This is a genomic window from Pseudomonas sp. NFX1 (assembly GCF_051123555.1).
GTDB classification, from domain to species: domain Bacteria; phylum Pseudomonadota; class Gammaproteobacteria; order Pseudomonadales; family Pseudomonadaceae; genus Aquipseudomonas; species Aquipseudomonas capeferrum.
In genome coordinates, this window is sequence record NZ_CP169366.1 from 2,896,997 (window position 1) to 3,127,682 (window position 230,686).

At 61.2% G+C, this 230,686-nt stretch carries 175 protein-coding genes, 16 tRNA genes and 2 pseudogenes (2 of these 193 cut by a window edge); 68 read left to right on the forward strand and 125 right to left on the reverse strand.

All coding sequences use genetic code 11. The annotated features are described in order from the left end of the window. Both acnA and DJ563_RS13050 read left to right on the forward strand, forming a co-directional pair. On the forward strand, positions 1 to 1,877 hold the 3' portion of the coding sequence (gene acnA / locus DJ563_RS13045; protein WP_434519650.1) for an aconitate hydratase AcnA. 865 nt of this gene lie to the left of the window's left edge; only the last 1,877 of its 2,742 coding nucleotides appear in the window; its start codon lies off the left edge, out of view; it ends in the stop codon at positions 1,875 to 1,877. 320 nt (positions 1,878 to 2,197) lie between these two features. Beyond that, entirely contained in the window at positions 2,198 to 3,763 is a 1,566-nt protein-coding gene (locus DJ563_RS13050) for a methyl-accepting chemotaxis protein (protein ID WP_434519651.1), read from the forward strand. A gap of 46 nt (positions 3,764 to 3,809) precedes the next feature. Here the strand turns inward: DJ563_RS13050 and DJ563_RS13055 are convergent, their stop codons facing one another. The 5 genes from DJ563_RS13055 to DJ563_RS13075 form a co-directional block, all read right to left on the reverse strand. After that, positions 3,810 to 4,694 carry a pseudouridine synthase gene (locus DJ563_RS13055; protein WP_274097365.1) on the reverse strand — a complete coding sequence of 295 codons (885 nt, stop codon included), beginning with the start codon at positions 4,692 to 4,694 and terminating at the stop codon, positions 3,810 to 3,812. Positions 4,695 to 4,745: 51 nt separating this feature from the next. Then, positions 4,746 to 5,054, reverse strand: a complete 309-nt coding sequence (locus DJ563_RS13060; protein ID WP_033701480.1) for a hypothetical protein — start codon at positions 5,052 to 5,054, stop codon at positions 4,746 to 4,748. A 73-nt stretch (positions 5,055 to 5,127) separates the two neighbouring features. After that, complete coding sequence (locus DJ563_RS13065) at positions 5,128 to 5,559, reverse strand: D-Ala-D-Ala carboxypeptidase family metallohydrolase (RefSeq protein ID WP_434519652.1); 432 nt, start codon at positions 5,557 to 5,559, stop codon at positions 5,128 to 5,130. Between the two features lie 107 nt (positions 5,560 to 5,666). After that, positions 5,667 to 5,906, reverse strand: coding sequence for a glutaredoxin family protein (locus DJ563_RS13070; RefSeq protein ID WP_274097363.1), 240 nt, complete (start codon positions 5,904 to 5,906; stop codon positions 5,667 to 5,669). Between the two features lie 72 nt (positions 5,907 to 5,978). Continuing rightward, entirely contained in the window at positions 5,979 to 7,187 is a 1,209-nt protein-coding gene (locus tag DJ563_RS13075; protein ID WP_434519653.1) for an ammonium transporter, read from the reverse strand. A gap of 322 nt (positions 7,188 to 7,509) precedes the next feature. On the opposite strand from DJ563_RS13075, the gene DJ563_RS13080 reads away from it, so the two are divergent. From DJ563_RS13080 to dacB, 8 genes are all read left to right on the forward strand, one after another. Beyond that, entirely contained in the window at positions 7,510 to 7,824 is a 315-nt protein-coding gene (locus DJ563_RS13080) for a DUF883 family protein (protein WP_047583282.1), read from the forward strand. A 9-nt stretch (positions 7,825 to 7,833) separates the two neighbouring features. Next, complete coding sequence (locus tag DJ563_RS13085) at positions 7,834 to 8,208, forward strand: phage holin family protein (RefSeq protein WP_033700463.1); 375 nt, start codon at positions 7,834 to 7,836, stop codon at positions 8,206 to 8,208. After that, the gene (locus DJ563_RS13090) at positions 8,205 to 8,534 is read left to right on the forward strand and encodes a hypothetical protein (protein ID WP_186653961.1); all 330 of its coding nucleotides are present in this window, start codon (positions 8,205 to 8,207) and stop codon (positions 8,532 to 8,534) included. The genes DJ563_RS13085 and DJ563_RS13090 overlap by 4 nt, the downstream gene beginning before the upstream one ends. Positions 8,535 to 8,651: 117 nt before the next feature. Further along, entirely contained in the window at positions 8,652 to 9,983 is a 1,332-nt protein-coding gene (locus tag DJ563_RS13095; RefSeq protein ID WP_033700467.1) for a deoxyguanosinetriphosphate triphosphohydrolase, read from the forward strand. A 282-nt stretch (positions 9,984 to 10,265) separates the two neighbouring features. Beyond that, a complete protein-coding gene (locus DJ563_RS13100; RefSeq protein ID WP_434519654.1) occupies positions 10,266 to 10,883 on the forward strand; it encodes a response regulator in 618 nt (205 codons plus the stop codon). Positions 10,884 to 10,891: 8 nt separating this feature from the next. Beyond that, a complete protein-coding gene (locus DJ563_RS13105) occupies positions 10,892 to 14,500 on the forward strand; it encodes an ATP-binding protein (RefSeq protein ID WP_434519655.1) in 3,609 nt (1,202 codons plus the stop codon). Between the two features lie 63 nt (positions 14,501 to 14,563). After that, positions 14,564 to 14,908 (forward strand): YggL family protein, encoded by a 345-nt coding sequence (locus DJ563_RS13110; RefSeq protein ID WP_047583280.1) that lies wholly within the window; start codon positions 14,564 to 14,566, stop codon positions 14,906 to 14,908. Between the two features lie 196 nt (positions 14,909 to 15,104). Next, entirely contained in the window at positions 15,105 to 16,562 is a 1,458-nt protein-coding gene (gene dacB / locus DJ563_RS13115) for a D-alanyl-D-alanine carboxypeptidase/D-alanyl-D-alanine endopeptidase (RefSeq protein WP_274097358.1), read from the forward strand. Between the two features lie 78 nt (positions 16,563 to 16,640). On the opposite strand, the gene DJ563_RS13120 is transcribed toward dacB, so the two are convergent. Together DJ563_RS13120 and rlmKL are read right to left on the reverse strand one after the other, a co-directional pair. Next, the gene (locus tag DJ563_RS13120) at positions 16,641 to 19,046 is read right to left on the reverse strand and encodes a sensor domain-containing diguanylate cyclase (RefSeq protein ID WP_274097357.1); all 2,406 of its coding nucleotides are present in this window, start codon (positions 19,044 to 19,046) and stop codon (positions 16,641 to 16,643) included. 94 nt (positions 19,047 to 19,140) lie between these two features. Then, the gene (gene rlmKL, locus DJ563_RS13125; RefSeq protein WP_274097356.1) at positions 19,141 to 21,333 is read right to left on the reverse strand and encodes a bifunctional 23S rRNA (guanine(2069)-N(7))-methyltransferase RlmK/23S rRNA (guanine(2445)-N(2))-methyltransferase RlmL; all 2,193 of its coding nucleotides are present in this window, start codon (positions 21,331 to 21,333) and stop codon (positions 19,141 to 19,143) included. A gap of 561 nt (positions 21,334 to 21,894) precedes the next feature. On the opposite strand from rlmKL, the gene rmf reads away from it, so the two are divergent. Further along, the gene (gene rmf / locus DJ563_RS13130) at positions 21,895 to 22,110 is read left to right on the forward strand and encodes a ribosome modulation factor (RefSeq protein ID WP_003248687.1); all 216 of its coding nucleotides are present in this window, start codon (positions 21,895 to 21,897) and stop codon (positions 22,108 to 22,110) included. Positions 22,111 to 22,217: 107 nt separating this feature from the next. Here the strand turns inward: rmf and DJ563_RS13135 are convergent, their stop codons facing one another. Then, positions 22,218 to 23,240, reverse strand: coding sequence for a quinone-dependent dihydroorotate dehydrogenase (locus DJ563_RS13135; protein ID WP_274097355.1), 1,023 nt, complete (start codon positions 23,238 to 23,240; stop codon positions 22,218 to 22,220). A gap of 136 nt (positions 23,241 to 23,376) precedes the next feature. Here DJ563_RS13135 and DJ563_RS13140 point away from each other — a divergent pair, with 136 nt between their 5' ends. From DJ563_RS13140 to cobA, 5 genes are all read left to right on the forward strand, one after another. Continuing rightward, the gene (locus DJ563_RS13140) at positions 23,377 to 24,591 is read left to right on the forward strand and encodes a CmpA/NrtA family ABC transporter substrate-binding protein (RefSeq protein WP_434519656.1); all 1,215 of its coding nucleotides are present in this window, start codon (positions 23,377 to 23,379) and stop codon (positions 24,589 to 24,591) included. A 10-nt stretch (positions 24,592 to 24,601) separates the two neighbouring features. Continuing rightward, on the forward strand, positions 24,602 to 25,177 hold the full coding sequence (locus DJ563_RS13145; RefSeq protein ID WP_186653930.1) for an ANTAR domain-containing response regulator: 576 nt from the start codon (positions 24,602 to 24,604) through the stop codon (positions 25,175 to 25,177). 165 nt (positions 25,178 to 25,342) lie between these two features. Then, on the forward strand, positions 25,343 to 26,554 hold the full coding sequence (locus DJ563_RS13150) for a nitrate/nitrite transporter (protein WP_047583276.1): 1,212 nt from the start codon (positions 25,343 to 25,345) through the stop codon (positions 26,552 to 26,554). 9 nt (positions 26,555 to 26,563) lie between these two features. Beyond that, positions 26,564 to 28,234, forward strand: a complete 1,671-nt coding sequence (locus DJ563_RS13155; RefSeq protein WP_274097353.1) for a bifunctional protein-serine/threonine kinase/phosphatase — start codon at positions 26,564 to 26,566, stop codon at positions 28,232 to 28,234. 27 nt (positions 28,235 to 28,261) lie between these two features. Further along, positions 28,262 to 29,005 (forward strand): uroporphyrinogen-III C-methyltransferase, encoded by a 744-nt coding sequence (gene cobA / locus DJ563_RS13160; protein WP_434519657.1) that lies wholly within the window; start codon positions 28,262 to 28,264, stop codon positions 29,003 to 29,005. Positions 29,006 to 29,092: 87 nt separating this feature from the next. On the opposite strand, the gene DJ563_RS13165 is transcribed toward cobA, so the two are convergent. The 8 genes from DJ563_RS13165 to ppsA all read right to left on the reverse strand — a co-directional run bounded on the left by DJ563_RS13165 (position 29,093) and on the right by ppsA (position 37,257). After that, a complete protein-coding gene (locus DJ563_RS13165; RefSeq protein ID WP_274097351.1) occupies positions 29,093 to 30,127 on the reverse strand; it encodes an OmpA family protein in 1,035 nt (344 codons plus the stop codon). 111 nt (positions 30,128 to 30,238) lie between these two features. After that, positions 30,239 to 30,805, reverse strand: coding sequence for an RNA polymerase sigma factor SigX (gene sigX / locus DJ563_RS13170; RefSeq protein ID WP_033700483.1), 567 nt, complete (start codon positions 30,803 to 30,805; stop codon positions 30,239 to 30,241). Between the two features lie 112 nt (positions 30,806 to 30,917). Then, entirely contained in the window at positions 30,918 to 31,742 is an 825-nt protein-coding gene (locus tag DJ563_RS13175) for a mechanosensitive ion channel family protein (protein WP_033700485.1), read from the reverse strand. A 2-nt stretch (positions 31,743 to 31,744) separates the two neighbouring features. After that, complete coding sequence (locus tag DJ563_RS13180; protein ID WP_033700486.1) at positions 31,745 to 32,008, reverse strand: hypothetical protein; 264 nt, start codon at positions 32,006 to 32,008, stop codon at positions 31,745 to 31,747. 121 nt (positions 32,009 to 32,129) lie between these two features. Then, positions 32,130 to 33,125: a zinc transporter ZntB gene (locus DJ563_RS13185; RefSeq protein WP_434519658.1), complete on the reverse strand. Its 996-nt coding sequence runs from the start codon at positions 33,123 to 33,125 to the stop codon at positions 32,130 to 32,132. A gap of 27 nt (positions 33,126 to 33,152) precedes the next feature. Beyond that, positions 33,153 to 33,644: a ribonuclease E activity regulator RraA gene (gene rraA, locus DJ563_RS13190; RefSeq protein WP_274097349.1), complete on the reverse strand. Its 492-nt coding sequence runs from the start codon at positions 33,642 to 33,644 to the stop codon at positions 33,153 to 33,155. 142 nt (positions 33,645 to 33,786) lie between these two features. Further along, complete coding sequence (locus tag DJ563_RS13195; RefSeq protein WP_434519659.1) at positions 33,787 to 34,815, reverse strand: alpha/beta fold hydrolase; 1,029 nt, start codon at positions 34,813 to 34,815, stop codon at positions 33,787 to 33,789. Positions 34,816 to 34,881: 66 nt separating this feature from the next. After that, positions 34,882 to 37,257, reverse strand: coding sequence for a phosphoenolpyruvate synthase (gene ppsA / locus DJ563_RS13200; protein WP_274097347.1), 2,376 nt, complete (start codon positions 37,255 to 37,257; stop codon positions 34,882 to 34,884). Positions 37,258 to 37,434: 177 nt separating this feature from the next. Here ppsA and ppsR point away from each other — a divergent pair, with 177 nt between their 5' ends. Next, on the forward strand, positions 37,435 to 38,253 hold the full coding sequence (gene ppsR / locus DJ563_RS13205; RefSeq protein ID WP_033700492.1) for a posphoenolpyruvate synthetase regulatory kinase/phosphorylase PpsR: 819 nt from the start codon (positions 37,435 to 37,437) through the stop codon (positions 38,251 to 38,253). Between the two features lie 136 nt (positions 38,254 to 38,389). Here the strand turns inward: ppsR and DJ563_RS13210 are convergent, their stop codons facing one another. Further along, positions 38,390 to 43,255, reverse strand: coding sequence for an NAD-glutamate dehydrogenase (locus DJ563_RS13210; protein ID WP_274097346.1), 4,866 nt, complete (start codon positions 43,253 to 43,255; stop codon positions 38,390 to 38,392). Between the two features lie 273 nt (positions 43,256 to 43,528). On the opposite strand from DJ563_RS13210, the gene DJ563_RS13215 reads away from it, so the two are divergent. Further along, positions 43,529 to 43,882, forward strand: a complete 354-nt coding sequence (locus DJ563_RS13215) for a hypothetical protein (RefSeq protein WP_434519660.1) — start codon at positions 43,529 to 43,531, stop codon at positions 43,880 to 43,882. A 52-nt stretch (positions 43,883 to 43,934) separates the two neighbouring features. On the opposite strand, the gene DJ563_RS13220 is transcribed toward DJ563_RS13215, so the two are convergent. Continuing rightward, entirely contained in the window at positions 43,935 to 44,882 is a 948-nt protein-coding gene (locus DJ563_RS13220) for a LysR substrate-binding domain-containing protein (RefSeq protein WP_434519661.1), read from the reverse strand. A 133-nt stretch (positions 44,883 to 45,015) separates the two neighbouring features. On the opposite strand from DJ563_RS13220, the gene DJ563_RS13225 reads away from it, so the two are divergent. From DJ563_RS13225 to DJ563_RS13250, 6 genes are all read left to right on the forward strand, one after another. Continuing rightward, on the forward strand, positions 45,016 to 46,314 hold the full coding sequence (locus tag DJ563_RS13225; RefSeq protein ID WP_274097386.1) for an NAD(P)/FAD-dependent oxidoreductase: 1,299 nt from the start codon (positions 45,016 to 45,018) through the stop codon (positions 46,312 to 46,314). A 43-nt stretch (positions 46,315 to 46,357) separates the two neighbouring features. Then, the gene (locus DJ563_RS13230; protein ID WP_052040669.1) at positions 46,358 to 47,446 is read left to right on the forward strand and encodes a polyamine ABC transporter substrate-binding protein; all 1,089 of its coding nucleotides are present in this window, start codon (positions 46,358 to 46,360) and stop codon (positions 47,444 to 47,446) included. Between the two features lie 93 nt (positions 47,447 to 47,539). Next, positions 47,540 to 48,010 carry an NUDIX hydrolase gene (locus DJ563_RS13235; protein WP_434519724.1) on the forward strand — a complete coding sequence of 157 codons (471 nt, stop codon included), beginning with the start codon at positions 47,540 to 47,542 and terminating at the stop codon, positions 48,008 to 48,010. A 62-nt stretch (positions 48,011 to 48,072) separates the two neighbouring features. Beyond that, on the forward strand, positions 48,073 to 48,519 hold the full coding sequence (gene soxR / locus DJ563_RS13240; protein WP_081874759.1) for a redox-sensitive transcriptional activator SoxR: 447 nt from the start codon (positions 48,073 to 48,075) through the stop codon (positions 48,517 to 48,519). A gap of 156 nt (positions 48,520 to 48,675) precedes the next feature. After that, positions 48,676 to 49,458 (forward strand): aldolase, encoded by a 783-nt coding sequence (locus DJ563_RS13245; RefSeq protein WP_434519662.1) that lies wholly within the window; start codon positions 48,676 to 48,678, stop codon positions 49,456 to 49,458. A gap of 45 nt (positions 49,459 to 49,503) precedes the next feature. Next, on the forward strand, positions 49,504 to 50,394 hold the full coding sequence (locus DJ563_RS13250) for a dihydrodipicolinate synthase family protein (RefSeq protein ID WP_434519663.1): 891 nt from the start codon (positions 49,504 to 49,506) through the stop codon (positions 50,392 to 50,394). Between the two features lie 128 nt (positions 50,395 to 50,522). On the opposite strand, the gene DJ563_RS13255 is transcribed toward DJ563_RS13250, so the two are convergent. After that, positions 50,523 to 51,845: a T6SS phospholipase effector Tle1-like catalytic domain-containing protein gene (locus DJ563_RS13255; RefSeq protein WP_434519664.1), complete on the reverse strand. Its 1,323-nt coding sequence runs from the start codon at positions 51,843 to 51,845 to the stop codon at positions 50,523 to 50,525. A 229-nt stretch (positions 51,846 to 52,074) separates the two neighbouring features. On the opposite strand from DJ563_RS13255, the gene DJ563_RS13260 reads away from it, so the two are divergent. The 9 genes from DJ563_RS13260 to DJ563_RS13300 all read left to right on the forward strand — a co-directional run bounded on the left by DJ563_RS13260 (position 52,075) and on the right by DJ563_RS13300 (position 64,613). Next, positions 52,075 to 53,034 (forward strand): AAA family ATPase, encoded by a 960-nt coding sequence (locus tag DJ563_RS13260; RefSeq protein ID WP_033700499.1) that lies wholly within the window; start codon positions 52,075 to 52,077, stop codon positions 53,032 to 53,034. Positions 53,035 to 53,038: 4 nt separating this feature from the next. After that, positions 53,039 to 53,983 carry a DUF58 domain-containing protein gene (locus DJ563_RS13265; RefSeq protein ID WP_274100483.1) on the forward strand — a complete coding sequence of 315 codons (945 nt, stop codon included), beginning with the start codon at positions 53,039 to 53,041 and terminating at the stop codon, positions 53,981 to 53,983. Further along, positions 53,980 to 54,474: a DUF4381 domain-containing protein gene (locus DJ563_RS13270; RefSeq protein ID WP_274100484.1), complete on the forward strand. Its 495-nt coding sequence runs from the start codon at positions 53,980 to 53,982 to the stop codon at positions 54,472 to 54,474. Before DJ563_RS13265 ends, DJ563_RS13270 begins: the two co-directional genes overlap by 4 nt. After that, the gene (locus tag DJ563_RS13275) at positions 54,467 to 55,543 is read left to right on the forward strand and encodes a vWA domain-containing protein (RefSeq protein ID WP_274100485.1); all 1,077 of its coding nucleotides are present in this window, start codon (positions 54,467 to 54,469) and stop codon (positions 55,541 to 55,543) included. The genes DJ563_RS13270 and DJ563_RS13275 overlap by 8 nt, the downstream gene beginning before the upstream one ends. Next, positions 55,540 to 57,258, forward strand: a complete 1,719-nt coding sequence (locus tag DJ563_RS13280) for a tetratricopeptide repeat protein (RefSeq protein WP_434519665.1) — start codon at positions 55,540 to 55,542, stop codon at positions 57,256 to 57,258. Before DJ563_RS13275 ends, DJ563_RS13280 begins: the two co-directional genes overlap by 4 nt. Then, positions 57,255 to 58,889, forward strand: coding sequence for a BatD family protein (locus DJ563_RS13285; RefSeq protein ID WP_434519666.1), 1,635 nt, complete (start codon positions 57,255 to 57,257; stop codon positions 58,887 to 58,889). The genes DJ563_RS13280 and DJ563_RS13285 overlap by 4 nt, the downstream gene beginning before the upstream one ends. A 254-nt stretch (positions 58,890 to 59,143) precedes the next feature. Continuing rightward, complete coding sequence (locus tag DJ563_RS13290) at positions 59,144 to 60,382, forward strand: exonuclease SbcCD subunit D C-terminal domain-containing protein (protein WP_033700507.1); 1,239 nt, start codon at positions 59,144 to 59,146, stop codon at positions 60,380 to 60,382. Next, entirely contained in the window at positions 60,379 to 64,023 is a 3,645-nt protein-coding gene (locus DJ563_RS13295) for an AAA family ATPase (RefSeq protein ID WP_434519667.1), read from the forward strand. The genes DJ563_RS13290 and DJ563_RS13295 overlap by 4 nt, the downstream gene beginning before the upstream one ends. Then, positions 64,020 to 64,613, forward strand: a complete 594-nt coding sequence (locus DJ563_RS13300) for a glutathione S-transferase (protein ID WP_434519668.1) — start codon at positions 64,020 to 64,022, stop codon at positions 64,611 to 64,613. Before DJ563_RS13295 ends, DJ563_RS13300 begins: the two co-directional genes overlap by 4 nt. 101 nt (positions 64,614 to 64,714) lie before the next feature. On the opposite strand, the gene DJ563_RS13305 is transcribed toward DJ563_RS13300, so the two are convergent. From DJ563_RS13305 to DJ563_RS13355, 11 genes are all read right to left on the reverse strand, one after another. Further along, a complete protein-coding gene (locus DJ563_RS13305) occupies positions 64,715 to 64,894 on the reverse strand; it encodes a hypothetical protein (protein ID WP_033700510.1) in 180 nt (59 codons plus the stop codon). Positions 64,895 to 65,017: 123 nt separating this feature from the next. Continuing rightward, positions 65,018 to 66,148: a lactonase family protein gene (locus DJ563_RS13310; RefSeq protein ID WP_274100062.1), complete on the reverse strand. Its 1,131-nt coding sequence runs from the start codon at positions 66,146 to 66,148 to the stop codon at positions 65,018 to 65,020. After that, complete coding sequence (locus DJ563_RS13315) at positions 66,114 to 66,404, reverse strand: DUF5629 family protein (RefSeq protein WP_033700512.1); 291 nt, start codon at positions 66,402 to 66,404, stop codon at positions 66,114 to 66,116. Before DJ563_RS13315 ends, DJ563_RS13310 begins: the two co-directional genes overlap by 35 nt. Before the next feature lie 124 nt (positions 66,405 to 66,528). Then, entirely contained in the window at positions 66,529 to 68,904 is a 2,376-nt protein-coding gene (locus DJ563_RS13320) for an efflux RND transporter permease subunit (protein WP_434519725.1), read from the reverse strand. Positions 68,905 to 68,924: 20 nt separating this feature from the next. Next, positions 68,925 to 69,965, reverse strand: a complete 1,041-nt coding sequence (locus DJ563_RS13325; RefSeq protein WP_274100063.1) for a WD40/YVTN/BNR-like repeat-containing protein — start codon at positions 69,963 to 69,965, stop codon at positions 68,925 to 68,927. 187 nt (positions 69,966 to 70,152) lie between these two features. Further along, entirely contained in the window at positions 70,153 to 72,810 is a 2,658-nt protein-coding gene (pepN, locus tag DJ563_RS13330; RefSeq protein ID WP_274100064.1) for an aminopeptidase N, read from the reverse strand. Positions 72,811 to 72,823: 13 nt separating this feature from the next. After that, the gene (locus DJ563_RS13335; protein WP_033700515.1) at positions 72,824 to 73,654 is read right to left on the reverse strand and encodes a DUF2797 domain-containing protein; all 831 of its coding nucleotides are present in this window, start codon (positions 73,652 to 73,654) and stop codon (positions 72,824 to 72,826) included. Further along, positions 73,651 to 73,911, reverse strand: a complete 261-nt coding sequence (locus DJ563_RS13340; protein ID WP_033700516.1) for a YeaC family protein — start codon at positions 73,909 to 73,911, stop codon at positions 73,651 to 73,653. Before DJ563_RS13340 ends, DJ563_RS13335 begins: the two co-directional genes overlap by 4 nt. Before the next feature lie 13 nt (positions 73,912 to 73,924). Further along, the gene (locus tag DJ563_RS13345; protein ID WP_434519669.1) at positions 73,925 to 74,812 is read right to left on the reverse strand and encodes a rhomboid family intramembrane serine protease; all 888 of its coding nucleotides are present in this window, start codon (positions 74,810 to 74,812) and stop codon (positions 73,925 to 73,927) included. After that, complete coding sequence (locus DJ563_RS13350; RefSeq protein ID WP_033700518.1) at positions 74,809 to 75,780, reverse strand: metallophosphoesterase; 972 nt, start codon at positions 75,778 to 75,780, stop codon at positions 74,809 to 74,811. Before DJ563_RS13350 ends, DJ563_RS13345 begins: the two co-directional genes overlap by 4 nt. Then, entirely contained in the window at positions 75,780 to 76,670 is an 891-nt protein-coding gene (locus DJ563_RS13355; RefSeq protein ID WP_033700519.1) for an NAD(+) kinase, read from the reverse strand. Before DJ563_RS13355 ends, DJ563_RS13350 begins: the two co-directional genes overlap by 1 nt. Positions 76,671 to 76,713: 43 nt before the next feature. Here DJ563_RS13355 and DJ563_RS13360 point away from each other — a divergent pair, with 43 nt between their 5' ends. Beyond that, positions 76,714 to 77,691, forward strand: a complete 978-nt coding sequence (locus DJ563_RS13360) for a DUF1853 family protein (protein WP_274100066.1) — start codon at positions 76,714 to 76,716, stop codon at positions 77,689 to 77,691. Positions 77,692 to 77,909: 218 nt separating this feature from the next. Next, a complete protein-coding gene (locus DJ563_RS13365) occupies positions 77,910 to 78,455 on the forward strand; it encodes a cytochrome b (RefSeq protein ID WP_033700521.1) in 546 nt (181 codons plus the stop codon). Here the strand turns inward: DJ563_RS13365 and DJ563_RS13370 are convergent. Both DJ563_RS13370 and DJ563_RS13375 read right to left on the reverse strand, forming a co-directional pair. Then, the gene (locus DJ563_RS13370) at positions 78,446 to 79,345 is read right to left on the reverse strand and encodes a 1-aminocyclopropane-1-carboxylate deaminase/D-cysteine desulfhydrase (protein ID WP_434519670.1); all 900 of its coding nucleotides are present in this window, start codon (positions 79,343 to 79,345) and stop codon (positions 78,446 to 78,448) included. The genes DJ563_RS13365 and DJ563_RS13370 overlap by 10 nt on opposite strands. Positions 79,346 to 79,419: 74 nt before the next feature. Continuing rightward, complete coding sequence (locus tag DJ563_RS13375; RefSeq protein WP_434519671.1) at positions 79,420 to 81,456, reverse strand: FAD-dependent oxidoreductase; 2,037 nt, start codon at positions 81,454 to 81,456, stop codon at positions 79,420 to 79,422. 189 nt (positions 81,457 to 81,645) lie between these two features. Between DJ563_RS13375 and DJ563_RS13380 the strand changes: the two genes are divergently transcribed. From DJ563_RS13380 to DJ563_RS13405, 6 genes are all read left to right on the forward strand, one after another. Beyond that, positions 81,646 to 82,764 (forward strand): nitrilase-related carbon-nitrogen hydrolase, encoded by a 1,119-nt coding sequence (locus tag DJ563_RS13380; protein WP_033700524.1) that lies wholly within the window; start codon positions 81,646 to 81,648, stop codon positions 82,762 to 82,764. Positions 82,765 to 82,768: 4 nt separating this feature from the next. Beyond that, positions 82,769 to 83,809: an AraC family transcriptional regulator gene (locus DJ563_RS13385; RefSeq protein WP_274100405.1), complete on the forward strand. Its 1,041-nt coding sequence runs from the start codon at positions 82,769 to 82,771 to the stop codon at positions 83,807 to 83,809. 310 nt (positions 83,810 to 84,119) lie between these two features. Beyond that, complete coding sequence (locus DJ563_RS13390; protein WP_434519672.1) at positions 84,120 to 85,301, forward strand: tyrosine-type recombinase/integrase; 1,182 nt, start codon at positions 84,120 to 84,122, stop codon at positions 85,299 to 85,301. Continuing rightward, a complete protein-coding gene (locus DJ563_RS13395) occupies positions 85,265 to 86,938 on the forward strand; it encodes a hypothetical protein (protein ID WP_434519673.1) in 1,674 nt (557 codons plus the stop codon). Before DJ563_RS13390 ends, DJ563_RS13395 begins: the two co-directional genes overlap by 37 nt. Next, a complete protein-coding gene (locus DJ563_RS13400) occupies positions 86,935 to 88,815 on the forward strand; it encodes an integrase (protein ID WP_434519674.1) in 1,881 nt (626 codons plus the stop codon). The genes DJ563_RS13395 and DJ563_RS13400 overlap by 4 nt, the downstream gene beginning before the upstream one ends. After that, positions 88,805 to 89,218: a TetR family transcriptional regulator gene (locus DJ563_RS13405; RefSeq protein WP_434519675.1), complete on the forward strand. Its 414-nt coding sequence runs from the start codon at positions 88,805 to 88,807 to the stop codon at positions 89,216 to 89,218. Before DJ563_RS13400 ends, DJ563_RS13405 begins: the two co-directional genes overlap by 11 nt. A gap of 443 nt (positions 89,219 to 89,661) precedes the next feature. Here DJ563_RS13405 and DJ563_RS13410 read toward each other — a convergent pair whose 3' ends face one another. Further along, positions 89,662 to 89,883 (reverse strand): helix-turn-helix domain-containing protein, encoded by a 222-nt coding sequence (locus DJ563_RS13410; RefSeq protein WP_434519676.1) that lies wholly within the window; start codon positions 89,881 to 89,883, stop codon positions 89,662 to 89,664. Positions 89,884 to 89,985: 102 nt separating this feature from the next. On the opposite strand from DJ563_RS13410, the gene DJ563_RS13415 reads away from it, so the two are divergent. Next, complete coding sequence (locus DJ563_RS13415) at positions 89,986 to 90,561, forward strand: hypothetical protein (RefSeq protein WP_434519677.1); 576 nt, start codon at positions 89,986 to 89,988, stop codon at positions 90,559 to 90,561. Then, positions 90,558 to 91,940 carry a DEAD/DEAH box helicase gene (locus tag DJ563_RS13420; protein WP_434519678.1) on the forward strand — a complete coding sequence of 461 codons (1,383 nt, stop codon included), beginning with the start codon at positions 90,558 to 90,560 and terminating at the stop codon, positions 91,938 to 91,940. Before DJ563_RS13415 ends, DJ563_RS13420 begins: the two co-directional genes overlap by 4 nt. Before the next feature lie 882 nt (positions 91,941 to 92,822). Here the strand turns inward: DJ563_RS13420 and DJ563_RS13425 are convergent. The 4 genes and pseudogenes from DJ563_RS13425 to DJ563_RS13440 form a co-directional block, all read right to left on the reverse strand. Then, a complete protein-coding gene (locus DJ563_RS13425; RefSeq protein WP_434519679.1) occupies positions 92,823 to 92,981 on the reverse strand; it encodes a hypothetical protein in 159 nt (52 codons plus the stop codon). Positions 92,982 to 93,117: 136 nt separating this feature from the next. Continuing rightward, positions 93,118 to 93,390, reverse strand: coding sequence for an antitoxin Xre/MbcA/ParS toxin-binding domain-containing protein (locus tag DJ563_RS13430; protein ID WP_434519680.1), 273 nt, complete (start codon positions 93,388 to 93,390; stop codon positions 93,118 to 93,120). A 604-nt stretch (positions 93,391 to 93,994) separates the two neighbouring features. Continuing rightward, positions 93,995 to 94,376: pseudogene (locus DJ563_RS13435) on the reverse strand (IS66 family transposase); the annotation flags it as partial. A 23-nt stretch (positions 94,377 to 94,399) separates the two neighbouring features. Further along, a complete protein-coding gene (locus tag DJ563_RS13440; RefSeq protein ID WP_434519681.1) occupies positions 94,400 to 98,356 on the reverse strand; it encodes a DUF4365 domain-containing protein in 3,957 nt (1,318 codons plus the stop codon). 488 nt (positions 98,357 to 98,844) lie between these two features. Here DJ563_RS13440 and DJ563_RS13445 point away from each other — a divergent pair, with 488 nt between their 5' ends. The 5 genes from DJ563_RS13445 (at position 98,845) to DJ563_RS13465 (ending at position 104,781) form a co-directional block, all read left to right on the forward strand. Beyond that, on the forward strand, positions 98,845 to 99,978 hold the full coding sequence (locus DJ563_RS13445; protein ID WP_434517859.1) for a DNA-binding protein: 1,134 nt from the start codon (positions 98,845 to 98,847) through the stop codon (positions 99,976 to 99,978). Between the two features lie 203 nt (positions 99,979 to 100,181). After that, positions 100,182 to 100,964 carry a hypothetical protein gene (locus DJ563_RS13450; protein ID WP_434517860.1) on the forward strand — a complete coding sequence of 261 codons (783 nt, stop codon included), beginning with the start codon at positions 100,182 to 100,184 and terminating at the stop codon, positions 100,962 to 100,964. Then, positions 100,951 to 101,322 (forward strand): hypothetical protein, encoded by a 372-nt coding sequence (locus tag DJ563_RS13455; protein ID WP_434517861.1) that lies wholly within the window; start codon positions 100,951 to 100,953, stop codon positions 101,320 to 101,322. The genes DJ563_RS13450 and DJ563_RS13455 overlap by 14 nt, the downstream gene beginning before the upstream one ends. 499 nt (positions 101,323 to 101,821) lie before the next feature. Further along, entirely contained in the window at positions 101,822 to 103,930 is a 2,109-nt protein-coding gene (locus DJ563_RS13460) for a hypothetical protein (protein WP_434517862.1), read from the forward strand. Positions 103,931 to 104,574: 644 nt separating this feature from the next. Further along, positions 104,575 to 104,781, forward strand: a complete 207-nt coding sequence (locus DJ563_RS13465; protein ID WP_434517863.1) for a hypothetical protein — start codon at positions 104,575 to 104,577, stop codon at positions 104,779 to 104,781. A gap of 1,499 nt (positions 104,782 to 106,280) precedes the next feature. On the opposite strand, the gene DJ563_RS13470 is transcribed toward DJ563_RS13465, so the two are convergent. The 32 genes from DJ563_RS13470 to leuC form a co-directional block, all read right to left on the reverse strand. Further along, positions 106,281 to 110,255: a hypothetical protein gene (locus DJ563_RS13470; RefSeq protein ID WP_434517864.1), complete on the reverse strand. Its 3,975-nt coding sequence runs from the start codon at positions 110,253 to 110,255 to the stop codon at positions 106,281 to 106,283. A gap of 443 nt (positions 110,256 to 110,698) precedes the next feature. Continuing rightward, positions 110,699 to 115,624, reverse strand: a complete 4,926-nt coding sequence (locus DJ563_RS13475; protein WP_434517865.1) for a hypothetical protein — start codon at positions 115,622 to 115,624, stop codon at positions 110,699 to 110,701. A 753-nt stretch (positions 115,625 to 116,377) separates the two neighbouring features. Further along, the gene (locus tag DJ563_RS13480; RefSeq protein ID WP_434517866.1) at positions 116,378 to 117,556 is read right to left on the reverse strand and encodes a hypothetical protein; all 1,179 of its coding nucleotides are present in this window, start codon (positions 117,554 to 117,556) and stop codon (positions 116,378 to 116,380) included. Next, entirely contained in the window at positions 117,556 to 118,698 is a 1,143-nt protein-coding gene (locus tag DJ563_RS13485) for a nucleoid-associated protein (RefSeq protein ID WP_434517867.1), read from the reverse strand. Before DJ563_RS13485 ends, DJ563_RS13480 begins: the two co-directional genes overlap by 1 nt. Positions 118,699 to 119,282: 584 nt before the next feature. Next, a complete protein-coding gene (locus tag DJ563_RS13490; protein ID WP_434517868.1) occupies positions 119,283 to 119,816 on the reverse strand; it encodes a hypothetical protein in 534 nt (177 codons plus the stop codon). Between the two features lie 49 nt (positions 119,817 to 119,865). Further along, the gene (locus DJ563_RS13495) at positions 119,866 to 120,315 is read right to left on the reverse strand and encodes a GNAT family N-acetyltransferase (protein ID WP_434517869.1); all 450 of its coding nucleotides are present in this window, start codon (positions 120,313 to 120,315) and stop codon (positions 119,866 to 119,868) included. Positions 120,316 to 120,702: 387 nt separating this feature from the next. After that, the gene (locus DJ563_RS13500; RefSeq protein WP_434517870.1) at positions 120,703 to 121,506 is read right to left on the reverse strand and encodes a DUF2242 domain-containing protein; all 804 of its coding nucleotides are present in this window, start codon (positions 121,504 to 121,506) and stop codon (positions 120,703 to 120,705) included. Between the two features lie 187 nt (positions 121,507 to 121,693). Next, positions 121,694 to 121,770, reverse strand: a tRNA-Asp gene (locus DJ563_RS13505). 141 nt (positions 121,771 to 121,911) lie between these two features. Further along, a tRNA-Asp gene (locus tag DJ563_RS13510) sits at positions 121,912 to 121,988 on the reverse strand. Between the two features lie 101 nt (positions 121,989 to 122,089). Further along, positions 122,090 to 122,166 (reverse strand) — tRNA-Asp (locus DJ563_RS13515). A gap of 80 nt (positions 122,167 to 122,246) precedes the next feature. After that, positions 122,247 to 122,322, reverse strand: a tRNA-Val gene (locus DJ563_RS13520). 261 nt (positions 122,323 to 122,583) lie between these two features. Continuing rightward, on the reverse strand, positions 122,584 to 123,357 hold the full coding sequence (locus DJ563_RS13525) for an SDR family oxidoreductase (RefSeq protein ID WP_033700527.1): 774 nt from the start codon (positions 123,355 to 123,357) through the stop codon (positions 122,584 to 122,586). Further along, the gene (locus DJ563_RS13530) at positions 123,354 to 124,565 is read right to left on the reverse strand and encodes an O-succinylhomoserine sulfhydrylase (RefSeq protein ID WP_274098954.1); all 1,212 of its coding nucleotides are present in this window, start codon (positions 124,563 to 124,565) and stop codon (positions 123,354 to 123,356) included. Before DJ563_RS13530 ends, DJ563_RS13525 begins: the two co-directional genes overlap by 4 nt. 15 nt (positions 124,566 to 124,580) lie before the next feature. Continuing rightward, positions 124,581 to 126,086 carry an amidophosphoribosyltransferase gene (purF, locus tag DJ563_RS13535; protein ID WP_033700529.1) on the reverse strand — a complete coding sequence of 502 codons (1,506 nt, stop codon included), beginning with the start codon at positions 126,084 to 126,086 and terminating at the stop codon, positions 124,581 to 124,583. Between the two features lie 42 nt (positions 126,087 to 126,128). After that, positions 126,129 to 126,686: a CvpA family protein gene (locus DJ563_RS13540; protein ID WP_033700530.1), complete on the reverse strand. Its 558-nt coding sequence runs from the start codon at positions 126,684 to 126,686 to the stop codon at positions 126,129 to 126,131. A 121-nt stretch (positions 126,687 to 126,807) separates the two neighbouring features. Then, positions 126,808 to 127,467, reverse strand: a complete 660-nt coding sequence (locus DJ563_RS13545; RefSeq protein WP_274098953.1) for an SPOR domain-containing protein — start codon at positions 127,465 to 127,467, stop codon at positions 126,808 to 126,810. Between the two features lie 4 nt (positions 127,468 to 127,471). Continuing rightward, entirely contained in the window at positions 127,472 to 128,758 is a 1,287-nt protein-coding gene (gene folC / locus DJ563_RS13550; protein ID WP_274098952.1) for a bifunctional tetrahydrofolate synthase/dihydrofolate synthase, read from the reverse strand. Continuing rightward, positions 128,758 to 129,651: an acetyl-CoA carboxylase, carboxyltransferase subunit beta gene (gene accD, locus DJ563_RS13555; RefSeq protein WP_033700534.1), complete on the reverse strand. Its 894-nt coding sequence runs from the start codon at positions 129,649 to 129,651 to the stop codon at positions 128,758 to 128,760. The genes folC and accD overlap by 1 nt, the downstream gene beginning before the upstream one ends. Before the next feature lie 218 nt (positions 129,652 to 129,869). Beyond that, complete coding sequence (locus tag DJ563_RS13560) at positions 129,870 to 130,490, reverse strand: phosphoribosylanthranilate isomerase (protein WP_186653871.1); 621 nt, start codon at positions 130,488 to 130,490, stop codon at positions 129,870 to 129,872. 60 nt (positions 130,491 to 130,550) lie between these two features. Then, positions 130,551 to 131,408 carry a tRNA pseudouridine(38-40) synthase TruA gene (gene truA, locus DJ563_RS13565; protein WP_033700536.1) on the reverse strand — a complete coding sequence of 286 codons (858 nt, stop codon included), beginning with the start codon at positions 131,406 to 131,408 and terminating at the stop codon, positions 130,551 to 130,553. A 126-nt stretch (positions 131,409 to 131,534) separates the two neighbouring features. Continuing rightward, positions 131,535 to 134,330, reverse strand: coding sequence for a FimV/HubP family polar landmark protein (locus DJ563_RS13570; protein WP_434517871.1), 2,796 nt, complete (start codon positions 134,328 to 134,330; stop codon positions 131,535 to 131,537). Between the two features lie 70 nt (positions 134,331 to 134,400). Next, a complete protein-coding gene (locus tag DJ563_RS13575) occupies positions 134,401 to 135,405 on the reverse strand; it encodes an aspartate-semialdehyde dehydrogenase (protein WP_434517872.1) in 1,005 nt (334 codons plus the stop codon). Positions 135,406 to 135,488: 83 nt separating this feature from the next. Then, entirely contained in the window at positions 135,489 to 136,961 is a 1,473-nt protein-coding gene (locus DJ563_RS13580) for a surface lipoprotein assembly modifier (protein ID WP_434517873.1), read from the reverse strand. Between the two features lie 102 nt (positions 136,962 to 137,063). After that, positions 137,064 to 137,822 (reverse strand): Slam-dependent surface lipoprotein, encoded by a 759-nt coding sequence (locus DJ563_RS13585; protein ID WP_434517874.1) that lies wholly within the window; start codon positions 137,820 to 137,822, stop codon positions 137,064 to 137,066. A 90-nt stretch (positions 137,823 to 137,912) separates the two neighbouring features. Continuing rightward, positions 137,913 to 141,050, reverse strand: coding sequence for a TonB-dependent receptor domain-containing protein (locus DJ563_RS13590; RefSeq protein ID WP_434517875.1), 3,138 nt, complete (start codon positions 141,048 to 141,050; stop codon positions 137,913 to 137,915). Positions 141,051 to 141,159: 109 nt separating this feature from the next. Then, positions 141,160 to 142,158, reverse strand: a complete 999-nt coding sequence (locus DJ563_RS13595; RefSeq protein ID WP_434517876.1) for a FecR family protein — start codon at positions 142,156 to 142,158, stop codon at positions 141,160 to 141,162. A gap of 65 nt (positions 142,159 to 142,223) precedes the next feature. After that, positions 142,224 to 142,715, reverse strand: a complete 492-nt coding sequence (locus tag DJ563_RS13600) for an RNA polymerase sigma factor (RefSeq protein ID WP_434517877.1) — start codon at positions 142,713 to 142,715, stop codon at positions 142,224 to 142,226. Positions 142,716 to 142,880: 165 nt separating this feature from the next. Next, the gene (asd, locus tag DJ563_RS13605) at positions 142,881 to 143,993 is read right to left on the reverse strand and encodes an aspartate-semialdehyde dehydrogenase (protein WP_033700540.1); all 1,113 of its coding nucleotides are present in this window, start codon (positions 143,991 to 143,993) and stop codon (positions 142,881 to 142,883) included. Between the two features lie 63 nt (positions 143,994 to 144,056). Then, entirely contained in the window at positions 144,057 to 145,139 is a 1,083-nt protein-coding gene (leuB, locus tag DJ563_RS13610; RefSeq protein WP_434517878.1) for a 3-isopropylmalate dehydrogenase, read from the reverse strand. Between the two features lie 54 nt (positions 145,140 to 145,193). Continuing rightward, the gene (locus DJ563_RS13615; RefSeq protein WP_274098948.1) at positions 145,194 to 145,958 is read right to left on the reverse strand and encodes a class I SAM-dependent methyltransferase; all 765 of its coding nucleotides are present in this window, start codon (positions 145,956 to 145,958) and stop codon (positions 145,194 to 145,196) included. Between the two features lie 93 nt (positions 145,959 to 146,051). Beyond that, on the reverse strand, positions 146,052 to 146,696 hold the full coding sequence (leuD, locus tag DJ563_RS13620) for a 3-isopropylmalate dehydratase small subunit (protein ID WP_033700544.1): 645 nt from the start codon (positions 146,694 to 146,696) through the stop codon (positions 146,052 to 146,054). Next, the gene (gene leuC, locus DJ563_RS13625) at positions 146,693 to 148,126 is read right to left on the reverse strand and encodes a 3-isopropylmalate dehydratase large subunit (RefSeq protein WP_274098947.1); all 1,434 of its coding nucleotides are present in this window, start codon (positions 148,124 to 148,126) and stop codon (positions 146,693 to 146,695) included. Before leuC ends, leuD begins: the two co-directional genes overlap by 4 nt. Before the next feature lie 130 nt (positions 148,127 to 148,256). Here leuC and DJ563_RS13630 point away from each other — a divergent pair, with 130 nt between their 5' ends. Both DJ563_RS13630 and DJ563_RS13635 read left to right on the forward strand, forming a co-directional pair. Then, entirely contained in the window at positions 148,257 to 149,135 is an 879-nt protein-coding gene (locus DJ563_RS13630) for a LysR family transcriptional regulator (protein WP_033700546.1), read from the forward strand. Positions 149,136 to 149,196: 61 nt separating this feature from the next. Next, complete coding sequence (locus DJ563_RS13635; RefSeq protein WP_434517879.1) at positions 149,197 to 152,493, forward strand: PAS domain S-box protein; 3,297 nt, start codon at positions 149,197 to 149,199, stop codon at positions 152,491 to 152,493. 58 nt (positions 152,494 to 152,551) lie between these two features. Here the strand turns inward: DJ563_RS13635 and DJ563_RS13640 are convergent, their stop codons facing one another. The 12 genes from DJ563_RS13640 to gltX form a co-directional block, all read right to left on the reverse strand. Further along, entirely contained in the window at positions 152,552 to 152,995 is a 444-nt protein-coding gene (locus DJ563_RS13640) for an Hsp20 family protein (RefSeq protein ID WP_033700549.1), read from the reverse strand. Between the two features lie 148 nt (positions 152,996 to 153,143). Continuing rightward, positions 153,144 to 154,115: a tRNA dihydrouridine synthase gene (locus DJ563_RS13645; protein ID WP_033700550.1), complete on the reverse strand. Its 972-nt coding sequence runs from the start codon at positions 154,113 to 154,115 to the stop codon at positions 153,144 to 153,146. Between the two features lie 51 nt (positions 154,116 to 154,166). Next, on the reverse strand, positions 154,167 to 154,601 hold the full coding sequence (locus tag DJ563_RS13650) for an acyl-CoA thioesterase (RefSeq protein WP_274098945.1): 435 nt from the start codon (positions 154,599 to 154,601) through the stop codon (positions 154,167 to 154,169). 76 nt (positions 154,602 to 154,677) lie between these two features. After that, entirely contained in the window at positions 154,678 to 155,511 is an 834-nt protein-coding gene (locus DJ563_RS13655; RefSeq protein WP_434517880.1) for an alpha/beta hydrolase, read from the reverse strand. Between the two features lie 25 nt (positions 155,512 to 155,536). Further along, the gene (locus DJ563_RS13660; RefSeq protein WP_274098943.1) at positions 155,537 to 156,076 is read right to left on the reverse strand and encodes a TetR/AcrR family transcriptional regulator; all 540 of its coding nucleotides are present in this window, start codon (positions 156,074 to 156,076) and stop codon (positions 155,537 to 155,539) included. Between the two features lie 163 nt (positions 156,077 to 156,239). Beyond that, positions 156,240 to 156,315 (reverse strand) — tRNA-Glu (locus DJ563_RS13665). Positions 156,316 to 156,357: 42 nt separating this feature from the next. Further along, positions 156,358 to 156,433, reverse strand: a tRNA-Ala gene (locus DJ563_RS13670). Positions 156,434 to 156,498: 65 nt separating this feature from the next. Further along, positions 156,499 to 156,574: transfer RNA gene (locus tag DJ563_RS13675), tRNA-Glu, on the reverse strand. 42 nt (positions 156,575 to 156,616) lie between these two features. Beyond that, positions 156,617 to 156,692, reverse strand: a tRNA-Ala gene (locus tag DJ563_RS13680). A 53-nt stretch (positions 156,693 to 156,745) separates the two neighbouring features. Beyond that, positions 156,746 to 156,821 (reverse strand) — tRNA-Glu (locus DJ563_RS13685). Between the two features lie 72 nt (positions 156,822 to 156,893). After that, a tRNA-Ala gene (locus DJ563_RS13690) sits at positions 156,894 to 156,969 on the reverse strand. Positions 156,970 to 157,214: 245 nt separating this feature from the next. Further along, positions 157,215 to 158,696, reverse strand: coding sequence for a glutamate--tRNA ligase (gene gltX, locus DJ563_RS13695; RefSeq protein WP_033700555.1), 1,482 nt, complete (start codon positions 158,694 to 158,696; stop codon positions 157,215 to 157,217). A 142-nt stretch (positions 158,697 to 158,838) separates the two neighbouring features. On the opposite strand from gltX, the gene DJ563_RS13700 reads away from it, so the two are divergent. Both DJ563_RS13700 and DJ563_RS13705 read left to right on the forward strand, forming a co-directional pair. Continuing rightward, complete coding sequence (locus DJ563_RS13700) at positions 158,839 to 159,894, forward strand: HlyD family secretion protein (protein WP_434517881.1); 1,056 nt, start codon at positions 158,839 to 158,841, stop codon at positions 159,892 to 159,894. A gap of 49 nt (positions 159,895 to 159,943) precedes the next feature. Then, entirely contained in the window at positions 159,944 to 161,434 is a 1,491-nt protein-coding gene (locus DJ563_RS13705) for an MDR family MFS transporter (protein WP_434519726.1), read from the forward strand. Between the two features lie 68 nt (positions 161,435 to 161,502). Here DJ563_RS13705 and uvrB read toward each other — a convergent pair whose 3' ends face one another. Then, positions 161,503 to 163,518, reverse strand: a complete 2,016-nt coding sequence (gene uvrB / locus DJ563_RS13710; protein WP_434517882.1) for an excinuclease ABC subunit UvrB — start codon at positions 163,516 to 163,518, stop codon at positions 161,503 to 161,505. Between the two features lie 288 nt (positions 163,519 to 163,806). Here uvrB and DJ563_RS13715 point away from each other — a divergent pair, with 288 nt between their 5' ends. Both DJ563_RS13715 and DJ563_RS13720 read left to right on the forward strand, forming a co-directional pair. Beyond that, positions 163,807 to 165,003, forward strand: a complete 1,197-nt coding sequence (locus DJ563_RS13715; RefSeq protein ID WP_047583564.1) for an amino acid aminotransferase — start codon at positions 163,807 to 163,809, stop codon at positions 165,001 to 165,003. A 73-nt stretch (positions 165,004 to 165,076) separates the two neighbouring features. Further along, positions 165,077 to 165,152 (forward strand) — tRNA-Asn (locus tag DJ563_RS13720). Positions 165,153 to 165,208: 56 nt separating this feature from the next. Here the strand turns inward: DJ563_RS13720 and DJ563_RS13725 are convergent. From DJ563_RS13725 to DJ563_RS13745, 5 genes are all read right to left on the reverse strand, one after another. Further along, entirely contained in the window at positions 165,209 to 165,625 is a 417-nt protein-coding gene (locus tag DJ563_RS13725) for a cupin domain-containing protein (protein WP_274098226.1), read from the reverse strand. A gap of 103 nt (positions 165,626 to 165,728) precedes the next feature. Continuing rightward, on the reverse strand, positions 165,729 to 166,286 hold the full coding sequence (locus tag DJ563_RS13730) for a DUF1285 domain-containing protein (protein ID WP_274098227.1): 558 nt from the start codon (positions 166,284 to 166,286) through the stop codon (positions 165,729 to 165,731). Between the two features lie 10 nt (positions 166,287 to 166,296). Then, positions 166,297 to 166,902 (reverse strand): DUF4823 domain-containing protein, encoded by a 606-nt coding sequence (locus tag DJ563_RS13735; protein WP_434517883.1) that lies wholly within the window; start codon positions 166,900 to 166,902, stop codon positions 166,297 to 166,299. Between the two features lie 66 nt (positions 166,903 to 166,968). Further along, positions 166,969 to 167,937: a GTP 3',8-cyclase MoaA gene (locus DJ563_RS13740; RefSeq protein WP_274098228.1), complete on the reverse strand. Its 969-nt coding sequence runs from the start codon at positions 167,935 to 167,937 to the stop codon at positions 166,969 to 166,971. A gap of 117 nt (positions 167,938 to 168,054) precedes the next feature. Further along, positions 168,055 to 168,690: a TetR/AcrR family transcriptional regulator gene (locus DJ563_RS13745; protein WP_019473685.1), complete on the reverse strand. Its 636-nt coding sequence runs from the start codon at positions 168,688 to 168,690 to the stop codon at positions 168,055 to 168,057. A 72-nt stretch (positions 168,691 to 168,762) separates the two neighbouring features. On the opposite strand from DJ563_RS13745, the gene DJ563_RS13750 reads away from it, so the two are divergent. After that, complete coding sequence (locus tag DJ563_RS13750) at positions 168,763 to 169,896, forward strand: aminotransferase class V-fold PLP-dependent enzyme (protein WP_274098229.1); 1,134 nt, start codon at positions 168,763 to 168,765, stop codon at positions 169,894 to 169,896. Positions 169,897 to 170,129: 233 nt separating this feature from the next. On the opposite strand, the gene DJ563_RS13755 is transcribed toward DJ563_RS13750, so the two are convergent. From DJ563_RS13755 to DJ563_RS13810, 12 genes are all read right to left on the reverse strand, one after another. After that, a complete protein-coding gene (locus DJ563_RS13755) occupies positions 170,130 to 170,912 on the reverse strand; it encodes a TatD family hydrolase (protein WP_033700566.1) in 783 nt (260 codons plus the stop codon). A 32-nt stretch (positions 170,913 to 170,944) separates the two neighbouring features. Then, positions 170,945 to 171,931 carry a DNA polymerase III subunit delta' gene (locus tag DJ563_RS13760; RefSeq protein ID WP_274098230.1) on the reverse strand — a complete coding sequence of 329 codons (987 nt, stop codon included), beginning with the start codon at positions 171,929 to 171,931 and terminating at the stop codon, positions 170,945 to 170,947. Continuing rightward, entirely contained in the window at positions 171,924 to 172,556 is a 633-nt protein-coding gene (tmk, locus tag DJ563_RS13765) for a dTMP kinase (protein ID WP_033700568.1), read from the reverse strand. The genes DJ563_RS13760 and tmk overlap by 8 nt, the downstream gene beginning before the upstream one ends. A 9-nt stretch (positions 172,557 to 172,565) precedes the next feature. Further along, on the reverse strand, positions 172,566 to 173,765 hold the full coding sequence (mltG, locus tag DJ563_RS13770; RefSeq protein WP_434517884.1) for an endolytic transglycosylase MltG: 1,200 nt from the start codon (positions 173,763 to 173,765) through the stop codon (positions 172,566 to 172,568). Positions 173,766 to 173,769: 4 nt separating this feature from the next. Then, a complete protein-coding gene (gene pabC / locus DJ563_RS13775) occupies positions 173,770 to 174,585 on the reverse strand; it encodes an aminodeoxychorismate lyase (protein ID WP_434517885.1) in 816 nt (271 codons plus the stop codon). After that, entirely contained in the window at positions 174,585 to 175,829 is a 1,245-nt protein-coding gene (gene fabF / locus DJ563_RS13780; protein WP_033700571.1) for a beta-ketoacyl-ACP synthase II, read from the reverse strand. Before fabF ends, pabC begins: the two co-directional genes overlap by 1 nt. Positions 175,830 to 176,013: 184 nt before the next feature. Beyond that, positions 176,014 to 176,250, reverse strand: a complete 237-nt coding sequence (gene acpP, locus DJ563_RS13785; protein ID WP_008096410.1) for an acyl carrier protein — start codon at positions 176,248 to 176,250, stop codon at positions 176,014 to 176,016. Positions 176,251 to 176,453: 203 nt separating this feature from the next. Then, on the reverse strand, positions 176,454 to 177,194 hold the full coding sequence (gene fabG, locus DJ563_RS13790; protein ID WP_033700572.1) for a 3-oxoacyl-ACP reductase FabG: 741 nt from the start codon (positions 177,192 to 177,194) through the stop codon (positions 176,454 to 176,456). 15 nt (positions 177,195 to 177,209) lie between these two features. Continuing rightward, positions 177,210 to 178,148, reverse strand: coding sequence for an ACP S-malonyltransferase (gene fabD / locus DJ563_RS13795; protein WP_434517886.1), 939 nt, complete (start codon positions 178,146 to 178,148; stop codon positions 177,210 to 177,212). A gap of 126 nt (positions 178,149 to 178,274) precedes the next feature. Further along, entirely contained in the window at positions 178,275 to 179,285 is a 1,011-nt protein-coding gene (gene plsX / locus DJ563_RS13800) for a phosphate acyltransferase PlsX (RefSeq protein WP_077068575.1), read from the reverse strand. A 3-nt stretch (positions 179,286 to 179,288) separates the two neighbouring features. Next, positions 179,289 to 179,471: a 50S ribosomal protein L32 gene (rpmF, locus tag DJ563_RS13805; RefSeq protein WP_016485486.1), complete on the reverse strand. Its 183-nt coding sequence runs from the start codon at positions 179,469 to 179,471 to the stop codon at positions 179,289 to 179,291. Between the two features lie 13 nt (positions 179,472 to 179,484). Next, the gene (locus DJ563_RS13810; protein ID WP_077068576.1) at positions 179,485 to 180,012 is read right to left on the reverse strand and encodes a YceD family protein; all 528 of its coding nucleotides are present in this window, start codon (positions 180,010 to 180,012) and stop codon (positions 179,485 to 179,487) included. A gap of 95 nt (positions 180,013 to 180,107) precedes the next feature. On the opposite strand from DJ563_RS13810, the gene DJ563_RS13815 reads away from it, so the two are divergent. Continuing rightward, positions 180,108 to 180,686 carry a Maf family protein gene (locus DJ563_RS13815; RefSeq protein ID WP_434517887.1) on the forward strand — a complete coding sequence of 193 codons (579 nt, stop codon included), beginning with the start codon at positions 180,108 to 180,110 and terminating at the stop codon, positions 180,684 to 180,686. Positions 180,687 to 180,779: 93 nt separating this feature from the next. Here the strand turns inward: DJ563_RS13815 and DJ563_RS13820 are convergent, their stop codons facing one another. The 3 genes from DJ563_RS13820 to rluC are packed head-to-tail and all read right to left on the reverse strand — an operon-like array spanning position 180,780 to position 183,412. Further along, positions 180,780 to 181,769, reverse strand: coding sequence for a S49 family peptidase (locus DJ563_RS13820; protein ID WP_274098236.1), 990 nt, complete (start codon positions 181,767 to 181,769; stop codon positions 180,780 to 180,782). Between the two features lie 23 nt (positions 181,770 to 181,792). Next, a complete protein-coding gene (locus DJ563_RS13825; protein ID WP_434517888.1) occupies positions 181,793 to 182,452 on the reverse strand; it encodes an HAD family hydrolase in 660 nt (219 codons plus the stop codon). Positions 182,453 to 182,455: 3 nt separating this feature from the next. After that, the gene (gene rluC, locus DJ563_RS13830; RefSeq protein WP_033700578.1) at positions 182,456 to 183,412 is read right to left on the reverse strand and encodes a 23S rRNA pseudouridine(955/2504/2580) synthase RluC; all 957 of its coding nucleotides are present in this window, start codon (positions 183,410 to 183,412) and stop codon (positions 182,456 to 182,458) included. Positions 183,413 to 184,212: 800 nt separating this feature from the next. Here rluC and rne point away from each other — a divergent pair. After that, entirely contained in the window at positions 184,213 to 187,428 is a 3,216-nt protein-coding gene (rne, locus tag DJ563_RS13835; RefSeq protein WP_434517889.1) for a ribonuclease E, read from the forward strand. Between the two features lie 106 nt (positions 187,429 to 187,534). Here the strand turns inward: rne and murB are convergent, their stop codons facing one another. The 8 genes from murB to DJ563_RS13875 form a co-directional block, all read right to left on the reverse strand. Continuing rightward, a complete protein-coding gene (murB, locus tag DJ563_RS13840) occupies positions 187,535 to 188,554 on the reverse strand; it encodes a UDP-N-acetylmuramate dehydrogenase (protein WP_274098239.1) in 1,020 nt (339 codons plus the stop codon). Continuing rightward, on the reverse strand, positions 188,551 to 189,015 hold the full coding sequence (locus tag DJ563_RS13845) for a low molecular weight protein-tyrosine-phosphatase (protein WP_274098240.1): 465 nt from the start codon (positions 189,013 to 189,015) through the stop codon (positions 188,551 to 188,553). Before DJ563_RS13845 ends, murB begins: the two co-directional genes overlap by 4 nt. Then, the gene (gene kdsB / locus DJ563_RS13850; protein ID WP_434517890.1) at positions 189,015 to 189,779 is read right to left on the reverse strand and encodes a 3-deoxy-manno-octulosonate cytidylyltransferase; all 765 of its coding nucleotides are present in this window, start codon (positions 189,777 to 189,779) and stop codon (positions 189,015 to 189,017) included. The genes DJ563_RS13845 and kdsB overlap by 1 nt, the downstream gene beginning before the upstream one ends. Continuing rightward, positions 189,776 to 189,961 carry a Trm112 family protein gene (locus DJ563_RS13855; protein ID WP_003247142.1) on the reverse strand — a complete coding sequence of 62 codons (186 nt, stop codon included), beginning with the start codon at positions 189,959 to 189,961 and terminating at the stop codon, positions 189,776 to 189,778. The genes kdsB and DJ563_RS13855 overlap by 4 nt, the downstream gene beginning before the upstream one ends. A 43-nt stretch (positions 189,962 to 190,004) precedes the next feature. Beyond that, a complete protein-coding gene (gene lpxK / locus DJ563_RS13860; RefSeq protein ID WP_434517891.1) occupies positions 190,005 to 191,015 on the reverse strand; it encodes a tetraacyldisaccharide 4'-kinase in 1,011 nt (336 codons plus the stop codon). Beyond that, positions 191,015 to 191,449, reverse strand: a complete 435-nt coding sequence (locus tag DJ563_RS13865) for an ExbD/TolR family protein (protein ID WP_186653751.1) — start codon at positions 191,447 to 191,449, stop codon at positions 191,015 to 191,017. Before DJ563_RS13865 ends, lpxK begins: the two co-directional genes overlap by 1 nt. Beyond that, on the reverse strand, positions 191,446 to 192,081 hold the full coding sequence (locus DJ563_RS13870) for a MotA/TolQ/ExbB proton channel family protein (protein WP_033700585.1): 636 nt from the start codon (positions 192,079 to 192,081) through the stop codon (positions 191,446 to 191,448). The genes DJ563_RS13865 and DJ563_RS13870 overlap by 4 nt, the downstream gene beginning before the upstream one ends. Positions 192,082 to 192,194: 113 nt before the next feature. Beyond that, positions 192,195 to 194,405, reverse strand: coding sequence for a DNA internalization-related competence protein ComEC/Rec2 (locus DJ563_RS13875; protein ID WP_434517892.1), 2,211 nt, complete (start codon positions 194,403 to 194,405; stop codon positions 192,195 to 192,197). A gap of 142 nt (positions 194,406 to 194,547) precedes the next feature. Between DJ563_RS13875 and DJ563_RS13880 the strand changes: the two are divergent. Beyond that, positions 194,548 to 195,045 (forward strand): annotated as a pseudogene (locus DJ563_RS13880) (DUF2062 domain-containing protein); the annotation flags it as partial. A 12-nt stretch (positions 195,046 to 195,057) separates the two neighbouring features. Here DJ563_RS13880 and DJ563_RS13885 read toward each other — a convergent pair. The 3 genes from DJ563_RS13885 to DJ563_RS13895 all read right to left on the reverse strand — a co-directional run bounded on the left by DJ563_RS13885 (position 195,058) and on the right by DJ563_RS13895 (position 197,522). Further along, entirely contained in the window at positions 195,058 to 195,837 is a 780-nt protein-coding gene (locus DJ563_RS13885) for an ABC transporter permease (RefSeq protein WP_033700586.1), read from the reverse strand. Next, positions 195,834 to 196,766, reverse strand: a complete 933-nt coding sequence (locus DJ563_RS13890) for an ABC transporter ATP-binding protein (RefSeq protein WP_033700587.1) — start codon at positions 196,764 to 196,766, stop codon at positions 195,834 to 195,836. Before DJ563_RS13890 ends, DJ563_RS13885 begins: the two co-directional genes overlap by 4 nt. Before the next feature lie 132 nt (positions 196,767 to 196,898). Next, complete coding sequence (locus DJ563_RS13895; protein WP_434517893.1) at positions 196,899 to 197,522, reverse strand: glutathione S-transferase; 624 nt, start codon at positions 197,520 to 197,522, stop codon at positions 196,899 to 196,901. Positions 197,523 to 197,710: 188 nt separating this feature from the next. On the opposite strand from DJ563_RS13895, the gene DJ563_RS13900 reads away from it, so the two are divergent. The 4 genes from DJ563_RS13900 to DJ563_RS13915 all read left to right on the forward strand — a co-directional run bounded on the left by DJ563_RS13900 (position 197,711) and on the right by DJ563_RS13915 (position 202,174). Beyond that, positions 197,711 to 200,158, forward strand: coding sequence for an acyl-CoA dehydrogenase (locus DJ563_RS13900; RefSeq protein WP_434517894.1), 2,448 nt, complete (start codon positions 197,711 to 197,713; stop codon positions 200,156 to 200,158). A 68-nt stretch (positions 200,159 to 200,226) separates the two neighbouring features. After that, the gene (locus DJ563_RS13905) at positions 200,227 to 200,637 is read left to right on the forward strand and encodes a PA2817 family protein (protein ID WP_274098246.1); all 411 of its coding nucleotides are present in this window, start codon (positions 200,227 to 200,229) and stop codon (positions 200,635 to 200,637) included. 205 nt (positions 200,638 to 200,842) lie between these two features. Further along, on the forward strand, positions 200,843 to 201,382 hold the full coding sequence (locus tag DJ563_RS13910) for a fimbrial protein (RefSeq protein ID WP_274098247.1): 540 nt from the start codon (positions 200,843 to 200,845) through the stop codon (positions 201,380 to 201,382). Positions 201,383 to 201,448: 66 nt separating this feature from the next. Next, a complete protein-coding gene (locus DJ563_RS13915; protein WP_434517895.1) occupies positions 201,449 to 202,174 on the forward strand; it encodes a fimbrial biogenesis chaperone in 726 nt (241 codons plus the stop codon). 9 nt (positions 202,175 to 202,183) lie between these two features. Here DJ563_RS13915 and DJ563_RS13920 read toward each other — a convergent pair whose 3' ends face one another. The 5 genes from DJ563_RS13920 to DJ563_RS13940 all read right to left on the reverse strand — a co-directional run bounded on the left by DJ563_RS13920 (position 202,184) and on the right by DJ563_RS13940 (position 216,949). Next, positions 202,184 to 203,635, reverse strand: a complete 1,452-nt coding sequence (locus tag DJ563_RS13920; RefSeq protein ID WP_434517896.1) for a hypothetical protein — start codon at positions 203,633 to 203,635, stop codon at positions 202,184 to 202,186. Between the two features lie 66 nt (positions 203,636 to 203,701). Further along, on the reverse strand, positions 203,702 to 205,900 hold the full coding sequence (locus DJ563_RS13925) for an autotransporter outer membrane beta-barrel domain-containing protein (RefSeq protein ID WP_434517897.1): 2,199 nt from the start codon (positions 205,898 to 205,900) through the stop codon (positions 203,702 to 203,704). A 144-nt stretch (positions 205,901 to 206,044) separates the two neighbouring features. Continuing rightward, the gene (locus tag DJ563_RS13930) at positions 206,045 to 208,096 is read right to left on the reverse strand and encodes a hypothetical protein (RefSeq protein ID WP_434517898.1); all 2,052 of its coding nucleotides are present in this window, start codon (positions 208,094 to 208,096) and stop codon (positions 206,045 to 206,047) included. A gap of 92 nt (positions 208,097 to 208,188) precedes the next feature. Next, positions 208,189 to 214,917: an RHS repeat protein gene (locus DJ563_RS13935; RefSeq protein ID WP_434517899.1), complete on the reverse strand. Its 6,729-nt coding sequence runs from the start codon at positions 214,915 to 214,917 to the stop codon at positions 208,189 to 208,191. A gap of 184 nt (positions 214,918 to 215,101) precedes the next feature. Then, positions 215,102 to 216,949 carry a hypothetical protein gene (locus DJ563_RS13940; RefSeq protein WP_434517900.1) on the reverse strand — a complete coding sequence of 616 codons (1,848 nt, stop codon included), beginning with the start codon at positions 216,947 to 216,949 and terminating at the stop codon, positions 215,102 to 215,104. A 240-nt stretch (positions 216,950 to 217,189) separates the two neighbouring features. Here DJ563_RS13940 and DJ563_RS13945 point away from each other — a divergent pair, with 240 nt between their 5' ends. From DJ563_RS13945 to DJ563_RS13960, 4 genes are all read left to right on the forward strand, one after another. After that, the gene (locus tag DJ563_RS13945; RefSeq protein WP_274100522.1) at positions 217,190 to 217,642 is read left to right on the forward strand and encodes a hypothetical protein; all 453 of its coding nucleotides are present in this window, start codon (positions 217,190 to 217,192) and stop codon (positions 217,640 to 217,642) included. 28 nt (positions 217,643 to 217,670) lie between these two features. Further along, positions 217,671 to 222,713: an RHS repeat domain-containing protein gene (locus DJ563_RS13950; protein ID WP_434517901.1), complete on the forward strand. Its 5,043-nt coding sequence runs from the start codon at positions 217,671 to 217,673 to the stop codon at positions 222,711 to 222,713. Positions 222,714 to 222,944: 231 nt separating this feature from the next. Next, positions 222,945 to 225,458: a fimbria/pilus outer membrane usher protein gene (locus DJ563_RS13955; protein WP_274100268.1), complete on the forward strand. Its 2,514-nt coding sequence runs from the start codon at positions 222,945 to 222,947 to the stop codon at positions 225,456 to 225,458. A gap of 32 nt (positions 225,459 to 225,490) precedes the next feature. Next, positions 225,491 to 226,576, forward strand: a complete 1,086-nt coding sequence (locus tag DJ563_RS13960; protein ID WP_274100269.1) for a fimbrial protein — start codon at positions 225,491 to 225,493, stop codon at positions 226,574 to 226,576. A 104-nt stretch (positions 226,577 to 226,680) separates the two neighbouring features. On the opposite strand, the gene DJ563_RS13965 is transcribed toward DJ563_RS13960, so the two are convergent. The 5 genes from DJ563_RS13965 to DJ563_RS13985 form a co-directional block, all read right to left on the reverse strand. Continuing rightward, positions 226,681 to 226,756: transfer RNA gene (locus tag DJ563_RS13965), tRNA-Gly, on the reverse strand. Positions 226,757 to 226,840: 84 nt separating this feature from the next. Further along, a tRNA-Gly gene (locus DJ563_RS13970) sits at positions 226,841 to 226,916 on the reverse strand. A gap of 2 nt (positions 226,917 to 226,918) precedes the next feature. Beyond that, positions 226,919 to 226,994, reverse strand: a tRNA-Glu gene (locus tag DJ563_RS13975). Positions 226,995 to 227,085: 91 nt separating this feature from the next. Further along, positions 227,086 to 227,161: transfer RNA gene (locus DJ563_RS13980), tRNA-Gly, on the reverse strand. Between the two features lie 3 nt (positions 227,162 to 227,164). Further along, positions 227,165 to 227,240 (reverse strand) — tRNA-Glu (locus DJ563_RS13985). 354 nt (positions 227,241 to 227,594) lie between these two features. Between DJ563_RS13985 and DJ563_RS13990 the strand changes: the two genes are divergently transcribed. Continuing rightward, positions 227,595 to 228,362 (forward strand): hypothetical protein, encoded by a 768-nt coding sequence (locus DJ563_RS13990; protein ID WP_033700600.1) that lies wholly within the window; start codon positions 227,595 to 227,597, stop codon positions 228,360 to 228,362. Positions 228,363 to 228,415: 53 nt separating this feature from the next. Here DJ563_RS13990 and DJ563_RS13995 read toward each other — a convergent pair whose 3' ends face one another. Then, complete coding sequence (locus tag DJ563_RS13995) at positions 228,416 to 228,898, reverse strand: GAF domain-containing protein (RefSeq protein ID WP_274098646.1); 483 nt, start codon at positions 228,896 to 228,898, stop codon at positions 228,416 to 228,418. Beyond that, positions 228,899 to 229,786: an ATP-binding protein gene (locus DJ563_RS14000; protein ID WP_274098645.1), complete on the reverse strand. Its 888-nt coding sequence runs from the start codon at positions 229,784 to 229,786 to the stop codon at positions 228,899 to 228,901. A 63-nt stretch (positions 229,787 to 229,849) separates the two neighbouring features. On the opposite strand from DJ563_RS14000, the gene DJ563_RS14005 reads away from it, so the two are divergent. Next, positions 229,850 to 230,686, forward strand: the 5' end (the start) of a protein-coding gene (locus DJ563_RS14005; RefSeq protein WP_434517902.1) for a response regulator. The gene runs 1,521 nt beyond the window's last position; 837 of the gene's 2,358 nt are visible here — the first part of the coding sequence; it begins with the start codon at positions 229,850 to 229,852; the stop codon falls past the right edge of the window.

Genomic DNA, 230,686 nt, shown 5'->3' on the forward strand with positions numbered 1-230,686 from the left:
GCGATGGGCTGGCCGAGCTGCCCCTGGCCGACCGTGCCACCATCGCCAACATGGCCCCCGAGTATGGCGCCACATGCGGCTTCTTCCCGGTCGACCACGTGACCCTTGACTACCTGCGCCTGACCGGGCGCCCCGAGCAGACAGTGCAACTGGTCGAACAGTACTGCAAGGCCCAAGGCCTGTGGCGCCTGCCTGGCCAGGACCCGGTGTTCAGCGATGCCCTGGCCCTCGACATGAACGATGTCGAGGCCAGCCTGGCCGGGCCCAAACGCCCCCAGGACCGGGTCGCCCTGGGCCAGGTCAGCCAGGCGTTCGACCATTTCATCGAACTGCAGCCCAAGCCACTGGCCAAGGAAGTCGGCCGCCTGGAAAGCGAAGGCGGCGGCGGTGTGGCGGTGGGCAACGCCGACCAGGCGGGCGAAATCGACTACAGCCATGCAGGCCAGACCCACACCCTGCGCGACGGTGCAGTGGTCATCGCTGCGATCACCTCCTGCACCAATACCTCAAACCCCAGCGTGATGATGGCCGCCGGGCTGGTGGCGAAAAAGGCCCTGGAGAAGGGCCTGCAGCGCAAACCCTGGGTCAAGAGCTCGCTGGCCCCTGGCTCCAAGGTGGTCACCGACTACTTCAAGGCTGCCGGGCTGACGCCGTATCTGGATGAGCTGGGTTTTGACCTGGTGGGTTACGGCTGCACTACCTGCATCGGCAACTCCGGCCCACTGGATGAAGCGATTGAGCAAGCCATCGGCAGCGCCGACCTGACCGTTGCCTCGGTGCTTTCGGGCAATCGCAACTTCGAGGGCCGCGTGCATCCGCTGGTCAAGACCAACTGGCTGGCGTCACCGCCGCTGGTAGTGGCTTACGCCCTGGCCGGCAGCGTGCGCCTGGACCTGACCCGCGACCCGTTGGGCACTGGCAAGGACGGCCAGCCTGTGTACTTGCGCGACATCTGGCCCAGCCAGCAGGAGATCGCCGCCGCCGTGGCCAAGGTCGACACCGCGATGTTCCACAAGGAGTACGCCGAAGTCTTCGAAGGCGACGCGCAGTGGCAGGCCATCGAGGTGCCGCAAGCGGCCACGTATGTCTGGCAGGAGGCATCGACCTACATTCAGCATCCACCGTTCTTCGACGACATCGGCGGGCCGCCGCCGCAGGTCAAGGACATCGAGGGTGCACGCGTGCTGGCCCTGCTCGGCGACTCGGTCACTACCGACCACATCTCCCCGGCCGGCAACATCAAGGCCGACAGCCCCGCCGGGCGCTACCTGCGCAGCAAGGGTGTAGAACCGCGGGACTTCAACTCCTACGGATCGCGCCGGGGTAACCACGAGGTGATGATGCGCGGCACGTTCGCCAACATCCGTATTCGCAACGAGATGCTTGGGGGTGAGGAAGGGGGCAATACCCTGTTCGTGCCAACGGGCGAAAAGCTGTCGATCTACGATGCCGCCATGCAGTATCAGGCCCAGGGTACGCCGCTGGTGGTGATCGCCGGCCAGGAATACGGCACAGGGTCCAGCCGTGACTGGGCCGCCAAGGGCACCAACCTGTTGGGGGTCAAGGCGGTGCTGGCAGAAAGCTTTGAACGCATCCACCGGTCCAACCTGGTGGGCATGGGCGTGCTGCCCCTGCAGTTCAAGGCCGGGCACGATCGCAAGCAACTGGCGCTGACCGGCAGGGAGCGCATCGATGTGCTGGGGTTGAGCGGTGCTCATCTACGGCCAGGGATGAGCCTGACGCTGCGTATCACCCGCGAGGACGGGCAGCAGGAGCAGATCGAGGTGCTGTGCCGCATCGATACCTTGAATGAGGTGGAGTACTTCAAGTCGGGGGGGATTCTGCATTATGTGTTGCGCCAGTTGATTGCTGGTTGAGATGCAAGGCTTGGCTGGGGATTTCACAGGCAGCGCAAATCCCCAGCCAACGCCACCACCCTCCCCCTCTCGGCGGCCTCATTCCGCTATCGGCTACTGGCTCTTGGCCAGCCATTGAGTCATCATCAGACTCACACGTCACCAAACAGCCTTAAAAACGCAAAAATGACGCCATTTTGATCAAACGTGCCTGTTCCCTAGCTCAATCTGAACAATGGCTTATTGCCATAAATCAAGCCTATTAAATATCCATTCAATAAAACCAGCGGCTTGCCGATACCTCACGAAAGCCTTGCGGATTCTTTGCGGATTACCCACCCATGCGTAACAACCAGCCGATTACCCAGAGAGAACGGACTTTCCCTGCCCAGCAGCGGTTGATCTCCACCACCAACGCCAAGGGCGTGATCAGCTACTGCAATGACGCGTTTATCGAAATCAGTGGGTTCACCCGCGAAGAATTGACCGGCGCGCCGCACAACCTGGTGCGTCACCCGGATGTGCCCGCGGCCGTGTTCGCCCACATGTGGCAAACCCTCAAACAGGGCCAGCCCTGGATGGGTATCGTCAAGAACCGCTGCAAGAACGGTGACCACTACTGGGTCAACGCCTATGTCACGCCGATCTTCGACAATAACCAGGTGGTCGGTTTCGAATCGGTGCGGGCCAAACCCACTGCCGAACAGATCCGCCGGGCCGAAGGCCTCTACCAGCGCCTGAACCAGGGCAAGTCGGCGGTGCCGCGACGTGATCAGTGGCTGCCGATTCTGCAGGACTGGCTGCCGTTCATTCTGGTCAGCCAGGTGGGCTTCCTGATTGGCAACTGGCTCGGCCACTCCTGGGGCTTCGGCCTGGCGGCGGCCCTGTCGGTGCCCCTTGGCCTGCTCGGCCTGAGCTGGCAGCAACGTGGCCTCAAGCGCCTGCTGCGCCTGGCGGAACAAACCACGTCCGACCCCCTCATCGCGCAGATGTACACCGATAGCCGCGGCGTTCAGGCCCGCCTGGAAATGGCCATGCTCAGCCAGGATGCACGCATGAAAACCTGCCTGACACGCCTGCAGGACAGTGCAGAACACCTGAGCGAACAGGCGCGGCAATCCGATGCCCTGGCCCACAAGAGCTCTTCGGGGCTGGAGCGCCAGCGGGTGGAAACCGAGCAAGTGGCGGCCGCCGTCAACCAGATGGCTGCCACCACCCAGGAAGTGGCCAACCATGTGCAGCGCACTGCCGACGCCACCCAGGAAGCCAATCGCCTGACCAGCCAGGGCCGGCAGATCGCCGGTGAAACCCGCGAGGCCATCGAGCGCCTGTCGGCGGCAGTGGGTGAAACCGGTGCAACGGTGACGCAACTGGCAAAGGACAGCGACGAAATCGGCGGTGTGGTCGATGTGATCAAGGGCATCGCCGACCAGACCAACTTGCTGGCGCTGAACGCCGCCATCGAAGCGGCCCGCGCCGGTGAAATGGGCCGTGGTTTTGCGGTCGTGGCCGACGAGGTCCGCCAGTTGGCCCAGCGCACCGCCGAGTCCACCGGGCAGATCCACGGCCTGATAGCCAAGCTGCAGCAGACTGCCAGCAATGCCGTACTGACCATGGAAACCGGCCACCGCCAGGCACAGGAAGGGGTCGACCGGGTCATGCAGGCCGATGAAGCGTTGGTCGGTATCAGCGAAGCGGTGGCCAATATCACCGACATGGCGACCCAGATCGCAGCCGCTACCGAAGAGCAGACTGCCGTCGCCGACGAGATCAGCCGCAACATCAGCACCATTGCCGACCTTGCCGACCAGACAGCTGAACAGGCCCAGCATTCGGCGCTGCTCAGCGAGGAACTGACCAGCACTGCCGGTAGCCAGTATTCGCTGGTGGAGCGTTTCAACCGCTAAGACACTGGGCCTTGTGTGATATTGGAGCGGCCTTGCCGGGCCGCTCCTACCAGTCCAGTTGCAACCGGCTCTCGAAATACCGCTCCTCACCCGTCAACGGATCTACGAAACGCAGGCTCTGCGCCAACAACTTCAACGGCCGCTGATAATCGTCATCGGTCTGCAGCAGTTCGGGGTAGAACGGATCGTTGCAGATTGCCGCACCCAATGCCGCCATATGTACACGCAATTGATGGGTCTTGCCGGTCACCGGCGACAGACCGTAGCGCCATAACTCGCCACGCGTCTCCAGCACCTGTGCCAAGGTTTCGCTGTTGTCAGCGCCCTCCACCTCCTGCATGCGGAAGAATGGCTCGCCATGCACCAGGCGGCTTTTGTGCACCAGCGGGAAGTTGTGCTGGGGCATGGCTGCGGCGATGGCCTGGTAGCGTTTGTCGATCCGCCGCTCGGGGAACAAGCGCTGGTAGGCACTGCGCGTCTGGGGGTTGGCGGAGAACAGCACAAGCCCTGCGGTATGCCGGTCGATGCGGTGCAAAGGCACCAGATGCGGGTTGTCCAGACGCCGGATCAGCCGGCGCAGCAAAGTCTGCTCGACATACTCACCGGTCGGGGTCACCGGCAGAAAGTGCGGTTTGTCGGCAACCACCAGATGCTCGTCCACGTGCAACAGGGTTTCCTGCACAGGGATCGGCCGCTCATTTGGCACTTCCCGGAAGTAGTGCAAGCGCATGCCGCGTTTATAAGCCAGCCCAGCAGAGACTGCCTGCCCCTGCGCATCTAGCACGCGGCCCCGGGCAAAGCGGTCAAGCCACTGCGCCCGATCGATGGCCTTGAAATGGTCACACAGGCAATCGAGCACCGTCGCCCAGTTGCCGGGGGGCAGGCACACCGTGCTGGCTTGCTGGCGGGCAGGGTCGAAAGGCGTGGTCATGGCAGCGCTCAAAAGGTTGGAGGCCGCGCATTATCCTCCAAGCCTTCCACCTCAACCAGCCTGTAGCGTCGCCTCGCTGCGCGCCTTCAACCAGCGCAGCACTTGCACGGCCTCCCAGCGGTTGGGGTCGTACAGGGCATATAACAAACCCTGGTAACCTACGACGTCCAGCCCACGGTGGTAACCGGCACGCTGGAACAATGCCTCGATCTCGGCAAAACAGGTATTGAAGTGAACCTTGCCGAACGGCGTTCGGTCTTCAGTCACCAGGCCTTCGAGGCGCAGTTCCAGAACGGCGTCGCACACCCGCTCGACGGGCATGTGGTTGACGCTGTACTTGAGTTGCTCGACGTTGAGCATGGCCTTCCCCTCGAACACTGTATTTATATACAGCATACGGACCTCCCCTCATCCACGTCAATTCGCCATCGCGTCATTGCAACCCCTGCAGGTAAACGGTGCCTTTGCGAATGGTCAGTACCTGGCCCCGCGCAGTGCCAGTGGTCACGGACAAATGCACCCACCGGTCAAACTCCAGGATCAGTTGATCGAAGGGTACGTCGCTGTCGCTGATTCTGCGTATCACCTCACGCGGGCTGACGTCGATCACCGTGAAGTCGGCTGCCAACCCCAGCACATGCTGGCTTGACGGTTCCCCACCGACACGCTGATTAAGTGCACTGCAGCGGTAGCCGCTGCTGATGATGATCGGCATCCCGAGCAGCGCACGTACCTTTTCAAGCACGCCACACAGGACAGTTAGATTGGCCAGTACCTCAGGTGTAGGGGTGTTTTCAAACCCTTCCCTTGCGGCGATTTGCGAAGCGGTCATTTCATCCAGGGTGAAATGCGGCGTGATGAACATGGTTAGATTCTCGATGACAGTTCAAGGACACCGGCAGCAGTGGCCGGCACCCGATCATCGACTTGTAATCTCAACCATGGCGTGAGGAACGCGTGCCCATTGGGCGATCATTGCGCGAGAAACGCCACCACTTGCTCGGCATCGAACGGCCAGTGCAGTTCGCCGCCGTTGTCACAGCGCCGCAGCACGGGAATGATCAGGCCATAGCGTTCGAACATGGCCTCGTTTTCGGCAATGTCGACCAGCTCCACCAACAGGCCATGATCGACGAAAGGCATCAGCACAGCCTCCGCCACTTCGCACAGGTGGCAGCCAAGGGTGCCGAACAGTTGGCATTCAGGCAGCATGGGGCAGGTCTCGGTTTGGTTTCGGAAAAGCCTATTCTAGGTCTGTCCCGCCCACTGCGCACCTGGCCTCGCTCAATCCTGGCTGGTTGCACCAATGCGGTGCAGCGACAGGTCCGCGCCCTGAAACTCCTGCTCGTGGCTCAAGCGCAAGCCATGCAGCGCGCGGATCACCCCATAGACGACAAAGCCACCGAGCAATGCCACCAGCACCCCCATCAGACTGCCCAGCAACTGGCTGACCAGGCTGACACCGCCCATGCCACCAAGGGCGGCCTGGCCGAACACCCCACAGGCAATGCCACCCCACACACCGCACAGGCCGTGCAACGGCCACACACCCAGCACGTCGTCGATTTTCCAGCGGTTCTGCGCCGCGGTGAAACTCCAGACGAACAGCACCCCAGCCACCAGGCCGGTGGCCAGCGCGCCAATCGGGTGCATCAGGTCGGAACCGGCACAGATCGCCACCAGCCCGGCCAGCGGCCCGTTGTGCAGGAAGCCCGGGTCGTTGCGCCCGGCCAGCAAGGCCGCCAGGGTGCCACCGACCATGGCCATCAGCGAATTGATCGCCACCAGGCCGCTTACGCCCTGCAAGGTCTGGGCGCTCATCACGTTGAAGCCGAACCAGCCAATGATCAGGATCCATGAACCCAGCGCCAGAAACGGAATGCTCGAAGGTGCAAAAGCCACCAGGCGGCCGTCGCGGTAGCGCCCGCGCCGTGGCCCCAGCAACACCACCGCCGCCAACGCCAGCCAGCCGCCCATGGCATGCACCACGACAGAGCCGGCAAAGTCATGGAACGGCGCCCCGAAACGTGCTTGCAGCCAGGCCTGCACACCGAAGTTGCCGTTCCACACCACGCCTTCGAAAAACGGATAGACAAACGCCACGATCAACGCGGTGGCACACAGCTGCGGAACGAAACGCGCACGCTCGGCAATGCCCCCGGAGATGATCGCCGGGATGGCAGCCGCGAACGTGAGCAGGAAGAAGCACTTGACCAGCGCATAGCCATGGTCGACGGCCAGTTGCGCCGCCGGCTGGAAGAAGCTCACGCCGTAGGCGATCCAGTAGCCGATAAAGAAGTACACCAGCGCCGAAATGGCAAAGTCGCTGAGAATCTTCGACAAGGCATTGACCTGATTCTTGTGCCGTACGGTGCCCACTTCGAGAAAGGCGAAGCCAGCATGCATGGCCAGCACCAGAATGGCGCCCATGAGAATGAACAGGGTATTCGAACCGTGGACCAGGGAGTCCATCGCGCTGTGCATGTGTTCCATGAATAGGCAGACCTGCTGAAAAGGCACTAGGACAGTTCAAGAACCTGCATCCATGCACCGAATCGGTGCCAACCCCTGCCCCGTTTGCTGAATGGGGCGAGGCCTGCATGGTTTATTCTTGGCTTTGTCGAGGATTGGGTTAAGGTTTACGGTAGTTCGTCACGCAGGGCGCCCCGAATCGGCGCAGTGCGCGCCAGCGGCGCCCCGCAACGTGGCAAAGCCTTAGCAAGGCCCATACCAGCCCAGTTACCCGCACAGCCACTTGAACCTTCGGTATGTGCTATCACTCGAACTACCAACACTCATCGACAGGGAGAGACCCATGGCCAGCAAATCGGCAAAGACTGCTCAAGAGATATTGATGGCTGACTTTCAGGCCTTGGTCCGCGACACCGAGAAGCTGCTCGCCGACACCGCCAACCTGGCAGGCGATCAGGCTGACGAATTACGTGAGCAGATCCATGACCGCCTGACCCAGGCCCGTGAAACCCTGCAACTGACCCAGGAATCGGTGCGTGACCGCGGCCAGGCAGCCCTTGGCACCGCCGAGCAGTACGTGCAGGAAAACCCCTGGCAGGCCATCGGTATTGCGGCCGGCGTGGGGCTGTTGATCGGCCTGCTGGCCAATCGGCGCTGAGGGGTTCCCATGGAGAATGACGCCATCGGCGCCGGCGCTTCGGGCAAACGCCTGGGCGCGGCGATGCTCGGGCTGCTGCACAGCCACATCGAGCTGTTTGGTATCGAGCTGCAGGAGCAGAAGGGCCGCACCTTGAGCCTGCTGTTGTTCGCAGGCTTGGCACTGGTGTTCGCCCTGCTGCTGCTGACAGCGCTGTCCGGGCTGCTGCTGGTGCTGCTGTGGGACAGCTATCGCCTGGCTGGCATCATCGGCCTGTGCGTGTTCTACGGTGTGGCCGCGTTGTATTGCGGTTTGCGTTTGAAGGCTGCGGTGTTCGACGAGTCATCGCCGTTCGGCGCGACCCTCGAGGAACTCGCCAAGGACCGGGAGCGCCTGTTGCCATGAGCCTGCCTGAACTACCCAATACCCGTAACCCTCGCGAACTGCGCAAGGCGCTGTTGCGCCTGCGTCTGGAGATGCACCGTCAGGAGATCCGCCACGAGTCGGGGCAACTGCTTGAGCCACTGCAACGCATGCGCGGCATGGGCAGTTCGCTGCACGAGGGGCTTGGCATCAAGCATGCGCCGCTGTGGGGGATTGGCGCGGTGGTCGCCCTGGGCTTTCTCACCGGCAAGGGCGTGCGCAGTGGCAACCTGACACGGCTGGTGCGCCTGGGCGGCAGCCTGCTGCCACTGATCCGGCTGTACCTGCAAGGCAGCCGCCGACACTGACGTTTTAGCCTCACCTGAACAGACGCGATCACCAGCCGGTGGTCGCGTAAACCTTCAGCTTGCATGGTGACTCACGACACAGGAAGCTATGCCCATCGACCGACAGGAGATCGAGCCTTGGACTGGCATACCTTGCTGACCCGCGAACGCCTGGGCAAAGCCCTGTACAGCCCCGAAGAACTCGGGCGCAGCCCTTTCCACAAGGACCATGACCGCATCATCTTCTCCGGCGCCTTCCGCCGGCTTGGGCGCAAGACTCAAGTACACCCGGTTACCAGCAACGACCATATCCATACACGCCTGACCCATTCCCTGGAAGTCAGTTGCGTCGGCCGCTCGCTTGGCATGCGGGTGGGCGAAACCCTGCGTGACAGCCTGCCAGACTGGTGCGAACCGAGTGACCTCGGGATGATCGTGCAATCGGCCTGCCTGGCTCACGACATCGGCAACCCGCCGTTCGGCCACTCCGGCGAAGACGCCATTCGCCACTGGTTCCAGCAGGCAGCAGGGCGTGGCTGGCTGGACGACATGAGCGATGACGAGCGCGCCGACTTCCTCAACTTCGAAGGCAATGCCCAAGGCTTTCGCGTACTCACCCAACTGGAGTATCACCAGTTCGACGGCGGCACCCGGCTGACGTACGCCACTCTCGGCACTTACCTCAAGTACCCCTGGAGCGCCCGCCATGCCGATGCCCTGGGTTACAAGAAACACAAGTTCGGCAGCTACCAGAGCGAACTGCCGTTGCTCGAACAGATCGCCCGCAAACTCGGCTTGCCGCAACTGGAAGATCAACGCTGGGCGCGCCACCCGCTGGTCTACCTGATGGAGGCCGCAGATGACATCTGCTATGCGCTGATCGACTTGGAAGACGGCGTGGAGATGGAGTTGCTGGAGTATGCCGAAGTCGAGGCGCTGCTACTCGGCCTGGTGGGCGACGACCTGCCGGAAACCTATCGCCAACTCGGCCCGCGCGACTCGCGACGGCGCAAGCTGGCGATCCTGCGCGGCAAGGCCATCGAACACCTGACCAACGCCGCCGCCCACGCCTTCGTCGAACAGCAACAGGCACTGCTCGCCGGGCATCTGCCCGGCGACCTGGTCGAACACATGCACGGCCCGGCCAAGCACTGCGTGCTGCAAGCCAAGGACATGGCGCGCAACAAGATCTTCCAGGACAAACGCAAGACCCTGCACGAGATAGGCGCCTACACCACGCTCGAGATCCTCTTGAACACCTTCTGCGGTGCGGCCCTCGAACAGCATGGCGGCCGCACCCCGTCGTTCAAGAGCCGGCGTGTGCTCGACCTGATCGGCAACAATGCACCGGACCCGCATGGCTCATTGCACAGCGCCTTCCTGCGCATGATCGACTTCATCGCCGGCATGACCGACAGCTATGCCAGTGAAATGGCCCGCGAAATGACGGGGCGCTCCAGCCCGACCTGAGCCCGACAGGTGCAGCCCGAGCACGGCCTCTGGCTGCACCCTTTCTTGAAGGAAACTTCCTACTTGCGTAGCTGCCGATTAAACACTACGAATAACATCCCATGAAAAGTTACCAAACAAGGTTTGACATCAAGCTCCACAGGCTAAATTCGTAGCCCGATTTGTTTTATCCTGTAAGCCATTTCCCATATACAGCGAATAGCCCTTCCTCACATGCCCGACGACTTCCAACTGGGATAAGGTGCGACCCGTCACCCTCACTCGCCCGCAGGGAAGTTGAACATGCACTCCGTATTTATTGTCGACGACCACCCCGTTATCCGCCTGGCCGTCCGTATGTTGCTGGAAAATCAGAACTACAAGATCGTCGGCGAATCGGACAATGGCGTTGACGCCATGCAGATGATTCGAGAAACCACCCCTGACCTGGTCATCCTCGATATCAGCATCCCCAAGCTAGACGGCCTAGAGGTGCTTTCCCGCTTCCAGGCCATGTCCCTGCCGTTGAAGGTTCTGGTGCTGACCGCCCAATCCCCGGCGTTGTTCGCCGTACGCTGCATGCACTCGGGCGCTGCGGGCTATGTGTGCAAGCAGGAAGACCTCAGCGAATTGCTCAGCGCGATCAAGGCAGTACTTGCCGGTTACAACTATTTCCCCAGCCAGGCGATCAAACACAATCAATCGGTAGATGCCGACCTGCAACTCTTCCGCCAGGTCAATGACCGTGAACTTATGGTCCTGCAACTATTCGCCCAAGGCCGAAGCAACAAGGAAATCGCCAAAGGCATGTTCCTCAGCAACAAGACGGTGAGTACCTACAAGAAGCGCCTGATGCACAAACTCCAGGTCGAGACCTTGGTGGACCTGATCGACATGGCCAAACGCAACGCACTGGTCTGAGGGGTTTCATGGCGCGCCATATCGCCCGGCTGTTACTCGCCCTGGCACTGGTCAGCGGCGCGCTACACGCCAACCACCACGGGGTTACCGCGTATGCCCTGCTGGCACGCTCACCGGTAATGCCAGCACAGCCTTCGCTCACGGCCCCGCAACGCCAATGGCTCGAAAGCCGACACGAACTGGTGCTGGGTACCTCTGCGCCCGATTATCCGCCCTTCGACATCACCAGTGGCGGCCGCGACTATCAAGGCCTCACCGCCGAGTATGCAAACCTGATCGGCCTTGCCCTGCAGCTGCCTGTACGCGTGCTGCGCTTTAACAGCAGACAGGCAGCGGTAGAGGCACTCAAACGCGGCGATATCGACCTGCTCGGCAGTGCCAACGGCTATGAAGCGACAACGGACGGTCTGGCACTGTCGCACCCCTATGCCATTGACCAGCCGGTGCTGGTCACCCGTGAGGACGAACGCCGCCCTCTGGACCTGGGCCTGGAGAACATGCGGCTGGGCATGCTCTACCACTACCTGCCGAGGCAGGAGATAGGCAGTGCCTACCCCAAGGCCCAGCTGCTGGCCTTCGGCTCGTCTTCCCAGGCCTTGAATGCCGTTGCATTTGGCCAGGCCGACGTGTTCATCGGCGACACCATCTCCACCCATTACCAGCTCAATCGCGGCCACCTGCCTGGCCTGCGCATCGCCAATTTCAGCAAGCACGAAGCGATCGGCTTCAGCTTTGCCATGCGCAAGGCGGATGCGTTGCTGCTGGAGCTGGTCAACGCCATTCTCGACAATCAGCCTGCAGCCGTGCGCACCAGTATCTTCAAGCGCTGGAGTGCCGGCAGCGACCTGCTTCTGACCGACCGCAAGCTGCAACTGACAGAGGCTGAGGAATTCTGGTTGCAACACCACCCGGTCATGCGCGTGGCCATCGACGATACTGCGGCGCCCTTGTCCTTCTTCGATGGTTCGGGATATTTCAGGGGCATCACCGCCGACCTGCTGGAGCTCATCCGCCTGCGCACCGGCCTGCGTTTCGAGGTGCAGCGCGCCAGCGGCATCGCCGACATGATCGCCCGCCTCAAGGACGGCCGGGCGGATGTGATTGCGGCGCTCACTACCGACGGTGAGGCCGAGCAGACCCTGCAAATCAGCCGCCCTTACCTTGAAAGTGTCTATGTATTGGTCAGCCGAGCGAGCAACGGGCAGTACACCTCTCTGGAACAACTGAAGGACCGACGCATCGCAATCACCCGCTACAGCGCGATGGATGACCTTTCCACGCGCTATCCGCACATTGGCTGGATCGAGACCGAGAGCTCCTTCTATTCCACGGCGCTGCTCAAAAGTGGTGCTGTAGATGCCGTGATCACCACCTTGATAGACGCCAACCATGCGGTGGCCACCCACCCCGACCTGGTCATACGCGCCACCGTCGGCAGCGAGCCGGCCAGCTACGCCATGGCAGCCGCCAGCCATTCACAGACGCTGGTATCGATCCTCGACAAGGCGTTGTTGAGCATTCCGCCGGAAGAACTGGGGGTGATCAACAACCGCTGGCGTGGTTACGGCGTGCATGACGACAGCACCTGGCAAAGCTTTCGCCGGCTCGCCTGGCAGGTGCTGCTGGGTACCGGGCTGTTGCTGCTGCTGGCACTGATCTGGAATGCCCGCCTGCGCCTGCAGATCAAGCAGCGTCAAAGCGCCGAGCGGGCGTTGAACGACCAGCTGGCATTCATGCGTGCGCTGCTCAACGGCACACCGCACCCCATGTACGTGCGTGATCACGAGGGTTGCCTGCAAAGTTGCAACGACAGCTACCTGGAAGCCGTTCAGGCCTGCAGCGACGAGGTCATGGGCAAGCGCCTGGAGCAAAGCCTGTTCGCTGACTGCGAACATACTCACCAGATCCAGGCCGATTACCTGAAGGTCATGGCCGCCGGGACCCCGCTTATCATCGATCGGCCGCTGCGGGTCAAAGGCCGAGAAATGACCATCTACCACTGGATCCTGCCGTACCGCGACTCGCTGGGCGAGGTACAAGGCATCATCGGCGGCTGGATCGATATCAGCGAACGGCGCCAACTGGTCCAGGAACTGCGCCAGGCCAAGCAGCAAGCCGAAGATGCCAACCGTGCCAAAAGCACGTTCCTGGCCACCATCAGCCATGAAATCCGTACCCCGATGAACGCCGTCATCGGCATGCTCGAACTTGCCGTCAAACGTGCCGACCAGGGGCGGGTGGACCGTTCAGCCCTGGAACTGGCCCACCATTCGGCCAAGGACCTGCTGGGGCTGATCGGCGATATCCTCGATATCGTGCGCATCGAATCCGGGCATCTGTCACTCACTCCGGAGCCGGTCGACCTGGCCGCACTGGTCGAGTCGGTGGGCCGCATCTTCGATGGCCAGGCGCGGCAGAAGGGCCTGGCCCTGGAGGTGATGATCGAACCGGCGGCCCGCTGCCATGCATTGCTCGACCCGCTGCGCTTCAAGCAGGTGCTGTCCAACCTGGTCAGCAACGCCATCAAGTTCACCGAGCATGGCCAGGTACGCATCTGCGTTTGCCTGCAGGAAGCAGAAGCCTCCCCTTACCCGACCCTAGAGCTGGAAGTACGTGACAGCGGCATCGGTATTCACGCCGATGACTTGCAACGCCTGTTCAACCCATTCATCCAGGCCAACCCGCACAGCCAGGGTGCCCGCGCAGGCACTGGCCTTGGCCTGGCGATCTGCCGGAGCCTGTGCGAAATGATGGGAGGCACGCTGACCATCAAGAGCCTCGAAGATGTCGGCACCCAGGTTCGCTTGAAAATGCCGTTGCAAGTTGTCAGCGCCGACGCTGTCGAGAGGCCGGTGATCGAACCTGTCGACGTACCCGATCCACGCCTGAACGTGCTGGTGATCGACGACCATCCCGCCAACCTGCAGTTGATGGCGCAGCAGCTGGGTTACCTGGGCCTGGGCCACACCTGCGCCAGGGATGGCCGTGAAGGCTTGAGCCTGTGGCGTGCAGGCGCCTTCGATGTGTTGGTGCTCGACTGCAACATGCCGCACATGAACGGCTACCAGCTGGCCAGTACCGTACGTGCCGAAGAACGGCAACTCGGGCAATCGCGCTGTACCATCCTCGGCTATACCGCCAACGCCCAGCCCGAGGTCATGCGCAAGTGCCTGGATGCCGGCATGGATGACTGTCTGCTCAAACCCATCAGCCTGACCACCCTGAGCCAGCGCCTGGCCGGCATCAGCCCACGGGGCCGACAGCCATGGCGGCGCAAACTGTTCGACCTGGAGGGCCTGGGCACGATCGTCGGCCAAGCCCCGAACGACCGCCAGCGCTTTCTGGCCGCCCTGCACGAGAGCCTGCAAACGGACCTGGTGATTCTGATGAGCCTGCCCGCGCAAGACGCCGACGCCGTTGCCGACCAGGCGCACAAGATCCTCAGCGCCGCCCGCATGCTGGAGGCGCCCGAGCTGATGGCGGCGTGCGAAGCGCTGCAGAACACCGCGTTGCCGACACCGCAACTACGCCTACGGCGCCAGGCACTGGCCCGGCACATGCGCCGGGTGGAGAAGGCGTTGGCCGCTGACATCAAGGCTACCGGCGGGCTTGAATGAGCAAGGCAGCCACACGCCGAAGCTGGTAGACTGCGCGGCGATATTACCTAAGAGGATTGTTTCATGGCCACTAACCGCTCCCGCCGCCTGCGCAAAAAGCTGTGTGTCGACGAGTTTCAGGAATTGGGCTTCGAGCTGAACCTGGACTTCAAGGAAGACCTGGATGATCAGGCGATCGACGCATTCCTCGATGCCTTCCTGGAAGAAGCCATGGACGCCAACGGCCTCGACTACGTAGGCGGTGACGATTTCGGTCTGGTGTGCTCGGCCAAACGCGGTTCGGTCACCGAAGAGCAGCGTGCTGCCGTCGAAGCCTGGCTCAAGGGCCGCAGCGAACTGACCAAGATCGAAGTCAGCCCGCTGCTCGACGCATGGTATCCGGGCAACGCGATCAACGCGGCCGAGTGATACCTGCGCTACCCAGCGGCTTGCACGCTGAAAAGGCCACCCTTCGGGGTGGCCTTTTTTGTTGGCGTCGCTTTTGTGTCGAACGTGGCCCATCGTGGCTAAGCTTGGGGCATAATGCGCGTTCTATTTCGTCCTGGGGCCATCATCTCTTACAGCCCCAATGTCCTTCTCCCTCGCCGCAGGGTATTTACTGAATATGATCAAAACGCTCCGTCCCCTCGTTCTCGCCGGCCTGCTCCTGCCCTTCGCCCTGCCCAGCCAGGCCGCCGCCGTCAATACCAGCCTGCCAGCCAAGGTGCAGCAGGCGCTTAAAGCCAACAAGCTGCAAGACACCGCGCTGTCTTTGGTGATGCTGCCGCTGGATGGGCCAGGCGCGGCGACCGTGTTCAACGCCGATGTCTCGGTGAACCCGGCCTCGACCATGAAGCTGGTCACCACCTACGCAGCCCTTGAACTGCTCGGCCCGACGTTCCAGTGGAAGACCGAATTCTACACCGACGGCACCTTGAGCAACGGTGTGCTCAACGGCAACCTGTACCTCAAAGGTGGCGGCGACCCGAAGCTGAACATGGAAAAACTGTGGCTGCTGATGCGTGACCTGCGCGCCAACGGCGTGCGCACCATCAGCGGTGACCTGGTACTGGACCGCAGCCACTTCGTGCAGCCCAACCTGCCGCAGTTCAACGATGATGGCGGCGACGTCAACAAGCCGTTCCTGGTCAAACCTGACTCGTTGCTGGTCAACCTCAAGGCACTGCGCTTTGTCGCCCGCAACGATGGTGGCAAGGTGACCATCGCCGTCGAACCGCCGATTGCCAACATCCGCATCGACAACCAGGTCAAGGCCGTGGCGTCCAAGCAGTGCAAGGGTGACGTGCGCTACAACCCTGTGCCCCAGGCCGATGGCGTCAGCGTGGTGGTCAGCGGCCAACTTGGCGATGGCTGCAACTCGCAGACCTACCTGTCGCTGCTCGATCACCCGACCTACGCCGCTGGCGCCGTGCGAGCGATCTGGAACGAGCTCGGTGGCAGCATCCAGGGCCGCGATCGTATCGAGAACGTGCCCAAGAGCGCACGCCTGCTGGCACGGGCCTTCTCGCCCGACCTGGTGGAAGTGATCCGCGACATCAACAAGTACAGCAACAACACCATGGCCCAGCAGCTGTTCCTCAGCCTGGGTGCACAGTTCCGTACCGATGCCGATGGCGATGATGCCCGTGCGGCGCAACGCGTCGTTCGCCAGTGGTTGGCGAAAAAAGGCATTACTGCACCTCACCTGGTGATGGAGAACGGCTCCGGCCTGTCGCGCGCCGAACGCGTCAGCACCCGCGAGATGGCCGCGCTGCTGCAGGCTGCCTGGAAGAGCCCCTACTCGGCCGAGTTCATCAGCTCCATGCCGCTGGTGGGCATGGACGGCACCATGCGCAAGCGCCTGAAACGCACGGCCATGACCGGTGAGGGGCACATCAAGACCGGCACCCTGAATACCGTACGGGCCATCGCGGGCTTCAGCCGCGACAGCAACGGGCATACCTGGGCGGTCGCGGCCATTCTCAACGACCCGAAACCGTGGGGCGCATCGCAGGTGCTTGACCAGGTGCTGCTGGACCTCTATCGCCAGCCGAAACTGGGCACCAGTACTGCGGCCAACTGACCCAGTCCCGGCCTAAACACCGGTTGGGGGCCGAAGGAACGGCCCCCGTGTTTGCCGGCCACCGAGCCCGTGCAGGGCTCAGCTCAACTCGCCTTCCACGCGGTCCCGCCCCGCTTGCTTGGCGGCATACACCCCGGCATCCGCGCGCCACAACAAGGCATCGGCCCCCTCGCCTGGCCGCCACCCCGCCACACCGAAGCTCGCAGTCACCTCGCCTACCCCTTCGATCGGTACGTTGCGCACCCCCTGCCACAGCTCCATCGCCAGCAGCCGCGCCTGCTCGGCATCGCTACCCGGGCACAGCACCATGAACTCCTCCCCGCCCAGCCGGCAGAACACGTCGGTTCGTCGCAAGCGCAGGGCGATGCGCTGGCACAGGCTGCGCAGCACCAGGTCACCCACCGCGTGGCCGAACTGGTCGTTGATGCGCTTGAAGTGATCGATATCGAGCATGATCACCGCCAACGCCAAGCCATCACGCTGAGCGCGATCCAGCTCGACCTTGAGCCGCTCCTGGAAATAGCGCCGGTTATGAATACCGGTGAGCGCGTCGGTCACCGATAGCGCACGCAACTCCTCCTCCACCCCCTTGAGGTCGGAGATGTCGGTCAGGTAGCCATGCCAAAGGGTACACCCCGCATCGCCGACCTCTGGTGTCGCTTCGCCGCGCACCCAGCGCAAGCCCACACGCGGCAGGCAGACCCGGTACTCCTCGCGCCACGGCGTGAGGTGGTCGGCCGAGTAGCGCACCGACCGGCGTACGCGGTCCAGGTCATCGGGGTGGATACGCTCGAACACCAGCGTGGCGTCCTCGCGCAGCTGCTGCAGGTCGACCTCGTAGATGTCGTACAGGCCTTTGCTGGCATACGGGAAGCACGAGCTGCCATCGGCATCCAGGCGGTACTGATAGATGCCGCCGGGTACCTCGGCACTGAGTTTTTCCAGCAGCCGGTCACGCGCCGCCAGCGCCTCATGCACCCGGCGCCGTTCCGTGACATCGATGCAGATCGCCAGGTAGCCGACCCAAAGGCCTTGTTCATCGAGCATGGCCGTGACCAACATGTTGGCCAGCAGATGGCTGCCATCGGCGCGCAGCAAGGTCCACTCGCCCGGCTCGGCACCGCTTTCCTGCACCGTTTCGGCAAACATCGCCTGGCCACCGGCAATACGCCGCCCGTAGCGCTGGCTCAAGGCATGGGCGCGCTGGCTGAGCTCTTCAGGCAGCACCAGGTCCTCCAGGCGCAGCTGGCCGATCGCCTCGCTGGCCGAATAGCCGAGCATGCGCTCGGCACCGGCATTGAAGGTGCTGACCACCCCCTTGAGGTTGGTAGCGATGATCGCCACCTGGGTCGCGGCATCCAGCACGCTGCGCAACTGGTTGTGCGTACCGCGTAGCGATTGCTCGCTGACTCGAAGCTCTGCGGTGCGCTGCTCGACCAGGGTCAAGGCGCGCTGGCGCTGGCTGAACAGGCTGTAGAGCAAGGTACTGAGCAACAGGCTCAACAGCCCGCCCAACAGCCCCACCGCCAGTGCAGCCGATGAACGGTTGGCCTTCAGAAACGCCATGCTCGGCCGGACAAACAGCTGGAATGGGTGGTCGGCGAGGTGCAGCAACTGGCTGCTCGCCAACGCAAGGGGTGCTGCCTCGTTCTGGGAGTCGAACACCACTTCAGGCCCTTGCAGCCCGGAAGGGTCTTCGATGCGCACGACCAGATTGTCATCGGCCGGGGCCGGCAACCCATCGCTGATGAGCTCGCGCAGGTTGAGCAACGCCATCACATAACCCACCGCCGCGCCATGCGGCGCTGCGTCGGAGAACACTGGCGCCACCATCAGCAGGCCACGTGCCTGCGCTGCCGGCCGCCCAGCCCCGGCATCCATGATGTGCAGGGGTTCGGACACCGCCATGCTGCCAGGCTCCAGCGCACGCGCCAGGGTTGCCTGGCGCGCACCCTGGCCAGCAAGGTCGAGCCCGTAAGGGAGTGCCGGCTGATCAGCTGACTGGGTGTAGAGCACCGGAAAGTAATGGTCACGCAGTGGCGCCGGCTGCCAGTTGCCCTGTGCATCCTGATCGCGGATCACGTAGCCCTGGCCCAACCAGGCCGAGGTGCGCTGCTCGAAATCGGCACGCTGCGCCGCCTCTACGCGCGGCGCCCAGGCGTAAGCCAAAGTGCGCTGCAGCAAGGGCCGTGCGTAACCTTCGAATTCGCGGGGGGTGATTTCATTGGAGAAGCTGAAAAACCGCCGCAGCCCGTCCAGGCGCTGCTGCTGATCATCAAAACGCTCGGCGATGCGGCTGTAGCGCTCGCTGGCCAGCAACTCGAAGCGCTGGCGCAGTTGCTGCTTGTAGAAGGTGTGCGCGGCAAGCGCCAGGGTGGCCGACAGCAGGCCGCCAGCCACCAAGGCCACCAGCGCCACGGCCCAGGCGGACACCCCTTCGCTGCACAGGCCAAGAAACCTCGCACGTACGCCAAACTTGGACATAAACCCATCTCGTCACGTCAGCGTCCTGCGGATTATCTTGCCCTGCCGTCAGTTATAGCTATTGGCCATTAGCGGCGCAATGCACCTCGTCGCTTCAGCGCAATTGCAGGCGCCACGCGCGGTGGATACGGTTGTTGCGGGCGAAATCCGGGTCAAGCGTCTGGGCGGTGATTTCTTCCACTGCGTAACGCGCCATCAGGTGCTCATCCAGCTGGAACTTGCGGAAGTTGTTGGAGAAGTACAGCACGCCACCTGGCTCCAGCCGCGCCATCGCCAGGTCCAGCAGTTGCACATGGTCACGCTGTACGTCGAACACACCTTCCATGCGCTTGGAGTTGGAGAAGGTCGGCGGGTCGATGAAGATCAGGTCATAGGTGTCGCGGTTGGCTTCCAGCCAGGCCATCACATCGCCCTGCTCCAGGCGGTTGCGCTCGGAGAAACCATTGAGCGACAGGTTGCGCCGCGCCCAGTCCAGGTAGGTTTTCGACAAGTCGACGCTGGTGGTGCTGCGCGCGCCGCCCTTGGCCGCATGCACGGTTGCCGTGGCGGTGTAGCAGAACAGGTTGAGGAAGCGCTTACCGGCAGCCTCGCGCTGGATGCGCATGCGCATCGGGCGATGGTCGAGGAACAGGCCGGTGTCCAGGTAGTCGGTGAGGTTGACCAGCAGCTTGACGCCGCCTTCGTTGACTTCCTGGAAGCGCCCTTCGGTGGCCTGGCGCTCGTACTGACGGGTGCCGCTCTGGCGCTCGCGGCGCTTGAGCACCACGCGCTGGGGCGAGATACCCAGTGCCTGCGGAATCGCGGCCAGGGCATCGAGCAGACGCGCCTGGGCCTTCTCTGGGTCGATCGAGCGGGGTGCCGCGTATTCCTGCACGTGCACCCAGTCCTGGTAGAGGTCGACTGCCAGGGCGTACTCGGGCATGTCGGCATCGTACAGGCGGTAGCAGTCGACCTGCTCGCGACGGGCCCACTTGCCCAGTTGCTTGAGGTTTTTTTGCAGACGATTGGCGAACATCTGCGCACCTTCCGACAGGCGCGCAGGCTCGCTTGCCTGTGGCTCCTGGCGCCGGGCCTCGCCGTTTTCAGCCTGAGGGTCGCGACGCTCGCCGGTAACGAACTGGTCAGGCTGCACCTTGAACAACAGCAGCTTGCACGGCAGCGCACCGTTCCAGAATGCGTATTGCTTGTGGCTACGGATGCCCATGCGCTTGCCCAGCTCCGGCGCCCCGGTGAACACCGCCGCTTCCCAGCCCATGCAGGCCTGGCGCAAACGTTCGCCCAGGTTCTGATAGAGATACAGCAGGCTGGCTTCGTCGCCCAGGCGCTCGCCGTAAGGCGGGTTGCTGATGACCAGGCCTTTCTGGTTCTGGTCTGGCCGCGGCTCGAAGGTGCTGACCTCGCCTTGGTAGATCTTTACCCAGTCGCTCAGGCCGGCACGTTCGACGTTGTTGCGCCCCGGCTGGATCAGCCGCGGGTCGGCCTCGTAGCCACGGATCCACAGCGGTGGCTTGGCCAGGCCGGCCTGCGCGCGCGCTTGCGCCTCGTCATGGACCTTGCGCCACAGTGCCGGCACATGGCCAAGCCAGGCGCTGAAGCCCCAACGCTCGCGCTTGAGGTTAGGTGCCATATCGGCGGCAATCATTGCGGCTTCGACCAGGAAGGTACCCACACCGCACATCGGGTCGGCCAGGGCGCCGCCTTCGGCAGCGATGCGCGGCCAACCGGCGCGGATCAGCACAGCCGCCGCCAGGTTTTCCTTGAGCGGCGCGGCACCTTGCTGCAAGCGGTAGCCGCGCTGGTGCAGGCTGTGGCCGGACAGGTCGAGCGAGAGAATCGCCTCGCCGCGGTCCAGGCGCAGGTGCACACGCACATCGGGGTCGATCTTTTCCACCGACGGGCGCAGGCCTTCACGGTTGCGCAGCTTGTCGACGATGGCGTCCTTGACCTTGAGCGCACCGAAATGGGTGTTGTCGATGCCCGAGCCATGGCCGCTGAACTCCACCGCAAGCGTACCGTCGGCGGCCAGGTGGTCGGCCCAGTCAACCGCGTTGACGCCGTCGTAGAGGTCGTCGGCGTTCTTCATGTTGAAGCGCTTGAGCACCAGCAACACTCGGTTGGCCAGGCGCGACCAGACGCACAGGCGGTAGGCGGTTTCCATGTCGGCGGCGCCGCGAATGGCCGAGGTGTGCTCGCGCACCTCATCGAGGCCGAGGCCCTTGGCCTCTTCGGCGAGCAGGCCTTCCAGGCCCTTGGGGCAGGTGAGATAGAGTTCGAAACGGTCCGACATGAGGATTCCAGAGCCTTTGGCTATTTGACTGACGAGGCGACGCATCGCCCCGCGATGTTTGCCCGAACACCCTTCCAGCAGGCATCCGAGTGGCCCTCCCCTGCGCACAACTGCGCAGCAGAACGACCGGGCCGCCTGACCGATCAGCACTTCGCCAGGGGCAAAGACAGCTTAGATCATCAGGCAGTTTGAAAAATTCGAGCGATTCAGGGACCGATGTGACCCTTCGTCGCATTTCAAAATAATTCTGTCATGGCCCAGCAACGCTGGCGAAATGACGTCAATGATCGGCAAACCCCGATCATAGCGGGCTCAACGCCAAATAAGGTTGAGTCGCATTTATTTACTTATCACTTCACCCTTGGAAAGGTTACGTGCTTATGACAAATCGATCATTCACACCGTGACTCGCATTCGTTAGAACTGGTCTTAGGCCGCTTCGCAACGAGGCGGCACCTTCAGCTCGCCACGCCGGCAGCGAGCGCAAACCGGCAGAAAGACTCTGCCCGGCCTCGGAGAGGCCGACGGGACATTACAGTCAACAAGTGAGGGCAACACCCTATGAGAAGACTTAAGCGTGATCCGTTGGAAAGAGCATATTCACGTGGCTACCAATACGGGGTCACCGGCAAATCCCGCGAACTTTGCCCGTTCAATCTTCCTTCTGTTCGCCAAGCCTGGATCAACGGCTGGCGTGAAGGTCGCGGTGATAACTGGGACGGCATGACTGGCACCGCTGGCATCCATAGACTCAACGAAAATCACGCCGTTGGCTGATCGAGGACACTGAATTCGATTTACCATGCACGCCCCATCCGGGCGGCGGGCGAAGGCCCAGGGGCCCCTTGACGGGGCCCTTTTTATGGCCGGTTAAAAACTGAAGGTTACCTTGGCATCGCGGCGATGGCGTCCACCGCCTCGCGGATCAGCGCAGGGCCTTTATAGATGAAGCCCGAATAGATCTGCACCAGGCTGGCCCCCGCGGCGATTTTCTCGGCGGCGTGACGCCCCTCGGTGATACCACCGGCAGCAATGATCGGCAGCTTGCCGCCCAGCTCACCTGCCAGCACCTTCACCGTGTGAGTACTCTTCTCCAGTACCGGTGCACCCGACAAACCACCGGCTTCGCCCCCATAAGGCAAGCTTTCGACGCCTTCACGGCTCAGCGTGGTGTTGGTGGCGATCACCGCGTCCATGCCCGATTCCATCAACGCAGCAGCCACCAGTGCGGTTTCTTCATCACTCATATCCGGGGCGATCTTGATCGCCAACGGCACGCGCTTGCCCTGCGTAACCGCCAACTGCTCGCGGCGCTCGGCCAAGGCATCGAGCAACTGCTTCAGCGAGTCGCCAAACTGCAGGCTGCGCAGCCCCGGCGTATTCGGCGAACTGACGTTGACGGTGATGTAGGTAGCGTCGGCATAGACCTTGTCCAGGCAGATCAGGTAGTCATCGACCGCACGCTCGACCGGGGTGTCGAAGTTCTTGCCGATGTTGATGCCCAGCACGCCGTTGTAGCGCGAAGCTCGCACGCGCTTGAGCAGGTGATCGACGCCCAGGTTGTTGAAACCCATGCGGTTGATGATCGCCGTCGCTTCCGGCAGGCGGAAAATCCGCGGCTTCGGATTGCCCGGCTGCGGGCGCGGTGTGACGGTACCGATCTCGACGAAGCCGAAGCCCAACTGAGCAAAGCCATCGATGGCCGCGCCGTTCTTGTCCAGGCCAGCGGCAAGGCCCACCGGGTTGGCGAAGTTCAAGCCCATGACCGACACCGGCAAGGCCGCCGGCTGCTTGCACAGCATGCCATTGAGGCCAAGACGGCCACCGGCACCGATCAGGTCCAGGGACAGGTCGTGGGAGGTTTCCGGGGAAAGCTTGAACAGCAGCTGGCGGGCCAGGGTATACATGGGCGGGCAAGGCTCGGGGTGAATGAGGGGGCGATTATAGCCAGCGCACGGCTGGCATGACAGTAAATCCTCGGCCGCTTGGCACATGCGTTGCTTCGCACACCGCACTGCCTTTTCAGTACGGGCGAGGAACCTTGTGAACACAGCACCCCGAGCAACGCCCCTGGCCTGGGTCAACGGCAGCGACGCGCCGGAAAAACCCAGCCTGAACATTGGCTTCATGGCCCTGACCGATTGCGCCTCGGTGGTGGTCGCCGCCACCCAGGGTTTTGCCCAGCAGCACGGCCTGGCCCTCAACCTCAAGCGCCAGGGTTCCTGGGCGGGGCTGCGCGACAAACTGGTCAGCGGCGAACTGGATGCCGCGCACTGCCTGTACGGCCTGGCCTATGCCGTGCACCTGGGCATCGGTGGTGTGCCGGCCAGTGACATGGCCGTGCTCATGGGGCTGAACCAGAATGCCCAGGCCATCAACCTTTCCCCTGCCCTGCAACGCAAGGGTGTGACCAGCCCTGAGGCATTGGCGCGCCTGGTGCACCAGCATGGCGCACGCCTGACCTTTGCCCAGACCTTCCCCACGGGCACCCACGCCATGTGGTTGTACTACTGGCTGGCGAGCCAAGGCATCCACCCGCTGCGCGATGTCGACAGCGTGGTGGTACCGCCGGCACAGATGGCCGCGCATATCCAGGCAGGCCGCATCGACGGTTTCTGTGTCGGCGAGCCCTGGTCAGCCGATGCTGTCGGCAAGGGCCAGGGTTTTACCTTGGCAACCAGCCAGTCGATCTGGCCGGACCACCCGGAGAAGGTCCTCGCGTGCGCCCGCACCTTCGCCGAGCAGTACCCCAACAGTGCCCGCGCCTTGATCAAGGCGATCCTCGCGGCCAGCCGCTTCATCGAGCAAAGCCCTGAAAACCGCCGCAGCACCGCGCAGTTGCTCAGCGCCAGTGCCTACCTCGACACCCCGGTGGGCAACATCGAGCCACGCCTGCTCGGCGACTACCAGGACGGGCTGGGCAACCAGTGGCACGACCCCCACGCCCTGCGCCTGTTCAACCAGGGCCAGGCCAACCTGCCGTACCTGTCCGATGGCATGTGGTTCATGACCCAGTTCCGCCGCTGGGGCCTGCTACGCGACGACCCCGACTACCTCGGCGTGGCCAGCCAGGTTCAGCAACTGGGGCTCTACCGCGAAGCCGCAGACACCCTCGGTATCCCTTGTCACGGCCTGCCGATGCGCAGCAGCCTGCTGATCGACGGTACACGCTGGGACGGCAGCGACCCCTACGGCTATGCCCGCAGCTTCCGCCTGCATGCCCTGGGCGACACACCCGAAGCCTGCGCTGGCCTGTGAGGGGATGAACATGCTGCGTATCCTGTTGATCGACGACACTCAAAACAAGCTGGGCAGGCTAAAGGCGGCCCTGAGCGAGGCCGGCTTTGACGTCATCGAAGCCCCGGGCCTGACCATCGACCTGCCCGCCTGCGTCGAAACGGTGCACCCGGACGTCGTGTTGATCGATACCGACTCACCGGATCGCGACGTGATGGAACAAGTGGTGCTGGTCAGCCGCGACCGCCCAAGGCCCATCGTGCTGTTCACCGACGAGCATGACCCGGGCGTGATGCGCCAGGCTATCCAGGCGGGGGTCAGCGCCTACATCGTCGAGGGCATCCACGCCGCGCGGCTGCAGCCAATCCTGGATGTGGCCATGGCCCGCTTCGAGAGCGACCAGGCGCTCAAGGCGCAGCTGGTGGCGCGCGACCAGCAGCTGGCCGAGCGCAAGCGCATCGAACAGGCCAAAGGTTTGCTGATGAAGATGAAGGACTGCAACGAAGAGCAGGCCTACACCCTGATGCGCCGCCAGGCCATGAGCCGGCAACAAAAGCTGATCCAGGTGGCCGAGCAGATCATCGCCATGCACGAAATGTTGGGCTGAAACCCGAAGGAGCGAGTTGGCCCAGCTCTTGCTGAAGAAACCACACCGGTAGCCAACGGCGGTTGCCCCACTTGATCCCGACAAAGACGTCGCTCACCCCTCCACAGCCGTGGACCGGGTAGCGGCGTCTTTTTCGTTCCGTTGCTTTGCCGAGTGAGGTGTTCAATGAGTACCAGCTTCTGGAAATCCGGGCATGTGCCCACACTGTTCGCTGCATTCCTGTATTTCGACCTGAGCTTCATGGTCTGGTACCTGCTCGGCCCGCTGGCGGTGCAAATTGCCGCCGACTTGCAGCTGAGTGCACAGCAACGGGGCCTGATGGTGGCCACACCCATTCTGGCCGGTGCGATATTGCGCTTCGCCATGGGCCTGCTGGTCGATCGCCTGTCGCCCAAGACCGCCGGCCTGATCGGCCAGGTCGTGGTCATCATTGCCCTGGCCGGCGCCTGGTACCTGGGCGTGCACAGCTACGAGCAAGCCCTGCTGCTGGGCGTCTTCCTGGGTTTTGCCGGGGCCTCGTTCGCCGTTTCGCTGCCGCTGGCCTCGCAGTGGTACCCGCCTCAGCACCAGGGCAAGGCCATGGGTATCGCCGGTGCCGGCAACTCGGGCACGGTGTTCGCGGCGTTGTTGGCGCCCGCCCTGGCCGCAGGCTTTGGCTGGAACAACGTGTTCGGCTTCGCCCTGATCCCGCTGTCGCTGACCCTGGTGGTATTCGCCCTGCTGGCGCGCAACGCACCCGAGCGGCCCAAGCGCAAGGCCATGGCCGACTACCTCAAGGCCCTCGGTGACCGCGACAGCTGGTGGTTCATGTTCTTCTACAGCGTGACCTTCGGCGGCTTCATCGGCCTGGCTAGCGCCCTGCCCGGCTACTTCAGTGACCAATATGGTCTGAGCCCGGTCACCGCCGGCTACTACACGGCCGCCTGCGTCTTTGCCGGCAGCCTGATGCGCCCACTCGGCGGCGCGCTGGCCGACCGCTTCGGTGGCATCCGCACCTTGCTGGGCATGTACAGCGTGGCCGCCATCTGCATCGCCGCAGTCGGCTTCAACCTGCCCAGCGCAACCGCTGCCCTGGCACTGTTCGTCAGCGCCATGCTCGGCCTGGGCGCCGGCAATGGCGCGGTATTCCAGCTGGTGCCGCAACGTTTTCGCCAGGAGATCGGCGTGATGACCGGGCTGATCGGCATGGCCGGTGGTATTGGCGGCTTCCTGCTGGCTGCGGGGCTTGGCACCATCAAGCAGCACACCGGTGACTACCAGTTGGGGCTGTGGCTGTTCGCCAGCCTCGGCCTGCTGGCCTGGTTCGGCCTGCATGGCGTCAAACAGCGCTGGCGCACCACCTGGGGCTCGGCCGCCGTGACTGCGGCGCGGGTCTGAGGCACGCCGATGAGCCTGCAACTGAGCTTTGCCCACGCCAGCGCCACCGGGCCGCGCGCGGAAAACCAGGATGCCCTGCGCCTGGTCACGCCGGCGCCGGAACTGGCCGCCAGCAAAGGCTACCTGTTCGCCCTCGCCGACGGTGTCAGCCAGTGCGCCGATGGCGGCCTGGCAGCACGCGCCAGCTTGCAGGCCCTGGCCCTGGACTATTACGCCACCCCCGCCACCTGGAGCGTGGCGCAGGCGCTGGACCGCCTGCTGCTTGCGCAGAACCGTTGGCTGCGTGCCCAGGGTAGCGGCCAACCGCTGCTGACCACGCTCAGCGCACTGGTACTACGCGGGCGGCGTTTTACCTTGGCGCATGTTGGCGACTGCCGGGTCTACCGCTGGCACCAAGGGCACCTGCAGTGCCTGAGCGAAGACCACGTCTGGGACCAACCGGGCATGCAGCATGTGCTCAAGCGCGCGCTGGGCCTGGACCAACAACTGCTGGTCGATTACCTGGAAGGTGAACTGCAGGCGGGCGAGTGCTACGTGTTGGTGAGCGACGGCGTCTGGGCCAGCCTGGGGGACCAGCACATCCAGGCGGTCTTGCGCGAGCAACCCGACCTGCAGTTGGCCGCCGACACTCTGGTCGCCAGCGCTCACCTCAATGGCAGCCAGGACAACGCCAGCGCCCTGCTGGTGCAGGTGCAACAGCTGGGTACGGCCAACCTGGGCGATACCCTGGCGCAGTTGCAACAGTGGCCTGTACCCGGCCCCCTGCGCGAAGGCCAGGCGCTCGATGGTTGGCAGGTCGACACCCTGCTCTCCCACAGCCGTCAATCGCTGCTGTATCGGGTACGTGACGGCCACGGCCAGCCCTGGCTGCTCAAGACCCTGCCCAGCGCGCGCGAACAGGAGCCAGGGGCAGCCCAAGGGTTGTTGATGGAAGAGTGGTTTCTGCGCCGGGTCGCAGGGCGACACTTCCCCGAACTCCACGTCGCCAGCCAGCGCCAGCACCTGTATTACGTGATGCGCGAATACCCCGGCCAGAGCCTTTCGGCACTGCTCGCCGAGCACGGGCCGCTGCCCTTGGCGCAGTGGCTGGAGATCGCCCGTCAACTGCTGCAAGCGGTCGGCGTACTGCATCGGCGCAACTTGCTGCACCGCGACATCAAGCCAGACAACCTGCACCTTGGCGCCGATGGACAGTTGCGGCTGCTGGACTTCGGCCTGGCGTATTGCCCCGGCTTGTCTGAAGACCCGCAGCACGAGCTGCCTGGCACGCCATCCTATATCGCCCCGGAAGCCTTCGACGGCCAACCACCCAGCCCGCGGCAAGACCTTTATGCCGTCGGCGTGACGCTTTACCAGCTGCTGACCGGGCACTACCCCTATGGCGAAGTGGAGCCGTTCCAGCGACCACGCTTCGGCCAGCCGGTCAACGCTTCGCGCTATCGCCCCGACCTGCCGGAATGGTTGCAGCACAACCTGCTGCAAGCGGTGGCGGCCGACCCGGCGCAACGCTTTGAAACCGCCGAGCACTGGTTGTTGCTGCTCGAACGCGGCGACCGCCAGGAGCTGGCCCACCGCCCCCGGCCCTTGCTGGAGCGCGAACCGCTGAAAGTCTGGCGCACCCTGGCCCTGCTGTCCCTGCTGTGCAACCTGATAGTGCTGCTCGTCCTGCTCAAGGGCTGAGTACACCTTGCCGATGAGGAAACAACGATGAATGCGAAAGTCTGGCTGGTCGGAGCCGGCCCTGGTGACCCCGAACTGCTTACCCTCAAGGCCGTGCGCGCATTGCAGCAAGCCCAGGTGGTGATGATCGACGACCTGGTCAACCCCGCAGTGCTGGAGCATTGCCCCCAGGCACGGGTGATGGCCGTGGGCAAGCGCGGCGGCTGCCGGTCCACGCCTCAAGCCTTTATCCAGCGCCTGATGTTGCGCCATGCGCGCCAGGGGCGCTGCGTGGTCAGGCTCAAAGGGGGCGATCCGTGCATCTTCGGCCGTGGCGGCGAAGAGGCTGCCTGGCTGCAAGGGCATGGCATAGACGTGGAGCTGGTCAACGGCATTACCGCGGGCCTGGCAGGCGCGACGCAATGCGGTATATCGCTGACTTCACGCGGGGTGAGCCGCGGCGTGACCCTGGTAACGGCACACACCCAGGATGACAGCGAGCTGAACTGGGCGGCGCTGGCCCAGGGCGGTACGACGTTGGTGGTGTACATGGGCGTTGCGCGGCTGGAGCAGATTCGCCAAGGCCTGCTGGCCGGCGGGATGGCTGCGCATATGCCGGTGGCGATGATCGAGAATGCGTCATTGGCGCAGCAGCGCGAATGCCGCAGTGATGTACAGGGGATGGTTGAGGATGCGCGGGCGTTCGGGCTAAGCAGCCCGGCGATTCTGGTGATCGGCGAGGTCGTCACCGGCGCTGTAAGCGCAGCCTTGCATTGCGAAAGGGTTGCGTAGCAGCCCCAGAATCTCAGTGTCACCCCCTAAATCACAGGCAAAGAAAAACCCGGCCGAGGCCGGGTTTTTCATGAAGCATCAAACCAATTACTTGGCCTGAGCTTCTACTTGCGCTTCAACGCGACGGTTAACAGCGCGACCTTCTTCGGTGGCGTTGTCAGCAACCGGACGGGTCTCGCCGTAGCCAACCGATTCAACACGGCTGGATTCTACGCCGTACTGATTGGTCAGTACTTGCTTGACAGCGTTGGCACGACGCTCGGACAGCTTCTGGTTGTAAGCGTCTGGACCCACGGAGTCAGTGTGACCTTCCACGGTGGTGGTGGTCGATGGGTACTGCTTCATGAAGTCAGCCAGGTTCTTGATGTCGCCGTAGCTGTTAGGCTTGACGACCGACTTGTCGAAGTCGAACTTGACGTCCAGCTCAACGCGAACGACTTCGGCAACAGCCGGGCAGCCGTCGGCGTCAACGGTGACGTTGGCCGGGGTGTCTGGGCACTTGTCGACGTTGTCGCAGACGCCATCGTTGTCGCTGTCGGAGCAGACTTCGGCAACTGGGGCTGGAGCAACTTCAGCTTGCTTCGGGCTACCGCCGAAGTTCAGACCAACGCCAACGCTCGGGGCCCACTCGGTGTCGCCCTGGTCGATGTTGTACTGAGCTTCAACGCCGGCACGGGCGTAGAACATGTCGGTGATGTACCACTTGGCGCCAGCGCCAACGTTGGCGAAGGTGGAGTGGTCACGACCGCCACGGCCGGTCTGGCCCAGCGACTGGTGCGAGAAACCAGCGGAAACGTACGGACGGATGGCGTCGTACGGGTTGTTGAAGTGGTAAACGGCGTCCAGGGCGGTGTTCGAGCCCTTGATGTTCTTGCCGTCTTCGCCACGAGCGTTGTGAACTTCGTCGTAGCCCAGACGCAGTTCAACGTCGTCGGTCAGGAAGTAACCGATCGAACCGCCGAACAGGTTGCCGTCGTTCTTGAAGTCGCGCTGGCTGTCGAAGAATTCTTTTTTGTAAAAGATTTCAGTTTCGACGGCGCCTTGACCTTGTGCCATAGCGCCAATCGAAGTGGCGGCTACAAGCGAACCAATGGCCAAGCCCAAGGTGTTTTTCAATTTCATCCGTTAAATCCCCATCTGGTGATAGTTAAGCAGTCCCACCAACAACAAGGGGGACAACTCGACGGCAAGTCTAGCAGAACTCGCCGATTCGTTAGAGATATTTGCACACGCTTAAGTTTCATCGAGCCCGTGAAATTTCTCCCGAAGCTTGTCTAGCGCGCGCTTGTAACGCATTTTCGTCGCGCTCAGGCCCATGTGCATGATGTCGGCGATCTCCTGAAATTCCAGCTCTGCGACAAATCGCAGCACCAGGATTTCCCGGTCGATCGGGTTCACATGCACCAGCCACTTGTCCAGCCCGCCCTTTTCTTCGGGTTTCGGAGCCTTGTCCTCGGACGCCTCTTCAACAGGGTCCAGGCTCAAGGCATCCATCAGCCGACGTTTGCGGCGCTCCTTGCGGTACTGGGTAATGCACTCGTTGTAGGTGATGCTGTAGAGCCAGGTCTTGAACTTCGATTTGCCCTCGAAGTTCTTCAGCCCGTACAGCACTTTGAGCATCACCTCCTGACAGACATCGTCGGCATCCCGGTCGTTCCCCAAATAACGCGCACAGACGTTGAACAGGGTCCGCTGGTAGCGCCGCATGAGCTCCTCATAGGCGCGGGTAACGTGGTACAGCTCCTCATGCGAACGCGCCACCAACTCTTCGTCGGTGAGCTCGCGGGGGTCATAACGCATGGGCGGCGAATGAACTTTATTCAAAACGAATCTGGCCGACAGTCAGGTCAATGTCGCCGCGCGACCCCGGGGGTCGATTTCGCGGCGGCATACATTAACAGCTTTTGTGCGGTTAGCGACTATTGACGCGCTGCTCAAGCAGCACACGGTTAGACAGCGACACCAGTTCGCCATCATCGGTCAACAGCGTCGTCTTGACCGTGCCGATTTCCTCGATATGCCCTTCGACCTCTCCAATCCGCACCTGCTGGCCGACCTGATACAGCTCACGCACGTAAATACCGGCCAGTATCTGTCCGGCGATTTCGCGGCTGCCGAGGCCCATGGCCAAGGCAACGGCCAGACCAACGGTAATCAGCCCAATGACGATCACGTGGTTGAGCAGGTCGGTCTTGACCTCGAGCTGGCTGATGGCCACCGAGATGCTGATGATGATCACCAGGCCTTGGGTGATACGCCCAAGGCCTGCAGAATACTCAAGGCCAATGCCTTCGGCAGCGCCGCGCACCAGGCCATTGGCCACCTGCGCCAGCAGCACACCGGCCAGTAGCACCAGCGCCGCACCGAATACTTTCGGCAGGTACAGGGCGAGCATGTCGAGGGTCGCCGAAACCCGCTCAAGGCCCAGCGATTCCGCGGCCGAGACGAGGAAGATCAGCAATACGAACCAGTAGACGATCTTGCCGATGAGGGTCGAAATCGGCACCTGGATGCCACCGCGGCTCAGCATCTTGGTCAGCCCGGTACCTGCCATCAGGCGGTCCAGGCCGAGTTTGGCCAGCAGTTTGGACAGCAGCGTATCGAGCAGCTTGGCCACCACGAAACCAAGCAGCACCACGACCAGGGCGCCGAACAGGTTAGGGATGAAGTTCGCCACCTTGGTCCAAAGGGCAGTCATGGCGGTGACCAGGCTTTGGGTCCAGAGATCCAGTTCCATATTCAATCGGCCTTATCTGCTTTGCTGCCGGTGGCAGCGTTGCGGGTAGAGTTTCTGCGCACCGGCGCTACATGCGCCGAGCCATTGTTGACGGCGATCAGCAGCGCCTGGCTCCAACGGCCAAGCAGGCTGAACAGATCACCCGCACCGACCTGGCGGTTGGCGGTTTTCAGCACACGACCCAGGCAGGCGGCGTCGTCTCGGTCCTGGCCGGACGGCGACGCCTTGAGCAGGTCGCGCAGGGATTCTTCAAACGGATCGTGCATGGGCACCTCGCGCAGTATCTGACAGAGACGAGAGCGCCGGGGCATGGGTCACACATCGCCTGGGGGCGTGTGGTGCAAAATGAACCGCTGTCGCCTGCTTCGCAGGCAAGGAATTCAACACCTAGACCCACCGCAGCCGACGGAACAGCCACCACTGCCCTACCGCCAGCCCCAGCACGATGATGCAGGCAAACAAGAAGCCGTAGGGGTTTTCCGCCCCCGGAATGCCGCCGACATTGATGCCCAGCAAGCCGGTGATGAAGCTCATGGGCAGGAAGATGCAGGTGATGATGCCGAAGCGGTACATGGTGCGGTTCATGCGCTCGCTGCGCCGCCGGTCCTCGCTTTCAAGCACCAATGCGGCCCGCTCGCGGGTCAGCTCCAGCTCCTCGAGATAGCGGATCAGGCTGTTGTTCAACTCGTTCCAGTAGTCGGCATCGGCATCAGCGAACCAGCTCCACTTGCTGCGTGACAGCTGTGCGTAGATTTCCCGCTGCGGCGCCAGAAAACGTCGCAAGCCGGCCGCGCGGCGGCGGATCTGCTGCAGGCTGCCCTGCTCCGGGGTGTACCGTTCGTCGGATTCGACCTTTTCTTCCTCGAGGTCGACCAGCTCGGACAGGTCGCTGACCAGGCCCTGGACCTTCTCGGTCAGCAGCTCACCCATCAGCAGCAATAACTCCGAAGCCGACTTCGGCCCCCTGCCCTCGCCGAGCAACTGGAGCATCTCGTCACTGGCCCGAAGCGGCCGCAAGCGCAGCGAGATGACCCGCTGCGCCTCGGCGAAGATGCGCACCGAGACCATGTCTTCAGGTTCGGCGCCCGGGTTGAGGTTGACCCCGCGCAAGAACAGCAACAACTGTTCGTCCACCAGCGGCAACAAGCGCGGCCGGGTGTTTTCTTCCAGCAGCAGTTCGCAGGCGAACTCGCTCAGGCCGCTGTCGCGCAGCAGCCAGGTGCGGGTTTGTGGATGGCTGCGGTCCCAGTGCAGCCAAAGGCTTTCCTGGGGGTGCAGTTGCAGGTCGTCCAGTTCGGTACGGGCAATCGAGCGCGCGCCGCCTTTGCCATCGAGCACCAGGGCATGCACCAGCCCCCACTGCGCGTTGTCTTCCTCGAACATCAAAGCTCCATCAGCGCGTGCGGCGCATCACTCCGGCATTTTCAGCGGGCTTGGCGAAACCAGCACGCCATTGTTGTCGGCATACACATATTCACCCGAGCGGAAGGTCACCCCGGCGAAGGTCACCGGCACGTCGAGCTCGCCGATGCCACGCTTGTTGCTTTTTTTCGGGTGGCTGGCCAAGGCCTGCACGCCGACGTCGGTCTGGATCAAGATGTCCACGTCACGCACACAACCGTAGATCACCAGGCCTTCCCAGCCGTTCTTGGCCGCTTTCTCGGCCAGCATGTCGCCCAGCAGCGCACATCGCAGCGAACCGCCACCGTCGACCACCAGGACCTTGCCCTTGCCGTCGAGCTCGACCTGCTCCTTGACCAGCGAGTTGTCTTCGAAGCACTTGAGGGTGACGATCTGGCCACCGAACGAATCGCGGCCGCCGAAGTTGCTGAACATGGGTTCGAGCACCTGGACCAGGTCAGGGTAGGTGTCACACAGGTCGGGCGTTACGTAATGCTGCATGGGAAGCTCCTGTCAGTCACAACGAAAGCGGGTATGGGCCAAGGCTACACCGAGGAAGCTGTTGACGTCATCCGGGACCGAGCAGTCAGTTGCATTCCTTCGGCACTGGCCTCTTCGCGGGGCCAGTGCAGGCAGCATGGAATCAGCTGGCTGGCACAGCCGACGCCACCAGAGTCGACGCATGCACCGGCATCGACGGGTCCCTCAACCAGCGTTCGACCAACGGCCAGACCTGTGCCTGCGCGGCCTTGCTGACCAGCATGTCGACATGCCCGAACGCATCGAAGCCTTCCTCGCGGCCCAAGCGCAGAAACTGTTTGCGCTCCCCGCCCAACTGGTCGAACAGCTTGCGGCAAGCCCAGACCGGGTCCTGGTAATCGCCCGCACCGGCCACCGCCAGCACCGGCACATCCACCTGCGCAAGGCCCGCCCACCAGTCGTTGTCCTTGTCGCCAAAGCGCCCGAACAGGCCATGCCAGCGCATGCTTTCAAGTGCCAAGCCGATCGGTTCGTCCTCGGGGCCACGCTTAAGTCGCTGCCCGGGAATCTGCCGCCAGCGCTTGAGCAGCAACTTCGCCCCCCACACCACCGGCGGCACTTTCAACGGCCAGTACACACGGCTGACCTGGGTACCAAAGAACGCGGCACTGGCCACCTGCTCGGTTGGCAGGTAGCTGCCACCCAGTGCGGCGGCCAGGGTTGTCCCGCCCAGGGAATGGCCAAGCCAGTGCGGCGCTTGGCCCGTTTGCTCCAGCACGAAAGCGCCTATCAACGGCAAGTCATCGCGGGCATAGTCGGCGACACGGTTGTGCTGCCACTGGCGATTGCGCGGCGACAGGCCATGGCCGCGCATCTCCGGTACCCACACATCGAAACCTGCGCGGGCCAGAAACGCGCCCAGGCCGACCCCTTTGGGCGAATACCAGAAGCGCCGATTGGAAAAACTGCCGTGCAGAAGAATGACCGGCACGCCTTGAACCTCGCCCTGATCGGCCAGGCCAAGGCGAGTCACGGCCAGCTCGACGCTCGGGTCAGGGCTGTTGCCGGCCTTGATCCGGTACACGTCTTCGCTCAAGTCGCCTCGCCGCTCAGCGCTGAGCAAGGCCACGGGAAATAAAGTGCTGCTGCTTTGCATAAGGTTGCTTGGTGCACAAAAAAGGGCGGGAACCATTACTGGAACTCGCCCTGGATCAAACCAGGCGGGGGCGCGCCAGACGCGCCCCCGCAATCCACTGTATCAGGCTGCGCCCTGGCCCTCGGCCAGGAAGAACCAGGTCTCGAGCACCGAGTCCGGGTTCAGCGACACGCTTTCGATGCCCTGCTCCATCAGCCATTTGGCCAGGTCCGGGTGGTCCGATGGGCCTTGGCCGCAGATGCCGATGTACTTGCCGGCCTTGTTGCACGCCTGGATGGCGTTGGCCAGCAGCTTCTTCACGGCCGGGTTACGCTCGTCGAACAGGTGCGCGATGATACCCGAATCACGGTCCAGGCCCAGGGTCAGCTGGGTCAGGTCGTTGGAGCCGATCGAGAAGCCGTCGAAGTACTCGAGGAACTCTTCGGCCAGAATCGCGTTGGACGGCAGCTCGCACATCATGATCACGCGCAGGCCATTGTCGCCACGGGCCAGGCCGTTTTCGGCCAACAGGTCGATGACCTGGCTGGCTTCGCCCAGGGTGCGCACGAACGGCACCATGATCTCGACGTTGGTCAGGCCCATCTCGTTGCGCACGCGCTTCAGGGCACGGCACTCGAGCTCGAAGCAGTCACGGAACGATTCGCTGATGTAACGCGAAGCACCGCGGAAGCCCAGCATCGGGTTTTCTTCTTCCGGCTCGTACAGCTTGCCGCCGATCAGGTTGGCGTACTCGTTGGACTTGAAGTCCGACAGGCGCACGATGACCTTTTTCGGGTAGAAGGCTGCCGCCAGGGTGCTGATGCCTTCGACCAGCTTCTCGACATAGAAGCCGACCGGGTCGTCGTAGCCAGCGATGCGCTTGTCGACGCTGTCCTTCAACTCTGCCGGCAGGCCGGCGTAGTTGAGCAGCGCCTTGGGGTGCACGCCGATCATGCGGTTGATGATGAACTCCAGGCGCGCCAGGCCGACACCGGCGTTGGGCAGCTGGGCGAAGTCAAAGGCACGGTCCGGGTTGCCGACGTTCATCATGATCTTGAACGGCAGGTCCGGCATGGCGTCGACCGAGTTCTGCTTGATGTCGAAGCCCAACTCACCTTCGAAGATGAAGCCGGTGTCGCCCTCGGCGCAGGACACTGTCACGCCCTGGCCGTCCTTGAGCAACTGGGTGGCGTTTCCGCAACCGACGACTGCCGGGATACCCAGCTCACGGGCAATGATCGCCGCGTGGCAGGTACGCCCGCCGCGGTTGGTGACAATGGCGCTGGCGCGCTTCATGACCGGTTCCCAGTCCGGGTCGGTCATGTCGGAGACCAGTACGTCACCGGGCTGCACCTTGTCCATCTCGGACACATCGTTGATCACTCGGACCTTGCCGGCGCCGATGCGCTGGCCGATCGCACGGCCTTCGACCAGTACGGTGCCCTTTTCTTTCAGCAGGTAGCGCTCCATGACATTGGCGCTGGAGCGGCTTTTCACCGTTTCAGGGCGGGCCTGAACGATGTACAGCTTGCCGTCGTCACCGTCCTTGGCCCACTCGATGTCCATCGGGCGCTGGTAGTGCTGCTCGATGATCATGGCCTGTTTGGCCAGCTCGTTGACTTCGGCGTCGCTCAGGCAGAAGCGGGCGCGCTCGGCACGGTCGACCTCGACGGTCTTGACCGAACGACCGGCCTTGGCTTCGTCGCCGTAGACCATCTTGATCGCCTTGCTGCCCAGGTTGCGGCGCAGGATCGCCGGGCGACCGGCCTGCAAGGTCTGCTTGTGTACGTAGAACTCGTCAGGGTTGACCGCACCCTGCACCACGGTTTCACCCAGGCCATAGGCGCCGGTGATGAACACCACGTCGCGGAAGCCCGACTCGGTGTCGAGGGTGAACATCACACCGGCGGTGCCGGTTTCCGAACGGACCATGCGCTGCACGCCGGCAGACAGGGCCACCAGCTTGTGGTCGAAGCCCTGGTGCACGCGGTAGGCGATGGCGCGGTCGTTGAACAGCGAGGCGAACACTTCCTTGGCCGCGCGGATCACGTTGTCGACGCCACGGATGTTGAGGAAGGTTTCCTGCTGGCCGGCGAACGAGGCGTCCGGCAAGTCTTCGGCGGTGGCAGACGAGCGCACGGCTACGGCCATGTTGTCGTTGCCTGCGGCCATTTCAGCGAAGGCCGTACGGATTTCCGAATCAAGACGCGCCGGGAATTCGGCTTCCATGACCCACTGGCGAATCTGCGCGCCGGTTTTGGTCAGGGCATTGATGTCATCGACATCCAGCGCATCGAGCGCGGCATGGATACGCTCGTTGAGACCACTCTGTTCGAGAAAATCGCGGTACGCCTGCGCCGTAGTGGCAAAGCCGCCCGGCACCGATACACCAGCACCCGCAAGGTTGCTGATCATCTCGCCCAGGGATGCGTTCTTGCCCCCCACATGCTCCACATCATGGACGCCGAGCTTTTCGAGGGAAACTACGTACTCTACCAAGGTGATCTCTCCACTAACTGTGTTGGAAAAGCTCAAAGGCGCCCGCCTGTCTTCTTTGACTTGGCCGGGCGTTTGTGGCCTGTACCTGGAAAATAAGTGAGAATGCCGACAGCCGCATTCGGCAAACCGAACTTATCATATCCAAGAAACGTCATCAGCTTAAGGCCCAGGGTGCAAATGAAAAGAACCGCGTTCTTCATCTCCGACGGCACCGGCATCACTGCCGAGACCCTGGGGCAAAGCCTGCTCGCTCAATTCGAAAGCATTCCGTTCAGCAAATTCACCCGTCCCTACATCGATTCGCCGGACAAGGCGCGAACCATGGTGCAGCAAATCAACGCTGCTGCCGAGCGTGATGGCGTGCGGCCGATCATCTTCGACACCATCGTCAATCAGGACATCCGTGAGATCCTGGCCACCTCGAACGGCTTCATGATCGACATCTTTTCGTCGTTTTTATCCCCGCTCGAGCAGGAATTGACCGCCCATTCGTCGTATTCCGTCGGCAAATCGCACTCGATCGGCGGCAATTCCAATTACATGGAGCGCATCGAAGCGGTCAACTTCGCCCTGGACAACGATGATGGCGCGCGCACGCACTACTACGACAAGGCCGACCTGATTCTGGTCGGGGTCTCGCGTTGCGGCAAGACGCCAACCTGCCTGTACATGGCCATGCAGTTCGGTATCCGTGCGGCCAACTACCCGCTGACCGAAGACGACATGGAACGCCTGCAATTGCCGGCGGTGCTGAAAAAGCACCACAACAAGCTGTTCGGCCTGACCATCGACCCCGACCGCCTGACCGCCATTCGCCACGAGCGCAAGCCCAACAGCCGCTACTCAAGCTTTGCCCAGTGCGAGTTCGAAGTCCGCGAGGTAGAGAGCCTGTTCCGCCGGGAGAACATTCCCAATATCAATTCCACGCATTTTTCGGTGGAGGAGATCTCGGCGAAGATTCTGGTGGAAAAAGGCGTGGAGCGTCGGTTCAAGTAAGAAAGCTTCAAGTTGTAAGCTTCAAGCTACAAGAAAAAAGCGGGACTGCGCCAAGACAACCAATGGTGACGGAGACAAAAGCTGCAAGCGAAACCTGCGAAGGTCTGCTTGCAGCTTGTAGCTTACAGCTTGCGACTTATGAAGGCACCACCGCCGCCTGCCCGCTCAGTGCCAGGTCGACCAGCTCGCGGTTGGCCACCGCATACATCGCATAGTCCGTGCCGGTGGCATTGCGCAGGTCGTCCAGCATCGCGCGCCAGCGCTCGACCATCACCCGGTGCTGCTCGGCCCACAGCGCCACGCGGGCATCCATGTCTTGCGGCGCATCGGCCATCTGCAACACAGAGATGGTGATCGCCCGCTGCTGCAGGTCGATGTCGTCGCGGAATGCCTCGCGGGCCAGGGCCTGCCAGTTGTTTTCCACCGGCAGGTTGCTGATTTCCTGCAAGTACCAGGTCAGGTCCAGCGAACTGCCCACGGCGAAGAACGCCTTGGCCACCTGCGCCGGGTCATGGCCGGTGACATCAGCCGCCTCGATGATCGGCAACAACGTGTACAGGTGGCTGGTACCGGCCACCATGCGCGCGAGCAGTTCAGGCACACCGGCTTCGACAAAGCCCTGGTAACGTACCATCCAGCGCTCGCGGGTCGGCCCTTCCAGCAACTCGTCCAGCTTGAGCCCCAGTTGCGCGATCTTCGGCCCGAAGTGCGCGGTGTCGCGCCCGGCGTCCTGCTCGTTGCGACGGCTGCGCAGGAACCAGCGGGTGGCGCGCCGGCCCAGGCGCATCAGTTCGTCCATCAAGGTCAGCTGGACCTCGGCCGGCACCTGGTAGTCCAGGGCTTCGATCTGACGGAACCAGTGCGGCAGGTGGAAGATGTCGCGCACGATCACATACGCACCCGCCACGTTGGCCGGGCTCATGCCCGTCGACTCCTTCAGGCGCTGGACGAAGGTGATGCCCATGTTGTTGACCAGGTCGTTGGCGATCTGGGTGCTGACGATCTCGCGCTTCAGGCGGTGGCGACGCATGGAATCGGCGAACTTGCTGACCAGCGACGGCGGGAACGCAGTTTCCATGTCGCGGGTCAGGTAGTCGTCGTCCGGCACCCGCGACTTGAGCAGTTGCTCCTTGAGGTCGATCTTGCTGTACGAGATCAGCACCGACAGCTCGGCACGGGTCAGGCCTTGGCCTGCGGCCAGGCGCTCGGCCAACTGTTCTTCGGACGGCAGGAATTCGATGGCACGGTCCAGCTTGCCACGCCCTTCCAGGTCCGCCATCAGGCGCTTGTATTCGGCGATCCGCTCGCGGGCGCGACGGGCTGCCAGGGACAGCGCCTGGGTCTGCTTGTAGTTGTTGCCCAGCACCAGCGCGCCGACCTCTTCGGTCATGCTGCCGAGCAGCTGGTTACGCTGCTTCTCGGTCATGTCGCCACCCTGCACCACTTCGTTGAGCAGGATCTTGATGTTGACCTCGTGGTCCGAGCAGTCGACGCCGCCAGCGTTGTCGATGAAGTCGGTGTTGGTCGCGCCGCCATTGAGGCCGAACTCGACCCGGCCGAGCTGGGTCATGCCCAGGTTGCCACCCTCGCCCACCACCTTGCAGCGCAGCTCGTTGCCGTTGACGCGCAGGGCGTCGTTGGCCTTGTCGCCGACATCGGCGTGGCTTTCTGTGCTGGCCTTGACGTAAGTGCCGATGCCGCCGTTCCACAGCAGGTCGACCGGCGCCTTGAGCAGTGCATTGAGCAGCTCCGTCGGGGTCAGACGGTCGGCTTCGATGGCAAAGCGTTCTTTCATCTGTGGGCTGATGGCGATGCTCTTGGCACTGCGCGGAAAGATCCCGCCGCCTTCGGACATGATGCTGGTGTCGTAGTCGCTCCAGGCCGAACGCGGCAAGTCGAACAGGCGCTTGCGCTCGGCGAAGCTGTTGGCCGGCTCCGGGTTCGGGTCGATGAAGATGTGCAGGTGGTTGAACGCCGCCACCAGCTTGAGCTTGTCGGACATCAGCAAGCCATTGCCGAACACGTCGCCGGCCATGTCGCCGACGCCGATCACGGTGATCGGGTCTTCTTGCACATTGATGCCGCGCTCACGGAAGTGGCGTTGTACGCCAACCCAGGCGCCACGGGCGGTGATGCCCATTTTCTTGTGGTCATAGCCGGCCGAGCCGCCCGAGGCGAAGGCATCGCCCAGCCAGAAGCCGTAGTCGATGGCAATGCCGTTGGCGATGTCGGAGAACGTCGCGGTGCCTTTATCGGCGGCCACCACCAGGTACGGGTCGTCATCGTCGTGGCGCACCACATTGGCCGGCGGCACCACGCCACCGTCCTTGAGGTTGTCGGTGATGTCGAGCAGGCCGGAAATGAAGATGCGGTAGCAAGCAATGCCTTCAGCGGCGATTTCGTCACGGCTGCCACCCAGTGGCAGGCGGCGCGGCAGGAAGCCGCCCTTGGCGCCGACCGGCACGATCACCGAGTTCTTCACCTGCTGGGCCTTGACCAGGCCGAGCACCTCGGTGCGGAAGTCTTCCTCGCGGTCCGACCAGCGCAGGCCGCCGCGGGCGACGTTGCCAAAGCGCAGGTGCACACCCTCGACCCGTGGCGAGTAGACGAAGATCTCGAACTTGGGTACCGGCTTTGGCAGCTCGGGGATCAGCTTGGGGTTGAACTTGAAGCTGAAGTACGACTTGTTCTGGCCGTTGCCGTCCGGCTGGTAGAAGTTGGTCCGCAGGGTGGCCTTGATCAGGTCCAGGTAGCGACGCAGGATGCGGTCTTCGTTGAGTACCTGAACATCGTCCAGGGCGCTCAGGATCGCCTGTTCCAGGCGTTGCTGCTTGTCGTCCAGGTCGTCCTGGGTGAGCTTTCGCGCCAGGTAGAAGCGGGTCTTGAACAACCGGGTCAGCTCGCGGGCGATGTCGGTATGGTTGTTCAGGGTGCTGGCGATGTAACCCAGGTCGAAGCCCAGGCGGATCTGCTTGAGGTAGCGGGCATAAGCACGCAGCAGTGCCACATCGCGCCAGGGCAGGCCGGCGGTCAGCACCAGGCGGTTGAAGGCGTCGTTCTCGGCGTCGCCGCCGACAATGTGGATGAACGCGTCCTGCAAGGTGTCGTTGAGCTGCTGGATGTCCAGGCTCAGGCCTTCGCTGTAGGTGAAGGCGAAGTCGTGGATCCAGTATTCACGGCCATTGGCGTGACGCAGGCGGTACGGGAACTCGCCCAGCACGCGCAAGCCGAGGTTCTCCAGGATCGGCAGCACATCGGACAGCGCCAGCGGGGTGTCGGCGTGGTACAGCTTGCAATGCAGGGTACGCTCGCCGACCTGGGTCAATGGCTGATAGAAGCTCATCGCCAGCGGCTTGCTTTCGGACAGCCCCAGCACGTGCTGCAGGTCGACCACGGCCGAATGCGCAGCGAAGCGCTCGCGGTAGCCCGCCGGGAAGCCTTTGGGGAAGTCGGCCAGGATGTTGGTGCCCTGGGCTTCGCCGAAGTTCTCCACCACCAGGGTCGAGTAGTCGTCGTGCCACGAGCGGCACGCCTGGATTACTTCGTTTTCCAGCTGTTGCGGGTCGATGTCGATGCGGTTTTTCGGATCGACCCGCAGAATCAGCTGCACCCGCGCCAGTACCGACTCGGAGAAGAAGGTCCAGAACTCGCAGTCGCTGGCTTTCAGGCGCTCCATCAGCACCTGCTGGATCTTCTGCCGCACTTCGGTGGAGTAGATCTCACGCGGTACGTAGGCCAGGCAGTAGCAGAAGCGGCCGTACGGGTCCTTGCGCAGGAACACGCGGATCTTGTTGCGCTCCTGAATCTGCACGATGGCCATAACGGTGCTGAACAGCTCGTCGATCGGCGTCTGGAACAGGTCGTCGCGCGGCAGCACCTCGAGCACCTGGGCCAGCTCCTTGCCCAGGTGAGCCTTGGGGTCGAAGCCCGAACGGCGCTCGACTTCGGCAACCTTGACCCGAATGTAAGGGATGGCATGCACGCTCTCGCCGTACACCGAAGAGGTGTACAGGCCCATGAAGCGGCATTCCTTGACCACCTTGCCCTCGGCGTCCAGCTGGCGGATGGACACATAGTCCGGGTAGGCCGGGCGGTGCACACGGCTGGGCAGCGCGGCCTTGGCGAAGGACAACAGCAGGGGCTCGTTGAGGTAGGCCACGGCGTAGTCTTCGATGCGCAGCTCTTCAGGCGTCAGCCCCACGCGCAAGCGCCGCGGCAGGCCGAGGAAAGACTGCTCGTCGTAGAGCATCTGGCCGCCATCGCTGCCGCCCTGGACGGTGAACTCCTCGTAGCCCAGGAAGGTGAAATGGTTGTCCAGCAACCACTCGAGAAACGCCTTCACCTCGCCCTTCTCGTGCTGCGCGGGGCCGAACGCGGTCTGCTCGACCTGCGCCACCACTTCGCGCAGCTTGGCCTTCATCGGTTCGAAGTCGGCGACCGCCACACGCACTTCAGCCAGCACCTGTTCGATCTCGCGGGTCAGCACCGTCAGTTCGGCGGCGTTGGCGCAACGGTCGATCTCCAGGTACATCAGCGACTCATGGCGCACTCCCTCGCCGTGGGTGCCCTTGGGCAGCAGCTCGAGCAGCTCGCCTTTGGCACCGCGGCGCACGCTCAGTACGGTGGTCTGCAGGGTGTGGATGCTGTAGCCGCGGCGGTTGAGCTCGGTGCGCACCGAGTCCACCAGAAACGGCAGGTCGTGGTGCAACACCTCGACCACGGTGTGGGTCGACTGCCAGCCATTGCGTTCGTAATCAGGGTTGTACACCCGCACTTGGGGTTGTTCGGCGTCGAAGCGCTCGATGATGCGCCAGGCAGAAAGGGTACAGCCAGCCAGGTCGGAAAGCCTGCGCTGGGTGAGTTCGTCCATTGAGATGATGCCGAAGAACTGTTCGGCGAACAGGGCCACTTGTGGCAGTGCCTGTTCGCTGATGTGCTGCGCCAGAGCCGCTTGCAGTTGATGCTGGAAGTCGGCCTTGCTGGCTGCGGTGAAAAACGCCATCTGTGGTACTCCGCTTGGGCTTTGTAATAATTGAAGCGTCGCTCGCGTGCGCCGTGTACGAATCAACGATAGCCAACCCGTGGCAAGGCGGACGGTTAAACCAGGCGTTGAACGTGCGTGGCACGCTCAGGGCTCGCCGAAGCTTAACGACTGAGTAGTCACCAACGCTTGCAGCGCTGCGACAATTTCGGTCAAGGGGCGGTAACTTTACGTTTATGGATGTACACAAGACTGTCAGAATTCCCTTCCGTTTCCTTTGACCCGAGCCTGTTCATGCAAATCAAGACCGCCCTGCTCTTCGCCAACCCTTGCGATGACGAGGAAGACAACATGGCGACCCTCTGCTGCCACGGCGACAAGGGTCAGATGGTCCTGCTCACCCGCTACCCGGATGAAGACACGGTCGACCTGACGCTCGATGACGAGCCCTCGACGCTGGATGGCTTGAAGGTGACCTTGACTGCCCAGCGCCTGCTGATCGAAGTGGCGACCGGGGATCGCGATGCCTTGAAGGGGGATGAAACGCTGGAGATCATCCTGACCAGCGAACTGAGCGATATGGACGAGGTGAAGGAAACGCTGCAGAACATTCTGCAGGGGACCGGGACGTTCGTCTGCGAGGTCTGATGCAAGCCTGAAGGGCCGCGAAGGCAGAAGTTTGTTTCGGCAATGGACTACATCAGGGCGCTGACCTGGTCACGCCCAGATCATGCCATTCGCTATTCGCCTGGCGCGTGCGCTCCAGCTGCGCCTCAAACCACTGCAATACCGCCTTGCAGGCCGGGTGCGCGACGCCGCTGTCGCGTAACCACAGCGCGTACACGCCACCGGTCTTCAGCGGTGCGCCGAACGGCACGATCAGGTCGCCCCGGGCCAGTGCGTCGTGCGCCAGCACCTGGTCGCTCATGGCCACGCCCAGGCCGCGGGCGGCAGCATCCAGGGCAAGGTCGTCAAGGTTGAACATCAGGTGTTTGTAACTGCGTTCGGGGCCCTCCTGGTGCGCCTGCAGCCACAGGTTCCACTCGTGACGCGCGGTCGAGCCATGGATCAGCGCATGCTCACCCAGCGCCTTCAGCGAGCGTGGCGGCAACTGCCCGTCGCCCAGCTTTGGCGCACAGACCGGCACCAGGTACTCATCGAACAAGACCGTCAAGGGTCGACCATCCAGGCCGTCACGCAAATACAGCACGTAGGCATCGCAATCACCGCTGGTGTCCACCACCTCCCCGCTCACGGTTTCGATGGACAGGCATAACGCCGGGTTGAGTGCGTAGAAGCTGCTCAGCCTGGGCAGCAGCCAGCGCACCGCCAGTGACACGAAGATACGAATACGAAACGGCCGATCCACCGGCGCCGGGGAAAGCCGTTGCGCCAGGGCCCGCAGATCGTTCAGCGCTTCGCAAGCCACCGCATACACATCACGGCCCTGCTCGGTCAGCGCCACCTTGCGGCTGGTGCGGTCGAACAGCGCCACACCGTAATGCTCCTCCAGCTGCTGAACCTGGCGGCTGATCGCACTCTGGGTCAAGTGCAGCTGCCTGGCGGCCTCGGTAAAGCTGCTGCTGTCCGCTACGTGGATAAGCGCCTGAAGGGCTTGAAGCGAGGGCACACGAAAGATTTTATCCATGCGTTTCAAGAATAGCTGAATGAAATTTTAGCGTTAGAAACAAGGCCACAGCCCCCGTAGATTAAGCCCTGAAGGCGCACCCAAGACCAACACCGATAACCGGTGCGCATTGATTGTGGAGGAGCTGATGGCAATCGACAACCGCTGTGGATGGATCGCGTTGGCGGGCGAGTCTGCCCCGCACCCGCGCCTTTCAGGCCAGCACGCCTGCGACTGGCTGATCATTGGCGGCGGCATCACCGGCCTTGCCGCAGCCCACACGCTGGCCGCACGTTTCCCAGGGCAACGCATTGTCGTGCTTGACCGGCAGCGAGTGGCCCAGGGTGCCTCGGCACGCAACTCGGGTTTTGCCGTCAGCCATGAACTACCCTCGCCCAATGAATTGCTCGGCAACCCAGGGTTTGCCGGCTTTGCCGTGGCTTCGCGCATTGGTGTGGCGGCCGCACAGGAGGTTCGCCAGCGTATCGGCGAGCTGGGTATCGCCTGCGAATACGATGACGCGGGCTATCACTTTGCCGTGCATCGACCCGCGCACCTGCAGCAGGCTGACGCCGTGATCCACACACTGGAGGCCGTTGGCGCCAACGCTCGCTACCTGGAAGGCGAAGCGTTGCAGCAGCGCCTTGGCAGCGGTTTCTACACCCGCGCCATCCATTGCGCCGGTGGCAACGCACTGCTGCAGCCGGCGAAGTATGTGCGCGGCCTTGCCGACAGCCTGCCCAAGGCGGTGGAGGTATACGAGCACAGCGCGGTGCTGAGCCTTCGCCGCGCCGGGCGTGGCTGGCAGGCCCAGACCGAAGCCGGCGTTATAAATGCGCCCCAAGTGCTGGCCTGCGTCGGGGCGTTCTTGCCCCGGGTCGGCGTGCACCATAGCGGCACCTTCGCGCTGGAACTGAGCGCCAGCATCACCCGCCCCTTGACCGAGGCTCGCTGGCAAAGCCAGTTCGGCGAGCGCACCTGGGGCGTGCTGTCGACCCTGCCGGGCGGCGCGACCCTGCGCCTGCTGCCGGGCCGACGGCTGTTGATTCGCAACACGGTGGAGTACCGCCAGCGCGACCTCAATGGCACGCAGTTGCAGGCCCGTCGCCAGCAACATCTGCAAGGGCTGGAAAAACGCTTCCCCGGGCTGGCCGCCACGGACCTCGAATACACCTGGACCGGCCACCTGAGCGGCACCCGCTCCGGCGAGCCGTGCTTCGCGCGGATCGATGAAGGGCTGCATGCCGTGGCCGGCTGCAACGGTTCGGGCGTCGCCCGCGGCACCCTGTGGGGCAGGCTGCTGGTCGACATGGCCAGCACATCGACCTCGGCGCTGCTCACCGACGTGCTCGGCCAGGCCCAACCCGGTTACCTGCCGCCACGCCCGTTCTTCGATATCGGCGCCTCCCTGCGCATGGCCTGGGAAGTACGCCGCGCGCGGCGCGAACGTTGACTGCCATGAGCACTTGCGAACACTTACAACAACAGAGGGCAAGATGATGAAACGTACCTGCATGGCCGTGCTGTCCGCGGCGCTGTTCAGCCTGACGGCCCAGGCCGCCGAATCGGTCAACATCGCCAACTGGAGCGGCTACATTGCCGATGACACCTTGGCCGAGTTCGCCCGCCGCACCGGCATCCAGCCCACCTACGACCTTATCGACAGCAACGAGACGACCGAAGCCAAGCTGATGACCGGTGGCAGCGGCTACGACCTGGTCAGCCCGTCCAACCACTTCCTGCCCAGGCTGATCAAGGCCGGCGCCATCCAGGCGCTCGACCGCAGCAAGCTGCCCAACTGGAACAATCTCGACCCCAAGCTGATGCAACTGCTGCAGGCCAGCGACCCCGGCAACCGCCATGCCATTCCCTACATGTGGGTGACCACCGGCATCGGCTACAACGTCGACAAGATCAAGGCGATCTTCGGCGACACCGATGTCACCCAGTCCTGGCAATTGCTGTTCAACCCAGAAAACATCCGCAAGCTCAGTGCCTGTGGCGTGGCGTTCCTTGACAACCCGACGCAGGTGTTGCCAATCACCCTCAAGGTCCTGGGGCTCGACCCGCACAGCGAGCGCCCTGAAGACCTGAAGCATGCCGAGGCGGCGCTGATGGCGATTCGCCCGTCGATCAGCTACTTCCACCAGTCCAAGTACGTCAGCGACCTGGCCAACGGCAACATCTGCGTAGCGATCGGCTTCAGCGGCGATGTGCTGCAGGCGATGAACAGCGCGCAGCAGGCCAACAACGGCGTGCACCTGGGCTACAGCATTCCCCGTGAAGGCTCGACGGTGGCGGTGGACATGGTGGTGATTCCAAAAGCTGCGCCGCACCTGGATGCAGCCTACGCCTACCTCAACTACCTGCTCGACCCCCAGGTCATGGCGCATATCAGCAATGCGGTGAAGTACCCGAACGGCAATGCGGCGTCATTACCGTATGTGGACCCGGCGCTGCGCGACAACCCGGCGGTGTACCCGCCCCAGGCCGTGCTGGATACGCTGTTCCCGATCCAGACCTTGTCACCGGCGGGCATGCGCTTGAGCACCCGGCTGTGGACCCGGGTGATCAGCGGCAAGTGAGCGGCTGTGTGCTGCCTGCAAGCGCTGTCGACACCTGCGAGCGCATGAGCGCGTATGATGCTGCCCCCCCTGTTTACCGATACGGAAATCAACATGCTCCCGGACAAGGCGTGCGCAGTCGTCCTCTCTCCCTCGTCGCCGCCCTGTATTCTGTTGTTCCGTCATCCCCTGGCGGGCGTACAGCTGGTGAAGGGTTCCATTGAAAACGGCGAAACGCCGCGGGAAGCCGCCCTGCGTGAATTGCATGAAGAGTCTGGTATCCACAACGCCACGATCGGGGACGATTTGGGGTGCTGGGATTCCGGCCATCTTGGGCAGACCTGGTCGTTTCACCTGTGCCGGGCAGAGGGTGTTCTACCTGAGCGATGGCTTCACCAGACACTGGATGACCATGGCCATACGTTCGAGTTCTTCTGGGCTGCGCCCGACCATTTGCCCTATGCCGAGTGCCACCCGGTCTTTCAACGAGCACTGGGCTACTTGAGCAATTCGCTGAAACTAGGCGGCCATTGGCCGGATGCGCACCTGCTGGGTGGTTGCAGGAACGATCGGGCGGGACTATAAAAGCTCAAGTTAACTTGAGGTCAACCGGCGTGACAGTTAAATCATCCACCGACAGCTCGCGGCTGCTCACCGTCGGCGAGGTCGCCAAACGCAGTGGCGTGGCGGTCTCCGCCCTGCACTTCTACGAATCCAAAGGGCTGATCGCCGGCACCCGTACCGCCGGCAACCAGCGGCGTTACCCCGCGTTGGTGCTGCGCACCATCGCCATCATCAAGGTGGCCCAGCGCACCGGCATCCCCCTCGAAGAAATCAAACGCGCCCTGGGCCGCTACCCGCCGAACAGCAAACTCACGGCCGCCCAGTGGGGCGAGATGTCATCGGCCTGGCGAGAAGACCTGAACGCGCGCATCCGCACGCTGGAGGCCCTGCGCGACAGCCTGGACAACTGCATCGGCTGCGGTTGCCTGTCGTTGCAAGACTGCCCGCTGCGCAACCCCGAGGACGTGCTCGGCAAGGAGGGTTCGGGGGCCAGGATCCTGGAAAACGGCGGCGCTGCCGGGGGGCGGTAAACGCGGGCCTTTCATGGCGACCTGCATCTGATCATCGAGAAGCCATGACACATTGCTTGCTTATGACACAAAGTGTCATTAGTATCGACGTGTGTCCTGACTTGCACGCTGTGCCAGCCAGGTAGTCATTACCGCCTTCTCATGCAGGTACTTTCCGTGACCACGACCATGCAGACCCCCAAGGACCAGCTCGTCAAACATGCCCAGCAGCAGATGCTGACTGCGCTGGCCGACAACACTTACACTCCGCGGCAGAAACTCGCCCTGACCTGCCGAATCCTGTTCGACGGCGGCCACGACTCCGGCCTGGCCGGGCAGATCACCGCACGGGCGCCGGAGCCTGGCACCTACTACACCCAACAGCTTGGCCTGGGCTTCGACGAGATTTCGGCCTCCAACCTGCTGGTCGTCGACGAAGACCTGAACGTGCTGCACGGCCACGGCATGGCCAACCCAGCGAATCGCTTTCACAGCTGGCTGTACCGCGCACGCCCCGACGTGAACTGCATCATCCATACCCACCCGTTGCACAGCGCCGCCCTGTCGATGCTCGAAGTGCCGCTGGCCATCTCGCACATGGACCTTTGCCCGCTGTTCGACGATTGCGCCTTCCTCAAGGAATGGCCGGGCGTGCCGGTGGGCAATGAAGAAGGCGAGATCATCGCCGGGGCCATCGGCGACAAGCGGGCGATCCTGCTTTCCCACCATGGCCTGTTGATCGCCGGCCGCTCGATCGGGGAAGCCTGTGTGCTTGCTCTACTGTTCGAACGCGCCGCCAGGATGCAGCTGCTGGCCATGGGCGCCGGTGAGATCCGCGCGATCCCCGAAGCACTTGGCAAAGAAGCCCATGACTGGATTTCCACGCCAAAACGCCATGGCGCCGCGTTCAGCTATTACGCGCGTCGTGCCTTGCGTGCCCATGGCGACTGCCTGGGCTGATCGATGTTGTCACCCCTTCCTGAACAACGGCAAAGGTGCCTGGTCATGTCTACACCTGTAATTCGCGGCGTCATCGGCTACACCATCACTCCCTTCGCGGCAGACGGCTCGGTCGATCTGAACGCATTGGGCACATCCATCGACAGCCTGATCCAGGCCGGCGTGCACGCTATCGCCCCGCTGGGCAGTACCGGCGAAGGCGCCTACCTGTCCGATGGCGAGTGGGAATCGGTGGTTCGCTTCAGCCTGGAGAAAATCGCCGGCCGCGTACCCAGCGTGGTCAGCGTCTCGGACCTGACCACCGCGCGTACCGTGCAGCGTGCCCGCCTGGCCCAGGCGTGCGGGGCCACGGCGGTGATGGTGTTGCCCGTCTCCTATTGGAAGTTGACCGAGGCCGAGGTGGTCGACCACTACAGAACGGTCGGCGCGGCGATCGACATCCCGATCATGCTCTACAACAACCCGGGCACCAGCGGCACCGACCTGTCGGTAGAGCTGATCCTGCGTATTCTGGGCGAAGTCGCCAATGTCACCATGGTCAAGGAGAGCACCGGTGATATTCAGCGCATGCACCGCCTGTACACCGCGACCGAGGGCAAGGTGGCGTTCTACAACGGTTGCAACCCGCTCACCCTGGAAGCCCTGGTTGCCGGCGCTACGGGCTGGTGCACCGCGGCGCCAAACCTGATCCCCGCGTTGAACCTGGCCTTGTGGGACGCCGTGCAGAACGGCGAGCTGGCAGCGGCGCGTGCGCTGTTCTACCGCCAATACGAACTGCTGGCGTACATCACCCGCCGTGGCCTGCCCACCACCATCAAGGCTGGGCTGAAAATGCGGGGCCAGGATGTGGGCGCGCCGCGCCTGCCCCTGCAGCCGCTGGACCCACAAGGCAGTGCCTACCTCAAAGGGCTGCTGGACGCGCTCGCTCCCCAGTAATGCACGCCCTGTAGGAGCGGCCTTGCGTCGCGAAAGGGGGTGCGAAGCAGCCCTAGCAATTTCGGCGGCGACACGGAAATCAGGGGGCTGCTTCGCAGCCCTTTCGCGACGCAAGGCCGCTCCTACCCTCAGCCACCTACACTGCCACCCGAATGCACCACCCGCCCCGCCTCACCGGGCCGGTTGACGAACAGCAGGTCAAGCGTGCTGTTGCGCAGCCCTTTAACAGGGTTCCAGTTCGCCGATGTATGGATGTAGCGCTCGCGCAACAACCGTTGCTCCTGCTCGGTCAAACGCGCGTGGTCACTACGCCCCAAGGCAAAATCATGCAGCTTGCGGCTGATTTCGCCCAACTCATCTGGCACCGCATGGGCCTCATCACCGCCCAACTCGGCAAACGGCACGCCCGCGCGCAGCGCCAACTCACGCATGATGCTCAGGTAGACCCGCGACAAATGCCCCGCCACCTCTCGCTCGCGATACACCACCGCAAACACCTGTTTCTGCGCCTCGGCCGGCATGCCGCCGGCAATAGGTTGTTCCCAGGTCAGCACCTGCGGCCGAGGTTCACCCATCTCGCCGAACGTCGATGCCACCAAGGCACTGACGGCAGAGTAGGCACGGGTCTGCTCGGCACATGTCGCCACCGGCACCCGCTGCGACTGCGGCTTGCACAGCATTACCTGCTCCTGCTCGCAAGGCAGGTACCCGCCGCCAATGTTCGAGTGCACACCCGGCACGACGATGTCGTGCTCGCAACGCACCAAGGGGAAGTTATGCCGGCGCTCGTCGGCCGCCACCAACTGCACCACCTGCCGCGCAATGCCCTTGCCCAGCCCCAGGCGCACCCCCCCATAGTGGTCATCGGCGGGGTCGAAATCACCCTGAAGCGGCGCAACGATGGCCGCCACGGTGTCGAACAGGCCGATGAAATTGAGGGTGATGCCACACGTGCTGCCCAGCAGGCTGCCAGCGCCATCACCCAGCACATTGGCCAGGTGCCTGACGGCTGCCGCGCCACGGCTGAAACCGAACAGGTCGAATTCGATTCGCTCGAGCCGCCACTGCGAATGCGCCTCGCGCCACGCCTGCAATTGCTCGACAATCATCGTCACCGCTTCGCCCACTCGCGCCTCGGCGCCCATGCGCCCACACCCGGTAGCCGACGCAAAGCTGGAGTCAGGCTCCCCCACCGCGGTGCCGACGCCCTCGACATAGAGCTTGAGAAAGGCCATTGCGCCCGCCGCAGGGCTTTCGTCTAAGGGGTACAACGCATACAACAGGGCTACATTGCTCCAGGCATTACCGTAGCTGGCACCTGCCGGATGGCCCGAGGTCCGGCCTGCGGTCATCGCGTTGCCTTGGTTGTTCCCGGTGCCATCGAAGAACACGCCAATGCGCAACGTCATTGGTGCGGTTTTAGCGAAGGTGAGGCTGTTGGCTTCCATCATCGTGCATCCTGCTTGCCCAAAGAGCACCAGCAGGCGTCAGGACGCAGCGGCAAACCATCAGCCGACTCCGAACCTTGCACGGGACTTTTCGATGACGCCGCAGGCAACGGCCTGGATAAATTTGCCAGCCGCCATTGGTCGCCACCCCCCCGGATAGATTAAAGTATCACCCCTTGCCGAGGCAGCTGCCCCCAGCGCGCCTGCGGCCCAATACCAGGAACCGTCGCCGATGGAACACCGTGAAGCGCTGATCGCGCTGCGCACCTTTCTTTCCTCCCAGATCCTAGGCCAGGAGAAGCTGGTCGAGCGGCTGCTGATCGTGCTCCTGGCCGACGGCCACATGCTGGTCGAGGGCGCCCCGGGCCTGGCCAAGACCAAGGCCATCAAGGAGCTCGCCGAAGGTATCGAAGCGCAGTTCCACCGCATCCAGTTCACCCCCGACCTGCTCCCGGCCGACATTACCGGCACCGAAATCTACCGCCCGGAAACCGGCAGTTTCGTGTTCCAGCAGGGGCCGATCTTCCACAACCTGGTGCTGGCCGACGAAATCAACCGCGCCCCGGCCAAGGTGCAGTCGGCGCTGCTCGAAGCCATGGCCGAGCGCCAGGTCAGCGTGGGCCGCAGTACCTACGACCTGTCACCGCTGTTTCTGGTCATGGCCACCCAGAACCCCATCGAGCAAGAGGGCACCTACCCGCTGCCCGAGGCTCAGCTCGACCGCTTCCTGATGCACGTGAAAATCGGCTTCCCGGACGCTGCGGTGGAGCGGCGCATCCTGCTGCAGGCCCGCGGCGAAGCACTGGGCGGCGAGACCAAGCCCGAGCGCCGGGTCAGCCAGCAGGCGATCTTCGCCGCGCGCAAGGAAATCCTCGGCCTGTACATGGCCGACGCCGTCGAGGAATACCTGGTGCAACTGGTGATGGCCACACGTACCCCGGCCAAGTTCGATACCGAACTGGCCGACTGGATCGCCTACGGCGCCAGCCCCCGCGGCTCGATTTCGCTGGACCGCTGCTCACGTGCCCATGCCTGGCTGGCTGGGCGCGACTTCGTCAGCCCCGAGGATATCCAGGCGGTGCTGTTCGACGTGCTGCGCCACCGCATCATCCTGTCGTTCGAGGCCGAGGCTGCGGGGATCGACCAGGACCGGGTGGTCCAGCGTATCCTCGACGTCGTCGCCGTTGCCTGAGCCCATGCCCACCGCGCAGCTGGCCGAACCCGGCATCCGCATCGGCCTTGCCGAGCTGATCGACATGCGCCACCGCGTGCGCGAAATCCAGCTGTTTTCCCGGCCCGGCCAGCGCAGCCCACTGGTGGGCCTGCACCACTCCAAGCTGCGCGGACGCGGCGTGGACTTCGACCAGGTGCGCGTCTACCAGGCCGGCGACGATGTGCGCAACATCGACTGGCGCGTCACCGCGCGTACGCAGGAGCCACACACAAAGCTGTTCCATGAAGAGCGCGAGCGGCCGATCTTCATTCTGGTCGAGCAGAGCCAGCGGCTGTTCTTCGGCTCGGGGCTGATGTTCAAGTCGGTACTGGCAGCCCAGGCCGCAGCACTGTTCGGCTGGGCAGCGCTGGGGCACAACGACCGCATTGGCGGGCTGGTGTTCGGCGACAACGAACACCACGAAATCAAGCCGCGGCGCAGCAAGCAGAGCCTGCTGCAGTTGCTCAACCGCCTGGCCAAGGTCAACCAGTCGCTGCACACCGAAGCCACGCCCCAGGCCGACAGCCTTGGCCTGGCCTTGCGCCGGGCGCGCGAAGTGCTGCGCCCTGGCAGCCTGGCGATCATCATCTGCGACGAACGGGCGCTGACCGACCAGGTCGAGCAACACCTGGCCATGCTCTCGCGCCACTGCGACCTGTTGCTGCTGCCCGTCTCCGACCCGCTCGACCACGCCTTGCCCGCTGCCGGCCTGTTGCGCTTCGCCCAGCGCAGCGCGCAACTGGAGCTCGACACCCTGGACGCCAGCCTGCGCCAGGCTTACCGCCAGCAAGCCGAGTCGCGTATCGAGCGCTGGGAACTGATGGCACAGAAGCTGCGCGTGGTGCTGATGCCGCTGAGCACCCAAAGCGAGATGGTCGAGCAGTTGCGCGAGTACCTCAACGCCCAGCGCGCGGGGAGCAGTAAATGAACCCGCTGGACCAGTTGCACCCGCTGATCACCCCACAGGCAATCGGCCTGTGGCCACCGGCACCGGGTTGGTGGGTGTTGCTGGCGTTGCTGCCGCTGCTTGCCTGGGGCCTGTGGCGCATGCGCCGTTGGCGCCCCGGCAAACGCCGCATCGTGCGCGCCGAGCAACCGCTCGACCCAGTGCGCGTGGCCGCCCTGGCCGAACTTGCTCGCCTGCCGCGCCCCTATGACGGAGCCCCGGCTGGCGCCTGGCTGCAGCAGATCAACGGCTTGCTCAAGCGCCTGTGCCGCAGCCACTACCCCGGTGCCAACAGCCACACGCTCAACGGTCGCCAGTGGCTGGCATTTCTCGACAACCGCTGCCCGGCCGCCGGCCTGACCCGCTGGATGGTGCTGGTCGAAGGCGCCTACAAGCCTGAGTGCAAACTCGACGACAAAGCCATCGTCGGCCTCAGCCAGGCTGTCGAAACCTGGATCCGCAAGCATGTTTGAACTGGCCTGGCCGTGGGTCTTCGCCCTGCTGCCGCTGCCGTGGCTGGCGCGCATGGTGCTGCCCGCCGCCGACAGTGGCGAGCCGGTGCTCAAGGTGGGTTTCCTGAACGAGCTGGAGGGCCTTGCCGGGCGCCGGGCGCGGCTCAACCTGCCGACCTGGCGCCAACAGGCGCCCTTCGTCATCATCTGGCTGTTGCTGCTGTTGGCCGCAGCCCGCCCGCAATGGCTCGGCGACCCGGTACCGGTGGCGGCCAGCGGTCGCGACCTGCTGGTGGCGGTGGATGTGTCGGGCTCGATGGACTTCCCCGACATGCAGTGGAAGGACGACGAGATCAGCCGCCTCGACCTGGTCAAGGCGCTGCTGGGCGACTTTCTTCAGGACCGCGAAGGCGACCGGGTCGGCCTGATCCTGTTTGGCAGCCAGGCCTACCTGCAGGCCCCGCTGACCTTCGACCGGCGTACCGTGCGTACCTTCCTCGACGAAGCGCAGATCGGCATCGCCGGCAAGAACACCGCCATCGGTGACGCCATCGGCCTGGCGGTCAAGCGCCTGCGCCAGCGCCCGGCACAGAGCCGGGTACTGGTGCTGATTACCGACGGCGCCAACAACGGCGGGCAGATCCACCCGCTGACCGCCGCCCGCCTGGCCGCCCAGGAAGGCGTGCGCATCTATACCATCGGCATCGGTGCCAACCCCGAGGCCAGCGGCACCCCTGGCCTGCTGGGCCTCAACCCCAGCCTTGACCTGGACGAAGCCTCGCTCAAGGAAATCGCCGACATGACCCACGGCGCCTACTTCCGCGCCCACGACGGCGCCGAACTGGACGCCATCGGCGACGCCCTCGACCAGTTGGAGCCGGTGGCCCAGCAGCCTACCCAGGCGCGCACCGCCAAGGCCCTGTATGCCTGGCCACTGGCCCTGGCGCTGTTGCTCAGCGTGCTGCTGGTAGTGGCCGTGCAATGGCCCGACAACCGGCTGCAGCGCCTGCTGCGCAAACCGCGCTTTCTGCAGCCGCACCCGGAATGGCGCCAGCGCCTCAAACGCCTGCGGCTGAGGAGGCGGCGATGATCGAGCTCTGGCCACAATGGTTGCGCCCCCTCTGGCTGCTGGTCGTGCCGCTGCTCGGCTGGCTGCTGTTCAAGCTCTGGCACCGGCGCAAACGCGCCGGGCGCTGGCAGATGATCTTGCCGCCGGCCTTCCATGCCGTGCTGCTTGGGGGCGGCAGCGGCAGCACCAGCAAACTGCCCTGGGTCGTGCTGGGCCTGGCCTGGGCACTGGTGGTCATGGCGCTGCTCGGGCCGAGCTGGCAACGCGTGGAAGAAAACCGCCAACGCCCGGCCGACCCGCTGGTGATCCTGCTCGAACTGACCCCACAGATGCTCGCCGAGGACAGCCCACCCAACCGCCTGGAACAGGCCCGGCGCAAGGTCCTCGACCTGCTCGAACACCGCCACGACAGCCAGACCGCACTGATCGTCTACGCAGGGACCGCCCACACCCTGGTGCCGCTGTCCGACGACCTGGGCACCACCCGCAACCTGCTGGAGGCGATCGACCCGTCGATCATGCCCAAACCCGGCCAGCGCGCAGACCTGGCGGTGCAAAAAGGCCTGGCCTTGCTGGCCCAGAGCGGCCTGGGGCAAGGCCGCCTGCTGCTGATCGGCTCCTCGCTCAGCGCAGCGGAACGCCAAGGCATCGTCCAGGCCCTCGGCCGCCAGGGCCCAAGCCTGCTGATGCTGGGCATCGGCAGCCGCGACGGCGCCCCGGTGCGGCAGGCCAACGGCGAATTCCTCAAGGATGACCAAGGCGGCATCCTGCTGCCACGCCTGGACAGCGCCAGCCTCAAGGCATTTGTCAGCAGCACCGGCGGGCGCTACCGCAATGCCCGGGTCGACGACCTCGACCTGCGCGGCTTGGGCCTGTTCGACAATCCGCGCGCCTTGCGTAATGACGGCCAGACCTTGCAACTGGACAGTTGGGCCGACCAGGGCTACTGGTTGCTGATTCCACTGCTGCTGCTGGCGGCCTGCGCCGGCCGTCGCGGCTGGCTGTTCTGCCTGCCGCTGTTGCTGGCCCTGCCGCAGCCCAGCCAGGCCTTCGAGTTCAATGACCTGTGGCTGCGCCCCGACCAGCAAGGCCAGCGCCTGCTCGAACAGAACCGCCCGGCCAGCGCCGCGCGCCATTTCCAGGACCCGCAATGGCGCGGCATGGCGCTGTACCAGGCCGGCGACTATGCCGGTGCCGCCCAGGCCTTTTCAGAAGGCAATACGGCGGCAGCGCACTACAATCGAGGCAATGCCCTGGCCCGCAGTGGTGAGCTGGAAGCCGCGCTGGACGCCTATGAACAGGCTCTGGAGCGTCAACCCGACCTGCAACCGGCACTGGACAACCAGGCGCTGGTCCAGCAAATGTTGCAACAGCGTGAGGCCAAGGCCGAACAACAAGCCGCCAGCAGCGAAGCCCAAGGCACACCCGGCAGCGAAACCGAAGGCAACAGCAGCTCGGCCAGCAACCCGGCACAGGGCACGCCCGGCAGTGACGAACACGCCAACGCCGAACAACCCGGCGAAGGCAGCAACAACAGCCAGGCCACACCGGGCAATCAGGGCGGCGCCGACGACGATATCATCCAGCCACCCCAGCGCCCGGTGTCCACCAGCCTCGACGCCGAACAGCGTCAAGCCCTTGAACAGTGGCTGCGGGAGATCCCCGATAACCCGGCGGAACTGCTGCGGCGCAAATTCTGGTATGAACAGCAATTGCATCAGGACAACCCACAATGAGTCGCTTCGGCGTCTTTCTCCTCGGTTTCTTATGGGCCTTGCTGGCCCAGGCCGAACCGATGCTGCAAGCCAGCGTCGACCGTACCCGCCTGGGCGCCGGCGAAAGCCTTGAACTGACCCTCGAAAGCCAGGACGTGACCCAGTTTGGCAAGCCCGACCTGCGTGCCCTGGAGGGCGACTTCGAGGTGCGTGGCACTCGCCAGCTGAACAGCCTGCACACCCTCGACGGCGAAACCCGCGCCAGCACCCGCTGGATCATCACCCTGCTGCCACGGCGCAGCGGCAGCCTGCGCATCCCGGAACTGCAACTGGGCCAGTCACGCAGCCAGGCCATCGACCTGCAAGTGCTGCAGGCCGATGCCAGCCGCCAGGACAGCGCCTCCCAAGTGTTCATCGAAGCGACCCTGGACAGCACCGACGTGTATGTCCAGGCCCAGGCGGTGCTGACCCTGCGCATCTACCATTCGGTGGCGCTGTATGACGACAGCAGCCTCAGCCCGCTGCAGCTGGACAACGCCAAGGTCGAGCCACTGGGCGAGTCGCGCACTTACGAAAAGGAAATCAACGGCGTGCGCCACGGGGTGATTGAAACCCGCTATGCCGTCTATCCGCAGCAGAGCGGCGGCCTGGAGATCCCCCCCCTGACCTTTACCGCCACCGCCGCCGCCAGCGTCGACGACGAACAGTCGCCCGCCGCCGCGCCGCGTGCCGGCCGCCAGGTGCAGGTCAGCTCGCTGCCGCTGCGCCTCGCCGTGCGCCCTATTCCGGCGGCCTGGCCGGCCGGTGCGCCGTGGCTGCCCGCGCGCAGCCTGACCCTTGAAGAGCACTGGAACCCCGACCCAGGCAGCCAGCAGACGCAAATTGGCGATTCCCTCACCCGCAACATCACCCTGCGCGCTGACGGCTTGTCCAGCACTCAGCTGCCGCCGCTGCCGGCCACCGAGATCACCGGCCTGCGCCGCTACCCCGACCAGCCGCTGCTACGCAACGAAATCAACGACCGCGGCATGACCGCCAACCGCGAGGAGCGTGAGGCCCTGGTGCCTACCCACAGTGGCGAGCTGGCCCTGCCAGCGCTGGAAGTGTCGTGGTGGAACACCCGTGAAGATCACCTCGAGCACACCAGCCTGCCGGCGCGAACCCTGAGCGTGCAGGACAACCCGGCGCTGAGTGCCGACACCCCGATCGGCGACAGCCGTTCTGGCAGCGGCTTGCTGTGGCCTTGGCAGCTTGCCACGCTGGTGTTGGCCCTGACTACGCTGCTTGGCTTCACCCTGTGGTGGCGGGCGCGCTCGCAACCGGCGGTGCTGCGCGCCGCGCAACAAGGCCCCAGCCCACGCACCCTGCTGGACGACCTCAAGCGCGCCTGCCAGGCCAACGACCCCCAGGCCACGCGCCAGGCGCTCGACGCCTGGGCACGCCAGCAACCGCAGACGCTGGCGGAGATGGCGGCGCGTTTCGTGCCGTTGTCCGATGCGCTGGATGGGCTGAACGGCGCGTTGTATAGCGAGAGTGGGCAGTATTGGCAGGGTGAGGATTTGTGGCGGGCGATCGGTACCATTCCGCCGGCCGAGCAGGTGCTGCTGCCTTCCGGGGAGACGGGGGGGTTGCCGCCGTTGTATCCGAAGTGACATATGGGGTGCAGCGGGTGCAGAGCTTGGCATTTTCAGCGCCTATGAGATCGAGCGCCGCCCGCGCGGCGCTCGATCTGATGGGCGCTGAAAGACTCATGACATGCACCTGTACGCCCACATCCATTCCCCCACATGCAATCCCCCCCAGGCATGCCCCTCCCCCCACCATTGAGTTACCATACCCCCCTGCGCAACGCCCATCATCCAAGCCAAGCCCCCTGCTTGCTCGACTCGACACCAACAGGTCATCCATGCGTCTGTTTCATACCTCCGACTGGCACCTGGGCCAAAGCCTGCACGGCCAGGAACGCGATTTCGAACACGCCTGCTTTCTCCACTGGCTGCTCGGCCAACTGCACCTGCGCCAGCCGGATGCGCTGCTGATCGCTGGCGACATTTTCGACACGGTCAACCCACCGGTCAAAGCCCAGGAACGTCTCTACGACTTCATCGTCCAGGCCCACGAGCAACAGCCCAAGCTGGACATCGTGATGATCGCCGGCAACCACGACTCCGGCTCGCGCATCGAACTGCCCGCAGCATTGATGCGCCGCCTGCGCACCCACGCCCTGGGCCGTGTGCACTGGCTCGACGAAGGCCAGCTGGATGCCGAGCGCCTGCTGATTCCACTGACCAACGCCCGCGGCAAAATCAGCGCCTGGTGCCTGGCGCTGCCCTTCCTGCGCCCCGCGGAAGTGACCGGCCCGCAGCTGGGTGACGACTACCTGCAAGGCATCACCCAGGTGCACCAGCAACTGATTGCCGCCGCCCTGCAAAAACGCAAGAAGGACCAGGCGCTGGTCGCCATCAGCCATGCCCACATGGCCGGCGGCGCCGTGTCGGAAGACTCCGAGCGCAGCCTGATCATCGGCAACGCCGAGGCCTTGCCGGCCAAGCTGTTCGACAAGGCCATCAGCTATGTCGCCCTGGGCCACCTGCACAAGCCGCAGAAGGTCAACCGCGAAGACCGCATTCGCTACAGCGGCTCGCCGATCCCATTGTCGTTCGCCGAGATCAACTACCCGCACCAGGTGCTGGAGGTAGAGCTGGACGGCGCCGAGCTGGTCAGCGTCGAAGCGCGCCCGGTGCCTCGCGCCGTGGCCCTGCAACGCATCGGCCCGGCACCGCTTGGCGAGCTGCTCGCACAGCTCGCCGAACTGCCGGTGATCGACCTGCTCGAAGACCCTAACCGCCAGCCCTGGCTCGAAGTACGCGTCGTGCTGGACGAACCGCAGCCCGACCTGCGCCAGCAAATCGAAGGTGCCCTGCAAGGCAAAGCCGTGCGGCTGATCCGCATTGGCGCCGAATATGCCGGGCGCGCCAGCGCCGAGGACGACGACCTGGCCTTCGTCGAACTGTCCCAGATGACCCCGCAAGACCTGTTCAGCCGCGCCTGGGAGCAAGCCTACGGCAACCCCGCCGATGAACAGGCCTTGGCCGACTTCGCCCTGCTGTTGCAGGACGCACAGCTGGAGGAGGAACAGCCATGAAGATTCTCGCCATCCGCCTGAAGAACCTGGCATCCCTGGCCGGCCCGATCGACATCGATTTCACCGCTGAGCCCCTGGCCAGCGCCGGCCTGTTCGCCATCACCGGCCCGACCGGCGCCGGCAAGAGCACGCTGCTCGATGCCCTGTGCCTGGCCCTGTTCGGCACTGTCCCCCGGCTCAACGACATTGGCCGCGAAGCCAAGGTGCCGGACGCCGACGGCGAGATCCCGACCTCTGACCCACGCAATCTGGTGCGCCGAGGCACCGGCAGCGGTTTCGCCGAAGTCGACTTCGTCGGCATCGACGGCCGTCGCTACCGTGCCCGCTGGGAAGCCAACCGCGCCCGCGACAAGGCCAACGGCAAACTGCAACACAGCCGCCAGAGCTTTTATGACCTGGACAGCGAGCAGGTACTGGCCAGTGGCAAGCAGGAATACAAGCAACTGGTCGAAGCGCGGCTGGGCCTGAACTTCGAGCAGTTCACCCGCGCGGTGATGCTGGCCCAGAGCGAGTTCGGCGCCTTCCTCAAGGCCGACGACAAGGAACGCAGCGAACTGCTGGAAAAGCTCACCAACACGGCGATCTATACCCGCCTTGGCCAGCGTGCCTTCAGCAAGGCCCGCGAGGCTGGCGAAGCGCACAATGCCCTGAAGGACCGCGCCAGCCACCTGCTGCCCATGCCTAGCGATGCCCGCGCCGAACTCGACCAGCGCCTGGAGCAGGCGCAGCAGCAGTTCAAGGCCGACCAGGCGCAAGAGCGCCAGCTTGAGCAGCAGCGTACTTGGCTCGATGAACAGCGTCAGCTGCTGGTTCAGCAGGGCGAAGCCAGCGCAACATTGCAGGCCGCCGAGCAGGCTTGGCAGCACCTCACCGATCAGCGCCTGGACCTGGAGCGCCTGGAGCGCCTGGCGCCCCAGCGCCACCAGTTCCACCGTCAGCAGGCCCTGGCGGCGCAGCTCGCGCCGTTGGCCAGCGAGCTCAGCGAACAACACCGCCAGCAAAGCGACCTGCAAGGCCGCATCGGCGAACTTGAACGGGCCCTCGAATCAGCCCGTCAGGCGCTGAGCCAGGCCCAGGCCAGCCAGGGCGAAAACGCCCCGCGCCTGCGCCAGGCTTTCGCCGAGCAAGACACCCTCACCCGCCTGGAGCAAGAACTGGCCAAGGCCCGCGAGGCTGGCCAGCAGGCCGACCTGGCCGCCGCCGAGCTCGAGCAACAACTGCAGCAGTTGGCCGAGTACCAGCAGCGCGGCCAGCAGCAACTGGCGCAGATCGACACTGCCCTGGCCGAGAGTGCCCCCCTGGCTGCCCTCACCAGCGCCTGGCAGGCTTATCGCCCACAGCTGCAACAGTTGCTGCAGATCGGCAACCGCCTGAACCAGGGCGGCGAAGAGCTGCCGGGCCTGCAGGCCCAGGCCAGCCAGGCCAATGCGCAGTTGCAAACCCAGCGCGACGCCCTCGAAGTGCTGTTCCGCGAAGCCGCAGCAGAGCCCCAGGCCCTGGCCGAACAGCTCGACCTCCTGGGCGGCATGCTGCAGGAAAACCGCAAACAGCAACGTGCCGTGGAACAACTGTCGCGCCTGCATGCCCGCGAGCAGGAGCTGCAACACGATATCCAGTCACTGCGCGAACGCCAGCAACTGGCCCTGCAGCAACGCCAGCAACTGATTGGCGAAGGCACCGCCGCCAAGGCCGAGCTTGAAGCTGCCGAGCAGGCGCTGGCGCTCACCCGGCAACTGCTGGAGCGTCAGCGCCTGGCGCGCAGCACCAGCGTCGAAGAACTGCGTGCGCAATTGCACGATGGCGAACCCTGCCCGGTCTGTGGCAGCGCCGAGCACCCCTTCCATCAGCCCGAAGCGCTGCTGCAAAGCCTGGGCCGGCATGACCAGGCCGAAGAAGCCACCGCCCTGGCACAGGTAGAGCACTTCAATACCCGCCTGATCGAGTTGCGCACCCAGGTGGGTGTGGTCAATGGCCAGATCAAGGAGTATCAGCATCAACAGGCGCAACTGAGTGAGCAGCTGCAGCCGCTGGCCGAGCAACTGGCGGCCCATGCCCTGTGGCCCGCACTCAGTGCCCATGACGACAAGGCCCGCAGTGCCTGGCTGGACAGCCAACTGCGCCGCCTCGACCAGGAAATCGGCCGTGACGAACAGCGCCAAGCCACGCTGCTGACCCTGCAAAGGGATGCCACCCGACTCAATCAGCAGTTGCAAGCCGCGAGCGAAGCCCAACAGCAGGCACAACGCCGCCTGGACCAGCAGCACCAAGCTCTGGCCGCCGACCAGGAACGCCTTGAGCAGGCCTTGGCCGATTTCGCCAACCTGCTGCCGCCCCCTGTGCTGCAGGCCCTGCGCGATGAGCCGGCGCAGGCCTTCCTCAGCCTCGACCAGCAGATCGCCCAGCGCCAGCAACAGCTGGACCAGCAAAAGGACGAACTGCAAGAACATCAGCAGCGCCTGCAACAGCTGGAGCGCCTGCACGACCAACAGCAAACCCGTGTGCAGCGCCAGCAAGAACTGCAACTGCAGGTCAGCGGGCTGGCCGAACAGATGGACAAGGCCCGCGCCGCCCTGGCCGAGCTGCTGGGTGAACACCCGCGTGCCGAGGACTGGCAACGCCATCTGGAGCAACAGGTAGAGCACGCCCGCACAGGCGAAGCCGAGACTGCCGAGCAGCTGCAACAGGCCCGCACCCATGCCCTGCAGCTGGCCGGCGAACTCAAGGCCAATAGCGCTCGCCAGCAGGCTTTGGACCACGAACACCAGCAGTTGCAGGGTGAAATCGCTCAGTGGCGCGCCGCACACCCCGAGCTCGACGATAGCGGCCTCGACCGCCTGCTGGCCATGGACGACGCACAAGTGGGCGAACTGCGTCAGCGCCTGCAAGTTGCACAAAAGGCCATCGAACAAGGCCGCGTGCTGTTGCAGGAGCGTGAACAGCGCCTGCAGCAACATACCGCGCAAGCCAGCGTCGAGGCCACGGCCGAAGACCTTGAGCAGTCCCTCGCAGCACTGCGCGCGTTGCTGGCCAACCATGAACAGCAGTGCGCCGAGCTGCGCGCCGCCCAGGCCGAAGACCAGCGTCGCCAACTGGCGTATCAGGCGCTGGCAGAGGACATCGAACAGGCCCATCAGCAATGGCAGCGCTGGGCGCGCCTGAATGCGTTGATCGGTTCGGCCTCTGGCGATGTGTTCCGCAAGATCGCCCAGGGTTACAACCTCGACCTGCTGCTGCACCATGCCAACAGCCAGTTGCGCCAGCTGGCGCGTCGCTACCGCCTCAAGCGCGGCGGCAGTGCCCTGGGCCTGCTGGTGCTGGACACCGAGATGGGCGACGAGCTGCGCTCGGTGCATTCGCTGTCGGGCGGTGAAACCTTCCTGGTATCGCTGGCCCTGGCACTGGGCCTGGCGTCGATGGCCTCGAGCACCCTGCGCATCGAATCGTTATTCATCGACGAAGGCTTCGGCAGCCTCGACCCAGAATCACTGCAACTGGCCATGGATGCCCTCGACGGCCTGCAGGCTCAGGGCCGCAAGGTCGCGGTGATCTCCCACGTGCAGGAGATGCATGAACGCATCCCGGTGCAGATCCAGGTGCGCCGCCAGGGCAACGGCCTGAGTGACGTCGAGGTGTGCGGGTGATCCTCTACTCGTTCCGCCGCTGCCCCTGGGCCATGCGCGCGCGCCTCGCCCTGCGCTATGCCGGGTGCGAGGTACGGGTCGAGGAAGTGGCGATGAAGAACAAACCGGCCGCGCTGCTGGCGTTGTCGCCCAAGGGCACAGTGCCGGTGCTGGACACCGGTACCGGCGTGCTGGAGGAAAGCCTGGACATCATGCGCTGGGCGCTGGAACGCAACGACCCGCAGGATTGGCGGCTACGGGCGGACCCGGCGGCGGCGCAACAGGCCGAGGCGCTGATCGCCCGTAACGACTCCACGTTCAAGGCGCAGGTGAACCTGTACAAGTACGCCGAGCGATACCCTGAGCATTCCCGCGAGCACTACCGACAGCAGGCCGAAACCTGGCTGGCAGCGCTCGAAGAATTGCTTGAAGGCCGGGCTTACCTGCTGGCCGATCACCCGAGCCTGGCCGATGCCGCGTTGCTGCCCCTGATGCGCCAGTTTGCCGGGGTCGAACCGCAGTGGTTCGCCGAGGCGGCTTATCCGCGGGTGCGGAGCTGGCTGGAGGGGTGGCTGGCGTCGGACCTGTTCAAGGCCGTCATGGCCAAGTGACCTGACGCGGCCCTTGTGTAATCGATGGACTCGCCCCCGCCGTGGCACTGTGATGCCTCGGCGGGGGCGAGTCCATCGATTACACAAAAGCCGGGTAATGCTCAGTGGCCGTGCTTGCCACTCAAGGCTGCATGAAAATGTGCGCTCTGGCGCAGGTACTGTTCGGTATAGCTGTGGGTACTGGACGCCTTGCTGCTGGTGTCGGCATGGGCCTGTGCCGGCAGCACGACCGAAGCGGAGATGGCGGATGCGGCGATGACCGGGAAGAGATTGAAGTTCATCTGGGCTTACCTCGACAGCGGTGGTTTGACGTTGGCCCGTTTGGGCCTTGGGTCAAACTTACGCCGCCAAGGTCGCCGCTAGAAATTCATTGCGACAGTAACCATTATCACGCTGATCGATAGTCACTCGATGAATTTCAGGTCCGACGGCGCATCCTGTGGCAGCGTCTGCACCGTATCCCCCAGTTTGCCGCTACGCGGATCGCGACGCATGACCACGATCTGGTTGCTCTTCTGATTGGCCACCAGCAGGAAGTTGTCGCTGGGGTCCAGGGCAAATTCCCGAGGGTGGTCACCTTCGACCGAACGGCGCTGCAAGAATGCCAGTTGGCCGTTGTCCTTACCTACGCTGAACGCCACGATCTCGTTGGCCGTGCCCCGATTGCTGACATACAGGAAGCGCCCATCCGCCGACAGGTGCAAGCCACCACCGGCCTTTGCCGCGGCATCCTGGCGCTCGGTCAGGGGCAGGCGCTGGCGTTCGACAAGGTTGCCTTCCTGAACATCGAACATCACCACCTCGGCGCTCATTTCCAGGGTCAGGTAAGCGTGTCGCCCCTTGCCGTCGAACAGCAGGTGGCGCGGGCCGCTGCCCGGCGGCAAGGCCACTGAAGCAGGAATCGCCGGGGTCAGTGGGTGGTCTGCGCTGGCGCCATCGTAGCGATAGATGAACACCTTGTCGGCGCCCAGGTCGCTGGCATACAGGTGTTGCCCATCCGGCGACAGCACCAGCGAATGCACATGGGCGCCGGCTTGGCGTTCGGGGTTGGCGCCACTTGGTTTGTGCCGGGCCTGCTGCACCACCGCCTTGAGCTTGCCGTCCTTGGCCACCGGGATCACCACCAGGCTGCCACCGGGGTCAGGCTTGACCGCGTAATTGGCAACGAACAGGTAGCGCTGGTCGCGGCTGAGGCTGGCGTGGGTTGGCTCGTCGCCCCGGCTGGCCACCTGGTTGAGGGGTTTGATCTCGCCTTTGCTGCTCACGCTGAAACTGCTGACGTGGCCCTGAACGGTTTCGTTGACGGCGAACAGTTGGCGCTGGTCGGCCGAGAGCACCAGCCAGGAGGGGCTCACACTCTTGACCACCTGTTGCGCGGTGGGGTCGATATGGCCTGTCGTGCTGTCGAACCGGTAGCGGTAGATACCTTGGCTGGCGCCATCGGTGTAGCTGCCCACCAGCAGTGTGGCAGCCTGGGCATCGAGGGTCAGGGTCATCAGGCTAGCGGTCAGCAGGCTCGTCCAGATTCGCTTCATCGTCGTCTTCATCCGGGGCACGAAAGGCACTCATACAGACTAGACGATGCTCGCCCTGGGCATCGCTGAGCTGCCACTCGTCACCCGTGGCGATGGCGGCGGCGACCTGTTCGGCGGTGAAGGCCCAGCGGCGCAGCTGGCGGCCGTCCATGCATTCGACGGTGAGGCCGGTTTCGTTGGCGGTGAAGTCGAAGGCGTGCAGGCCGTCGATCAGCAGCATGTCGCAGGCTGCGAGGGCGGTGGCAAGGGGGGACATGGGGGTACCAGTTAGAGATGTGCTGGCATTATAACCCTGGGGCTGCTGTGCAGCCCATCGCGACGAAAGGCCGCTCCCACATTGCGTGGCGAAAGGGCCGCAACGCGGCCCCAAGATACACCAATCAGTGGGCGAAAATCGACCCACCCTCCTTGCCCACCATCTTCTCGGGCTTGATCAGGAACCGCGCCAGCGCAGGCAGCAGCCACAGCGCACCGAACATGTTCCACAGCAGCATGAAGGTCAGCATCAGGCCCATGTCGGCCTGGAACTTGATCGCCGAGAAGATCCAGGTGCACACGCCAATGGCCAGGCACAACCCCGTGAACAACACGGCCTTGCCAGTCGAACGCAGGGTTTCGTAGTAGGCATCCTGCAACGGCAGGCCTGCGCGCAGGAAGCTTTCCAGGCGGCTGTAGATGTAGATGCCGTAGTCCACGCCAATGCCCACGCCCAAGGCCACCACCGGCAAGGTGGCGACCTTCACGCCAATGCCCATGTAGGCCATCAGTGCATTACCCAGCACCGATGTCAGCACCAGCGGCAGGACGATGCACAAGGTCGCCGCGAACGAGCGGAAGGTGATCAGGCACATCACCGCCACGCAGATGTACACCAGCACCAGAATGGTCAGCTCGGCCGACTTGATGACCTCGTTGGTGGCCGCCTCGATCCCGGCGTTGCCGGCTGCCAGCAAAAACTGCAGGCCTTCCTTGTTGTGGCTGTCGGCAAAGGCCTTGGCGGCGGCGGTAACCCGTTCCAGGGTCTCGGCCTTGTGGTCATTGAGGAACACCAGCACCGGCGCCAGCGAGCAGTCGGCGTTGTACAGCCCGTCGGCGCGGGCGATGGAGTTGTTGAGAACGTCCGGGTTGCGCGACAGGGTCTCCCATTTCAGGTTGCCCTCGTTCATGCCCTTGATCACCTGCTTGGACACAGTCACCAGCGAGATCGCCGATTGCACGCCCGGGGTGTTCTCCATGGTCCACATCAGCTCGTCGATCGGCGCCATTGTCGAGTGGATCGAGCAGCTTTCCGACGGCGTCTTGACCATGATCACCAGCACGTCCGAGCTGGTCGAATAGTTGCTGATGATGAAGTTGTTGTCCTGGTTGTAGCGTGAGTCCGGGCGCAGTTCCGGGGCGCCCTGGTCGAGGTCGCCGATCTTCAGGTTCTGGCTGTACCACAGGCCACCGGCGAACATCACCAGGGCCAGGCCAATCGACACCGGCGCCACCTTGGCACTGGCGAAGTTGGCCAGCAGGCGCCAGAACGGGTGTTCACGGGTCGCGTCCTTCTTGCTGCGCTCGACAGCCTTGTTGCTGATGCCGACATAGGAGATCGCCACCGGCAGCAGGATCAGGTTGGTAAAGACGATGACTGCGACACCGATCGAAGCGCCGATGGCCAGCTCGCGGATGACCCCGATGTCGATGATCAGCAAGGTGATGAAGCCCACGGCATCGGCGAGGATGGCGATCATCCCGGGCAGGAACAGCTGGCGGAAGGTGCGCCGGGCCGCAGTCAGGGCGTTGTCGGCGTCGCTGGACTGCAGGGCGATGCCGTTGATCTTCTGCACCCCATGGGAAATGCCGATGGCGAAGATCAGGAAGGGCACCAGCATGGAATACGGATCCAGGCCGAAGCCCACCGCATGCATCAACCCCAGTTGCCAGACCACCGCCACCAGGGTGGTGATGAGCACGGCGATGGTGCTGCGGATGCACCAGGTAAACCAGTACAACAGCACACAGGTGATGGCCAGGGCCACGCCGAAGAACATCACCACCATCACCAGGCCGTCGATCAGGTCGCCGACCTTCTTGGCGAAGCCGACGATATGGATCTTCACGTTGGGGTTCTGTGCCTGGAACTTGTCGCGGATCTTTTCTTCCAGCTGATGCGAGAACTGCTGGTAGTCGAGCTTGACCTGCTTGCCCTGGTCCTGCGGGTCGGGGTAGCTCTCCAGCAGCGGCACGTCAACGATCGTGGACTTGAAGTTGTTACCCACCAGGCGCCCGACCTGGCCGGACTTGAGCACGTTGTCGCGCAACGCGTCGAGGCTTTCGGCCGAGCCGTTGTAGGTATTGGGGATCACCTCGCCACCGGAGAAGCCTTCTTCGGTCACTTCGGTCCAGCGCACGCTGGGGCTCCACAGCGACTTCAGCCCGGCGCGGTCGACACCGGGGATGTAGAACACCTCGTCATGGATCTGGCGCAGGGTCTCCATGTAGTCCTTGTCGAAGATGTCGCCGTTGACCGCCTCCACGGAAATACGCACGGTATTGCCGAGGTTGGCCAGGTCGTTGCGGTGCTCCATCATCTGCTCGATGAACGGGTGTTCGAGCGGGATCATTTTCTCGAAGCTGGTGGAGGGGCGAATCTGCGTGGCCTGCCAGAACAGGAAAATGCTGACCAGCACGCACAGGGCGATGACCACGGGGCGGTTGTTGAAGATCAGGCGTTCGAGCAGCGTGGCCTTGTCCTGATGATGCGGGTGCATGGTGATGCTCTCCCTGCTGGTCATGGGCGCGGCTCCTTGGCAGCCTGGTCGGCACCTTCGGCGGTGGCCAGGTGCACGCCACCCTGCCCCACCAGCAGCAAGCCGCCCGTGGTCAGGCCAGTGACGCCGGCCAGGGCGATGCGGTCGGCACGGTTGTAGACGCTGAAGGTTTGCCCGTCGTCATGGCTGCGCAACACACTGCCGCCGTTACCGACCAGCACCACGCTGCCATCCTCGACAAGCGTAGCGCTTGCCAGGCCGAATTCGAGGGTGCCGCGCACGGCCTTGAGCACGATCGGCTGCCAGCTGTCACCGAAGTCCGTTGAACGGAACAGGTTGCCGCGCAGGCCGTAGGCCAGCAGGGTCTGCGGCTGGGCGGTGCCGATCACGCCGAACAACGAGCCCTCGTAAGGGCCATCGACCTTGGCCCAGGCCTGGCCGTCGTCGCTGGAGCGGAACATGCTGCCCTGCTCGCCGACAATGAACAGGCCGGCACCCTTGATCACGGCGATGCTGTTGAGGTGGAACTGGTCGGGGTTGTCCAGCCGCTCGGCGACGTCCTGCCAGTGCTGGCCGCCGTCGCGGGTTTCCAGCAAGGCGCCATAGGCACCTACGGCAAACCCGTGCTGGGCGTCGAGGAAGGTGACATCGAGCAACGGGGCTTCACGAGCAAGGTCTTCGAACTGCTTGCTCCAGGTCGCGCCGCCGTCGGTGCTGGCGAGGATCTGCGCATCATGGCCGACTGCCCAGCCACGTTTGTCGTCGAGGAAAAACACGGCGGTGAGCAGTTGCCGGGTGGGCACCCGCGCCTGGGTCCAGGTCTTGCCTTGGTCGTCGGAGAACAGGATATGACCGCGATCGCCCACCACTACCAGGCGCTTGCCGGCGTGGGCGGCGTCGATCAGCAGGCTCTGGCTGGCCTTGGCCGATTCGGTCGAGTATTCGTCGGCGGCAGCGGCTTCGACGCTGCCCGTCCACATTCCCAATGCCAGCGCCAGCATCGTACCGGCGGCCAGCGGCCAGGCACCACGCCTGGGCTGCGCCATCAGCTGCTCCCTCATGACTGTCCCCTGTTGTGTTCTTCTTAGTGGGTCAATGCCTTTGCAGGTACTGCGAAAAGCCTGCGGTAGAGGCCTGCAATAGCTTGAGGGGATCGTAGCGGGGAACGTTGCGCGGATACAACGAGCGGGACGTTATGTTTTGTTAAGCGCATAAAAGGCTGGGGCCGCTTTGCGGCCCCACTGGCAATCAAGCCAGGCTCTTGCTCACCACTTCATACACATCACTGGACAGCGCCCCAGAAGCGAGAATCCGCTCCAGTTCGCCCTTCATCAACGCCTGACGCGCAGCGTCATACTTGCGCCAGCGGGTCAGCGGCGCCAATTGACGCGAAGCAATCTGCGGGTTCAGCGCATTCAGCTCGATCACCAGGTCTGCCAGGAAGCGATAGCCCGAGCCATCCGCCGCATGGAAGTTGACCAGGTTCTGCCCGGCAAAGGCACCAACCAGCGCGCGCACCTTGTTCGGGTTTTTCAGGGTGAACGCCGGGTGCTGCATCAGCGCCTTGACCCGCGCCAGCCCGCCCGGCAGGGAGCTGGCGGCCTGCACGCTGAACCACTGGTCCATGACCAGCGGGTTGTCCTTGAAGTGCTCGGCGAAGGTTGCCAGCGCCTTGGCCCGCTCAGCCTCGAACGGCGAGTTGACCAGTACCGCCAGGGCCGTCAGACGTTCGGTCATGTTGTCGCACTGGTCGAACTGCTCCAGGGTCGCTTCCAGAACCTGCGGCTTGCCGCTCAGCATCAGGTACGACAGGGCGATGTTCTGCAGGCTGCGGCGGGCGAAGTGCTCGGCCGAAGCGACGTAGGCTGTGCTGCGCGAGACCTCGCGGTGCGCCTGATAGCGCGCCCACAGGCCATCGAACAACTGCTCGGCGATCTGCTGGCGGGCGAACTCGCGGGCGGCGTGGATGGCATCGACGTCGGCCACCTGGCTGATCTCGGTGAGGTAGGCCTCGCCCGGCAGCGACAGCATCTCGGCGACCATGGCAGCGTCCAGCGACGTGTTGCCCAGCACGGTGCCCAGCGCAGTGATCAGGCGCTGGTCGAGCTTCAGCGCTTCGCCGCGCTGATGCTGGCCGATCAGCTCCTGCAGCACCTGCACCGACAGTTGCTGGCCCGCTTCCCAGCGGTTGAAGCCGTCGCTGTCGTGCTGCATGAGGAACATCAGCTGGTCGCGGTCATACGGGAAGCTCAGCTTCACCGGCGCGCTGAAACCTCGCAGCAGCGAGGGTAGCGGCTTGGCCGTGATGCCTTCGAAGGTGAAGGTCTGCTCGGCCTCGGTCACCGACAGCACGCGGCTGCTGCCGGCAGCGGCGGCTTCGCCGGCCAGGCGCAGTGGCAGGTCGTTGCCTTCGGCATCCAGCAGGCCCAGTTCGACCGGGATCACAAACGGCAACTTGTCGGCCTTGTCCGGCGTCTGCGGGCAGCTCTGGCGGAACGTCAGGCTGTAGGTCTGGGCACCCGCGTCATAGGCTTCGCTCACCTCAAGGCGCGGCGTGCCGGCCTGGCTGTACCAGCGCTTGAACTGCGTCAGGTCGACGCCGTTGGCATCTTCCATGGCCTTGATGAAGTCGTCGGTGGTCACCGCCTGGCCATCGTGGCGTTCGAAATACAGGTCGCTGCCCTTGCGGAAGCCCTCGGCGCCCAGCAGGGTGCGGACCATGCGCACCACTTCGGCACCCTTCTCGTAGACGGTCAGGGTGTAGAAGTTGGAGATTTCGATGAAGCTGTCCGGGCGTACCGGGTGGGCCATGGGGCCGGCATCTTCCGCGAACTGGTGGGTACGCAGGTAGGCGACGTCCTCGATGCGCTTGACCGTGCGCGAGTTCATGTCGGCGCTGAACTCGGCGTCGCGGAACACCGTGAAGCCTTCCTTGAGCGACAGCTGGAACCAGTCGCGGCAAGTTACGCGGTTGCCCGACCAGTTGTGGAAGTACTCGTGGGCAACCACGCCTTCGACCCGCTGGTGGGCGGCGTCGGTGGCGGTTTCGGCGCGGGCCAGCACGCAGCTCGAGTTGAAGATGTTCAGGCCCTTGTTTTCCATGGCGCCCATGTTGAAGTCATTGACCGCGACGATCATGAAGATGTCCAGGTCATACTCACGGCCGTAGACTTCCTCGTCCCAGCGCATGGACTTCTTCAGGCTGACCATGGCGTGGTCGCACTTGTCGATGTTCTCGGGTTCGACGTAGATACGCAGGGTCACGTCGCGGCCCGACTGGCGCGTGAAACTGTCCTCGACGCACCACAGGTCACCGGCCACCAGGGCGAACAGGTAGGCCGGTTTCATGAACGGGTCTTCCCAGGTCGCCCAGTGCCGGCCTTCTTCAGCCGGCCCGCTGCCGATCGGGTTGCCGTTGGACAGCAGCACCGGGTAGCGATGCTGCTCGGCGATCACCGTGGTGGTGAAGGTGCTCATCACATCCGGGCGGTCGAGGTAATAGGTGATCTTGCGGAAACCCTCGGCCTCGCACTGGGTGCAGAACATCTTGCCGGACTTGTACAGGCCTTCCAGCGCGGTGTTGCTCTCGGGGTGGATCTTAACGCTGGTGTCGAGGGTGAAGCGCTCGGCCTTGGGGTGGACCGTCAGGCTGTCGGCTTCAAGCTGGTAGTCGCTTGGCTGCAGCTCCTGATCGTCCAGCGAGGCGCGCAGCAGTTCGAGCTGCTGGCCGTCGAGCACCAGTGGCGGCAGGCCGGCACCGCGTGCCGGGTTGCGGCGCATGACCAGTTGCGCATGGACCAGGGTGTGGTCCTCGAACAGCTCGAAGGTCAGGTGCGTCTCGTCGATCAGGTACTCGGGCGCCTGGTAGTCCTTGAGGTAGATCACTTGCGGTTGTTCGGTACGCATGTGCAGGTCCTTTTTACTGGAGCACGGCCAACTGGTAGGCCGTGTACTTGCGAATGTTGATCACGCCGGTGTCGAAAATCAGGTACTGGCCCTTGATGCCCAGCAGCGTGCCTTCCACCACCGGGTTCTTGTCCAGGTTGAAGCTGACGATCTTCGTCGGGTAGGCCTCGACCGGGTAACGCATCTGCACCACTTCGGCATCCGGCAGCAGCTGCAGCGCCTGCAGGCCAAAGCGTGCCTGCAGCTCGCGCAGGCCGTCGGCGCAGGCATCGAAGATCTGTTCGCGGATAGCGACCAGGTCCAGCACTTCGGCGTCGCCCTTGAGCAGTGCACGCCAGTTGGTGCGGTCGGGTACCTGGCTGCGCAGCACGTCTTCGACCAGGCCTGATTGCTGGCGGGTGGCCACGCGCATGATCGGCAGGGCCTGGCTGGCACCCTGGTCGAGCCAGCGGGTGGGCAGTTGGGTGGCGCGGGTGATGCCGACCTTGACCCCCGACGAGTTGGCCAGGTAGACCACGTGGTCAGTCATGCAGAACTGCTCGCCCCAGGACGGCTCACGGCAGGTGCCGGCGTCGTAGTGGCAGCGTTCCGGGGCCATGATGCAAATGTCGCACTGAGCCAGCTTGGTCATGCACGGGTAGCAGTAACCCTGGCTGAAGCTGGTCTTGGTGCGCTTGCCGCAATGGCTGCAGTGGATGGCGCCGAGGTACTCCAGGCGCAGGCGCTGGCCGATCAGCGGGTTGACCGGTACCTGCTCCTCACCCAGGCGAAAGCTGTATTGCACGACCGGTGCTTCCAGGCGCACCGCCATCTTGCTCAAAGAGCCACGAGCGAGTTCGATCAATGTACCGAGTCCGACTTGAACAGAATGTTAGCGATCGGCGCCGACTTCGACGCGCATTCCTGCGGGCCCATGTAACCGGTGCGCTGGTCTTCGGGGAGGTTTTGCATCTCCCAGGCGATCACGGCCTGCAACGACAGCTCTTTCTGTTCGACAGTGAGCTTGCGGCCATCGGACCATTTACCGATCTCCACGGCCGTTTTCAGGCTCTCGTAGATTTCGGGGGTAATGTTTTCGATCATTTGCGCGAAAGTGGACATAGCGTCTCCTAATTCAAGCCGACAGTTTACGCCGGGCCATCCCGCCACCCAAGAGCCCTGTCAGGCATCCGATGAGCAACCCGCCGACGTGGGCGGCATTGGCGATCTGGCCGAAGCCGAGCTGGCCGACCACCCCGGTCAGGCACACCACCAGCCAGATGAGCATCATCACCAGCACGCCCTTGGGCAGGTTGAAGTGCGGGTTGGGCGCCAGCCACTGGTACAGCCAGATATGCCCGAGCAGGCCGTAGAGCACGCCAGACAGGCCGCCGAACAGGCTCGGGCCGCTGGTGTAGTGCTGGGCAAGGTTGGACACCAGGCTGAACAACAGGGTCAGGCCCAGCAACAGCCACGGGCCCTGGCGCAGTTCGATGCGCTTGCCCAGCTCCCAGTACCACAGGCTGTTCATCGCCAGGTGCAGCACGCCGAAGTGCAGCAGCATCGGTGACACCAGGCGCCACCATTGGCCCTCGGCGAGGCCTTGGGCCAGTGGGGTGAAGTACAGGTAGTCGCCTTGTACGCGGAAATCGAGGAAGGTGAACCAGCCGATGGTCGAGAAGTTTTCGCCAAGGCTGGTGAGGCCCGCGACGATGAAGCACAGCAGCAGGATCACGGTGGTGACCTTGCAGGCTTTTGCCTGGTCCTTCAGGGAGGGCTGGGTAGCGGCAGTCGCGGTTGAACCCGCTGCCACCGGCGCCGGGGCAAGCTCAAGGTCGGCGTTGCCGTCCGGGAAGCGCTGGTAGAGTTGCAGCACGTCTTCGACCAGGGTGTCGGGCGCCCAGAGCACCTGGGCATCGCCTTCTTCGCTGACCCGGTGCGGCACCTGCAGGCGCTGCAGCAGATGGACGAAGCCGCTGAGGTCGACCGACAGCGGCAGGCGCATCACTTCGATTATGTTCATTGATTGGCCTGTGGGCGGTCGACGTCGACCCAGACGAACTTGTGCGGGTCGATACGGGTTTCATCATCCAGCCGGTAGGCTGCCAGCTTGCCATACAGCACCGCGCTGTAGTCCAGGCAGGCCAGGTTGTCGCGTATCGGCGCCGGGCGGCCGCTGCGCCAGTAATGGCCGACGAACAGCAAGGGTTCGTCCTCGGCATAGCGCAGCAAGGCGTTCTTCTGGGTATGGCTGAGCGGTGTGCTGGCGACTGCCTCGGGCAGGGCGTCGGGCTGGAACACGATGTCGCCATAGGTTTGCGGGTCTTCTTCCCAGAATTTGGTGCGGAAGAAGGCGCGGGTCAGGCCATCGCCACCGGTCAGGGTCAGCCCGTCCGGCAGGCGCATGTCGGTGCCCCGCAGCAGGCGATTGCACACCGTGGCGGCGAAACTGCCGGGTACGGCCGAGGCCTGGATGAAGTGTTGGTCGATGCGCCCATTCGGGTATTGCTGGCGTAGCGGCTCGATCAACCGGGGGTCCCAGCAGGCGTGCACCAGGCGGAAGCGCCCGGCGTCGACGAACAGCGGCAATTCATAGAACCAGTTGACGAAGTCGTGCCAGTCGCCGGGGTGGTGGGCGAACTGGGTCAGGGTCTCGTCGATCAGCCGGGCGTGGCGTGGCGTGTGCTCGCGCACATGGGCCTTGCCGCTGCCGGGCAGGGCCGGGGTAACCCAGCCCAGGGCGTTGTACTCATGGTTGCCCATGATGCAGAACGCCTGACCGGCCTCGACCATGTCGTGCACGATGTGCAAGGCCTCGCGGATACGCGGCCCACGGTCGACGATGTCGCCGAGGAACAGTGCCTGGCGCCGTGGGTGGCGCCAGACGCCTGCCACACGCTTGTAACCCAGGGCGTCGAGCAGGCGTTCAAGGGTCAGCGCACAACCATGCACGTCACCGATGATGTCGAAACTTCGCGCCGGATCGAGCATCAGTCGTCCCTGCTGCCAAGGCGGCTGCCCCAGCCGAGTTTGGTACGGCAGACTTCGTAGTAATTGTGGTCCAGCGGATGGATCAGGCGCAGTTTCTGCGGCTTCTTGCTCACCGTGATGGTGTCGCCGGGGGCGCAGGTGAAGTGGTTCTGGCCGTCACAGGAGACCTGCGGATAGATCTGCAGGTCCTTGGCCACGACGATCTTCAGTTCGCTGTTGCCGTCCACCACGATCGGCCGGCCCGACAGGGTATGCGGATACATCGGCACGATGACGATGGCGTCGAGCTTGGGGTGCATGATCGGGCCGCCCGCCGACAACGCATAGGCGGTCGAGCCGGTCGGGGTGGCGACGATCAGGCCGTCGGCCTTCTGGCTGCAGACGAACTGGCCATCGATGTAGATCTCGAACTCGATCATTCGCGTCGATTTGCCGGGGTGCAGGACCACATCGTTGAGCGCATCGCCCTGGCCGATGGCCTCGTGGTGCCGGCGCACTTCGGCCTGCAGCAGGAAGCGGTTTTCTACCAGATAATGGCCGTCGAGCACTTCGGCGACCTTTTCTTCCAGCTCGTCGGGGCGGATATCGGTGAGAAAGCCCAGGTTGCCGCGGTTGATGCCCAGCACCGGAATGTTGTGCCGGGCCAGGGCGCGGGCGGCGCCGAGCAGGCTGCCATCACCGCCAACGACGATGACCAGGTCGCAGACCTCGCCCAGCAACTTGCGCGTGGACGTCTGCAGGCCGTGGCCGGGCAGGACTTCGGCGATGGTGTCCTCGAGGATCACATGCAGGTGGCGCTCGATGAGGAATTTTTTCAGTCGGCGAATGGTGTCGAGCACCTGTGAGCTGCCAAGGCGTCCGATGATACCGATATTGCGAAATTGCTCCATGGGGCTCCTGCGAGGCTCTGCGGCGGGTGACTATGCGCCGATTATGGGCGAAACGACCGGGCAGCGGCAAACCGGCTATGCTCGCTGGATGATGCCCTTCGCCGAACTCCACGACTTACCCCGCCAGTTGCGCCGCCCTGCCGTGCGCGACCTGGCCTGGACACTGCTGTCCCCACCGTTGCTCAGCGCCCCGCCCTGCCCCCAGCGCCACCCGCTGGCAGGCAGTGGCTGGGCCGATGAGCCGCAGCGCCTGAAGGCCTGGTTGCTGGCCTTGGATGCCGATGATCAGCCGCTGCGTGACGGGCTGGCAAGGCTGACCAGCCGGCGCCTGGGGCTTTACTATGAAAGCCTGTGGCAGTTCGCCCTCGGCCAGGCGCCGGGTATCGAGCTGCTGGCGGCCAACCTGGCGATCCGTGAAGGTGGGCGCACGCTGGGCGAGCTGGATATCTTGCTGCGCGACGCTGAAGGCACCCACCACCTGGAGCTGGCGATCAAGCTTTACCTGGGGCCGGACCACAGCGGTGGCCGCGACCCCGCGCAGTGGCTCGGGCCGGGGTGTCACGACCGATTGGGCAGCAAGCTGGCGCACCTGGCCGGGCATCAGTTGCCCATGTCCAGTGGTGCGCGCAGCCGTGTGGCGCTGGCCGGGCTTGGCGTGCAGCAGGTGCAGGCGCATCTGTGGCTTGCGGGTTATCTGTTCTACCCATGGCCTGGGTATGCAGAACCGCCCGAGGGGGCCAACCCGCTGCATCTGCGCGGGCGTTGGTTACGCCGGCGCGATTGGCCAAGGGCCACAGCTGAACGTTGGCAGCCCCTGCCGCGCAATGCCTGGTTGGCGCCAGCGCGGGTCACGGCCGAGGCGTGCTGGACAGTGCAGCAGTTCGAGGCTTGGCTGGCGGAGTTGGATGAGCAGGCACCGGCGCAGATGCTGGTCAGGTTGCACATGCAGGCCGATGGGGCCTGGCATGAAGTTGAGCGGGTATTTTTGGTGGCGGATGGCTGGCCGGCGCTGAGCGAATAAGTGGGTTTGTGCGCATGGCTTGAGGTTTGTGGCGCCCAGAAGATCGAGCGCCGCGCGGGCGGCGCTCGATCTCATAGGCGCTAAAAACCTCAAGCCCTGCCCCACCGGCCAAACACCTTTCACCGACCCAGCGCAAAGCACCCTCTCAAATCAGCAGTTACAGTTACCCCTGAGCGCCAGCAAGAGCGCCACCTTAAACCTGATGACGAGGATCAAGCATGGTTTCACTCACCCCGACGCCTCATTACGCGCGCCTGTCCATCGCCCTGCACTGGCTGATGCTGGTGCTGCTGGCCGCCGTCTACGCCTGCATCGAGTTCCGCGGCCTGTTCCCCAAGGACAGCGCCGAGCGCAACCTGATGAAGGACCTGCACTTCATGCTGGGCCTGACGGTGTTCGTGCTGGTCTGGCTGCGCCTGGCGGTACGCCTGAGCCGCCCTACCCCGCCTATTCTGCCCAAGCCCCCAGCATGGCAGACCGGCCTTGCCCACCTGATGCACCTGGCACTGTACCTGTTGATGATCGGCCTGCCCCTGGCCGGTTGGCTGATTCTCAGCGCCGCCGACAAGCCGGTACCCTTCTATGGCCTGGAGCTGCCCCACCTGATCGGCGCAGACCCGGACCAAGCCAAGTTCATCAAAGGCTGGCATGAGCGCGTCGGCAGCTGGGGTTACTGGCTGATCGGCCTGCATGCGCTGGCCGGGCTGTATCACCACTACGTGCAGCGCGACAACACGCTGCTGCGCATGCTGCCCTACAAGTAACCGCGTCGGCCTTGCAGGCCACCGGTGTGCAGCACGATCAGGCGGGTGCCGGGCGGGAACACGCCGGCCTCGACCTGCTCACGCAGCGCCAGCAAGGCCTTGCCGGTGTAGAGCGCTTCAAGCGGCACGCCGGTGCTGCGCTCGCAAGCGTCGATAAACCCCAACAGTTCGTCGTCGACCCGGGCAAAGCCGCCCCGGCAGGCATCGTGCAGCCGATAACCACTGTCGCCGACCAGCGCCCTCACATTCTGCGCCACGCCGTGATCGCCTGGCACCGCCAGCGCGCCGTGCACGTCATGCGCGCCGGCCTCTTCCAGCACCAGGCCAGCGAGCGTGGTACCGGTACCCACGGCCAGCCACCAGGCGCTGTAATCGTCCCAACCGATGCCGGCCAGCTGTGCACGCGCCTGCGCGACGATCAACCCGCAGCCTTGCGCGCCCGCCATGCCGCCACCGCCTTCGGGGATGCAGTGCCAGCCGGGGTAACGTGCCTGCCAGGGTTGCCAGAACCCCGCTTCATGGCGAGCGCGGTAGCCGCCATAGCCCAGCCAGTGCACGTGCATGCCCAGCGTCTGCAGATCACGCACCGTCGGGGTGTCCTGGGCATGGCCACGCAGCAAGCCGGCGGTGGCGAAGCCAAAACGTTTGCCAGCGGCGGCCAGGGCGTGCAAGTGGTTGGAGTGGCTACCGCCCAGGCTGATCAGGCCGGGGGCGCCTGCTTCATGGGCTTGTGCGAGGTGGTGGCGCAGCTTGAACCACTTGTTGCCGCTGATCAGGGGGTCGATCAGGTCCAGGCGCAAGATGGCAGCTTCGACGTCGGCGCTTTGTAGCCAAGGCAGGGTCAGGGGGTGCAGAGGGGCCTGGGGGAGGTTCAAGAAATCGATGGACATGAAGCGGGGCCTGAGGCGGATGCATCAGTCTATCAGTGAAACAGCGGGGGGCCGCAAAGCAGCCCCCGGCCCTATCAAAGCTCGGCTGCCAAACGCGAGCCTTGGTTGATCGCCCGCTTGGCATCCAGCTCGGCCGCCACATCTGCGCCGCCGATCAAATGCACCGACTGCCCCGCAGCCGCCAGCCCGTCGTACAACTCACGCAGCGGCTCCTGCCCGGCGCAAATCACCACGTTGTCCACCGCCAACAACTGCGGCTCACCGCCACCGACACGAATGTGCAAACCGGCGTCGTCGATATTCAGGTATTCAACGCCATTGAGCATCTGCACCTGTTTGTTCTTCAGCCCTGCGCGGTGGATCCAGCCAGTGGTCTTGCCCAGGCCGTCACCTACCTTGGACGCCTTGCGCTGCAGAAGGTACACCTGGCGCGCCGGCGCGTGCGGCGCGGCCTTGATTCCGGCCACGCCACCGCGGGCCTCAAGCTGGGTGTCGATGCCCCACTCTCTCCAGAACGCGTGACGGTCCTGGCTGCTGGCCACACCCTGATGCACCAGGTACTCGGACACATCGAAACCGATACCGCCCGCCCCAATCACCGCGACGGCCGCGCCGACCGGCTTGCGTTCGAGCAACACATCCAGGTAGCTGAGCACCTTGGCGTGCTCCACCCCCGGGATCGCTGGGGTGCGTGGCGCGATACCGGTGGCCAGGATGACCTCGTCGAAGCCGCCGTCCACCAGCGCCTGTACATCGACGCGGGTGTTCAGGCGCACGTCCACGCCTGTGCTGCTGAGCTTGTTGGCAAAGTAGCGCAGGGTCTCGAAGAACTCTTCCTTGCCAGGCACCCGCTTGGCCACGTTGAACTGCCCACCGATCTCGCCAGCGGCATCGAACAGGGTCACCTGGTGGCCACGCTCGGCGGCCACAGTGGCGGCCGCCAGGCCGGCCGGACCTGCACCGACCACGGCAATACGCTTCACCGCGCGCACAGGCAAGTAGTTGAGCTCGGTCTCGTGACAGGCGCGCGGGTTGACCAGGCAGCTGGTCAGCTTGCCGCCAAAGGTGTGGTCCAGGCAGGCCTGGTTGCAGCCGATGCAGGTGTTGATCTGCTCAGCGTGCCCGGCGGCGGCCTTGTTGACGAAGTCCGGGTCGGCCAGGAACGGCCGCGCCATGGAGACCATGTCGGCGTCGCCTTCGGCGAGCACCGCCTCGGCCACTTCCGGGGTGTTGATGCGGTTGGTGGTGATCAGCGGAATGTTCACCGCCCCCCGCAGCTTGGCGGTGACCTTGCTGAACGCCGCACGCGGCACTTTGGTGGCGATGGTCGGGATGCGCGCCTCGTGCCAACCGATGCCGGTGTTGATCAGTGTCGCGCCGGCCTGCTCGATGGCTTTGGCCAACAGCTCGATTTCGTCCCAGGTGCTGCCACCTTCGACCAGGTCGAGCATCGACAGACGGAAGATGATGATGAAGTTCGGGCCCACGGCCTCACGCACACGGCTGACGATTTCTACGGCCAGGCGCATGCGGTTGGCGTAGCTGCCACCCCAACGGTCGGTGCGGTGGTTGGTGTGGGCAGCGAGGAACTGGTTGATGAAATAGCCTTCCGAGCCCATCACCTCGACGCCATCGTAGCCAGCACGCTGGGCCAGTACGGCGCAGTTGACGAAGTCGGCGATCTGCTTCTCGATGCCCGCTTCGTCCAGCTCCTTGGGCTTGAATGGGTTGATCGGCGCCTGGATCGCACTCGGCGCGACCTGGCGCGGGCTGTAGGCGTAGCGCCCGGCATGAAGGATCTGCAGGCAGATCTTGCCGCCGGCAGCGTGCACCGCCTCGGTCACGATGCGGTGCTTGTCGGCTTCTTCTTCGGTGCTGAGCTTGGCGGCACCAGAATAGACCCCCCCCTCATCATTGGGCGCAATGCCGCCGGTGACCATCAGGCCGACGCCACCTCGGGCGCGCTCGGCAAAATAGGCCGCCATGCGCTCGAAACCACCGGGGCGCTCTTCAAGGCCGGTGTGCATCGAGCCCATCAGGGTGCGATTGCGCAAGGTGGTGAAGCCCAGGTCGAGCGGTGCGAGCAGGTGCGGATAACGGTCGGCAGCCATGGAAGGTCCCCATGTGGCGTGATCACGGAATGCGGGTACCTCGCCAGCCGGCGGGCCCGTCGTTTATCTGCCGATGACATTAAACAGCCGTTTGAACAGGCTCAATGATCGAAACTGACAACTTATTGATCCTCCCTCACAGCACGGCTACCCTAGACAACTCTGACTTCCAAGGCGCAGTACCGCTTCATGCGAAAACTCCTGGCAAGCGCCCTGGCGCTGGTGATGATCGCCGCCGTGTGCGGCTACGGCTTCTGGACCCAGCAGCGCCCGGAAGGCCATTACCTGTCCGACCTGCGCATCGAGCTCGCGCTCAACCATGGCGTGCCGGGCGAACACGGCAACCTGCTGGGCGTCGAGCCGCTGCTTTACCCAAGTGACTACCAGAACCTGCAGCGCCTGCACCGCAAGCTCTCGGCCTATCTGCAGCAGGCCCGAATGCAGGGGCTGGTTGGCCCGCGCACGGTGGTAGTGCTACCGGAGCACATCGGCACCTGGCTGTGGGCGCGCGGCGAAAAGAACGAGCTGTACCAGGTCACGCAGAGCCGCGAGGCCTTGCAATGGCTGGAGCTGAGCAACCCGCTGCGCTATGGCCTGGCGATGCTGCGCGCCAACGCCGACGACTGGCGCACCGACGCGCACCTGCGCATGAAGGCCGAGCAGATGGCCGCCGACTATCAGCAGCTGTTCGGTGGCCTGGCCAAGGAGTTTGGGGTCACCTTGGTGGCTGGCTCCATCGTGCTCCCTGCCCCTTATGTCAAACAGGGCGTGCTGCACGCCGGCAGTGGCCCGCTGTACAACAGCAGCGTGGTATTTGCCGGCGACGGCTCGCTGTTGGGCCAGCCCCAGCGCCAGCAGTACCCGGACAGCGAAATGCGCCGCTACATCCATGATGGCCGCCAGCACCCCCTGCAGGTCCTGCAAACCCCCGCCGGACGCCTCGGTGTACTGATCGGCAGTGACAGCTGGTACCCGGAAAACCACCAGCAACTGGAGCAACAGTCGGTACAACTGATCGCCAATCCGGTGTTCCTCAGCGGCAAAGGCAGCTGGCAGGCGCCCTGGCGCGGCAACCGCCACCAGCAGGCGGCGGCCGAGCTTGCCTTGCAGCGTGGCGAGGTCAGCGAGCAAACCGCCTGGCAGCGCCTGACCCAGGCGGCTGGCGCAGGTGTCAGCAGCATGAGCGTGTTCATGCGCGGGCAGTTCTGGGAGCAGGCCGGCGACGGCCAGGGCTTTGCCCATCAGTCAGGCGAACTGCTGGCGGGCAACCCCAGCCACGGCGCCCGTCTGCTGAACCTGTGGTTGTGACCCCATGGCCCGCCCCCGCGTGCGCCTGGGTGACCTGTCGGTAGGGTTCGTCCAGCCATTGGCCGGGGCTGTACGCGCGCTGGGCCACGACCCAGCGCCCCTGCTGCAGCGCTATGGCCTCGATGCCGCCCGCCTGGCCGAAGCGGGCGCACGCTTGTCGATCCCCCGCTACATGCACCTTGGGCATGCCGCCATCGCGCTCTGCGCCGAGCCGGCCCTGGGCCTGCACATGGGGCGCCTCAGCCGCCTGGCCCATGCCGGCCTGGCGGGCATCACAGCGGCCCAGGCGCCAACCCTGGGCGAAGCGGCGCGTACCTTGCTGCGCTTCGAGCCGTTGTATGCTGCCAACTACCGAGGCCACTCAAGCTTTCAGGAAGATGCCCAGGGCGCCTGGCTGCGCTTCTATTCCATCAGCCCGTACAACACGTACAACCGTTTCGTGGTCGATTCGTTGCTCGCCGGCTGGCTGGCACAACTGGGCGACCTGGCAGGCAGCGTGCTGCAGGCCGAACGGCTGGATATCGAATTTGCAGCGCCCGACTATGCCACTCAGTATCAGCCGCTGTGCTGTACCCCGGTGCAGTTCGCAGCCGCTGGCAATCAACTGCGCCTGAGCCGCGCCACGCTACAGATAGCCAACCCGCAGCATTGCCCGAGCACCTGGCAGCACCTGCTGCAACTGTGCGAAGCCGAGTTGCTCCAGCGCACACGGGTACGCAGCCTGGGTGAACGCATCACGCACCTGCTCGGCCCGTTGCTCAATGGCGGCCGCGAACCGGACCTGGACGAAGTGGCACTGAGCCTGCAATTGCCCACCTGGACATTGCGGCGCAAGCTGGCTGAGGAAGGCACGCGTTTTCGCGACGTGCTGAACGAGACACGGCGCGACCTGGCCGAAACCTACATCCGTGACACGGCGCTGGCTTTCGGCGAAATCGCTTATCTGCTGGGGTTTGCTTCGGCAGAGGCTTTCCAGCGCGCATTCAAGCGCTGGACCGGCCTCACGCCGGGGGAGTTTCGCCGCAGTCAGCGGCAGGCCGGCTAAAGCTCGGTGGCGTCGTCGGCAGGTTCCGGGGTATCCAGTTCGTATGCCTGGAACTCGAGCAACTCTTCCTGATATTCGTCCATTGCCCTGCGTCCTCTTTTCTCATCTGTCTTCGTAGGTGTCGCCTTCAACCTAAGCAGGTTGGGTGAAGGAATGATGACAAGCTCATGTTCTGGAGCGTAGCAAGCGTTAGCAATTTGTGCTAATCCGTATTGAACCTATGTGAGCAGGCGTAGCTAGAGCGAGCTGTTGACCTAATACAGTCGATACAGCCAAAGGTGTAGGGTGAGTGATTGGTGGAGGATGGCATATGGAGCTTTTATGGAGCACCGAAGATTTTGTCATTGCCGAGAGGCCGTACCCAGGGTTCCCCATTCTGCTATGGGATTCGATGGCCAGCTGCGCTGAAGCCAATCTATTCTTTCGCCATTACCTTCTTCGTGCAGGGATAGGTTCGAATAACTCTTGGCCTAGTGTTGGAAGGGCGCTGTTTGACTTTTTCAGCTTTCTGCAAGCACATGAACTTGACTGGCGAGATGTGGATCGGGGCGAGGAAAAAAGTCTCGTGGCCGCTTATCGAAGCTTCTGCATGGACACCTGCGGGCTTGCACGAAGCACTACGCGCAATCGCCTAATCTACATCTGCAAATTCTACGATTTCGCCAATACGAAAGGGTGGGTCAAGCGCCTTCCATTCAATTATGAAGAGCGCCATGTGAGTCGTGAATTTCACTTGTTCGGGCTAAGCCACCCTAACTCTAGGACAGCACTAGCAAACAATGCACTACCACGTCACCACAAAGCACTACCAAAGTATCTGACATTAGGGGAAATTAGAGCGCTGCTCTCAGTAGCAGAAAATTATCACCACCGGCTAATGATTCGATTAGCATTGCACACTGGACTCCGCCGCAATGAACTTGCGACCTTTCCATTGGTATATGTATTCGATCCAGCTCAAAAAGGGCGTACCGAACGCAATCTTCGCATTCGCCTTGACCCCTTCGACGGCAGTGGCTTTCAGGCCAAAGGTAATAAATCACGAGACATATATCTCAGTCGAGAACTCATGATCGAACTTCACCATTATGCATCTAAGATACGAGGGCAGCGGTCGACTCCAGGCAACAGCCAAAAGGCACTTTTTCTCAATCACGTAGGAAAGCCCTATAGCGACGATGGGAAAAGCCTAAATAGAATTATTGCCGAGATCGGAAAGCGAGCAGGATTGAAAGTCCACACACATATGTTGCGCCACACCTATGCAACCCACACTCTTGCCAGCCTCCAGCGCAACCCCATCAACGGAATTGACCCCCTAGTATTCCTCCAGCGGCAGCTTGGCCATAGCTCTATCCAAACAACCATAGTGTATTTACATCTAATTAACGAGATAGCCGATCAAGCAGTATTAACTTACGACCAAGAGTTGAACTCTCTAGCGGGAGCAGTGCAATGGGAAAACGAAAATCTTTCATTAAAACTGACCTAAGCACTCCTCAAACTGAATACAAACCCGACTCAGCGGGCAACGTCAGCACTCTACCCGACGCCATCCCTCCAAAAAACACGCTAATACGGTTTGAGAGGAACAACACCCACAGACGAAGCTTCGACTTCTCTAAGTGGTACCATATTAAAATAGACCCCATAACTTATGCATGCCAACGCCAGGTCGAGCGACTCATCGAAGGGCAAGATGGAAGGATGGCACTTTCTACCATCGCATCATACTGTGCAGTTGGCATCCGATGCTTCCTTGACTACTGCGCACTCCACGCAATGGCTATTGAGCGCAATCTATCCCTAATGGATTTGAATCGAAATCTCATCGATGGATTCCTCAAGCATTTGTCTGAAAGTGACACGAAAGACTCATGCCAATACACATACTATTCACAAACCAAGTCCATTCTCAAATTAATTGGGCAGCGCGGAATCTTCCCCTTAATCCACTCAGGAGATGCAGCCACTTTCCCACGCAATCCATTTCCAAATAAAAAGATAATGGGCGAAACCGCGCTATCGAAGCGCGAACGACAAGAGCTGAGCGCTGCATTGAGGCAGGCCTTAAAACCTATATGGGCTGACGACACACCTACGACATCGCGAATCTTGTCATATGCATTAACACTCGTAGCTCTTCATACAGGACGTAATACTACGCCACTTCTGGAAATGGACCGCAGTTGTTTACACCCACACCCTAAAGACGACATGGTATTCCTAGTTCTCTGGAAGCGCCGTGGTTACAATCACTCGAAAGTAGCTCTGCGTCCTCAGAGTTGTACAGAGGACGCGCAGGGGCTCATGTCAAGCGTGAAGCCCAACGTAGAACGATTGATTCGGCGAGTAATGGTGCTCACTGAACCGCTGGACTCAGAAGCACCTGATGACCTAAAAGGCCGGGTGTGGCTGTACCGCAGTCGCCAGAGAGGTAATAATTTAGGAAAGGTTACAGGACTGACGGAAATCGTTTTAGGTCGTGCAATAAGTGGCCTTGTAGATGAGTACGACCTGAAGGACAACGACGGGGAGCCACTGCGTGTAAACCTTTCTCGTTTGCGCAAAACTTTTGGTAACAGGATCTGGGAACTGACAAACGGTGATATAACCATTACGTCTGCAGCTCTAGGAAATACTCCAAGCGTAACTGATCAGAATTATCTTGCGCCTGGGGAGAATGCCACTAAGAACTGGCAATTCATGGGAGAAATCTTGGTCAAGGAATTGCTTAGCGCATCAATCGGAGCATCTTATAAGACTCCCTTGGGTACTTGCAGTGACCCAGTGGATGGCCAGTACGCGCCAAAGCAAAGAGGGGAGACCTGCACAAACTTCATGAACTGCCTTCGCTGCAGACATTATGCAGTGACAGCCGAAGATCTGCATAAGCTGTTCAGCTTCTACTTCCGCGTGCTGGCGGAGCGCTCTCGTATGGACAAACATCGCTGGGCAAGGGAGTACGCTCACATTCCCCGTTTGATCGACAATTATATCGTTGCTGAGGGCGTACGCCGCGGAGCATTCAAAATTAAAGCTGTTGAAATCGCCCGCGAACGGGCCAGGACTCAACCCCATCCATTCTGGACATTTGACCTAATTCAGAGCCTAGAGGTTTTTGCATGAGAGACACTAATGCACTGCCCCTTGCACGTTTCGCCGACCAATCGTTGGATATATTAAAACAGCCTGCCTCGGAGCGGGATAAAGAAATTGTTTGCGCGAAAGAAATAAATGGAAAGTGGATTATTCTTAGCCGATACGGCGACGAGTTATGGCAGATCGATGGTTTCCCTAATAATGTTGTAGCAAAAAAAAGGAAAATCGATTTTTGTAGCTTGCCATTCTCGTTTCGAGCAATCATGAAACAGATAATGTTTCGCTACATCAGGCGCGGCCTTATACGCACGACTCGGCTCCGAGGCGGCACAATTGTCGACTTCTTCGAGAAATCAAAGCTTTTTTTACGACATTTAGAGACAATGGGGATAAGAAATTTAACCGCCATCACTCCCGAAATCGCATTTTCCTATATCGACGCATCCAAAAACTACAGAACCAGATTGACCAATAACCCCCTCAGCTCCTCGGAGCTTATGGCACGATACATGGCAGTGGAGAATATCTATGAATTAAGCCAGTATTCAGACGAACCAATTCGGGAGCATCCGTGGCCTGACACCTCTGCTCGCGCTATCGCGGGTCGTTTCGGGATGCCCAATATAGCGTTGACCCCCCTATTACCTGATGATGTGTTTTGCTCAATATTCGCTGCGGCAAATCAACAACTTGAGCAAAGCACAATAATACTTGATCTACGCGACGAACTAGACTCAATCGCGGCAAAATGGAAAGGTCGGACTAAACAGGGATTGAATGATGCTCAAAATAGGTACTTAAAAACCAAAAACTGGCAAGGAGGAATTAATGGACTGCAAAAGTCGTTAATCAATCTACGTACATCCTGCTACATTATTCTAGCGAGTACTTCAGGCTGTCGAAATCACGAGTTAGCCAATCTTCAACTAGGCGCTCACAGTCGCACAGAAGGCGATGATGGCACGATCTACCATTGGATGCGCTCCAAATCCGAAAAAACTAATGCAGGGTTAATAAAGTGGATGATCCCTGAGATTGGAGTCCGTGCCCTGCGCACCATGGAGCGTTGGTCTGCTCCTTATCGGACGATGATTGCAGTTGAAATAGCCCAGCTAAGTCGTATCAACCCGCACGACCCTCAGATAGGAGAAGCAAACAAACACAGAAAATCACTTTTTCTTGGGCTTCACAGAAGACAAAACCAAGTTCGCACACTTAGCATAAATAGCTGGAATTATATTTTTCAAGAATTCTCCAAAGCATGTGGGTTGAACTGGAAGTTTGCCACCCATCAGTTCCGTCGAAAATTTGCCAATTATGCAGCCCACAGCCAATTTGGTGACATACGTTATCTTAAGGAGCATTTCGCCCATTGGTCTATCGATATGACGTTAAGTTATGCAATGGATGAAAACTGGGGAAAACATCTTGACCTCGAACTTTACAGCGAGATCGATCAAGAGCTAAGCAAGATAAAAACCAATACCGTACGCGACTGGATGACAAACAAAAACTTAACAGGCGGATACGGGACGGCTATAAAAAAATGGCAGCGAGAGCCGGGTAACCTGCTTATTTTTCCAAATTCTGCTGCCATGTTAAAATCCATAGCGGAAAGTACTGCCATACGGAGTAACGGCCACGCCTGGTGTACTGCGGAAAATGACGGGTGCATTGGAAATTCTATGGAGCGTACGCGCTGCGGTGGCGGTTGCGTTCATTCAGTGATCGGAGAAATACACGCCCCGATATATCGAGGGCTCTATGATAATCTGAAAGAATTGGCGAACTCCCCGGATATCGGTGAATCAGGTCGCAAACGCGTAGAGCGTGACCTCGGACGATGCCGAGATGTACTCATAAAACTAGGCATGCCTCCGGAGCAGCTTATTGATGAAGACTGAGAAAACGAGTGCTAACTATAAGTCGGCTGAGGATCGTGAGAAGGATCTGAAGCTAGCCCTTTTACGCATCCAGAAAGGGCGCGCTCATTCCGGAGAAAAAAAGGTAACCATCGCGGCTGTAGCTCGCGAAGCAGGTGTCTCGACGGCACTGATCCACAATCATTACCCCCAAATTGCAGAGGCGATCCGCGATGTTCAAGGACGCTCAAGCCGAGCTATCAGCCATGCGAAACATCAAGAATTAGTAGCAGAACGTAAAAAAAACGCTAATTACCGCTTAGAGATTGAGCAGCTTCGGGCCAAGATTGCGCGACTCGCCTCAATCAACGAAGTGCTGCTGAACGAGAACACCGTGCTAAAATCTCAACTAAAAGACATAAAGGTCGTCAATATCGGAAAATAAACTCTGCTTCTTTTCTAAAAATCTTATTATCAAGCGCTCGACACTTCACCCCATACTTTCTGATGAAGGAACGCGAGTAGACAGTATCGAGCCATGAGCACCACTCTACACTATTGGCAAGTCTTATTGCAGATCATGACCGATCCTACCAACTAGCGGAACTCAGCCTCATAACTATCACTCTTCTTACTGCTGTAGCGGCATCACGCCTTCATGCAACAGGACTGTAATACCTTGGGCGACAGTCTCCTCTCGTTGAGCGGTCAAGTAAAGCAAGAACAGGCTCTCATTGAGCTCAGTGGTGTCATGACGCTGGACTCTTGAAAATCCCAGTCATGCCCATAGCCTCGGCTAGCTCCTTTGTTGACCGAAACACCCTGGAGGGTTCGCACATGCAAAGTGGTTTGCGACAAGCGCGCAGCGCCTCCTCATTGCGCCCGCTCTTACTGCCGGGACACGCGGGGCAACAGCGTGTGAGGCTGGCATCTGAGTTGAATCGCTATCCGGTACAGCTTCTCGACAGTGAGATTTACCTCACCCCTCTCTACGCGGCCCATGTAGCTACGATCGATCTCGCAAGCGTGCGCTAGAGCGTCTTGGGTGAGCCCAATGCTGATTCTTTTCTCGCGGATTTTTTGCCCGAGATCCTTTGCCAGCGCCTGCATAACCGCCTCGATTCATCAAGGCGGCACTATCCGTCGTTTACTAAGAGTTAGGCGACGGATTATAATCCGCATTTTGCCCGCTTCAGCGTCACTGGTGCCTGTATGAAACCAGCTACATTCAAGCTAGACAGGCATGTCTTCGAGTTACTCCAGGATGGGGACTTCCAGCAATTTACGATCCGCAGTCTGAGGGCCGGCTATGCCCGTCAGCTTCAGAGGGGGGTTACAGAGGTAGAGCTTTGGCGCTACCTCTACGATCAGGTCCAGCGACTCAAGCGAGTGGGCTGGGTAAAGCAAGATCCCATACGTCGCAAGCGCGATCAGGTTTTTCACGTTCTGAAAAGCCCCGCCAATTTGACACTTTCCCTAGTCCAGCACCGCTACTTCACCTGCCTTGATGAAACGCAAAGTGATGAATGCGCCAAGACTGATCGTCCCAATGCCCATTCAGACCTATGCCCAACGGAAAGGCTAGAGTCGCTGGCTAAAGAGATCCGCATAGACATGCTGTCTGCTCTTGGAGAGGCGGAGAGATACAAGCAACTGTTCAAGGAAATCCCATCTCTACGGGTACGAGTGGAAGAGGACTACATTCAGGCGAGAGATCGCAGTTCACGTCTGCTCGGTCATCTACGCGCGATTGAGAACACGCTGAAAATGCTGGTATCTACGCAATGAGTCTGCGTGTATGGCAGAAATCCTGCGTGTCTGCAGCTTTGCAACGTTATCAGTGCTCCCCCCATTTCTTCTGCCAGGCCACTCCTGGCTCTGGCAAAAGCAGGATGGCGGCAGAAGTTGCACACCGCTTATTACAAGCTGACTTGATCGATCTTGTCCTTTGCTTTGCTCCCTCCTGTCAGGTCGTGGAGGGACTAAAGAGGACATTCACTAGAGTACTTGGCCGTCCTCTTGATGGAAGATTGGGTTCGCTAGGTGTCGCTTCTACCTACCAGGCCATGGGTCATCACGATGCTGCATTTTGGCAGCTGCTTGAGAACTACAGAGTTCTTGCGGTGTTCGATGAAATTCACCATTGCGCCGGGCACGATCCAGTTTTAAGCAATGCTTGGGGCCAGGTGATTCTCCAGCGCTTACAGGATCAGGCCGCGTTCACCCTCGCGCTCTCGGGCACCCCATGGAGGTCCGATGAGAAAGCAATTGCCTTGGCTCGATACTCAGATCCCGAAGGACGGTTAGTCTGTGATTTCCGGTACGGACTTAAAGAGGCAATAGCTGATAGCGTCTGCCGCGCTCCGCGGATAGCTATCATTGACAATAGCGCAATTAAACTTACCGAACTTTCTGGCGAATCACCTTTTGTAAAACTCTATACAAGTGTCGCTCAACTCTTAAATGAATCGTCAATAAATTTTGAGAACTTACTTGCCCACCAGGAGGTTGTCGACGCCGTATTGAATTTTGGCCGCAGTCGTTTAGATGAAATCCGCCGTAAAAATCCTGACGCTGGAGGGCTTGTGGTAGCGACGAATATTCGACATGCGCATCAAGTCGCAGCAGCCCTTAGAAGACAAGGTGATGAATGTTTGGTAGTTACAACACAAACACCAGGCGCTCAGCAGGCAATCAATGACTTTCGAGAAGGGCTAGGAAAGTGGATTGTTGCAGTAGGGATGATAAGTGAAGGGACCGACATCCCTCGACTACAGGTTTGTTGTTATCTTAGCCGCGTACGAACGGAGTTGCATTTTCGCCAAGTACTTGGGCGGGTGCTCAGGCGCACCGGGCACGAAGACAGAGAAGCATGGCTCTATGTAATTGCCGAACCGTCTTTACTGCAATTCTCTCGCCGGGTTGCAGAGGACTTACCCGATGACCTCGCCGTGCTGGATTATATACAATTCACACACACTACACATGATAACCAAACGTCTACCAACGAAATCAACGATAAGAACTTAGGCGGGTCATTAGAAATTCAACTGGACCGCTCCCCGATGCGAGTGGAGGAAAATACTGAAGGAGCAGTAGCGGAAGATAAGCTGTCTCACATGGAGCTTTCCTCAAGATTTAGAACAGAAATACTCTCTATTTACTGAGCCGGATTCGACCACTCGAACCAGGACCACTCGCCAGTCCCATTTCTCAATGGATGGTTAAAACCTAGCGCTGTATCATTCGCGCGCGCGTGCATCTGTACACGTCACAGCGCGCGCGGGGCCCACGGTGAAGAAAAAATGTGGAAAAACTCAAGAACTGAAGATTTTCATGGGCCGCTTAAGAAAAATCTGACGACCTAGTCTGTTCGAACGGGAAATTTAGGATCTCCCTCACATTATTCAAACAATGGGCCCGCCGCGAAAGCTACCTATGCCCCCCGCTTGGCGCTGGATCCTGCCCGCACAGGCCTTACAGATCTCATCGTTAACTTGAGGTGGCCACCGATCACCAGAGGAATGTCCATGTCAATACGCCCACACCTTCGCCGTGAAGCGGCTATGTTGGAGATGTGCGAAGCACGTCTCCTAAAAAGCGGTGAATTCTTGACCCCTAAAGCGTTTGCACTCCTGGCTCAGCTGTGCATGGATCAATCCAGTGTTGAACTCATGGAGTGGAAACGAGCAGAAAACATTTTCTCGATGACTCATGAAGGCAATAAATACTTTCCCGTCTATGCCTTTGACCACGCGTCTGGGTACCGACCCTTTTTGCTTGGCAGCCATAATCACGACCCCTCGGCTCCAGCAAGCATGACTGGCCTATGGCGGTCTGATTCCGCTTTTCCAGTAGCTACCTGGGAGGTCGGATGCCGGATGATGTATTGATCGACGACCCTGGACGAGTACTCGATGCAGCCCGAGGCGAGCCGTACGTGGCACTAAATGGTTGATGGTTTATCCCACTGCTTGGCCGTGCCTTTGCCTAAGCCGTGTACATACCCGACCATAAAATCCTAGAGCTACAATTTTTTCGATGGAAACTCAACCTGCCATACGCCCTACTGGCTCCCAACTTCGATCTTTGGAGGCTGCAATATCGAGAAAGCGGCCTTGGCTACTGTGCTTGGCCAGCGCTTGGCGTGCCTCTGCTTGAAAACGTGCGGCCATCTGGGGTTTGGGTTCCTGCTTGATCTGCTTCATAGACCCCTCAAGTGTCATGACCTTCGGTTGGCTAGGATTGCTGCTCGATGGCGATGACAAGACGCTTCGTCACATCATACTCGACAGCGCCAGTGCAGAGCAGGCTGGGCTCTACTACTTACAACCTCCATGACGATCAGTAAACACCGTAGTCAAGTCGTATGAGGAAATCCGCGAGCTCCGCGTACCCCTCACTGGTTTCCAAAAGCATGCACGGCAGACGCCGGCCGAGTCCGATCGCCGGCTTGGTAAACCATGCTTCAGCCAATTTACGGTTGCCAAATATTTGCTCAGCCGCTGTTAAAATCTGTTCGCGCCGCGTCATGAAGCAGCGGTGTCTGAGGCTCCAGCACCTAGCGAGAAACGGTGTGCTGGATACGAGGACACTGAGTTCGGTCATTTTGAGCATAGCCCTCGCCTGGTAAGTCCGAAATTGCTGAGAAAAATACCGCTGATGATCATGTCATGTGCTTTGAAGTTCGGCTCAGGGCGCATCTAAATTCACTAAGAGGGATGATGATGGCGCCCAGATGACCGCGAAGATTGCCTCTCTTGAGGTAACCGCCTGGCCGATACACCTTCCCAAGCCGTACCCTCAGGAGACCATCAGGAATTTATGTTGCCCGGAAATCTACTCATGGACTCGTCTTTTAGCGGCCTGATCGACAGGACGACGTATATTGGAATGAATCATGTTGCACCCCCGACCTACCAGTTGGCGCGGTTTCTAGAATATTACCACCTGCATTTTCACAGAGCAGATAACAAGGTTTCATCGCTGAATTAGGATAGAGTTACCGGTAGGAAAATCGGGAAGGCAGCATGACAAGCAGCATCTACAGCCCCAGCTTTGATGACCAGATCGCTTACCTAAGAGAAGCGTTAGAGCTACGGGTCCTTGATGCCTCGGACATTGTGCTTGGCCGATAGTGTTCTAGTTTTGAGGTTGGCTCCGAGATAGTGGGATAAGACGCCATTGGTGATAAGCGTTCGCCGAAGACACCTTGCGTGACTCAGACGGGCATCCATTGATGCGGTAGCGGTTGGGCGATCTCTCTGGCACGCTGCGTCGGCAGCCGCGCCAGCAAATCTTTTTAGATAGGTATACGGATCATGCCCATTCATGCTTGCCGACTGGATCAAACTCATGATGGCCGCAACCCGCTTAACGCTGCGCAGGGATCCAGCAAACAACCAGTTCGAGCACCCGAGTGCCCATGGCCGTATCGGGTTCTCGACCTGGTTGTTATCGATGGGCACAGCTCCATCGTCCAAGTAGCGCGTCAGCGCTACCCAGCGTTTCAGGCTGTAGTCGAGGGCTTTGGCCGTGGCCGATCCGTTGCGCACCAGGTCGCGCTGGGCCAGCATCCAGTCATGCAGTGTTTCGATGATCGGCACCGCTCCACAGGCTCGGCGCTTCAGGCCAATCCAGCCTTAAGCTGCGCGAGCCCGGCGGAATAACCGGAGCAGAATAGGGATTGCTCAATCGCACCTTTGGTCAGGCAGTTGGCAAGGGCGGATAGCACCTGCTCGCCTTCGCCGGGCGATGTGTGCTGCAGCCGAGCACATTCGATGCCTAATGACCGGATTGCCGCTTGGAATCTTGCATCATCGATACCTAGCCCATGGTGAGTCTCCACCAACAAAAGGTAAATTCGCCACAGCCGTAAAGCCCACGCGCGTTCCAGGGGCTCTTCGCGTGCGGCGGTGACAGCCAACTGGCACAACGCCCGCACAGCCTGGCTAGGCGCATCGGACTTCATCGCTGCCTTGACAAACCAGTGTTGCATCAGTGCCGCAATTGCCACATCCGAAAGCTTATCGACAGTGATCAAGAGCCGCAGAATCGCGGCAGCATGGTGCAGGTTTTTACTGAACGGCAAGCGGTAGTCCCACAGCGCCGCAATCAGCGCCATGAGGTCTTCAGCAGCATCGAGTATCTGGACGCCGTGACGCACATTCTTCGCAATGAACAGGGCAGGAGGAATGAGCGCCATAAAATCCACCAGACTCACCAGCACGCCGACTTTCCAGCGGCACAGTTGGGCAATTTTCACGGCTTTTCCATGAGGAGTGAGCTGACCGGCCTCGACCAAGGCGTTCAGCACATCCAGCGTGCAGGTGCCATCAGGTTCAGCCCCTCCGGCGGCGAAGATCCGAAAAGTAGAATCGTCGGAATACAACCTGAACTGCGTGGGCCAGGTCGTACAGATATCGACAATCTCTGCGTTGGCCCGGCCGAGTACTGGGGGGGGGGCAGCCTTACCCCGCGTCGTCACCGAGGATGGCTGTAGAATGGAGCCCAGATGCGGTTTCAACGCTTGCTGCAACGCCAGGCACCGTTCACGCATGGGGCTGCCAAAGAGCGGGCTGGACAACTCAACGAGTTCCTCAAGGGTGATTTTGCTAATGGCAATGGTGCCAAAGAATGCAATGAGCTCTTCGATCAGTCCCAAGTCGTGCACCACCAACAACGCGGTTAGGTCCAATATGGGTACTCGCTGGCGGAGATCCAGCGCGGACGGGCAAGGACGGTCGGGGTCCGTCATCATGGAAAGGTGATACTTCAAGTCATCTCGACTGGATAATTTCGCCAATTCCCAGAGATGCACCACGTCTGATACGCAGGAGAGTGCGAGGCGCGGCCGCCAGGCAAACGGAATGGCGGTGAAGCCCTGTTGCATGGCCTTTTCCAAGCGCCGCTGCAACGCTTCGCGATCATCCGTGATCCCCGCCAGAGCCTTGATTGCAGAGAGACACTCGGCGGGCGACGAGTCTGCTCGCAACTCGCCTTTGCGTAAAATGGAAGAGTTTGGGAATTTCTTAAAAAAGGCCTGAGCCCGCTGCTGGAACCGCTCACGATCAGCGGCGAGATCGACGTCTACTCCCCCCATCGCTGAAGCGAGGAACATCACCAAGAAGCCCCCTTCCTGCCGTTCGGCATTACAGTCCACCAGCTCTCCGACTTCAAGCGCCAAGGCGCGCAATCGACTGCTGGTAGGATCCGCAAATTGAATGAGTGAATACAACAACCGTAGGCATTCGCGACGCTGATCTTTGGATTCTGCCACCTCCAGGAAGCGCTCGGCTGCATCAATGGCCTCGTGCACATAGCCGCAGCGTGTGGCGATGGTAACGTACTTATCCAACGCCACCTGATCATCCGAACCGCCCGCCAATAGCCCGGCTAGACGATCACGGGCCTCATTGGACCGCCCCAGATGATCCAGTGCCAGCGCTTCGAAGGCCAGCATCCGATCGCCCGGCTCAGCGCGAATCGAGCCGTCTTGACACAGGCTGACCAGTGCCTGCCATTCTTTCAGCGTAATTAAGGCAACGCCGAGCCGCGATGCCAAATGGGGTGAAAGCAGGCTCTGCCGGGTGATCCGTTGAGCGACCTGGACGCAGAGCTGCGCCTGCTCGAAAACAGCAGGATCAAGCTCCTGCAGCAATGTCAGGGCCAGATCATGCGGCTGACCGCCCCGTTCATACGCGGCGTGCAATAGCTCCAATGCGTCCTGTTTGGCGATCGGGCTACCTTCGATGGTCAGATAATAAGTGGCCTGGGCCGCAAAGCCTGCCAGTTCGGCATGCGCCTTTAGGAGTGCTAGCCAGGCATGCACCAGGTCGGGCTGGACCATTCGCTGCGCTGACAAGATGGCGGCGACGGCGGCAGCTCCCCACATCGGGTGCCGATGATCTACTGTGCTGACGCACTTCTGAAAATGCTGCACACACAGACGGTGTTTCCCTAACTCCTGTGAGAGCAGCACTGCCCACAACTGCTGAGTCTCACTGGGCGGCAACGCATCATTGGCGCTGAATGCAAGTTCAAAGTTCCGGCAGTCAGCCGCCACTGCGCGCAATGCTTCCCGAATCCCCGGCAGGTGCGGGCGGATGCGGGTCGCCTCGGTCAGCTGCGGAAGGATGCTTGCAGCTTTACCTAACGCCAGCGCTGTCGCCGGCCAGATATCCGCGATGTGCTCGATATTCGATGTCCAGCCGGCCGTTTTTAACGCCGTCACCGCTGCCTCAATCGCCGTCCACGCGTCCCTCAGGGCTCCTCGTTCTACCCCGGGTAAGCCGGTGGCAGGCAGAGTGGCACTATCTGGATCAATAACGGCCGTGTGAGCGAGGGTGAATTTTGCACGGGCCCTCAACAGCAGCAGCATGTGGTGCGATGCACCCTGGCGATCACCCAGCGACAGGCCTTGCTCACAGCAAGCCACCACCGCCGGGTAATCCCGTGCAAGCCAGAAGGCGAGCGCCTTTGCGCTGTGCTGCTCAACAGCTGGCAACGTCTCGGCAAAGCGATGAGCGCTACTGTAGTCGCCCTGGATCGCCGCCAGTCGCGACTTCGTGAAGAGAACGAGCGGATCGTCACCTTCGAGCAATGCGTGCAGTTCATCCAGCGATGCCGGATTGCTGTCAAAGCGTATCCGGATCTCGGCTTCAACCCAGGCCGTCAGGTATTTCGCCAGGGGGTTGGCTTGGTAGGCCCGATGATAGGCTGAGCTCGCCGCCTCATCGGTACCCTCCTCTACCTCCCAGTGACCTCTCAGGCACCAGTACTCAGCCAATTCATAGGGGGTCGCCTGCCCCAGCATCAGCTCGGCGCTATCGAGCAGCGTGCGAGCGGGGGTCAACGCATTTACTTGCAGTTCCGCCTTTGCCTGGCTGAGATGCCAAGCGAGGGTGCCAGGCTTGGGGGCCACCCAGTGTCCATCTACCGGGGCCGCCAGCGCCTCGATAAAGGCGCCGCCTCGCGCGGCGATACCCTGCAAAGCGCCCTGCACCAAGGACAAGCGCTCCGCCGCCGGCATTTGCGGATGGGTCTGCTCCGTGTAACGGCTCAGTACGTGACCCGCACGCGAGTATTCATTTTGCCGGGCGATTTCCGAGGCGAGATTGGTTTTAATGGTCAGGCGATTGGCGAGTGGGGCGCGGAGGGTGACGTACTTTTGCTCAGCAGGCAGGTCGGACACTTGGATGCGGTCCAACTCATCGCGAACCCAAGCGTAATACAGCTTGCAGTCCAGCGGGTCCTCAGCCACGGCCAAATCGCAGATGACCAGCAGCACCGGCTCAACCGCCCGGTCATAGTAGCGGATGGTCGACGCCTTCAGGGTAATGGAAATGAACGCCTGGTCTGCGGAAATCTGGGGAGAGCGTGTCCCCTTCAATTGGATACGGAAGATGTCGGTGGCCTGCTGATTCGGCGTGGTCTGGACCTGATAGTCAAAACCGTAGTCATCCGTGCCCTCCAGGCTTTGCAGGCGCCAATCCCGTGGACACCGACCGCGCAGACACCGCTCAGCGTCGGCATTGATGTCGTGCTGATCCCCCGTTTGAGGCAACGGTCCTTCCACTGGCATGCACTTATCTCCAAAACCCAACCTGCTCTAGAACAACAATGCCTGCAAGTTGCACTTGTCCTAGGCCGATCATACAGGTAACACCTGCGCCGAGGCAGTGCTGGAACACGTCACGTCCAAGCACTCAGGAGGCGCGGCGAGAGCGAGCGCACTGGGCGCGGCCTTGTGTTCTGGGACGCGCGGCCCCCCGTACCTCACAGCCGACTGCGCGCTCTGCAAGCGCAGGCAGTTGAAAGGGGATTCGACGCCTGGACCATCGCTGGCCTTTAATGGCGACTCCACTCGCCGAACGGCATCTCGGCATCGATGTAGCGCGCCGCCGACTGCACATCGCGCCAACCGACATAGGCCATCAACTGCTCAAGGCTCTATTAGTTGCGACTGGCCCAGGTGGCGAAGCCGCGGCGTAGCGAGTGCGCCGAATAACCCTGAGCCTCGATGCCGCTGCGCATCAGCGCGCCGCGCAATAAGCGGGAGACGCTGTTGGAATGGAGGGGCTGCTCACTGAATGCCCCCATCGGCCGATTCTCCGAAACACTGGTTCAGCCACAAAATCCGCCCAAAACATCTATCACGTTCGAGAAATCCGTATTCTTGAACGTCAGTCCGTCGCCTGTGCAGCGTCGATCTCTACTCTCATTGTACCTGTACGCGCATACTGCCTGTACGGTACGAAGTCGTCGGAGTCAGACCGTGGCCCGGTCCGGATCAACAAGGCGCTGGTGCAACGGGCGCGTGACGCGCTACTCGCCTGCGGCGTTCACTCAAGTATCGAGGCAGTGCGTGCAGAGCTGGGCAACACGGGCTCCAAAAGCACCATCCTGGGTTACCAGACAGTTGAACCGCACCCGCCAAGCGTCAGCCTCAGTGAAGAGTTGCATGCCCTTATTGACAGTCTAGCCCCGCGGTTGGCCGCCGACGCCCAGGCAGCCGTGGCGGCAGACCGCGCACGCTTGCAACGACAGCAGTCGACGTATGAGCAGCAGCTAGCAATGGATCAGGCCCGCTTTGAACAACTGCAGCTCGCGCACGATGCGGTGTCCTCTGAACGACGCGATGCGCAGCAACGGGAGCAGGCGCTGCATCAGCAGGTCCAGCAGCTCGAGGGGGAGCGGCAACATCTGCTCGCCGTTGAGCAGCACCAACAGCATCTCCTACAGGAGCGCGCCAGCCAGATCGCTTCACTGGAGGACAAACATCTGCATGCCCGGGATGCGTTGAGCCATTACCGACATCAACATTTGGCGCAGCGAGAGCAGGAACTGCAGCGACATGAGCAGTTGATACAGCAACTGCAATTAGAGGCGCGCCGTCTGCAGGAGCAACTCATGAGCAAACAGGAAGAGTTGGCCCAGGCTTACCGCGACGTTGAGCGGCTCACCCGCGAGCAACAGAGCCACGCCCCGGCACTGCGCAACAAAACCACAGCACTTCAACACCTTCAATCGACTCTTACGGAAACCCACAGCGCCTGGCAAGCAGCCGAGCAGCGCCCCCAGGCGCTGAACGTTGCGCATTCGGTGCTGCGGGAAAAGGCTCGGCGATATGGGCTCGACCATCGGGACGGCCGCCGAGCCCTGCCCCTACAAGCGAAATTACTCAATGACCTGATCAAGAAATAGCCTAATACTGAAAAGACACTACGCGAATCTTGTCCATATAAGATTATTTAGCCTAAAACACCATTAATTATCAAAACATTGCATATGGAATGGCCTCCCTAGCCTTGACCTTCTATAGCCCCTTGCACTTGACATCATGGCGGTGCATAAGAAAAACTAAAGCACTAAACACAGACATAAAATCCATCCATCAGGTACTAAATTTGTCAGGCGCAGCCCAAAAAACAGAAATCAGCGAGTTGCATGATGCCATCATAGTCTTCGGCGACGACCAAAAGCGGGCAGGTCGTCTAGATGAAATTGGCTGGGCAAGATTATTCAATAAAGTAAGAAAACTAGGAGAAAAATCAGAGTTTTCGGCCGCATCGCTATTGCTACAAGCAACAATGCACGGAATTAAAGGTGACGCAGCACAAGCAGAAAAAATTTTCGACATCTACTCAGCCAACCATGGAAAAACTACAGCCTGGCATATCATCAGGGCGAGCATGTCTAGAATAATTGGAACCACCACCCCAATTACCGACATGCTTGAATCAGGACTTCCTTACGGGAACCTCAATAATTTAACAAGCACACTAAGCTCTTGCACTGACGCCGGATTTTATTCGACCGCATACAAAATACTACTCGAAATAAACAAACTCAGCTCCTCCGTCACACAGAAAATTTTAGAAAGCCAGCCATATATCATACCCGCAGCAATATACATCAATGAGCATAACTTGGAAGAAACTAGAATATCCGAGCGCGTATTGACCCTCACAAAGCTGGTTAATGAATCTTCCTACATGCTTAGGTCATCACGGGTGCTAGTCAACGAATTTGGCATAACTTACGAAGTCATTATTGACGACAAGATTGAAGCTCTTGCGGACTTCAATTTAATGCTCTATGAAGAGCTTGCAAGAAAATTTGATTTCCCTTACGCGCAACATGTCAGCGTAGGTGTCTCACCGATGGAGAACCGACATGACAGTAAATAGCTCTGACTTTATTAATTTGGCTAAATCTGCCTTGGAATCAAAAGATTTAAACGAGATAGACATACGTTCCGCTGGCAGCAGGGCCTATTATGGCGTGTACCATAAAGCCAGAGAAGTAATTGACAACAAAGAGCTCACTTATGCCAAGCTTGAGAAAGCTGGCAGCCATGAATCGCTCATCATGACCATTCATCGTATTGGAAGCCAGAACTCCAAGACACTAGCAGAAGCCATACGATCGTTAAAAAGGTATCGACACCTATGCGATTACCACTTAGCCGATAAGGTCAGAAAAAATCATACGCAAATGAAGTTGCTCGAGGCGCAAAAACTGATAGAACGCCTAAGTAGACTGTGACGAGTAAATTGACACGTGTACAATTACCCAAGCTGTGTGCAATCAGCTCTAAAATCTCAAATTTAATTAAACAACTTTTATAACCCTCCACAAGTGCGAACTGAAAGCCAACTGAAATCAGATACGCCGCCCCTCGCGACAAACACTCCATCACTATCCGCCTGCACTCTTAAAGCGTGCAGGCTGTTTATTAGTTCAGCTGACTGCTAAGTTTCTCGCCCAAGCCACTGCTCAGGAGTTGATTGCATTACGGAACCCTGTTAGGGTGGCATTGCCGACATTGATTAAGGCCACACGCCTTGAAAACATATGCGAACTTTTCGTAAGTAACACCCGGAACGGATAACATCCAAAACAGGGGGCGAGATCCGCGGCATCACCGCACACGCCCTCTAACATAGGGGAAAGTGCATGCTAGGCACTACGGCGCCCGCCGACTAGGCCTGATGGTTTTCCACGCTGACTTCGAAACGATCTTCTACCCGGACATGGAGCCGAAATGAACATTGAATCCCTCACCCGATTGATTGAAGGCGCCAATGTAACGGACTTGCGATCGCTTAGTGCCGAATTTTTACCCCTCATCGGACTGCCTTCCGCCGTCTTTTCGGACGGACCATACGACGGCGGCAAAGACTACGCAGTTCATGATGATGCTATCAAAGGTGTTAAAATCGGTATCCAGCTTTCTGTCGAGGCCAAGTGGGAAAAAAAGATCAAGACCGATGCAGCCAAAACAAATAAAAACTTTCAAACAAATATCATGTACTTTGTGTCCAGCAGAAGAATTCCTGACGGCAGCTTTGAGGAGGTTCGGAAGGAAATTCTAACCGCTCATGGGGTAACAGTTCTCAAATATGACTCCCAGGCAATAGCCACAAAATTCATACAAAACAACAAGGTTAACCGTTTTTTAGAAATTCTGGGAATCAAGCTAGACCAACCGTCAGCCGGCGAACGAAAATATCTTGGCGCTAAGAATGAAGCAGTAGCGGCACTCCTCTTATTTGATAATGATGCGCAAGATTTTCGGGTGCGCCTGTACGACTCTATAGTAAAGTCTGTACTAGCACGCCAAACCGAGGAGATCAAACGCCCCGAGCTTATCTCATCAATCTTAGAACTGTATGAGATGGAGCAAGCACAGGGCGTGCTTATCAACTCCCACATAGATCGTCTCCTGCAAAAAGGCGAGATAAAATCAACTGAAGGTAATCTCAGCCTCCAGCCAAAAGAATTGTCAGAATACCAAGGATTGAGAGCTGCTGCAGAGGTTGAGCTTTCAGCGCTTCGACAAAAAATTGCAGATTATCTGTCCAGTCAAAAAGGCCTCAAAAACACCAAAAGCCATGATTTAGTGCTTGACAATTTCTTATCGCTTTCGGCTACTCTGATTGAAAGAAATTTTACTCTTACTGAGGAAATGAATGGTGAGAATGAGACGTACCTGAGCATTCGAAGCTTACTTGCATCTACGGAGGGAAGCATAGAAACCGATAAAGCCTTTGAAGACATTTCCCAGATTGTCGCCAATTCGGACTTTGCACAACTTGTGGCATCGGCCAAGCTTTATGATTGCATGCTTAACTCCGACTCCTCTCGCCTAATCAGTGCGTTGGGTGGGCACCAAAGCATTAACGTGTATTTCGACTCCTCGGTAGTAATTCCCCTATTTTGCGGGCTACTGTATGAGTCGGTTGATGACAGATATAGCCGCTCTGGGCAAGCCCTACATGCTTTGATGCAGACACATGAGTTCTCATCCGTCATTCCTGCCGACTACGTAGAAGAAATTGGAGCACATCTTATTGAAGCATGCCGGGATTACAAAGAAATTTTGGGGGAAGGGATAGACATGTCCCGCTCAGGCAACGCCTTTGTAAGCCACTATTCGCACTACCGAAAAACAACTGCTGGTGTAGATCTTAGTTTCAGCGACTATGTACGTGTTTTCGGGTTGAGACTCTCAGATATAACCATTGACATGGCAGATACGTTATTCTATCGACTCAGAGATAGAGCGTGCCGTGAGATAAGTTCTATTGCGAGCAAATATGGGTTTGACGTATTAACAATAAAAACGCAATACCTGGATAGAAAAATCACAGAGATCGAAGATATCATTTCTGAACAGGGAATTAGAAAACCCCCCGTCCTCATCAAACATGATGCGGCCGTCATTCAATACCTTTCGGGGGCTAACGTGCCTTCGGGCTACGCTAAAATCTTGTGCACATGGGATAAGGTCCATCTCCTGCTAAACCCTACTGGGTTAGACGGCTACAACGTTATGAATCCCATCATGCTTATTGATTTCCTGTCGATTGCAAAAAAGAATGCCAAACAGTCTTCTCTGGCACATCTTCTAGATTTTGCAGCGATTCAAAAAGAGAAGGATTTGGAGCTTAGCGCAAAAATTTGGGACTCCATTGCCAAGCTCGATAGTAAGAATCTAGCTGATGCCACTTTCATGCGAAAGGCAAAGCAGTTCAAGGAGGACTATCTCGAAAGCCACTCGAATGAACGCAATGCGATTCCAGAAAACATCGAGAAGGCATGGCTTGCTTGGAGAAAAACTGAAATTGACATCGAGGGCCAAAATGGCTGACTGACTGTCATCAGGTCATGCACTCTTCTCATTGATTTGGCTGCGATGATTCTTTAACGAGGCATCGCAGATCAACCCGCCCTTGGCACAGCGGAACGTCCTACCAGACTCTGCGCGACTAAAACACAGCATTTTATCGTCCTCAAGCGGCCTACCCACAGCGTATTACAAGCAGCAAAGCAGCACGCTCAGACACTGCACGCTGGTCATTCGGTGCTGCGGGAAAAGGCTCGCCGTTATGTGCTGGATCATCGAGAAAACCGCCGCGTCTTGCGCACCGAAGCAAAACTGCTCCACGATGAGGGCCAGCAGGTTTCGACGTCGAAGCGTGAAAGTGACTGATGACCGCTCGCCTCCATGCAGCGAATATTCAGATCGCCAAGTTGGAATCTCAGCTGTCTCGATCAATGACAGGAGCGGCCAGTGAAACGAACCGTTGAAGGAATGGCATTGGCCGGCGAACCTCTGCTACGTCAGGCCTTGGAGGCAATTCGCGCTCTCCACCAGGCGCAAGACGCCGGCGCCTCGGCGGATGAGCTGGCCCGCCTTCGCTTGTTAGCCGACTCCCTGTATGACGCAGTTGTGGATAACCAGTTGCTTGTGACGGGTGTTTCCCTCGAAGCCATTCCACTGAGACGCTTATAATGCCCAAACACCTTAATGTCCTGTTACCCGATCACCCGGCGTATAGCGAAGCGGTCGATGCAATGCGCCGTTACCATGCGGCACAAAGTTCAGGTGTTGCACCCGAAGAAGTGGAACGCTTGCGTCTGATAGCTGAAGCCTCATTTCAAGCCGTGACAGAGTATCAGCTTCGCGCGTTCCGCAGACCGAGCAACGGAGTACACTGAGTAGCCGCAAAAGGCCGACGGCCGGGCGCGGCGTTGAACTCGTCCAAGATATCCGCGCCCCCTTCAAATCGGCCCACCGTGGCGCCGGAAATGAGAGGCTCAGCCAAGCACCCACTTCAGGGGTTCGGCTGATGAGGCACTTTGGGAGATTCAAGATGAACGTTCGAAGATCAACAGAAAGCTCGCAGCATCCACATCTCGCGTTCCAGTCATGCTACCGCTCGGTCCTGAAAGCAGTGGACGCCCGCTACGACATTCGCGGATATGTGTTGGCTGAATTGGTCAGGCTCTGCCTGGACAATCGCGCGAGGGTGCCGCTCATTCACCGCCCCCACTACGATCAGTACGTGAACTCCGAAGCGTTGGCATTTCTAGAGCATTCCACTGCTCACTTACTCTTCGGCCCGGCTGGTCGATTTTCTCCGCGCGAATATCATTACTTGGTCTCGATCGATCCTCAGTCGCTACAGCACGCCGCACACTTTGTAACGAGCGCACTGTAGTCATGGAGGCTGCACCGAAATGCCAGCAGGAACAGGCCAATTGGCCGTTTTGAGACAGTCACCGACCATCCCGGAAAAAGTCGTCCCTGGCAGCCAGCCCGAAATGGTCCCGAGGCAGTTGAGGATCGTCTTCGAACATGTGCGCTGTGCGCCGCTCTTGCTTGATGTAAGAGATGGTCGCGAAAAAGCAGCTCTCGCACAGATGTAGCTCTTAGCGTTCGCCATCGTGCACTGCATCATAACCCCAGTGCGCCTGCAGCATGCCATATTGTAAATTGCCGCTTTCCAAACGGATGGAGCAACCGCAAACGTCGCAATGCACATCCACCACGATGTCTGTTTTTTACCCGACCAGTGATTTTCATACGAGCACTCCTCTGCCAGATCCGCGGCCTCATTTGGCATTGCCGGAGCAGGCACGATGCTGAGCGATGGACGCCTGTAATCGCTGAGCATTAGCAGTCGATACATCGTTTTCGTGGAAACCTTTGAAATCGCGTGAGGGAAGCAAAACAACAGGCCTTCCGCGTTTGCGCACTATGACCATTGGCTCCCGATCCCGACAGACTTCTTCCAGCACCTGACCCGGCTCGTCTCGGCCTCTTTTACCGTAACGATGTACATCACGAGCCATCGCGGAATGGAGAATTTTGTTCCAGGACCCATAATGCAGACTACTGAGCCTATGCAACCATTCTGATCACGGTCATTTGCTTTGCTCGACTCCGTCACCAGCACTTCATCCAATTAGTCCGGCGATAGGCGAACTGATAAGCACAGTGCGGCTTCGCCGCACCGAATACCGAGATCACCCGGGCTAATGCGGTTTCAGTACCAGCGCGCATGTCCATCGGTTCAGTGGCCAGCCAGATCGGCGTCTACGAGGGTAGCCAGAACCATTCCTTGGGATTTTTATTTGGAAAATCATTCTGCCATCATGGGAATGGACCTTCAAAGGCTTCCGATCGCTGCTCTTGGTTTCCGAATTTTTTAGATTCAGCATTTTGCGATGCGCTCGCCCAGGCGCTCGCCCGCGTACTTTCTCAATGCAACCGCCCCGAGATCGTCGAGAGCAGAGAACGGAAGCGGTTGCGAGCAATCCAGTAATCGGCGCGCGGGGTGATTGGATTCGAGGAGATCTAAAATCCGCTCGGCGGTCTTAAAATCGCGCGGCGCCATTGCGTTTGCGCCCACAAGGAGCAAGACTTGGCGGCGGTTCACACTGGCGATATTCGTGAAAAACTTTAGGGCCACGTCGGAGTCAGCATGCGCGCCGACCAAATGAGCGGCATGGGGTGCCAGAATCACCGGCAAACGCATCAGGAAAGCCGGACTTAGATGGGCAATGACGTCAAAGTCAAGTTTCTCTGCATCAGCGAGTGCCGTGAGTGCATCAAGACGTATCCAGCTAGGCCCTTTGACCGTGACCAGATTAGAGATCTTTTTTTGAATCACAGAGCTACAGAAATCCACCGCGACAGCTAGCGCTAACTGACTGAGGGTGCGATCCTGCGTGGTACAGGCCAAATCGAGCAGCCTATCGCCAACCCAATCAGCCAGCGGCCCGTTATTTGCGAGAGCAATCACCGCTTCCCGGGCAATGCTGTAGCTCTCTAGCTCCTCAGTGTGAACATCAGCGCTCGACCACTGGTCGCCCATGAGCGTTATCAGAGGCTGCAGGTGTTCGACATTGGGTCTCTCGCTGATGGCGGCGACTAGGGCACGCCGAACTCTCGCGCTGGGGTCTGCTGACAACGCACGTAGAAATGCTGGCAGCGCCTTCGGGTAGAATGACGCCAGGTGTAACAGTGCCGCATGCCTGGCGTCAGCCCGATTGTGTCGGACTGCGAGCTCGACTAGCGCGGTATCGCCAATCTCAATCGCCGCTCTAGTTGCCGCGAGCGCATCCCCGTTACTCTCAGCGCTCTTGAGCCAGAATTCTACTTGCCGAGAGGCATCGCCCCCGCTAGCAACAATCACTGGCACAACCATGGCAAGCGTTTCCAAATCCAACTCGAACGTGCTATCGATCAGAATCTTCAGCGCAGTAGCGCTTACGCCAATGGGGCTTCTCTTAACAGACCGGAAGGCCTCGATGATTTCGACCAGCTCTGGCGACAGGTCCTCGATCACTTTATGCCGGGCTGCAATCCTATCCTCGACGTCTATCTGCGAGCTGGCCCGCTGAACATCTGCTAGCAGGATAAGCTGCTGGCTAGGCTTCGCGTAAAGACTCATTATCTGATTGGCCAGAAGAGTTGGCGCGTGGATCAAAGCAGTCTCGGTCAGAGCATTACGTAAGGGGAGAGACGCCACACGCTCAGCAATCCGCATTTTAAGCGCCGGCTCTATCTCAGGTAACCAATGCCGGCCAAGCGCCTCCCACACCTCCGGCTCGGCATTGAGCCCTTTTGCGCAAGTGACAATGGCGCTGACTTCAGCTACTGGTCCTGGTTTTTTGTTCCTACGTAAATCCCGCGCCCAAGAGCCCAACAACTCGGTCATGCGAGGATGCTCAGCGAGCACCTTCCATTGACCAGCACAGCGCAAATGTCGGACATAGGTATCGACGAAAACACCTGACGTGTAGCCATCATCTTCGTGATTCAAATGCATATCCTCTTCGGCGACAGCATCACGCTCTCCGTCCTCAATCGCACGCCATTCTTCCGCATAGGATTGGTCGTAACCGAACTGGATTCCGGCAAGGTCGTCAAGTGCAGCGTTGACGATCACTTCATATCCTTCGAGATCTCGGATAGCACCGGTAGCGAAAACAACTGCATTCTCCTCGTAGCCGTTGCCGACCATCCGTCGCGCTGCATCGAGGTACGCGGGAGTGAGATCGACCGCAATACGATCGAGGTGCTCGACAAATTGAAAACCATAACTCTCTCGGTCAAGTCCCAATTCTTCGCGAATAACACGATTGGCCACCATACGAGAACGCGGGTCTGCAAAGACAACTGCATACCAGGCTTCGTCATACACTGGTGGTTGCCAACCTTCGATGAAGAACGATGCGCGATGCTGTGTACCATTGAGTAACCAACGGGCAATGCGACTTGGGATTGACGCCTCTGACCCCACTTCCGAGGCGAGGGTTAGCAGGGCGGAGAAATCCGACGCCGGGTCAAGCAAGCTTACATCGAGCCATGCATCTATAGCGGCCTGACTACTAGAATCAATGCTGAACGGGACATCAACATCGCTCTGCTCGGCGAAGCTACGCGCCGCGTCGAAAATGCGAACAGCGGTTTCCATACCCCAGGCGTGGTGCTCTTCCGACAGCCGCGTCAACGCCGAGATTAAGGTCTGAATCGCTTCCTCGCTACCCAGCCAATCGCGCATTACAAAGACTTCGAATCCCTCTCGAGCGCTCGGATGGGCGAAAGAAATAGTACGCGACGGCTGACGCAGGTGACGTGACGCCACCAACCGATCAATCAGCTTATCCAACCCCTCGCTTAGCTGTTGATTGAGTGGCCGCAGCGTGCGCTTCAAAGGTCCGAGCTTACTTCGGTCGATCTGACGTCGTGCATCAAGTAGCGCCCAAACTGCAGCAGCAGTTCCCGCGGCATCGACCACTTCCAGCGTCTTGACAACAACATCTTCGACCGCGTCTCGATGAGCTTGGTCAAGCAATCGTCTTGAAAAAGCGTAATCCTCCTCCCCTTCCTCCGGACCCTGCTCCAGTTGCTGAAAATAAAGGTCAATTTCTAAAGGCGTTTCAAGCTCGTCCAGCGCCTCCCTGCGAAAATCGTGGGCTTTTGTCTGCAAGGCAGGGGGAAGCTGGTCCATTCGAGTATCGTACATTTGACGAAGCTGACCGCTCAGATACTGGGAGCCGTCAAGCTCTACTGACCACGGATTCAGAACGTCTTGGGCTTTGCTCATCATGTCCGTGCGCGATGTGATCACAAACTGATGCCCGGGCGACGCTTTGGCTAACAAGCGCGGTAACTGATCAGTCCAGCTATCCGCACCATCTCGCAAGCGGTACTGGCCCCATGGATCCTCAATGTAAAACAGGGTCGGCCCGCAATCGGTGAGTTTCCTCGCGCGACTTGGCGCATCATCCGCGCCAAGCACCACCACTTCCAGGCTGCCCTCTCGCGCTCTTGCGAGTTCGCACAGTTTAAGCGCAGCTTGCGTTTTACCCGAGCCAGACGGACCACGGATTACGATTGCTCCCTTGTCTGTCAGTTGCTTGTCCATCTCCTGGAAGTTGGTCGGAGGTACAAAACTCTCCAGACTGGCATTGCTTGAGAGAAACCCGCCGTAGTCACGAACCGTCGAAAGGAGATCCTCACGAGTCCAAATCCCAGGCTCAGTTCCTTGGGTACGTCGTTTTGCCTCAAGCCGCAGTTTCTCGAGCAAGCCCATTTGTTTTGGACGCGGTACGTGCAGCAAATCGGTCATCAGTTCGCGCAGCTCAGATGCGAGTTGCCTTTCCGTCAGGTCGGCCCATATCGCGACACGGCCTTCCGGTGATGTTTGAAGGATGTCCTTAAGACTGCTGGGAAACCTGCTCTGGTCAGGCTCCTCTTCAAAACCGTGGACCATCAGACCACGGGCAACACCTTTTACACCGCAAGTGGTGACGAGTAGATAACGGGTTTTGAGGTCGTCGAGATGATGAAGAGCTCTGCGCCGGCCGCCAGACTTGTCGGATCCGTGCGTCAGTAAGCTTCTGAACTCGGTGATCGACCAAGGTTCGCCCATGTTCCTTTTTACCTGCACCACGAGCTTATATGCCCCAGCTATCACCGCGCTTGATTGCATACGCCCCGGAGCTTGGGGCTCAAGGTCTGCCTCAAGATCTTCCTCGTTTGCGGGTTCAAGCACCAGGCGAGTCGCAGCCTTTGAGATGAGAAGTAGCTGCAAAGCCGCGAGAATCGAGACGTCGAGCTGATAGTCGAAGCCAAGCTGTGCTGCGGCCGCGCCGCGGATTGAACCCGTCGAACTCATTACCTACTGGCCCTCATTCCCATGTAATCAAACCTCAGTCGCTTCGAAAGCTTAAGGTGAATACCCCATCCCCTGGTCAAGCGGCCTAGCCATGAAAGGGTCAAGATAGGCCGGTCTGCCACGTCACTATTATGACGTGCTGCATAGCCATGATGACAGTGATATGCCATGGGCCGCTGCGCTGCGAAGCTTTATCGGCCAGGGTGCAGGGTGAATCAGCGCTCCATCTAGAAGGCGCTCAGATGGGAAGTCTGCCTTTACGAGTTTCTCGATGACAACGTGTAATGGCCGGGCGCTTCACCGGTTTTTGCTCACGCCTAGCCCATCAGGTGGCTGCTCGCTTATCTTTGTGACCTTCATCATGCCGGCTCAGTTGGTCGGCTCAAGCGCCCAGAGGTAGCGGCCAGCCGTCGTTCACCGTTCCGCCATTTAACATCGGCGACTCAGCGCATCAGATCCGGCAACTCATAGAGCAACTTCAGCGCTTCCAACCAACCGGCTTCAGAAAACAGATCCAGGATCTCGATCAAGTCAGATCGTCTCGAGGGACTCTCAAAAAGCTCACGATTATCCGCGAGAAACCGTCTGACTATTCGAACCACCGCATCGAGGCCCAAACTCTCGAAGTGATAAAGCTCGCGCGCTGCTGGCCCAACGAGTAAGGCAAACACCTGGTCGAATGTAGTGGCTGGATCCCCATCCATGAGGAATTCGTAGAGCTGTAGCAGATGATGAATTGCTGCTGGGCCAGACGATTGAGCGATTGCGGAAAGCGTAGACTGATAATCACGTAAAAAGGTGCTTTTACGGGTTGAGTCGAGGATCACATGGCTCTCCACGTTGCCTAGAGAGGAGGCCCCCGAACCGAAGTAGAACTGATTCACGCAATGTTCAATCAATTGCACGCAGGAGAGATAGGCGCGTTCGCTGACAACAAAATCAGGTGAACCTTTGGCCGAAGCGTTGCAGATCGAGAGTGCTACCGGCATTTCATCGGCTGTGGCATTCACAATTAAAAGCAGAAGCTCATGTGCCCTACTCTGAAGGGCCTGGTCATCCTTCGACGCTGCTGCTCTGTACGACATAAATAGGGGTTCACGAAGCATTGAAACGACAGCCCAAAGTAACTCATAGGAATCGGTGACCTGTCGAAGCCAGCCCTTGAGGTAAGCCAGATAAACCACTTTTCCATGGTTTACATAGAGGCCTGCTACCAATGCGCCTAATGCCTCATGAAAATGCCGCAAATGATCTGTATCGCCTTCCCGTTTTGGGGGCAAGCGCTCGATGATCGTCACGAGTAGCGGTTCGACTCGTTCAGCATCGGCCGTCGCAGCGCGGCTCAAAGGGCCATCGACGAAAAAAGCCATGCTTCGGACATCACTCTCGAGTTGCGCGACCTTGGTCATCATTGACCACATCCGCTCGTGATCAACCTCCCATAGGAGGTTCAACGATCTAGATATTTCTTGGCGCACCTCTGGCTCTGGGTCGTCCAGCAATTTTTCAACACGATCAACCAGCGTGACATCCGCATCACCAAAGCGATGCGCCAACTTCAAGAAACCGGCAGCCACATTGCTACGCATGCCCCAGTCTCCTTGAAAATCGCTATCCAAGTCTTCCTGCAGCTGCATCCCTAAAGCAGGCCTGCAGGCAAGGCCGTCTAAACTTCCAACCAGCTGTGCCACTGTCGGATGCCCCGCCTTGGCGGGATCAAAATGAGCTTCCCCCGCAATCCGTTTCAGAGCGCGGCTAATGCACCCCCTGGCTGCCTTCAGCGTGGCTTGGGCGGCTGAAGAACAACTAACTTCAATTACCTCTGCAGCCGCCATTACCTGAGACCAAATCAATCTCACTGATTCACATGTTGAATTCTCGACGTGATCACTCAATAGCGTCCTCAAAGCCTGCTCTGCATCCAACACCGCTTGGTCACATGCGTTGTCGACATCGACACCATACGATCTAAGAATGTCTTGAGTGATGGTTGCGGTGGACTGCCACCCAGTAGAGATCGAGATCAACGGACGGTTGCCACTGAGTTGACCATCTGCCTCAAGCAGTCTTTTGAAGTCCAAAAATTCTGCTGTCGCGACCAAGTCTTCGTCCAGGACAGATAGCAGCCGAGCCGCACATCGACTGGTCCGAGCAGCCTGCACCGGGTCTTCGGAAAGGGCGAGTTCAATCAACCGATGCTCGAACGTTTTACGGTTCTCGAGCGATGTTGTCCGGTACGCCACTGAAAGATACGCCGCCCAATCCCGTATGAGATCAGACACATTTCCAACCTCAGGAGTCGAAACGACCGGCCAAAGTAGATCGTCTGCAACCCCGTTCCTGTCCGCAGCGATGCCAAGTACTCGAGCCCATAGGGATGCGGAGACGACCTGCGTCCGCTTGAGATCCTCCACGACAAGCCGAAATACGTCGGGCTGGCATGCTGAGAGAAAATCAACGAACGATTCGAGTACTTCCCTACCACCTGATCCAGCCGACCGCTGGCTGCCTCGCCATTCAGAATAGGACAGGCCATCCTCCATGATCCGCATCGCATGGGCACAGCCCTGGGCAACGTAGACTGGACGGTCTTCTTCACGAGTCCGCTCGCGCCGCGCAATACCCAATACCGCCGCATTCACGGCTCGCGTTGCTTCCACAGGAGACACATCCAGAAACTCAGGGAGCATATGCAAAAGGCTCCAGCGGGCATGTTCATAATCTTGTCGACGGTTGGAGCGTAGCGCCATGATCCGGCTTGGTGCTCCCCCGATCCAGCTATCGCCTTCAGAAGGAGCTGCCCTCCCAAATAGGATAGCGAAGACGTAGATCACAAACGGGGGATCCACTGGAGCGATGTGTTTCGTGCCCTCTGCCAGCCAAGGTGCTTCTTCGTGCGCATGCTCCGAGAAATGAGGCTCATCAAAGGCCCGCTGGAGCAGTTGCCTCGATGCATCTGGATCGCTGCCATACGATTTGGCAACAAAACGAATTGCGTTACTGGAAAAGCTCGCGAGGCGACGGTCACCGGCCCAGGTTAGGGAAAGAAAGGCACGGGCCGCTTTGCCAAAGCTCTGTTGGAAATCACGATTCGCGAAATTGGCTTTCTCGAACAATGTGAGTAAAAGAATTCGGGTGCCGTCAGCATACTCATTTCGCTGCATGCTGGCCGCTGCAGCCGCTACGCTTGCCCACGCTGTCGCGATGGAGTCGGAAGGAATCACCTTATCAGTAAGACCCAAGCCGGCATATCGAGCGATCTTCGACAACAGTGGCCCTACCCGACTCACCTGCGAAGGTTGCAGGATCATCGAACAGAGATATCCGATGTCTCCCGTATCCGCTACTCGCTCTGTTGTTGATCGCAGCGCGGCACTGGATACCACCGGATCAATGCCGGCAGTGGCGATCCAATCGAGAGTCAGACTCCAGCTGCGCGGACGACCAAGAGCATCATCTCGCCATACCCGCTCAATGGCGAACCTCAGTGATGGTCCTAACAAAAGCCCCAGGTGATTGGCTCCAGACATCTGCGTGATCAGCCGCGTTGGATCATTCCAGTCAAGCCAAAAGCGGCCAGCCGCGTGATCAAACAAGACATGATGGAGAAAGCCTACCCGATCACCGTTAGCAACCAATACCCCTGCTGCCAGTACAGCCTCTAATCCAGGGCTAGCAATATCAACCTTTCTCACCAGCAAGCGCCGGCGTTCAACCATCACCTCCACAGCTTTTGCCACAGTTAGCTGCAAGTCAGCGGTAGGCAGCCGCTCATCCTCGTAGCGGTCGATCAGTTCTGACTGTGTTGTTACGGTCGCAATGTTTGCAGCCGCGGTACCACCGTCGATTAGTTGAGCCGCAATGGAGAGGTTGAACATATTACGCAGTAGGACTTGAACCGATGTCGGAGCCATACCTAACAATTCACCGAGGCGGCCTTCTTTCTTCCCGATGAACATCACTTCTTCATCGGTGAGAGCCGGTATCAGAAAATGCCTGACACCTGAGGCATTGGAGTCGACATAACTCGTATCGAGAAGCGCTCCAGGCATGGCCTGTCGAAAGCGTTTACCGTGCCGAAGGTCGAAGGATCGAATGGACGCTACCACTGACCAGCGGTCGTCCAATCTCGCTTGAAGGTCCGTGATCAGGGTTGCAAAAACAGCTTCAGAACAGCCACCACGTGATGCATCTAAGGCGTCGATGACTAGAAGGCCGCGGCTCAGACCGGGCCATGCGGCCAATACTTCGATCAGGGAGTGCTGCAGGCCAAGCGTAGTGCGCAGCGAGACCTCAGAAGTGACGCTCGCCAAATCATCAGCGGATAGAAAAATGGTCGTTTGTTCATCCGAAAGCCGCTCTTCCGCCAGTGCGACCAGCACACCGGTCTTGCCGGCACCTGGCTCACCGATCACCAAAAAGCTGCCGGCCTCTGCCGCAGCCCTTAATGCTGGCATGCAGGTGCGTTCGAGGGGCAACCCGCCACCAATAGGCAACTGCATGTGAATCTGAAGCCGCTTTAGCTCAGCAAGCGTCTTTCGTTGTAAGGCGGCAATGTCCTCGTTGAATTGTGGCGATGCTTGGTCATTGTGACCTGCAGCTCGTAACTGCGAGAGAAGTCCCTCACGGTCAGCAGGCGCACCACTTTTGATCAAGCGCCTTACAATGTCTACTAAGCAAATGAGCGGAGCCGCCCCGTATTCTTCGCCACCATAAAGTCGAGCGCCGAGGATGTTCGCGGCTTCGCGCCAATCCGCTTCGCCCTGGATGGTAGCGAAGCGCTCGATATGAAAACTCCTCGCCAGATGTGCCACCTGGCGCTCTGTTGGGGCTGCCAGGCCGACGGCAGCGTACCCCGCAGTGACATGGTCCCGCAAAATCTTCATCGCATGTCGATGGGACTTGCTCACGCGTGCATGCACAGCCAGCCAATCATCACTCGTTGCAAACATCCTGCAGACGTCATCTAGGGCATTGAGGGTGGCAGGCGCATCGCTAGCGACGGCCATCACCGCAGCGCTGCGGTTCATATCGAAAGGAGAAGACGTACTCGGAGTTGCCGCAGCAAACTGAACAGCCTGAATGAGTGTCTCGCCTAAGTCAGACGACTGGGATGCTGACAGGCTTGGTCGAGTCTTGCATTGCACGGCGATGTGACTGCCGTTGCTTAGCGTGACAAAAATATCGTCAAGGCCCTCACCTGTCTCCAACTGCAGGGTCACCGGGTATGCCGCAACATCCAAACCAAAGCGGCCACCGACAGGCAACTTGGCAAGCAGGTGGGCTGCAAACCAAACTGCGACACCAGCTTGAAAGGCCATACCGCCCTCTGTTGCGCGCCCGCCGGCCGGTAAAGTGCTTGGGGTCATCGTTGAGCCTCTCCTGATGGACGACGTTGATCGATGGAATTCGGTCAAGCTGAATGACATGGCAAGTGAGGCTATGCCTCCAGCACCACGGGATTAGTAATTTTACCCAGAAGTCATCACAGACGGAGACATTGACTGCAGAACTAAGACGGCAGCATAGGCGTAAAAAAGCGCAACGCACGGGGCCTGCTGAGCCATATTTGAATGCCATAAAGGGCCGGAAATCGGCATTTCAGCACCAATTTAGTTTCTGTTTCTCTACCTGCGGTAACCCACTCAATTAAAAGAGGCTCTGGAGCGAGGACAGGCTCATCTGCTCGACGCCCGGTCAGAGCAAATCCACGACCCTAATAGGGGCTTAGAGCGGTTGCACATCACGTTGAGCCATGTACAAAAAATCCCAAGGCGATGTGTATAGCGAAAGTCGACCCGATCATGACCCTAAGGTTGAAGAGCTAGAGAAATCTAACGCGGACCTGCAGGGGCAGCTCAGTACTAAGCAAGAGGCGCTGGGGGAAAGCCAAGCACAGATACAACTACTACTTGTAGAGCGCACCACCCTACGCGTAAGAGTCAGACAGCTGCTTTTAGTTGCTCGTCAACTCCGCCAAGGCCTTGAACAGAGCGGAATGCAGATCAGCCAACTTCTGCAGATGCTTGAGCCGGTGATGTCAGTGCCCACAGGCTAAAAATACGAGTCTAACGCCCGAACGTTCATCCTCAGACCCAATAGCAAAAACGTGGAAACCTTGGCTACAAATATTTAAAGACGATTACTGCGCATGCCAGAAATGCTGGAAGCCAAGCCAGCCATTGCAGGACCTGGAAAGTCCGCTTGAGCATCCTGCCTTGTTCATCAACCTGATTGATGGTGACCTGTAGTAACGACTGCAGTTTGGATGGATATGTCCGCATCTTAGCTTTGAATTCGTCAAAAATCACATGAAAACTGTGGAGCAGTCGCTCACTCTGCAGTCGTTGGTTATGCAGAACCAACAGCAATATGATCGTTACCACGAACAAGCCGAGCAGTATGACCGATGCCTCAAGTCTGCTCTGCGCAGTGTGCAATGGTATGAGCGCAGCGAAAGAAACAGGCAGAGCCAACATTTTTCCAGCGATATCCCCCAATACGCCACTGAGCTTGCTGCCATAGTCAAGCTCCGCTTGAGCCACCTCTCGACGAACGCGGTCAAAAGAAAAGCGGTACACGTATGTCTGGAGGTTCGCGCGATATGTAGCAAGTACTTCTCGCCAGTCGCGTACCACTGCCAACAAACCAGGTTCGCCCTCATGCTTCTCAATGACGCTGGCAACTGCCATCCGGATCATCAGCTTTCTTTCACTGAGATGGGCCTTGCCTTCGTTTTTGGAGTCGAGAATTTCTTCCAGTAAACTGAGATGCGGCAAGGGATAGTCGGCGAGAGCCGGCTCAACCCGGGTGGCTAGCAAAAAAGTACGAGGCGGCTTGTCCCCGTCAGGCGGCATTGCAAAAAAAAGGTTGAAACCATCCGGGTTGCTTTCCCGATCTACGCCGACGGCCAGCTGAGCGAGAAGCTCAATCAAGCGGCACAACCTTATGAGCTGCTGAATGCTGGGCGGCAGAGTGCCGTCGCAATCTGCCCACTCAAGCTTTTGGATGTACACGTTGCGAGGAAAACGGCCTTTACCTAGCGAGCCGTTGCGCTGCACAAATTCGCGAACATCTGGATAAAACCGACCATTCTCATTGCCTGGCAACCGAAAATCGAAATCGAGATCTCCTTGCTCATCGTCTGCTTGCTCAAGAGAACCGTAGGCGGCCGGCAGTTGAGAGCACGCATCCAAGGCAGCCTGAATGGCCGTTGTAGCAGGCCCCTGGTAAGAGAACATGCCGTCGCGGATTTCAGGTCTACCTACGGCACGATAGAGCCCGACAACTAAAGCAAACATCAGCCCGCCCTTGCCTTGAGCTCTTTATCGATCAGTGTGACCAAATCAGCGCTCAGGTTTGACAGAGTCAGCCTGCGTTTCACGACGTCAAAGTAAACATCCGCTGCTGGATCCTCTCCCAAAGCACCGCGGTCAAACTGCAACACCCAGTTGCTGGCCTCGCCTTTGATCCGTGTTTTTTGGCGTAACGAGGTTGCATTGACAGTGAAGTCATCCGGCACACGGTTTTTCTCATGATTGAGATAATCCTTGAGACCGATGATGTCTTCTACCAGCTCAGCGGGTACATGCTGAACTGCGACGTGGCAAATGGCATCTAGACGAGCCGACTTACCATCCTCCAATTGGTTCTGCAGGTAGCGAACAACAGCATCCTTGGCTCGATAAGCTAGGGCCCTCAACGTGTTCTTGTTCCTGAAGAATTTATACACCTGGTCAATGGCGTTTTTGGTTGCACGCCCAGACGCCACGCCTTTGGCACACCCAAGCGCGGCGATGAAGTAGTCCGACGCTTGGCTATCACGCCCCCGGCTGATGAAGCACAAGTAGGTTACGTCCAGTTCTTCGTCAGCAGGGTCAATATCCTCCTGCTGCTTGGCCAGCAGCAGAGCAGCCGCCTGTTCAACTGCGCGAATCTCCTTGAAACGGTTAACATTTATCCGAGCCGCCTGCTGCACCTTGCTCAGGTCAATCTCCTGAATTGCGGTTGGCACATAGTCCTTATCTAGCTGGATGGCGCCCCGCTCTTTCATGCTAGCGACCAAGAAGAAATTTTCGCCAGCCGACATGTACTGAGCGCATAGGATATGACCGCCAGTCGACAGGACCTGCTTAGAAGCCTGATCAACCAGCTCATCCATAGCAAGGTGCGTCAATTCAATGAACTGACCGTCCTCACCAAGCCCCGTCACAAAGTCAGCAAAGCGGTCCGGAAACGGTCCCTGTCGATCATCGGCAGCAAACTGGCCGTAGACGACGCTGTTTCCTTCCTTTCCAATCAGGCCGTTGATGCCTTCTACCAAAGACTGCAACGCGGGGTTATCCGGCTGAAGAATGACATCTTTCTTCACAACCTCACCAACGAACTCCGTATGTGCTAGTTTTTTGAAGCTGTGAATGACTGCAGTATTGAGGGCAAACATAGCCAACGTCCATTGCCATGACATCATTTTGGCATCACAAAATAGCAGTTCATGAGGCCAAACACATCACGTTTTCGCATGTCTCTGCCTCGCAACGCATTCCGCCGCGCGGTGAGGCACCAGTAGAGAGAACCGCTGATTTTGGGGTGTCGATCAACGACCAGCTGGCATGAGCCTTCAAGCAACCTACGCATCGCGGCTACTCGTAAGGAATTGCCCGTTGCGAGACCTCAACGAGCACCCTTCCTGCTAAAGATCATGCATAGTAGTTTCAAATTATCAAAATGAGTACCGTTCGCAACCTTGGAAATTCGCACATGGCTAACCGCGCTCATAGCATCCAGTACGAAATCACCGACATCGGGCGCTGCGGGATTGTCTCCATCTGACGAGTGGGATCAAAACCGTTTCGATGGGAAAATTTCACTGACTAACCCCGACTAAAAATAAAATGCCCGCCCACTATCAATATATTATTGCAATACAGTCTCCGGCGATGGCGCATGCCTGATTCATAGACCATGCTAGCTCATGCTAGACACCAAGCGCCATGTGAAAGCTCTCTGCCGACGTTAGTGCACGACTCACCTAATAGCTCGAACAGATTTACGCACATTATCTGCATAGGCAGGCCTGGCGCCACATTCAACAGCTAGTTTGAAAAACTCATCCGCAGCATTGTGAGGGTCTAATCTGTTTTCACGCACGCACGACCTCGCGAAAGGTGTCAGATCATTAATGTCGCTTCCTGTCAGATAGCCTGAGCTTGATGCCTTCTTCTTGAAGTTATCAATTGCCGCAGATGGAAGCTTAGGCCCGCACAGAAAATATTCAAGATACTTCATAAAGTGCGGGTGACGGATAATTTCACCCCCACTTGTTCCGTTATTTTCAAACACTCGCTGTCGCGACTTTCCTCGCCCACCCGGGTTAAACTCTGGATCCGTAAAATATGCAATACGAATTTCGGGAATTGCGCCTCTTTCAAAAAGACATTTCGTAAGCAAACTCATAGGCTCTAGCGAGCCACGTAGTTCGTCATGACTATTCCAATCGAACTTTATAGACAAAAAAAGCTTTTGCTCTTCGCCTGTCAACACAATATCGGGTTTTCTCATCGCCAGCCCTAACTCCTAGTCAGAATTGGATAAATAGTCTGGGCTAATCCTACAGCCGGTTCTCCATAACGATGGTGCGCTCCGCCCAATAAAACTCGTCGCGGATTTTTTGATAACCCAACGCGGTATAAAACCTTTCAGCTGTAATCGACGATGGCACATGTACAGCTCCAACTCTTGCGCTGGCAGCCGTTGTATGAATGACCTCCATTAAATGCCGCCCGATCCCGCCTTTCTGGTGAGCCGGGTCAACGAAAACACTTCTGACCACATCACGGTCGAGACCGGCAGTGCTAATAATGTTGTCCCCCAATAAGGCTTCGTAGACCCTACGCGACGTAAGCGGCGTGATGATTGCTTCAGGATAAAAGCTCTTCTCAACCTGAGCGACCACGTCAGGAGGATAGTCATGTGAATTTGACTGACGCAGGGTGGCTAAAACTACGCAGCTTATTGCTGCTACATCTCTGCTCGTGGCGGGACGAATGTGGCATTCCATGCTGAGACCTCAATCCTACAGGATTACAGCTTAGCGCATCGCGATGTGGCTTCCCGGCGGCTTACCCAGTAGCGCCCATCATCAGTGTAACACTTGATGGGCCGCGGTTTGGGGATAGGTAGCTGACGTCCAACCCCCAAATGTCGCGAGCACACCTCTAAATTTGGGTGCGTACCTACAGAACCGCCTGTCGCTCCAAGGTCGCAAGCTCAAATAACGTTAAAACTTATAAAGTACTGATTAATAAGAATTTTTGTATATGTAACCGTTAACGACGCTCCGGAATCTTTGAGAAGTAAACGTAGCAGGTATCGAACGCGTTATCGCCGCCCGTCTGTAACAGGGAATGTGTGATGTGCCCGCGCGTAGCCGCAGGCGCAAAGAGGCTCAGAGGGTGGCCGTCGGGGCTTCAGCAGGTTGCGTCTGGAGCGGTGCCGGCTCTGCCGGCGGTGCTACAGGTTGCGAGCCTTGGCTGTCATTGACCACAGGCGCTACTGGCACCTCGGCAGCCGGGGCAACGGCGGCAGGCGCTGGGGCCGCCGCGGGAACCGCTGCAGGGGCGGCAGCCGCCTGCTCTGGCAGGCCCAGGTCAACCGCAGGCTTTTCCAGCTTCGGCGCAGGCGCCTCAGGCTCGACCTTGGCCTTGGCCTTGCTGACCTTCTTGGGCTTGGGCAGATAGCTCTCTACCAGTGCGAAATACCGGTCGTAGAACTGCGCCGCAGTCACCGTCTCGCTGGCCACCTTGACCATCGAGTCGTCACTCGAACCGATCGGCATCGACACCGAACCCAGCACGCCCACACCCAGGCTGGCGGAGGTATTGGACTTCTTCAGGCTGTAGCGATCCTGCAGGGCGTTGGCGAACATGGTCGAACGCTGTTCGTCGCTCACGTCTGGCGCGCAGGTGACGTTGAAACTGATCTGCAGGTGGTTTTCGCTGTTCTGCTGGAAGCTCTTGTTGCCGGTAACCTGGTTGGCACCGCTGCTGGTGATGATATAGCCCTGGCTGAGCAAGGCACGGCGAGCGGCCTCGCAGGAGCCGGCATCGGTCACCGGAAAGCTGCGCGAGAACGTCCCCGAGTCGTCGAAGTTCTCGTGCTCGTAGATGGCCGTTTTTTTCGAGGAACAACCGGTCACGCCCGCCAGCACCAGGGCCAGCCCGAGCGCACCAAAGACGGATGATCTGGTCATTGCGAATTCCGGGTAAGTCGAGAAGGTGCCTATTGTGCATCAGCGCGCACAGACACTGAAACCGTTCATCCGTGAAGAGTCTGTCAGCTTCGTGTAAAGGTGGCCGAGCAGGCCGTGAAAACGAAAAAAGCGACCCTGAGGTCGCTTTTCACGTTGCTTCGAGGAGTTCAAGGCCTCGAGGCGAAGATGGCGCAGCGGACGGGACTCGAACCCGCGACCCCCGGCGTGACAGGCCGGTATTCTAACCGACTGAACTACCGCTGCGTATCGCTTGGGCTTGCGCCCGGTGAAACCTTTTTTGCCTGCTTGCTGGCCAGAGGCACAGTTTTATCAGGCACAAAAAAAGCGACACGTTGATCGCTCTTTTTGTTGCTTCGAGGCGTTCAAGGGGCCTCGAAACGAAGATGGCGCAGCGGACGGGACTCGAACCCGCGACCCCCGGCGTGACAGGCCGGTATTCTAACCGACTGAACTACCGCTGCGTATCATTCAGGCTTGCGCCCGATTGAAACTGGGATCGACCTCAGGCATATTTGCCTTTTGGTCTCAGACCGGTGCAAGGCACCCACCTGTTACTAAAAAGTGGCGCAGCGGACGGGACTCGAACCCGCGACCCCCGGCGTGACAGGCCGGTATTCTAACCGACTGAACTACCGCTGCGCATAATGGCTTATCAGGCCTTGTTCCTCTCTGGCGATCGACTTCTTTCGAAGCGTCTTGCGTCAGGAACGCTCAGGAATTGGTGGGTGATGACGGGATCGAACCGCCGACCCTCTGCTTGTAAGGCAGATGCTCTCCCGGCTGAGCTAATCACCCCCGCGATGTTGCTTGTTGCGTTTGCTTCGCTGAGGCCGCGAAATTTACGCAGGTACCGATGCTAAGTCAATACCCCCATTGAATTTTTTTTCAAAAAAGGCAAAAAAGCGGTTTCCACACCCTGTGCCATTTGGGTTGTTCCTGTTGGCTTGTTCAAGGGCAAGCCTGCTGCCATCGCTACACCACTGGCAGCTGCGCCGCCGCAAAAACAAAAAAGGGGCCATCTCGGCCCCTTTCCTTTACAACTCATAGTGTTACAGCTCAGGTGTAGATCATCTTGCGGGTCATGCCGCCATCGACCACAAACTCCTGGCCGGTGACGAACGCCGCTTGGCGCGACAGCAGCCAGGCCACCATCGCCGCAACGTCCTCCACCGTCCCTACCCTGCCCGTCGGGTGCTGGGCATGGTCGGCTTCGGTCAACGGCTCGGCACGGCGCTGGGAAGGGTCACGCGCATCGATCCAACCCGGGCTCACCGCATTCACGCGAATCTCCGGGCCAAGGCTCATGGCCAAGGCATGGGTCAAAGCCACCAGGCCGCCCTTGCTCGCCGCGTAGGCCTCGGTGTCAGGCTCGGACTGCCGCGCACGGGTCGAGGTCAGGTTGACGATCGCCCCATTGTGCGCACGCAGGTACGGCGCACAATGCTTGGCCAGCAGCATCGGGCCATTGAGGTTGACCGCCAGCACCCGGTTCCATTGCGCCAGGCTCAGGCTTTCCAGCGTCTGGTTATGCGGGTTGGCGATCGCTGCATTGCACACCAGCGCGTCCAGCCGCCCGAACTGCCCCAGTACCTCGGACACCCCGGCACTGACCTGCGCCTCGTCGGCAACGTCCATGGTGATGAACCAGGCGTTGTCACCCAACGCCTTGGCTACCTTGGCCCCACGCGGGCGGTCCAGGTCGCTGAGCACCACCTGCCAGCCTTCACAGATCAACCAGGCGGCAATCCCCAAGCCGATGCCGCGAGCGGCACCGGTCACCAGGGCTACCCGACCGTTATGGCCCGGTGCACCGCCTCTGATTTCAATCACAGTGCCGCCAACCCGCGTGCAAGGTCAGCCTGCAGGTCGGCGACATCTTCCAGGCCCACGGCAACGCGGATCAGGCTGTCGCGGATACCCGCCGCTTCACGCTCCTGCGGCGACAGACGGCCGTGGGAGGTGGTGGCCGGGTGGGCGATGGTGGTCTTGCTGTCGCCCAGGTTGGTGGTGATGGAGATCATCCGCGTGGCGTCGATAAAGCGCCAGGCGCCCTCTTTGCCACCCTTCACCTCAAAGCTCACCACGGCGCCAAAGCCGCTCATCTGGCGCTTGGCCAGCGCGTGCTGCGGGTGGCTTGGCAGGCCGGCGTAATGCACCTTCTCGATGCCGTCCTGCTGCTCCAGCCATTCGGCCAGTACCTGGGCGCTCTCGCAGTGCGCACGCATGCGCAAACGAAGGGTTTCCAGGCCTTTGGTGAAGATCCAGGCGTTGAACGGACTGAGGGTCGGGCCTGCGGTACGCAGGAACCCCACTACCTCTTTCATCTGCTCGCTGCGCCCCGCCACCACGCCGCCCATGCAACGGCCCTGGCCGTCGATGAACTTGGTCGCCGAGTGGAACACGATGTCAGCGCCAAGCTTGAGCGGCTGCTGCAGCGCCGGGGTGCTGAAGCAGTTGTCCACCACCAGCATGGCACCACCGGCATGGGCGATTTCACTGAGGGCAGTGATATCGACCAGCTCGGCCAACGGGTTGGACGGCGACTCGACGATCAGCAATTTGGTATTGGCCTTGATGGCCTTTTCCCAACCGCCAAGGTCGACCAGCGGCACGTAGTCCACCTGCACACCAAAGCGCTTGAAGTACTTCTCGAACAGGCTGATGGTCGAGCCGAACACGCTCTGCGATACCAGTACATGGTCGCCCGCGCTGCACAGCGACATCACCACCGCCAGGATTGCCGCCATGCCGGTGGAGGTGCCCACGGCCTGTTCGGCGCCTTCCATGGCCGCCAGGCGCTCCTCGAAGGCGCGCACGGACGGGTTGGTGTAACGCGAATAGACGTTACCCGGCGTTTCGCCAGCAAAGCGTGCAGCCGCATCGGCGGCCGTACGGAACACATAGCTGGAGGTCAGGAACATCGCTTCGCTGTGCTCGCCCTCCGGTGTACGGTGTTGCCCGGCGCGCACCGCCAGGGTGTCGAAACCGACACCCTCGAGGTCACTGTCCAGGCGCCCGGCATCCCATTGATCCGTCATGCCGTCGCTCCCTAATCAGTTGTTGTAGAGGTCGATGATCGCGCTGACCGCCTGGGTCTTCACCTTGGCCAGGTCGTTACGGGCCTGCTCGATACGCTCGAGGTAGGCCGCGTCGATGTCGCCGGTGACGTACTCACCGTTGAACACCGCGCAATCGAAGTGCTCGATCTTGATCTTGCCGCCACCGACCGATTCGATCAGGTCAGGCAGGTCCTGATAGATCAGCCAGTCGGCGCCGATCAACTCGGCCACCTGGTCGGTGGTGCGGTTGTGGGCGATCAGTTCGTGAGCGCTCGGCATGTCGATGCCGTAGACGTTGGGGTAGCGCACCGCAGGGGCTGCGGAGCAGAAGTAAACGTTTTTGGCGCCGGCTTCGCGGGCCATCTGGATGATCTGCTTGCAGGTGGTGCCGCGCACGATCGAGTCGTCCACCAGCATCACGTTCTTGCCGCGGAATTCCAGCTCGATGGCGTTGAGCTTCTGGCGCACCGACTTCTTGCGTGCGGCTTGGCCGGGCATGATGAAGGTACGGCCGATGTAGCGGTTCTTGACGAAGCCTTCGCGGAATTTGACGCCCAGGTGGTTGGCCAGCTCCAGGGCCGCGGTGCGGCTGGTGTCCGGGATCGGGATGACCACGTCGATGTCGTGCTCTGGGCGTTCGCGCTGGATCTTCTCGGCCAGCTTCTCACCCATGCGCAGGCGCGCCTTGTACACCGAGACGCCGTCCATGATCGAGTCCGGGCGGGCCAGGTAGACGTGTTCGAAGATGCACGGCTGCAATTTCGGGCTTTTCGCGCACTGTTTGGTGTACAGCTGGCCTTCTTCGGTGATGTACACCGCTTCGCCCGGCGCCAGGTCGCGAATCAGGGTAAAGCCGAGCACGTCCAGGGCGACGCTTTCGGAGGCGATCATGTACTCCACGCCTTCGTCGGTGTGGCGCTGGCCGAACACCACCGGGCGAATACCGTTCGGGTCACGGAAACCGACGATGCCGTAGCCGGTGACCATCGCCACCACCGCGTAGCCACCGACGCAACGGCTGTGCACGTGGGAAACTGCAGCGAACACGTCTTCTTCGGTTGGCTGCAGCTTGCCGCGCACGGCCAGCTCGTGGGCGAACACGTTCAGCAGCACTTCCGAATCGGAGTTGGTGTTGACGTGGCGCAGGTCGGACTCGTAGATCTCCTTGGCCAACTGCTCGACGTTGGTCAGGTTGCCGTTGTGCGCCAGGGTGATGCCGTACGGCGAGTTGACGTAGAACGGCTGGGCCTCGGCCGAGGTCGAGCTGCCCGCAGTCGGGTAGCGCACGTGGCCGATGCCCATGTGGCCCACCAGGCGCTGCATGTGGCGCTGCTGGAAGACGTCGCGCACCAGGCCATTATCCTTGCGCAGGAATAACCGGCCGTCATGGCTGGTCACGATACCGGCAGCGTCCTGGCCGCGGTGCTGGAGGACCGTAAGCGCGTCATACAGCGCCTGATTGACGTTCGACTTACCGACGATACCGACGATGCCACACATGCGACGCAACCCCTACTTTGACGAAACTTGAGTGAATAGCGCTCAGGGCTTTGCAGGCCCGAGCAACTGTTCCTTGAACGGGAGATCAGCCGGTGTGCTGATCACCCCACTGGACATCCACTGGCTGGTGAAACCGAGAATCAGGTTTTTCGACCAGTCAGCGACCAAGAGAAATTGTGGTATCAGGCGTGATTCCTGCCACCAGGTGTCTTGTTGAACCGGCCCCAGGCTTAGCAGCCCGATGGCCACCACCACCAGCAAGGCCCCCCGCGCGGCGCCGAAGGCCATGCCGAGGAAACGATCGGTGCCGGACAGCCCGGTCACGCGGATCAGCTCGCCGATGAGGAAGTTGATCATGGCCCCCACCAGCAGGGTGGCGACGAATAGAATGGCGCAACCGGCGATGGTACGCATCGACGGTGTCTGAATATAGCTTTCAAGATACACCGAGAGCGAGCCACCGAACATCCAGGCAACCGCACCGGCAATGATCCAGATGAGCAAGGACAAAGCTTCCTTGACGAAGCCGCGCTTGAGACTGATCAGTGTGGAGACGGCGATGATCGCAATGATCGCCCAATCAACCCAGGTAAATGCCACGGTGCCGCCTACAGACGTTTGAGGCGGCGCATTTTATCAGAGCAGCGGGCTGGGAGTAAGCGGAATGTCGGGCCGATCAGCAACTGCGCGATACCTGTGGGAGCGGACCGCGCTGGCACTCTCAACCGCGTTCAGGCTGGAAACGCACCACGAAGCCTTTGAGGCTGTGCTTGCGGTTGATTGCATCACGCACACGCTCGGCTTCGGCGCGCTCGATCAGCGGCCCGACATACACCCGGTTCATACCGCCTGCAGAGCGGATGTAGGCGTTGTAGCCCTGGCTGCGCAAGGTCTGCTGAAGGCTTTCTGCCCCCGCGCGGTTGGACAGGCTGGCCAGCTGGATGGACCAACTGACCGGTAACCCATTGACGTCGATCTTGGACGCCGCTGCGGGCTTGGCTGCTGCGACGGCAGGCGCCGGCGCAGCGGCGGGCTTGGTTTCCACCTTCTGTGCGGGTACTGACGGCTTGGCGGCCTGGACCAGGGTCTGTGGCGACGGCGTGATCGGCTGGCTTGGCGTGCTCGCTGGCGCAGTAGCCTCGTCGATCACTACCGGGGGCTGCTGTGGCTCCTCAGGAATGACCTGAGGTTCCGGCACGGCGACCGGCTCCACCTTCACCTCGGGCAGGCTCGGCATGGCCGGTGCCTGCGGGGCTTCAACCCGCACCTGGCGCATCTCGTCCTCGCGGGTGAACAGCATCGGCAGGAAGATCACCGCCAGCGCCACCAGCACCAACGCACCGACCATGCGCTGTTTCATCCCTTTATCCAGCACTGCCATCTACTCAACCCTCCGGGGCCTGCCGCGCCAACCACTCCAGGGCCTGGGCGACACAGAAAAACGAACCGAACAGCAGGATCTGGTCATCCGCCGTCGCCTGCGCGCATTGCCCTTCGAGGGCGGCGTCGACGCTGGCATAAGACTTCACCGAGGCGCCGAGGTTCGTCAAGGCATTCGCCAGTTCTGCGGCCGGACGGCTGCGAGGTGTATCCAGTGGTGCCACCGCCCAGTCGTCGACCAGCCCCTGCAAGGGTTCGACAACGCCCTGCAGGTCCTTGTCGGCGAGCAGGCCGAACACCGCCAGGCGGCGCCCCTTGGGCGGTCGAGCGGCCAGGCGCCGCGCCAGGTAGGCGGCGGCATGCGGGTTATGCCCCACATCCAGCAGCAACTCCACCGGCTTGCCCTGCCAGTTCAGTTGGCGGCGATCGAGGCGCCCGGTGATGCGGGTATCGAGCAATGCCTGGCGGATTTGCCCGGCATCCCATGGCAGGCCCATCAACAAATAGGCCTGCAGGGCCAGGGTGGCGTTTTCCATGGGCAGGTCGAGCAATGGCAGATCGCGCAGCTCTACTCGGCCACCGTCGGCCGTGGTCCCGCGCCAGTGCCAGGCAGCGTCGCCGCTTGCCAGGTCGAAATCACGGCCACGCAGGTACAACGGCGCTGCCAGTTCCTGCGCCTTGTCCAGCAACGGCTGCGGCGGGTCGAGGTCGCCACACAGCGCCGGCTTGCCGGCGCGGAAGATACCGGCCTTCTCGAAGGCGACGCACTCACGGGTATCACCCAGGTAGTCGACATGGTCGACGCCGATACTGGTTACCAGCGCCAGGTCGGCATCGACCACGTTCACGGTGTCCAGACGGCCACCGAGGCCCACTTCGAGCACCACGGCATCCAGCTTCGACTGGTAGAACAACCAGAACGCCGCCAGGGTGCCCATCTCGAAATAGGTCAGGGAAATTTCGCCCCGCGCCGCCTCGACGGCGGCGAAGGCTTCGCACAGGCGCTCATCACTGGCCTCCTGGCCATCGATGAGCACCCGCTCGTTGTAACGCAACAGGTGCGGCGAGCTGTACACGCCAACCTTGAGCCCCTGGGCACGCAGCATCGCAGCGACGAAGGCACAGGTGGAGCCTTTGCCATTGGTACCGGTGACGGTTACCACGCGCGGCGCCAGCTTGCCCAGCGCAAGGCGGGCAAGCACGTTCTGCGAACGTTCCAGGCCCATGTCGATGGCCGATGGATGCAACTGTTCGAGGTAGGCGAGCCATTCGCCCAGGGATCGTTGTTTCATCACGCGACCGCAGCCGCCTCACGTGCCTGCTCCGGGGTTTGCTGGCCGGTCATCTGAGCCAGCAGGCGGGCCAGACGCGGGCGCAGCTCGCCACGGGAGATGATCAGGTCGATGGCGCCATGTTCCAGCAGGAACTCGCTGCGCTGGAAGCCTTCTGGCAGCTTCTCGCGCACGGTCTGCTCGATCACGCGGGGGCCGGCAAAACCGATCAGTGCCTTTGGCTCGCCGACAATGACGTCGCCGAGCATCGCCAGGCTGGCGGAAACGCCGCCGTAGACCGGGTCGGTCAACACCGAGATGAACGGGATGCCTTCTTCACGCAGGCGCGCCAGCACGGCCGAGGTCTTGGCCATCTGCATCAGCGAGATCAGCGCTTCTTGCATGCGCGCACCGCCAGAGGCCGAGAAACAGACCATCGGGCAGCGGTTTTCCAGGGCGTAGTTGGCGGCGCGCACGAAACGCTCACCGACGATGGCACCCATGGAGCCGCCCATGAAGGAGAATTCGAACGCGCTGACCACGATCGGCATGCCCATCAGGGTGCCGCTCATGGAGATCAGGGCGTCTTTCTCGCCGGTCTGCTTCTGCGCACCGGTGAGGCGGTCTTTGTACTTCTTGCCATCGCGGAACTTCAGGCGGTCGACCGGCTCCAGCTCGGCGCCCAGTTCGGCACGGCCTTCGGCGTCGAGGAAGATGTCGATACGCGCACGTGCGCCGATGCGCATGTGGTGGTTGCACTTGGGGCAGACATCCAGGGTCTTTTCCAGCTCCGGACGATACAGCACGGCCTCGCAAGCCGGGCACTTGTGCCACAGGCCTTCAGGCACCGAGCTCTTCTTCACCTCGGAACGCATGATCGAAGGGATCAGTTTGTCGACTAACCAGTTGCTCATGCTTTCTTTCTCCAGTATCGGCGGGCGGGGGCCAGCGTGACCGGCCTGCCCTGCCCTTGAGCTCAATATCTTTTATGAAACGATGATGGACCGGCCGCCGGGGCTTCCTGCGCGCCGCTCCACCGTTAATGTGTTGTTCGACCGTCGCACCGACGGCCGCCCCGCAGGGGCTGCGATAGCTATGGACGATGGTGCGCCGCCAACCGTCACATCCACTGTCACGCCTGTTTCACCGCACGCATGAAGGCTTCGATCTTCGCCGCATCCTTGATGCCCTTGGCCTGTTCCACCCCGCCGCTGACATCCACCGCATAAGGCCGCACCTGGGCAATGGCCTGGCCGACGTTCTGTGCAGACAGCCCACCGGCAAGGATGATCGGCTTGCTCAGGCGGGCCGGCACCAGTGACCAGTCGAAGGCCTCGCCAGTCCCCCCAGGTATGCCGGGCACGTAGGTGTCCAGCAGCACGCCCCGGGCGCCAGCGTAAAGCCGACAGGCCGCCTCCAGGTCATCGCCTGGGCGCACCCGCAGGGCCTTGATCCAGGGGCGGTTGTAACCTTCACAGTCTTGCGGGGTTTCGTCGCCGTGGAACTGTAGCAGGTCCAGCGGAACCACTTCGAGGATCTCGTTCAGCTCGCAGCGCGAGGCGTTGACGAACAGCCCGACCGTGGTCACGAATGGCGGCAGCTCGGCAATGATCGCACGCGCCTGGCGCACGTCCACGGCGCGCGGGCTCTTGGCGTAGAACACGAAGCCGATGGCATCAGCCCCCGCCTCGGCGGCAGCCAGCGCGTCTTCGATGCGGGTAATACCGCAGATCTTGCTGCGAACGTTGCTCATGGACTGCGAACCCTGTTATTGCGGTGAAAGGCCGGATGTTAGCAAATGACTTTTCGTCCGTCAGTCAGCCAATGCCTCATAGCCGGTCAAAAAGTGTGGGCCGATGTAACGCTTGGGCAATTGGAAGGCTTCGGGGTATTCCACCTGCACCAGGTACAGGCCGTACGGATGCGCCGTCACCCCCCCTTCACGGCGATTGCGCCCCTCCAGCACCTCACGTGCCCAGGTGGCCGGCCGCTCGCCCGCGCCAATGGTCATCAAGACACCGGCGATGTTACGCACCATATGGTGCAGGAACGCTGTGGCACGCACGTCCAGCACGATCATCTGGCCATGGCGGGTAACGCGCAGGTGATGGATGTGCTTGATCGGCGACTTGGCCTGGCACTGGCTGGCGCGGAAGGCGCTGAAGTCGTGGGTGCCCAGCAGGAACGCGGCGGCTTCGGCCATGCGTTCGACATCCAGCGGGCGGTGGTTCCAGGTCACCTCCTCGGCCAGGTGTGCCGGGCGGATCGGGTCGTTGTAGATGACGTAGCGGTAACGCCGCGCCGTGGCCTTGAACCGGGCGTGGAAGTCTGACGGCATCGGGCGCGACCAGACCACGCTGATGTCGTGGGGCAGGTTGAAATTGGTACCCAGGGTCCAGGCGCGCTCGTCGCGGATGGCGCGGGTATCGAAATGCACGATCTGCCCGCAGCCGTGCACCCCGGCGTCGGTGCGCCCGGCACAGATCACCGAGATAGGCTCGTTCGCCACTTTCGACAAGGCCTGCTCGAGGGCTTGCTGGACGCTGGGCACGCCACTGGCCTGGCGCTGCCAGCCGCGATAGCGCGAGCCCTTGTATTCCACGCCCAGGGCGATACGGGAGTAGCCTTCGGCCGCGGATTCGGCGGCGGTGTCGATGATGTCCAAGAGCATGAAACCTGTGGTGAATACGCAATGGCGGGATTATAACGACAACGGCAGCCCTGTTGGGCTGCCGTTGGAGGTAACGCCTGTCATGTCCGTCGCCGACACGCCGGCGACAAAGCTTCAGCAGCAGAATCAGACCAACCGGGACAACAGCTCCTCGGCTTCCTGACGCTGGGTCCCGTCGCCATCCTTGACCACTTCATCAAGGATGTCACGCGCACCCTGGTGGTCGCCCATGTCGATGTAGGCACGCGCCAGGTCGAGCTTGGTGGCTACTTCGTCACTGCCAGAGAAGAAGTCGAAGTCCAGGTCATCCAGCGGCTCGGGCTCCGGCTGCGCCACTGCATCCTCAGTGGTGAAGTGCGGTTCCAGCGAAGGCGACTCGAGGTTCTGCGACAGCTTGTCCAGCTCTGCGTTGACGTCGTCCAGCTCCGAAGCGAAGCTTTTGGCGGCCGGTGAATCGTCGTCCAGCGACAGCGACAGGTCGAAATCGGACGGCAGGTCGAGCTCGGTGATCGGCTCGAACTCCGGCACGCTGTCGAAGGCGGCCAGTTCGGCGGCGACATCTACCGGGGTTTCATCGGCGACAGCCGGGGCAACCGGCTCGCTGACATCAAGGTCGAAGTCGTCCAGGTCCGCAACCGGCTGCGGCTCGGCCTGCGCCAGCATCGCTTCGAAATCAGCATCGGCTTCGGCTTCGGCTTGCAGCTCGGCGTCCACGATGGCCGGCTGTTGCTCTACCTGCACCTCGTCCAGTACGGGCTCAGCCGGCACCGATTCATCCAGCGCAGCCTCATCCAGCACAGTTTCGTCCAGCGCAGCCTCATCCAGTACCGGCTCGTCCAACAGCGGTGCCGCCAGTGGGTCTTCCTCTGGCAGGTCTTCGTCAAGGCTCAGGTCGAAGGCGCTGTCCAGGTCCGATTCCTCAAGCGAAGGCACTTCGGTGAAGGCCTCCGTTTCAGGCTCGACGATGTCATCCAGCGCCGCCTCAGCGACCGAATCGGGCTGCTCCAGTACCGCTGGCTCGTCTTCCGGCTCAGGCTCAAGCGCTTGCTCTGCCATGTCCTCGGAAACAACGTCTTCAACCACCGGTGCCCCAGGCGGGTCCTGCAGCAGGCCCTGCACGTACTGCTCATCCATTTCAGCAGCCAGCGCTGCCGCGCCCAGACCGGCGGCGGCCACACCCAGCATGGCGGGGAAGCGGCCTTTGAGTTCCTGAACCTGAGCCACATTCTGTTCGGTAGCCGGCAGCACACGCTCCTGCTCGACGAACGCACTGTGATCACCCTGGCGGGCATACACTTCCATCAGCTTCAGGCGCAGCTCATCACGGCCGGGCTCTGCGGCGAGGGCGGTTTCGAGCAGCTCGGCGGCATGATTCAGACGACCGCTTTCAACGCTCTGCTCGACCTCGGCCAGCAGCGCGGCAGTGGCGTCGGGCTCAAGCACAGGCTCGGTGACCGGGGCCGCAGGTTTTTCCGCGGCGGCAGCAGCTGCGGCAGAGGCCGCGACCACGGCTGGCGACAGCGTGACGCTCGGTGCCGAAACATCCAGGCCTTCAAAGCTGTCGGAGGCCATGTCCAGGCCCGCACCCTGCTCTTCCTCAGCCAAGGCCCGCGCCATGCGCAGGTGTTTCTCTGCCTCTTCCTGAGCCTTGCGCTTGCGCATCAAGAGCACCAGCAGAAGCAGCAGCACGAGGAACGCAGACCCTGCAATCAGCCACAGCAGCAAGGGGTTGCCGAGCACATTGTCGAAGGTGCCGCTTGGCTGGGCAGCCGGCGCAGCATTGGCGGCAGGCACGTTTTTCGGCGCGGTGTCGACAGCGGCTGGCGCAGGCTTGACCACTGGCTGGGCATTTGCCGCCGGTTTCGCGGGTGCTGGCTCGCCTGGCAGCGCGGCGGCGACCGGGGCCGTACCGGCTGCGCCCTGAGCTTCAAGACGGGCCAGTTGGTTGTTCTTCAACTCGATCAGACGCTGCAGCTTGTCCAGCTGGCTCTGCAGGTCTGCCATGCGGCTCTTGAGCTCGTCGTTGTCACGGCGGCTGGTGTCGAGGCTTTCCTGGGCCACGGCCAGCTTGTCATTGAGCGCCTTGGCCTGCCCTGCGCCAGCCTGGTTGCCGGGGCTGACCAGGCGCAGGTTGTCACCTTGGGCAATGCGCTCCGGCGCCGCGTCGGCAGCACCTCGGCGGGTGGCGTCGAGCTGGCGGGCACGCGGCCCTAGGCGCCGGCCTTCACGCCAGGCCGCATACTGCTCGGCCACGTCGCGAACCGCTTCGCCCTGAGGGATATTCTGCACCTGTTGCTGATCGGGCAGGCGCAGTACCTGTCCAACTTTCAACTGGTTGATGTTGTTGCCAATGAAGGCGTCCGGGTTCAGCGCCTGGATCGCGATCATGGTCTGCTGTATCGAACCGCCCTGGCTGTTGCGCGCGGCAATCTGCCACAAGGTGTCGCGGCGCTGGGTGGTGTAGTTGCTCGCACCCGTCACCGCCGGCGCCACATTGGCCGCCGCCGGTTGCTTGCCCTGCGCCTTGGCCTGGTCAAGCAGGACGCTATAGTCGCGTAGCAATCGCCCCTGCGGCCACATCACCTGGACCAGGAACTTGACCACCGAGCCCGGCAGCGGCTGGCTGGAAGTGACGCGCAGCACGCTCCTGCCGTTGGGGTTGATCACCGGTGTGAACGTCAGGTCTTCGAGGTAAGTCGGAAAGGCCACCCCCGCCTTGCTGAACTCTTCCGGCGGCGCCAGGCTCGGCGCCACCTCGGCGGCAGTGAGGTCGCGCACGTCGAGCAATTCGATCTCGGCGTCCAGCGGCTGATTCTGTGCCGACTTGAGGGTCAGCTCCCCCAGGCCCAGGGCATTGGCCATACCCGACGACAGCGCCGAGGCAGCCGCCATGGCCAGAACCAGTTTGCGAATTCGAAGCATGACCTCTTCCCTTGTATGAATCGTCCCGAAACCTGCATGCAGAGCAGGACAAAAGTGCTCGCAGTATCTTTTACAGCCTGTCTTTAATCAACAATTGTGCCACCTGCACAGCATTGAGCGCCGCGCCCTTGCGCAGGTTGTCGGTGGTCAGCCAGAGGTTGAGCTGCTGATCTTCATCGACACCATGGCGTACACGACCAACATAGACCACGTCTTGGCCCACTGCGTCACCAACCGGGGTCGGATAATCGTCGCGCTCCACCAGCTCGACGCTGTCGGCAGACTCCAGGGCCTGGTTGACCGCAGCCAGGTCGACCTGGCGACGGCTCTGCACGGCCACACTGAAGCTATCGCCGAAAAACACCGGGACTTGAACGCAGCTCACCGAAATCTTCAGTTCAGGCTGCCCGAGCAGCACGCGCAATTCGCTGACCAGGCGCCGCTCCAGTGCAGTGTGACCCTGTTCGTCGGCGGCGCCGACCTGGGCCAGCAGGTTGAACGCCATCTGGCGGTCGAAGAAGCGCGGCTCCAGGGGGCGGGCGTTGAGCAGCTCGGCGGTCTGCCGGGCCAGTTCGCTGACCGCTTCACGGCCCTGCGCGGACACCGCCAGCGCGGCCATCACCTGAACCCGTTCGATGTCCAGCAAGCCCTTGAGCGGCGCCAGCGCAACGGCCAGGGCAACGGCTGCGCTGCTGGGGCTGGCAATGCGCGCAGGCAGCGTCAGGCCGGCAAGGCGTTCGGCATTGGCTTCAGGCACCACGGCAATGGCATCGTCCAGGCCAGCGGACAGGTCGATGACCGTGCAGCCTGCCTGCAGGGCCTTGCTGGCGAAGCTGCGGCTGACCGCCGCGCCTGCGGCGAAGAAGGCCAGCTTGACCTGGGCGAAATCGAAGCTGTCCACTTCGCGGACTTTGAGCTTCTTGCCGGCGAACATCACGCTGCTGCCTGCGGACTCCATGCTGGCCAGGAGGTGCAAGGTGGCGACCGGGAACGCCAGTTCTTCGAGAATCTGTACCAGGGTTTCACCGACACTGCCGGTGGCGCCGACGACGGCGATATCGAGAGAAGGGTTCATGCTACGGGCTGCCTCAGGCGAAACGGGAGCGGCACTTTACTCGCATTGCCCCGACGAGGCCAACGCAGCCGACGCGAAGGCCTTCAGAACTGTTTCTCAAGCTTGAGGCTGACACTGTTGCGTTCGAAGCTGTACAGCCAGTCGACGTTGCTGCTGACCTTGTTGTACTTGACCGTCAGGCTTGGCACCAGGTCATGAAAGGCCAGGCGCGGCGCCCGCACGATAAAGGTGTAACCCTGCTCTTCGTCATGGCGCCTGGCATCGGTCAACGCGCTGTAAGCGTCGTACTGGCGGGTACGCCAGGACGCGAACAAGACGGCGCTGGCACCCACCTCGAAGTCTTTCGCCACGCCCAGACGCAGGCCTTTCTGCAGGTAGGCCTCGGTGTCGTCGCGGCTGTCGCGGTCGGTCAGGTCGAAGCCGCCGAACAGGGTCCACTGCTGCGGTAGCGCCTGCCAAAGCGTGGCATACAACGAAGAGGCGCCGCCGTCATAAGTGTTAGCGAGCTCGCGTCGGTAGGCCATGTCCTTGTATTCGCCCTCTAGCTTGAGCATGCGCGTCGGCGAGAGGTTGTGCATCCATTCCCCGCGCAGGCCCCAGGCCGAGTACATGCGGTTACTGCCTATGCGGTTGTATTCGAACGATGGCCCCAGGCTGTACTGGTTGCGCACGTCCTGGTAGCTATAGCCGGCATTGCTGATCAACGTGTCTTCATTGTACCTGCCCTGCCGGTCGTAGGCCTGGCCATAGGCCAGCGCCCTGGCGAACATGCCATGGTGCCCGGACAGCGCAACCCGCTTGTTCAGCGTGGCTTCGTAGTCGATGCCGCTTGCCGACACCGCCTTGGGCAGTTTGCGTTCGATCAGGTACACCCCTTCGCTGGTTTCCAGGCGATAGGTAGTGGTGCTTCCCGAAGACTGGTTGAGGTTGTCGCTCCAGGTCGGGCCGATGGCAATCGAACCTTGCCAGCTCTCGCGGTGGTCCAGCGCCTCGACAAAGCTGTCAACGGTGTTGCCCAGCCCCTGATTGCGCGCATCAGCCGGGCCAAGGCTCTGGCTGATCTGGCGGAAGGCCGTGGCCGACTCGCGGTCCTTGCGGTTCTCGAACAGCACCCGGGCCAGTTCCAGCTGGCCTGGGAGGAAGTCACCCTGAATCGTCAGCAGCTTGCGGTACTGGGCCTCGGCCAGTTCCAGATTGCCATCGGCGCGCGCCAGCGCACCCTCGGCATAGGCCACCAGCATCAGGTCATGGCCTGGCAGCGCCACATAGCGTGCACGAAATGCCGCCACATCGGCCCACTGCTGGCGCTGTACCGAAATGTAAAGCGCACGACCAAGGTCATCGATGTTGTCACCGACCCGATAAGCCTGGCCATCGATAACCAAGGTGGTGCCGGCGGCTTCGTCCTTGAGCAACTCACGCTCCTGGCGGCTGGCGCGGTATTCGATGCTCTGATTCAGGCGCAGGCTGGTGTCTTGGTCGGCCAGGGCGCTGATGGGGAGTGAACAAGGGAGGGAAAACAATAAGAGATAGTGCAGGCGTGAAGGCTGGGGCATTGCTCGGTTCTCGGGATGCCTCGGAATGAAGGGGAAAACGCCGTGGCGGGTACCCGACGTCTCGGGCACCCGCCACATGCCGCCCAGGGGCGGCTCAGCGGCTTACTGCTTCACGCCACCGAAGGCCGTGTCGTAGTTGCGGTTGGTGAACTTGGCGATACCGGCCAGGGAGGCGGTGGCACCGGCGCCGAAGAAGCTGCCTTGGGTGGTACCCGCTGACAGCGTTGCGTTGGTGGACGGGTTGATAGCCGTCGCAATACCGGTGAACGCTGCAGTCGTCTTGTTGATGCCGGCGTTCAGCGAGACCTTCAAGGCGCCGTTGGCCAGGTTGCCCGACAAGGTCGGGGTGGCCGCGCCGAAGGTTGCAGTCAGGTTACCCGACAGCAGGTTGGCACCGGAGTAGTTGCTGATGCCCTGAACCGCATAGTTGACATTGGTGGTCGGCAGCACGCGGCCGGCGGTGTCGCCGGAGTAGTAGACGACGCGGGTCGGATCATTGTTGGTGCCGTTCTGCGACCATTCGCCGAAGTACACTTGCTGGGTCGAAACCTGTTTGAAGTCGAAGTTGCCCAGGCTGGCGTGGGACGCCGGCATCATGGCTGGGGTGATGGTGGTCACCCCACTGGTATCGGCCGGCACCATGGCTTTGAGTCCGCTGAAGGCTACCCGGGTACCGTTATAGAAGGCATTGACGCCCACCGCAGGCGAACCTGCTTCGCCGGCATGGTTGGTGGAAGTGCCTTGCGAGCCACCCACCTGCACGGTGCCGGTGTAGCTTTGCCCGGAAGCAACGTCGGCTTGAGCGACGCCGGTCAGGCCCAGAAGTGCAACTGCAAGTACGGAAACATTGAACGATTTCATTTCATAATCCATTGAGAAGTTAAAAGTATTCAACACACCAGCACGTCCGCCTTTCGGCAATATTTACCCGTCCATCATCACCTCACACAGTCAGAATGTTGCGGTCAAACCGATTTTCAGTGTTCGCCCGGGTGCCGGCATTGCCGACCGCGTCAGCGGATCCAGGTAATACAGATTGCTCAAGTTGGTACCCACCAACTCGACGTTCACGTCATCCGTCAACCTGTAATTGACATAGGCGTCGTAGGTCACGATGTCATCCCACGACAACGGCGTATTCAAGTAATACGAGACCATGGGGTTATTGCCATAGTTGTTGTAGAACTTGCTGTCGTGCCCTTTGTAGTAGATGACCCGCCCACCGACTTCCAGGCGACGCTCCAGGAAGCGCGCACCCAGCCCAAGGTTCGCCGACCACTCAGGCATCGCCATGCCCACCAGGTAACCCCCAACGAAGCCATCGTCGACACAATCGGGAATGCTGCCGGCAGGGTCCAGCCGTATGGCGGTATTCTCATCACAAACCTTGTTTTTCAAGACATGCGCCACACTCAGGTCAGTAAAGAACCTGCCACTGTCATAACGCCCCTGAAATTCCAGGCCGGCCGTCGTTTGTTTTTCGATATTGGAAAACAACAGTTGCGGGTTGCGTTCGATGACGTCGGTCGTGGTGTTGTGATAGTAGGTAAACTTTACATCCGCCTGCTCGCTGCCCAGCCAACCGCTCAGGTTATGCACATAGGCCACTTCATAGTTATGCGCATGTTCCGGTTTTAATGGCCAGGGCGACAGCGAGGCGGAGAAGCCCACCGTACTTTCAAACATGCTCGGGTAACGAATGGCTTCACTGTAACGCAGGTAGAACCGGCCATTTTCCGAGGTGTAGAAGGTGGCAGACACGTTAGGCACCCAGCCATGATCCCTGCGATGCTTTGCCGAACCGTCTACCGCCTGGTTGGCTAGGTTACCCTCCAGGTCCAGTGCGTCCGCGCCTGCGGAGTAACCCGAGGCAGTGCACGACACCATCTCTTCACCTGCGACAGCGCCGGTGATGCACGGGCTGTCGCTGCGTCGATAGCGCCCGCTGCCGTCGTGGGCCCAGTGCTGGCTATGTTCCGTGTCGAGTTCACGAGGAGTTTCGCTTTCAATCAAGTCGATCGTGGGTTGCCGCTCTTCCATGGGCGTGTCGAACATGTCCCAGATCTCATTGAAGAACGTGAGCTTCTCATCCACTACCGCGCGCCATTCCTGATCCGTGAGCTTCTTGCGCGTGGTGTAGAGCACGCCTTGCCCTGATTGCATATTCAGGCTGGTCAAACCGGTGTCACGCTGTTGCTGGTCCAGAAAGTCGTCGAATGACCAGTAGGAGGAGTAACGCCCACCCGCAGTGAAACGCGCGAAACTGACGGGCTGCCAATCGAAATTGAAGTTGTACTCCTGCTCTTCGCGACGCCCCGCCCGCGGAAACATCCGCGTCACCGAAAGCGCGGTGGGGTCGTAGATGCTGTCGCCCGAGCTCAACTTTTCGTGCTGATAGCTGCCACCGAGGGTCAGATCGAGGCTGTTTAGCAGCTTGAGTTTGTTGCTTACCGTCAGGCCCACCCGGTCATGCTTGGCATTGGCCACTGCCGTGTTGCGGAATGCGGGGTTCTGCGCAGTCGTTTCGTTGGGCACCCCACCGGCACTGTAGGTATCGCTGAGCGTGCGGGTCATCCACAGGTTGGAGTACAGGTCCAGCCAACGGTTATCTTCGGGGTTGAGCGTGTACTCAAGGTTGTAGGCCTTGCTGTCAACGTGACTCAGGGGCCACTGCGGTACGCCATAGGTGGCTGCGTCGTACTGGCTGCCGGGGGTGAAGAAAGAGATGCGCGTTGGCAGGATTTCGCCGTACAGCGAAGACGTATCCCGGTAGCCAAACTCCAGGTGCTGGCCTTCGTCGATCTTCCAGGTGGCCTTGGCCAGCGACGACTCCATCTTGCTGGAGGTGTTGGGGACCTCATCGCCGGGTTTGTAGATACGCGCAAGGTTCGGCACGTAGTCCCACTTGCCGTCGACCACCTCGCCGCTTGCGTAGTAGTCGCTCTTGTTCTTGCCCGCGTAATGGTTGCCCTTCTCGCGGTAGGCATAGGCCGCCATCAGGTCGAAATGCTCCTGGCGCGTACCCAGGGCCAGGCGGTAGGCCTGGTCGTCGCTGGAAAGCAGGTCGTTGCTGCTACTGGTGCGCGGGTGCTTGTACAGCGACGGGTCGTAGTAGGAGTTGATCGGGAAGTACTGGTAATCCGCGCCGGGCATCTGCCCGGTCAGCAACGTGGGCAGCTTCGGCGACACCGAGTTGTTGCTGCCTTCGATCTTGAACTCGCCGCCGAACGTTTCGCCCTGCTTGAGGATGTCGTCGACACTCAGGGTATTGGCCACCACCGCGCCGCCGACGCCGCTGTAGACGTTGCGCTCAAGGTTCGGGCCTTTGATCACCTTGATCGAGCCGATCAGGTTGGGGTCGATGTAGTTGCGGTTGTTGGCGCCCATGTAGCCGCGGTACACGGTCAGCGCCTGTTCCGTGCCATCGATGGTCAACGGTACCCGGCCAGGGCCCTGGATGCCGCGTACGTTGGGGTCGAGCGCGCCGCTGTTGCGCGCATCGCCGCTGTAGACGTTGAGCATGCCCTTGAACACATCGGCGGGCGCGGCGCCCTTGTAGCGCTCGATCTGCTCCTTGCCGGCGTACACGGTGGAGATGTCCTGATCGTAGACGTCGCTGTAGCCCTTCTCGTCCCGCGAGCGGCCGTCGCGCTGGCTGTACACGTAGGTCGGATGCAGGTCGTCGGTGCTGGCCTCGCTGGCCGATTGCAGGTGAATGACCGGGCGATCGGGCTGGCCGCTCAGGCTGAAGCTCACCGGCAGGCCGCTGAGCAGTTGCTGCAACGCTGCCTCCAGCGACAGGCGACCACGCACCGGGTTGGCATAGAGGCCGCTGAACGTGTTGCCGGTCAGGTAGAGCTCGGCGCCCGCCTGGTTCGCCAGACGCAGCATGGCATCTTCCAGCGCCCCACCCTGCACGTCGAACTCATGGTACTGGCCAACCTGGCTGCTGGCCGCGGCGGACGGAGTGGTGGCGGCTGCGGCATGCAGCACCGGCGTGGCGCTGCACCAGGCCAACAGTGCCAGCTGAATGCCCAGGCTCAGCTTGCCACGTTGAGGGGTAAAATGCCCCGAAGCTCCTTTTGACATGCGTTCCGAACACCCCAGCTAAAAACAAATAAGAGTTATTTGCATCTAGTAACGGGCGAGGGGGTGAAACGCAGTAGAGCGATATGATCTAAAAAGCGGTCTACCTATATCAAAAAATCAATAACACACCCGGTAGTTCCAACACTCGGGCATGTGCCTGCTCGGCCAACTGCCGCAGGGCATCCTCAACATGGTCGACCCGCACCACGGCATTGACAGGTAAGCGCCGCAATGCTTCGCCGCGCACTAAGATCAGGCCGGCGCGGTAACGCCCCAGATGCTCGGCCGCCTGGGCCAGTGTCTGTTGGCGCAGCACCACCCTGCCCGCCTCCCAGCTGGCAAGCTCCTGGGGTGATTGCTCCAAGGGTTTGAGGCCTGTGTGCGGGCCGAAGTAGAGGCTGTCACCCTGCTGCAACACCGCAGACGCCGAGGCCTCGTCCAGGCCATGTGGCAGCAAGTTGATTTCGACGCTGTGCTGCAGCACACCCACCCATCCCGAGCGATCGTCCTGGTCCACCCCCACCAGGTAGCGCGTGCCGCGCGCGGTGATGGTTGCCCCTGGCGTGTGCACGGTAAATGGCCGAGGCTCTGTGTCGCGCACCGGTGACGGGGTGAATATCGCCTCGCCGCGCTTCAGGCGCACACTGCGCCGCTGGCCGTCGTAGGCGACGCTGAGGATACTGCGGCTGCCCAGCTCGACTTGGCTGCCATCGCCCAGGGTGACATGGCGCACCTCGCCATAACCCGTATGGTAATCGGCACCCAGGCCTTGCACCCAGAACGGCGGTGCCAGCCACAGCCAGCAGGCCAGCGCCAGCCCTGTAAAGCTGGCGCCGCTGGCCCAGGGGCGATGCCACGCGGCCTGCAGCCAGGCCAGCGGCCCAGCGGCCCTTGCCGGACGCGGTGGCCGCACATAGCCCTGGCGCAACACGGCACTGGCCTGCCAGGCGCGGTCGATGCGCTGGGCAGCGGTAGCGTGCCGGGGGTCGGCGGCCAGCCAACGCCGATAGGCCGCTTGCTCGGCGGGGCCGAGGCGGCCTTGACGGTAGCGCATGACCCAGTCGGCGGCCTTGCGCTCGATCGGGTCAACGGAATCTGGAGGGTTCACGGTACGGTGCTGCTGCCTGTTAGTGTTCTTCTGCGAGTGCGGCCAGGTCAGCGCTCGGGCCTGGACTACTGATCAGGTTCAATCCCCCTGCCGATTTTGACGAGCGCGCTGGCCAGGTGTTTTTGTACAGAGCTGGTGGAAATCCGTAAATAGCGTGCGGCCTCTTTGTGCGTCATGCCCTCTACCCGGCACAGCAGAAACACATTGCGCGTGCGCTCGGGCAGCAGCTCCAGCGTCGCGTGCAGGCGTTCGAGCTCGAGGGTGCCAAGCGCCTGTGCCTCGGGTGAGCTGCCTTCATCGACCAGGCAATCGAAGACGATCGATGGCTCAGCCTCGTAACGTTTCGCACCGTAGCGGCGATGATGGTCGATCATCAGGTTATGGGCAACGCGGAACAGGTACGCCGGCGTGGTCAGCAGCCGTTCCACACCCTCCATCTGGGCTAAGCGCAGGAAGGTTTCCTGGACGATGTCCGACGCCAGACTTGGCGTGCAGTTCTTGCGCAGCAGATAGCGGTGCAAGGCAGAGGCATGTTCGTTGAAGAGTTGTTCCAGCACGTCAGCACTTTCCTATGCTCAGGCAAACTGGGGAGCCCGAGTATAATGAGAACGCTTCTCGTTAAGCCAGGCATTTTGCCACTGCTACGTGCTGCCGTTACAAAAATGGCAGGAATAAAAAACCCGCGCTGTCGCCAGCGCGGGTTTTCGGTCAAACCAGAACGATCAACGCTCCAGCAGAATCCGCAGCATGCGGCGCAGCGGTTCGGCGGCGCCCCACAGCAGCTGGTCACCCACGGTGAACGCACCCAGGTACTGCGAACCCATGTTCAGCTTGCGCAGGCGACCCACCGGAATGTTCAAGGTACCGGTGACCTTGGTCGGGGTCAGCTCTTGCATGCTGATCTCGCGCTGGTTCGGCACCAGTTTCACCCATGGGTTGTGCTGGCTGATCATGCCTTCGATGTCGGCCAGCGGCACGTCCTTGTTCAGCTTGATGGTCAGCGCCTGGCTGTGGCAACGCATGGCGCCGATGCGCACGCAGATACCGTCGACCGGGATCGGGCTCTTGAAACGACCGAGGATCTTGTTGGTTTCGGCCTGGGCCTTCCACTCTTCACGGCTCTGCCCGTTCGGCAGCTCCTTGTCGATCCACGGAATCAGGCTGCCGGCCAGCGGCACACCGAAGTTCTCGGTGGGGAACGCTTCGCCACGCATGGTCTCGGCAACCTTGCGGTCGATGTCCAGAATGGCGCTGGCCGGGTTCGCCAGATCATCGGCCACGGCCGCATGGGTGGCGCCCATCTGCTTGATCAGCTCACGCATGTTCTGCGCGCCGGCACCGGAAGCCGCCTGGTAGGTCATGGCGCTCATCCACTCGACCAGGCCGGCCTCGAACAGGCCGCCCAAGCCCATCAGCATCAGGCTGACCGTGCAGTTGCCGCCAATGTAGTTCTTGGTGCCGGCATCGAGCTGCTGGTCGATGACCTTGCGGTTGACCGGGTCGAGGATGATGACCGCGTCATCCTGCATGCGCAGGGACGAGGCGGCATCGATCCAGTAACCCTGCCAGCCGGCTTCACGCAGCTTGGGGAAGACCTCGTTGGTGTAGTCGCCGCCCTGGCAGGTCAGGATCACGTCGAGGGTCTTGAGTTCTTCAATCGAATACGCGTCCTTGAGCGGAGCTGTATCCTTGCCCACGTTCGGGCCTTGGCCACCGACATTGGAGGTGGTGAAGAACACCGGCTCGATAAGGTCGAAATCCTGCTCCTCCAGCATCCGCTGCATGAGCACGGAACCGACCATACCGCGCCAACCGATCAGACCTACACGTTTCATCGCAACTACACCTTTGCTAAAAGTGGGCCGCCACCGACCAAAAACGGTGGCGGGCCAGAGAGATTACAGATTCCGCAGCGCTGCGACTACTGCGTCGCCCATTTCCTGCGTGCCTACTTTGTCGCAGCCGGCCGACCAGATGTCACCGGTGCGCAAACCTTGGTCCAGCACCAGGCTGACGGCCTGCTCGATGGCCTCGGCTGCAGCCTGCTGGTTGAAGCTGTAACGCAGCATCATCGACACCGACAGGATGGTCGCCAGCGGGTTGGCGATGCTCTGGCCGGCGATGTCCGGCGCCGAGCCGTGGCACGGCTCGTACATGCCCTTGTTGTCGGCATCCAGCGACGCCGAAGGCAGCATGCCGATGGAACCGGTCAGCATGGAAGCTTCATCCGACAGGATGTCACCGAACATGTTGTCGGTCACTACCACGTCGAACTGCTTGGGCGCGCGGACCAACTGCATGGCAGCGTTGTCGACGTACATGTGGCTCAGTTCGACATCCGGGTAGTCCTTGGCCACGTCTTCGACCACTTCGCGCCACAGCTGGCTCGAAGCCAGGACGTTGGCCTTGTCCACCGAACACAGCTTTTTGCCGCGCACACGGGCCATGTCGAAACCGACGCGGGCGATGCGGCGCACTTCGCTTTCGCTGTAGGGCAGTGTGTCGTAGGCCTGGCGCTCGCCACCTTCGAGTTCGCGCTGGCCACGTGGCGCACCGAAATAGATGCCACCGGTCAGCTCACGGACGATGAGGATATCCAGGCCCGAGACGATTTCTGGCTTGAGCGAGGAAGCATCGGCCAGTTGCGGGTAGAGGATGGCCGGGCGCAGGTTGGCGAACAGGCCCAGTTGCGAGCGGATTTTCAGCAAGCCACGCTCAGGGCGGATGTCACGCTCGATCTTGTCCCATTTCGGGCCGCCCACAGCGCCCAGCAGCACGGCATCGGCCTGGCGCGCACGCTCCAGGGTCTCGTCAGCCAGCGGCACGCCATGCTTGTCGATGGCCGCGCCACCGATCACGTCGTGCGCCAGGCTCAGGCCCAGCTGGAACTTGTCGTTGGCCAGCTCCAGCACCTTGACCGCCTCGGCCATGATTTCCGGGCCGATGCCATCACCTGGGAGAATCAGAATCTGCTTGCTCATGCTTTCCTCTATCCATTCAAGCGCTGCGGCCAGCTCGGCCGCAGCGAAATAAACTCAGCGCTCGGCCCACAACACGATGACATCGGTGCTGAACGAGCCGTCGGCTTCAACCTGGTAATACTGCCGCACTTCTTCACCCATGGCTTGCTGCAATTGGCGTATGGCCACACGCAGCGGCTCGGGCGTGCGCATGCGCTCTACCCACGAGTTCCACTCCAGGCGCAGGCGCTGACGCGTGTGGCTACGGGCGTGCAAGCCGGCTTCGCTGACCTGGCGCTGCCACTCGGCGGCCGAATAATCGCGCACGTGGCTGGTGTCGCGCAGCACTTCGACCGTTTGCAAGTAGGTGTCGAGCAACGGGCTGCCGGGTGACAGCACATCGATGAACGCCGCCACCCCACCCGGCTTCAGCACACGACGCACTTCGCGCAGGGCCAGGCCCAGGTCGCTCCAGTGGTGTGCCGAGTAGCGGCTGAAGACGAAGTCGAACGAGGCGTCGGCGAACGGCAGGCGCTCGGCGGCGCCGCATTCGGTGGTGATATTGCCCAGGCCACGCTCGGCAGCGGCACTGGCGACCACGTCGAGCATCGACTGTGACAGATCGTAGGCGACCACTTCCGCCACCAGAGGCGCGACGTGGAAGCTGACATGACCGGCACCACAGCCCAGGTCCAGTACACGCGCCTCGGCATGGCCTGCCAGCTCGGCTTGCAGCAGGGCGAATTCAGTGCCCTGGGCATGTACCGCGCTGCTGAGGTAGGCGCTGGCCTGTTCGCCGAACTGGCGTTGGACCACATCGGTGTGGGTGGTGCTGGTCATGGGGCAATCCTTTTGGTGTTGTGTTGCCTATGCAGGCTTCGCCGGCGAACCCGCTCCCACATCGGCAGCGTTGCCAATGTGGGAGGCGGTCAATCAGGCATCCCGGAACAGCCAGGGCTGGCTGGCGCGGTGCTTGCCTTCGAAGACTTTGATCGAATCGCTGTCCTGCAAGGTCAAGCCGATGTCGTCGAGGCCGTTGAGCAGGCAGTGCTTGCGGAAGGCATCGATCTCGAAGTGCAGCACCTTGCCATCAGGGCGGGTCACGGCCTGGGCTTGCAGGTCGACGGTCAACTGATAGCCAGGGTTGGCTTCTACCTGTTTGAACAGCTCGTCGACTTCCTCATCGCTCAAGATGATCGGCAACAGGCCGTTCTTGAAGCTGTTGTTGAAGAAGATGTCGGCAAAGCTCGGTGCGATGACACTGCGAAAACCGTATTCATCCAACGCCCAGGGCGCGTGCTCGCGGCTGGAGCCGCAACCGAAGTTCTCCCGCGCCAACAACACGCTGGCACCCTGGTAGCGTGCGTGGTTGAGCACGAATTCCTGGTTCAGCGGCCGCTTACTGTTGTCCTGGTAGGGCTGGCCGACATCCAGGTAACGCCATTCGTCGAACAGGTTGGGGCCGAAGCCGGTGCGTTTGATCGACTTGAGAAACTGCTTGGGAATGATCTGGTCGGTGTCGACGTTGGCACGGTCCAATGGCGCGACGAGGCCGGTGTGCTGGGTAAAGGCTTTCATGCTGCGCTCCCTTGGATCAACTCGCGTACATCGATGAAGTGGCCCGTCACCGCGGCGGCGGCCGCCATGGCCGGACTGACCAGGTGGGTACGGCCACCGGCACCCTGACGGCCTTCGAAGTTGCGGTTGGACGTCGACGCGCAGTGCTCGCCACTTTCCAGGCGGTCCGGGTTCATCGCCAGGCACATCGAGCAACCCGGTTCACGCCACTCGAAACCGGCTTCGAGGAAAATCTTGTCGAGGCCTTCACGTTCGGCCTGCGCCTTCACCAGGCCCGAGCCCGGAACGACAATAGCCTGCTTGACGGTGGCAGCGACCTTGCGGCCCTTGGCGATTTCGGCTGCGGCGCGCAGGTCTTCGATCCGCGAGTTGGTGCAGGAGCCGATGAATACGCGGTCGAGCTGGATATCGGTGATCGCCTGGTTGGCGGTCAGGCCCATGTACTTCAAGGCACGCTCGATCGAGCCACGCTTGACCAGGTCGGCCTCGGCGGCCGGGTCCGGCACGCGCTGGTCAACCGCCAGCACCATCTCGGGTGAAGTGCCCCAGCTGACCTGCGGCTTGATCTGCCCGGCGTCCAGCTCGACCACGGTGTCGAACACCGCGTCGTCATCGGAAACCAGGTCTTGCCAAGACGCTACCGCTTGCTCCCACTGCTCGCCCTTCGGCGCGTAGGGGCGACCTTCAACATAGGCAACGGTGGTGGCATCGGTCGCCACCAGGCCGACACGGGCACCGGCCTCGATCGACATGTTGCAGATGGTCATGCGGCCTTCCATGGACAAACCACGGATAGCGCTGCCGGCAAATTCCATGGCGTGGCCGTTGCCACCCGCGGTGCCGATCTTGCCGATAATGGCGAGGACGATGTCCTTGGCGGTGACACCGGCAGGCAATTGGCCTTCGACGCGCACCAGCATGTTCTTCATCTTCTTGGCGACCAGGCACTGGGTAGCGAGCACGTGCTCGACCTCCGAGGTGCCGATGCCGTGGGCCAAGGCGCCAAATGCACCGTGGGTGGAGGTGTGCGAGTCGCCGCAGACCACGGTCATGCCCGGCAAGGTAGCGCCCTGCTCCGGGCTGATGACGTGGACGATGCCCTGGCGCTCGTCGTTCATCTTGAATTCGACGATGCCGTACTCGTCACAGTTTTCGTCGAGGGTCTGCACCTGCAGGCGCGACACCTGGTCGACGATGGCCTCGATACCGCCCTTGCGCTCTGGCGTGGTCGGCACGTTGTGGTCGGGCGTGGCGATGTTGGTGTCGATGCGCCATGGCTTGCGGTTCGCCAGGCGCAGGCCTTCGAAGGCCTGGGGCGACGTCACTTCGTGGATGATGTGGCGGTCGATGTAGATCAAGGACGAGCCGTCATCACGGCGCTTGACCTCATGGGCTTCCCAGAGTTTGTCGTAGAGCGTTTTGCCAGCCATCAGACTGTTCCTCATCAGCGTCTTTCTATGCCAAAGACCCCTTGGCTTGTACGGACGATGCTATGGCGATAGATTGAATAACTCAAATTCATAATTTTCATGCTTTGCATAACCATCAGGAATCATAGAGATGGACCTGGCCAACCTCAGTGCTTTTATCGCCATTGCCGAAACCGGCAGCTTCTCCGGGGCCGGCGAACGCCTGCACCTGACCCAGCCTGCCATCAGCAAACGCATCGCCGGCCTCGAGCAGCAACTGGACGTGCGCCTGTTCGACCGACTGGGGCGTGAAGTGACCCTGACCGAAGCCGGCCGGGCGTTGCTGCCACGGGCCTATCAAATACTCAATGTGCTCGATGATACTCGACGCGCACTGACCAATTTGACGGGACAGGTGAGCGGTCGGCTGACCCTGGCCACCAGCCACCATATCGGTTTGCACCGCTTGCCTCCGCTTCTACGGGCCTTTACCCGGCAGTACCCCTCAGTGGCGCTGGATATTCAGTTCCTGGATTCAGAAGCGGCCTACGACGAGATTCTCCATGGTCGCGCTGAAATTGCCGTCATCACGCTGGCACCCGAGCCCCACCACCTGATCAAGGCGATCCCGGTCTGGAACGACGCTCTGGACTTCGTCGCGGCACCGGAGCATCCACTGGCCAGCAACCACGCGGTCAGTCTGGCCGATGTCGCCCGCCACCCGGCGGTGTTCCCGGGCGGCAACACCTTTACCCACCACATCGTCCAGCGCCTGTTCGAAAGCCAGGGGCTGACGCCGAACATCGCCATGAGCACCAACTACCTGGAAACCATCAAGATGATGGTTTCCATTGGCCTGGCCTGGAGCGTGCTGCCCCGCACCATGCTCGACGATCAGGTTGCACCCATCGCTTTACCCGGCATACAGCTGTCGCGCCAGCTAGGCTACATACTGCACACGGAGCGAACGCTATCGAATGCGGCGAGGGCCTTCATGGCCCTGCTCGACAGTCACGCAGGGTCCGCCTGACCGGTCGTCAGTTCGGCATTTCCAACTCAAGGACGCCTCAAACGCCAAAGGTCTGGTACCAATGCCCAAATCAGCAAACCGCTTTCCGCGCCTGCCGCGTATCTCTGCGGCCGACCCTCAGGAATCCGAGCAGGCCTGGCAGAACGCCCCACAGCTGCTGGCCGCGCTCAACGGTGCCCACCTGGGGGCCTGGCTGTGGGACATCGAAACCGGTCGGGTCAGCTGGTCACGCGGCACCCAGGCGTTGTTCGGCTTCGACCCGCAACGCCCGCTGCCCAACGACATCGATTACCTTGACCTGCTGCCCGAGGAAGACCGCGCGCGCACCCGCCAGTTGTTCCAGGCAGTGGTCAACGGCGAGCCCGTGGAGCAGGCCATGCGCCACCGCATCCGCTGGCCGGATGGCAGCCTGCATTGGCTGGAGATAAACGGCAGCCTGACCCACGACCGCCACGGCCGGCCGCAGATGATCGGGGTGATCCGTGAGATCACCCGCCAGCGCGAGCGGGAAACGGCGCTGATCAACTCGGAAAAACGCTTCGCCACGCTGTTTCACCTGAGCCCCAATGCCATCCTGCTGACCCGTCGCCACGACGGCATGATCTTCGAGGTCAACCAGCATTTCGAGGACATGTTCGGCTGGCCGGGCAGCCAGGTGATCGGCAAGACCAGCCTGGAGCTGGGCCTGTGGGTGCACCCCGAGCAACGCCAGCAGATGCTCGACGCCACCCGCGCCAGCAGCGGCCCGCTGAACCTGGAGGTGCAGTTTCGGGCCAGCAACGACAAGGTGCATGACGGCATCCTCTGCACCCAGGGCATCGAACTGGAGGGCGTGACCTTTCTGCTCAGCACCTTCGTCGACACCACCGAGCGCAAGCGCGCCGAGCAGGCCCTCAAGGACAGCCAGGAGCGACTCGATCTGGCCCTGGATTCGGCGCAGCTGGGCACCTGGGACTGGCACATCCCCAGCGGCATGCTGTATGGCTCGGCCCGCGCGGCGCAACTGCACGGTCTTGACCCCATCCCTTTCCACGAGTCCTTCGATGCCTTTTTCGAAGGTGTGCCGGAGCAAGAGCGCAACGTCATGCGCCAGGCCTACCGCAGCCTGCGCGAAGGGCCAGCGGGCAATTACCAGATCACCTACCGGGTACAGTTGGAGAACGGCACTTCGCGTTATATCGAAAGCCGTGCGCGGCTGTACCGGGACGACCAGGGCAACCCCCTGCGCATGGCCGGCACCCTGCTGGACATCACCGACCAGGTAGAGCGCGAACAGCGCCTGAGCGCCTCGGAAGAAAAGTTCGCCAGCCTGTTCCAGGTCAGCCCCGACCCGATCTGCGTGACCCGCCAGGACACCGGCCAGTTCATCGAGATCAACCCGGCCTTCACCCAGACCTTCGGCTGGAACGCCGACCAGGTGATCGGCCGCACCGCCGAGCAAATCGGCCTGTGGGCCGAGTCCATCGAACGCGCGCAACGCATCGAGCGGGTGATCCGCGAACAGGCCCTGAGCAACGTGGCCGTAGTGGTCAACCACCGCAACGGCTCACCCTTGACCTGCGTGATATCCAGCTGCCTGATCAGTGTCGATGACCAGCCCTGCAGCGTCACCACCCTGCGCGACATCACCCAGCAGCAACGCGCCGAAGCGGCGCTCAAGTCCAGTGAAGAGAAGTTCGCCAAGGCCTTCCACTCCAGCCCCGACGCCATCACCATCACCGAGCGCTACAGCGGCCGCTACCTGGAAATCAACGACGGGTTCTGCCGGCTGACCGGCTACAGCGCAGCCGAAGTGGTCGGGCGCAGCGTTTACGAGCTGGGCATCTGGGCCGACGACAAGCAACGCAACGCCCTGCTCGCCGAGCTCAAGGAACGGGGCCGGGTGCACCATCGGGAGATGCTCGGGCGCAACAAGCGCGGCGATATCCTCACCGTCGAAGTGTCGGTGGAACCGATTACCCTGAACGAGACCGACTGCCTGCTGCTGACCGCCCGCGACGTCAGCCAGCTGAAGAATGCCCAAGCGCAGATCCGCCACCTGGCGTACCACGACCCGCTGACCAACCTGCCCAACCGCGCCCTGCTGATGGACCGCCTGAGCCAGCAGATCGCCCTGCTCAAACGCCACAACCTGCGGGGTGCGCTGCTGTTTCTCGACCTTGATCACTTCAAGCACATCAACGATTCGCTCGGCCACCCGGTGGGCGACGCCGTGCTGAAGATCATCACCGCGCGCCTGGAGGCCAGCGTGCGTCTGGAAGACACCGTGGCGCGGCTGGGCGGCGACGAGTTCGTGGTGCTGCTCAGCGGCCTGGAGGGCAGCCGCGAACAGGTCGAAAGCAAGGTGCGCGATCTGGCCGATACCCTGCGCGAACTGTTGGCCGAACCGATGTCGCTGGATGGCCAACGCCTGCAGGTGACGCCCAGCATCGGCGTGGCGCTGATACCCGATCACGGCACTACCCCGGCCGACCTGCTCAAACGCGCCGATATTGCCCTGTACCGGGCCAAGGACTCCGGGCGCAACACCACCCAGCTGTTCCACACCACCATGCAAAAGGCCGCCAGCGAGCGCTTGCGCATGGAAAACGACCTGCGCCTGGCGCTGGCCCGGGGTGAGCTGGCCCTGCACTTCCAGCCCCAGGTGGATGCCCGCGACAACCGTATTGTCGGTGCCGAGGTGCTGCTGCGCTGGCACCACCCGCAACTCGGCCAGCAGCCGCCGGCGCAGTTCATCCAGGTGCTGGAAGAAAGCGGGCTGATCCTGGAAGTGGGCAGTTGGATTCTCGACGAAGCCTGCGACGCGTGCGCGCACATGCTCATGGATGGGTTGATCGACGCTGATGACTTCAGCCTGTGCGTGAACATCAGCCCGCGGCAGTTCCGCCAGAACGATTTCGTCGGGCGGGTCCTGCGCAGCCTGGACGACTACCGCCTGCCACGGCAAATGCTCAAGCTCGAGATCACCGAAGGCATCGTCATCCAGAACCTCGAAGACACCATCAGCAAGATGCGCGAACTGAAGAGGCACGGGGTGAGCTTTGCCATGGACGACTTCGGCACGGGCTATTCGTCACTGACTTACCTCAAGCGTTTGCCGGTGGATGCCCTGAAGATCGACCAGACCTTCGTGCGCGATGCGCCGATCGACCCCAATGACGCCGAAATCGTCCGCGCCATCGTCGCCATGGCCCACAGCCTGGACCTGGCGGTGATCGCCGAAGGGGTGGAGTTGACCGAACAACTGGCGTTTCTCGAGCAGTTGGGCTGCCACTTGTACCAAGGGTATCTGCACAGCCGGCCACTGCCGTTGCCGGAGTTCCGCCAGATGTTGCTAGAGGCACCGGCAGATTTCTGATGCCGGAATGCGAAAAGGGCACCCTGGGGTGCCCTTCTCGTTACCGACCGGCTGACAGTTAGTTCAGCGCTGGCTTGTCGCCATTGATCGGGATGCGCTTGGCTTTGGCTTCTTCAGGCACGATGCGCAGCAGGTCGATGCTGAGCAAGCCATTGGCCAGGCCAGCGGCCTTGACCTCGATGTGGTCGGCCAGGCGGAACGACAGCTTGAAGGCGCGCTGGGCGATGCCCTGGTGCAGGTAGGTCACCTCAGCGGCGCTGCTGTCGCGTTTGCCACCGGAGACGGTCAGGACACCTTTTTCGACCTGCAGGTCGAGGTCCTGCTCCTGGAAACCGGCAGCGGCAACCACGATGCGGTAGTGGTCTTCGCCATGTTTTTCCACGTTGTAGGGCGGGTAGCTGCTACCGGCCTCGTTACGTGCCGCGGATTCGAACAGGTCGTTGAAACGGTCGAAACCAACGGAATGACGGAACAGTGGAGCGAGAGAGAAAGCGGTAGTCATGGTCATAAACTCCTGAGATTCAGCAAGTAAGTCACTACGCGACCCGACTTCGGCATCGCGTACTCAAAAGATATGGCCGGTGAACCGGCTTTCAAGAGGGGCTACGAAAAAATTTTCTGTTTTTCCGCTTTTACTGCAAAGCGGCAGATCAGGCCACGCATGCCTCGAAGGCCTGCGCCTCAACCCCCAGCAAGCGGCTGATGCGCGCGCAATCATCTTCCCGACGCAGCTCGGCAAACAGCACCACCGCCTCCGGGTAGCTGCGGGTCAGCATCGCCAGCCACTGCTTCATCCGCCCCGGCGCATAGCGCGGGGACAGCTTGGCCTGGGCCTGGCGCCAGAATTCGCGCAGCAGCGGCAGCAGGTCATCCCAGCTCATGGGCTGGTACGCCCGGCCGTCGCGGGCAGCGGCGATCTGCAGGCCCAGGTCGGGCCGCGACACCAGCCCGCGCCCCAACATGATGTGCTCGGCACCACTGACCTCGCGGCAGCGGCGCCAGTCGTCCACGGTCCAGATCTCGCCGTTGGCGAACACTGGCACCTTGACCACATCCTGCACCCGCGCCACCCATTCCCAATGAGCCGGCGGCTTGTAGCCCTCGACTTTGGTCCGCGCATGCACCACCAGGTGCGCCGAACCGCCCTCGGCCAGGGCCGTGGCGCACTCCAGTGCACCGTCGGGGCTGTCGAAGCCCAGGCGCATCTTTGCAGTGACCGGGATGTCCGCCGGTACCGCCCGGCGCACCTCGCGGACGATGGCATGCAGCAACTCAGGCTCCTTGAGCAGCACCGCGCCGCCACGCGACTTGTTCACGGTCTTGGCCGGGCAGCCGAAATTCAGGTCGATTACCGGTGCCCCCAGCTCACAGGCCAGCGCAGCGTTCTCGGCCAGGCACACCGGGTCAGAGCCCAGCAGTTGCACACGCATCGGTACGCCGGCCGCAGTCCTTGCGCCCTGGCGCAACTCAGGCGCCAGCTTGTCGAACGAGGAAGGCGGCAACAGGCGGTCGCACACCCGGATGAACTCGGTGACGCACCAATCGATGCCACCCACTCGGGTCAGGACGTCGCGCAGGATGTTGTCGACCAGCCCCTCCATCGGGGCCAGGGCAATTTGCATGTGTGGGTCTCGGCGGGAAAAGGCGGCAGTCTAGCAAAAAACCGTACGCCTTCAGGCACCGATCAGCGCTTGGCCATAACCCTCGATAAATTCGACCGGCATGCGCTTGGGCTTGCCGCTGGACAACTCGATACAGGCGAAGGTGGTCTGCGCCCGCAGCAGGGTCACACCATCGCGTGGGCGCTTGAGCTGGAAGCGGCGGGTCATGCGCAGGCGTTGGTCCCAGTCGATGATCCAGGTTGCCAGTTGCAGCTCGTCGTCTTCGTAGCCGGCGGCCAGGTAGTCGATTTCGTGGCGTACCACGGCCATGGCGCGGTCCAGACGCCGGTATTCGGCCAGGTCCAGGCCCAGGCGCTGGGAATGGCGCCAGGCACAACGTTCGAGCCAAGTGACGTAGGCGGCGTTGTTGGCGTGGCCGAGGCCGTCGATGTCTTCGCTGCCGACGCGCAGGTCGATGATGAAGGGTGTTGCCAGGTCCCAGCTCATGCGCGCTCCTGAGAGGTTTCTTTGGGGGAGATTGCGGCGCTTTGCGCTCCACGGTCCTGGCGAGTGTAACGGATGCTCAGGCGCTTTGCCGCGCCGGCGCACTGGCACGGCTCAACAGCTCGAGCACCGCCTCGCCCAGACGCGGGTCGGCCAGCACCCGTTGGTGCCCGCCCTCCTCCAACAGCATCAGGCGGCTGTCGAACCAGGCCTTGTGGATGATCTGGGCCTCGTCGGCGGCCACCAGGCCATCGTCAGCGGCATGCACCACCAAGCCTGGCAGCTCCAGTTGATAACCACTGACGTCCAGGCGTGCGATCTGCATCCCGACATCCCGCTCGACCTGGCGAATGAATGCTGCCCGCGCCCGCGCCGGCAGCCCCAGGTGATGGGCGAAGCCGCGCAACACGCCGAGCAATTGCGCCGGTGCCGCGATGCTCACCGCCGCCTCGGCGCGCAAGCCCATCTGCAGCGCCAGCAGCACACTGGCACCGCCCATGGAATGCCCGATCACTGCACGCAGCGGCGGCAGCTCGGCCGCCGCTTCCAGCAGCGCGCGGGCAAACAGCACCACGTGAGCCTGATGGCCAGGCGAACGCCCATGCGCCGGCCCCTCCAACGAAACCACCGTGTGCCCAGCCTGGACCAGGGTTTCGATCAACGCGGCAAACTGCGTGGGGCGCCCCTCCCAGCCGTGCATCAGCAATACCGTCGGGCCCTTGCCCCAGCGCAACGCCGAAAGCCCGAAGCGCAGGGTGATGCGCTCGGCCTTGGCCAGCAGCGGCAGTTCCCACGCTCTTGGCGGCAGCGTGCGCGGGGTCATGAAGGCGCGGCGCATCCTGCCGGCCACATGCTCCGGCGCCAGGTGGCCCAGGGTGCCATTGATGCCACGAATCCAGCTCAGGGTAGTCATCGCCTTGCTCCCGCCTTGTGGTTATTCAGATCACCGCCGACTTGGCGGCACGCAATACACGGTCGGACAGCTCGCCAGTGCCCAGGGCACGCGCCAGGGCCAGGCCACCGACCATCAGTGCAAGGTCGGCCAGGGCTTTGTCGATGTCTTCGGGGCGATCGACCATTTTCGCGGTCATCAGCTCGATGTGCTCGGCCAGCACCTCGCGGAACACCTCTGGCAACCGCTGCATCTCGCCCAGGGCGTTGGGCAGCGGGCAGGCATGAACTTCAGCGTCGCGGTGCTTGCGCGAGAGGTAGAACGCCGACACCAAGGCGCGGCGTGCTTCGCCATCCAGGCTAGGGTCGACCTGGGCCAGCAAGGCCCGCCGCTCGCCCAGCAACTGGCGGAACGCTTCGAGCATCAGCTCGTCCTTGCTGTCGAAATGGGCATAGAACCCCCCGACGGTCAGCCCGGCGGCGCCCATGACTTGGCTGACGCTCGGCTCTGCCGGGCCATGTTGAATCAAGGCACTGCGCGCTGCCTCGAGAATCCGGTCGCGGGTCTTGCTCTTTTTGTCGTTCATGGCCACCTCAAATATTATGCTCGTAATATTATAGGCGTAATATTTTTTGGCAAGCGAAATCCTCAGCCACCTGTCGGTGCCGGGAATATTCGGAGGGGAAAAAACAAAAGGCCCATTCAATAAGCGAATGAGCCTTTAAAGTCCCGCAAAACGCGGGTAAACATGGCGTCCCCTAGGGGACTCGAACCCCTGTTACCGCCGTGAAAGGGCGGTGTCCTAGGCCACTAGACGAAGGGGACGTAACCTTCGTGCCGGTTCATTTTCACAAACCGCGGCAAAATTGGTGGAGCTAAGCGGGATCGAACCGCTGACCTCCTGCATGCCATGCAGGCGCTCTCCCAGCTGAGCTATAGCCCCGAAAACAAAAGGCTCATCCAATATACGAATGAGCCTCTTTAAGCCCCGCAAAACGCGGGTAAAAGTGGCGTCCCCTAGGGGACTCGAACCCCTGTTACCGCCGTGAAAGGGCGGTGTCCTAGGCCACTAGACGAAGGGGACGTAACCTTCGTGCCGGTCCGTTTTCACGTACCGCGGCAAAATTGGTGGAGCTAAGCGGGATCGAACCGCTGACCTCCTGCATGCCATGCAGGCGCTCTCCCAGCTGAGCTATAGCCCCGGATTTCTAGCCTCTCGGCCCAGCGACATAATGAAACATCGCTTGTGCAAAACTGGCGTCCCCTAGGGGACTCGAACCCCTGTTACCGCCGTGAAAGGGCGGTGTCCTAGGCCACTAGACGAAGGGGACGAACCTTCTTACCTTCAAGACCCGGTTGCTGGACCCGGTCTTGCTTATCAGCCTTGGCTGCTAAGCGGAATTTGGTGGAGCTAAGCGGGATCGAACCGCTGACCTCCTGCATGCCATGCAGGCGCTCTCCCAGCTGAGCTATAGCCCCACAATGTCGCTCTGAGCAGAATCGCTGGCTGGGTGGCTGGCGTTTCGTTTCACTCATCGCTGTGGACGGGGCGCATATTAAGATCGGATTGCACGGCTGTCAAACGAATTTTTGAAATTATTCAAAAGTTTTTTCACAGATAACAATCACTTACCGCCCTGCCCTTTGTTCTCCCATGGTTTTCTAAGCATTTGAACCTGTGGTAACGGGCAAGCCTGCGCCCACAGGTTCGCGCTAACGCCACGTCAGGCGATAGTCGCCAGCAGCTTTTCCCACTCTTTGTTTTCTTTCTTCGACACGCCACCGAGCAGGTCCAGGGCCTGGCGCAAGCGGTAGCGCGTCAGGTCCGGGCCGAGAATTTCCATGGCATCGAGCACCGACACCGAGCTGGCCTGGCCAGTAATGGCGGCAAACATCAGCGGCATGGCGTCACGCAGCTTCAGCTCCAACGCCTCGACCACCGCCTGGATGCAGCCGGTAATGCGGTCCTTCTCCCACTGGCGCAGGCTTTCAAGCTTCCACAGGATCAACTGGATGACCTGACGCACCTGGTCGCCCGACAGCTTTTTGCTCTCGAACAGCTTGGCATCAAGCTTCAGCGCGCCTTCGAAGAAGAAACCACCCAGCGGTGCAACCTGGCTGAAGGTTTCGACCCGGCCCTGCACGTGCGGGGCGATCTTCATCATGTAGTCGCTGTTGAACGCCCATTTCTGCAGGCGCGTGGCGAATTCTTCGACCGGCAGCTCACGCAGCCACTGGCCATTGAGCCAGGACAGTTTCTCGATGTCGAAGATCGGCCCACCAAGCGAAATGCGCGACAGGTCGAAGTGCTCGACCATCTCGTCCAGGGAGAACTTCTCGCGCTCGTCCGGCATCGACCAACCCATGCGGCCGAGGTAGTTGAGCATCGCCTCGGGCATGAAGCCCATGCGCTCGTAGAAGGTCACCGAGGTCGGGTTCTTGCGCTTGGACAGCTTGGACTTGTCCGGGTTACGCAGCAGCGGCATGTAGCACAGCTTCGGCTGCTCCCAGCCAAAGTACTCGTACAGCTTGATCAGCTTCGGAGCCGACGGCAGCCACTCTTCGCCACGCAGAACGTGGGTGATGCCCATCAGGTGGTCGTCGACCACGTTGGCCAGGAAGTAGGTCGGCAGGCCGTCGTTCTTCATCAGCACCTGCATGTCCATGCGGTCCCACGGGATTTCGACGTCACCGCGCAGCATGTCCGGTACCACGCAGATGCCTTCGCTCGGCACCTTCATGCGGATCACGTGGGGCTCGCCGGCGTCCAGGCGGCGCTGGACTTCCTCGGCGCTCAGCAACAGGGCACGGCCGTCGTAGCGCGGGGTCTCGCCACGGGCCATCTGCTCGGCGCGCATCTGCTCCAGCTCTTCGGCGGTGCAGAAGCAGTAGAACGCGTGGCCGGCATCGACCAGTTGCTTGGCGTACTGGGCGTAGATCTCGCCACGTTCGCTCTGCCGGTAAGGGCCGTGCGGGCCACCGACGTCCGGGCCTTCGTTCCATTCGATGCCGAGCCAGCGCAGGGCGTCGAAGATCTGCTGTTCCGACTCGCGGGTGGAGCGCAGTTGGTCGGTATCTTCGATGCGCAGGATGAACTCACCGCCGTGCTGCTTGGCAAAGCAGTAGTTGAACAAGGCGATGTAGGCGGTGCCGACATGGGGGTCGCCCGTGGGCGATGGCGCGATGCGCGTGCGTACGGTGGTCATGGAAGGTCTCGAACGAAAGATGAAACAAAGGCGGGATGTTAGCAGGGAGCAGGCACCCGGCTCCAGCAATGGCGCGAACGACACTTGTCGAAGGGCCGTCGGTCGCTGTTAAATTTGCTTACATTTCTGGAACCATAGTCTCATGCCTGCTCAACTCAAACGCCGCCTGCTGATCTTTTTCGTCGTGGTGGCAACCATCGCCCTCGCCTTCCTGGCCCACTGGTATTTCAAGGGGCGCTTTTACGAAAGTACCGACAACGCTTACGTTCAAGGCGAAATCACTCGTATTTCCAGCCAACTCGGTGCACGCATCGATGACGTACGCGTGCAGGACAACCAGCACGTCGTCAAAGGCGAACTGCTGGTGCGCCTGGAAGCCGCCGACTTCCAGCTCGCCGTCGAGCGCGCCCGTGCAGCGTTGGCCACCCGTGAAGCGGAGCACGTACAGGCCGAAAGCCGCCTGACGCAACAGGGCAGCCTGATTGCCGCTGGCCAGGCCCAGGTCGCCGCCAACCAGGCCACGCTCGACCGCTCACGCCTGGACCTCAACCGCGCAGAGGCCCTGCGCAAGCCTGGTTTCGTGTCCGAAGAGCGGGTTACCACACTCTCGGCAGAACGCCACGTGGCCAGCTCCCAGGTCGACAAGGCGCGCGCCGATTTACAAGGCCAGCGCCAGCAGGTCAATGCCCTGGCTGCCGAGCTCAAACGCCTCGACGCGCAGATCGCCAATGCACGCGCCGACCTTGCCCAAGCCGAATTGAACCTGACCCGCTGCGAGATCCGCGCCCCGATCAGCGGCACCATCGGCCAGCGCAACGCGCGCAACGGCCAGGTGGTGCAGGCCGGCGCCTACCTGCTGTCGATCGTGCCCGACGAAGACATATGGGTGCAGGCCAACTTCAAGGAAACCCAGATTGGCCGCATGCAACCTGGCCAGCGCGCCGAGTTGCTGTTCGACAGCTACCCGGACACGCCTGTCGAAGGCCGGGTCAACAGTCTGTTCGCAGCCTCCGGCGCCCAGTTCAGCCTGCTACCACCCGACAACGCCACCGGTAACTTCACCAAGGTGGTGCAGCGCATTCCGGTGAAGCTGACCTTCAGTGCCGACAACCCGCTGCGCGGCCGCATCCGCCCCGGCATGTCGGTTACCGCCACCGTCGATATCCGCGCCGAGGACGATGGCCGCAATGGCCGGTGATCAACTGCTCAGGCCCACTGCCGAGCCGAGCCGGCGCGACTGGATTGCGGTGATGAGCGTAATGCTCGGCGCCTTCATGGCGGTACTGGACATCCAGATCACCAACGCTTCGCTCAAGGACATCCAGGGCGCGCTTTCCGCGACCCTGGAAGAGGGCTCTTGGATCTCCACCTCCTACTTGGTTGCAGAGATCATCATGATCCCGCTGACCGCCTGGCTGGTGCAGCTGCTATCCGCCCGGCGCCTGGCGGTGTGGGTTTCGGCCGGTTTTCTGCTGTCGTCGCTGCTCTGCTCCATGGCCTGGAACCTGGAGAGCATGATCATGTTCCGTGCCTTGCAGGGCTTTACCGGCGGCGCCTTGATCCCTCTCGCGTTCACCCTTACCCTGATCAAACTGCCTGAGCACCACCGCGCCAAGGGCATGGCCATGTTCGCCATGACCGCCACCTTCGCGCCTTCGATCGGCCCGACCTTGGGGGGCTGGCTGACCGAGAACTGGGGCTGGGAGTACATCTTCTACATCAACATCCCGCCAGGCCTGGTGATGATCGCGGGCATGCTGTATGGGCTGGAAAAGAAAGAAGCACACTGGGAACTGCTGAAAAGCACCGACTATGCCGGCATCGTCACGCTCGGCGTGGGCCTGGGCTGCCTGCAGGTTTTCCTCGAGGAGGGCCATCGCAAGGATTGGCTGGAATCGAACCTGATCGTCAGCCTGGGCACGGTCGCCCTGATCAGTCTGATTACCTTTGTGATCCTGCAGTTTTCCAAGCCGCACCCTTTGATCAACCTGCGCATCCTGGGCAATCGCAATTTCGGCCTGTCGAGCATCGCCAGCTTGGGCATGGGCGTCGGGCTGTACGGTTCGATCTACTTGTTGCCGCTGTACCTGGCGCAGATCCAGGGCTACAACGCCCTGCAGATCGGCGAAGTGATCATGTGGATGGGCGTGCCGCAGCTGTTTCTGATCCCGCTGGTGCCCCTGCTGATGAAGGTGATTTCGCCGAAGATACTTTGCGCGATTGGCTTCTGCCTGTTCGGCGCCGCCAGCTTTGGCTCGGGGGTGCTCAACCCGGACTTTGCGGGGCCACAGTTCAATCAAATCCAGATCATTCGGGCACTGGGGCAACCGATGATCATGGTGACCATTTCGCTGATCGCCACCGCTTACATTCAGCAGCAGGATGCCGGGTCGGCGTCGAGCCTGTTCAACATCCTGCGCAACCTGGGAGGCGCCATCGGCATCGCGCTGCTTGCCACCTTGCTGGATGCACGAACCAAGGTGTACTTCGACTACCTGCGCGAGTCACTGGTGCCGAGCAATCCGCAGGTGGCAGAGCGCCTGGCACAGCTGGCCGAGCGCTTGGGCAGCGATACGGCGGCGCTGGGCAAGCTCAGTGAAATCACCCATCAGCAGGCGCAGATCATGGCGTACAACGACGCCTTCCATTTTGTCGGGATCGGCTTGGCGGTGAGCATGGTGGCGGTGTTGCTGACGCGCAAGCTGCCGGAGGGGTTGAAGGCTGGCGAAGCGCACTGAATGGGCGTTGGCTGCACTGGCCTCTTCGCGGCTAATGCCGCGAAGAGGCCAGTGCAGGTGGCGAAGCATCAGCTGGTAATCAGCCGCTCGCGCAACTGGGTAATCTCGTCGCGCAACTGCGCTGCTGCCTCGAACTCCAGGTCGCGGGCGAACTGCATCATCTTCTCTTCCAGCTGCTTGATACGCTTGGTGATCTCGCCCGGCGTGCGCAGCTCTGCCTCGTAGCGGGCGCTCTCCTCCGCGGCCTTGGCCATGCCTTTGCGCTTTTTGCTGCGCGAGCCAGGCACCGTGGCACCTTCCATGATATCGGTGATGTCCTTCACCACCCCCTTGGGCACGATACCGTTGGCCAGGTTGAAGGCAATCTGTTTCTCCCGACGCCGCTCGGTCTCGTCGATGGCCCGCTGCATCGAGCCAGTCATCTGGTCGGCGTAGAGGATGGCCCGGCCATTGAGGTTACGCGCAGCCCGGCCGATGGTCTGGATCAGTGACCGCTCGGAACGCAGGAAGCCTTCCTTGTCGGCATCGAGGATCGCCACCAGCGACACTTCCGGCATGTCCAACCCCTCACGCAGCAGGTTGATGCCCACCAGCACATCGAAGGTACCCAGGCGCAGGTCGCGGATGATTTCTACCCGTTCGACGGTGTCGATGTCCGAGTGCAGGTAGCGCACTCGCACGTCGTGATCGGCCAGGTAATCGGCGAGGTCTTCGGCCATGCGTTTGGTCAGCGTGGTCGCCAGCACCCGTTCGCCGGCCTCGACACGCTTGCGGATCTCCGACAACAGGTCATCGACCTGGGTCAGCGCCGGGCGGATTTCTACCTGAGGGTCGACCAGACCGGTCGGCCGCACCACCTGCTCGACCACCCGCCCGGCATGTTCCGCTTCATAAGGGCCGGGGGTTGCCGAAACGAAAATGGTCTGCGGGCTGACCGCCTCCCATTCATCGAAACGCATGGGCCGGTTGTCCAGCGCCGAGGGCAGGCGAAAACCGTACTCGACCAGGGTTTCCTTGCGCGAGCGGTCGCCCTTGTACATGGCGCCGACCTGGGGAACGCTGACGTGCGATTCGTCGATCACCAGCAGCGCATCCGCTGGCAGGTAATCGTAGAGGGTGGGTGGCGGTGCGCCCGAGGGGCGCCCGGACAGATAGCGGGAGTAGTTTTCGATGCCGTTGCAGTAGCCCAGCTCGAGGATCATCTCCAGGTCGAAACGGGTGCGCTGCTCCAGCCGCTGCGCTTCCACCAGTTTGTTGCCCTTGTGCAGGTATTCGAGGCGGTCCTTGAGTTCCTCCTTGATGCCCTCGACCGCACCCAGCAGCGTTTCGCGCGGGGTGACGTAATGGCTCTTGGGGTAGAAGGTGAAACGCGGCAGCTTGCGAAAGACCTCACCGGTGAGTGGGTCGAAAGCTGCGATGTTTTCCACCTCGTCATCGAACAACTCGATACGGATGGCTTCAAGGTCGGACTCGGCCGGGAACACGTCGATCACATCGCCCCGCACGCGGAAGGTGGCACGGGCGAAATCCATCTCGTTGCGGGTGTACTGCAGGTCGGCCAGGCGGCGCAGCAAGGCGCGCTGGTCGAGCTTGTCGCCGCGGTCCACGTGCAGGACCATTTTCAGGTAGGTTTCGGGGCTACCCAGGCCATAGATGCACGACACGGTGGTGACGATGATCGCGTCACGCCGCTCGAGCAATGCCTTGGTCGCCGACAGGCGCATCTGCTCGATGTGGTCGTTGATCGACGCGTCCTTCTCGATGAAGGTGTCGGACGACGGCACATAGGCTTCGGGCTGGTAGTAGTCGTAGTAGGAAACGAAGTACTCGACCGCGTTGTTCGGGAAAAACGCCTTGAACTCGCCATACAACTGCGCGGCCAGGGTCTTGTTAGGCGCCAGCACCAGGGTCGGGCGCTGCACCTGCTGGATGACGTTGGCAATGCTGAAGGTCTTGCCCGAGCCGGTCACCCCAAGCAGCGTCTGGTGCGACAGCCCGGCCTCGATGCCTTCGACCATCTGGCGAATGGCTTCGGGCTGATCGCCGGCCGGCTGGAAACGGGTGACGAGCTGGAACTCGGACATGAGGGACCTCGCGGTGCTGCAGCAACTGTAAATTTAGCCAGTAGTCTATACCCAAATGCGCCCATTCGGGGCCGGTTTCAAGCCCCGGGTGTGAACGCTTATTGCTGTGGACACGGCAAATAGACCAATGGTCAAAAAATATTTGCGCAAATGCCTGGAAAAGCTGTGCCAGAGTGTCGCAGTGACCGGTCGGTATCACTATACTGACTCCCCGTTTGTGCACCGCTTCAGTGCATTCGGGCTGGAGCGTGTACGTCCTATCACTCTCCATTCAGAGCCAAGGTAACAATGAGCCTGTTTTCCGCTGTCGAGCTGGCACCCCGCGACCCTATTCTGGGCCTCAACGAAGCATTCAACGCTGATCCACGTACCGACAAGGTCAACCTTGGCGTGGGCGTCTACTGCAATGAGGAAGGCCGCATTCCGCTGCTGCGCGCCGTGATCGAAGCCGAGACCCAGCGTGCTGCCCAGCATGCCTCGCGCGGCTATTTGCCGATCGACGGCATCGCCACCTATGACCAGGCCGTGCAAAAGCTGCTGTTCGGCGCCGAGTCGCCGCTGCTGGCCGCCGGCCGTGTCGTCACTGTGCAAGCCGTTGGCGGCACCGGTGCTCTGAAGATTGGCGCCGATTTCCTCAAGCGCCTGTCGCCCAACGCCGTGGTGGCCATCAGCGACCCAAGCTGGGAAAACCACCGCGCGCTGTTCGAGACCGCAGGTTTCCCGGTACAGAACTACCGCTACTACGACGCCCCGAGCCACGACGTCAACCGCGCCGGCATGCTCGAAGACCTGAACAGCCTGCCGTCCGGCTCGATCATCGTCCTGCACGCCTGCTGCCATAACCCGACCGGCGTCGACCTGACCCTGGACGACTGGAAAAACGTCCTTGAAGTGGTCAAGGCCAAAGGCCACGTGCCATTCCTCGACATGGCCTACCAGGGCTTCGGTGACGGCATCGCCGAAGACGCCTTCGCCGTACGCCTGTTCGCCGAGTCGGGCCTGGACTTCTTCGTCTCCAGCTCGTTCTCCAAATCGTTCTCGCTGTATGGCGAGCGCGTGGGCGCACTGTCGATCGTGACCGGCTCCAAGGACGAAAGCACCCGCGTGCTGTCGCAGGTCAAGCGCGTGATCCGCACCACCTACTCCAACCCGCCGACCCATGGCGCGACCATCGTCGCCACCGTGCTCAACAACGATGAACTGCGTCAGATGTGGGAAGACGAGCTGGGTGAAATGCGCCAGCGCATCCACGGCATGCGCAAGCAGATGGTCGAGCTGTTGGCCACTTACGGTGCCAAGCGCGACTTCAGCTTCGTCGGCCGCCAGGTTGGCATGTTCTCGTACTCGGGCCTGACCGTTGAGCAGGTCGCGCGCCTGAAGAACGAGTTTGGCATCTATGCGCTGGACACTGGCCGTATCGCGGTAGCGGCACTGAACCAGAGCAACATCCACGTGGTCACCAAGGCCATCGTCGAAGTGCTGTAACTGTTTGATTCTGCTCTAGTTTACCGAGGGGCAGCTTGACTTCCCCTTGGTGATCAGTAAGATGGACGCAGATTCCGCGATAGCTCAGTCGGTAGAGCAAATGACTGTTAATCATTGGGTCCCTGGTTCGAGTCCAGGTCGCGGAGCCAAACACTGAAAACCTCCAGTTGCGCAAGCACTGGAGGTTTTTTCATTTCCGGGCCTGCTACTGCTGCAGCGGCTCGGTCACAGGCTTGCCTTCATCCACCAGGCTCCACACCAAGAGCTTGGCAGGCCGGCTTTTACTGGCATTGCGCGACACGCTGTGCACGGTCCCAGGCGCCTCGTACCAGTACTCGCCGGCCTTGTAGGTCTTTTCTTGCTCATCATTGAGCTTTGATACCACCGCACCTTCCAATACGTAGGCCATGACTGCCCCTGGGTGCTGGTGGGCGGGCGACGCCTGGCCGGGGGCATAGCTGACGGTGAGCATCACCGCCTTTTTACCGGGGGCGTTGCTGGGCAGTTTTTCTTGCAGTACCTGGACCTGATCGGGGGCATCGCCATGCGCCCAGGCGGGGATATGGCCGGCGAGCAGGCCAATGCTGATGAGCGAGGCAATGGCAAAAGATGAGGGTTTCATGGGCTACTCCTGATTGGCGACTGCCAGCAGGTTAGGCCCGGTGGTGCCTGGGGAAAATGGCCAATGCAGCGAAAAACAAGGAGGCCTATTACGGCCCCTGATCTCAGATACGCCCGATCAGATAGAACTCACCCTGGCTCCAGACCCCTAACCACTCCTCGCCCTCAATGATGCGCGGCACCGCCAGCTCGACCAGCTGGTAAAACACATTGCGATGAATCAGCGCATCGAGGTTGCTGCGCATCAGCACATAGGGTGAAGGCTCCTGGGTAACAGGATCGATCTCGACCCGCAACGGATTAGCCGGGCCCGCCTCGACCTGGTCATCGACATTGCTGGTAAAGCGCAGCACCTGTTGCTCACCACTGCCCAGCACCTCCAGGGCAATCGCGACAAAGGGCGCATCATCGACACGGATACCGACCTTCTCCACCGGTGTGATCAGGAAGTAGTCATCACCATCGCGGCGAATGATCGTGGAAAACAGCCGCACCATCGGCTTGCGCCCGATTGGCGTACCTAGGTAATACCAGGTGCCATCGCGGGCGATACGCATGTCGATGTCGCCGCAAAAGTCCGGGTTCCACAGATGCACCGGCGGCAGCCCCTTTGCTTTGGGGATCTGTGCCAGAAGATCATTGGCCTTGCCGGAATCGCTCATCACACTTGCCTCATTCGCTCATGCCCAGAAGGCTACGAGCGTACTCGCGCATCGGCGCGGCAAGCAAATCTTCCGGCGTGTTGTCGTGGAACGTCAACAAACCGCCACGGCTCTTGATGCGGGCCGTGTCGATCAGGTAGCGGGTATTGGTTTCGATGAGCATCATCTGCACGACCCCGGTATCCCAACCCAGGCGGTCGACCGCCTGCTCGTCATACCACTCGTCACCGTTGCCGATACGGTCGTCGGTGCGCGCGAAACGGGTGTACAGCACATAGTCCGCGCCCACCGACCGCGCCTCGGCAATCGCTTCTTCCAGGCCAAGCGGGCCTTGGGCGCGGCGCACCAGCGGGAAATACTCGACGAAACTCTTGAACGCCTCGTCGGCCACCACATTTTGCCGCGGCAACGGGCCTTTACCGGGGGGCATGAACGCGCCCTGGCCAATGAAAATGAACGAGTCGGGCTGCAGGCGGATCGACAGGGTCCGGCGGGTATCGCTGTGGTCGAGCAGACCGGCATCGCTCATGTGGTAACGGACGCCCTCGCCCATATCGCTGACATTCATGCAGCCGCCCAACGCCATCAGCGCCAGCAGCAAGACCAGGCTACGCATCTTTCCTCCAGTGGCCGGCGACGAAAAACCGGCGAATAGCCGGCGGATGCAGCTTTTGCGCCAGACTCAGCCGCCGATCACCTTCATCACTGTCACCCCCCCGGAAAACGCCACATCCTGCTTGTCTGCCAAGGCCTTGACCAGCAGCCGCTGCAAGGCGGGAAGCGCTTGATGACGCGGCTTTTCCAACAGGTCGCCGACAAAGTGGCGATTGCTCGACGACAAGCAGCCATGCAGCCAACCGGTGGATGACAAACGCAGCCGCGAACAACTCCGGCAGAACGGCACGCTCTCGTTGGCGATCACACCGAAATGGCCTTTACCGGGGACCTGGTAGCGCAGGGCAGTGGCATCCACCGCCGCGTCCACCTGCTCGTAGGCATGCTCGGCGCCGATCAGCCCGAGCAAGTGGTCAAGGCCAACGAACTGCTGCAGGAAAGCATTGCGGTCATTGGCCAGATGGCCCATGCGCATGAGCTCGATGAAGCGCAGCTCAAACCCCCGCGCCAGGCAGTAATCGAGCATCGGCAGAACCTGGTCGAGGTTCTGGCCGCGCATCGGCACCATGTTCACCTTGATCTGCATACCCTGCGCGCTGGCTTGTTGCATGCCCGTCAGCACGCTGGCAAGGTCGCCACCGCGGGCGATGCGGCGAAAGGCCAGTGGGTCCAGGGTATCGAGGGAAACATTCAGGCGGCGGATGCCTGCTGCGCGTATCTGTGGCAACTTGCGCGCAAGCAACTGGCCGTTGGTGGTCAGCGAGATATCGTCGAGGGGGAGCTTGGCCACGGCAGCCAGAAAATCGTCCAGCCTAGGGCTGACCAACGGCTCGCCACCGGTAATGCGCAAACGCTCGATGCCAGCGGCTTCAATCAGGTAGGCAACGCCCCGCGCCAGCGCCTCGGCAGGCAACTCGTGCTGGGCCGCCACCAGGCGCTTGCCATCGGGCACGCAGTAGGTACAGGCATAGTTACAGGCAGCCGTCAGGCTGACACGCAGGTTGCGAAAGCGCCTGCCTTGACGATCGACAATCATGGATGACTCCGGCATGGATGAAGCGGGGCTGGCAAAACCTGACTCATAAATCAGGTTTTTGCAAGCCCCTTGTTCATGCCGGGTCAACTGCAAGGGCCCCGCAGCGGCCCTGCTCTGTCAGTTGGCGGGTTCTGGGTCGCGTTTGCGCTTGTTACCCATGCGTACGCCGATGTCCATGAGGAACTGGAAGAAACCTTCCTGATCTTCGAGCACGTTGCTCCAGAACGGCGAGTGGTACAGCGCCACGGCGCCATGCACCAAGGCCCAGGCCGCGCAATAGTGGAAGTACGGCGGTACGTCTTCGAGCTTGCCTTCGCTGATACGGCCCTTGATCAGCTGGGTCAGGCGATCGAAGTTGGAGGCGCGGATGCTGTGCAGCTGCTCGACCATCTCCGGCACTTGATTGCCCTTGACCACCTTTTCTTCCAGGCGGTCGAACAGCCGGTAGCGCTGCGGATCGCGCATGCGGAACTCGAAGTAGGCGCGCGACAGGGCTTCCTTGTCACGGTCAACGTCGGCCGAATGCAACAGCTCGTTCAAATCGCGCTCGTAGTCGAGCATCAGGCGCAGGTAGATCTCCGCCTTGGACTTGAAGTGCTTGTAGATCGTGCCTTTGCCGATACCCACGGCGTCGGCGATCATCTCGACGGTGACGCTGTCTTCACCCTGTTCGAGAAACAGCTTGAGCGCCGTATCGAGGATTTCCTGTTCGCGACGGCGAAACTCACGGACCTTACGAGGTTCTTTCTGCATAGGAAGGACTGGTTGACGATCGAAGCGGTTTATTATGCCTAACTTGCGGGAAATTGCACGGATCATCCAACCATGTCTATGTTTCACGATGAGTTCGATCAAGCCCCGGGGCTGCGCTACCTGAACCACGCGGCCATCGCCCCCTGGCCACGCCGGGCTGCCGAGGCGGTGGCACGCTTTGCCCGCGACAACGTTTGCCTGGGTGCCAGCGAGTACCCGACCTGGCTGGCGACCGAGCGGCGCCTGCGCGAGCGGCTGGCGCGGCTGATCCACGCCCCCTCGCCCGGCGACATCGCCCTGGTGAAGAACACTTCCGAAGGGCTGTCACTGGTCGCTTTTGGCCTGGACTGGGCGCACGGCGACCAGGTGGTGATCAGCGACGAGGAATTCCCCTCCAACCGAGTCGTATGGGAAGCCCTGGCCGACCGTGGCGTGCAGGTGATCCAGGCCAGCCTGGCAGGGCCCGACCCCGAGGCCACGTTGCTGGCGGCCTGCGGGCCACGCACCCGCTTGCTGGCGATCAGCGCCGTGCAATTCGGCAGCGGCCTGCGCCTTGACCTGGCGCGCCTGGGTGAGGGTTGTCGGGTACGCAATGTGCTGTTCTGCGTCGACGCCATCCAGCAGGTCGGCGCCCTGCCCTTCGACGTGCAGCGCTTTCAATGCGATTTCGCCATGGCCGATGGCCACAAGTGGATGCTCGGACCCGAGGGGTTGGGGCTGTTCTATTGCCGCGCCGAAATACGCCCGCAGCTTGAGCTCAATGCGTATGGCTGGCACATGCTGGAGCACCTGGGCGATTTCGAGCGGCGCCAATGGCAGCCGGCGCGTAGCGCGCGGCGTTTTGAATGTGGTAGCCCGAACATGCTCGGTGCCTGCGCACTGGAGGCGAGCCTTTCGCTGCTGGAGGAGGTCGGGATCAGCACGGTAGCGCAGCGCTTGCAGCAGCGCGTGGCGCAGTTATATCAAGGCTTGGCCGCGGTGCCTGGCGTTTTGCTGCAGACACCCGCTGATCCCGACAGACGGGCGGGCATCGTCACATTCAGTATCAAAGGGCAGGATAGCGTGCAGATTCAAAAGGCATTGATGGCTGAGCGCACAATTTGTGCCCTAAGGGGCGCTGGCGTGCGATTTTCACCGCATTTCTATACCAGCGAGCAGCTAATTGACGAAGCTGTGCAGCAGGTTCGCCGGCTGGCCATGCATTGAGAGCGGCGATGGATACCGGGCGTATTCCAAATCTGTTTAAAAAACGACCAATAGGGACTGGCACTGTGCCAAACCTGACCAATACTTGAACTGTTGGCGCGGCGCATCCCCCCCAAGTGGCGCGCCGATAAAGGTGCTCAGGGACCGCGTACCTTTGTTTTACTCCTAATGGTCTTAACCCGGATTCCCTCCCCCAGAACCCGGGTTTTTTTTGCCTGTTTGAAGGGGTGCCCTCAGACCACACGTGCCAAGGGGAACAAGCGCTTGAAGTTCGCCGTGGTCTGCTCCGCCAACTGCTCATAACTGGCCCCACGCAACGAGGCGACATACTCGGCCACTTCGCGCACGTACTGCGGCAGGTTCGGCTTGCCCCGATACGGAATCGGCGCCAGGTAAGGCGAATCCGTTTCCACCAGCAGCCGGTCGACCGGCACTTGGCGTGCCACCTCACGCAACGCGTCAGCATTGCGGAAGGTGACGATGCCCGACAACGAAATGTAATAGCCCAGGTCCAGTGCCGCCTTGGCCATATCCCAGTCTTCCGTGAAGCAGTGCAGCACACCGGCCTGAGGCAGGTTAGCCTCGCGCAGCAGCGCGAGGGTATCGGCCCGCGCTGCACGGGTATGCACGATCACCGGTTTGCCGGTCTGGCGCGAGGCCTCCAGGTGCAGGCGAAACGATGCCTGCTGCAACTCGGCCGCTTCCGGCTCGTAGTGGTAGTCCAGGCCGGTTTCGCCGATCGCCACAACATGCGGGTGCGCCAACTCACGCAACAGCCACTCCAGCGCAGGGGTCTCGCCCGGCGCCAGGTCCAGTGGATGCACCCCCACCGAGCAGTCGACATCGGCGTACTGTTCACTCAGGGCCTTGACCGCCCCGGCGTTGTCGGCACTGACGCCAATGCACAGAAAATGCCCGACCCCGCGTTCGCGCGCAGCCTGCAGGGCAGCATCGAGCGAGCCCTGGTGGGCACTCAGGTCAAGACGGTCAAGGTGGCAATGGGAATCTACGAGCATGGGATAACGGCACACATGAATAAAAGGGAAAGTCAGCGGGCGCCGGGCAACTGCTGCCAGTGAGCCAGCAGCGCTTCGAGCAGCAGGGCGCGATTGAGGTTGGCTTTGCCCAGCACCTTCTGGCGCTGCTCCAGGACCCACGCCTGAACCTGCAACACCTTCGCCTGTCGGCTCTTTTGCGCCAGGTACTGCACGACCTTGCGCATATCGGCCAAGCCTAACCCTTCTTCGTCCTGGGTCAACTGATAGCGCAGGATCAGGTGCGACCACTCACAGAACCAGTCGAACAGCAGCAACAGCGGCACGCCACTCCAGGCATCGGCCAGCTGGCTGGGGGACTGTTGCTGCTTGAGCAGTTTTTTCACCCCATCGGTGACCAGCGCGCGCTGTTCACGTACACCCTGTGCCTGCAGGCTGACCGCCCTCAACGGCGAACCTGCGGCCAGGGTCAGCAGCTCATCGCGCTCGGTTTCATCGCTGTCGGCCAGCGCATTGGCCAGCCAGGCTTGGCTCTGGGCCAGGCTGGGCTGCGGGCAGACGACCTGCTGGCAGCGGCTCTTGATGGTCGGCAGCAGGCGGCTGGGCTGATGGGTAACCAACAGCAGGACGGTATCGCCCGAAGGTTCTTCAAGGCTTTTGAGCAACGCATTGGACGCATTGACGTTCATCGCCTCGACCGGCTCGATCAACACGACCTTGCGCCCCCCCAGCTGCGCAGTCTGCACCACAAAGGCCACCAAGTCGCGCACCTGATCGACCTTGATCGGCTTGTCGGCCTCCTCCGGCTCCAGTACGTAGTTGTCCGGGTGGCTGCCGGCCTTGAGCAACAGGCAGGACTTGCAGGTGCCGCAGGCATCCAGCCCCTGAGGGTGCTGACACAACAAACGCGCCATCAGGCGCTCGGCCAGGGCTCGCTTGCCGATACCTTGCGGCCCATGCAGCAAGTAGGCGTGTGCGTGCTGGCTGCGACCGGCCAGCTGCTGCCAGATGGCTTGCTGCCAGGGGTAGGCCTCAGCCACGGCAACGCTCCAGGATACCCGGCAGCAGTGCGTCGATGGCGCGCTGCACGGCCTCCAGGGGCTGCGCGGCATCCAGCAGGCTATAACGCTGCGGCGCGCGATGGGCACGCTGCAGGTAGGCTTGGCGCACCGCCTCGAAGAATGCCTGGCCTTCCTGCTCGAAACGGTCCAGGCGGCCACGTGCGGCAGCACGGGCAAGGCCGACTTCGACCGGCAGGTCGAAGACCAGGGTCAGGTCTGGGCGCAGGTCGCCTTGGACGAACTGCTCCAGTGTGGCGATGCGCTCGACGGACAACCCCCGGCCCCCGCCCTGATAAGCGTAGGTAGCATCGGTAAACCGGTCACACAGCACCACCGCCCCCCGGGCCAGGGCAGGCCGGATCACCTGCGCCAGGTGCTGGGCGCGTGCAGCGAATACCAGCAGCAGTTCGGTATCCGCCGCCATGCTTTCATCACTTGGTGCCAGCAACAACTCGCGCACCTTTTCGGCCAGCGGTGTACCGCCCGGTTCGCGGGTCAGCAGCACATCCAGGCCATGTTCGCGCAGGCGCGCCGCCAGGTATTCGCGGTTGGTGCTCTTGCCCGCGCCTTCGGGGCCTTCCAGGGTAATAAACAAGCCGCTCACAGGCAGTCCTTAAGGTAGTTCTTCGGGCGTCGGCGCATCGGCCGCTGCGGGGTCGCCGGCCGGGGCCGATTGCTGCGCGGGGGCCGCGTCGGGCTCAGGCTGCGCAGACGGCTGGTCCGCTGCGGGCGCATCGGGCTCGGTGGGCTCGGTGGCCTCGCTGGCACCCGGCTGGGCCTGCGGCGCCGGGCTCGACCGGTAATCCGCACGCCGCTTGAGCTGGAACTCGCGCACCGCCGAATTGTGGTCGTCCAGGTCGTCGGAGAACACGTGGCTGCCATCGCCACGGGCAACGAAGTACAGGCTGGTGCCAGTGGCCGGATTGAGCGCAGCGTGAATAGCCTCGCGCCCGACCATGGCGATCGGCGTCGGCGGCAAGCCGGTCATGGTGTAGGTGTTGTAGGGCGTCGGCTCGCGCAGGTCGGCACGGGTAATTCTGCCGTTGTAGCGCTCGCCCATGCCATAGATCACGGTCGGGTCGGTCTGCAGCATCATGCCCAGGCGCAGGCGCCGTACGAACACGCCAGCAATCTGCCCGCGCTCTTGAGGGATGCCGGTTTCCTTCTCCACCAGCGAGGCCATGATCAGCGCTTGGTACGGGTCGCGATACGGCAGGTCAGTGGTGCGCTCCGACCATTCCTTGGCCAGCACTTCGTCCAGGCGCATGTAAGCCTGTTGCAACAACTCGATGTCGCTCATGCCGCGCACGAAGCGATAGGTATCCGGGAAGAAGCGGCCCTCGGGAAACACGCCGGTGTGGCCAAGCTTGTCCATCACCTCGGCGTCCGTCAGGCCGTCCAGCGTGTGCTTGATCTTTTCGTGCTTGGCAACTGCCGAGCGCACTTGGCGGAAGGTCCAGCCTTCGACCAGGGTGAGGTTGTACTGCACCACATCGGCACGGCGCCACGCGTCGAACAGCTGCTCGACCGTCATGCCTGGGGTCAGGCGGTACTCACCGGTGTGCAAGGGCGTACCCGCCATGTTGAAGCGCCAGTAAAGCCGCAACCAGAAGGCGTCATCGAGCAGCCCATCGTTCTGCATGCGGTAGAACATGCGGTTGGGGTTGGTGCCATTGGGCACGTCGAGCAGGCGCTCCTGCGTCACGTGCAAGGGCTGCTCCAGGACCGAGTTGACCTTCCAGGCCGACCAGCCCAAAGCCAGGCCGGCCAGGATCAACCCCATTTCCAGCAGCAGCAGGAATTTGCGTCTCACGAATTCAGGTATCCAGTAACGTACGGGCAACGGCCTGCAGTTTACGGGTGAGTGGGCCCGGCGACCAGTTCAGCGCGGCAAAACCCCTCACAGGCCAGACACCATAGACACTGTTGCACACGAATACCTCATCCGCCTGCTCCAGTTCATCGAATGCCAGGTCGCGGACCTGTACGGGGATGGCCATTGCCTGGGCCTGCTGCAACAACGCGGCGCGCATCACGCCGGCGACACCGCAGCGGCTGAGGTCTGCGGTCAGCAGCACACCGTCACGCACCAGAAACAAATTGCTATACACCCCTTCGACTACCCTGCCCTGCCCATCACGCATCAGGCCTTCGGCATGCTCGCCGCCCTGCCATTCGGCACGCGCCAGCACCTGCTCCAGGCGATTGAGGTGTTTGAGGCCGGCCAGCAGCGGTTGTTCCCCAAGCCGGGTCTGGCAAGGGAACAATTGCACACCGAGTTCGGCATGTTCGACAGGATAGCTGGGCAGCGGGCCACCCTGAAGGATGCGCCGTGGCGCCGCACCGGCAACCGGGGCATAGCCGCGCTGGCTGTCGCCACGGGTAAGGATGAGTTTGGCAACGCCATCACCTAGCTGGTTGGCGTAACGCCGTATCTCGTCTTCGATCAACGCCAGGTCGACGTCGATGGCCAGTCGCTGGCATCCCAGCGCCAGGCGTGCAAGATGGCCGGCCAGCAAGCTCGGCCGGCCGCCTCGCACGGCGATGGTCTCGAACAGACCATCGCCGTAGGCCAGGCCGCGGTTCTGCAGATTGACTGCATCCGCCGGCTGGCCGTCGAGCCAGCTGCGCATCAACCAGCGAACCGGCGGAACACCAGCGAGCCGTTGGTGCCACCAAAGCCAAACGAGTTGGACAGCACCACGTCGATCGGCATGCTGCGCGCCTGGTGCGGCACGAAGTCGAGGTCACAGCCCTCGTCCGGCTCATCCAGGTTGATGGTCGGCGGCGCCATCTGGCTGTTGATTGCCAGTACGCTGAAGATCGCTTCCACCGCGCCCGCAGCACCCAGCAGGTGGCCAGTCATCGACTTGGTCGAGCTGACCGCGAGCTTGTAGGCATGCTCGCCGAACACACGCTTGATCGCAGCCACTTCGGCCACATCGCCCGCCGGGGTCGAGGTGCCATGGGCGTTGATGTAGCTGACCTCTTCAGGCTGGATGCCGGCGTCGCGCAGGGCATTGGCCATGCAACGGGCAGCACCTTCACCGGAATCGGGTGGCGAGGTCATGTGGTAGGCGTCGCCGCTCATGCCGAAACCAACCAGCTCGGCATAGATGGTCGCACCACGGGCCTTGGCGTGCTCAAGCTCTTCGAGAACCAGCGCACCAGCACCGTCGGACAGCACAAAGCCGTCACGGCCTTTGTCCCAAGGACGGCTGGCACGGCTTGGCTCATCGTTACGGGTCGACAGCGCGCGCGAGGCACCGAAGCCGCCCATGCCCAGGCCACAAGCGGCCATCTCGGCGCCACCGGCGATCATCACATCGGCTTCACCGTAGGCGATGTTGCGTGCGGCCATGCCGATGCAGTGGGTGCCCGTAGTGCAGGCGGTGGCAATGGCGTAGTTCGGCCCCTGCAGCCCCAGGTGGATCGACAGGAAGCCGGAGATCATGTTGATGATCGAACCCGGCACGAAGAACGGCGAAATGCGCCGCGGGCCTTGCTCATGCAAGGTCCGGCTGGTTTCTTCGATGTTGGTCAAGCCGCCGATGCCCGAGCCCATGGCCACGCCAATACGCTCGCGGTTGGCGTCGGTCACTTCCAGGCCGGCATTACGCACCGCCTGGAAACCGGCCGCCAGGCCGTACTGGATGAACAGGTCAAGCTTGCGGGCCTCTTTGGCCGACAGGTACTGCTCGACCTCGAAGCCTTTCACCGAGCCGCCGAAACGGGTGGAGTAGGCAGCCAGATCCGTATGTTCGATCGGACCGATGCCACTGCGGCCAGCCAGAATGCCCTGCCAGGTACTCGGTACATCGGTACCCAGTGGTGACAGCATACCCATACCGGTGACCACGACGCGTCTACGCGACACAGTACTCTCCTTTTCTAATAACAGAGTCTCTTGGCATTGCATTCATGCGATGGAATGAAATGACAACAGGCTCTCGGTGCGCGGTGAACGATACCCTTGAGCCAAGGGGGGCTCGCAAAGAAAAAACCGCACGCCAGCAAAGGCAGTGCGGTTTTTCCCGACAAGTAGCGTCGACTAAAACGTCTTAGGCCTTGTGGCTGTTGACGTAGTCGATAGCGGCTTGAACGGTAGTGATCTTCTCGGCTTCTTCGTCTGGGATTTCGGTCTCGAATTCCTCTTCCAGAGCCATCACCAGCTCAACGGTGTCAAGCGAATCGGCACCCAGGTCATCGACGAAGGACTTCTCGTTGGTCACTTCCTCTTCCTTGACGCCCAGTTGCTCGGCGACGATTTTCTTGACGCGTTCTTCGATGGTGCTCATACCTAGTTTTCACTCCTAATGGACATATGTCAGGCAGCTGGCCGGTGACCAATTTTATAGAAAGACGTTCGCTTTTCAAGCTAAACGCACCTTCGAATTAGTCACCCGACCCTCTGCCTGGAATCTGGTTGCAGCTTTATAACGGATTTTAGGCTCGCAGTATGACTCTTTTTTTACGAAATCCGTCACATTGAGTTGCAGTTTTACATGTACATCCCGCCGTTGACCGGCACGGTAGCACCGGTCACATAGGCTGCGCCGTCGGACGCCAGGAAGGAAACCACCTTGGCGATTTCCTCAGCCTGGCCCAGGCGGCCCAGCGGAATCTGGGTCTGCAGGGCTTCGCGCTGCGCTTCTGGAAGCTCACGGGTCATGTCGGTGTCGATGAAGCCTGGGGTTACCGAGTTGACGGTGATGCCTCGCGAGCCCACTTCACGCGCCAGGGCGCGGCTGAAGCCTTCCAGGCCAGCCTTGGCGGCGGCATAGTTGGCCTGACCGGCGTTACCCATGGCACCGACGACCGAGCCGATGCTGATGATACGACCCCAACGCGCCTTGGTCATGCCGCGAAGCACGCCCTTGGACAGACGGTAGAGGCTGTTAAGGTTGGTGTCGATCACGTCGAACCACTCGTCGTCCTTCATGCGCAGCATGAGGTTGTCGCGCGTGATACCTGCGTTGTTGACCAGGATGGCCGGTGCACCGAACTGCGCGGTGATGGCGCCCAGCACCGCTTCGACGGACTCGGCGCTGGTCACGTTCAGCTCCATGCCGGTACCGGTGATGCCGTGCTCTTTCAGGGTAGCGCCGATGCGCTCGGCACCGGAAGCCGATGTGGCGGTGCCGATCACGGTCGCGCCCTGGCGGCCCAGTTCGAGGGCGATGGCCTGGCCAATGCCACGGCTGGCGCCGGTGACCAGTGCAACTTTACCTTGCAGGCTCATGCAAGCTTCTCCAATTCAGGCCAGCGCCGCACGGGTGGCGGCGACGGCGTCAGGGGTATTGAGGTTGTAGGTGGTCACGCCGTCGGCGCAACGCTTGTTGAGGCCGGCAAGGACTTTGCCTGGGCCGCATTCAACAAGATTGACGGCGCCATTGGCGGCCAGGGTCTGTACGCACTCGACCCAGCGCACGGGCTGGTACAGCTGCGCCAGCAGGTCGTGCTTGAGCGCATCGAGGTCGGCGGCGATGGCGGCGGTGACGTTCTGCACTACCGGGATCTGCGGGGCCTTCCACTCGATGGCGTTGACCGACTCGGCAAAACGGTCGGCGGCCGGCTTCATCAGGGCGCAGTGCGATGGCACGCTGACAGGCAGCGGCAAGGCACGCTTGGCGCCTTTGGCCTTGCACAACTCGATGGCACGGTTCACCGCCGCAACGTTGCCGGCAATGACTACCTGGCCCGGAGAGTTGAAGTTCACTGCACTGACCACTTCATCTTCGGCCGCTTCGACGCAAATGGCCTTCACTTCATCGTCGCCCAGGCCAAGAATCGCGGCCATGGCGCCGTGACCGGCCGGCACAGCCTCCTGCATCAGTTCACCACGACGCTTGACCAGCTTGACCGCGTCTTTCAGCGACAGGCTGCCAGCGGCGACCAGCGCGCTGTACTCACCCAGGCTATGGCCTGCAACGAACGCAGGCTTTGCGCCGCCCTCTTCCAGCCACAGGCGCCACAAGGCGATAGAGGCGGTAAGGATGGCCGGCTGGGTCTTGTCGGTTTGGTTGAGTTGCTCTTCCGGACCTTCCTGGACCAGCTTCCACAGGTCGTAGCCCAAAGCTTCGGAAGCTTCCTTGAAGGTTTCGACGATCACCGGCTTCTGGGCGCCGAGTTCGGCGAGCATGCCCAGCGACTGGGAACCTTGACCAGGAAAGACGAATGCGAGGGATGCAGACATTGAACAAGCCCTTATGATCTTGTCGTCGGATAGGGTACGCCGGGCGTTAGCCTGGCGCGGAATCTGAAAACTTGGATGGATACGCGGACCAAGCGGTCACATTTAAGCACTTCATCGGCGAAATGCCTAAGGCAACAGGTCTTCAAGGCGACCATGCAGCCGCTGCGGCAGGTTTTCCTGGATCTCGATCAACGCGCGCTGAATGGCGCTCTGAAACCCTTGCACGCCCGCCGAGCCATGGCTTTTGATGACGATACCCTGCAACCCCAGAAAGCTTGCACCATTGTGCCGCGCCGGCGCCAGGTCGGCCTGCAGGCGCTTGAGCAATGGCATGGCCAAGGCGCCGGCAGCACGGGCCAGCACACCGCCCTTGAACAACGCCTCGATGCGCGCACCGATCATCGTCGCCAGGCCTTCGCTGGATTTGAGCAGGATGTTGCCGACAAAGCCGTCGCACACCACCACATCCGCCTCGCCACGGTACAGGCCATCACCTTCGACGAAACCGACATAGTTGAGGCCGCGGGCGTTCTGCAGCAACGTGGCCGCCAGCTTGACCTGCTGGTTGCCCTTGATGTCCTCGGTGCCGATGTTCAGCAGCGCCACGCGTGGGCGATGAACGCCCAGCGCCTGGGCGGCCACCGAGCCCATTACGGCGAACTGGTAAAGGTTCTCGGCACTGCAATCGACATTGGCGCCCAGGTCGAGCAACTGGCAGTACCCCGCCTGGGTCGGGATCGCCGCCACCATGGCGGGCCGATCGATACCCGGCAGGGTTTTGAGCACGAAACGCGACAACGCCATCAGCGCCCCGGTATTTCCGGCACTCACGCAGGCCTGGGCCTTGCCGTCACGCACCAGTTCGAGCGCAATGCGCATCGACGAGTCCGGCTTGCCGCGCAACGCCTGTGAAGGCCGCTCGTCCATACCGATCACCTCGCTTGCCGCGACAATCTGCAGGCGCGCGCGATCCGCAGCTGCAAGGCCGCTGACAAGATCTTCAAGGAGGGAGGGTTGACCGACGAGGGTCAGGTGCAGCGAGGGGGTAGCCGAAAGGCAGGCAATGCTAGCCTGGACAATGCTGCGGGGACCGAAGTCCCCGCCCATTGCGTCGATCGCGATGATCTGAGCGGACAAGGATTACTCGTCAGCGCCCTTGTCGATCACTTTGCGACCACGGTATACGCCTTCTGGCGATACGTGGTGGCGCAGGTGAATTTCACCGGTGGTCTTCTCTACCGACAGCGCGTTTTCCGACAGGGCGTCGTGCGAACGGCGCATGTCACGGGCAGAGCGGGATTTTTTGTTCTGCTGAACAGCCATAATTGATTAACTCCTAAACGTTTGGGTCACGCTTTAACTGCGCCAAAACACTGAACGGGTTGGACCGCGATACCTCGTCCTTGCTCGAATCGGGCTCGTCTGCGCCCGCCGGCTGCTGGCATTCTTCCGGATGATGAGCAGGCACGATTGGCAAGGCGAGCAGAAGCTCCTCCTCGATAAACGCCTGCAGATCCAATGGATCTTCGCCCAGTTCCAGCACGTCATAGCCTTTCGGCAACGACTGGGTATTCGCACCCTCCTTTACCACGGCGTAAGTACATTCGCTGTGGATCGGCAGGGTGACCAGCTCAAGACAACGCTGGCAAACCATCTTGACCTCGACGTCAAGCTCGCTGTGGATAACCACCACGTGCTGTTCATCTCGTTCAAAATTTAATTTCGCCTGCACCGTACCGACATTGTCGGAAAGCGGGTCGCAGAGTCTTTCCAAATCAGCGAGTTGCAGCGAACCGTTAAGGGTTACGCCACGATCGGCTAATTTGCGCGGGTCAACGTGAGGTGGAATCGGGTCATTCAACATAGGCGCAGCATTCTAGGGATGGCCCCCGCCCCTGTCAAAGGAAATTCGGCGGCAAATCGCGTGATAGGATGAGTACAACAGATCAGGAGTCTACCATGCTGCCCTTATTACTGGCTTCCAGTTCACCTTACAGACGCGAACTGCTCGCCCGCCTGCGCCTGCCCTTCACCTGGGAAAGCCCCGATATAGACGAGCAGCGCCTGGGTGACGAGCCTGCCGTGGAGCTGGTACGGCGCCTGGCCAGGCAAAAGGCCGAGGCACTGGCGGGCAGCCACCCCGGGCACCTGATCATCGGCTCGGACCAGGTGGCCGTGCTGGGCGAACAGATCCTTGGCAAGCCCTTGAGCTTCGAGCGGGCCTGCGAGCAACTGCTGGAGGCCAGCGGGCAGCAGGTCACCTTCCTGACCGGGCTGGCGCTACTCAATAGCGCTACAGGGCAATGCCAGGTCGATTGCGTGCCGTTTACGGTGACGATGCGGGAACTGAGCCGAGAGCGCGTGGAGCGCTACGTGGCGGCGGAACAGCCGCTGGATTGCGCAGGGAGCTTCAAGGCCGAAGGGCTGGGGGTGAGTTTGTTTCAAAGCACGCACGGGTGCGATGCGACCAGCCTGGTCGGGTTGCCGCTGATTCGGCTGGTAGACATGCTGACCAAGGAAGGGGTGGCGGTTCCGTAGTTCGATCCCGCATTTTTAGCACCCATGGAGATCGAGCGGTGCTCGACCTCCATGGGTATTGCAAAGGGGTGCCGTACAACCAACGGCCAACCCTCAGCGCAAAGCAGGCCCCTGGAACCCCATGTACATGGCCAGGTGCTCCGCCACACTGGCGCCGATCCGCTTGGAGAACCGGTCAAACGGCGATTCCTGAACCGTGAAATCCACCAATTCCTTCTCGCCGACAATCTCCCGCGCCACATAGCTGGCACTGCCCAGGCCATCCACCAAGCCAAGCGCCTTGGCCTGCTCGCCCGACCAGATCAGGCCACTGAACAGTTCCGGGTGCTCCTTGTCCTTCAGCCGATCACCCCGCCCCTGCTTGACCATGGCGATGAACTGCTGGTGCGTGGTATTCAGCACGCCCTGCCAGAACGCCCGCTCATCAGGCTTCTCTGGCGAGAACGGATCAAGGAAGGCCTTGTGCTCACCTGCGGTATAGGTGCGCCGCTCGACCCCCAGCTTCTCCATCGAACCGACAAACCCGTAACCCGCCGCCGTCACCCCGATGGAGCCAACCAGGCTGGCCTTGTCGGCATAGATCTCATCCGCCGCACTGGCGATGTAATAGGCACCGGAAGCACCCAGATCGGTGATCACTGCATACAGCTTGATCGCCGGGTACTCGGCACGCAGCCGGCGAATCTCGTCATAGACATAGCCCGCCTGCACCGGGCTGCCACCCGGGCTGTTGATTCGCAGCACCACGGCCTTGGTCTTGGCATCCTTGAACGCCTCACGCAGGCTCTTGACGAGGTTGTCGGCACTGGCGGCCTCCTGATCGGCAATCACGCCGCGCACCTCGATCAACGCCGTGTGGCTGGCGCTACGCGAGGCGGCCTTGTCCATGTCCATCAACGGCGTGAACAAGACCAGCATGCCGAACAGGTAAACGAAGGTCAGCAGCTTGAAGAAAATCCCCCAGCGCCGTGCCCGGCGCTGCTCCTGCACACTCGCCAGCAGGGTCTTCTCCAACAGCCTCCAGCTCTTGCGCTCTTCGCGCTCCTCGGGTTCGGACTCAGGGGCTTTCCATTCGTCTGCCATGCTCACCTGCCTTGGAAGTGAAATTACGCGGAACCGACCAGCCACTCACGCAACTGGGAGAAATGATTGATGCACACCTGCGGGCCGAACTCGCCCAGCGCCTGCAGCGACATCGCACCATAGCCGACAGCCACCGAGTGCATGCCCGCATTGCTGGCCATTTGCAGGTCAAACGCCGAGTCACCGACCATCAACGCGCGCCCAGGCTCGACACCGCAATGGCCGAGAATCTCCTCGAGCATCAGCGGGTGTGGCTTGCCACGGGTCTCGTCAGCGGCGCGGGTGATATCGAAGAACTGCTCCCAACCATTGGCCTTGAGCACCCGGTCCAGGCCTCGACGCGCCTTGCCAGTCGCTACCGCCAAGCGGTAACCCTCGGCACGGAAGGCATCCAGCGACTCGACCACACCTTCGAACAACGGCGATGGCTTTTGATCAAGCGCCGTGTAGATGTCGGCATAGTGCTGCCGAAAACGCTCGAGCTGCCCGGGCGTCAGATGCGGATACAGCGTATGGATCGCCTCGCCCAGGGCCAGGCCGATAATGCCCTTGACCGCATCATCGTGACTCGGCGCCTCACCGGCGCGCTCGGCGGCAGCATTCATGGCCTCGACGATGCGGCCAATGGAATCGGCCAGGGTGCCGTCCCAGTCGAAGATCAGCAGCTCATAAGACTTTTTCATCACTCAGGACGCACTCAAACGCTCTACAGTCTTGGCCCACACCTCATCCACCGGCGCCTCCAGCTTGAGCTCGCCACCATCAGGCAGTGGCACGGTCAGGGCATAGGCATGCAGGAACAGGCGCTTGCCACCCAGCTCGCGAATCTCGCGACTGAAATCTTCGTCGCCGTACTTGCTGTCGCCGGCGATCATGTGCCCGGCATGCAAGGTGTGCACGCGGATCTGGTGGGTACGGCCGGTGATCGGACGCGCTTCGACAATGGTGGCGAACTCGCCAAAACGGCGCAGCACGCGGAACAGGGTCAGCGCCTCCTTGCCCTCCTCGTTGACCTCGACCATGCGCTCGCCAGAGCGCAGGTTGCTTTTGAGCAACGGCGCATTGACCTGCTTCTTCGCGGTCGGCCAGTGGCCACGCACCAACGCCATGTAGCGTTTGTCGACACCATCGCCGCGCAGGGCAGCATGCAGGTGGCGCAGCATGCTGCGCTTCTTGGCGATCATCAGCAGGCCGGATGTATCGCGGTCCAGGCGATGCACCAGCTCAAGCTCCTTGGCATCCGGGCGCAGCTGACGCAGCGCCTCGATCACCCCGAAACTCAGGCCACTGCCGCCATGCACAGCGATACCGGCCGGCTTGTTCATCACGATGAGCGCCTTGTCTTCGTAGACAATCGCCGCTTCAAGGCGCTGCAGCAGCCCCTGGGCAACCGGCGCAGGTGCGTCACGCTCAGGCAAGCGGACGGGCGGTACCCGTACGATATCGCCAGCCTGAATCTTGTATTCAGGCTTGACGCGCCCTTTGTTGACCCGCACCTCACCCTTGCGCAGGATGCGGTAGACCAAGGTCTTGGGCACGCCCTTGAGCGCCGTGATGAGGAAATTGTCGATGCGTTGGCCGGCAAGCTCCGGCGCGACTTCGATCAGCTGAACGCCGGAAGTCGGAGGGGTATTGGTCGTCATCAAGGGATCATAACAATTTTTTATGGAATTGAAGCACTTAATCATTGCTGCTATAGTCGCGAACGCCGCCAAAAGCGGCAGGCCAGCGGCACCAGGCTCTTCGCCGGTCCCTGACCTTCGCAATTCTCCAGGACGCGAGGCCGTCCTACGGGGTTTTCGCCAGTTTACCGAATTGCCTGGAATCGCCACCAGCGCTGTGTAGAGAAGACTGAAAAAAAACGACAAGTGCGGTGTTTCACCTGCTTACCCGCTTCTTTTCGCTGCACCTCTGCCCGCCCCGACGCTTGCACGCAACGCACGGCGAATGCTTCGGAAATACCTGCCTTGGACATGAATGGCGCCAGCGCTCAACCTGCGCTGGCGAAAAATGCAACCCGTTGCGGATTCAGCGCGCGGCAGCACCCGAATTATCAGGGATACGTGCAGGGTGGAGATGCACAGCCCTCGGACCGTGTAGCACCGCGTCCGGCCACCGGCCCACTGAAATGGCCGGCGAGCGGATAAGGTCCTGAAACAGATGCCTCCGGGCGTCCACGGCTGAAGGTTGATTCCTCCTCCTGACTGAGTGCACTTGGCCCGCTGGGTTGATTCGGATACCTATTCGAAAGCCACAAGGGCCTGGTAGGCACCGCAGCAAACAGGACGCGTCGTCGTGACAACGGCAGGCTGGGCAACCGGCTGGTGCCGAACGTCGCTCGACACGGGGGTGGCCCGCCACCCTTTGCGCACCTTGGCACCGACCATGAGACGTCGTGTGTGCCGAACGCCGTTTCCGGCAGCCCGGAAACCGACGGTACAACATGAAAAGAATGCTGATTAACGCAACTCAACCCGAAGAGTTGCGTGTAGCCCTGGTGGACGGCCAACGCCTCTACGACCTGGACATCGAGTCCGGCGCGCGTGAGCAGAAAAAGGCCAACATCTACAAAGGCAAGATCACCCGCATCGAACCTAGCCTCGAAGCCGCCTTCGTCGACTTCGGTTCCGAGCGTCACGGCTTCCTGCCGCTGAAAGAAATCTCCCGCGAGTACTTCAAGAAGTCCCCCGAAGGCCGCGTCAACATCAAAGACGTCCTCAGCGAAGGCCAGGAAGTCATCGTCCAGGTCGAGAAGGAAGAGCGCGGCAACAAAGGCGCCGCCCTCACCACCTTCATCAGCCTGGCCGGTCGCTACCTGGTGCTGATGCCCAACAACCCACGCGCTGGTGGCATCTCCCGCCGCATCGAAGGCGAAGAGCGCAACGAACTGCGCGAAGCCCTGAACGGCCTGACCGTGCCGGGCGACATGGGCCTCATCGTGCGCACTGCCGGCCTTGGCCGCAGCAGCGAAGAAATGCAGTGGGACCTCGACTACCTGCTGCAGCTGTGGACCGCCATCAAGGAAGCCTCCCTTGACCGCGCTGCGCCGTTCCTGATCTACCAGGAAAGCAACGTCATCATCCGCGCCATCCGCGACTACCTGCGTCAGGACATCGGCGAAGTGCTGATCGACAGCATCGACGCCCAGGAAGAAGCCCTGACCTTCATCCGCCAGGTGATGCCGCAGTACGCCAGCAAGGTCAAGCTGTACGAAGACAGCGTGCCACTGTTCAATCGCTTCCAGATCGAAAGCCAGATCGAAACTGCCTTCCAGCGTGTCGTCGACCTGCCGTCCGGCGGCTCGATCGTGATCGACCCGACCGAGGCCCTGGTCTCCATCGACATCAACTCGGCGCGCGCCACCAAAGGCAGCGACATCGAGGAAACCGCCCTGCAGACCAACCTGGAAGCGGCCGAGGAAATCGCCCGCCAACTGCGTCTGCGCGACATCGGCGGCCTGATCGTCATCGACTTCATCGACATGACCCCGGCCAAGAACCAGCGCGCCGTTGAAGAGCGTGTGCGTGAATGCCTCGAAGCCGACCGTGCCCGCGTGCAAGTGGGCCGCATCTCGCGCTTCGGCCTGCTGGAAATGTCCCGTCAGCGCCTGCGCCCATCGCTGGGCGAAAGCAGCGGCATCGTCTGCCCACGCTGCTCGGGCACCGGCATCATCCGTGACGTCGAATCGCTGTCGCTGGCCATTCTGCGCCTGATCGAAGAAGAAGCCCTGAAGGACCGCACCGCCGAAGTGCGCGCCCAGGTGCCGATCCCGGTCGCCGCGTTCCTGCTCAACGAGAAACGCAACTCGATCACCAAGATCGAACTGCGCACCCGCGCACGCATCATCATCCTGCCGAACGATCACCTGGAAACCCCGCACTTCGAAGTCCAGCGCCTGCGCGACGACAACCCGGAAGTGCTGAACAACCAGTCCAGCTACGAGATCGCCGCCACCGAGACCGAAGAAGCGACGCCGGTACCAGCCGCCACGCGCACTCTGGTTCGCCAGGAAGCTGCGGTCAAGACCGCCCCGGCCCGCACCAATGCCCCGGTGCCGAGCACTGTCGAAGAGCCTCAGCAGCCCGCCACACCGGTAGCCCCAGCGCCAAGCGCCCCAGAGCCGAGCCTGTTCAAAGGCCTGGTCAAGTCGCTGGTCAGCCTGTTCGCCGGCAAGGACGAACCGGTCGCCGCACCGGCCGTCACGGCCGAAAAGCCAGCCGCTGATCGCACGCCACGCAACGAAGAACGCCGTAACGGCCGCCAGCAGAGCCGCAACCGCAATGGCCGCCGCGACGAAGAGCGCAAACCACGCGAAGAGCGTGCCGAGCGCGCCCCGCGTGAAGAGCGCCAGCCTCGCGAAGAACGCGCGCCACGTGAAGAACGTACCGCGCGTGAAGAACGTGCCCCGCGTGAAGAACGCGCACCTCGCGAAGAGCGTCAACCACGCCAGCCACGCGAAGACCGTCGTGGCAACCGCGAAGAGCGCCCGGTACGCGAACTGCGCGAGCCACTGGAGGCCACGCCGGCACCGGTTGCACGCGAAGAGCGTCAGCCACGTGAAGAACGTGCACCACGTGAGGAACGTGCACCGCGTGAAGAACGTGCCCCTCGTGAGGAACGCGCACCGCGTGAAGAGCGTGCCCCTCGCGAAGAACGTGCACCGCGTGAAGAGCGTGCCCCTCGTGAAGAACGCGCCCCACGTGAAGAGCGTGCCCCACGCCCGCCGCGTGAAGAGCGCCAGCCACGTGCCACCGAAGAAGCGGCTGAGCAGGCTGCAGAGCTTGCCGAAGAGCAACTGCCGAACGATGAATTGCTGCAGGACGAACAGGAAGGCGCAGATGGCGAGCGTCCACGTCGCCGTTCCCGCGGCCAGCGTCGTCGCAGCAACCGTCGCGAGCGTCAGCGCAATGCCAACGGTGAGCTGATCGAAGGCAGCGAAGACGAAGGCAGCGAAGAGCAGCCACAACAGCACCAGGCCACCGAGCTGGGTGCCGAACTGGCTGCCGGCCTGGCCGTCACCGCTGCTGTTGCCAGCAGCAACATCAGCGCCGATGCCGAAGCGCAAGCCAACCAGCAGGCCGAGCGCGCCACCGCCGAAGTCGTCGAAACCGACAACAGCGAAGCCGCCAAACCGTCCGAGCAGGTCGAAGCGGTTGCACAGGCCGAGGAAGCCGCTGTTGCCCCTGTGGTCGAGCAGCCTTTCAGCGAGCCTGTCGCCGTGGTCGAGGCCAGCGCCGAGCCCGTGGTCGAAGTCACGCCGCAGCCAGTCGTCGAAGCGGCCCCTGCCGCTGAAGCGGTGGTCGTTGCCGAAGCGCCTGTCGAAGCCCCAGTCGAAGCGCCAGCAGTTGAAGCCGGCGAAATCGAGCAGGCGCCGGTAGTCGTGGAAGAAGCCGTGGTTGCCGAGCAGGCTGCCGTGGCTGTCGAAGCGCAACCCGAAGTGGTCGTGGAGCCAGCGCCAGTTGTTGTCGAGCCTGCACCGGTCGAAGCACCTGCCGTGGTTGAAGCTGCTACCGTCATGCTGGCCAACGGCCGCGCGCCGAACGACCCACGTGAAGTGCGTCGCCGCAAGCGTGAAGCTGAAGCTGCTGCCAAGGCCGCGCAGGAAGCTGCAGAGCCGGCCCTGGAAACCGCTGATGAGCACAAGCCTCATCACGGTTGATGCCAACGGCTGAATGAAAAAGCCCCGCCAGTGCGAACTGGCGGGGCTTTTTCTTGCCTAGTGGCCTGGTGGTTGCGCGGCCGCAGGAACGGCCCGCGCCAATCAATCAGTACAGATTAGGCTCCATCTCGAGCTCAACCCCGAACCGCTCGCGGATGTCCGCCTGGATGCGCCGCGCCAAGTCATGCAACTGCGCCCCGCTCGCCTGACCATAGTTGACCAGCACCAACGACTGCAGCCGATGCACGCCCGCATCGCCATCGCGATACCCCTTCCAGCCCGCCTGCTCGATCAGCCACCCCGCCGCCAACTTCACCTGGCCATCAGCCTGAAGGTAAGCTACAACGCCCGGGAAACGCCCACGAATACCCTCGACAAGCTCAGCAGAGACCACCGGGTTCTTGAAAAAACTCCCGGCATTGCCCAATTCGGCCGGGTCCGGCAACTTCTCCCGGCGAATGCTGCAGATAGCGTCGCTGATCGCCTGCGCGCTGGGCTGTTCAACGCCCTGCTCCACCAAGCGCTGGCGCACCGGCCCATAATCCAGATGAGCCTGCAGCGTATGGCTCAGTGCAAAGCGCACCCGCAAGATCAACCAGCGGCCAGGGTTACGCTTGAACAGGCTGTCGCGATAGCCAAAGGCGCACTCTTCCAGACCAAAATCACGCAACTCACCGGTCTGGCGATCCAAGGCAGTCAAGCCGGCGAACACATGCTTGATCTCGACGCCATAGGCGCCCACGTTCTGCATCGGTGCTGCGCCCACGGTGCCCGGGATCAGGCTGAGGTTCTCCAGCCCGCAAAAACCTTGCGCCAGCGTCCATTGCACGAACGGATGCCAGGGTTCACCCGCCTCGGCCTCAACCACCACGCGCTCGCCGTCATCGCTCAGCACGCGGCGGCCACGGCTGGCCATGTGCAGCACCAGCGCATCGACATCACCGGTCAACAGCAGGTTGCTGCCACCGCCGATGACCAGCACCGGCAGCCCGATCCGCTGCGCCTCGGCCAGCGCTTCGCGCACCTCGTCATCATCATGCACCTGGCTGAAATGCCGGGCCTTGACGTCAATGCCGAAGGTATTGAAAGGCTTGAGCGAAACCTGCTCCTGCCACAGCGCTGTCATAACCGCCCCTTGATTTCCACCACCAATGCCTGGCACGCCACCTCGATCAGGTCCAGCACCTGCTCGAAACCGGCGGCGCCACCGTAGTACGGGTCTGGCACCTCATCCAGCTCCGCGCCATAGCGGCGTAGGAAAAGGTCGAGCTCACCTGACGCCGAATGCGGGCGCAGGGCACGCAAGTGGCTCAGGTTGCTCTCGTCCATGGCCAGGATCAGGTCGTACTCGGCGAAGTGCGCCACGCTCACCTGCTGGGCGCGTTGCTGCGAAAGGTCATACCCGCGGGCCTGCGCGGCCTTGCAGGTACGGCCGTCTGGGGCCTTGCCGACGTGCCAGTCACCGGTACCAGCCGACGCCACGTGCACCTGCTCGGCAAGCCCTGCGGCCTGCAACTGATGACGCAGCACGCCCTCGGCGGTGGGCGAGCGGCAGATGTTGCCCAGGCAAACGAACAGGACGCGCATCAAGCCTCCAGCAGGCGCCTTACGCGCTCCAGGTCTTCAGGGGTGTCGACACCCACGGCGGGCGCCTCAACGGCGTCTTCGACGTGAATGCGTACGCCATGCCACAGGGCGCGCAACTGCTCCAGCGCCTCGGTCTGTTCGAGCCAGCACGGGCCCCAGCCGACGAAGTCCTGCAAAAAGCCCACGCGGTAGGCATACATGCCGATGTGACGGCGGTAGGGCACGCCTTCGGGCAGTTGGTCGCGGCCCTTGGCGAAGGCATCACGCGCCCAGGGCAGCGGCGCACGGCTGAAACTCAAGGCCAGGCCGTTCTTGTCGCTGACGACCTTGACCGCATTGGGGTTGAACACGACCTGCGGCTCGTGGATCGGCTCGGCCAGGGTGGCGATGCCGGCTTCCGGGTGGGCCGCGAGGTTCGCCGCCACCTGGTCGATGATCACCGGCGGGATCAGCGGCTCGTCGCCCTGCACGTTGACCACGATGGCGTCGGCAGGCAGGCCGAGACGCGCCGCCACTTCGGCCAGGCGATCGGTGCCGGACTCATGGTCGGCGCGGGTCAGCAGCACTTCGGCGCCAAACGCCTGGCAGGCCTCGACGATACTGGCATCGTCGGTGGCGATGACTACACGGCTGGCAGCACTTTTACGCGCCTGTTCCCACACGTGCTGGATCATCGGCTTGCCGGCGATCGTTAACAGCGGCTTGCCCGGCAGGCGCGTGGAGCGCAGGCGGGCGGGAATCACCACGGTGTAGTCCAGGCTCATTTGTCCAGACGCTCGTCATCGGTCAGGGTGCGCGCTTCGCTTTCCAGCATCACCGGGATGCCGTCGCGGATCGGGTACGCCAGGCCCGCGCCCTTGCTGATCAGCTCGGTTTTGTCGGCGCTGAGCTTGAGCGGGCCTTTGGTGATCGGGCAGGCCAGGATATCGAGCAGTTTGGTGTCCATGGAAGCTTCCTTGAGGCCAGGTGGCCGGCAATTGAATAGGGGCTCAGGGCTTACGGTGCCCGGGCAGCAAGCGTTGCAGCTGGCTGTCGAACCAGGCGCTGAACGCGGGCGACGGCTGCGCCTCGACGGCCAGATACCACCAGTCGTCGGCAGCGAAGGCACGGCATTTGACCGCGTCCTTCTCGGTCATCACCAGCGGCAATGGCGGTGTGAACGACAGGCGGTCGGCGCTGAATTGTGCGTGGTCGGCAAAAGGGTGCGGCACCGGCTGCCAGTTTAGCCCCAGCAGGGTATTGAAGAAACGTTGCGGGTTACCGATACCCGCCACCGCATGCAGGCGCTGGCCTGGTGGGAACAGATCAAGGCCGCGACGCTCGCCGCTGCGCACATTGACCAGCGCGGACGGCTGCAAGCGGAAAGAAAAACCTGCCTGCGAATCAGCGCTGGCACCGTTGAACAGCACCGCATCGGCCTCTTGCAGGCGTTCGACCGGTTCGCGCAGTGGCCCGGCCGGCAGGCAGCGCCCATTGCCAAGGCCACGGGCGGCGTCGATCAGCACCAGCTCAAGGTCGCGCGCCAGGCGGTAGTGCTGCATGCCGTCATCGCACAGGATCAGGTCAAGCGGCTCGCTGGCCAGCAGCGCCTGCACGGCGCGGGATCGATCAGGGTCGATCATCAGCGGCACGCCGGTGCGCTGCACGATCAACAGCGGTTCATCTCCGGCTTGCTCGGCACGCTGATCGGCCTCGACGCGCCAGGGCAGATGCGTGGGCTTGGCGCCATAACCGCGGCTGACCACCCCGACCTTGAGCCCCTGCTTTCGGCAATGCTCGATCAGCCAGAGGATCATCGGCGTCTTGCCAGTACCGCCCACGGTGATGTTGCCCACCACGATGACCGGCACCGGGGCTCGGTAGCTGGCGCTTTCACCCCTGAGAAAACGCGCACGCTTGCGCATTACCACACGGCGGTACAGGGCTTCGAGCGGGCGCAGCAGCGCCAGGGCCGGATGCCCGGCGTACCAGGCAGCGAGCAAACGGTCGGCGAAGGCCATCAAGGCGTCCCCTGAGCGGCCTCGACGGTGGTCATGCGCAACTGGCTGAAGCCGAGCTTGCCGGCCGCATCCATCGCGGTAACCACGGCCTGGTGCGGGGTCTTGCCATCGGCGCTGATCGCCAGCGGCAAGCTGTGATCACCGCCCGACGCCTGCTCGATGGCCTCGCTCAAGGTGGCCAGGTCGCTCTTGGGCAGCAGGTTGTTGTTCACCGAATACACGCCCTCGGCGCTGATGGTGATCTCCACCCGCTTGCCCTCATCGGCCGGCGGCTGCTCGGCACTGGCGGCCTCGGGCAGCTCGACGCGCAGTTGCGTCTCGCGGGTGAAGGTGGTGGTGACCACGAAGAACAGCAGCAGGACGAACACCACGTCGATCAACGACGCCAGGTTGATGTCGACGTTCTCCCGCTGGCGATTGCGCCGAAACTTCACGCCTTGCCTCCGGCCACTTCGACTTCTCGGTCGCCCTGGATCACTTCCACCAGCTTGATCGCCTCTTGCTCCATGCCGACCACCAGCTCATCGATGCGGCGCAGCAGGAAGCGGTGGAAGAACACCGCCGGGATACCGATCATCAAGCCCGCTGCGGTGGTGACCAGTGCCTTGGAGATACCGCCGGCCAGCACAGCGGCATTGGCGGTCATCTGCGAACCCATGAAGGCGCTGAAGATGTCGATCATGCCCAATACGGTGCCCAGCAGGCCCAGCAGCGGGGCCATCGCGGCAATGGTGCCGAGGGTGCTGATGTAGCGCTCAAGGTCGTGGATGACGCGCGACGCGGCCTCCTCGATGCACTCTTTCATGATCTCGCGACCATGGCGTGAATTGGCCAGGCCCGCAGCGAGGATTTCGCCCAACGGCGAATCGGCGCGCAGGGCCTTGAGCTTGTCACTGGTGAGTTGCTTGTCCTTGATCCACATCCAGACCTGGCCCAGCAGGTGTGGCGGGGTCACGCGGCTGGCGCGCAGGGTCCACAGGCGCTCGACGACGATAGCCATGGCAACGATGGAACTCAGAATGATCGGCAGCATCATCCAACCACCGGACTTGACCAATTCCCACACAGTAAACGCCCCTTCGGAAAAAGGCCGCCACTCTATCATAGGAGCGCTGGGGGCTCATCTGCCGAAGATCAGGGAATTGGCTGCCGGGTTTTCAGCGGTAGCGCTTCAGGGCCTCATTCCCCACCTCGCCAAAACCGCCGCTGCCCGCGCACACCTTCCACCGCCCCCTGCGCCCCCAACACCAACCGCAACGCCCCTTCCACCGCCGTATCATGAATCGCCAGCCCATGCCGCTGATACCGTTCGACCACTTGCGCATGTGGATGACCAAAACTGTTGTTACGCCCCCGCGAAATCAGCACCCCGCGCGGCGCCGTAGCGCGGATAAGCGCCTCGGTGGACGAACTACGGCTGCCATGGTGCGGTGACTGCAACCAATCGATACGCGTCGCCCCGTGAGCCGCCAGCCATGCCCGCTCGGCTCCCGCCTCCATATCCCCCGCCAACAGCAGCCGCTCCCCCTGCGCCTCGACCAGCAGCACACAAGAGCGGTCATTGCTGCTCTGCCCTTCAGCCCAACGCCATAGCGAAAAGCGCACGCCATCCCAGTCCCATTGCTCCCCACTGACACATGGTTGCAGCGCCAGGGCCTCCAGCGCCTCACCACCCAGCATCCGCCTGACCGGCAGCCCACGGTGGATGGCCGCAGCACCGCCCGCATGGTCGGCGTGGGCGTGGCTGATCAACATCAGGTCAAGGCTGCCCACCCCCAACTTGCGCACTGTCGGCAGCACCACCCGCTCGCCCAGGTCGTACTCCCCCTTGGCCGGCCCGGCATCGTAGAGCAGACTGTGATGACGGGTACGCAGCAGCACCGCCAACCCCTGACCGACATCCAACTGCCAGACTTCCACCTGCCCTGCCGCTACCGGCTCCCTGGGTACCCACAGGGCAAGCAGCATGACCCCACCCAACCCGCGCATGGGCGCGCCACGGGGCAACAGCACCAGCAGCGCGCCCACGCCAACCAACGCCCAGGCCCACAGCGGCAGGGCCGGCGGCACCCAAGCTGGCCGCCAGCCCGCTACCACGGCCAACACCTTGAACAGCACATCCACTAGGCCACCGGCCAGCCACAACAGCGCCTCCCCGAAGCCCGGCAGGGGCAAAAGCAACGTACCCAGCAACGCCAACGGCAAAACCGCCAGGCTGACCCACGGCACCGCCAGCAGGTTGGCCAGCGGCGCGCTCAGGCTCACCGGCAAACCAGTGGCCAGCAGCACCGGCAGCAAACCGATAGCGATCACCCATTGCGCCCGCGTCCAGGCCTGCCAGGGCCGCCAGCCGCCCAACCGGGCGCTGAAGCAATAGATAAGAACGGCCACGGCAGAAAACGACAGCCAGAGCCCAGGCAACAGCCCCGCCAACGGTTCGACCAGCAGCACCGCGACCAGCGCCAGGAGCAACGGCAGCATGGCGCCGAGGTGGCGAAAACGCAGGCGCCAGAGCAGCACCACGGCCAGCATCAGGCAGGCGCGCTGTACCGGTACGCCAGCGCCGGCCAGCCAGCCATAGGCCAGTGCTGCCGCCATGGCCAAGCCACACGCCCAGGGCAACCAGGGCAGCCGTGCGGGCCAAAGCCCCCACCGCGCCAGTCCGGCGACCAAGCCATACAGCAGGCCCGCGACCAGGCCGATATGCTGCCCAGAGATCACCAGCAGGTGGACCGTGCCAGTGGCCTGCAATGTCTGCCAATCCTCGCGGGCCAGGCCCCCGCCATCCCCAAGCACCAACGCCACCAGCGCCGCCTGCCGGCCGTTGGCATCGACCGCCAGCAGGCGTTGGCGCAGCTCGTCCCGCCAGCCACCGGCCACAGCGCTCAACACCTGCCCAGCCTTGACCGTCCCGGTGGCGCCAATCCGCCGGGCCAGCAACTGTGCTTCGCGATCAGGCCCGTGCGGGTTCAGCAGCCCGGCAGGGCGCTGCAAGGTCACGGCCAACCGCCAATGCTCGCCCGCCCTCAGCTGCGGTCCGTCGTACCAGCTCAGTTGCAAGCGCCGTGGCAATGCGCCACGCCGCGAAGCGGCCTGCTCCAGCTCGAACCGCACACCTTGCGCAGTACAGCTCGGCAGCCCGGCTACCCTGCCCTCCAGCCAAACGGTGCGGCCATCAAGCCCAGGCGCGAGCCGATCGTCCAGCACGTGCTGGGCTGACCAGCACGCCCAGCACAGCCCCAACACAAAGCAGCCCAATGGCCACACCCGGGTGAACAGGCAGGCGACGGCGCCGAGCAACAGCGCAAGCAGCCATCCGACCGATGGCAATACGGGAAGAAAACCCAGGCAAAGCAGCCCGAGCGCGAGCGCAAACATCCCTGTGCGCATAAGGTAGAGCCCCAGAAGCGAAATGACCTTCTGAGGCATAGCGCAAATGCTGGCAAAGCTTGCTCAACAATTGTCACAAACTCTAAACGAGGCGGTTAGGGATTCAAGGCATACTGCCCCGATAAACGCCCCGGGAGCCTACATGCCGCGCCGTCTTTTCAAACGCTACATGCCGGATCCGACCAGCATTCGGGAACACAAGTCCTTACGCTTTTTCGGCAAATTGCTGCACGACCCGAACCTCTGGCACCTGAACCGGCACTCGGTGGCCCGGGCCATGGGCGTGGGGCTGTTTGCGGCGCTGATCCCCATCCCCATGCAGATGCTGCTGGCCGCTGCGTTGGCTATCCCGGTACGTGGCAACCTGCCAATCGCCGTCAGCCTGGTATGGCTGACCAACCCGCTGACCATGCCCCCGGTGTTCTTCATCACCTACATGACCGGCGCCTGGCTATTGCAAATTCCGCCGCGCACACTGCCCGACGAACTGACCTTCGAATGGATCACCGACCAGCTGTCGACCGTGTGGCAACCCTTCCTGCTGGGCTCGGTAGTCTGCGGCGTGGTACTGGGCATCCTCGCCTACTTCACAACCATGCTGTACTGGCGCTGGTGGGTTGGCCGGCAGTGGCGCCGGCGCAAACTCAAATGCTCATGCACGCATGCCGCGGCCGCTGACCAGCAGGCGAATGCAGAGGGTGTAGAGCACCGCAGTGGCGACCAGCATGAAGGTGATCGCCGTGCCAATGCTGATATCCGACACCCCTAGGATGCCGTAGCGGAACGAGTTGACCATGTGCAGCACCGGGTTGGCCATTGACACGGCCTGCCAGAACGGCGGCAGCAGGTTGATCGAATAGAACACCCCACCCAGGTAGGTCAGCGGCGTCAGCACGAAGGTGGGGATGATCGAAATGTCATCGAAGTTACGTGCGAACACCGCGTTGACGAAGCCGAGCAACGAGAAAATCGTGGCCGTCAGCAGCACCACGACGACCGTGACGCCCAGGTGATGCACCTGCAGGTGAGTAAAGAACATCGACAGGATCGTGACGATCACCCCCACTGCCAGCCCACGCAATACGCCGCCCAGCACATAGCCAACGAGGATGGTGTGCGGCGATACCGGCGACACCATCAGTTCTTCGATCGAGCGCTGGAACTTGCTGCCGAAGAAACTCGACACCACGTTGCCATAGGAGTTGGTGATCACCGACATCATGATCAGCCCAGGCACGATGTACTCCATGTAGGTGAAACCACCCATGTCGCCGATCTGCCGGCCGATCAGGTTACCGAAGATGACGAAGTACAGGACCATGGTGATCGCTGGCGGCAGCAAGGTCTGTGGCCAGATCCGCAGGAAGCGCCGCACTTCACGGTAGACGATGGTATTCAGGGCGACCCAGTTGGTGCGCAGTTCCACACTCATACGGCCACCTTCGACAGGTTTTTTTCCACCAGGGACACGAACAGCTCCTCGAGTCGGTTGGTCTTGTTGCGCAAGCTCTGCACTTCGATGTTCTGCAGCGCCAGCTGGCCGAACAGCGCCGTGATGCCGATGTCCTTGTCCACCTGCACCTCCAGGGTATGCGGGGTGATCAACCGGCACGGGTAGCCCTGCAGCACAGGGGCGGCGGGCAGGTCCTGCTTGAGGTCGAGGACGAAGGTTTCGACATGCAGCTTGCCCAGTAGCTGGCGCATGCTGGTGTTCTCGACGATGGTGCCGTGGTCGATGATGCCGATGTTGCGGCACAGCTGCTCAGCCTCTTCCAGGTAATGCGTGGTGAGGATGATGGTGATGCCCTTCTGGTTGAGCTCGGTGAGGAAGCTCCACATCGACCGGCGCAGCTCGATGTCCACGCCGGCGGTGGGCTCATCGAGAATCAGCAGGCGCGGCTCATGGATCAGCGCACGGGCGATCATCAGCCGGCGCTTCATGCCACCCGACAGCGAACGTGACTGCACGTCGCGCTTGTCCCACAGGCCCAACTGGGTCAGGTACTGCTCGGCGCGTTCCCTGGCAAGCTTGGGTGGGATGCCGTAATAGCCGGCCTGGGTGACGACGATATCGAAGGTCTTTTCGAACTGGTTGAAGTTGAACTCCTGCGGCACCACGCCCAGGCAGCGCTTGAGCGCCGAAGGCTCGCGGTCCAGGTCGTGGCCGAACACGTTCACCGTGCCGCTGGTCTTGTTCACCAGGGTCGAAAGAATACCGATAGTGGTGGATTTACCGGCGCCGTTGGGGCCGAGCAAGGCGAAAAAGTCACCTTCGGCGACGTCCAGATCGATGCCTTTGAGGGCCTGGAAGCCATTACCGTAGGTTTTGGTCAGCTGTCGAATGGACAGGGCAGAACTCATAGCGGGTCACGTACCGAGTGAAAAGGTCAGGACACGCCAGGGCAAATCACTGGCGCAGTGAGTGCGGCCATGGTGCTAGGGCTGGCCGCACAAGTACAGTCATGTGTATTGATAGTGACTATCGAGGCAGGTTCAAGTCAGCGCAGTCATCACCGCTGCCTGATAGGCGTGGCGCTGTTTGAAGCGCTCGTACCAGGCCTCCAGGTGATACATGGCCGGGCGTTCGATGGGCAGTTCGAACCAGGCATAGATGAAGCTACCCAGTGGGATGTCGCCCATGCCGATCTGGTCACCGGAAAGATAGGGTTGCCTGGCCAGGGTTTCATCGGCAATCGCCAGCAATTGCGCGCACTGCTTGTGTGCGGCGTTGATCGCCACCCAGTCGCGCTGGTCTTCAGGCGTGCGCAACAGGCCCCAGAACAAAGGGCGGAACGGGGTGGCGAAGGACGAGGTGGTCCAGTCCATCCACTTGTCTGCCAGGGCCCGCTGCCGCGGGTCGTCCAGGTACCAGCCCTGCTCTTGGCCGTATTCGGCGCAGAGGTAGCGAACGATGGTATTGGACTCCCACAGGGTCAGGTCGCCATCTTCCAGCATCGGCACCAGGCCATTGGGGTTGCGTGCACGGTAGTGCGGCTCGTTGACCACGCCGAAAGCACCGCCGGCATCAATGGATTCGAAGTCGAGGCCCAGCTCGTGGGCGATCCACAGCGCCTTGCGCACATTGCTCGAGTTCTTGCGGCCCCAGATCTTCAGCATGGCAACGTCCTTATGAGTGCAGAGGGCTGAAGTCTACTCCAGACCTGCGCCGCCTGTACCGGCACTGACAGACAATGCCCTGAAACTCCTGCTGCCACACCCTGTCACTGTTCTGACGATGCCGTTCATAGCGTTGCGTCTAAGCTCTGTGGGTTAGCTCTAGCCCCTGGTTCCAAGGAGGAGTGATTATGTTGCTGTTGTGGTTGGTGGTTCTGGTGATCGGCGCTGCGTACCTCACGCACCGGCGCCTGCCGCCCTTGCAGATACTCGGCATCATCGCCATCTATACGCTGCTGATGGGTATCTTCAGCAAGGCCCCCGGCTGGCTGCTGGCGGTGATCTGGCTGATACTCGCAGCCAAAACCGCGCTACTGGTGCTGCCTGACTGGCGCCGCAAGGTGTTCACGGGCCCAGTGTTCAAATGGTTCCAGCGCACCTTGCCGCCCATGTCGCAAACCGAGCGCGAAGCGATCGACGCGGGCACCGTGTGGTGGGATGGCGAGCTGTTCAGCGGCCGCCCGGACTGGCGCACCCTGCTCGCCTACCCGGCGCCGAAACTCACCGAAGAGGAACAGGCCTTCATCGATGGCCCGACCGAAGCGCTCTGCGCCATGGTCAGTGACTGGCAAATCGGCCAGGACATGGACTTGCCGCCAGAAGCCTGGCAGCACATCAAGACGCATGGCTTCTTCGCCCTGATCATCCCCAAGGAATACGGCGGCAAGGGCTTCTCTGCCCATGCCCATTCCCAGGTGGCCATGAAACTGGCCACGCGCAGCGGCGACCTGGCTTCCACCGTCATGGTCCCAAACTCACTGGGCCCGGCCGAGCTCCTGCTGCATTATGGTACCGACGAACAGCGCAACCACTACCTGCCGCGCCTGGCTCGCGGTGACGATATCCCTTGTTTCGCCCTCACCGGCCCACTGGCCGGTTCCGATGCGGGCGCCATGCCTGACACGGGTGTCATTTGCACAGGCCAATGGCACGGCGAAGAGGTCATCGGCCTGCGCCTGAACTGGGAGAAGCGCTACATCACCCTGGGCCCGGTCGCCACCCTGTTGGGCCTGGCCTTCAAGGCCTATGACCCGGACCATCTGCTTGGCGAAGAAGAAGAACTCGGCATCAGCCTGGCACTGATCCCGACCGATACCCCCGGCGTCGAGATCGGCAAGCGCCACCTGCCACTGGGCGCGGCCTTCATGAACGGCCCGAACAGTGGCAAGGACGTGTTCGTCCCCCTGGACTTCCTCATCGGCGGCAAGGACATGCTCGGCAAGGGCTGGATGATGCTGATGAACTGCCTGTCGGTGGGCCGTTCCATCTCACTGCCAGCCGTAGGCACAGGCGCGGCCAAGTACACCAGCCTGGTGACCGGCCAGTACGCGAACATTCGCGAACAGTTCAACGTGCCACTGGCCGCCTTCGAAGGCATCCAGGAATCGCTGGCCCGCATCGGCGGCAACGCCTGGCTGATGGACAGCGCCCGCTTGCTGACGGCCAAGGCCGTGGACCTGGGTGAGAAACCTTCGGTGCTGTCGGCGATTCTCAAGTATCACCTGACCGAACGTGGCCGCGAGTGTATCCAGCATGCCATGGACGTACATGGCGGCAAGGGAATCATCATGGGGCCCAACAACTACCTGGGGCGCAATTGGCAAGGGGCGCCGATCTTCATCACCGTCGAAGGCGCCAATATCCTCTCGCGCAACCTGATGATCTTTGGCCAGGGCGCCATCCGCTGCCACCCGTTCGTACTCAAGGAGATGGCACTGGTCGCTCGCGAAGACCGTGACCAGGCGCTGATCGAGTTCGATGGACTGCTGATGAAGCACATCATGTTCGCCGCCGGCAATGCGGCCAGCACCTTGGTGTATGGACTGGGGTTGGGCCACCTGGAAAAAGTGCCGGGCGATGCCCTGAGCCAGGGCTACTTCCGCGCCCTCAACCGCCAGGCGGCAGCCTTTGCATTGATGGCCGACTTGTCGATGATGCTGCTGGGCGGGGCACTCAAGCGCCGCGAACGTCTGAGCGCACGCCTGGGTGATGTGCTGAGCTACTTGTACCTGGCCTCTGCCGCGCTCAAGCGCTATCACGACCTGGGTTCCCCGGAGCACATGCGAGCGCTGTTGCGCTGGGCAATGGAGGAGAGTCTCGGCCAGGCGGAAAATGCGCTGGACCGTATACTCGACAACTTCCCCAACCGCTTCATCGGCTGCGCGCTGCGCGTGCTGGTGTTTCCGTTCGGCCGTCGTCATACAGGCCCCAGTGATGAACTGGATGCCGAAGTAGCCGAACTGATCGGACGCAGCAAGGGTGACCCTGCACTGGAAGAGCTGCTGGCCGGTTGCTACAGGCCCCAGGCAGAAGGCGACCCGGTGGCAGGGCTGCAGCGAGCCAGCGATCTACTGGACGACACGGCGCCACTGCGCAAGGCATTGCATCAAGCCATCAAGGAGGGGAACGTCCAACCCCCCCCCGGGAAGTCCGCCATCGACGCAGCCATCGAGGCCGGAGTGCTGCAGCCTGGTGAAGGCCAGCGTCTGCACGAAGCCGAGAAAGCGCGCAGAAAAGTGATCGACGTCGATGCCTTCGACAAGGCGCAGTTGCTGGCTGAACCGGGCAAGGTGCGCTGACCCTTCGCTCGAAAGGGGGCGCGGCGTATACTCCGCCCCCCGTTTCAGCCATACCGAGGACCCATTCCATGGCCAACCCCAACCTGGAATACCACCTGCAACTGCTCCAGCACCTGCGCACCATCCTGGTTGCACTGGGTGACGCAGAGCAGGTGCCGGAAGAAAGCCACGCCCTGTTCCTCGAACGCTTCGACGAACTGCTGACGCTGCTGCCGCAAGACCCGCTGGAGAGCCAATACCTAGGCCAAGACCTGCTCTGCCAGGTGATCCAACGCTACCCGCAAATCGCACACCTGGTGCCGCGCGACCTGTTGTGGTTCTTTGCTGGCGATTGCCTGCACTTCATGCCAGACGAAGAACTGGAGCTGTACCAGCAATTGGAAGAGCATCGGTTTGAAGCCGAACAGAATGGCGAGCCCTTTGATTGGCATCAAGAAAAGCAGTTGTTGAGCAAGCCAGGGCACGGCAGTACTCACTGACCGGCAAGCGCTGTTATCTACTCGCTTCAGCGGCGGGCAAGGCTCGTAAAAAACCGAATGACGTGTCGTAAAAGTTCAGGCGCGCAACGCCAACTTTCCTACAGATCAGGTGTTTGAATCAGCCTACTCTGCAGCCGTGCCATTGAGCGGAGCATCGTTTTTGTTCAGCTTGAGGCCTTACTAAACACGTCATTTGGACATCATTGTGAAAAAACACTTTGTGGCATTAGCCATCAGCTTATCCAGCACCGCGGCCATGGCCAATACAGGCATTATCAATTTCCAGGGCACCGTCACCACTGGCGGCACTTGCCCTATCGAAGTGGTACACCCAGGCGGCCCAAGCCAGCCTATCCATCTGGGCCACTTCCGCACGCGGGACTTCACTGCTGCGGATCAAAACACCGCAATGGTACCGTTCTCCCTGCGCATCACGCCTGACGCCTCCTGCGACATCGACCCCACCAAGAAGGCCTTCGTGACGTTCTCTCCGCGCTTCGGTGCCGACCCGACTGGCAGGCTGTACGGACTGCAAAGTGGTGTTGGCTACACCAGCAACCTAGCCTTGGAGATCCTCGACCGGAGCAGCACCCCGCTGCCACCGGATACCGAATCCAATGCCCATGACCTGGACGAAAACCTTCCAACCGATATGCGCTTTACCGCCCGACTGAAAACTACAGCGGCTAACGTGCCTGAAGGGAACATCGACACCAGCGTCGATTTCCTGGTCGACATCCGCTAAATGATCAATCCAGGCGCTTACAGGCGCCTGGACCGCTATCAAGCCACATCTGTCCAGGTTTTCCGCATGTCCATGCCTCCTCTTTTCTCCGCACTTCGTGCCACAGTGGCCGCCACATGCCTGACCTTGCTGGCCCCCATTGCCCATGCAGCACTGACCATCGACAGCACACGCATCGTGTTGCCCAGCAACAAGCGCAGCGCTTCGCTGGTAGTCGCCAACCCCAGCAAAGCTGCCTATGCAGCTCAAGTCTGGGTCAACACGGCAAGTGATGACACCACCACGAGTGTCCCGCTGCTCGCCTCACCGACACTGTTCCGCCTGGACTCTGGCCGTGAGCAGTTGGTACAGATCAATGTTCTTCCGAACGACCTGCCAACCGATCGCGAGTCGCTGTTCTACTTCAATGTTCAGGAGTTACCGCAGGTCGACCCTGATGCCCGCAACGTGCTGAACATTGCCCTGCGCACACGCATCAAGCTGTTCTACCGCCCAAGCCAGCTCAAGGAAAAACCTGAAACCCGGCTCAACGAACTGCAGTGGTCCGCTCAACAGCTCGATGGTGCTTGGCAATTGGTCGTGGACAACCCGACCCCCTTCCATTTCACATTCGGCCGCCTCGAGGTCAACGGCGAACAGCTCGACGCCAAGGCAATGGCCATCCCCATGGGGCGACAGCACTTTCCATTACCGGCGCAAACAGGTAATCAGGACATAACGCTCACGTTCACCATCATCAACGATTACGGTGGTTTGAGCGCCCCCACGAGCCAAACCGTGACGCGTCATTAGGCCACTCGCTCAACTGAACAGGCTTAGATTGATCGACCTGGTCATCCGCCAACTTTCCCCGCCATCGAAGCTCAATTTCGACGTAATCGTGAACGAACTGGGAACCACGAGCCTCTGCAAGAATGCCTTACCAAGGCGTGTCTTGATGCCTTCGGTCAAATCAGACGCCTTGACCTCATACCTATCCAGCAGCGTTTCCTTGACCTCGCCGCTTCCCGACAAGACTCCTGATACTTCGATTGTCACTTTTTGCTCAGGGAACATCAGGTACCAGGGGTCCATCAACACATCGGTCCAGGTGCCAACCCTGCTGAGGTAAACTTGCGTCCCCGACACGCCGGCGCCTTGCACATACGGGCTTCGATAAGCACTGATAGGTGGCGCTTGCACGTTCACCTTACGCAAAGCCGAAGGCAATTCGCCCTCCTTTGCTACAACCCGATAGCGCACCTCGACAATCTTGCCGGCATGGGCCACCACCTTGGCCAAGGGGATCTCGTATCGCCTGCTCTGCCCTTGGTATTCGAGCTGCGCGTGATGGTAACCAAAAGTTCCGGGCTCGCCCCAATGAACGCTGGTGCTTTCATCCGGGTAGATGACTGCGGCATCCGGCACTTGAACCAGCAACGGCGCGCCAATCCCGTCCAGCGCCAGCCTGACGGTTTCTGCTGTTCCCGTGGCCTTGGGCACCAGTGGCCAAGTGAAACTGCGCGGCACAGGCTTGGCTTTTACCTCAAGCTCCACCGGCTTCGAAATGCCACTGCTATTGCCCGCATAATCGACAATTTCATAGCAGGCATATCGTTTGCCGTCTTCGCGGTCAACGATCATGTCTCCATCGTAGGCCAGGACTATTGGCGCCACTTGATCAGCCGGTTCCAGAACACGCTCACCGGCCCTCTCATTGACGAAGGGTTCCCGGTTCCAGTACCAGATGAGCGTGTCCCTGGCGCCAGCGTAGTCATAGCTGGGGACCTCAGCCTTTACCTGATTATCGTTGAGTTCAAGGTAGCGTGCCGTCACACCTTCCCGTTCCACCTGCTCGTCGAAAATCAAGCGCCCTTGATCGACGCCCAGCAAAGGTGCCTGGATGTCGACTTCGACCTCGAGTTCTAATGAGTCGACCAACTCCGAGTTATAGAGTTGGACCCTGTACGTGAGTGTATGCATTCCATGATGCATCAGCCGCTCCTTGGGCACAGTGCCAAACAGCTCTGGCTCGGGAATGGGGGCATTCCAGGTTTTGTGGTCGACTTCATCACCGTCCCAATACAACCACAGGTGTTCCGGCCTTTCAGGGGCGGGTTGGGAGAGTGGCCACTGCACAACCTTGACCGTCAAATCATCCTGCAAGGCAGACACAGGCAGCAGCCTGGGCACTCCACCTGCTGGGTCTTCAAGCAATTCTTCAACAATTGGGGCAGCCAGAGGCGCCCTGACCCTCGAGTTACCGCCCATCATGACGTGTTACTCCTGCGTGAGCCTGAAAACGAAAAAAGGGAAGGCATTCGCCTTCCCTTGTAATGATCACCAGTTGTACCGCAACCCTACATTCATCCCCCATGGCTGCTCGATCTTTCTGCCATTGCTGTACTCGAAATCAGCATGCATCTGCAGCCCGTCGATCAGTGATACCGCGACCCCCGCGCCCAGTTCTCCTCGCGAGCCTGACAGGTCGCTGTCAAATCGATTGCCGTTGACCTTGACGTCGTTGTCGTTGCCAAACTCATGGACATACGCCAGGCGAAGATAAGGCTGGAGCACTCGCCCCGCCCCGAGGTCAATGTTGCGGCCAACGGTGGCGCCGGCCTTGCCCAACAAGGAATGGCTGTCACCTGTCGAGGCCTGCAGGCCGTTATCCAAGCGATAGTCCTTGCCCTGGAACTGCACCAGCGACCACTGAGTAAAGGGTTCGATGAATACGCCCCCATCCAGCTCGACATGGCGCCCGAACTCGGCCGATACCCCTACGCCGTTCTGCTTGTAATCCCCTTTGGTGCTCGTGCCATCACTCAGGCCGACCTTGGACGCGTTATCGAAGCGGTTGAATTTGGCCACACCGTCAAAGTAGTAGCCACTGCGCGCATCCAGCCACGTGGCGTACAAACCGGCGTAGTAGCTGTCGACCTCACCCGAAGCGCCACCCTCAAGGCTGAGGTCGGAACGGCTGCTGCCTGCCATCACCCCCAGCAACCATTGACCGTCGCCGACGGGCAAGGGTGCGTCCGCCCCCAGCGAAAACCCATGTTGGACTTGCTGGTAGCCCAAGCCACTGGCCTGTGCGACGTTGTATTTGTTGCCATAGGCCCTGATCCAGCCGCCGGACTTGCGCTCATCCAGGCGCAGTTCACCCATGCGGCTGCGCAACGAACTCAACTCCCCGTACCACACGGTCGGGGCCGCGCTGTACAGGGCAAGCACCGACGCTGTGCCCGGGCTGATCACTTTGCTGGCGCCGTCCAGGAACCAGTCATTGCCCCGCTGTACCAAGTCGTATGAAAAGGCACCGAGGTCGACCGGCCCATCGCGCAACGAAAATTGCGCATCGCCTGCCGCCGCGTGCACCAGTTGCAAACTGTTCGCAGCATCTGGCTCCGCGCCGCTGCTGCCAACGGCAAGCACGTGCTGACCTTCGGCGCGCCCGGTAATCTCGAGAAAATCGGTTTGGCCAGTCGAGAAGTCTGCATCCATGACGAACGTTCCGCTGCCGGACAGCTCGCCCAGGGTCAGGCGCTGATAGTGGTCCTTCTCGCCGAAACGCACCGAACCGCCCGCCATTGCCAGTTTGGCGACGCTGGAGTCTTCGACCATGTTCCAGCGAGCATCACTGTCCAGGCCCAGGCTGCTGACATTCTCCAGGCGACCGGTGAGGCTAGCGCCGTTTTGCAAACGCACATCGGCCACGCTTCCCGCCTCCACGCGAACATCACCGTGCAACTCGCTGCTATCGACCAACAGGTTGGCGCTCGAACTACCGACTACTTCGAGCATCGCGCCATTGCCGCCGCTGAGGGACGACTTGCCGCTAACCACGATATTGGCGCTCGACGGCCCAAGGTAAGGATCGCCGACAATGATGGCCGCCCCCTCGCTTGCTTGCACTTGTGTATCGGTAAGAAGCACGTTGGCAGCCCCGGCGAGGGTCGGGTCGCCATACGCCGCGATGCCGTTAGCCGTTCCGGAAAGCTCGCTGCCACGCACATCCAGGGTGGCATCGCCAAACAACTGCGCTGCCACTCCTCGCGCACCACTGCCGATCAGTTCGCTGTCGTGCAAGTCCAGTCGGGAACCCGCAGCAACCCCAGCACCGGCGATCGCGCCCTCAACCCGGCTACCGGTGACCACAGCGCTCGCACCTTCAGTGCCAGTGCGCAGCAGTCGGATACCAAACCGGTCACTCACCACTGACGACTGGTTGCCCAGCGTTACCTTGCCTCCCGCCGAAGCTCGAATGCCATCCGCCCCCGTGGCCACGACCGCAGTCTTGTCCAGGTTAACGCTGGCCTCAGGGCTCAGATCGATTTGCTGGGTCGAAGCTCCGACGGCATTGAGGACGGAGCCGCTGGTCACGCGGTAGTTGTCGACAGCAACTTGGTCATCAATATTCAGCTCGCCGCGTACGGTGGTCAATGCTTGAGCGGGCTGGCCGAACAAAGCTATGGATACCAACAGGCCTGAGGAAACAGCCTGTGCCAATGGGTGACGTGATCCGGTAAAAAATTTCATATAAGCCCCTCTGCAAGCCTTCAACAATCAGTAAGTTTTCCTACTGATTTCTAGATAAAAACTTACAGCCAGCTCCATCTGAAATATGTAGGAAAATCCTTACGACATCAGCGAATTTTCCTACATATGTTGGCCAGTGTATTTTTACCTGGATGTTATGGGGCTAGATTTTCCCGGCACGGAAATGCCAGAAGAAGACGACCTGAAACTGATATCGCAAGGGGTACCTGCATGCATGGAAACAGTCGCCTGCGCAGGCAAAGAAGTGACCGCTTGCCCCTCCTGCATAAAGCTGTACGTCACGGTGGCGAACCCGTCAGTGGAGAGATGATAAATGGGCGCTATATAGCGATCGTAGGGTGTGACATACCAGATGAAGCCGTCATTGATCATTTCATCAGTCAGGGAAATTGTAGGTTCGTATTTGACCCCGTCTATGGGATCACCGCTCCCGTCAATCGCCTCCTTGACAGTCCAGCTCATCGTGATACTTTCGCCCGGGCTTAAACCGCGCCCTTGCAGGCTCGGCACTTTGACCCGGACAGCAGGCTCCCGTGGATCCGGATTCAACCGATCCTCGAATAACGAAACACACGACAACCAGCCTATCCGATTAAGCCCCAGAAACTCCGGTGCCTCAGGGGTAATATCGATTGCACTCACCGCGACATCCTGGCGGCCTGACTTGATGGGGTTAAGTACACTGGGACGCGTCACGACGTAGTGCACATGCTTTATACCGTTACCTGCCGTCTTGATACCTGACCACGGTACGACACGGGTAATAAGAGTACCAACGTCATCTCCAGCTTGAACGGTGTACTCGGCACCACTGATGGGGACGCTGTCCCAATAAAATACAAGCTTGTCGTTGACCGCAACAGTTTCGAACAGCCTCACCCTGAGTTCTGCATCTTGATTTGTGTCGCGCAGATCCAAAGTGTTTTCCGTAGCCGACCCCGCGCCATAAACACTGGCGAGCGGCAGCGCTTTGTTGATCGGGTCTGGCCACTCAGGGTCCGGATCGATCGGTCCGAATGTTTCCAGGTTGACATAGACATTGATACCCGGCTCACCGAGTAATTCATCGCCGCGCATCAATTCATATTTGACACGGGTCTCAACGTCACCTGGACCTGGTCCGTATTCATTTCGAATGACGCCGGCAGCTATTGGAAAGATGCGTTCATCCGGCATAGACCCCAGTTGCTCCCATGCCGTTGCATGGTCCCCCCATAGCACCCTGATCCTGTCGGTAGGTTTTATGTGCTCAGGCAGCCTGACATGGACCTTGACACCAAAGCTTACATCCTCTTGATCAACCAGGTATCCGTCAGTTGGCGTCGCGACGTTCACCGTTGGATCATGCAAAACCGTCGGCAATTGGCCGAGCGCAACACTTACCCGTCGAACCTCGGAAAACTTGCTATGGTGCCCTGCTTTGTCATACAGCTCGTACCATACATAGCAACCGCCATCGCCCATGCGTCGCACGTCATCTCCCGAAATGCGCAGCACCTCGCCTTTACCCTTGACAACCTGGTCATCTATAAACGGGTAAGTACCATCTTCCTCAGGCGCCTGATTACTCCAGTACCAGCGCACCCGGTCCTGTTCTTCAAAGTCTAGGTAGTCGGGTAACGGAATGAGCAGTTCATCGCCAAGGTCGACAAGGCGTTCATCGGTGACTGCTTCAATTTCAGCAAAGGCAGTGGGCCGAATGGAGCGATACGGTGGGAATAGGTCGAAACGCAACACCAGGGGGTCAGAAAAATTCTCCTCGGTGTTATATAATGTCACCCTGTATTTGAAAGTATGAAAGCCTTCACCCAAGCCCAGGAAAAAGTGACGATCCAATTCATAGCTATAGGGAAATTTTAACGGATCTAAGGGCCCGTCGAAAATAATTTTATCAATGACTTCAAAATCATCGGGGGCAGGCGACGCCGACGCCGCATGAAAAATTTCCAACTCATCAGAAGCGCCACGAGGCGCCGATCTCGACCAAAGCGGAATAATTAACAGCAATTGCTTTGAAGGATCCGAGTACAATTCAGCGCGAAGCGTCCAATCGTCGGGATCGGCAACAATATCCACATTAACTTCAGGCCGGGTTAGCGACGCCGGTTCCGATTGACGCTGGCGAAGTTGCACATAATCCCAGCGTGCTTTTTCAGAGTAGGAAATAATCTTCATGGCTTCACCTAAATGAGAGTTTGACTTCCACGATCACGTGCAGGCCAGCCGCCCCTCGAAGAGGCGGCTGCACGTTGATAGATAACAGTGCTCTAAACGGTCGACTGGTCCGCTAACCGATCAAGTGGATCATAACCGTAACTACCGACTTCTCCGCCCCCGGGCAGTTCAACACTCACCAGACGCCCCAAAGGGTCGTAGCCAAGGGTACGGCCCGCTTCATCTCGAACAAGATTGCCATCGGGGTCATACTCAAGAACAACATCCTGATACGTCAGCGCTTCGACTACGCCCTCTGAAAACTCCCAGCGACCGGCGGCATTGACACGCTTTTCGCCGCGTAACTTTGTCACCACAAGGCCCGTCAATTGCGCCGGGTCTTCCAGGTTGTCAAATGCGTAAACAGCATCGATACGCCCATCGGCATGCCAGGTGCGCACTTCCTCGATATTATCGAGGTCATCCAGGTAGAATTCCTGAGATTCAATGACCACACCGTAAGGATCAACGGGGGATAATGGTCCTTCACTGGTGTAATACTCGAGCCTGGCCCGGGCGTCGTATTCGAAGTGTTCCTCCCGTAATAACGCGTTATCGTCTGGCTTTTCTCCGATGTCCGTCAGCGCCTTGCGCACGATCGCATCAACGACGCTATATTCCTGCTCCAGCTCTTGTACGGCATCGATAAAAATAAAGCGCCGCAGATGCTCCCGCTCGAAATCATCATATTCCAACTCGGTCGTCAGGCGCTGGCCTGCACCCTCGTCGCCCTCCACCGTGGTGAAACGCCGAGTGCGCCCGAGTTCGTCATATTCAAATACGCAAGACGTCGTCCCCAGAGAAGTCGACTCGAGTCGCCCTTTGTCATCGTAGTCATAGGCCTGCAACTGCCCCAGTACATCGGTATAGGCCAGTAGACGACCGCGCAGGCTGTGCACGTAAAACATCTCGAAAGGTGCTTCCTGCCCCAGCGTGCGCGTTTCCGATTTGAGCTCGCCGTTGGAGAAATACTCACGCGCCAGCCCTTGGAACTGGGCCGGATTCAGCGCTCGCCCCTCCACCTCAGGCTGTTCACTGCAGGATTTCAACCTGGCGTTCTGCACGTCATATTCATACCGCGCATTGACGTTCGCATCGACAAGGCGCCGCCCCAAAGGTTCTTCACCCAATGGCGGCGCATACTCATACTCGATCATGTGCTTTTTCGGCGTCGTCACGAACCTGGGCTGACGCTGACCATGCTCGTATTGCATTGCCCGTGGACGCCCTCCGGTGATCGAGACGATCATCCGATCGAGGCCGTCGAACAGCTGATGGCCCAGCACACTTTCGGTTGTGCCATTCTGATGGATAACCTTGATAAGGGTCGGTAAATCCTCACCGCTGTGTGCTGCGTAATCGCGATGCACCACTGCATCATTTGCGAGGGTGTGGTCTACCAACCGGTCAAAAGCATCACGGGCGAACTTCTCCTGCTCTCCACGGGCATCGATTTCACGCGCCAGGCGACCCAGGCCGTCATGGAAGGATTGATGAACGCTGTACGCTTTCCCGTCGGTGTAGAAACGCTCCACCCGTGTAGGCTCGCCGAACCGGTTCAACCAGGTTACCGTTTCGCCGGTGAGCGTCTCGCCGTCAGCCGACTCGCGATACTGCGTCACCACCGGCCCATTGCGCCACTGGGTACTGCCCTGCTGATCGATTCGCTCGTGGACGCGCACCCCGTCCGGGCCGATGACGCAGCACGGCTGCCCCCACCCGTCGTATTCATACCGGGTCATCAACTTCAAGTTCTTGCGCTCCAACCAGTCGTACTCGACCTCCTCGACCTTGTTGCCCAAGGCATCGAACGCCACCGTATAACTGATGCGCGGGGCCTTGCGAGCAAGCGGAGTCAGGCCGAAGTCAGTATCCTGACGTTCCTCCCGGACTTCGCGGCCAAGGCCATCGACGTAGCTCCAGGTGACGACCCCTTTGACATCCTCTTGGGTCTGCACCGCCTGTTGGCCTGGAGCAGCCGCCAGCGCGTAGGTGTAATGACGACTCGCTTTGTACTTGGAATCGTTGGGTGACACGGTCTCACGTAACACTCTGCCCACCCGATCGTAGAAGTAGCTGATTTCCACGTCGTTATCGTCACGATTGAGCATCGGCTCGCCAATGAGCACCGATTGCAGCAGTGTCAGTTCCTTGCGCGTATCACGCACACCCTGCTCATCCCCATGATCCTGACCATGATCGAACCCTTCGAGGGTCTCGGTGGTCCTGACAACCGGGTGGCCGACCCCATCGTCTTCATCGTAGTGGAAGGTGTCTTCGGCATAGACATAGCCCACCTTGGTCACCGCCTCGCCATGGCGGCGCTCTTCATTCTGTCGGCGTCCGTAACTCAAGCGGTCAGCCGCATCCTGGTAGTAACCGATGGTGGTTTCGCGCAGCGTCGTGCCATCGGCATCGCGCACCAGCGTTTCACGCTCAGGCAACCATTCACCGCCGGCAAGGCTGTCCAGAGGCGCCAGCACGTAGTACGCATAATCGGTCCGCAATACATCGGCGCCTGCTTCGCCGTCAGTAGCGGGATACACCCAGCTTTCTTGCGGATGTTGAACGAACCCTTCAGCATCGGCGGGGTAGTATTCATGCACCGTACGAATGCCGTTGGCTTGGATCTCTTCGGTCAGGTTGCCGAACGTGTCGTAGTCGGTGGTGACGTTTTCTTCCCGGTATTCCCGCGGATCATTCGCCAGGCTCCAGTGTTTTTTCATGACGTGGGGTAGCTGGAACTTTTCCGGCTGGTTTTCGAAACGCTGGCCGGCCACTTCGTGGTAGGTGGTGCTGACCGTTTCGACGCAGCCGTCCTGGCGCGTGACCTGTTCGTTCAACAGATGGAAACGGTTGAACGTTCGGGTGATGGTGCGTGCGTCGACTTCGGTCGGGTTGCCGTCTTCATCCGGTTCGCCGGGCACTCTGTAGCGGGCGGTGGAGGTGTATTCGTAGCGGTTGCCGACGAGCTTGTACAGGTTGTCCAGGCCATCGTCGCTCCAGACGATGCCGGTACCACCGTAGCCGAGGAAGTTCTCCGGACTGTAGTCGTACTCGGTGACCATGTCTGGCTGGCCGGCACCGGGTTGCACCACATGCCGTTCGACGTTGGGCAGCCAGCGCGCCAGGCCATCGGCAGCCGGCGGGAAGCGATGCCCCTGGGTACGGTAGTAGACCCGCTCGGTTCCACCAAGGGGGTTGTCCACCTTGCTGACGCAGCGCAGGTTGTCGAAGCGCTGATACTCGAAGTGCCAACTGGCCTGCTCGTCGGTCGGCAGCACCACATCGGTCAACTCGTCGGCACCGTTGCGCGACAGGGTGTAGCGGGCCCAGGGCTCGACCTCGGGGTCGTCGCTGGGGTGCAGGTCGAGCAGTACCTCGTGGTTGCTGCTGTAGTCGATGGCCAGCAGGTCGCGGCCACTGTCGTCGCTCACCCGAACCAGCCGCGGCCCGTCGACATCGCGCTCGTACTCCAGGCTCAGGCCGTGGCCTGAGGGCGCCAGCACGCGCACCGGCAAGGCAATGTCCTTGTCGTTGTCCTGCGGCTCCAGCACCTCGACCAGCCCTGACTTGTGCACCAGGCGATAACGCACCAGCTGTTGGTCCGGCTTGCTTTCGTTGTGGAAGTGGAAGCTCTCCAGTTTGCGCTCGGCGATCAACGGCTCCACACCCGGGCCGTTGTCACTGACCTTGAAGCGCTCCCCGGAGCCCAGGCTGAGCATGCTGGCGCGAATCTCGAACTGGCTGAGGTTCAATGCCCAGCCAATGCCAAAGCCTGAGTCCTGGTCGTTCATCGGGCTGAAGTTCAAGCGCAGGGGCAGGCGTGGGCCGCAGAGGTTGTTGCCGATCAGTTCGGGCAGTTGAATACCCAGGCTGTACTGGCCCGTGCGTGGGTCGACGCCATTCTCGATGAAGCTCATGAAGTTGAAGGCGTTGGAATGCACCGCCGAGTCAATGGCCGCTGTGTTCCCGCTCCCGATCCTGAGTTCGAGCTGGTTGCGGCTGTCTGGTTGACCCTCAGGAAGGAAGTTGACATTCAACTGGTGCCGATTGCCCTGATGGTCGATCAACGTGAAACGCATGACCCCTTCGAGGGACGAGCGATAGTCCCCACCGGGCGCCATGCCGTCGTACCAGTACGGCATGTCCCAGACCCTGTCCAGCGTCAACAGCAGGGTGCCTTGAGCAATGTCCTCGCCTGGCTTGAGGTTGTAATCCAGCTTGCCGTGGTAGTTCACGGCGCGCTCTAGCGTCAGCAGTTCCAAGGCCGACTCGTACGAAACGCCCAACGGCACACCAGGTGAACCGGGTGGCAATACCGGCCTGAAGGCATACCCCACGTAACTGCAGAACGTTTCGGCGAGCTGCTCGCTCTCCCAACGAATGATCGACGCATGGTCAAAACTGACCTGGTAAAACCTGAGATTGCCATATTCTTGGGTGGCACCGGAGAGTTCCCAATAGTCAGTGGTGTACTTGTAAAAGTTGAAGGTGTCCTGCCCGACGATCTTGCCTCCCTCTGAAGCAACTCGTCTGGGTTTGAATTCATAGTTGTTCGATGCCCACACAGGCGTTGGGCGGCCGCTCAACTCGACTTCACCTGCTTCACTGCTGATGGTTCTGGAATTATGCGTACGGTTGTCATACCCCTTGAACTCGGCATGAAACTTCCTGACTTCCGCTTCGGTACTTTGCACATAGACGCGCAAAAAGACCTTGCCTTCATCCGCCGTGGGCCTGGAGGCCAGCGGCCGTGGCCCTTGGAAGTAATCATAACGGTTGCGTGACTTGCTCCACCCCCACCGCCCCCCTTGCGCGGGGTCCAAGCCCTCGACGCCCTCCAGCACATACTCGACAGGGTTGCCGTTCTGCGCGAGCACCCTCAATGTGGACAGCTCAAGGTCGCTGACCGGATCCTTGACCAAGTCACCATCGCTGTTGCGGAAGTCCTCAGTCTGGATGACGATATCCAGGGCGATCTGCTGCAACCCGTTGGCATAGGCGACGGTGCCGTTCACCGGCACGGGCGTCACCGTAAAGTTCAAAACTCTCTTGTAGCGTTCACTGATCATCGAAACCTGCGCGTCTTCGCGCATCAGCTCGATGATGGCATACCCCGCATCACGGTCACGGATATTGGCCATGACCACGGCGACCGAGGTTGAAGGCGATTCCGGCGGCGTGTATACGCCTGACTCAAGGTCGATGTGCCCCTCGCCGAACACGAACCAGGCATCGGCCTCGTCGTTTTGCACCTCGAAGGGCACCGAGCTGCCATGGGGCACTTTAGGCACGTGGAATGGCAAGACGCTCAGCACAGCCGGGCGGGCGAGAATCACCACCGTGACCTCGGCTGTATCGCCCCTAATCCCATCAGTGAGACGGATGCGCTCCAACAGGACGGCAGGAACCCGCTCAGGCTCACGGGGCACATAGCTTAGCGAGCCATCGCTCTGGAGGGTCAATTCACCGTATAGCGTCGGTTCCCAGGTCAGGCCAGCACGACCCGCAACATTGAACTCAATCGCTCTTTCCCCACTACGCCATACCGCAACCCGTGGCGTAACCACCAAAGAATCGATAGATTCGACCACCAGCGCGGCATTGACGCTTCCGGGTTCTTCTTCGCCCAGCTGCGCACTGACCAGGATGACCTGACTTTCCCGTGCGAAGTGCGCAATATCCGACGCCTGGTATTGCCCCTGCGCGTTGATTTGCCCGGTCGACCGAGGGTGGTTGATATTCCTAGCTGTCCATTGCGCCACAGCCTGGCCTTGCACCTTGAAATCCGTGGTCTGTTCGCGGCCAAGGCGCGCTTGCATCGGCTCGACCTGACGCGTTGCGGAACTGGCCTCAATGCTCCCGAACACTACCCGGTCATGTGGGGTGTGCTCCTCCTTCATGGCAAACCGCCACGCCTTCGGCAAGCTCAAGTGCCGCAGCAAACGCTCGGCAAGCTCCCCAAGCAAAGGAACGCGCAACTGCTCGGCCAGCAGCGTCACGCCTTGACTGCCATCGGGCAGCAGATAAGGAAACACGCCTGGCCCCGGCCATGTCCCGCCAAAGCGGCGGCCACGCAGGTCCAGTTGCACAATCGCGGCCCCATCACCTTCACGCCCCGTGCCCTCTGGTGCAGCCTGGGTGCGCACATTGAGGCCACGCACGGCGAGCGCATCCTGCCCGGTAAGCTCACAGGTCAAGAGCACGAACTGATGGTTGAACACCTCATGCTTCGCCATTTCAGCCTGTATGAAGCGCCCCATGGCCCGCCGAGCCGTCTCGCTTTCACCCAGGTTGGTGACAAACTCTTCGGCTTGACTCAGGTCGAGCACCAGCCGGGCCTGATTGGCTGCAGGATCATCGACGGTCAGCAAGGCAACTGACATCTGCACGTGGTAACCCATTTCTTCACGAAGGCCATGGCTGCTCTTGAGCCTGGGTGGCTGGGCAACAACCCGTGAATACGACGCGTATTCGCCAGAGATAAACGGCATGATCACCGTCAAGCGATTTCCTGCCCCCGAGACCCCAGCAAAGGAAAGCTGTGGTGGCCCCAGCACCAGCCCTTCGAACACTGCCTGGTCATTACGCTGACCGTCGGTAAAGTAGCTGCCAGTGATGTGCTCAAGAAAATTCGACTGGCTGAGGCCTTCGAGATAACGCAGCTCGAGCAATTGTTCGAGCGGCTCACGGCCCAGTGCCACGATCGCGCCCCAGCCATGCATGACATCACCCTCTTCCAGACGAGCCAGCAGGGCTTCCTTGGAATTGTTGATCATGATCATGCCCCTTTACTGTGGCAGGATTTGTCATGCGCCATCGCACTGGCCAAACATAATTCGCTCCAGCCGCGAGTGCGTGGGGCTTGCGCGACATGAACGAGGGATTGCGAATGGGTCATTCTGGCCATGGTAACTTCTCCAATTATTGTCGCCCTGCTGCTCTTCAGCGTGTACGTGAACGTCAGCCGCGCAGCGTCAAGCGCAGTGAGCGCATTTCAAAATAATGGTATTTGTCGTCGAAACTGACATGTGCATGTACAGTCAAACTTTCATTGAGCATTTGCTGCTCAAGCAGATCCCTGGGTATGAGTAGTTCAAGGCCGTTGCGGACTTGCTGGGTGGTCACTTCAGCGTCCCATATAACCTCTTCCACCTCAGCGCGAAAAACACCTGTGACCCACACCGTCACCCATTGCTTTTCGGCAATGAACACCCAGGGATCGAGGGTGCATCTGGCCCCTCTCGGGACGTCTCCCAGATACAGATCCTCTCCCCTCGCGACCGGGCAGGCAAGCCGCGGATAGTCGTCGGGCACAAGAGGCAGTATGCGCAGCATGAAGTGCTCTGACTCGACATAGCTACCGTCATCCCGCACCAGGCGATAGAACACCTTGAACCGCTTCGCCACGGCGTTTTCATTACGCTCCATGTTGGCCGCAATGCTGCCCGCACTTACGAGAAAACGGCGTGGCCTGTTGGTATTGATCGGCTGGGTAACAATTTCCCGTCCCCGCTCGGCATCCCCCTCCCAGTGCAATTCGATGTGCTCATCGTCAGCAATGTCGACCTCATCAGGCACATCCACGAATGCGCCAGAGGTGACAAGGTAAGCTGGCAACCGACCACCGTCGTTTTCTGCCACGGCATCAAGCACTATCGGCGCTGGCAACTCCCGCGAGCGCAGCACTTGCACGTTCAGCAGCTCAGAGGCGAGGCTGCTGCCTTCGCGAGCGAACTGGTAACCCAGTGCTACCGCCTGCCCCTGACTGCTCATAAGCCAACGGGGTGCGAGGGTGAACATCAGGGCACCGCTGTCGATCGAACTGGGGTCAACACGCAACACCTGGTACACGTCATCACTGGACAGCCAATACAGCAGTAGACGGTCCGATACAGCCATGCCCGCATCCGGGTAAGGTGCAATCCTGATCGTCAAACCATCGCGAAAACGCGCAGGGTCCAAGGGCTCACCGGGGTCAAGGCCTTCCACGCTGGGCGGTGGCAGACGAGTTGGCGGTGTAATCGACGAATCCACGCGAAACCGCTGTATTGGCGATGGGGCCGAATGGCCATCTTTGAAGGCAATGACATACTCGGCATCGAAGTGCCCTCCCTCCAACCTGCGCAGCCAGGTTCTTTCCACGGCGGCTTGCAAATGTTTGCCAGGAACCTCGACATTGAGGTTTTTTGTCCATGTGTACGGGCGCCCGCGATCGTCCTCACCCGTTAGAGTTATCGCAACCCTATCGCCGGGTTGCATGGCCTGATAGGGCGGTATCAGCAGCGCCATCGTGGAGCCCAGTGCCTGCGGGGCTACGAGCAAATCATGCGACGGCGCGGCCAGGACCACCGACAAGGTTTCGGCGCCTGGCCGTGGGCGCACGCCCACATAGCAAAAACGCCGCAGAGACTCCAGCTCGGGCCGTGCTTCATGCACCTGGTAGGAGTAGAACGCCCAGCCACCGGCAGCGTCTTGCACGACATCGTTGCCAATGAGGTACTCCACACCCACTGCTGGATCGACATCATCAGGCACGCGATAAGGGTTGCCGATATGGTCAAAAAGCGCCCCTCCGGGTGCAGCCCCCACCCAGCGTGGAAAAAGCAAATCTCCGCCCTGAATGCCGGGATAGTTGATGTGAGTCATCAACGCCTCGTCGCCCAACGCTAGCAAGTCGATCTCATCGTGCGGCGTTAAACCCTCTATTTCAGGTTTTGGCAGGTCATTGTTCTCTGGGCCTGCGTCACGCAGTGACGTGGAGGCAGACGCACGTTTAAACCAGTGGGCGAAGTTACTGATGAGCGTCATGCCGCATTACCCCATCATGCAAGAAACGATTAGTGGCGGAGCTGGTGCAGGAATTAATAGCGAATCGACCAACAGGCGACAACTAGCAGAATTACCAGGTCGACGCGGCCCTCGAGTACTAAAGCACAACAGGTGGCACCTGATATTTTTGACAGGTGCGTGGCGCTGCACATTGCCATAGTCTCAGTACAGGCTTGTTATGTGAAACCCACGATATCCAAGGTGATCAGGGGAGTGCTCATGAAAGGCAAGAAAGAGACGCATGCAACGGGCGTTATTATCATCAGGGAATCAACAGAAAGTAACGACTTCTGCTCCCTGCATATTCCGGACGCCGGCAGCAATCAAACTGTCGTATTGAGAATGAACCAAGGGGATTGTAAAGACAAAGACCCTCGCTTCATCGAACTTAACAGTTTTCCGTCGGCAACAAAGATCCTCCTGACCCGAAATAATAATGGCACGCCGGACGATGCCAGTTGGTGGATTGAACTCAAGACCACACGCAACAATGCCGCATTGGACAATGGAGAAATTACTTACCTGAACACCTATGCCGTTGGCGATTTCATCGAACAGGGTATCGGGGTCATGGTGATTGCCAAGCATGGCACCATCCAGCGCGACGAACTTCGCAGTGTGCGCGTCATTACCTCGGCCGCGCCGCCGCGCGCTGAGCGCCTGCAGCGCTAATGCTCATCTTGAATGGGAGATGACAATAATGTTCTTGAATTCCAATGCATTCAATTTCATGAGTTTCGTCCAGAACAACGTCGATCCGCGCACGGGCCAGTACAACCTGGGCATCGAACTCCCCGAACTGATCGGCAACAACCTCTGCGGCCCACGCCTACCCCTGCGCTTGAACTTCAGCCCGATGAACGACCAGGACTCAGGCTTTGGCATTGGCTGGGCATTGAACCTCAGCCAGTTCGAGATTCGCGCCAGCATGCTCAGCCTGGGCTCCGGGGAGCGCTTCAAGGTCAGTGACAACGGCCCGGGTGTGGAGCCGTTGATCGCCGAGCGCAAACTGGAGAGCTTCCACTTCCACAACGAAAGCAAGCCGGACCAACAGCTGGTGCGTTATCGCCTGGTGCACAAGTCAGGGCTGGTCGAGGTGCTGGAGCCGCAGGACAACGACAAGGACATTGCCTTGCCGGTGCGCGTGCTGGCGCCCTCAGGCCACGGCCTGAGCCTGGAGTACGAGCGCGATGTCGACGGGCCGCGGCTGGTTCGGGTGAGCGACGACAGTGGCCGCGACCTGCTGGCCATCGACTACAGCAGCAACCACGAGGTACTGCTCGACCTGCACCCCAGCGACGACCCCGAGGTCGAGCCCTGGGCCCGCTACACCCTGTCGCGCAACGGTGCCGATGAGTTGACCGACGTGGTGCTGCCTACCGACGAGCAGGCCAGTTGGCACTTCGAGTATCAGCGCTTCGGCAACCTGCGCTGCGTCAGCAAGGTGGACAACCCCCTCGGTGGAACCGAGCGGGTCTACTACCGTACCCAGGGGCATCGCTTCCCGCCGGCTGCCGATGGCCTGGCGCGCTGGCTGCCCAACGTCGAACGGCATGTGGTGCAACCCGGTGCCGGCCAGCCAGACATGGTCACCGAGTACGACTACAGTCCGGAGAACTTCCTCGGCTACGGTGGTACCGGCATCGTCTGGAGCGACGATGGCCTGGACAACCTGTACAAGCTCGTCGGCAACCGCTACGAATACACCTCCACCGCCCGCTACAGAGTGCCCGGCGAACCGGATGAAGACGGCAACCCGACCGAAGTCGACGCACGCACCATCACCCGAACGTTCAACCGTTTCCATCTGTTGAACGAACAGGTCACGCGCCAGGACGGCTGCGTCGAAACGGTCAGCACCACCTACCACGAAGTGGCCGGCCAGCGTTTCGAAAACCAGCCGGAAAAGTTCCAGCTACCCCACGTCATGAAAAAACACTGGAGCCTGGCGAATGATCCGCGGGAATACCGGGAAGAAAACGTCACCACCGACTACGACACGCTCGGCAACCTGACCGAAGAGATCCAAGCCAACGGCATTCGTACGGTCATTACCTACCACCCGGCCAATCCGGAAGGTTTCGTCGGCACTCTGGAAAGCCTGACGGTGCATCCAGCCGACTGCCCGGTGGAGCCAGGCCACGAGGCAGCACAAACTATTCGCGTCCGTTATCAATACCGCCAGCTCGCACCTCTACCGCCTGCGCAGGGGTACAAAGCACAGGAAGACTGGTTGCTACGCAACGAGGAAGAGATCTTCCAGGTACTGATCGACAGTGAAGGCAAGGAGCAGGAGCAATCGCTGCAAAAGACAGAATGCAGGTATTTGGAGGACAGTAGCAATTCGTTCCTGTATGGCCGCATGGACCATCAGTCAACGACCCTGAATGGCACCACCGCTCGCAGTCAATGGAAATACAAACGGATGGATGACGACGCCGGGCTGCCCATGCTGCTGTCGACCGAGCATACCTATACAGCCCCAGGCGGCACCCTACAGCGCAAGATCGAACAGATCCAGCATGTCACCACCGGTGGCTTGTATCAGGAACAGGACCTCAACGGCGTCATCACCCGCTATCGCCACGACAAGCTCAACCGGATGCTGGAAGAAACAGTGGGCGCAGACACCACCGAGGCCGCAACGCGCCACTACGCGTACCGTCTGCTCAACCAGAACGATCGTGGCCAGGCTTTCGAAGAAGCGACCGACGTCAAAGGCGTACTAACCCGTACTTATCTGGACGGCGCTAGCCGTACACTGCGCCAGGAACTGGAAACCCTCGACGAAGACAAGCAACCGCAGACACTGCCTGTGCACTACCAGGCACGCTATGACTCTCTAGGAAACCAGTCCGGCGAGACGCTTTACGACCACTACACACAAGACGGTGAAAAGCAGGTAGTGGCAGTGGACTTCAGCTTCAGCCATGACGGCTGGGGCCAGCGCTGCAAGGTCGAGCGACCCGATGGTGTAATCGAACACCGCGACTTCTCACCCTTCGGTGCCGACGGCAACCGCATCAAGACATGGATCACCAGCGCCAAAAACCTGGAGCTGAAGCGCCGACAGCAGGTCAGTGAGTTCAACCGGTTTGACAAACCCGTGCATGAGTATCGCCTGGACGGCAACCGCGAAGTTGGCCGACACGACTACCACTACGACGGGCTTGGCCGCAGCACGAAGGAGACGCTCACACTCCAAGGCAACCTCGACGCGCCCACCCTGCGTTCGACCCATTACCATTACGATGCCTGGGGCCGCATGCACAAGACCCAGCGCCCCGATGACAGCCTCCTGGAGCGGCAATTCGCGGCGCACAGCCTCAGTGAGCTGACCACGCTGTTCCAGGTGCGCAAAGCTGCCAACGGCGTTGCGCGGCCTGTCTGCAAACGTGAATTCGATGGCCTGGAACGTCTTGAGAAAATCAGCGTAGGGCCACGGGTAGAAGACTACACGTACCAAGGCTCTCAGACCCTGGTCCATCAGCGCACCGCCTACCGCATGGAAAACGGCAACCCCGGCCAGGACAAGCGCGTCATTACCTATGGCTACAAACCGCAGCTGACCGAACAACCGCAGACGATCGAAACGACTCGCCAGCAGGGCGGCAAAGGGTCGGCAGCCAACCTGGCAAGCTTCGACTACGAAGAAAGTGCGGCGATCACGAGCGCCAAGGAAGATACCCAAGGGACGCGCAGCTACACGTACACCCCACTGGGCTACCTGCTCCAGGAAAAATGGGACAACAAGGACAGCACCGGCTATCACGTCGACTACGCGCACTCGCCGCAAGGTCGCCTGCTGTCGCGCCAGGACAGTGACGGCAAGGCAGTCGTGCATGCGTATGACGCCCAGGGGCGAATTGCCTACACTCGCCAGCAGTCATTGAAAGCCGCATTCAGCTACGACGAAGAGGGGCTGCTTGAAAGCACCGAAACGCTCGATGAGGCCAGTGGCCGCCGCGTGCTGTGCTCGCTGCAACACGACACCCTCGGCCGCGAAGTAAAACGCACCTTGAGCGTTGACGGCGGCGTGGCCCATGAGTTGCATCTGGTGTGGCGAGATGACGACCTGCTGCTCGAACGCCGCCTGGAGAAAGACGGCACCTTGTTGCTCAAGGAAAACTTCGAGTACGACGCGCTCAACCGCCTGGCCTTCCATGACAGCGAAGGCACCCTGCTACCTTGCAACGCCAAAGGCCGGCCGATCATCAGCCAGCAGTTCGATTTCGACGAACAAGATAACTTGACCCGTTGCCGAACCTGGTTCGACGATGGCGAACAGGATGACGCCGACTTCACCTACCTGGCTGATGGCAGCTTCCAGCTCGCCGCAGTGGCACACACGCTGATTACCGATTACCCGGCCCGTCAAGCCTTCAGGTATGACGAACTGGGCAATGCCCTCAATGACGAATGGGGGCGGCGCCTGGTCTATGACAGTGTGGGGCGCTTGCAGGAAGTACGCGACGCCGATGACGACGACCAGGTCCTGGCCAGTTATCGCTATGACGGCCATGACCAGCTGTATGCCGCGCGCTACGGCACCGCAGCCGAAGTACTGCGTCGCTACCAGGGCAACCAGGTCGACCGCACCGTACAGGACGGCCTGCTGACCCACTACCTGTACCAGAGCGAGATGGCGCTTGGCCTCAACCAATGGCGAGGGGACCAGTTGCAGGACAGCCGTCTGCTGCTCAGCGATGCCCAAGGTACTGTCCTCGCCGAATATGATGCCGACGGCTTGCGGCCGAAACAGGAGGATACCGGCGAACTGCACCCGGCCACGTACAGCACCTATGGCGAACGCCCGGAAGATAACGGCCTGCGCACCCTGCTTGGGTTTCTCGGCGAGTTACGTGACGAGGCGTTCGGCTGGTACATGCTGGGCCGAGGTTATCGCACCTACAACCCCAGCCTCATGCGTTTCCACAGCCCCGATTCGCTCGCCCCCGAAGAGTCAGGCATCAACCCTTACCTGTACTGCCTCGGCGACCCGGTGAACTGGCGTGACCCCACCGGCCATCGCAGCGCCTATGGCTATGGCAAGGAAAACCCCACCGACCGCAGCTACCACCCGCCTTACATCGATCCAATCGAGAAACCGAAAGGAGGCTGGGCGCAATGGCTTGGCGTAGGTATCGCAGGATTGTTCCTGGTGATTTCCGCCGTGACGATGCCTTGGACTGCGCCCTTGAGCATTGGCTATGTCGTCGCCATTGCCGGGCTCGGCATGCAGGCGGCGGGTGTCGGGTTGCAGGTCGCGGCGATATATACCGAGGATGAAAACCTGGCGAATACGTTCTACATGCTCTCGAACGCGTTGCAGATCGTGGGGGGGCTGATGTTCGGGATTGGGCGAGGGATGGCTCTCAAGGTAGCGAAGCAGCTAAAGCATTGGACCAAACACCCACTTATGCAGCCAGGCTCTAAATTTAAGCTACCACGCTTGCCGGAAAAGCTATCAACAACGGGAGGAGATCCCATCATTACGAATGGTACTCCCCTGAGTGCTCAGACTACAGCAGGCAGTTCAAGTGTTCGCTCAACCTCCAGTCAGGTGTTCAAGAACATGGAAGATAGTGCGCTATGGCAGAGCCTCATTACCAATAAAAGGGTAATTTATTCACCTGGAACACGGGGAGAACTCCCCTTCCCTAGCTCTATCTCCTTACCCACTTCCGGGGCATCTGGGGCACCTTGGCCTCCCGTCACTAGACCCTGGGGTTTTCTTTACTAAACGTCTTGTCCTCCCTTTAACTTTTACTCTAATCCGCTCTTGATTCCCTGCCGCCTTTAGCGGCAGGGAATTTCCCCCCGTCTTAACCTGCAAGCCGCGACAGTAAAGACGTTGCCTTCCTCAGAACAGAATTCTCCTACATCCACCGCCTCCCCATCCTTCATATCCTCTGGCCATCAGCTCACCCCCCTGCCCAACGTCTTGAGCAGTTGAATCGACCAGGAAAGCTCCATGCCACAGCTTGAACGGCGCAGGCCACTGCCGTCGCGTCCGCGTTTTGCCTCGCTTTTGCCCATTGCCGGTGGCGGACTGCTGCTGGCCTTCGCACCACCGACACTGGCCACAACCGCCCACGCACAGTTCCAAACCGCCTTCATGCGCCAGGCCCCCGGCCAACCGCAGGACGCCGGTCAACAGGCGCTGCAGGGGTTGCAGGCGAACACCCCGTTAGCCGCCGGACGCTACCGGGTCGAGCTGCTGGTCAACCTGAGTTCGGCAGGCCAGCACGAACTGGACTTCCACGACCCCCTTAACGGCCAGGGCCTGCAAGCGTGCCTGAGCGCCGACCTGTTGCGTGAACTAGGGTTGCGCGAGCAGGCCCTGGAGGTGCCACTGCCCAGCGACGCGAGTTGCATCGACTTGCCGAGCCTGGTGCCGCAAGCGGAGGTGGACTTCAACCCCGCGCTGCTGCGCTTGAGCATATCGATTCCACAAATCGCCCTGCGCCGCGACATCAGCGGGCAGGTGCCGGTAGAGCGCTGGGACCCTGGCATAAACGCAGCCTTCGTCAACTACCAGGCGTCCGCCCAGCACAGCCGTGGTCGAGGTGGCAGCCGCAGCAGCCAGGACCTGTACCTGAGCAGCGGCCTGAACCTGGGCGCCTGGCAGTTGCGCAGCAACCAGGCATTGCGCCAGGACCACACTGGCCAACACAGCTGGACCCGCAGCAGCACCTATGCCCGCCGCGACTTGCCGGCCTTGCGCGCCAGCCTGACCCTCGGCGAAACCTTCACCAACAGCGAAGTATTCCGCAGCCTGCCGTTCAAGGGCGCGCAAATGGCTTCGGACCACGAAATGCTCCCCGATGTCATGCAGAGCTATGCGCCGGTCATCCGCGGCGTGGCACAAACGCGCGCCAAGCTGGAAGTGCTGCACAACGGGTACCCGATCTACGCCACCTACGTCGCGCCAGGCCCCTATGCAATCGACGACCTGAGCGTCGGCGCCGGCCACGGTGAGCTAGAGATTGTTCTCACCGAAAGCGATGGCCAGGTGAGCCGCTTCACCCAACCCTATTCGTCACTGGGCAACCTGCTGCGCGAAGGCATCTGGCGCTATACCGCCAGCCTCGGCCGCTACAACGGCGCCGAACACATCGACTCCCCAAAATTCTGGCAAGGCACCTTGGCCCGCGGCGGTGCCTGGGACACCACCCTGTACGGCGGCGCGATGAACAGCGACTACTACCGCGCCGGAGCCTTCGGCCTGGCACGCGATTTCGGTTCGATAGGCGGCTTGTCGTTGGATGTCACCCATGCCCGTAGTGACCTGGGCAGCAGCCTCGGCCAGGTTACCGGCAACAGCTTCGCCATGCGCTACGGCAAAAGCTTCCAGACCAACACCAACCTACGCTTCGCTGGGTATCGCTATTCCACCGAAGGGTACAGAGACTTCGACGAAGCCGTGCAACAACGCTACGCCGCCGCCGATTACCTGGGCAACCGCCGCAGCCGCCTCGAGGCCTCTGTCTATCAGAACTTGGGCAAGCGTGGCTCGTTGAGCCTGACCCTGACCCAGGACGATTACTGGAACAGTAACTTCCAACGACGCCAGTACCAGATGCAGTACAACACCCAGTACAGCAACTTGGGCATCAACTTTTTTGCCTCCCAGGCTTTAAGCAGCAACCGCGCCGAAAACAGGCTGTTCGGCGTGAGTTTTTCACTGCCGCTGGATTCACCACGCTATCGCAGCGCAACCTTCGACGTGCGCCGTTCCAATGGCGCCTATAACCAACGCGCAAGCCTGGGTGGCAGCCTCAACGACAAGAGCCTGGACTACCGTCTCTCGGCCAGCAACGACGAGCAGCAACGCAAAAGCGCCGAGCTGTCGCTCGGCTATCTGGGCGAACAAGTCAGCCTTGGCGCCGGTTACACGCAAGGCGCCGACTACAGCAGCGTATCGGTGAATGCCAGTGGCGCCCTGCTGGCCCATAGCCAAGGGCTGACACTGGGCAACTATCTGGGCGAAACGGCTGCCTTGGTGCATGTCCCAGATATCGCCGGCGTTGGCGTGCAGAACACCGGCAAGGCGCGCACCAATAGCGACGGCTACCTGTTGGTCCCACACTTGCGGCCCTACCGCAGCAACACGCTGATCCTCGACACCGATGACCTGGGCCCGGACGCGGTCATCGATACCGGAACCCTGCAAGTGGTGCCGCAGCGCGGCGCGGTGGTCAAGGCACGCTTCGAGGGACGGCGCGTGAACCGCCTGGTGCTTACCTTGCAACTGCCCGATGGGCGCGCAATGCCGTTCGGCGCGGTGGTCAAGGATGAGCAAGGCGAGACACTGGCCGTGGTCGGCCAGGCCGGCCAGGCCTTGGTTGCCATCGAGACACCGCAGCAGACACTGCAAGTGGACTGGACCGACCAGCAGCCGCAGCGCTGCCAGATAGCCATCGCTCTCGAAGACATGCACCAAGATGGCGGCTACTTCCTGCAAACCGTGCAGTGCCAGCCTTAATGAACCGACCACGCTCTGCGGATAGACTCCCCATGCACAATGCTTCACGCCCACGTTTTCGCCCTGCATCCCTGGCAGCTTATGCGCTGTTGCTGTGGCCATTCGCGCAGGCCGCGCTGGCCAACTGCAGCTATGAATCCGGCCATTCTGGCCCGTTGAACTATGAAATGGACATGGGAACGCTATGGATGCCCCGTGATGCACCGAATGGCACGGTCATCGCCACAGCAAGCCCGCTGTTGTCCGCGCGCAACCGCTTGGTCTGCCACTATGAAACTAACAGGGAAGTATTCGCCATACTGACCAATACCGCCCCCATCGCCGTGCTGTCCACGCCGTTGGCGGGCAATAGCGCCCGTCAGATCCCTATTCTGCAAACCAGGATTCCCGGTATTGGCGCAACGATCGAGGTAGGTGAACCTTTCGATGGCACCGCGGTGAGCTACCAGAATCGATTCAGCGCCGACCCAGGCACGCCGAACGCCATTCCTTACTCTGGCGCCATGCGCAAACGCACGCCCGCCCCCGCGCAGATGTACTTTTTCCAACCAACGGTTACCCTGATCAAGATTGGCCCGATCGCAGCGGGGCCACAGCGTATCGATGAAGAAATGTTCCGCGGCATCATCGATACGCGAGGCGATATCATGGATTTCAGGCTCAGGGCCACGATCGACCATGCCCAGTGCACACTCAGGCCCGATGCGGTCAGTGCCGACCCCGTGCAACTCGGCGACCATACGCTGGCCGACTTCACCGGGGCGGGCTCGACCACCGTGAAAGTGCCCTTTCACATTCGCCTGAACGACTGCCAGGATGACAGCTCAGGCAGTGTGGCCATGGCACATATTCGCCTGGACGGCGCCCGAGGATCGAGCAGCCTGGACCGGAACCAGGGCTTGTTCAGCCTGACCAGCAACTCGACAGCCAAGGGAATTGGTATTCAGCTGCTACGCGATGACGGGTCGAGCATGCTGCTGGAAGAGGAAGTGCCGGTGAAGAGGCTGGCGATCGGCGAGACGCGTCTGGACTTCCAGGCGCGCTACTATCAGACAGATGCGAAAGTTGAGCCTGGCCTGGCTGAAGGCGCGCTGAACTTCACCATCAGCTACAAGTAAATGTGCCCTCCTGTCCGGGGCTGCCAGGCAGCACCGGACAGGATAAAAACCCAAACGACAAAAACGACAAAAGGGACTTTCGTCCCTTTTGTCGTTTACATGTTTGGAGCGGGAAACGAGACTCGAACTCGCGACCCCGACCTTGGCAAGGTCGTGCTCTACCAACTGAGCTATTCCCGCATTGTGAAGCTTTACCGCTATCGGCGTGAACGCCTTGAAGACCTTCACCACCACTGTACCGCATAGACGCCACAGTATTTAAACTGGAGCGGGAAACGAGACTCGAACTCGCGACCCCGACCTTGGCAAGGTCGTGCTCTACCAACTGAGCTATTCCCGCAATGGCGTCCCCTAGGGGACTCGAACCCCTGTTACCGCCGTGAAAGGGCGGTGTCCTAGGCCACTAGACGAAGGGGACACACAACACTTTTCAGTGCACCAGACTTAAACCTTACGATTTACCCTGGATTTTCTTTTCCTGCCCCGCCGTTAAGCGTTGCCGGAGAAACTGGAGCGGGAAACGAGACTCGAACTCGCGACCCCGACCTTGGCAAGGTCGTGCTCTACCAACTGAGCTATTCCCGCAAATGGCGTCCCCTAGGGGACTCGAACCCCTGTTACCGCCGTGAAAGGGCGGTGTCCTAGGCCACTAGACGAAGGGGACACGCTGCAAGCATTTACATGCTGCTTTCACTTCCTGCCGCGTTCCGCTGTGTGCTTTACGCTGCAAGTGGCGCGCATTCTATGGATGCGACGGGGAGCCGTCAACCCCTTTGTAGAAATTTATTTAAATCAATGACTTCGGTCCATCTGAGTGCCCTTGCCAAGGGGGGGCCGAGGTTTGGCGTTGATTTTCTGACGGCACCTCGGCAAGCTCGGTATCAATGTGCCGGCATCCGGTAGCGCTATTGTAGTTATAGAGCACGTGGCCGATATAAAAAGAGATTTGCCTGCCAGGGCCTCTCGCGGGCAAGCCCGCTCCTACACTGATGCATAACTTCTTCATGAGGCATTAACGGTGACACCACTTCTGATCACCCTGCTCATCGTGGCGGGTATCGCGTTACTGATCGTGATCGGCTACCTCAACAATGTGGTCGAAAACAGCAAGCTCGAACGCGCGCGGCTGAAGGTCGAGCTGGCCGATCGCTTGCGTCGCTGTGGCGAAATCACCGAGACCTTCCCCGGCCAGTTCATGACCCCGGCGCTCAAACTGCTGCTGACCCGCCTGGAGCTGAACCTCAACCAGCGTCAGCTGGCGGTGGACAAGCACAACGCCGAACTCAAGGCGCGGATTGCCGAACTCGAAGGCCTGATTGCCCTGGGCGAAAAGATCCCGGTGAACAACCCGCCCAACCCGATCCAGGCCGAGGCCAAGGCCAAGGACGTGCGCTTTCTGCTTGAAGCGTTGCACAACCAGGTGGCCCGCGCCGCCCAGGAAGGCTTCCTGCCCGCCAGCGAGGCCAAGCAATGGGTCAAGGAAGTCCGCCATATCCTGGTGCTGTTGCACATCGAGTTCTTCAACAACCTTGGCCAGCAGGCCCTGCAGAAGGGCCAGCCGGGCCAGGCGCGCCTGGCTTTCGAGCGGGGTGTGCAGTACCTGCGCAAGCAGCCGGAGCCGAAAGTGTATGAAGAGCAGTTGACCTACCTGGAGAAACTGCTGGCCCGCGCCAATGCGCAGGTGCTGGACCAGATGGAGCCGGCACAGAACGAGCAGAATGAATTGAATGAAGGCCTCAAGACCGATGAGGAAGAGACCTGGAAGAAAAAAGCAATGTACGACTGACTCGGTAATCCTGTACTGGCCCTGTGGGAGCGGGCCGGTACAGGCAAACACACTCAGCAGTCGGTCAATTCCAGGAAGATCGCCACCAGGCGCTCCATCCCTTGCTGGTCCGCCTCACTGAAACGCCCAAGCTTCGGGCTGTCCAGGTCCAGCACGCCAATCAACCGCCCCTCTTTCACCAACGGGATCACCAGCTCGCTGTTGGACGCACTGTCACAGGCAATGTGCCCCGGGAACGCGTGCACATCCTCGACCCGCTGGGTTTGCCGCGTAGCCGCCGCTGCACCGCACACACCCTTGCCGAACGGGATCCGCACACAGGCCACCTGCCCCTGGAACGGCCCGAGCACCAGTTCATCGTTACGGTTGAGGTAGAACCCCGCCCAGTTAAGGTCATCCACCTGGTTATACAAGAACGCCGAAAACTGCGCGGCGTTGGCGATGAAGTCACGCTCGTCGGCAAACAGCGCCTGCACTTGCGCAGCCAGCAGGCGGTAGCCGTCAAGGCCGGTACCACTGGCATTGAGGTCGATCATTTATTTCTGCTCCAGCAATTGCAGCCCGACCCAGTAGCGGGCGAACTGATAGGCACAACGGCCATTACGGTTGCCGCGGCCGGTGGCCCAGCGCACGGCAAGGATTTCCAGGGCTTCGTCACGCTGCCAACTCAGCCCGGCAGGGCGCGCCAACTGGCCGATCCAGTGTTCGACCACGTTGAGGAAGTGGTCCTGGGTGAAGGGGTAGAACGACAGCCACAGGCCAAAACGGTCAGACAAGGCGATCTTGTCTTCCACCGCCTCGCTGGGGTGCAGCTCGCCATCGACCCGCTTCCAGTTCTCGTTGTCGCTCTCTTTCTCGGGCACCAGGTGGCGGCGGTTGGAAGTGGCGTACAACAGGACATTGTCCGGAGCCTGCTCCAGCGAGCCGTCGAGCACGCTCTTGAGCACCCGGTAGTCGCCCTCCCCGGCTTCGAACGACAGGTCGTCGCAGAACAGGATGAAGCGTTGCGGCAGTTTCTGCAGTTGCTCGACCACCCGCGGCAGGTCGGCCAAATGGTCACGTTCGATTTCGATCAGGCGCAGGCCGGCACCTGCGTGCTCGGCCAGCAGGGCGCGCACCAGCGACGACTTGCCGGTGCCACGCGAGCCCCACAGCAGCGCGTGGTTGGCCGGCAGGCCGTTGATGAACTGGTGGGTGTTGCGGCCCAACTGGTCACGCTGCTGGTCGACGCCAATCAGGTCGGACAGGCGAATGTCCAGGCTGACTTCCAGCGGCATCAGGTAACCGCTGCGGCCATCGCGCTGCCAGCGGGCGGCCAGGGTGGTGTGCCAGTCGATGTCCGGGCGCAGTGCCGGCAACAGGGGTTCGAGGCGCGCCAGTACCGATTCGGCGCGGTCCAGGAAAGCAATCAAGCGGGCGTCCATGACGTCTCCTACACATTCAGATTCGGGGCGGCAATAGCCGCCTGCAGCCGGGGTTGATCGGCTATGCTTGCGCAGCGCAAGGGACGAGAAACCGGCTCGGGACTCATGGATATAAAGTTCACCAATCGCCTGTCATACAAGCAAGCCCGGTTGACAGTCCTGGTCGGCTTCATCCTGGGAACATTGCTCAGTCTCATCCAGATCGGCATCGATTATGCCAGCGAAGACGCGTCCATCAACCGCGAAGTGCGTGCACTGCTGCAAATCAGCCACAACCCGGCCTCCCGCATCGCCTACAACATCGATGCCGAACTGGCCCTGGAGCTGACGCGCGGCCTGCTGCAATCGCCGGCGGTGGTGCGTGCGCGGCTGATCGACAACAACGACACCGTGCTGGCCGACGTCGAGCGCCCGCGCCTGGAAGACCGCTACCGGCCGCTGAGCGACTTTCTGTTCGGCGAACAGCGCCAGCTGCAGGACCGCCTGTTCCTTGCCCACATGCCCGAAGAATACCTCGGCACCCTGTACCTGGATGTCGACACCTACGCCTTCGGCAGCCGCTTCCTCGACCGCGCCGGCGTCACCTTGCTCACCGGCTTTGCCCGCAGCCTGGTGCTGACCGGCATTCTGCTGGCGCTGTTCTACATGATGCTGACCAAGCCGCTGGTGAACGTGATCGGTGCGCTCAGCGCCAGCGACCCACGCAAGCCACGGCAAACTCGGCTGGAATGCCCCCACGGCCACGAGCACGATGAAATCGGCGTGCTGGTCAAGGTCGCCAACCAGCAGTTCGTCAGCATGGCCACCGAGATCGAGCAGCGGCGCACCGCCGAGAACCGCCTGACCCAGTACCTCAACGAACTGGAAGACATCGTTTCGGCGCGCACCGACCAGCTCAAG

What these genes read in the sequence shown, in the direction of transcription:
- DJ563_RS13050 (WP_434519651.1), top strand. Translation starts at nt 2,198, where the DNA reads ATGCGTAACAACCAGCCGATTACCCAGAGAGAACGGACTTTCCCTGCC.
- DJ563_RS13055 (WP_274097365.1), bottom strand. Translation starts at nt 4,694, where the DNA reads ATGACCACGCCTTTCGACCCTGCCCGCCAGCAAGCCAGCACGGTGTGC.
- DJ563_RS13060 (WP_033701480.1), bottom strand. Translation starts at nt 5,054, where the DNA reads ATGCTCAACGTCGAGCAACTCAAGTACAGCGTCAACCACATGCCCGTC.
- DJ563_RS13065 (WP_434519652.1), bottom strand. Translation starts at nt 5,559, where the DNA reads ATGTTCATCACGCCGCATTTCACCCTGGATGAAATGACCGCTTCGCAA.
- DJ563_RS13070 (WP_274097363.1), bottom strand. Translation starts at nt 5,906, where the DNA reads ATGCTGCCTGAATGCCAACTGTTCGGCACCCTTGGCTGCCACCTGTGC.
- DJ563_RS13075 (WP_434519653.1), bottom strand. Translation starts at nt 7,187, where the DNA reads ATGGAACACATGCACAGCGCGATGGACTCCCTGGTCCACGGTTCGAAT.
- DJ563_RS13080 (WP_047583282.1), top strand. Translation starts at nt 7,510, where the DNA reads ATGGCCAGCAAATCGGCAAAGACTGCTCAAGAGATATTGATGGCTGAC.
- DJ563_RS13085 (WP_033700463.1), top strand. Translation starts at nt 7,834, where the DNA reads ATGGAGAATGACGCCATCGGCGCCGGCGCTTCGGGCAAACGCCTGGGC.
- DJ563_RS13090 (WP_186653961.1), top strand. Translation starts at nt 8,205, where the DNA reads ATGAGCCTGCCTGAACTACCCAATACCCGTAACCCTCGCGAACTGCGC.
- DJ563_RS13100 (WP_434519654.1), top strand. Translation starts at nt 10,266, where the DNA reads ATGCACTCCGTATTTATTGTCGACGACCACCCCGTTATCCGCCTGGCC.
- DJ563_RS13105 (WP_434519655.1), top strand. Translation starts at nt 10,892, where the DNA reads ATGGCGCGCCATATCGCCCGGCTGTTACTCGCCCTGGCACTGGTCAGC.
- DJ563_RS13110 (WP_047583280.1), top strand. Translation starts at nt 14,564, where the DNA reads ATGGCCACTAACCGCTCCCGCCGCCTGCGCAAAAAGCTGTGTGTCGAC.
- dacB (WP_274097358.1), top strand. Translation starts at nt 15,105, where the DNA reads ATGATCAAAACGCTCCGTCCCCTCGTTCTCGCCGGCCTGCTCCTGCCC.
- DJ563_RS13120 (WP_274097357.1), bottom strand. Translation starts at nt 19,046, where the DNA reads ATGTCCAAGTTTGGCGTACGTGCGAGGTTTCTTGGCCTGTGCAGCGAA.
- rlmKL (WP_274097356.1), bottom strand. Translation starts at nt 21,333, where the DNA reads ATGTCGGACCGTTTCGAACTCTATCTCACCTGCCCCAAGGGCCTGGAA.
- rmf (WP_003248687.1), top strand. Translation starts at nt 21,895, where the DNA reads ATGAGAAGACTTAAGCGTGATCCGTTGGAAAGAGCATATTCACGTGGC.
- DJ563_RS13135 (WP_274097355.1), bottom strand. Translation starts at nt 23,240, where the DNA reads ATGTATACCCTGGCCCGCCAGCTGCTGTTCAAGCTTTCCCCGGAAACC.
- DJ563_RS13145 (WP_186653930.1), top strand. Translation starts at nt 24,602, where the DNA reads ATGCTGCGTATCCTGTTGATCGACGACACTCAAAACAAGCTGGGCAGG.
- DJ563_RS13150 (WP_047583276.1), top strand. Translation starts at nt 25,343, where the DNA reads ATGAGTACCAGCTTCTGGAAATCCGGGCATGTGCCCACACTGTTCGCT.
- DJ563_RS13155 (WP_274097353.1), top strand. Translation starts at nt 26,564, where the DNA reads ATGAGCCTGCAACTGAGCTTTGCCCACGCCAGCGCCACCGGGCCGCGC.
- cobA (WP_434519657.1), top strand. Translation starts at nt 28,262, where the DNA reads ATGAATGCGAAAGTCTGGCTGGTCGGAGCCGGCCCTGGTGACCCCGAA.
- DJ563_RS13165 (WP_274097351.1), bottom strand. Translation starts at nt 30,127, where the DNA reads ATGAAATTGAAAAACACCTTGGGCTTGGCCATTGGTTCGCTTGTAGCC.
- sigX (WP_033700483.1), bottom strand. Translation starts at nt 30,805, where the DNA reads ATGCGTTATGACCCCCGCGAGCTCACCGACGAAGAGTTGGTGGCGCGT.
- DJ563_RS13175 (WP_033700485.1), bottom strand. Translation starts at nt 31,742, where the DNA reads ATGGAACTGGATCTCTGGACCCAAAGCCTGGTCACCGCCATGACTGCC.
- DJ563_RS13180 (WP_033700486.1), bottom strand. Translation starts at nt 32,008, where the DNA reads ATGCACGATCCGTTTGAAGAATCCCTGCGCGACCTGCTCAAGGCGTCG.
- DJ563_RS13185 (WP_434519658.1), bottom strand. Translation starts at nt 33,125, where the DNA reads ATGTTCGAGGAAGACAACGCGCAGTGGGGGCTGGTGCATGCCCTGGTG.
- rraA (WP_274097349.1), bottom strand. Translation starts at nt 33,644, where the DNA reads ATGCAGCATTACGTAACGCCCGACCTGTGTGACACCTACCCTGACCTG.
- DJ563_RS13195 (WP_434519659.1), bottom strand. Translation starts at nt 34,815, where the DNA reads ATGGTTCCCGCCCTTTTTTGTGCACCAAGCAACCTTATGCAAAGCAGC.
- ppsR (WP_033700492.1), top strand. Translation starts at nt 37,435, where the DNA reads ATGAAAAGAACCGCGTTCTTCATCTCCGACGGCACCGGCATCACTGCC.
- DJ563_RS13210 (WP_274097346.1), bottom strand. Translation starts at nt 43,255, where the DNA reads ATGGCGTTTTTCACCGCAGCCAGCAAGGCCGACTTCCAGCATCAACTG.
- DJ563_RS13215 (WP_434519660.1), top strand. Translation starts at nt 43,529, where the DNA reads ATGCAAATCAAGACCGCCCTGCTCTTCGCCAACCCTTGCGATGACGAG.
- DJ563_RS13220 (WP_434519661.1), bottom strand. Translation starts at nt 44,882, where the DNA reads ATGGATAAAATCTTTCGTGTGCCCTCGCTTCAAGCCCTTCAGGCGCTT.
- DJ563_RS13230 (WP_052040669.1), top strand. Translation starts at nt 46,358, where the DNA reads ATGATGAAACGTACCTGCATGGCCGTGCTGTCCGCGGCGCTGTTCAGC.
- DJ563_RS13235 (WP_434519724.1), top strand. Translation starts at nt 47,540, where the DNA reads ATGCTCCCGGACAAGGCGTGCGCAGTCGTCCTCTCTCCCTCGTCGCCG.
- DJ563_RS13250 (WP_434519663.1), top strand. Translation starts at nt 49,504, where the DNA reads ATGTCTACACCTGTAATTCGCGGCGTCATCGGCTACACCATCACTCCC.
- DJ563_RS13255 (WP_434519664.1), bottom strand. Translation starts at nt 51,845, where the DNA reads ATGATGGAAGCCAACAGCCTCACCTTCGCTAAAACCGCACCAATGACG.
- DJ563_RS13260 (WP_033700499.1), top strand. Translation starts at nt 52,075, where the DNA reads ATGGAACACCGTGAAGCGCTGATCGCGCTGCGCACCTTTCTTTCCTCC.
- DJ563_RS13265 (WP_274100483.1), top strand. Translation starts at nt 53,039, where the DNA reads ATGCCCACCGCGCAGCTGGCCGAACCCGGCATCCGCATCGGCCTTGCC.
- DJ563_RS13270 (WP_274100484.1), top strand. Translation starts at nt 53,980, where the DNA reads ATGAACCCGCTGGACCAGTTGCACCCGCTGATCACCCCACAGGCAATC.
- DJ563_RS13275 (WP_274100485.1), top strand. Translation starts at nt 54,467, where the DNA reads ATGTTTGAACTGGCCTGGCCGTGGGTCTTCGCCCTGCTGCCGCTGCCG.
- DJ563_RS13280 (WP_434519665.1), top strand. Translation starts at nt 55,540, where the DNA reads ATGATCGAGCTCTGGCCACAATGGTTGCGCCCCCTCTGGCTGCTGGTC.
- DJ563_RS13285 (WP_434519666.1), top strand. Translation starts at nt 57,255, where the DNA reads ATGAGTCGCTTCGGCGTCTTTCTCCTCGGTTTCTTATGGGCCTTGCTG.
- DJ563_RS13290 (WP_033700507.1), top strand. Translation starts at nt 59,144, where the DNA reads ATGCGTCTGTTTCATACCTCCGACTGGCACCTGGGCCAAAGCCTGCAC.
- DJ563_RS13295 (WP_434519667.1), top strand. Translation starts at nt 60,379, where the DNA reads ATGAAGATTCTCGCCATCCGCCTGAAGAACCTGGCATCCCTGGCCGGC.
- DJ563_RS13305 (WP_033700510.1), bottom strand. Translation starts at nt 64,894, where the DNA reads ATGAACTTCAATCTCTTCCCGGTCATCGCCGCATCCGCCATCTCCGCT.
- DJ563_RS13310 (WP_274100062.1), bottom strand. Translation starts at nt 66,148, where the DNA reads ATGAAGCGAATCTGGACGAGCCTGCTGACCGCTAGCCTGATGACCCTG.
- DJ563_RS13315 (WP_033700512.1), bottom strand. Translation starts at nt 66,404, where the DNA reads ATGTCCCCCCTTGCCACCGCCCTCGCAGCCTGCGACATGCTGCTGATC.
- DJ563_RS13320 (WP_434519725.1), bottom strand. Translation starts at nt 68,904, where the DNA reads ATGCACCCGCATCATCAGGACAAGGCCACGCTGCTCGAACGCCTGATC.
- DJ563_RS13325 (WP_274100063.1), bottom strand. Translation starts at nt 69,965, where the DNA reads ATGAGGGAGCAGCTGATGGCGCAGCCCAGGCGTGGTGCCTGGCCGCTG.
- pepN (WP_274100064.1), bottom strand. Translation starts at nt 72,810, where the DNA reads ATGCGTACCGAACAACCGCAAGTGATCTACCTCAAGGACTACCAGGCG.
- DJ563_RS13340 (WP_033700516.1), bottom strand. Translation starts at nt 73,911, where the DNA reads ATGTCCACTTTCGCGCAAATGATCGAAAACATTACCCCCGAAATCTAC.
- DJ563_RS13345 (WP_434519669.1), bottom strand. Translation starts at nt 74,812, where the DNA reads ATGAACATAATCGAAGTGATGCGCCTGCCGCTGTCGGTCGACCTCAGC.
- DJ563_RS13350 (WP_033700518.1), bottom strand. Translation starts at nt 75,780, where the DNA reads ATGCTCGATCCGGCGCGAAGTTTCGACATCATCGGTGACGTGCATGGT.
- DJ563_RS13355 (WP_033700519.1), bottom strand. Translation starts at nt 76,670, where the DNA reads ATGGAGCAATTTCGCAATATCGGTATCATCGGACGCCTTGGCAGCTCA.
- DJ563_RS13360 (WP_274100066.1), top strand. Translation starts at nt 76,714, where the DNA reads ATGGGCGAAACGACCGGGCAGCGGCAAACCGGCTATGCTCGCTGGATG.
- DJ563_RS13365 (WP_033700521.1), top strand. Translation starts at nt 77,910, where the DNA reads ATGGTTTCACTCACCCCGACGCCTCATTACGCGCGCCTGTCCATCGCC.
- DJ563_RS13370 (WP_434519670.1), bottom strand. Translation starts at nt 79,345, where the DNA reads ATGTCCATCGATTTCTTGAACCTCCCCCAGGCCCCTCTGCACCCCCTG.
- DJ563_RS13375 (WP_434519671.1), bottom strand. Translation starts at nt 81,456, where the DNA reads ATGGCTGCCGACCGTTATCCGCACCTGCTCGCACCGCTCGACCTGGGC.
- DJ563_RS13380 (WP_033700524.1), top strand. Translation starts at nt 81,646, where the DNA reads ATGCGAAAACTCCTGGCAAGCGCCCTGGCGCTGGTGATGATCGCCGCC.
- DJ563_RS13385 (WP_274100405.1), top strand. Translation starts at nt 82,769, where the DNA reads ATGGCCCGCCCCCGCGTGCGCCTGGGTGACCTGTCGGTAGGGTTCGTC.
- DJ563_RS13390 (WP_434519672.1), top strand. Translation starts at nt 84,120, where the DNA reads ATGGAGCTTTTATGGAGCACCGAAGATTTTGTCATTGCCGAGAGGCCG.
- DJ563_RS13395 (WP_434519673.1), top strand. Translation starts at nt 85,265, where the DNA reads ATGGGAAAACGAAAATCTTTCATTAAAACTGACCTAAGCACTCCTCAA.
- DJ563_RS13400 (WP_434519674.1), top strand. Translation starts at nt 86,935, where the DNA reads ATGAGAGACACTAATGCACTGCCCCTTGCACGTTTCGCCGACCAATCG.
- DJ563_RS13405 (WP_434519675.1), top strand. Translation starts at nt 88,805, where the DNA reads ATGAAGACTGAGAAAACGAGTGCTAACTATAAGTCGGCTGAGGATCGT.
- DJ563_RS13410 (WP_434519676.1), bottom strand. Translation starts at nt 89,883, where the DNA reads ATGCAGGCGCTGGCAAAGGATCTCGGGCAAAAAATCCGCGAGAAAAGA.
- DJ563_RS13415 (WP_434519677.1), top strand. Translation starts at nt 89,986, where the DNA reads ATGAAACCAGCTACATTCAAGCTAGACAGGCATGTCTTCGAGTTACTC.
- DJ563_RS13420 (WP_434519678.1), top strand. Translation starts at nt 90,558, where the DNA reads ATGAGTCTGCGTGTATGGCAGAAATCCTGCGTGTCTGCAGCTTTGCAA.
- DJ563_RS13425 (WP_434519679.1), bottom strand. Translation starts at nt 92,981, where the DNA reads ATGAAGCAGATCAAGCAGGAACCCAAACCCCAGATGGCCGCACGTTTT.
- DJ563_RS13430 (WP_434519680.1), bottom strand. Translation starts at nt 93,390, where the DNA reads ATGCTCAAAATGACCGAACTCAGTGTCCTCGTATCCAGCACACCGTTT.
- DJ563_RS13440 (WP_434519681.1), bottom strand. Translation starts at nt 98,356, where the DNA reads ATGCCAGTGGAAGGACCGTTGCCTCAAACGGGGGATCAGCACGACATC.
- DJ563_RS13445 (WP_434517859.1), top strand. Translation starts at nt 98,845, where the DNA reads ATGGAGGGGCTGCTCACTGAATGCCCCCATCGGCCGATTCTCCGAAAC.
- DJ563_RS13455 (WP_434517861.1), top strand. Translation starts at nt 100,951, where the DNA reads ATGACAGTAAATAGCTCTGACTTTATTAATTTGGCTAAATCTGCCTTG.
- DJ563_RS13460 (WP_434517862.1), top strand. Translation starts at nt 101,822, where the DNA reads ATGAACATTGAATCCCTCACCCGATTGATTGAAGGCGCCAATGTAACG.
- DJ563_RS13465 (WP_434517863.1), top strand. Translation starts at nt 104,575, where the DNA reads ATGCCCAAACACCTTAATGTCCTGTTACCCGATCACCCGGCGTATAGC.
- DJ563_RS13470 (WP_434517864.1), bottom strand. Translation starts at nt 110,255, where the DNA reads ATGAGTTCGACGGGTTCAATCCGCGGCGCGGCCGCAGCACAGCTTGGC.
- DJ563_RS13475 (WP_434517865.1), bottom strand. Translation starts at nt 115,624, where the DNA reads ATGACCCCAAGCACTTTACCGGCCGGCGGGCGCGCAACAGAGGGCGGT.
- DJ563_RS13480 (WP_434517866.1), bottom strand. Translation starts at nt 117,556, where the DNA reads ATGTTTGCTTTAGTTGTCGGGCTCTATCGTGCCGTAGGTAGACCTGAA.
- DJ563_RS13485 (WP_434517867.1), bottom strand. Translation starts at nt 118,698, where the DNA reads ATGTTTGCCCTCAATACTGCAGTCATTCACAGCTTCAAAAAACTAGCA.
- DJ563_RS13490 (WP_434517868.1), bottom strand. Translation starts at nt 119,816, where the DNA reads ATGAGAAAACCCGATATTGTGTTGACAGGCGAAGAGCAAAAGCTTTTT.
- DJ563_RS13495 (WP_434517869.1), bottom strand. Translation starts at nt 120,315, where the DNA reads ATGGAATGCCACATTCGTCCCGCCACGAGCAGAGATGTAGCAGCAATA.
- DJ563_RS13500 (WP_434517870.1), bottom strand. Translation starts at nt 121,506, where the DNA reads ATGACCAGATCATCCGTCTTTGGTGCGCTCGGGCTGGCCCTGGTGCTG.
- DJ563_RS13530 (WP_274098954.1), bottom strand. Translation starts at nt 124,565, where the DNA reads ATGACGGATCAATGGGATGCCGGGCGCCTGGACAGTGACCTCGAGGGT.
- purF (WP_033700529.1), bottom strand. Translation starts at nt 126,086, where the DNA reads ATGTGTGGCATCGTCGGTATCGTCGGTAAGTCGAACGTCAATCAGGCG.
- DJ563_RS13545 (WP_274098953.1), bottom strand. Translation starts at nt 127,467, where the DNA reads ATGGCAGTGCTGGATAAAGGGATGAAACAGCGCATGGTCGGTGCGTTG.
- folC (WP_274098952.1), bottom strand. Translation starts at nt 128,758, where the DNA reads ATGAAACAACGATCCCTGGGCGAATGGCTCGCCTACCTCGAACAGTTG.
- accD (WP_033700534.1), bottom strand. Translation starts at nt 129,651, where the DNA reads ATGAGCAACTGGTTAGTCGACAAACTGATCCCTTCGATCATGCGTTCC.
- DJ563_RS13560 (WP_186653871.1), bottom strand. Translation starts at nt 130,490, where the DNA reads ATGAGCAACGTTCGCAGCAAGATCTGCGGTATTACCCGCATCGAAGAC.
- truA (WP_033700536.1), bottom strand. Translation starts at nt 131,408, where the DNA reads ATGCTCTTGGACATCATCGACACCGCCGCCGAATCCGCGGCCGAAGGC.
- DJ563_RS13570 (WP_434517871.1), bottom strand. Translation starts at nt 134,330, where the DNA reads ATGCTTCGAATTCGCAAACTGGTTCTGGCCATGGCGGCTGCCTCGGCG.
- DJ563_RS13575 (WP_434517872.1), bottom strand. Translation starts at nt 135,405, where the DNA reads ATGAACCCTTCTCTCGATATCGCCGTCGTCGGCGCCACCGGCAGTGTC.
- DJ563_RS13580 (WP_434517873.1), bottom strand. Translation starts at nt 136,961, where the DNA reads ATGCCCCAGCCTTCACGCCTGCACTATCTCTTATTGTTTTCCCTCCCT.
- DJ563_RS13585 (WP_434517874.1), bottom strand. Translation starts at nt 137,822, where the DNA reads ATGAAATCGTTCAATGTTTCCGTACTTGCAGTTGCACTTCTGGGCCTG.
- DJ563_RS13590 (WP_434517875.1), bottom strand. Translation starts at nt 141,050, where the DNA reads ATGTCAAAAGGAGCTTCGGGGCATTTTACCCCTCAACGTGGCAAGCTG.
- asd (WP_033700540.1), bottom strand. Translation starts at nt 143,993, where the DNA reads ATGAAACGTGTAGGTCTGATCGGTTGGCGCGGTATGGTCGGTTCCGTG.
- leuB (WP_434517878.1), bottom strand. Translation starts at nt 145,139, where the DNA reads ATGAGCAAGCAGATTCTGATTCTCCCAGGTGATGGCATCGGCCCGGAA.
- DJ563_RS13615 (WP_274098948.1), bottom strand. Translation starts at nt 145,958, where the DNA reads ATGACCAGCACCACCCACACCGATGTGGTCCAACGCCAGTTCGGCGAA.
- leuD (WP_033700544.1), bottom strand. Translation starts at nt 146,696, where the DNA reads ATGAAAGCCTTTACCCAGCACACCGGCCTCGTCGCGCCATTGGACCGT.
- leuC (WP_274098947.1), bottom strand. Translation starts at nt 148,126, where the DNA reads ATGGCTGGCAAAACGCTCTACGACAAACTCTGGGAAGCCCATGAGGTC.
- DJ563_RS13630 (WP_033700546.1), top strand. Translation starts at nt 148,257, where the DNA reads ATGGACCTGGCCAACCTCAGTGCTTTTATCGCCATTGCCGAAACCGGC.
- DJ563_RS13635 (WP_434517879.1), top strand. Translation starts at nt 149,197, where the DNA reads ATGCCCAAATCAGCAAACCGCTTTCCGCGCCTGCCGCGTATCTCTGCG.
- DJ563_RS13640 (WP_033700549.1), bottom strand. Translation starts at nt 152,995, where the DNA reads ATGACTACCGCTTTCTCTCTCGCTCCACTGTTCCGTCATTCCGTTGGT.
- DJ563_RS13645 (WP_033700550.1), bottom strand. Translation starts at nt 154,115, where the DNA reads ATGCAAATTGCCCTGGCCCCGATGGAGGGGCTGGTCGACAACATCCTG.
- DJ563_RS13650 (WP_274098945.1), bottom strand. Translation starts at nt 154,601, where the DNA reads ATGAGCTGGGACCTGGCAACACCCTTCATCATCGACCTGCGCGTCGGC.
- DJ563_RS13655 (WP_434517880.1), bottom strand. Translation starts at nt 155,511, where the DNA reads ATGACTACCCTGAGCTGGATTCGTGGCATCAATGGCACCCTGGGCCAC.
- DJ563_RS13660 (WP_274098943.1), bottom strand. Translation starts at nt 156,076, where the DNA reads ATGAACGACAAAAAGAGCAAGACCCGCGACCGGATTCTCGAGGCAGCG.
- gltX (WP_033700555.1), bottom strand. Translation starts at nt 158,696, where the DNA reads ATGACCACCGTACGCACGCGCATCGCGCCATCGCCCACGGGCGACCCC.
- DJ563_RS13700 (WP_434517881.1), top strand. Translation starts at nt 158,839, where the DNA reads ATGCCTGCTCAACTCAAACGCCGCCTGCTGATCTTTTTCGTCGTGGTG.
- uvrB (WP_434517882.1), bottom strand. Translation starts at nt 163,518, where the DNA reads ATGTCCGAGTTCCAGCTCGTCACCCGTTTCCAGCCGGCCGGCGATCAG.
- DJ563_RS13715 (WP_047583564.1), top strand. Translation starts at nt 163,807, where the DNA reads ATGAGCCTGTTTTCCGCTGTCGAGCTGGCACCCCGCGACCCTATTCTG.
- DJ563_RS13725 (WP_274098226.1), bottom strand. Translation starts at nt 165,625, where the DNA reads ATGAAACCCTCATCTTTTGCCATTGCCTCGCTCATCAGCATTGGCCTG.
- DJ563_RS13730 (WP_274098227.1), bottom strand. Translation starts at nt 166,286, where the DNA reads ATGAGCGATTCCGGCAAGGCCAATGATCTTCTGGCACAGATCCCCAAA.
- DJ563_RS13735 (WP_434517883.1), bottom strand. Translation starts at nt 166,902, where the DNA reads ATGCGTAGCCTGGTCTTGCTGCTGGCGCTGATGGCGTTGGGCGGCTGC.
- DJ563_RS13740 (WP_274098228.1), bottom strand. Translation starts at nt 167,937, where the DNA reads ATGATTGTCGATCGTCAAGGCAGGCGCTTTCGCAACCTGCGTGTCAGC.
- DJ563_RS13745 (WP_019473685.1), bottom strand. Translation starts at nt 168,690, where the DNA reads ATGCAGAAAGAACCTCGTAAGGTCCGTGAGTTTCGCCGTCGCGAACAG.
- DJ563_RS13750 (WP_274098229.1), top strand. Translation starts at nt 168,763, where the DNA reads ATGTCTATGTTTCACGATGAGTTCGATCAAGCCCCGGGGCTGCGCTAC.
- DJ563_RS13755 (WP_033700566.1), bottom strand. Translation starts at nt 170,912, where the DNA reads ATGCTCGTAGATTCCCATTGCCACCTTGACCGTCTTGACCTGAGTGCC.
- pabC (WP_434517885.1), bottom strand. Translation starts at nt 174,585, where the DNA reads ATGCGCAGCTGGCTCGACGGCCAGCCGGCGGATGCAGTCAATCTGCAG.
- acpP (WP_008096410.1), bottom strand. Translation starts at nt 176,250, where the DNA reads ATGAGCACCATCGAAGAACGCGTCAAGAAAATCGTCGCCGAGCAACTG.
- fabG (WP_033700572.1), bottom strand. Translation starts at nt 177,194, where the DNA reads ATGAGCCTGCAAGGTAAAGTTGCACTGGTCACCGGCGCCAGCCGTGGC.
- fabD (WP_434517886.1), bottom strand. Translation starts at nt 178,148, where the DNA reads ATGTCTGCATCCCTCGCATTCGTCTTTCCTGGTCAAGGTTCCCAGTCG.
- rpmF (WP_016485486.1), bottom strand. Translation starts at nt 179,471, where the DNA reads ATGGCTGTTCAGCAGAACAAAAAATCCCGCTCTGCCCGTGACATGCGC.
- DJ563_RS13810 (WP_077068576.1), bottom strand. Translation starts at nt 180,012, where the DNA reads ATGTTGAATGACCCGATTCCACCTCACGTTGACCCGCGCAAATTAGCC.
- DJ563_RS13815 (WP_434517887.1), top strand. Translation starts at nt 180,108, where the DNA reads ATGCTGCCCTTATTACTGGCTTCCAGTTCACCTTACAGACGCGAACTG.
- DJ563_RS13820 (WP_274098236.1), bottom strand. Translation starts at nt 181,769, where the DNA reads ATGGCAGACGAATGGAAAGCCCCTGAGTCCGAACCCGAGGAGCGCGAA.
- DJ563_RS13825 (WP_434517888.1), bottom strand. Translation starts at nt 182,452, where the DNA reads ATGAAAAAGTCTTATGAGCTGCTGATCTTCGACTGGGACGGCACCCTG.
- rluC (WP_033700578.1), bottom strand. Translation starts at nt 183,412, where the DNA reads ATGACGACCAATACCCCTCCGACTTCCGGCGTTCAGCTGATCGAAGTC.
- rne (WP_434517889.1), top strand. Translation starts at nt 184,213, where the DNA reads ATGAAAAGAATGCTGATTAACGCAACTCAACCCGAAGAGTTGCGTGTA.
- murB (WP_274098239.1), bottom strand. Translation starts at nt 188,554, where the DNA reads ATGACAGCGCTGTGGCAGGAGCAGGTTTCGCTCAAGCCTTTCAATACC.
- DJ563_RS13845 (WP_274098240.1), bottom strand. Translation starts at nt 189,015, where the DNA reads ATGCGCGTCCTGTTCGTTTGCCTGGGCAACATCTGCCGCTCGCCCACC.
- kdsB (WP_434517890.1), bottom strand. Translation starts at nt 189,779, where the DNA reads ATGAGCCTGGACTACACCGTGGTGATTCCCGCCCGCCTGCGCTCCACG.
- DJ563_RS13855 (WP_003247142.1), bottom strand. Translation starts at nt 189,961, where the DNA reads ATGGACACCAAACTGCTCGATATCCTGGCCTGCCCGATCACCAAAGGC.
- lpxK (WP_434517891.1), bottom strand. Translation starts at nt 191,015, where the DNA reads ATGGCCTTCGCCGACCGTTTGCTCGCTGCCTGGTACGCCGGGCATCCG.
- DJ563_RS13875 (WP_434517892.1), bottom strand. Translation starts at nt 194,405, where the DNA reads ATGCGCACAGGGATGTTTGCGCTCGCGCTCGGGCTGCTTTGCCTGGGT.
- DJ563_RS13885 (WP_033700586.1), bottom strand. Translation starts at nt 195,837, where the DNA reads ATGAGTGTGGAACTGCGCACCAACTGGGTCGCCCTGAATACCATCGTC.
- DJ563_RS13890 (WP_033700587.1), bottom strand. Translation starts at nt 196,766, where the DNA reads ATGAGTTCTGCCCTGTCCATTCGACAGCTGACCAAAACCTACGGTAAT.
- DJ563_RS13895 (WP_434517893.1), bottom strand. Translation starts at nt 197,522, where the DNA reads ATGCTGAAGATCTGGGGCCGCAAGAACTCGAGCAATGTGCGCAAGGCG.
- DJ563_RS13900 (WP_434517894.1), top strand. Translation starts at nt 197,711, where the DNA reads ATGTTGCTGTTGTGGTTGGTGGTTCTGGTGATCGGCGCTGCGTACCTC.
- DJ563_RS13905 (WP_274098246.1), top strand. Translation starts at nt 200,227, where the DNA reads ATGGCCAACCCCAACCTGGAATACCACCTGCAACTGCTCCAGCACCTG.
- DJ563_RS13915 (WP_434517895.1), top strand. Translation starts at nt 201,449, where the DNA reads ATGTCCATGCCTCCTCTTTTCTCCGCACTTCGTGCCACAGTGGCCGCC.
- DJ563_RS13920 (WP_434517896.1), bottom strand. Translation starts at nt 203,635, where the DNA reads ATGATGGGCGGTAACTCGAGGGTCAGGGCGCCTCTGGCTGCCCCAATT.
- DJ563_RS13925 (WP_434517897.1), bottom strand. Translation starts at nt 205,900, where the DNA reads ATGAAATTTTTTACCGGATCACGTCACCCATTGGCACAGGCTGTTTCC.
- DJ563_RS13930 (WP_434517898.1), bottom strand. Translation starts at nt 208,096, where the DNA reads ATGAAGATTATTTCCTACTCTGAAAAAGCACGCTGGGATTATGTGCAA.
- DJ563_RS13935 (WP_434517899.1), bottom strand. Translation starts at nt 214,917, where the DNA reads ATGATCAACAATTCCAAGGAAGCCCTGCTGGCTCGTCTGGAAGAGGGT.
- DJ563_RS13940 (WP_434517900.1), bottom strand. Translation starts at nt 216,949, where the DNA reads ATGACGCTCATCAGTAACTTCGCCCACTGGTTTAAACGTGCGTCTGCC.
- DJ563_RS13945 (WP_274100522.1), top strand. Translation starts at nt 217,190, where the DNA reads ATGAAAGGCAAGAAAGAGACGCATGCAACGGGCGTTATTATCATCAGG.
- DJ563_RS13950 (WP_434517901.1), top strand. Translation starts at nt 217,671, where the DNA reads ATGTTCTTGAATTCCAATGCATTCAATTTCATGAGTTTCGTCCAGAAC.
- DJ563_RS13955 (WP_274100268.1), top strand. Translation starts at nt 222,945, where the DNA reads ATGCCACAGCTTGAACGGCGCAGGCCACTGCCGTCGCGTCCGCGTTTT.
- DJ563_RS13960 (WP_274100269.1), top strand. Translation starts at nt 225,491, where the DNA reads ATGCACAATGCTTCACGCCCACGTTTTCGCCCTGCATCCCTGGCAGCT.
- DJ563_RS13995 (WP_274098646.1), bottom strand. Translation starts at nt 228,898, where the DNA reads ATGATCGACCTCAATGCCAGTGGTACCGGCCTTGACGGCTACCGCCTG.
- DJ563_RS14000 (WP_274098645.1), bottom strand. Translation starts at nt 229,786, where the DNA reads ATGGACGCCCGCTTGATTGCTTTCCTGGACCGCGCCGAATCGGTACTG.